This is a genomic window from Amycolatopsis acidiphila, assembly GCF_021391495.1.
Taxonomy (GTDB): domain Bacteria; phylum Actinomycetota; class Actinomycetes; order Mycobacteriales; family Pseudonocardiaceae; genus Amycolatopsis_E; species Amycolatopsis_E acidiphila.
Window position 1 is genome coordinate 6,256,016 of the sequence record NZ_CP090063.1, and the last position, 225,711, is coordinate 6,481,726.

The following is a 225,711-nucleotide window of genomic DNA, read 5'->3' on the forward strand; positions in this document are numbered from 1 at the left end:
AGCAGGTCGATCGAGGCGTTCGCGATCGCGGAGGTCAGCGGGTTGGCCATGAAGGTCGGCCCGTGCGCCAGCACCGGCAGCTCTCCCCGGGAGATCCCGTCGGCCACCTCCGGCGTGCACAGCGCCGCGGCCATGCTGAGATACCCGCCGGTCAGCGCCTTCCCGAGGCACAGCACGTCCGGGGTGACCCCGGCGTGCTCGGCCGCGAACAGCGTGCCGGTGCGGCCGAAGCCGGTCGCGATCTCGTCGAAGACCAGCAGCACGTCGTGTGCCTCGGTCAGCTCGCGCAGCACGCGCAGGTACTCCGGGTTGTGGAACCGCATCCCGCCTGCTCCCTGCACCACCGGTTCGACGATGACCCCGGCCAGCTCGTCCGCGTATTCTTCGATCACCCGCGCCAGAAGGTCCACATAGGACTGATCGACGGGGGCGCCGAACCCGCCGGGCGGCTCGGGCACGAACACCTGCTCCGGCAGCACGCCGCGCCACAGCGAGTGCATGCCGCCGTCCGGGTCGCACACGCTCATCGGGTGGAAGGTGTCCCCGTGGTAGCCGCCGCGCCAGGTCAGCATCCGGCGCTTTCCCTTGCGCCCCAGCGACTGCCAGTACTGCAGGCACATCTTCACGGCGACCTCGACCGACACCGAGCCGGAGTCGCAGAGGAACACGTGCTCCAGCCCGGGCGGCGTCAGCTCGACCAGCTTCGTGGCGAGCCGGATCGCGGGCTCGTGGGTGAGACCGCCGAACATGACGTGGCTCATCCGCCCGGCCTGCTCGGCGAGCGCCGCGTCGAGCACCGGGTGCCGGTAACCGTGGATCGCGGCCCACCACGAGGACATACCGTCGACCAGCTCGCGCCCGTCGGCGAGACGCAGCCGCACCCCCGAGGCCTCGGTCACCAGCAACGGCTCCACCTGGCCCGGCATGGGGCCGTAGGGGTGCCAGACGTGCCTGGCGTCGAGGGCGAGCAGGTGCGCGGGATCCACGCCCGCACGATACTGCGTCGATCGATACCGATCCGACGGCAGTCACGGCGATCCACCTGGCATAGGCCGGGTTCCGGTTGATCACGGTCGGCCTACGCCAGGTCGGATCGGTGACGCCGGTTTCAGTCCACCCGGATCGGCAGGGTCTCCAGGCCGTGCATGAGGGTGCTGTCCCGCCAGCGCAGCTGGGCCGGCTCCCCGTCCAGCTCGATGGTGCCGAACCGGGCCAGCAGCCTGCCGATCGCGATCTCGGCCTCCAGCCGCGCGAGCGGGGCGCCGATGCAGTAGTGGATGCCGTGCCCGAAGGCGAGGTGCCCGCCGGTGGGCCGGGTGATGTCGAGCCGGTCCGGGTCGGCGAACTTCTCGCCGTCGCGGTTCGCGCCCAGCAGGGACACCATCACGAACTGGTCGGCGGGGATCACCACGTCGCCGACCGGGACGGGCTCGGTGGTGAACCGCAGGGTCGCGACGTTGACCGGCCCGTCGAAGCGCAGGAACTCCTCGACGGCGCCCGCCAGCAGCGACGGGTCCGCCCGCAGGGCCGCCAGCTGGTCCGGCCGGGCGAGCAGGGCGCGCACGCCGTTGCCGATGAGGTTGACGGTGGTCTCGTGCCCGGCGACCAGCAGCAGGAACGCCATCGAGATCAGCTCGACCTCGGACAGCTGGTCGCCCGCTTCGGAGACGTGCACCAGGTCGGACAGCAGGTCCTCGGTGGGCTGCGCGCGCTTGGCCGCGACGAGCTCGGCGAGGTAGCCGGCCAGCGCGGTCGAGTCGCGCTGCAGCTGCTCGGGGGTCGCGGCGGAGACGATGGTGTTGGACCAGGTCCGGAAGTCGTCCCGGTCGGCGGACGGGATGCCGAGCAGCTCGCAGATGACCGTGATCGGCAGCGGGAACGCGTACGACTCCAGCAGGTCCACCCGGCCGGCACGGGCGATCGACTCGAGCAGCTCGTCGGCGATCTCCTCGATCCGCGGGCGCAGCCGCGAGATCGTCCGCGCGGTGAAGGCCTTGTTGACCAGCTTGCGCAGCCGGGTGTGGTCGGGCGGGTCCAGGTTCAGCATGTGCGCGGCCAGCGAGGAGGAGAAGGCGCTGCCGGCGCCCGCGTTGGCCTCGAACAGCTGCCGGGCACGCTTGTTGTCCTTGCTCAGCCGCGGGTCGGCGAGCACCGCCTTGGCGTCGGCGTAGCCGGTGACGAGCCAGACCTTGAGCCCGCGCGGCATCACCGCGGGCCGGACCGGCGCCTCGACGCGCAACCGCTCGTAGGCGGCGTGGGGATCCTGGATGAAGTCGATGTCGAGCCGGACCGGTTCGTCGAGCACCCGCATGCGTTTGTCGCCCTTCCACTTCAGCCGTTGATGCCGGGACAACGGATCACGGCGTCGGATCGTGCCCGCTCCCGCGTCCAGCCATCGCCGTGCCGATCCGCCCGGCCGGGCCGGTCAGTGTGACGGGCGGGTACGACAGGTCGCGCGGGAACGGCGTGCGGGACAATCGACAACCATGAGGTACCGGCCGATCTCCTTCGAACGGCTCGCGGCGGAGCTGACCGAGCGGATTCTCGCCCTGCCCGGCACGCCGTGGGTGCGGGTGGCGATCGATGGCGTGGCCGGCACGTCGGAGCTGGCGGACCTGCTGGTCGATCCCTTGCGGGTCAACGGAAGAGCCGCGCTACGAGTGTCCACTGTGGATTTTCTGCGGCCCGCCTCGCTGCGGTTCGAGAAGGGCAAGCAGGACCCGGACGCGCGATATCTCGACTGGCTGGACGAGGGTGCGCTGCGCAGGGAGGTGCTCGACCCGTTGTCCGCGGGCGGCGACGGGATGGTGCTCCCCGCGCTGTGGGACGCGGGACGCGACCGCGCGACGAGGCTGGACCGGGTCGAGCTGCCCGCGGGCGGGGTCCTCATCGCGGACGGCGAGCTGCTGCTCGGGCGGGGGCTGCCGGTCGAACTCACGGTGCACCTGTCGATGTCGGCGAACGCCGTGCGCCGCCGCCTGCCGCAGGAGGAGCACTGGGCGCTGCCGGCGTTCGCCCGCTACGAGGAGGAGGTCCACCCCGCGGAGGTCGCCGACGTGGTGGTGCGGGTGGAGGACCCGCGGCACCCGGCGGTGGCGGCCTAGCGTCAGCCGTTCAGGAGGGTTCGCAGGCGGTGGGCCAGTTGGTCCCAGCGCCAGTGTTCGGTGACCCACGCGCGGCCGGCCTCGCCCATTTTGCGCGCCCGCATCGGGTCCGCCAGCAGCGGTGCGAGCGTCTCGACCAGTTGCGTGACGTCGCGGCCGTCCACCACGTGGCCCGTGACCTCGTCGACCACCGTCTCCGGCGCGCCACCCGAACGGCCGGCGATCACGGGCAGGCCCGTCGCCGAGGCTTCGAGGTAGACCAGACCCAGGCCCTCCACGTCGAGGCCCTTGCCCCGCGTGCGCGCCGGCATCGCGAAGACGTCCCCCGCCGCGTAGTGGGCCGGCAGCTCCGGCCACGGCACCGAACCGGTCAGCACGACGTCGTCCGCCACGCCCACGTCCCGCACCAGCCGCTCCAGGGTCCTGCGGTACGGACCACCGCCGACCAGCAGCAGCGCCACGTCCGGGATCCGCTTGCGCAGCTCGGGCATCGCGTGCACCAGCACGTCCTGTCCCTTGCGTGGCACCAAACGCGACACACACACGACGGTCGGGCGGTCACCGAGACCGTGCCGCGCGCGGATCTCCTGCCGCGCCGCGTCGTCGGGCCGGAACAACTCGACGTCCACTCCGGACGGCAGATGCTCCAGCCCGGCCATCGGCCCGAACGCGGAGGCGAACCGGTTGCGGGTGTACTTGCTGACGTAGGTGACGACGTCGGTCGTGTCCCCGATGCGGCGCAACGCCTGCCGCGCGCCCGGCAACATCGACCAGCCGACCTCGTGGCCGTGCGTGCAGGCGACGACGCGCCGTGCCCCGGCGGACCGCAGTGACGCGGACATGAGCGCCAGCGGCGCGGCCGCGCCGAACCACACCGACTCGCACTCCCGCGCGCGCATGATGTCCTTCGCGCGGCGCAGCACGTCCGGAGTGGGCAGCATCAGCGAAGTGGGATGCCGCACCACCTCGAAGGGCGCGGCCGCGTCGAACTCCGGATGCGAGCCGGAGTCCGAATGCCACGAAGGTGCGTAGACGACGAGGTCCTCCGGCGGCAGGCGCCGCGCCAGCGAGTCGAGGTAGTTCTGGATTCCCCCGGGACGCGGCGGGAAGTCGTTGGTCACCAGCAGGGTCCGAGCCACCCGTTCAGGCTAGCGACGCGCGAGCGTCTCGGTTGAGGCAGTGGCGGGGAAGTGGCCGGCCGGGAGGTTACCGGGCGTGGGGTGAAGGCCCGGAAAACACCAGGGGCAGCACCGCGCGCACGGTGCCGCCCCTGGCGGGAGTTCGCGAAAGGTCAGTAGGCGACCCGGCGAGCTCCCGAATAGTCGTTCTGCAGTGGCGAGATCTTCACGACGTCACCGGTGTCGGGCGCGTGGACCATCTTGCCGTCGCCGAGGTAGATCCCGACGTGGTGCACGGGCGAGCCGAAGAACACCAGATCGCCCGGCTGCAGCTGCGAGCGCGGCACGGCCTTGCCGGTCGAGGACTGCGCCGAGCTGGTGCGCGGCAGGCTGACGCCCGCCTTGCCGTAGGAGTACATCGTCAGGCCCGAGCAGTCGAACGTGGACGGACCGGTCGCGCCCCACACGTAGCTGCTGCCCAGCTTGCTGAGCGCGACGTTGATCGCCTGCTGCGCCGCCGCGGTGGGTGCGGGCAGGCCCGGCGCGCTGCCACCGGTGTCGCGCTGGGAGGCGCGGTCGGAGGCACTGAGCCGGCCGCTGAGCTGCTGCAGCTGGTTGACCTGGGCCTGCAGCGCGGCGGAGCGCGCGTTCAGGTCGTTGAGCAGCTGAGCCGAGGCGTCCGAGGCGGCCTGCGCGCGGTTGCGCGCGTCGGTGGCCTGCTGCGCCGCCGCCGCCGCGGCGTTGACCGCGTCGGTGTAGTTCTGCAGCGCCCGGTTCTTGTCGTCGGCCAGCACGGCCAGCGCCGAGGACCGGTCCAGGAAGTCCTGGGCCGAGGTGCCGGTCAGCAGGGCGGACAGCTTGTTCATCTGCGCGCCGCTCATGAACGAGGCGTCGGCGAACTGGTCGACCACGACCTGGAACTTCGCCGCGTCGGCCTGCGCCGCCTGCACCTTCTGGTTGGCCGTGGCCAGGTCGCCGTTCGCCTTGGCCAGGTCGGCCTGCTTGGCGTTGAAGTCGTCCTGTGCCTTGAGCTTGTCCTCGTTCAGCTGCTCGGCCTGCTGCGCGGCGGCCCGGTACTGGGCCAGCGCGTCCGCCGAGTTGGTGGGGGGATTCTGGAGGGCGGGGAGGGTGATCGCGCTGGCTGGGACACCAACGCCGACCGCGGTGATCACCGCGGCCGCTGTGATGGCTCCTGCGACCACGCGCTTGATCGGTTGCGACTGCACGCCGCGCGTGTCTCCTTTGCGCTCGGCCGCCTACCGGTCGCCGTGCGCAGAGGTCGGGGGCCCTCTGCTCGCGGAAGCGGGTAGGTCACGCTTCCTGCGAACGGCAATCGCCCATCACGTCCGCGGGCACCAGGGCACGGGGGTAGCGCACCTGGGTCCTGCCAGCACGATGGTTCCGGCACAGCTCCCCGACAAAGCTGCTTCGGCGGCGATCTCGCGTCGCTGTCGCGGGGGTGCAACGGCTGCCAGCCGCGAGATCTCGGCTAGGTTACGAAAGAGCGGGCGCCGCGTCCAGCAGGTGCCGGGTAAAAACTCTGCGTAATGCGTCCGAACCCCGTTCGGACCAGCGGTGACACAGTGAGTGTGACCAAGGTAACAATTCCCTGCGTCATGACTACTGACCGTTCGTCGCCGCAATCGACCGTTTGTCGCCGCCGGGGTTCCGATCCCATTCAGGCCGCTCGATCCTGTTCTCGGCCGGTCATCGGCGCGAGCCGCAGGCGCGGAATCAACCCGCCCTCGGCGAGCGCCTCGATCGCCCTTAATTCGTCCGGATCCCATTCCACCGTGGGAGGTGCGTTCAGCAGCACACTGACGGCGCAGTCCGCGCAACCGATCCCGCGCGCGACACAGCGGCCGCAGTCGACGATCATGCTGCTCCCAGGTGCTTCCAGATCGTGCATTTCTGCCTCCTTGTGACCACTTCGGCCCGACAAGAAGCACGGTAAGGACACCCACCGACAATTTCGGCGCGCGGGCAATCCCGCGAGTTCGGCAATTCGACGCGCATTCGCCGGATCGGCGGGAATTCAGACCGCGCCGGGTCCCGGCAGCAGATCGACGTCGCCCGCGTGCATCGGCTCGCCGCAGTGTGCGCAGCGCAGGTCGCCGGCGCTGATCTCACCGCACGCGCGATGGCGGTAGAGCACCGGCGGCCCGGCCTCGCCCGCGAGCCACTTGTCCCCCCAGCCGACCATGACCATGAGCAGGTCGAGGAGCTCGGTGCCCTTCTCCGTGAGGACGTACTCGTACCGCGGACGCCGGTCGTAGGGCCGGCGCTCGAGCACGCCGTGCTCGACGAGGTGGTTCAACCGCTCGGTCAGGACCTTGCGCGAGATGCCGAGGTCCGCCTGGATCTGCTCGAACCGGGTGAGGCCGACCCAGACGTCCCGCAGGACCAGCGGTGACCAAGGCTCCCCGATGACGTCGAGCGTGCGCGCGATCGAGCAGGCCATCTCGCCGAAGTCCGTGCGTTGCATGAACGCAGTCTAGCAAACTTGGGTTCCCTTAAGGAACTCCGAATGCTACGGTCGTGGCGTCTCTTGAAGGAACTTCGAAAAGGAGCAAGGCGATGAGCAAGGTCTTCAGCGCCCACGCGGTGTCGGTCGACGGGTACATGACAGGCAGGGATCCCGGCGCCGGCCGCGGCCTCGGCGACGGGACGATGCTCTTCGACTGGTACTTCGACGGCGACACGCCCAGCCGGCTGTTCGACGGGTTCCGACTGAGCGAAGCCAGCGCCCGGGTCTTCGACGCCTGCGCCGGACGCGTGGGCGCGGTCGTGATGGGGCGCAACACCTACGAGGACTCCGAGCGCTTCGGCGGTGGCGGCCCCCATCCGACAGCCCGGCCGTTCATCGTCAGCCACCGGCCTGCCCCGGAGCTGACCGAGCGCCAGACCCTCGTCACCGGGGTCGAAGAGGCGATCGCGGCGGCCCGCGAGGCGGCCGGGGACAAGGACGTCGGCCTCATGGGCGGCGGCGTCCTGACCGAGGCCCTGCGGGCGGGGCTCGTCGACGAGGTGGTCCTGCACCAGGTGCCGATCCTGCTCGGCGGCGGCCGGCCCGTCTTCCAGGCGCTGCCTGCGCACGTGCGCCTGCGCCTCGTCGAGGTCGTCCCGGCGCCGGGCGTCACCCATCTCCACTACGAGGTCGAGCGCTGAACCCCGGCCCCGCGGCCGCCGGGAGGGCTCAGACGCGCCCGAGCCGCGTCAGCAGCACCGCGGACGCGACCGGATGCGCACCCGAACTCCTGGTCGAATCGGCGACCGCGCGATCCGAGGTGGCCACGACCAGCGGCCGGCCGGACGGCTCGGCGATGACGAGCGCGCGGATCACGTCGTCGGCCAGCACGCCCGGATCCGAGAACAGCACCCGGACCCCCCGGGGCGAGGCGGACGGCACCGACAGCACGCCGGCGCCGTCGAACACGACCGTCACCTCGGCACCCGTCCGCGACGCGAGCGCGCCGAGCTGCTGCACGAGCCGGGTCCGCTGGTCGGCGAGCGGCAGCTCCGGATAGCCCGTCTTGGTGACGTTGTAGCCGTCGACGATCAGGTGCACGCTCGGCAGCGCCAGCAGGCGGTCCAGCGCGGCGGGGTCCCGCACCTGGACGCCGTTTCCGGCGGACACGGACGCGCCACGGACGTGGTCCGCCGGACGGCGGCTGCTCGTACCGAGCGACAGCTCCCGCCGCAGCCCGGTCACGGCGCCCTCGATGGTGTCGACGAGCAGGGCCAGGCGCACCTCGTCGGCGTCGCGGGCCTCACGGGCCGCCTGACGCGCCATCTCCGCGTCGGCCACCGCCCGCTCCGCCCTGGCCCGCTCCGTCGCCACCCGCTGCCGCTCACGCCCCAGCTGGGCGGTCAGCGCGGCGATCTCCGCGTCGCGCCTGCTGTCCGCGTCGAGCACATCCGCCTCGGCCTGCTCGGCGGCGTCGCGGGCCTTGCGCAACAGCACGCCTTGCTCCCGCAGCCGCCCGCGCAACCGGTTGATCTCGTCCTCGCGTTCGCGGCGGGCGGCCTCGACGGCGTCCAGCGCCTGGGCCAGCTCCTCCTGCGTGCGTGTGAGCTCGGCCTCGAGCTTCTGGTTGCGGGCCAGCGCGGCGTCCCGCTCGGCGCGCAACGCCGTCTCGGCCGCATTCTTGGCGACGAGCCGCACCCGCGAGGTCGCACTCGACTCGCCCAGCAGGATCGCCGCCGTCGCGGCGACCACGGAGTCCTCGTCGTTCGGGTTGAGCGCGTCCTGCCGGTGCTCCCGGACCCACTCCAGCACGGCGGTCCGGAACGCCGTCGAGTCCTGCAGCGTCGTGAGCAGCGCCGTCGCCCCCAGCCGGGCCCGCTTGGCCGGCGCGAACTTCGCGACCGGGCGCAGCTGCTGGGGGACGTCGACCCTGGGCATCTTGCCGAGCGCGTCGGCGGCGAGCTCGGCGAGTCTGGTGCGGACGGGTTCCGGCAGCTCGCGCCAGGCGAAAGGCGGCGCCGGTTCCGCCTCCGGCCGCTGGGCAGCGACCGAGGCACGAAGACCGGGGTCTTCGGGCTCTTCGGCGTGCACTGAGGGCGGCATCCATACAGGGTAGTCCGTCCCCGGCGAAGATCTCTTCTCGTGGGATGCCGCCACCGAGAATTGTCGGTCCCCTTACCTAGGGTGCCGATCATGCATGGCGCGCACGATCAGCTGACCTTCGACGAGCTGGGCACGCCGCTTCGCGACACCACGTTCGTGGTCTTCGACCTGGAGACCACCGGCACCAAGCCGGGTCCGGACGGGATCACCGAGATCGGCGCGGTCAAGGTCCGCGGCGGCGAGGTGCTGGGCGAGTTCGCGACGCTGGTGAACCCCGGGAAACCGATCCCGCCGCAGATCGTCGCGCTGACCGGGATCACGGACGCTGTCGTCTACGACGCCCCGACCATCGACCGCGTACTCGGCTCGTTCCTGGAGTTCGCGGCGGGCGCGGTGCTGGTCGCGCACAACGCCCCGTTCGACACCGGGTTCATGCGCGCCGCCTGCGCCGCGTACGGCTACCCGTGGCCGAAGCCGGCGGTGGTCTGCACGGTCAAGCTGGCCCGGCGCGTGCTGACCCGCCAGGACACGCCGAGCTTCCGGCTGTCCGCGCTGGCCGCGCTGTTCGGCTCCTCGACCACGCCGAACCACCGTGCGCTCGACGACGCCCGCGCCACCGTCGACGTGCTGCACGCGCTGCTCGAACGGGTCGGCTCAGTCGGCGTGCACTCGCTCGAGGAGCTGGTCGACTACCTGCCCGAGGTCACCGACGAGCAGCGGCGCAAGCGCGGGATGGCGGCGCACCTGCCCGAACTGCCCGGCGTGTACCTGTTCCGCGGCCCGGGTGAGGAGGTGCTCTACGTCGGCACGGCGTCGAACCTGCGGCGGCGGGTGCGCAACTACTTCACCGGGTCGGAGAGCCGCGGGCGCATCCGGGAGATGGTCGCGCTGGCCCAGCGCGTCGACGGCATCGAGTGCTCGCACGCGCTCGAAGCGCAGATCCGCGAGCTACGGCTGCTCGCGGCGTACCGGCCCGCGTACAACCGCCGGTCGAAGAACCCGCGCAAGTCCTGGTGGGTGGTGCTGACCGACGAGGCGTTCCCCCGGCTGTCGGTGGTGCGCCTGCCGAAGGACGGCGCGCTCGGGCCGTTCAACTCCCAGGCGATGGCGAAGCTCGCGGCGGACGTGCTCGCGGGCGCGTCCGGGCTGCGCACCTGCACGCAGCGGATCTCGGCGGTCGCCCCGGCGGGCAGGCCGTGCGCGATGGCCGAGCTGGGACGCTGCGGGGCGCCCTGTGCGGGCCACCAGAGCGTCGAGGCGTACTTCCCGTCCGTGCGGGCCGTGGCGCAGCTGATCGGCGGCGAGGACAACGTTCCGCTCGACTCCGCCCTGCGTCAGCTCGACGAGCTCGCCGCGGCCCAGCACTACGAGCAGGCCGCGCGGCGGCGCGACGAGCTGGCGATCCTGGTGCGCGCGGTCGCGAAGGCGCATCGGCTGACGGCGCTGGCCGCCATCCCGGAGCTGGTCGCCGCCGCGCCCGACGGCAACCGCGGCTGGGAGTTCGCGGTGATCCGGTACGGCAGGCTCGCCTCGGCGGGCGTGGCAAGGCGCGGGGTGCCGCCCATGCCGGTCGTCGACGCACTGGTCGCGGCGGCGGAGACGGTGACCCCCGAGCCAGGGCCGCTCTACGGCGCGCCCCCGGAGGAGGTCGGGCTGCTGCTGCGGTGGCTCACCCGGGCCGGGGTGCGCCTGGTGCGGACGGCGATCCCGTGGGCCGAGCCCGCGCACGGCGCCGGGGGCTGGCACGACTGGCTCGAACGCGCCTCGACCGCCACGGCACTCGAGCAGGCGGTGGGCTGAGCCGCGGCGATACGATCCCGGCAGCCCGTAAACCCCTGAGGAGGACCCCGGTGATCACTGCGATCGTGCTGATTCATGCCGTGGCGGACAGCATCCCCGAGACCGCACAGGCGATCGCGGACATCGACGGCGTGTCCGAGGTGTACTCGTGCGCGGGTGACGTCGACCTGATCGCGATGGTGCGGGTGCAGACCCACGAGGAGCTCGCCGACCTCATCCCGGCGAAGATCGGGCGGGTGTCCGGCGTGGTGGACACCGACACGCACATCGCGTTCCGCTCCTACTCCACGGCCGACACGGAGTCGGCGTTCGCACTCGGCGCCGAGGACTGATCCCCGGGGAACACGAAGAAGCCGGTTCCCCTGCGCGGGGAACCGGCTTCTCGTTTCGCTGTGCCTAGATGTCCGGCGTCTGCCAGCCCGAGGGGACCTCCTCGGTGGCGGGCACCTCGCCGTTGCCGTGGTGCCCGTTGCCGCCGTGGCCGTTGGCCTTCGCCCGCTCCAGGGCCGCGACCTCTTCGGCCGGGTCCGGCGCGAGCAGCGTGCCGGGTACCGGGCGCCCGGCGGCACCGAGCTTGTTCATCTTCTTCGGCACCGACGCCCCCTGGTAGTCCAGCGGGATCGCGTGGCCGTGGCTGTCCACACCGGCCAGCGGCTGGTGGATCTCGATGAACTCACCGTGCGGCAGGCGCTTGATGATGCCCGTCTCGATGCCGTGCTCGAGCACCTCGCGGTCGGCCCGCTGCAGGCCGAGGCAGAGCCGGTAGCTGATGAAGTACGCCAGCGGCGGCACCACCAGCACCCCGATCCGGCCCGCCCACGTGGTCGCGTTCAGCGAGATGTCGAACTGGTCGGCGATGATGTCGTTGAAGCCCGACAGCTCGATGACCATGAAGAACCCGAGTGCCATCGCGCCGATGCTGGTGCGGACCGGTGCGTCCCGGGGCCGCTGCAGCAGGTTGTGGTGCGCGGTGTCGCCCGAGAGCTTGCGCTCGATCATCGGGTACGCCAGCAGCAGCCCGATCAGGATCGGCATCCCCACCGCACCGGCGAAGAACACCGCGGGCACCGTGTAGTTGCCCAGGTACAGCTCCCACGCCGGGTAGATACGCAGCATGCCGTCGGCCCAGGCCATGTACCAGTCCGGCTGCGAACCCGCCGAGACCTGGGACGGGTTGTACGGCCCGATGTTCCAGATCGGGTTGATCTGGAAGATGCCCGCCATCAACGCGATGACGCCGGTGACCAGGGCGAAGAACGCCCCGCCCTTGAGCGCGAACACCGGCATGATGCGGATGCCGACGACGTTGGTCTCCTTGCGCCGCACGCCGGGGAACTGGGTGTGCTTCTGGTACCAGACCAGCGCCAGGTGCGCGCCGATCAGCGCCAGCATGATGCCCGGCAGCAGCAGGATGTGGATCGTGTAGAGCCGCGGGATGATCACGTTGCCGGGGAACTCGCCGCCGAACAGCGCCCAGTGCAGCCAGGTGCCCATCACCGGAACCGACAGCACGATGCCGGACAGGGTGGCCCGGATACCGGTGCCCGAGAGCAGGTCGTCGGGCAGCGAGTAGCCGAAGAAGCCCTCGAACATGCCCAGCACCAGCAGCAGCACGCCGATCAGCCAGTTGGCCTCACGCGGCCGGCGGAATGCTCCGGTGAAGAAGATCCGGAACATGTGGACCATCATCGCGGCGACGAACACCAGGGCGGCCCAGTGGTGCAGCTGCCGCACGAACAGGCCGCCGCGCACGTCGAACGAGATGTCCAGGGTGGTCGCGAACGCCCGCGACATCTCGACACCCTGCAGGTTCCGGAAGCTGCCGTTGTAGGCGACCTCGGCCATCGACGGGTCGAAGAACAACGTCAGGTAGACGCCCGAGGCGATCAGGATGATGAAGCTGTAGAGCGCGATCTCCCCGAGCAGGAACGACCAGTGCGTCGGGAACACCTTGTTCATCTGGTGCCGCAGGCCCTTGGCCATGTGGTAGCGCTGGTCCATGTTGGTGGCGGCCTCGTTGACCTGCCGCTGGACCAGGCTCGAGCCCTTGGTCGGCGTGGTGAGTGAACTCATGACTTCCGCTCCCAAAAGGCCGGTCCCACGGGCTCGATGAAGTCACCGCGAGCGACCAGGTACCCCTCGTCGTTCACCGTAATAGGCAATTGGGCCAGCGCGCGAGTGGCGGGCCCGAAAATGGGCTTGGCGTAGTGCAGGGCGTCGAACTGCGACTGGTGGCACGGGCAGAGGATCCGGTTGGTCTGCTGCTCGTACAGCGAGGTCGGGCAGCCCACGTGGCTGCAGACCTTCGTGTAGGCGTAGTACTCGCCGAAGTTGAAGTCCTCCTGGCCTTTGCGCTTGACGACGCGCTGGGCGTCCTCAGGACGCAGGCGGATGAGCATCACCGGGGCGTCCGACCGCATGAACACCGCCGAGAGGGCCTCCGCGTCGCCCCGGTCGGACTCGCGGAACGGGAACACCGTCTCCATCGCGCCCGCGTCGAGGTCCTCGGGGCGCAGCAGCACGATCTCGTCCGACTTGCCCGTGTAGCGCCGCATGTAGACGACCTCACCGGGGAACTTCTTCTGCCACGCGGTGTGCCACAGCGAGTCCGGGCCGTTGGAGTCCTTCCACGGGTCCTTGATGAACGAGGCGACCGGCAGGCCGATCAGGCCGAGCCCGAGCGCGCCACCGGCGAAGCCCACGCTGCGCTTGACCAGCGACCGGCGCCCGATGGTGCTGCGGACGGCCGCGTCCTCCAGGTGCGCGACGATCGTCTTCTTGTCGATCTCGGGCGAGCCGTTGCCCTGATTGTCGCTGCGCTGCTGGATCGCGAGCTCGTTCGGGACGAACTTCTTCGTGTACAGCAGCACGCCGACGGCGAGGCCGAGGATCGTCAGGCCCAGCGTCACGCCCAGCATCGGGGTGTAGAGCGAGTACAGGAAGGTGCCGCTCTGGCCCGGCGCCCGGTACTGCCACGGCCACCAGATGAGGCCCACCACGAACGCCAGGCCGGCCAGGCCCGCGATGGTGAACCACAACGCCACGAACCGTTCCGCGCGCTTCTCCGCGCGAGTGCCCTTGACCGGCCACGGGTCCGGGTAGTCGACGAGCTCGACACCGTCGAGCTGCCCGCCCAGCTTGACCAGCTGGTCCCGGTCCATCTCGGCGAGTTCCGCGTCGGAAGGCTGTGAAACGCCGTGCCCCACAGTGTCTTCGCTGCTCATGCCCTCGATCCAATCCACAGGGTCACGCCGATCAGACCGGCGATCCCCACGATCCACGCGATGACGCCCTCGGACGCCGGACCGAACCCGCCGAGCGCGTCGCCGCCCGGGTTGTTGTTGCTGTCCGACACCGACTTGACGTACGCGATGATGTCCTTCTTCTCGTCCGGCGTGAGCTGCCGGTCGGAGAACTTCGGCATGTTCTGCGGGCCGGTGAGCATCGCCGTGTAGATCTGGTCCTCGTTGGCCGGGTCCAGGTTCGGCGCGTACTTGCCCGCGGACAGCGCGCCGCCACGGCCGGTGAAGTTGTGACAGGACGCGCAGTTGAGCCGGAACAGCTCACCGCCGCGCGCCGGGTCGGAGCCCTGCAGTGCCGCGCCCGTCTCGGCCGGCCGCTCCGGGCCGCCGCCGTTCGCCTGGATGTAGGCGCCGACCGCGTCGATCTCCTCGGGGGAGAGCTTCGGCGGCTTCCGCTCGGCCTGTGCCTCCTGCCGCACCATCGGCATCCGGCCGGACGAGGTCTGGAAGTACACCGCCGCGTCGCCGACGCCGACCAGGCTCGGGCCGCGGTCCTGCACACCCTGCAGGTTCGCGCCGTGGCAGGTGATGCAGGTGTTGTTGTAGACCTGCTGGCCCAGCCGCAGCTGTGCCGGGTCCTCCTGTGCCTGCGCGGTCTGTGCCTTGGGCACGAAGACCGCGTACACCGCGCCGGCCCCGATCAGCGCGACGCCCAGCGCCAGCAGGCCGGCGATCCGCCGGCGCAGCTTCGTGCGCGCGCCGAGGCGGCGGCCGGAGGATTTCTTCGTGGTGGTCATCTTGCGGCAACCCTTGCTGTTCGGTGAGTTCGGACGGGCCGGTGCGGTCAGGGAAGGATCTCGATGACCGCGAACAGGCCGATCCAGACGATGTCGACGAAGTGCCAGTAGTAGGACACGACGATCGCCGAGGTGGCCTGTGCGGGCGTGAACTTGCTCAGCTTGGTGCGGATGAGCAGGAACACGAAGGCGACGAGCCCGCCGAGCACGTGAAGTCCGTGGAACCCGGTCGCGATGAAGAAGATGGAGCCCCACGCTCCGGAGGGAATGGTCACGCCCTCGTTGATCAGGCTGATGTACTCGCCGACCTGGCCGCCGATGAAGATCGCGCCCATCACGAACGTGATCACATACCAGCGGCGCAGGCCGTACACATCGCCCTTCTCGGCGGCGAACACGCCGAGCTGGCAGGTGAACGACGAGGCCACCAGGATGATGGTGAAGGGCAGTGAGTACGGGATGTCGAGATGAATCGGCTCGCCCGTGGCGGCATTGATCGGCGGCCACACGCCAGTCGAGTTCTGCGCCTTGACCGTGAAGAACATGGCGAACAGCCCGGCGAAGAACATGAGCTCGCTGGAGAGCCACACGATGGTGCCGACACTGACCATGTTCGGCCGGTTCAGCGAGTGCACCCGCTGGCTGATGTTGGGAGCTGCCGTTGTCACGACTCGCATTATGTCCTCCCACAATGGAGCCTGCCCGGTCGGGTCGGCACCTGGGTTGGTCACAGCTACGAACGCGGAGGGTGAGGATCGCCGATGAGTCTGCTCGATCGAGTGCGTGACCTGCTGAGAAGGAGCTCCGAACCGGAGCTGACCCTCGACACGCCGGGACTGTCGGTGGTCGCGGAGGCCTTCGACATCGCCGAGGCGGACTCGGCTGTGCTGGCGAAATCACACCTTTGGGACGAGGGAAAACCGGCTGTGCTACGACACCACCTGACGCTGCCGGCGGACCGGGTCGCCGACGCCGGCCGCGTGCTGGCCCAGGATGGGTGGGAACTACGCACGGTGTCCGAATCGGGCGGGGCGGCGACGCTGCACGCACTGCGGGTCCAGCGGCTCGACGCGTTGCACTGCGCGCAGGAACGGTCCCGGATGGCCGGGCTGGCGCAGCGCCTCGGTGGCGACTCGCTCGGCTGGGACGCACTACAGCCCGTCTGCTCTTAGAGCCTGTTGGTGGATGGTGTGGCCGGGACCTGAGCGTGTCGTGAGGGTATGAGGCGGGGCTCCTGGTAGATCGAGAAGTACCACCAACTTGATCACCAGAAGCCCCAGGATGTCTGTCTACCGTGTCGAGGCCGCGAAGGCCAGTTGCGGCGTGTCCGGTTGCGCGTGTCGTGACCGGCTACGCCGGTATCCGTCCGATCTGACCGATGAGCAGTGGGAGGTGCTGGAACCGGAAGCACGGGCTGTCATGGCAGAGCTGCGCAAGAGCCCTGCGGGGGCGCCGATGCGCCATGACCTGCGGGCGGTGCTGGACGCGATCGGCTATCTGACCCGCTACGGCATCGAGTGGCGGGCGCTGCCGGCCGATTTTCCGCCCTGGTCGGCGGTGTACGCGTTCTTCCAACGCTGGAGTGAACGAGGACTGCCACACCGGCTGGCAGACCGGCTGCGGGGACGCATCCGGGTCGCGTGTGGCCGGGCCGAACTACCGACCGCGGCGGTCATCGACGCTCAGACCGTGCGTGGCGCCGACACCATGGCCGCCGAAAGTTGCGGGTACGACGCGGGGAAGAAGACCAAGGGCCGCAAGAGAAATATCGCCACCGATTGTCTCGGACTCGTGTTGATGGTCACCGTCACCTCCGCCGGTATGCAAGACCGCGACACCGCGTATCGCCTGCTGGCGTTGCTGCGTGAACACTTCTCCACCATCACTCTGGTCTGGGCCGACGGCGGCTACGCCGGACGCCTCGTCGTGTGGGCCAAAGCCGTGCTGCGCCTGACGATCACCATCGTGAAACGCAGCGACGACATCAGAGGCTTCGTGGTGCTGCCCCGCAGATGGGTGGTGGAGCGGACGTTCGGCTGGCTGATCCGCCATCGACGCCTGGTCCGAGACTACGAACGCCGACCAGAGCACCACGAAGCCATGGTGTGGTGGGCCACCGTCTCGATCATGACCCGCCGCCTGACCCGAGAACTGGCCGACACCCCTCCAGCACCACGCTGGGGCAAGCCCAGACCACCCGCCCTGACCCCAGCCTGACCATCTACCAACAGGCTCTTAGTGAATTCGGGCACTGCGGATAGCATCTGAGACGTCACAACCTACTGACGAGGCCGGAGGCTTGATCGTGACCGAGCAGCCGATGCGGATCCTGGTGTTCAGCCACCGGGCGGAAGTCCGCGAGTCGATCATCAATGCCATCGGCCGCAGGCCGGCCACCGACCTCGGCCGGGTGGAGTACGTCGAGGCGACCGGTGTGGCCGACGTGCTGTCGGAGATGGACGAGGGCGGGCTGGACCTGGCGATCCTGGACGGCGAGGCGCAACCGACCGGCGGCATCGGGCTGTGCCGCCAGCTCAAGAACGAGATCCTCGACTGCCCGCCGATCGTGGTCGCCGTGCGCCGCAAGGACGACCGCTGGCTGGCCAGCTGGTCGCAGGCCGACGCCGTGCTCGTGCACCCGCTCGACCCCCTGACCGCGGCGGAGACCGTCGCGGAGGTGCTGCGGGGCCAGCGGGTCCCGTCGGTCCGCGCGTGACCGCACAGTCCTGGCCCCTGCTGCTCAACCGGCTCATCGAACGGGTCGACCTGTCCGAGCAGGACACGGCCTGGGCGATGGACCAGGTGATGTCCGGCGAGGCCACCCCCGCGCAGATCGGCGGCTTCGCCGTCGCGCTGCGCGCCAAGGGCGAGACGCCCGAGGAGATCTCCGGGATGGCCGCGGCGATGCTCGCGCACGCCAAGCGCGTGCACGTCGAGGGCCGCGCGGTGGACATCGTCGGCACCGGCGGCGACCGGTCCGGCTCGGTCAACATCTCGACCATGGCCGCGCTCGTGGTCGCGAGCGCCGGGGCGCCGGTGGTCAAGCACGGCAACCGGGCGGCCTCGTCGAAGTCCGGGGCCGCCGACGTGCTCGAAGCCCTCGGTGTCGCGATCGACCTGCCGCCCGAGGGCGTGCAGCGCTGCGTCGCCGAGCTCGGCATCGGGTTCTGCTTCGCGCCGGTGTTCCACCCGGCGTTCCGGCACGCCGGTCCCGCGCGCAGCCAGCTCGGGGTGCCGACCACGTTCAACCTGCTCGGCCCGCTGACCAACCCCGCGCAGCCGAGCGCCGGGCTCATCGGCTGCGCGTACCCGGACCGGACGGAGCTGCTGGCGCGGGTGTTCGCGCGCCGCGGCGCCACGGCGATGGTGGTGCGCGGGGACGACGGCCTCGACGAGATCACCACCACGACCACCAGCACGCTGTGGGTGGTGTCCGACGGCGAGGTCCGCGAGGAACACTTCGACCCGCAGACGCTGGGCATCGCCCGCTCGACCCCGGAGGACCTGCGCGGCGGCGACGCGGTGGCGAACGCCGAGGTCGTGCGGGAGCTGGTGACCGGAAAGCCGGGCCCGGTGCGCGACGCCGTGCTGCTGAACGCCGCCGGCGCGCTCGCCGCGCACGCGGGCTTCTCCGGCTCCCTGACCGACGATCTGACGGTCGCGCTGGCCCGTGCCGCCGAAGCGGTCGACTCCGGCGCGGCCGCGGACCTGCTGGGCCGCTGGGCCGCCTTCCGCTGAGGCCCGGACACACGCAGAAGGGCGCCTCCCCCGGACTCAGGGAGGCGCCCTTCTGCGGTTGCCGAAGGCCTACTCGTGGTTCGGGCCCGTGTGGTACTCGAACACCAGGCCGCCCACGGTGACGAGGATCAGCACGACCGCGATCACCAGCAGCCAGATGTGGAAGAACGCCATCGCCAGTCCCGCCGTCGCCGCGGAGCCCGCCATCGCGATGGGCCAGTAGCTGCCCGGGCTGAAGAAGCCCAGCTCACCCGCGCCGTCGCTGATCTCGGCGTCCTCGCGGTCCTCGGGCCGGGCTTCGATACGGCGTGAGATGAACCGCATGTAGCTGCCCGCGAGGAGCGAGAGCCCGCCGGTCAGGATCAACGCGACCAGGCCGACCGGCTCGACTCCGTAGCCGCTCCAGTAGTACGTGGTCACGCCGTAGACGATCGCGATGAAGAACGCAAACACCGTGACCAGATCGAAAATCCGGGCTTCGACCTTCATGAAGCTGTCCTTACTCCTGTGTCCGGCGTCAGCGCGCTGTGCGGTCGGTGTTGAACGGCTGCGTGGTGACCGCGCGCGGGGCGCACAACTCGCCGCAGTTCATCGCGCTCAGCGCCTCGGCCGCGGTGTTGGGCACCCCGGTCGCCGGGTTGATCTGCGTCCGCAACTGAATGTACTGCTGGTACAGGTTGTCCGGCAGCGCACGGACTTCGAAGTTCATCATCGAGTGGTAGGTGCCGCACAGTTCCGCACACCGGCCGACGAACGAACCCGTGCTGTCGATCGTGTTCTGGAACGACGAGTCCTGGTTGTTCTTCTCCGGGTACGGGAAGACGTCGCGCTTGAAGTGGAACTCCGGCACCCAGAAGGAGTGGATGACGTCGGTCGAGCGCAGGTTGTACTGGATCGTCTTGCCGGTCGGCAGCACCAGCAGCGGGATCTCGGTCGAGCTGCCGACGGTGCGGATCATCTGGCCGGTCGCGTCCTTGGCCTCGTTCGGGTAGTCGAACTCCCAGTTCCACTGGAACGCGACGACGTTGACCGTGACGTCGGGATTCGGCTTCTTGTCCAGCACCTGACTCTCGGTGGTCGCGGTGAAGAAGAACAGCACGCAGACCATGATCAGCGGCGTGATGACGCAGAAGAGCTCCAGCGGCACGTTGTACTGGAACTGGCGTGGCAGGTCCGTCGGGTCCTGGTTCTTCTTCTTGCGGTGGAATGCCGACGCCCAGAAGATCAGGCCCCAGACGATGACGCCGACGACGAGCGCGGCGATCACGGACCAGGTCCACAGCCAGCGCATCTTGTCGGCCTGCTCGGTGACACCCACCGGCCAGCCGAAGCGCAGCACCTCGTCACCGGAGCACCCGGTCGCAAGCAGGGCAACGAGCCCGGCCAGCGCGGCGACCTTACCGACCCTCTTCAACCCAGGCCTCCTCGAATTCTCATGTGACAGCCGGAGCCTAGCCGAGTTGCCAGGTCCCGCTTGGCAAGGGGTAACCGTTCGGGGCAACTCCACCCGGCATACTGGCGTCCACTTATCCGGCTTGAGACCTAGAGGTGTGTGAGTAGACGTGTGCGGCCTGCTCGGACTGGTCTGTCCCAGTGAGAACGAAGCGGCGAAAGCCCGCGACTCGGTCGGGGCGGCCCTGCGCTGCCAGCGGCATCGCGGTCCCGACGAGACCGACACCTGGGCGGATGCCGAGGTCGTCTACGGGTTCAACCGGCTGGCGTTCATCGACGTCGAGCACGCCCACCAGCCGCTGGTGTGGGGTCCGCCGGAGGCGCCACAGCGCTACACGCTGAACTTCAACGGCGAGATCTACAACTACCGCGAGCTGCGCGAGCAGCTGGTCGCGGAGCACGATGCGAAATTCGCCACAGAGGGCGACGGCGAGGCGATCGTCGCCGCCTTCCACTACTGGGGCCCCGGCGCGGTCAGCCGGCTGCGCGGGATGTTCGCGTTCCTGCTGTGGGACGCGCAGGAGAAGGTGCTGCACGGCGCGCGCGACCCGTTCGGCATCAAGCCGCTGTACTACTCGGCGGGCCCCGGCGGTACGGCGTTCTCCAGCGAGAAGAAGAGCCTCCTGGAACTGTCGGACGTGCTCGACGTGCCCGCCGAGCTCGACACGGTCGCGCTGCAGCACTACCTGACCCTGCAGTACGTGCCCGAGCCGGAGTCGCTGCACGCGGGTGTCCGGCGGATCGAGTCCGGCACCTCGTTCACCGTCTCCCCCGGCGGCCGGCTGAAGCAGGAGCGCTACTTCTTCCCGCAGTTCACCGCCCGCCCGGTGACCACCGACGTCGAGGCGAGCGACCTGCACAAGCGGATCGCCGATGTGATGCGCGACTCGGTCGCCAAGCACATGATCGCCGACCCGGACATCACGGTCGGCGCGTTCCTCTCCGGCGGGATCGACTCCACCGCGATCGCGGCGCTGGCCAAGGAGCAGAACCCGAACCTCATCGCGTTCACCACCGGCTTCGACCGCGAGGGCTACTCCGAGGTCGACGTCGCCGCCGAGTCCGCGGCCGCGATCGGGGTCAGGCACGTCGTCCGGACGGTCACCGCCGACGAGATGATGGACGTGCTGCCGCTCATCGTGTGGTACCTCGACGACCCGGTCGCCGACCCCGCGCTCGTGCCGCTGTGGTTCATCGCCCGCGAGGCCCGCAAGCACGTCAAGGCGGTGCTGTCGGGCGAGGGCTCCGACGAGCTGTTCGGCGGCTACACCATCTACAAGGAGCCGATCTCGCTCGCGCCGTTCGAGAGGGTGCCGGGTGGCGTGCGCAAGCTGCTGGGCAAGGTGTCCGAGCGCATCCCGGAGGGCACCCGCGGCAAGGACCTGCTGCGCCGAGGCGCGCTCACGATGGAGGAGCGCTACTACGGCAACGCCCGGATCTTCCGCGACGACCAGCTGCGCCGGGTGCTGCGCGACTACGTCGAGGGTGTCGGGCACCGCGACGTCACGGCCGAGCACTACCGCACGTCGGCGGGCTGGGACCCGGTGGCGCGCATGCAGCACGTCGACCTGTTCACCTGGCTGCGCGGGGACATCCTGGTCAAGGCGGACAAGATGACCATGGCGAACTCGCTGGAGCTGCGGGTGCCGTTCCTCGACGCCGAGGTGTTCAAGGTCGCGGCCGGCATCCCGCTGGACCAGAAGGTGACGAAGGAGACCACGAAGTACGCGCTGCGCCGGGCGCTGGACGGCATCGTGCCCGCGCACGTGCTCAACCGCCGCAAGCTGGGCTTCCCGGTGCCGATCAAGCACTGGCTGCGCGCGGAGATGTACGACTGGGCCCGCGGCATCATCAACGACTCGAAGACCGACGCGCTGCTGGACAAGCAGGCCGTGCTGCGGCTGCTGGACGAGCACCGGTCGGGCACGCTCGATCACAGCCGCCGGATCTGGGCGCTGCTGGTGTTCATGCTCTGGCACGGCATCTTCGTCGAGCACCGCATCAAGCCGGAGATCCCCGAGCCCGCGTACCCGGTCAAGATCTGACCCCGGACACACCGAAGGCCCCCTCCGCGGAGGGGGCCTTCGGTGTCGTCAGGCGCCGAGCACCGCGCCGATCTCGACGGCCGCGTCGGGACCGTACGCCTCGGCGATGCGCTTGAGACCGTCCGCGCGGTCGAGGTACCACTCCTGCGTGCCCACCGTCTCCAGCACCAGCACCGCGATCAGCGAGCCCAGCTGTGCGGCGCGCTCGAGGCTGAGGCCGCCGTGCAGGCCCGCGAGGAACCCGGCGCGGAAGCCGTCGCCGACGCCGGTCGGGTCGGCCTTCGTCAGCTCCGGCACCGCGGCGATCTCCAGCGCGAGCCCGTCGGGCCCGACGATCTCCACGCCCTTCGCGCCGAGCGTGGTGACCCGGATGCCGACGTGGTCGAGGACGTCGTCGGCGCTCCAGCCGGTCTTCTGCCGCAGCAGCTCCCACTCGTAGTCGTTGGTGAACAGGTACTTCGCGCCCTCGACGAACGCGCGCGCCTGCGCGCCGTCCATCCGGGCCAGTTGCTGGGAGGGGTCGACGGCGAACTCGTAGCCGCGCTGACGGCACTCCCGCGCGTGCCGCAGCATGCCCTCGGGGTCGTCCGGGCTGATCAGCACGAGACCGAGGCCACCGATGCGGTCGGCGATGGGCTTGAACTCGATGTTGCGGGCCTCGGCCATCGCGCCGGCGTAGAAGGTGGCGATCTGGTTGAGGTCCTCGTCGGTGGTGCACACGAAACGCGCGGTGTGCGCGACCTCGGACACCAGCACGCCGGAGGTGTCCACGCCGTGCCGCTCGAGCCAGGACCGGTAGTCGGCGAAGTCCTCGCCCACCGCGCCCACCAGCACCGGCTGCACCCCGAGCACGCCGAGGCCGAACGCGACGTTCGCGCCGATGCCGCCGCGGCGCACCACCAGGTCGTCGGCGAGGAAGCTCAGCGACACCCGGTGCAGCTGGTCGGCGATGAGCTGGTCGGCGAACCGGCCGGGGAAGTGCATCAGATGGTCGGTGGCGATACTGCCCGACACCGCGATTCTGGCGTTGTGTGGCACCAGTGCTCCCTGCTCTCGACACACGTGTCGGCGCCGAAGTTAGCCCGTCAGAGGTAATTCGCCGCCGCGCTTCGACACTACCGTTTAGTAGGGCTGTCGTGCCGGGGACAGGCGTCTTAGCGTCGCCGGTGTGAACGCAGCGACCGAACCCGAAACACTCGCCGAGCTGATCAGCGACTGCGCGGACATCCCCGCCGGTCTCCGCGAGCGGCGGCCCTCCGCCCCCACGCCGCCGGCCCCACGGGGCTGGGCGGTCGACGAGGCGTGTCACTCCCAGGTCGCCGACCTGGACGACTACGCCTGACCCCGGACCAACTGACAGCACAGAAAACGGGCGCGGACCACGTGCAGAACGTGGCCCGCGCCCGCCCATGTCAGCGGTGCGCGCGGACTCAGTGGAACGAGTCGCCGCAGGCGCAGGAACCCGTGGCGTTCGGGTTGTCGATGGTGAAGCCCTGCTTCTCGATCGAGTCGACGAAGTCGATGACAGCGTCCTGCACGTACGGGGCGCTCATCCGGTCCACGGCGACGCGCAGGCCGCCGAAGTCGCGGAACAGGTCGCCGTCGAGCTCGCGCTCGTCGAAGAACAGCTGGTAGCGCAGGCCGGCGCAGCCACCGGGCTGGACGGCGATGCGCAGGTGCATGTCGTCGCGGCCCTCCTGCTCCAGCAGGGCCTTCGCCTTCGCAGCGGCCGTGTCGGTCAAGGTCACGCCGTGGGTGGCCTCGGTCTGCGGGGCGCCGGTCTCAGCGGTCGTCATGGCTCTCCCTCAGGGTGTTGCTCTGTGGCGGGTACGGATGCCTCCTGCAACCAGTCAACATCGGCCGTGCCCGTTCTGTTCCACGCCGGGGCGTTCATTTCATGGTCGCATATCTCGCGACCGGGCGAACACCTGCGCGGGGGTGTGGAATATCCTGCTCGGGTGAGGTTCTTACGCCGAAGTGGCACTACCACCGAAGACAGCCCCGAGATCGAGGCCGCCGAGGTGGCCGAAAGCGTCGAATCTCACACCCGCGGGTACACGCCCGCGAAGGGCAAGCCGACGCCGAAGCGCCGCGAGGCCGAGGGCAAGCGCCGGGCGCCGCTCGGCCCGCCACCGAAGACCACCCGGGACGCGATGCGGCGCAACCGTGAGCTGCGCAAGGCGAACCCGAAGTCGAAGGAAGAGCTGCGGGCGTCCCGCAAGGAGCGCCAGGAGCGGATGGCCGCGGGTGACGAGCGTTACCTGCTGCCGCGCGACAAGGGCCCGGTCAAGGCCTATGTGCGTGACCTTGTCGACTCGCGGCGCAACCTGACCGGGCTGTTCATGCCGCTGGCGGTGCTCGTCCTGATCGCGATGATCGTGCCGTTCCCGCTGATGCAGCAGTACGCGACGCTGGTGTGCACCGTGCTGCTGCTGGCGATGGTCGTGGAGGGCTTCTTCACCGGGCGCCGGGTCGGGCGGCTGGCGCGGGAGAAGTTCCCGAAGGAGACGTTCAACGGCCGGTCGATCGGCTGGTACGCGTTCGTCCGGTCGAGCCAGGTCCGCAAGCTGCGGATGCCCAAGCCCCGCGTCAAGCCGGGCGACGTCATCACCTGAGGCAGGCCGACCTGGAGTCGCTCCAGGTAGTTAGCGAGGCGAAGGACTTCGGTTAGGCTGGCGGCATGGAGTTTCGTCGTCTCGGCCGTAGCGGTCTTTCCGTCAGTGAAATCGCCTACGGCAACTGGCTCACCCACGGCTCGCAGATCGAGGAGGAGCAGGCCCACGCCTGCATCAAGGCCGCACTCGACGCGGGAATCACCACCTTCGACACCGCCGACGTCTACGCGAACACCGCCGCCGAGTCCGTACTCGGGCGTGGGCTCGCCGGACAGCGCCGCGAGAGCCTGGAGATCGCGACCAAGGTCTTCTGGCCGACCGGCCCGAAGGGACCGAACGACCGCGGCCTGGGCCGCAAGCACATCATCGAGGCCTGCCACGGCTCGCTCGAGCGGCTGCGGACCGACCACATCGACCTCTACCAGGCACACCGCTTCGACCACTCGGTGCCGCTCGAGGAGACCTTCCTCGCGTTCTCGGACCTGGTCCGCCAGGGCAAGGTCCTCTACGTCGGCGTCTCGGAGTGGACCGCCGAGGAGATCACCCGCGGTGCCGCACTGGCCCGTGAGCTGCACGTGCCGCTGGTGTCGAACCAGCCGCAGTACAACATGCTGTGGCGCGTCATCGAGCCGCAGGTCGTGCCCGCAGCCGAGCGCGAGGGGCTGAGCCAGATCGTCTTCTCCCCCATCGCACAGGGCGTGCTGACCGGCAAGTACAAGCCGGGACACGCGCCGCCCGAGGGCTCGCGCGCGACCGACGAGAACGGCTCGAAGATGGTGCAGCGCTGGATGCGCGACGAGATCCTCGAGCGCGTCCAGAAGCTCGAGCCGCTCGCCGCGCAGGCGGGGCTGTCCCTCGCGCAGCTCGCCGTGGCGTGGGTCCTGCAGAACCCGAACGTCGCCGCGGCGATCATCGGCGCCTCCCGGCCGGAGCAGGTGCACGAGAACGTCAAGGCCGTGGGCGTGAAGCTCGACGCCGACCTGCTCGCCGCGATCGACGAGGCGCTGGACGGCGTGGTCGAGAACGACCCGCGCCGCACGCAGAGCCCCCGCTAGCGCCTCAGGACGAGAGGACCTGCCCGGCGACGACGAGGTCGTGCGGGTAGGTCACCTTGAAGTTCCGCTCGTCGCCGCGCACCCAGTGCACCGGCAGCGTCGAGAACCGCTCCATGACCGACGCGGTGTCGGTGCCGTCGAAGCCTTCGCGCGCGGCCTGTTCGTACGCGTCGAGCAGCGGCTGCGCGCGGAATCCCTGTGGTGTCTGGGCGCGGACGACCGTGCCGGGCAGGCGGGTGCCGTCGGCCCGGACGATGTCGTCGGCCGCCAGGCCCGGCAGCGCGCCGCCGTACTCGCGGGCCGTGCGGAGCACGTCCGTGATGAGCGCCGGGGTGATCAGCGGACGGGCGCCGTCGTGCAGGAGCACGGTGTCGAGCGCCCCCGTTTCGATGCGCCCGGCCAGGTGCCGCAGCGCGTTCAGCTCGGACTCCTGGCGGGTACCGCCGCCGTGCACCACCTCGACCGGCACGCACTGGTCGGCCAGCACCTCGGCGACCAGCTCCTCGTCCTGCGGCCGCGTGACCAGCACGAGTACGCCGACCTCGGGCACCTTCGCGAACGCGGCGAGCGACCACGAGACGATCCGCCGCCCCGCCAGCGGCAGGTACACCTTGTTCAGACTCGCGCCGACGCGTGTCCCCGCGCCGCTGGCCAGCACCACGCCGGCTGCCGAAGGTTCTGTCACACCGAGGAATCGTAAAGGTGGTCCTCCCGCTAGGTTGACGGCGTGAGTCGACCCGCGTTCACCGACGTCCCGCAGCCCGACGAGCTCGCCCGCGCCGAAGCGCGGCAACGGCACGCGACGCTGATCAAGCCCGTCGAGTCCCTCGGGCGGCTGGAGGAGCTCGGCGCGTGGATCGCCGCCTGCCAGGGCGTCTGCCCGCCGCGCCCGTTCACCCGGCCCCGGGTGGTGATCTTCGCCGGGGACCACGGCATCGCGGCCAAGGGCGTGTCGGCCTACCCCGTGGAGACGACGGCACAGCGGCTGGACGCGCTGCTCAAGGGCGACGGCGTGCCGAACGCGCTCGCGGGCGTCGCCGGGGCCGGGGTGCGGGTCGTCGACCTGGCGGTGGACGCCGACACCTCGGTGCAGGAGTTCAAGGTGCGCAGGGGATCCGGCTCGATCGACGTGGCGGACGCGCTCTCCGGCGCCGAGGTCGAGGCGGCCCTGCGGGTGGGCGTGGAGCTCGCGAACAACGAGATCGACTCCGGTGCCGACCTGCTCGTCGCGGGCGATCTGGGGGTGGGCGTGAGCACGCCGTCGGCCGTGCTCGTGGCCGCGCTGACGGGGACGGAGCCGGTCGGCGTCGTCGGGCGCGGTTCGGGCATCGACGACAACGCGTGGATGCGCAAGGCCGCCGCGATCCGGGACGCGTTGCGGCGGGCGCGGGCCGTGCTGGCCGACCCGGTGGCGCTGCTGCGCACGTCCGCGGGCGCCGATCTCGCCGCGATGACGGGCTTCCTGGCCCAGGCCGCCGTCCGGCGCACCCCGGTCCTGCTCGACGGGCTCCCGTCGGCGGCGGCGGCGCTCGTGGCGGAGGAGCTGGTGCCGAACGCGCGGGCATGGTGGGTCGCTTCGCACAGGTGCGCGGAGCCGGCGCACGAGCTGGCGCTGCAGCACCTGGACCTGAAGCCGGTGCTGGACCTGGGCATCCGCCTCGGCGAGGGCGCGGGAGCACTCGCGGCGCTGCCCATCCTCGCGATGGCCGCCCGCCTGCTCACGGACGTGGCCACCTATCCGGACGCGGGCGTCACCCCGCCGGACGGCGTGGCCTGAGCCGACGCCACCGATGCGGGAAGGCCGCCGTCACGAGTGACGGCGGCCTCCGGGGGTGGACAAGGGTCAGGAGAGCGGGCGCATCCAGCCGTGCGGGTCGGGGCGGGTGCCCTCCTGGATGCCGATCAGCTCGCCGCGCAGCTTCATGGTCAGCTCGCCCGGCTCACCGCCGTTCACCAGGAACTCGCCCTCCGCGTGCTTCACCCGGCCGACCGGCGTGATCACCGCCGCGGTCCCGCACGCGAACACCTCGGTCAGCTCGCCGGACGCGGCGTCCTTCTCCCACTCCTCGGTGGAGATGCGCCGCTCCTCGACCTCGTGGCCGAAGTCCTTCGCCAGCCGCAGCAGCGAGCTGCGCGTCACGCCGGGCAGCAGCGAACCGCTCAGCTCGGGCGTGACCACCCGCGCGTCGGCACCGGAGCCGTAGACGAAGAACAGGTTCATCCCGCCCATCTCCTCGACCCAGTGCCGCTCGACCGCGTCGAGCCACACCACCTGGTCGCAGCCCTCCTCGACGGCCTGGGCCTGCGCGAGGAAGGACGCCGCGTAGTTGCCGGCGCACTTGGCCGCGCCGGTGCCGCCCGGCGCCGCCCGCACGTACTCGGTGGACAGCCACACGCTCACCGGCTTGATACCGCCGCTGAAGTACGAGCCCGCGGGCGAGCCGATCAGCGAGAACAGGTACTCGCTGGCCGGCGCGTTCACCCCGAGCCCCACCGAGGTGGAGATCATGAACGGCCGCAGGTACAGCGTGTCGCCGGTCGTGGTCGGCACCCACCGCGAGTCGGCCGCGACGAGCTCGTGCAGCGAGCCGAGGAACAGCTCGTCCGGCAGCTCCGGCATCGCCAGGCGCCGCGCGGAGTCGCGGAAGCGCGCCGCGTTGGCCTCCGGCCGGAAGGCGGCGATCGAACCGTCGGGCTGGCGGTAGGCCTTGAGCCCCTCGAAGATCGCCTGGCCGTAGTGCAGCACCGAGGTGGCCGGGTCGAGGGTCACCGGCTCGTACGGCCGGAGCCCCGCGTCGTGCCAGCCCTGCTCGGCGTCCCACCGGACGGTGACCATGTGGTCGGTGAAGTAACGCCCGAAGCCCGGCGCCGCAAGTACCTCGGCTACACGCTCCGGGGAGGCCGGAGTCGGGTTCGAGGTACGAGTGAAGGGCAACGTGGTCGTCATGGGCTCAGAATATCTCTTAGTTGGACGTCCGAGAATTCCCTGTTCCCCTAGGATCGGGCTCGTGACCGAAAACAGCGTCTCGGCCGGAACCGCGTCGGATGTCCGCGCCCTGCTCGCCGCCGCCCTGCTGACCTACTCCGGCGGCGTGCTGATGCTGGTCGGCTACCTGCTGCTGTCCGGGGTGTTCGGGGCGATCCTCGGCCTGGTCGGCGCGGTCTTCGGCGTCGTGTGGTGGCGCAAGGTGCACGGCGACAAGGTCTTCCCCCGCGACATCTCGGTGAAGTCCGTGATCGTGCTCGTCGCGGTCGGCGCGGTGCTCACCGTGCTGGCGTTCGCGATGGCCGCCTGACCAGCAGCACTCCCACCCCGATCGCGGCCACCGCGATCAGCAGGTCGACCGGCGGCAGCCACGCCAGGAGCGTGATCGCCAGTGCCGCGGCGACGACCGAGCCCGCGTCCCGGCGCCGCGCGGACAACGTCAGCAGGCTTCGCACCAGGACCTCCGCCAGCGCCAGCGCGGCCGCCACGAGCATCGCCTGCACCGGCTGCAGCAGCACCGCGCCGACGGCGGCGACCAGCCCGCACAGCACCGAGCCCAGCGGTCGCGGCAGCGGCCCCCGCGCCTCGGTCAGCGCGCCCAGCGCCGCCGGCACCGCCGCGATCACCGCGACGCCTGCCAGCAACGGCTGGATCGCCTGGCCGTCGACCGCGGCCAGCAGGTCCGCGAGCGGCGCGTCCGACAGTCCCAGCCGGACCGGCCCCAGCTGGTGGAGCGCGGCCGCGCAGACGGCGGCCGCGAGCACGACGGCGCCGCCGAGCCAGCGGTCGGGCTTGCGCCGGTCGAGCAGCGGGAACAGCACGGCGGCGGCCGGGAACAGCCCGGTGACGCCGGGGCCGCTGCCGGTCCCGGGCTCGGGCGCGATGGCCAGGCACAGCGCGACCACACCGGCCGCGCCGACCAGCAGGATGCCCAGGATCCAGCCGCGGACGAACCGCGGCAGCGACACGCCGAACGCGTCCACGACCGTCACCACCAGCACCACGGCCAGCGCTGCGGGCACCCGGTACTGCGGCAGCAGGTATTCGCCGACGACCGAAGCGAACACCGCCACCAGCCCGAGCCGCGCCATCAGCCGCGCGCCCTCGTCCAGCGGCGCCACCCGCGGCGACAGCGTGCCGCGTGGCACGCACAGCACCAGCACCCCGGCGAGCACGGCCGCGGCCGGCAGCCACCAGCCGCCCGCCGCCGCGCCCACGGCGAGCGCGATCCCGAGCCCCGCACCGAGCCGCACGCCCGCCACCTGCCTTTCTTTCCCGTCGGTCCGCTCATTAGCATGGCAAACCATCCACATCGTCCGATGCGCGCGAGGAGCCATAAGTGACCGTGCCGAAGTTTGCCCTGTACGAAACCGCGGAGACCGCCCTGGCCAAGAGCCGTGCCGAGGTGGTCGTGATCGGCACGCTCCAGGGTGAGAAGACGGCCGCCCTCGCACCCGGCACGGAGGCCGTCGACGCCGCCTTCGACGGCAAGCTCGCGCGGCTGCTGTCCACGCTCGGCGCCAGCGGCAAGACCGAGGAGATCGTCAAGCTGCCGACGCTGGGCAAGCTCACCGCCGACGTGGTGTACGCGGTCGGTCTCGGCAAGGCCGCCGAAGACGGCACCGTGCCGGCGGAGCAGGTCCGCCGCGCGAGCGGTGCGGTCGGCCGCGCCCTCGCCGGGACCGCGCGGGCGTTGTTCCTGCCGTCCTACGTGGACCTGCACGCCGCCGTCGAGGGCGTCGCGCTGGGCGCCTACAAGTTCACCGAGTACAAGTCCGAGCCGGGCGACGCGCCGGTGTCCGCTGTGGACTTCGTGCAGCCCGCGGACGGCACGAGCCGCGCGCACAAGGCGACGCTGAAGGCCGCCGCCGCGATCGCCGAGTCCGTGCTCATCGCGCGCGACCTGATCAACACCCCGCCGAACGACCTGTTCCCGGCCTCCTTCGCGGAGCGCGCGAAGAAGCTGGCCGAGGCCAACGACCTCGAGTACGAGGTGCTCGACGAGAAGGCGTTGAAGCGCAAGGGTTTCGGCGGCATCCTCGGCGTCGGCGGCGGCTCCTCGCGGCCGCCTCGGCTGGTGCGCGTGAGCTACAAGGGCCCGAAGGCGGCGAAGAAGGTCGCGCTCGTCGGCAAGGGCATCACGTTCGACTCGGGCGGCATCTCGATCAAGCCCGCGGCGAACATGGACAACATGACCTCCGACATGTCCGGCGCCGCCGCGGTGCTCGCGTCGGTCGTGCTGGCGGCGAAGCTGAAGTACCCGCTGGAGGTCACCGCGAACATCCCGCTCGCGGAGAACCTGCCCTCGGGCACCTCCTACCGTCCGGGTGACGTGCTGAGCATGTACGGCGGCAAGACCGTCGAGGTGCTCAACACCGACGCCGAGGGCAGGCTCGTGCTCGCCGACGCCATGGTGCGCGCCGCCGAGGACGACCCGGACTACCTCATCGAGACCTCCACGCTGACCGGCGCCCAGGTCGTCGCGCTCGGCAACCGCACCGCCGGGATCATGGGCTCGGACGAGTTCCGCGACCGGGTGGCCGCGATCGCGCAGGCGACCGGCGAGGGCGGCTGGGCGATGCCGCTGCCGGAGGAGCTGCGGGGCGACCTGGACTCGCGGCTCGCGGACCTGGCGAACGTCACCGGGCACCGCTGGGGCGGCATGCTCGCCGCCGGGATCTTCCTGCGCGAGTTCGTCGCCGAGGGCCTGCCGTGGGCGCACATCGACGTCGCGGGCCCGGCGTACAACACCGGCGGGCCGTGGGGCTACACGAGCAAGGGCGGCACCGGCATCCCGGTGCGCACCATCGCCGCGGTGATGGCGGACATCGCGGAGAACGGCTGACGAAGGCGGACGGGCCCCTCCCCTGTGGGAGGGGCCTCAGCCCTCGGCGCGCTTCTGCCGCTGCGTGTACTCGCGCATGCGCTTGGGGTAACCGACCTTCGCGACCTCGTACACCGGGATCCCGCGCTTGCGGCCGAAGTGCTGCGCCGCGTCCAGGCTCCCGATCCGGCGCCGGGTCCATTCGCCGTCGTGTGCGACGAGCACGACCGTGGTCTCCGTCACCGTCGTGCGGGGCTCCACATAGGCCTCGACGCCCCGCCTGGCGGCGGCCCACTCCTCGAGGTGCCGCGTGTCACGCCCGCTGGCCCCGCGCGCCGTGCCGGACCTGCGTTTCCTGCGCAGCGAGCTGAACAGGCCCACCGTCGACCACCCCATCTCCAGCCATTCCCACCAGTCATTATCCCGGCTGCGCGGGGTGCGCCCAGTAACACACCCGGCTACCTCGCAACTGGGAAGTCCGTAGTGACAAGATGATGAGGGTCGCGACGTAACACGACGTTGAACCGAGTTGTAGACGAGCATCGCCGACGAGCTCCTCGAGGAGAATTGAAGTGACCGACGCTGGCGCCGACCTGGTGATCCTCGGTGGCGGATCAGGCGGCTACGCCGCGGCCTTCCGGGCCGCAGAGCTGGGCCTGTCCGTGACACTGATCGAGAAGGACAAGCTGGGTGGGACCTGCCTGCATCGCGGCTGCATCCCGACCAAGGCCCTCCTGCACGCCGCGGAGGTCGCCGACTCCGCGCGCGAGGGCGAGCAGTTCGGGGTGAAGACGACCCTCGAGGGCATCGACATCGCGGGCGTCAACAAGTACAAGGACCAGATCATCTCGCGGCTCTACAAGGGGCTGCAGGGGCTGGCCAAGGCCCACAAGGTCAACCTGGTCGAGGGCACCGGCAGCTACGTGAGCGGCACCACCGTCGAGGTCGACGGGCAGCGCCACACCGGCAAGAACCTGCTGCTCGCCACCGGTTCGTACTCCAGGACGCTGCCGGGGCTGGAGCTGGGCGGGCGCATCATCGCCAGCGAGGACGCACTGTCGCTGGACTACATCCCCGAGAAGGTCGTCGTGCTCGGCGGCGGCGTGATCGGCGTCGAGTTCGCCAGCGTGTGGGCCTCCTTCGGGGTCGACGTGACGATCGTGGAAGCGCTGCCGCGGCTGGTCCCGAACGAGGACGAGTTCGCCTCCAAGCAGCTCGAGCGCGCCTTCCGCCGCCGCAAGATCACCTTCAAGACCGGGGTGAAGTTCACCGGCGCGAAGCAGGACGACAACGGGATCAGCGTCTCGCTGGAGACCGGCGAGACCATCGAGGCCGACCTGCTGCTGGTCGCCGTCGGCCGCGGCCCGAACACCGCGGGCCACGGCTACGAGGAGGCCGGCGTCAGGATGGAGCGCGGCTTCGTGCTCACCGACGACCGCCTGCGCACCAACGTGCCGAACGTCTACGCCGTCGGTGACATCGTGCCGGGCCTGCAGCTCGCGCACCGCGGCTTCGCCCAGGGCATCTTCGTCGCCGAGGAGATCGCCGGCCTCGAGCCGCGAGTGATCGACGAGTCGGGCATCCCGCGGGTCACCTACTCCCACCCCGAGGTCGCCTCCGTGGGGCTGACCGAGGCGGCGGCGAAGGACAAGTACGGCTCCGGGGTCACCACGTTCACCTACGACCTCGCCGGCAACGGCAAGAGCCAGATCCTCAAGACCGCCGGCGCGGTGAAGCTGGTCAAGGCGCCGGACGGGCCGGTCGTCGGCCTGCACCTGGTGGGCGACCGCGTGGGCGAGCTCATCGGCGAGGCCCAGCTGATCTACAACTGGGAGGCGTTCCCGGAGGACGTGGCACCGCTGATCCACGCACACCCGACCCAGACCGAGGCCCTCGGCGAAGCACACCTTGCCCTGGCGGGCAAGCCCCTGCACGTGCACAGCTGACATACCTCTCGAGAAACCACCGACCACAGCAACAAAGAAGCAAAGGGAGTCAGCGAACGATGGCCTACTCCGTCACATTGCCGGAGCTCGGGGAGAGCGTCACGGAGGGCACCGTCACCCGGTGGCTGAAGCAGGAGGGTGACAGCGTCGCGGTCGACGAGCCGCTACTGGAGATCTCGACCGACAAGGTCGACACCGAGGTACCGTCGCCGGTCGCCGGCACGCTGCAGCGGATCGTCGCCAAGGAGGACGAGACCGTCGAGGTCGGCGGCGAGCTCGCCGTGATCGACGACGGTTCCGGCGGTGGCGCCGCGAGCGCCCCGGCCCAGGAGAAGAGCCAGGCGCAGCCCGAGCCCGAGCCGGAGCCGCAGGCCCCCGCCGCACAGGAGTCCGCGCCGGCGCCCGCCGCGCAGCCCGCGCCGAGCGGTTCGACCGACGGCACCCCGGTGACGCTGCCCGAGCTGGGCGAGAGCGTCACGGAGGGCACCGTCACCCGCTGGCTCAAGCAGGTCGGTGACGCGGTGGCGGTCGACGAGCCGCTGCTGGAGATCTCGACCGACAAGGTCGACACCGAGGTTCCCTCGCCGGTCGCCGGCACGCTGCTCGAGATCAGCGTGAACGAGGACGAGACCGTCGAGGTCGGCGGCCAACTCGCCGTCATCGGCGACGCCTCGGCCGCGCCCGCGCAGCAGCAGGAGCAGCCGAAGCAGCCCGAGCCCGAGCAGCGGCGGGCCCCGGAGCCGGAGGCGCCGAAGCCCGCGCCGGAACCGAAGCCGGAGCCCAAGCCCGAGCCCACCCCGCAGCCGGCCGCCCAGCAGGCCCCGGCCCCGCAGGCGCCCGCTCAGCAGGCACCGGCGGCCAAGCCCGCGGCCGAGCCGCAGGACAACGGCAGCGGCCCGTACGTCACGCCGCTGGTCCGCAAGCTCGCCACCGAGCACGGCATCGACCTGTCGAGCCTGACCGGCAGCGGGGTCGGTGGCCGGATCCGCAAGCAGGACGTGCTGGCGGCGGCCGAGGCGAAGCAGCAGCAGGCCGCGCCCGCCCCGGCGGCCGCGAGCGCCCCGGCTCCCGCGGCACAGCGCCCGAGCGCGCCGGCCGCCGCCTCGCCGGACCTCTCGGCGCTGCGTGGCACGGTGCAGAAGGCGAGCCGGATCCGGCAGGTCATCGCCCAGCGCACCCGCGAGTCGCTGCAGACCTCCGCACAGCTCACCCAGGTGTTCGAGGTCGACGTGACCAAGATCGCCCGGCTGCGCCAGCAGGCGAAGGCGAGCTTCGCCGAGCGCGAGGGCGTCAAGCTGACGTTCCTGCCGTTCTTCGCGAAGGCGACGGTCGAAGCGCTCAAGCAGCACCCGAACGTCAACGCCTACCTCAACGAGGACACCAAGGAGATCACCTACTTCGGCGAGGAGCACCTCGCGGTCGCGGTCGACACCGAGAAGGGCCTGATCTCCCCGGTCATCCACAACGCGGGTGAGCTGAACCTGGCCGGCCTCGCCAGGGGCATCGCCGACCTCGCGGCCCGCACCCGGGCCAACAAGGTCAAGCCGGACGAGCTGTCGGGCGGCACCTTCACGGTGACCAACCTCGGCAGCAACGGCGCGCTGTTCGACACGCCGATCATCAACCAGCCGCAGTCCGGGATCCTGGGCGTCGGCGCGGTGGTGAAGCGGCCGGTCGTGGCGACCGACGCCGAGGGCCAGGACACGATCGCCATCCGGTCGATGGCCTACCTGGCGCTGACCTACGACCACCGCCTCATCGACGGTGCCGACGCGGGCCGGTTCCTCACCACGATCAAGCACCGCCTCGAGGAAGGCCACTTCGAGGACGAGCTGGGTCTCTGACCGCTGAGCCGAAAGGGCCGCTCCGTGTGTTCACGGAGCGGCCCTTCGTCGTCTCCGCATAAGGTGAACCCATGCGCGTCCTGGTCGCGGGTTCCCGCGGGCTCATCGGCAATGCCCTGGTCGAAGCCCTGCACGAGGCAGGGCACGAGGTGCGCCGGCTCGTGCGCGGCAACGGCGAGTACAGCTGGGACCCGCCGGCGGGCCGGATCGACGACACCGCGCTCAAGGGCGTCGACGCCGTCGTGAACCTCTGTGGCGCCTCGCTCGTCACGCGGTGGAGCGCGGCCCGCAAGCAGATGATCGCGGACAGCCGGATCGAGCCGACCGAGGTGCTCGCCGAGGCGGTCGCCGAGCAACGAGTCCCGACCCTGATCAACGCCTCGGCCGTGGGCTTCTACGGCGACCGGGGCGCCGACGTCCTCGACGAGACCGCGCCGCGCGGCGACGGGTTCCTGGCACATCTGTGCGAGGCGTGGGAAGCGGCCACCGCCCCGGCGAAGCGCGCCGGGGCCCGCGTCGCGCACCTGCGGACCGGGCTCGTGCTCAGCCGCCGCGGCGGCCTCCTCGGACCGTTGAAGCCGCTGTTCCGGCTCGGCCTCGGCGGACGGCTCGGGGACGGCAGGCAGTACATGCCGTGGATCAGCGAGCGCGACGAGGTCGGGGCCATCCGCTTCCTGCTCGAACACGAGACGCTCGCCGGCCCGGTCAACCTGGCCGGCCCGGAGCCGGTGACCAACGCCGAGTTCACCAGGGCGTTCGGGCGCGTCGTGCGCAGGCCGGCGCCGTGGTGGGTGCCGGGTGCCGCGCTGGAGCTCGCCCTCGGCGAGGCCGCCGACGAGATGGCCCTGGTGTCACAGCGCGCGGTGCCGGCTGTGCTGCAGGAGGCGGGTTACACGTTCGCACACTCCACAGTGGACACCGCGCTGGCGGCCGCGCGTTGATCCGCGGGCTCGCGACCGGCCTCGTGTTCCTGGCCCTGTTCATCGCTCTCGGCCTCGCCGTCGCGAAGCATCCCCTGGCGATCGACCTGGCAGTGACCGGGGCGTTCGAGGGACTGTGGCGGGGCACGCTCGGCAGCGTGACGAACGTCGTGAGCGACCTGCTCGGCATGGTGGTGCCCGCCGCCGTGATGATCGGCGTGCTCGTCGGCGCGATTCTCACCTGGTACCGCCGTTTGCGCCGGGAGGCGTGGATCGCCCTGCGGGTGCTGCTCGTCTACGGGGTGGCGCGGTTGACCAGCTGGGTCGCGAAGCCGATCTTCCTGCGCGCCCGGCCGCGCGCCTACGCCGAGTTCAGCTACCCCAGCGGGCACGTCGTCTCGATCGCGAGCGCCGGGCTCGCCGTGGTGCTGCTGTGCCGCTGGCTCGCCCCCACGCTGACGCGCTGGGCGGCGCTCGCGTTCGGGCTGGCCACGGTGGTGGTCGCGCTGACCCGGCTGCTGCTCGGCGTGCACTGGCTGTCCGACACCGTGGGCGCGGTGCTCGGCGTGCTCGGCACCGGACTGCTCGCAGCGGCTGTGCTGAGGCTCCTACCGGGACCGGTGTCTGCGCGCCCGCCCGCGGCGTAGCCTGCGATTGTGAGCGTTTCCTCTTGCCGTGCCGTCGGCGAGCCGGTCGATGTCCGGCCGATCGGCACCATCGACTACCTCGAAGCCTGGGAGCTGCAGCGGGCGTACGTGACCGCCCGTGCCGACGGCGCCGGACCCGACACGATGCTGCTGCTGGAGCATCCCTCGGTGTACACGGCGGGCAAGCGGACCGAGCCGGGCGACCGGCCCGCCGACGGCACCCCGGTCATCGACGTCGACCGCGGCGGCAAGATCACCTGGCACGGACCGGGTCAGCTCGTGGGCTACCCGATCGTCAAGCTCGGCGACCCCATTGACGTCGTGCACTACGTGCGGCGGCTGGAGGAGGCGCTGATCAAGGTGTGCGACCAGTTCGGCGTGCACACCGGCCGGGTCGAGGGCCGCAGCGGGGTGTGGGTGCCCGCGGACGAACGCGGGCCCGAGCGCAAGATCGCCGCGATCGGCATCCGGGTGCAGCGTGGCGTCACCATGCACGGCTTCGAGCTGAACTGCAACGCCGACCTGAGCGCGTTCGACAAGATCGTGCCGTGCGGCATCCGGGACGCGGGCGTGACCTCGCTGTCGTTCGAGCTGGAGCGCGAAGTCACGGTCGCCGAGGCGCTGCCGCTGGCGCGGGACGCCGTGCTGGCCGCCCTCGACGGCGAACTGCCCGTCAGCGAGGACCGCTGGCTGGCGCGCCCGTCGGCGCCCACCGCGCCCGGCGTCACCTTCGCCCTGCAGTCCTGACGAGGACGGCCCGCTCGCCTTTCGCGAGCGGGCCGTTCGTCTTTCCTCAGTCCAGCTGCGGCATGATCGCCGACGCGATCAGGTCGATGTGGTCGAGGTCCGACAGGTCCAGCAGCTGCAGGTAGAGCCGGGTGATGCCGGTTTCCTCGCGGAACCGGCCGATCGCGTCGACCACCTCGGCGGGGGTGCCGGCCAGGCCGTTCTGCCTGAGCTCGTCGACCTCACGGCCGATCGCCGCGGCCCGGCGCGCCACCTCGGCGTCGTCCGCGCCGACACAGACGGTCTTCGCGCTCGACCGGGTGATCTCCTTGGGGTCGCGGCCGATCTCGCGCGCGGCGTCTTCGACGCGGTCGAACTGGGCGGCGGCCGTCGCGGCGTCGGTGAAGGCCGCGTTGAACTCGTCGGCGAAGCGGGCGGCGAGCGCCGGGGTGCGCTTCTTGCCACCGCCGCCGATGATCACCGGTGGCCGGGGCGACTGCGCGGGCTTCGGCAGCGCGGGCGAGTCCTCCAGCTGGTAGTGCTCGCCGGCGAAGCTGAAGGTGTCGCCCTCGCGGGTCTCCCACAGGCCGGTGATGATCTCCAGCTGCTCGGTGTAGCGGTCGAAGCGCTCCTTCAGTGGGGGCAGCTCGATGCCGTAGGCGGTGTGTTCGGCCTCGTACCAGCCGGCACCGAAGCCGAAGTCGACCCGGCCGCCGGACATCTGGTCCACCTGCGCGACCGAGATCGCGAGCACCGACGGGTGCCGGAAGGTGGCCGCGGTGACCAGGGTGCCGAGGCGGATGCGGGAGGTCTCGCGGGCGAGGCCACCGAGGGTGACCCAGGCGTCGGTCGGGCCGGGCAGCCCGGACACCCCGCCCATCTTCAGGAAATGGTCGGAACGGAAGAACGCGTCGAAGCCAGCGTCCTCCGTCTTCTTGGCGACGCGCAACAGGTCGTCGTAGCTGGCCCCCTGCTGGGGCTCGGTGAAGATCCGTAAGTCCACGGCCCCACCCTAGCCAGTACGACGGACCCGGGTGAGCAGCTGGACGATCACCGACTCGACCTGGGCACCGACCTTTTCCGGGTCCGGGGAGCTCGCGATTTCCGTTGCGGCGGAAGACAACGCGCCGAACAGGAGCCGGGCGGTGATCTCCACGGGCACGCTGTCCAGCTCGCCCGCTTCGATGAGGTCCTCGAGACTCGAGCGGATCAGCCCGAAGCTCGCCCTGTCCTCGGCCTCACGCCACCGCTCCCAGCCCATCACGACCGGCGCCTCGTGAATGGCGATCCGCTGGTACGACGGGTCGAGACAGCTGGAGATGAACTCGCGCAGCCCGCCCAGCGCGCGCTCCCACGGCGCGCCGGGGCCTTGCATGATCTCTTCCAGCCTGCCGAAAACGCCGCTTTCCACCTGCGCGAACGCCGCTTCGAAAAGGGCCTGCTTACCGCTGAAATGGTGGTACAGCGCGCCTTTGGTAACCCGAGCCCGCTTGGCGACCTCGTCCAGTGAAGTACCGGCGTACCCGCGTTCGGTGAACAGCTCGACCGCGCTGTCCACCAGGGCGGATCGCGTGGACTCCGAGTAGTCGAGTCGTCTGGACCGCATTGTCGCCACCGGCACAGCTTACGCTCGCGCCTTCTTCACATACTCATGGTATGTTCGCAGTGTCGGTACCATACCGACAGTATGCTCCAAACCCAGAGTATGTTCAGGGTCACAGAAGGGGACGCGACCCATGGGGTGGAACGACTTCTACCAACGACGAGACATTGCCGACGCGGTGCTGCGACGGGCCGCGCGAGACCCGCGCGCGCCGTTGCCTTTCGCGGAGATCCCCGGGGCGGTCGAGGCTTTCGGGACCGAGGAGCAGCTGCTGCTCGCTCTGCACTACCGCTGGAGCCAGCTGCTCGGCGGCCATCTGCGCACCGAGTTCGAGGACGCGACCGACCACGTCGACGCGGTCACCCGGGCGTGGCGCGAGACCGTGCGCAAACACCGCACGCTGCGCGCGGTGCTGGACGCGAACGTCGACCGCTACCCCGCGCTGCGCCAGGTGCACGAGGCCGAACAGCGGATGCTGGCGGTCGCCGCGGGCCTGGCCGAGCCGGGCGAACCGGTCGAGGAGATCACCAAGGTGGGCGCCGCGTTCACCGGGCTGCTGCGGCACGGACCGGACATCGAAGCGCCCCGGCGCAACCCGATCGGGCAGCTGTTGCGGATGCTCGCGCCGAGTGCGTGACCTGTAGCCGGCCCACGCCGCTCTACCATCCACCTATGTCGAAGTGGACGGAAGCTGACATCCCGGATCAGTCCGGACGCACGGTGCTCGTCACGGGCGCGAACTCCGGCCTCGGCCTGCAGACCGCGAAAGTACTCGCCGGCAGGGGCGCCCGGGTCCTGCTCGGCTGCCGCTCCGCCGAACGCGGCGAGCAGGCCCTGCGCACCGTCCGGGCCGTCGCGGACACCGAGCCGAAGCTGGTCAGGCTCGACCTGGCCGCCCTCGACTCGGTCCGAGCCTGCGCCACGGAGGTCCGGGAGAGCACCGGCGACCGGCTCGACGTGCTGATCAACAACGCCGGCCTGATGGCGACCCCGCGGGGCGCCACGGCCGACGGGTTCGAGCTGCAATTCGGCACCAACCACCTCGGGCCCACGGCGCTGACCTGGCTGCTGATGCCGGCGCTGCGCGGTGGCAAGGACGCCAGGGTCGTCACGGTGACCAGCTTCGCCGCGATCGGCGCCCGGATCGACCTGACCGACCCGAACTACGAGCACCGCCGCTACAACCCCGGCGCCGCCTACGGGCAGTCGAAGATCGCGAACCAGGTTTTCGCGCTGGAGCTGGACCGGCGGCTGCGGGCGGCGGGCGAGGACGTCCTCAGCGCGGCGGCGGCCCCCGGCTACACCGCGACCAACCTGACCCCGGCCATGGCCGCCTCCTACCCGGGCGTGGTGTCGCGGACGCTGCTGGCCGGCGTGCTGAAGCTCGGGGACACGTTGCTCGCCCAGAGCGTCCGGATGGGAGCGTTGCCGCAGCTCTACGCGGCCACGGCACCGGACGTCAACGGCGGTGACTACATCGCGCCGAACGGCTTCCAGCTGCGCGGCAGCCCGACCTTCGTGAAGCCGCTGCGGCTCGCGCTCGACCACGCGGCGGGCAGCGGTCTGTGGGACCTGACCGCGAAGTTGACGGGCGTCACCCCGGACCCGGCATAGGGGTCTCATCAGGGCACGTGGGCGTAGGCTGGCGTGCGTGACTGTTGCGCCTGAAGGTCGGAAACTGCTGCGGCTCGAGGTCCGCAACGCCGAGACTCCGATCGAGAAGAAGCCGTCCTGGATCAAGACCCGGGCGAAGATGGGCCCGGAGTTCACCGAGCTCAAGGGCCTGGTGCGACGCGAGGGCCTGCACACGGTGTGCGAGGAGGCCGGCTGTCCCAACATCTACGAATGCTGGGAAGACCGCGAAGCGACGTTCCTGATCGGCGGCGACCAGTGCACGCGCCGTTGTGACTTCTGCCAGATCGACACCGGCAAGCCGGCCGCCCTGGACACCTCCGAGCCCCGCAAGGTCGCCGAGAGCGTCCAGGCGATGGGCCTGCGCTACTCGACCGTCACCGGCGTCGCCCGTGACGACCTCGAGGACGGCGGCGCCTGGCTGTACGCCGAGACGGTCCGCCAGATCCACGCGCTCAACCCCGGCACCGGCGTCGAGCTGCTGATCCCCGACTTCAACGCGGACCCCGCGCAGCTGGCCGAGGTGTTCGCCTCGCGGCCCGAGGTGCTCGCGCACAACGTCGAGACCGTGCCGCGGATCTTCAAGCGGATCCGCCCCGGCTTCCGGTACGCGCGGTCGCTGGAGGTCATCACCAAGGCCCGCGAGGCCGGGCTGGTGACGAAGTCGAACCTGATCCTGGGCATGGGCGAGACGCCCGACGAGGTCGAGCCCGCGATGCGCGACCTGGCCGAGGCCGGGTGCGAGATCCTGACGATCACCCAGTACCTGCGCCCCTCGCTGCGGCACCACCCGATCGACAGGTGGGTCAAGCCGGAGGAGTTCGTCGAGCACTCGCGGGTGGCCGAGTCGCTCGGCTTCGCCGGAGTGATGGCGGGGCCGCTGGTGCGCTCGTCGTACCGCGCGGGCCGGCTGTACGCGCAGACGAAGCGGCACCGCGGCGAGGCGCTGCCGGCGAACCTGGCGCACCTGGCGGAGGCCGGGCCCGCCGCGCAGGAGGCCAGCAGCCTGCTGACCCGCTGAGTTCAGGGTTCGTCCCTGAGGTCGCTCCGCGCCGGTCCGGCTAGGTTGGAACCTGCCGACAGCGACAAACCGGGCAGGGGGCAAGCTGTGGTCACGGACATCCTGAACTGGCTGCAGAACCTTCCGCAGCCGGCACTGGTCGGCGCGACCGGCCTGCTGGTGTTCCTGGAGTGCACCATCGGCCTTGGCTTCCTGGCGCCGGGCGAGTCGGGCCTGCTGGTCGCGGCGACGACGGCGCACACGGTGCCGCGGTTCCTGATCCTGTGGGCGGTGGTCACGGTCTGCGCCACGACCGGCGACTCGATCGGCTTCCTGATCGGCCGGCGGTGGGGGCCGCGGCTGCGGGAGACGAAGCTGATCCAGAAGCACGGCGTGGACGCGTGGGACCGGGCGACCGGCATCCTGCACCGGCGCGGTGCGTGGGCGGTGTTCTTCGCGCGGTTCCTGCCGGTGATCCGGACGCTCACCCCGGCCGCGGCCGGCACCTCCGGCCTGCCGTACCGGAAGTTCCTGCCCGCGGCGTTCGCGGGCGCGCTGTGCTGGTCGGCGCTGCACATCAGCATCGGGGTCGCCCTCGGCGAGGCGGCGAAGAAGATCGAGAGCGCGATGAGCACGGGCGGGTTCGTGATACTGGCCGTCCTGGCGGCGGTCGGGATCTTCTTCGTCCTCCGCCGGCGCAAGAAGCACGCGGCGGCGCAGCAGGAGCACACGGGCTCGAAGATCTAGACCCGGCTAGCTCTCCGGGTGCGCCAGCGCGATCAACCCCCGGGCCGCGTCCTCGTCCAGCAGCGCGTGCGTGCCGTAGTCCACCACCGACGGGGCGGCCGCGGGCGCGGGACGCCGTGGGGCGGCGTGCAGGTCGCGGACGCCGGTGGCGTCCGCGATCGCACGGGCGTTGTGCGGCCGGATCCCGCCGCCGGCCATCACCGCCAGGCGGTCGCCCGCGGCGGCGACCATCCGGGCCAGCACCGGCACCCCGTCCTCGGCGCGCGCCGCGCCACCGGAGGACAGGACGCGCCGGAAACCCAGGCCGGCCGCCGCCTCGACGGCCGCCACCGGGTCGCGGCAGACGTCGATCGCGCGGTGCAGGGTCACCGGCAGACCGTCGGCGGCCGCGACCAGGTCCGCGAGCACCGGCCTGTCCAGCTCGCCCGCGGCGGTCAGCGCGCCGACCACCACGCCCGAGCGCACCGCGTGCCGGACGTCGGCCAGCATGGCGTCCACTTTGGACGGTCCGTAGCCGAAACCGCCTTCCCGGGGCCGGATCAGGACGTGCACCTCCGACCGGCGACACCGCGACAACACCGCCGCCAGCAACCCCGGCCCCGGCGTCAGCCCGCCGAGCGCACCGGCCGAGCACAGCTCGATCCGGTCCGCACCCAGCGCGTCCGCGGCCACCGCCCCCGCGACGGTGTCGGTGCTCAGCTCGATCCGCAGGCTCACAACAGCTCAGGGGCGGGGGCCGATCGCCGGGTCGAGCAGGAACGTCGGCGCTCGATCCCCTTGTGTCTCAAGCGAAGCAGCCCCTGGCCGACCCTCGTGCACGAGTGACAGTCAGCCACGGTGCACGCGGCGCGCCACCGAATCCTCCTTCGACTCGCCCGCGCGCCAGTCGGCGATCCACGGGCCCGTGCCTTCGCTCGGGTCGAAGACGCCTTCCTCCAGCCACGTGTACCGGCCGTCGAGGACACGCGCCGTCAGCCCGTAGTCCGCGTCGTCGGTGTTCTCCCACAGCGCGTCGAACAGGGCCTCGATGCGCAGGCGTGCCTGGTGGCAGAACACGTCCGCCAGCTCCCGCGCGCTCTCGGTGTCCTGCATCTCGGCCCGCACGCAGCTCGCCGCCATCGCGAACAGCTCCGCCCCGATGTCCACGATCCGCCCGAGGAAGCCCTGCCGCTTCTCCAGCGCCGCCTGCCAGCGGGCCATCCCGTAGAACGTCGAGCGCGCCAGCTTCCGCGCCGTCCGGTCGATGTAGCGCAGATGCGGGGCGAGCGCACCGAACTCGCGGAACGACGTCGGCACGTTGCCCTTGCCGGACACCAGCTGCGGCAGCCACTTCGCGTAGAACCCGCTCGCCTTGGCCGCCGCCTTCGCCTTGGCCTGCAGATCGGCTTCGGCGTCGGCGAGCGCGCCCGCTGCCGACAGGTGCGCGTCGACGGCTTCGCGGGCGATGAGCAGGTGCATGATCTCCGTCGATCCCTCGAAGATCCGGTTGATCCGCAGGTCCCGCACCAGCTGCTCGACACCCACCGCCCGCTCACCGCGGGCCGCCAGCGACGCGGCGGTCTCGTAGCCTCGGCCGCCGCGGATCTGCAGCAGCTCGTCGGCGACCTTGCACGACATCTCGCTCGCCCACAGCTTCGCCAGCGCCGCCTCGATGCGGATGTCGTTGCGGCCCTCGTCGCTCATGTGGCCGGACAGCTCCTGCACGCTCTCCATCGCGAAGGTCGTCGCCGCGATGAACGAGATCTTGTTCGCCACAGCCGCGTGGTCGCCGAGCCGCTTGCCCCACTGCACCCGCTCGGACGACCATTCGCGCGCGATCTTCAGGCACCACTTCCCCGCGCCCGCGCACATCGACGGGATCGACAGGCGACCGGTGTTCAACGTGGCGAGCGCGATCTTCAGCCCCTTGCCCTCGCCGCCGACCACGTTCTCCTTCGGCACGCGCACCTTGTGGAAGCGGGTCACGCCGTTCTCGATCCCGCGCAGGCCCATGAACGCGTTGCGCCGCTCGACGGTGATGCCCGGGCTGTCCATCTCGACGATGAACGCCGTCACGCCGCCGCGGTGCCCGTCGGACTTGGGCACCCGCGCCATCACGACGACCAGCTCGGCCACGACACCGTTGGTGGTCCACAGCTTCACGCCGTCCAGCTCGTAGGCCTCGCCGTCCTCGGTCGGCACGGCGGCTGTCGCGAGCCGGGCCGGGTCGGAGCCGACGTCCGGTTCGGTGAGCAGGAACGCCGTGATCGCGCCCTTCGCGCAGCGCGGCAGGAACTCGGCCTTCTGCTCGGGCGTGCCGGCGAGCTTGAGCGGCTCCGGCACACCGATGGACTGGTGTGCCGACAGCAGCACGCCCAGCGTCGGGTGCACCGAGCCGACCAGCGCCAGCGCCTTGTTGTACGCGACCTGCGTCAGGCCGAGACCGCCGTACTCCTCGGGGATCTTGACGCCGAAGCAGCCCAGCTCGGCCAGCCCCTTCACGTACTCGTCCGGGATCTGCGACTCGCGTTCGATGACGCTGCCGTCGATCGTCGCGCAGTACTCGCGCAGCTGGCCGAGGAACTTCTCGGCCTTCACGGCGGCTTCGGCCGTGGGGCGCGGATGGGGGTGCACCAGGTCGAGCCGGAACCGGCCGAGGTAGAGCTCCTTGGCGAACGAGGGCTTGTGCCAGTCGCTCTCCCGGGACTCCTCGGCCAGGGCGCGGGCCTCCTTCTCCGTCACCTTGGGTTGCGTCGTCACCAGGGCACCTCCTCGAGATCGCCGTCAAGACCTTTGTGACGAGTGTTACCCATCAGTAGCGATCAGGGAACCCCCATCCCGGCACGAACGAGTCGTTCTCCTCACGACGGATGGCCGCGGTCGAGCGGGCGGGAGGACCATGAGCGGCAGGGAGGGGTGAGGAGGATGGCCGAACTCGCACTGCCGCAGCCCGTCGGGTTCGTGCTCGGCGGTGGGGGCAGTCTGGGCGCGATGCAGGTCGGCATGCTGCGTGCCCTCGACGAGCGCGGCATCCGGCCCGACCTGGTCACCGGCACGTCCGTCGGCTCGCTCAACGGCGCCTTCCTCGCCCTCGAACCGGAGGACGCCGCGCGGCGCCTGCCCGAGATCTGGGTACACCTGACCCGGCACGAGGCGTTTCCCGGTGGCGTGCTCAGCCAGGTCCGCACGCTGCGGCACGCGAAGACGCACCTGTTCCCCAACACCGGTCTCGCCACGATCGTCCGCGAACACCTCGGCGAGGGCACCAGGTTCGAGGACCTCAAGCTGCCCCTGGGCGTGGTGACCACCGACGTCGAAACCGCCGGGCCCCGGCTGATCCGCGCCGGCGAGCTCCTGCCGACGCTGCTGGCGAGCGCCGCGATCCCCGGCATCTACCCGCCCGTCGAGCACGACGGCCGCCTGCTCTACGACGGCGGGCTCGTGGCGAACGTCCCGATGCGCCAGGCGCTGAGCATGGGCGCCAGGTCGCTCGTCGTGCTCGACTGCGCGTTCCCCGGCCAGATCCCCTCGCCCCCGCACAGCTTCGCCGAGGTCCTGATGTACACGGCGATGATCAGCATGCGCAACCAGGCCGTGCTGGAGGCGCCCGTCGCGGCCGCGCAGGTGCCGGTCGTCTACCTGCCGGGGCCGGTCCCGGTCCGGCTGAGCCCATTGGATTTCAGTCACACCGCGGAACTCACCGCGAGTGCCTACGAGGCCGCCCGGGTATACCTCGACGGCCTGACCGTCGACGGTCCCGGCCTTTACGGAGGACCGGGTGTGAAAATCGTGTCAGGCGCCGAGAACGAGTGGTGACGCACGCCACTCCGTTGCAACAAACCACGTGGTGGGGCGTCTTTGTCAGCGCGGTACTTTGAAGCACCAGCCCGCTCCTCCCGACCTCCAAAAAGAGACCTGATGTTCTTGAACAAGCCTTTAAGTTTGTCCGGCAGAGTCCGTTCCGGCGCGCTCACCGGGTTACTGGTGAGCGTCCTCGCGCTCTCGGCGTGCAGTTCCGGCGATTCGGGCAGCGGTTCCAACAACGGCAACCCCGGCAGCGCCCCGGTGTCGTCGGAGGCGGGCGCCGCGGTGACGGTCTCGATCGAGCCCGCCGACGCCGCCAACGTCAGCCCGACCACCCCGATCGTCGTGAAGGCCTCGGGCGGCACCATCAGCGCGGTGACGGTGACCAACACGACCAAGGGCACGAAGGTCAACGGCACCCTCTCCGCCGACAAGACGACCTGGACGTCCACCGACGTCCTCGGCTACGGCGCGAAGTACTCGATCGACGCGCACGCGGCCGACCCGGCGGGCAAGACGGTCGACCAGCAGAGCACCGTCAGCACGTTGTCGCCGTCGAAGCAGGCCAACGCGAACCTGATCCCCGCCCCGTCCTCGGTCGCGTCGACCGGCGTCGGCGTCGGCCAGCCGATCGTGTTCCAGTTCAGCTACCCGGTGAAGAACAAGGCCGACGTGGAGAAACAGCTGTCGGTCAAGTCGAGCCCGGCGCAGGAGGGCAGCTGGTACTGGGTCGACGACAAGAACGTGCACTACCGGCCGAAGTCCTACTGGAAGCCGGGCACCACGCTCACGGTGAGCGCCAAGATCTACGGCGTCGACTTCGGCAACGGCGTGTACGGGGCGTCGGACCGCACGGAGACCTACCACGTGCACGACTCGTGGATCGCCAAGGCGGACGGCAACACCGAGCAGATGCAGATCTTCCACAATGGACAGATGGTGAAGACGATGCCCATCTCGATGGGCAAGGACGCGACGCCGACGCACCAGGGCCCGCACGTGATCTCGTTCAAGGCGCAGAACTACACCATGGACTCCTGCACCTACGGCGTCTGCCAGGGCGACCCGAAGTGGTACCGCTCCGACGAGCACTGGGCCGAGCGGATGTCCAACGACGGCGAGTTCGTGCACGAGAACCCGAACAGCGTCGGCAGCCAGGGCAACTCGAACGTCTCGCACGGGTGCATCAACCTCAACGCCGCGAACGCCGAGTGGTTCTTCAACAACTTCGGCCTCGGCGACGTGGTCGAGGTGGCCAACTCCGGTGGCCCGCAGCTGCCGGTCTGGGACCTCTACGGCGACTGGGCGATGTCGTGGGACCAGTGGCAGAAGGGCAGCGCGCTCAGCTGACCCTCATCATGGAGGGATGAGCGAGCTGCAGCGGGCCCGTGAGCTGATGCGTGGCGCGGGCCGGATAGTGGCGCTGACGGGAGCCGGGATCTCCACCGAGTCGGGGATCCCGGACTTCCGCGGCCCCGATGGCGTCTGGACGAAGAACCCGGCCGCCGAGAAGATGTCCGACATCACCGAGTACACGGCCAGCGGCGAGGTGCGCGAGCAGGCCTGGCAGAGCCGGCTCGACCACCCGGGCTGGGCCGCTGAACCCAACGCCGGCCACCGCGCGCTGGTCGACCTCGAACGCGACGGGCGGCTGGTCGCGATCCTGACGCAGAACATCGACGGGCTGCACCAGAAAGCCGGTTCGGATCCGGCGAAGGTCGTCGAACTGCACGGCACGCTGTCGGAGACGGTGTGCCTGTCCTGCGGCGACCGGCGGGACATGCACCAGACCCTGGACCGGGTGCGGGCCGGCGAGACCGACCCGCCGTGCGAGGACTGCGGCGGCATCCTCAAGTCCGCCACCATCTCCTTCGGCCAGGCGCTCGACACCGCCGTGCTGGAACGGGCCCGGCTGGCCGCGCTGACCTGCGACCTGATGCTGACCGTGGGGACCTCGCTCACGGTGCACCCCGCGGCGGGCCTGGTCGACGTCGCCGCGGCGGCGGGCGCGCCCGTGGTGGTGTGCAACGCGCAGGAGACGCCCTACGACGATGTCGCGGAGGTCGTCCTGCGTGAGCCCATCGGCGAGGTGCTGCCGGAGCTCGTCCGATGAGCGGGACACCACGGCCGCCCGCGCTTGCTCGCGTTCGACGGAAAGCGCTACCTCGTCGGCGGGTACCCGAGCGCCGGGCTAGTCGGCGGCCGGATGGCCGTGCGTGGCGACGACCGTCGTCGCGACGAGGGCGGCCATGACGAGCGCCGCGAGGTGCACGGGCAGCGGCGTGAACGACATCGCGACCACGAGCACCGCGGCGAACGGGAAACCGATGGCGATCGGGCGGCATTCGTTGCGCGGCCCGATGTGCAGCAGCCACACGCTCAGCAGGTACAGCGCGACCGGCACCGTCAGCGCGAGCGCCGAGGCGACGCCGCCGAGGTGACCGGTGTGCGTGTCGTGGTCGATCACCAGCTCGAGGCCGACCCCGACCGCCGCCGCGGAGCCGAAGATCACGTAGTGCCCGTATCCCCAGACGTAGCCCTGGCGGAACTGCGCGAGCCGCAGGTGACCGGGCTGGTCGAAGTACAGCCACCACATCGAGAACACGATCACCAGCCCGGCGACCGCCAGCGAGATCAGCGCGCCGGCCGAGTGCCCGCTGCCGAGCGCCTCCTGCAGCGCGTTGCTCGCCGCCAGCACCGACTCGCCGAGCACGATCAGCGTGAACAGCCCGTACCGCTCGCTGATGTGGCGCGCGTGCCAGCTCGTCGTGGCCGTGCGTTCCGCCCACACCGGCACCAGCAGCTCGGCCATGACCAGCAGCAGGAAGGTCGGGAAGAACCACGAGTCCGGCACGGCCAGCCGCAGCACCCAGCCGATCTGCACGACCGTGATACCCAGCGCGTACCGCAGCGCCGTCGGCCGGTACGCCTCGTCCTGGCCGGCCGCGCGCAGCCACTGCGCGACCATCGCCAGGCGCATCAGCAGGTAGCCGACGACGACCGTGGTCAGGTCGTCGTGCCAGGCCGCCGGCACCCCGGCCGCGACGACCAGCGCGCCCACGATCTGCAGGAAGGTGGCGATCCGGTAGGGCACGTCGTCGGTGTCGAACGCCGAGGCGAACCAGCTGAAGTTGACCCAGCCCCACCAGATCGCGAAGAACACGACGAGGTACAGCGCGATGCCGTGCCCGATCTCGTGCTCGCCGAGCGAATGGTGCAGCTGCGCGCCCGCCGTGCTGACCGCGACCACGAAACACAGGTCGAACAGCAGCTCGAGCGGGGTGGAGGCGCGATGCTCCTCGGCCTGGTCCCTGGCCCGCATCGGCCGGTACCAGACGCGGGTGGCGCGGCGGCGGGGACGCGACTCGTCGGACATCTCGGCTCCTCGTACCAGGGCGGACGTCCGACATCCCATCATGATCGCCGCGCTGGGCTCGGGTGGGCCCGGCTCCCCCTCGTGCGAGCCCACCCGAGCAGGTGCCTTCGCGCAGCCGCCGAACGGTCCCCCGCGGACGCCGACGACGGCGTGAGAAATGAGCGTGCTGTCCAGTGGAGGACTACGGCTCGTCCGACTCGTGGTCCCATCCCCGGACCGCCAGCCGGACCGCCACTTTCCGTAGCGAATCCCTCGAAGTGAAGGCCCGACCAGGTTTACCCGGTTGCTCTGAGTAGCGCTACCTCATCCGGGAAACCATCACTCAGATGGAGCAGCAAATGTGACGTCCTGTAGTTGGTCGGCCGAGCGCCGTGCTCGCCGCGCGCGCAGCTCCCCGATGCCCAGCGCGAGGGCGACGAGCACGAACCCGGCCGAGCAGAGCATCGCGATCGACAGTGCGGTGGGGTAGTCGCCTCGGGTGCCCGTGACCACCCCGCGGAACACCCCGGCCAGCACGGCAGTGCCGATGGCCGTGCCGATCCGTTGCCCGGTCTGCAAGGCGCCGCCCGCGACCCCTGCCATCCGGGTCGGCACGCATTCGAGGGTGAGCGTCGTGTTGGGCGAGATGACCATGCCGCCGCCGATACCCGCGACCAGCAGTGGCCCGGCGAAGACGAGGCCGGCGTTCGCGGTGGGGACCAGCCAGGCCAGCAGCGCGACGGTGCCCAGTCCGGTGGCGACGAGGCTGAGCCCGGTCACCGTCAGCTTCCGGCCGAGCCGGGAAACGAGCCGTCCGGCCAGGACGGCGGAGATGGCCGAGCCGAGCGCGAACGGCGTCACCGACAGCCCGGAGCGCAACGGCGAGTAACCGAGGCCCTGCTGGAAGAACAGCGCGAAGACCAGCCAGATCCCGGCGAAGCCGCAGAAGTAGACGGTGCCCAGTGCGGCGCCGGAGGCGTACCCGGGTGTTGAGGTGTACAGCCGGATGTCGATCAGCGGCGACCGGCCCCGGCGCAGGATGCGGCGTTCCCACCAGATGAAGGCGGCACCGATCACGACGGCGATCGGGAACAGCCACCAGAGCCGGCGCAGGCCGTCCTGCTCGGACTCGACCAGTGGGAGGAGCACGCCCAGTACCGCGAGTCCGAGCAGCAGGATGCCGACGAAGTCGATCTCCGACCGCAGCTTGGTCCGGCGCCCGGCCTTGCCCGGCACGAGCCGCATCGCGAGGACGAACGCCACCACGCCGATGGGCACGTTCACGTAGAACACCCAGCGCCAGCCGTCCTGCTCGCCGAAGATCGCGAGGATCAGCCCGCCGAGGACGGGGCCGACCGCGGTGGAGATGCCGACCACCGCGCCGAACATGCCGAAGGCGCGGCCGCGTTCGGCGCCCCGGAAGAGGTCCTGGATCAGGCCCGAGTTCTGCGGCGTGAGCAGGCCCGCGGCGCAACCCTGGAGGAGGCGGCCGAGCACGAGCATGAGGTCGTTGGGCGCGGCCCCGGTGAGCGCGCTGGTCACGACGAACGCGGCGAGGGCGATGAGGAACATTCGCCGCCGGCCGAGCGCGTCCCCCAGGCGTCCGCCCGAGACCAGCACCAGCCCGAACGCGAGGGCGTACCCGGAGACGACCCACTGGGCGGTGCCGGCGTCCGCGCCGGTGCCCCGTTGGATCGACGGCAGGGCGACGTTGACGATGCTGACGTCGAGGAGGCTCATGAAGCCCGCGGTGAGGGTGACCGCGAGGGCCTTCCAGCGCCGGGGATCCGGCTCGTAGGAGCTGTCCGTCACCCGTCCATGGTGACCCGCTTAGCTGCGGTAAGCATTTCGGTGAGGGGTGGGGTTGGGGTGGGGTGCGCGGGGTGAGGGGCTGCGCGCGCAGTTCCGGGAGCCGGGTGGCGGGCGGGGTTCCGGGGTGAAGGCTGCCGTTACCGGGGTGGGGGCCGGACGGCTCGCGGTTTCGGGAGGTGGATGGGTCGCGGCCGGCTTCGCGGGGTGGGGCGCTGCCGTTGCCGGGTGGCGGGGGTCCAGGAGTCGGTCGCCGCGCGCGCAGTTCCGGGAGCTGGGTGGCGGGCGGGGTGCGCGGGGTGCGCGGGGTGGGGGCTGCCGTTGCCGGGCGGGTTCCGAGTGTCGGGCGCGCCGCCGTTGCCGGGTGGGGGTTTGCGGGGGTCGTTGTGGGCGCGTGGGGCCGTGGGGGCCGGGCGCTGCGCGCCCTCGGCGGGGCCACCCCCGCCCCGATCGCCGAGTGTTCAACGGTCACCGCACCGCGTCAAGGGCGCCTGCCGGCGTCGCTTCGCGATGGCTTCGCCACCCTTGACACGGTCCGATGACCGCTGAGGCGGCTTGGGATCGGTGTGGGGGTAGGTCTGGGCGGTGGGCCCCTCCGCTGCCGTTGCCGGGTGTGCCGTCGGGGGTGGCTGGTGGGGTGGAGGGCGCGGCTGGGATGGCGGCGCCATCAAAGCAAGGCGGGGCAGGGCAAGGCAGCGCGGCGCAGGACGGGCGGGGCAAGGCAGCGCGGCCCGGGTGGGGGCGCCCGTCACGGCAGGGCGGGTGCAGGTCGGGGCGAGTGCCGGTCGGGGCGGGGGCAGGTCAGGGCAGGGCGGCGGAGGTGGCGGCGCCGTCAAAACGGGGCGGGGCAGGGCAGGGTGAAAGCGGCGCCTCAGGTGCCTGCGGTGATGCCGGGGATGCCTTTCAGCTCCCCCATCAGCATGCTCGTCACCTTGACCGGGTAGTCGTACAGCGCGAACACCGTCTCCCGCTGGCGGCCGATCAGCTTGAGCCGCACGGGGGTGTCGCCCTTGTGGGCCAGCAGCGTCTGCTTCAGCTCCCCCACCACGCTCTTGTCGAGCTTCTCCGCCGAGCAGTGCAGCATCAGCGGGGGGTCGTCCTCACCGTTCCCGATCTCCGACAGGTCCAGCGGCACGAGACCACCGCCGAAGATGGACATCTTGTCCTCGCGCCAGTTCACCCTGCCCTTGACCAGCACGGCGTTGTCCTCGACCAGATCCGCCGAGAACATCGCGTACGACTTGGGGAAGAACAGCACCTCGAGCGAGGCGTCCATGTCCTCGACGGTGCAGATCGCCCAGGGCTCGCCCTTCTTGTTCACCCGCCGCTCCAGCGAGGTGATCAGCCCGGAGACGATCAGCTCGCCTTCCTTCGGCGGGTTGTCCAGGATCGCCGCGATCGGCCGCGGTGCGTGCTTGCGCAGGATCCGCTCCGCCCCGTCCAGCGGGTGCGCCGACACGTACAGGCCCAGCATCTCCCGCTCGTAGGACAGCAGCTGCTTGCGCGGCCACTCCTCCTCGCCGAACTTCAGGTGCGCCAGCGGCGAGGACGACGTGGACGTGCCCGCGTCGTCGTCGGCCGAGCCGAACAGGTCGAACTGGCCCATCGCCTCCTGGCGCTTGAGCGGCACCACGGCTTCCACCGCGTCCTCGTGCACCTGGATCATCGACAACCGCGTGTTGCCCAGCGAGTCGAACCCACCGGCCTTGATCAGCGACTCCAGCACCCGCTTGTTGCAGGCCACCAGCTCCGACTTGTCCAGGAAGTCCGTGAAGGAGGAGTACTTGCCCTTCTCCTCGCGCGTCTTGATGATCGACTCGACGACGTTCGCGCCGACGTTGCGGACCGCGCCCATCCCGAAGCGGATCGCGTCCCCGACCGCGGCGAAGCGCTGGCCCGACTCGTTGACGTCCGGCGGCAGCACCTTGATCCCGAGCCGGCGGCACTCGGACAGGTACACCGCGGACTTGTCCTTGTTGTCCCCGACCGAGGTCAGCAGCGCGGCCATGTACTCCGCGGGGTAGTTCGCCTTGAGGTACGCCGTCCAGTACGAGACCAGGCCGTACGCGGCGGCGTGGCTCTTGTTGAACGCGTACCCGGCGAACGGGAGGATCGTGTCCCACAACGCCTTGATGGCCTCGTCGGAGAACCCGTTCTCCTTCATGCCACCGTGGAAGCCCTCGAACTCCTTGTCGAGGACCTCCTTCTTCTTCTTGCCCATCGCGCGGCGCAGCACGTCCGCGCGGCCCATCGAGTAACCGGCCACCTTCTGGCCGATGTGCATGATCTGTTCCTGGTAGACGATCAGGCCGTAGGTGTCGGCCAGGATCTCCTTCAGGGGATCTTCGAGCTCCGGGTGGATCGGCTTGACCTGCTGCCGGTTGTTCTTCCGGTCGGCGTAGTCGTTGTGGGCGTTCATGCCCATCGGGCCGGGGCGGTACAGCGCGCCGACCGCGACGATGTCGTCGAACACCGTCGGCTGCATCCGGCGCAGCAGGTCCCGCATCGGACCGCCGTCCAGCTGGAACACGCCGAGCGTGTCACCGCGGGAGAGCAGCTTGTAGGTCTCCGGGTCCTCGACGCCCAGGGTGTCGAGGTCGATGTCGATGCCGCGGTTGGCCTTGATGTTGTCGATCGCGTCGCCGATGACCGTGAGGTTCCGCAGGCCAAGGAAGTCCATCTTCAACAGGCCGATGGCCTCACAGGACGGGTAGTCCCAGCCCGTGATGATCGAGCCGTCGTCCCGCTGCCACAGCGGGATCGCCTCCATCAGCGGCTCGCTGGACATGATCACCGCGCAGGCGTGCACGCCGGCGTTGCGGATCAGGCCCTCGAGACCGCGGGCGGTGTTGAAGATCGTCGAGACCTCTTCGTCGGTCTCGACCAGGGTGCGCACCTCGGCGGCCTCGCCGTAGCGCTCGTGCTCGGGGTTGACGATCCCGGACAGCGGGATGTCCTTCGCCATGATCGGCGGCGGCAGCGCCTTGGAGATCTTGTCCGCGATCGCGTAGCCCGGCTGGCCGAAGTGCACCCGGGCCGAGTCCTTGATCGCGGCCTTCGTCTTGATGGTGCCGAAGGTGATCACCTGGGCGACCTTGTCCGCGCCGTACTTCTCGGTGGCGTAGCGGATCATCTCGCCGCGGCGGCGGTCGTCGAAGTCGATGTCGATGTCGGGCATCGACACGCGCTCGGGGTTGAGGAACCGCTCGAACAGCAGCTTCTGCGGGATCGGGTCCAGGTTGGTGATGCCGAGGACGTACGCGACGAGCGAGCCCGCCGCGGAACCACGGCCGGGGCCGACCCGGATGCCGACCTGGCGCGCGTGGTTGATGAGGTCGGCGACGACCAGGAAGTAGGCAGGGAAGCCCTTCCCGATGATGACCTCGAGCTCCATCTCGATGCGCTCGGCGTAGCCCTCCGGCGCGCCCTCGGGGAAGCGCCACTTCAGGCCGCGGTCGACCTCGGCCCGCAGCCAGGACGCCTCGTCGTGCCCGTCCGGCACCTGGAAGACCGGCATCCGGTCCTTGTGGGTGTAGACCTCCTCGTACGACTCGACGCGCTCGGCGATCAGCAGCGTGGTGTCGGCGGCGCCGGGGACCTCGGAGTCCCAGTACTCGCGCATGTCCTGGGCCGACTTCAGGTAGTAGCCGTCCCCGTCGAACTTGAACCGGTTCGGGTCGTTGAGCGTCTTGCCCGACTGCACGCACAGCAACGCCGAGTGCGAGTCCGCCTGGTCCTTGGTGACGTAGTGCGAGTCGTTCGTGGCCAGCGGCCGCAGGTCGAGCAGCTTGCCGATCTCCAGCAGCCCCTCGCGGACCGACCGCTCGATCGGCAGGCCGTGGTCCATCAGCTCGAGGAAGAAGTTGTCCGCGCCGAAGATGTCCCTGTAGTCCGACGCCGCCTGGATGGCCTCGGCCTTCTGCCCCAGCCGCAGCCGGGTCTGCACCTCGCCCGACGGGCAGCCCGTGGTGGCGATGATGCCCGCGGCGTTCTCCGCGATCAGCTCGCGGTCCATCCGGGGCTTGCGGTAGTAGCCCTGCAGGCTCGCCAGAGACGACAGCTTGAACAGGTTGCGCAGCCCTGTCGAGTTCTGCGCGAGCATCGTCATGTGGGTGTAGGCGCCACCACCGGAGACGTCGCCGCCCTCGCCGAACTCGTCGGAGCCACGCTGGCTGACCTGCCCCCAGAACACCGGCTTCTTCGTGAAGCGCGACTCCGGGGCGATGTAGGCCTCGATGCCGATAATGGGCTTGAGCTCGGCTTTCCGCGCTTCCTGGTAGAACTGGTCCGCGCCGTACATGTTGCCGTGGTCGGTCATCCCGACCGCCGGCATGCCGAGCCGTTTCGCCTCCGCGAACAGCGGAGCGATCTTCGCCGCACCGTCGAGCATCGAGTACTCGGTGTGCACGTGCAGGTGAACGAAGGACTCGTCCGACACCGGCGAAAACCTCCCCATGACGGTACTGCGCGACGCTGAAAGGTCAGCGTAGCTCGCGGCACCGACAGTTTCGCGAAGGCGTGCCGCACCGAGTGTGGTGCGGCACGCGTGACCGCGATCTCGCCGGAGGTCAGCCGGTGTAGGAGACGCTGAAGCCGTTGCCGGCGGAGTTGGGGTCGGACGGGGTCGAGTAGTCGACGCCGTTCTGCCGCAAGATGATCTTCTCCGAGCTCACCAGGCCCGGGCCGGCGTTGTTGACCTTGAGGTTGCTGAAGTTGAAGGTCGAGAAGTGCGCGACCGCCGACTGCGAGCCACCGACCGTCGGCGCCTCCTGGACGAACTCGGCGGACTGCCCGGGGCCGCTGTAGGTCTTGGTGGCGGACCAGCTCTTGCCGGTGGTGTTGTCCTTGAGCGAAATGACCCAGGAACTGCCGCTCGACTTCGCCACGGAAGCGGTGATGGAATCGCCGGCGTGGACCGTGACCCCGGGGATCGTCACCGAATACGCGGGCAGGATCTCCCACCAGGCGGAGTATTGCGCGCGACCATTTGCGTAGTCGGATTCGGTGCCGGTCTGGATGAGGTTCGAGTTGCCGTCGCCGTCCACCCCGACCCACGCCGAGGAGTAGGTCGCCGAGCTCGTCGCGGACACCGACGGCACGGTCCAGGTGGCCGCGGCGGAGGTGTAACCACTGCCCGTTTCGGCGTAACCGGACCAGTTCGAGGAGTAGGACGCGTTGTGCTGGTGCGAGATGAGGTGGTCGGCGGAGTTGACGGAGGCGGCGGCGGGGACGGCCGCGGTGCCGAGCGCGAGCGCGGCACCGGAAACGAGAACGAGCAGGCGGTGGGGACTCCGGCCCATTTTTATTCTCCTTTACGGAATGGAGCGGGGAGATACTCCTGAAAAGAATTCCTAACCAGCCGCCGGCGTCCCCGGCAAGAATTCGCCTGCGAGTCCCTACTTTGGTCGGGGCACAAAAGGGACGAGATATCCGCTAGCGGGCACGGGGTAGAGTCGTCGATCATGCGGGACGAAGACGTGCTCAGGTACCGGCAGCAGACGCCGGGCGTGGCTGCGATCGCACACTTCAACAACGCGGGCTCGGCCCTGCCGCCCGACGTGGTGGTCGACACGGTCACCGAGTACCTGCGCGAGGAAAGCCTGCTCGGCGGCTACGAGACCGCGGCACTGGCGGCGGACCGGGTGGACGCCGTCTACGCCTCGGTCGCGCGGCTGCTGGGCGCCGGCGCCGAGGACGTCGCGCTGACCGACAACGCCACGCGCTCCTGGCAGGCCGTCTTCTACGCCATGCGCTTCGAGGCCGGCGACCGCATCCTGACCTGCCGGTCGGAGTACGCCAGCAACGTCATCGCCTACCTGCAGGTCGCGCGGCGCACCGGCGCGGTCGTCGAGGTGGTCGACGACGACGAGACCGGCCAGGTCGACGTCGAGGACCTCGCCCGCCGAATCGACGGGCGGGTCAAGCTGATCTCGATGAGCCACGTGCCGACCCAGGGCGGCCTGGTCAACCCGGCCGAGCGGATCGGGGCGGTGGCGCGGGAGGCGGGCATCCCGTTCCTGCTCGACGCGTGCCAGTCGGCGGGCCAGCTCGACCTCGACGTCGGGCGCCTGGGCTGCGACGCGCTGAGCGGCACCGGCCGCAAGTACCTGCGCGGGCCGCGTGGCACCGGCTTCCTCTACGTGCACCCGCGGCTGCGCGAGCGGCTCGAGCCCGCGATGCTCGACCTGCACTCGGCGGAGTGGACCGAGCCCGGCGCCTACGAGGTGGCGCCGGGCGCCAAGCGGTTCGAGGTGTGGGAGCGCAACTTCGGGCTGGTGCTCGGGCTGGGGGCGGCCGTGGACTACGCGCTCGCGATCGGCCTGCCCGCGATCGAGGAGCGGGTCACCGCACTGGGCGCGCGGCTTCGCGGCGAACTGAGCGCGATCAACGGTGTCACGGTGCGGGACCAGGGCGCGAAACAGTGCGGGATCGTCACGTTCACGACCGACCGGCTGCCCGCCGCCGAGGTCAAGGCGCGGCTCGGCGAGGCGAAGATCAACACCTCGGTGACCGGCCGGACGTCGGCGCAGTACGACTTCGCCGGGCGCGGCCTGCCGGACCTCGTCCGCGCGTCGGTGCACTACTACAACACCGAGGACGAGATCCGGCTGCTGACCGAGGAACTGGCGCGACTGCTCAGCTGACGACGACGGGCGTCGAGAGCACCCGGTCGTGCCCGACCGCACGCACGGCGCCGGTGATCTCGAACGAACCGGTGCACGGCAGGTCGCTCGCCGAGCGGCCGACGCACACCTCGAACGTGCCCGGTTCGACGATGCGGCGCAGGTCGATCCCGGTGAAGCTGGTGCGGTCGGCGTGCAGGCCGAAGGTGACCCGCCTGCTCTCCCCCGGGCCCAGCGCGACCCTGGCGAAGCCCGCGAGCGCCACCACCGGCCGGGTCACCTGCGCCCGCACGTCGTGCAGGTACAGCTGCACCGTCTCCTCCCCGGCGCGCTCCCCGGCGTTGCGCACCGTGACGGAGACCGACACCGTGCCGTCGGCCGGGATTTCCGTGGCGCTCAGGGACAAGTCGGAATACTCGTACGTGGTGTAGGAGATCCCGTGACCGAACGGGAACAGCGGGGTCGGGTCCAGGTTGCTGATGCCCTCGCTGTTCCCGCCGAGGGGCGGGTGCAGGTACGTGTTCGGCGAACCACCCGCGACCCGGGGCACCTGCACCGGCAGCCGGCCCGACGGTGTGACCCGACCGGACAGCACGCCGGACAGCGCGGAGCCACCCTCCTCACCGGGCATGAACGCCTGGATCATCGCCGCGGCAGCGGTGTGTGGGCCGAGCGCGTACGGACGACCGGATACCACCACGACGATCACCGGGGTGCCGGTCGCGAGCAGCGCGGACAGCAGCTCGTCCTGCACGCCGGGCAGGCTCAGGTCCTCCGCGTCGCACCCCTCGCCCGAGGTGCCCTCACCGAACAGCCCGGCCCGGTCGCCGACAACGGCGACGCACACATCGGCTTTCCCCGCCGCCGCAACGGCTTCCGCAAAACCCGAGCGGTCCTCCTCGCGGATGGGGCAGCCCTGGTGCAGCGAGATCTCCGCGTCCGGCAGCTCCTGCCGCAACGAGTCCACAAGGGACGGTGCCGCGACGCCGATGCCGAACTCCGGGAAGCGCGGCAGCACGTGGTTGGGGTAGGAGTAGCAGCCCATGAAGGCGAGCGGGTCGTCGGCGCAGGGCCCGACGAGGGCGATGTTTCCCGCGGTCAGCGGGAGCACGCCGTCGTTGGCCAGCAGTACCACCGACTTCTCGGCGATCTCGCGGGCGATGGCCCGGTTGCGCGGCGAGTCGAGGTCGATGGCCTCGGTGCGCGGCGACCAGCCCTGGTCGAGCAGGCCCAGTTCGGCCTTCTGCCGCAGGAGCCGGTGCACGGACCGGTCCACCAGCTGCTCCGGCACCTCTCCCGAGCGGACCAGCTCGATCAGTTCCTTGCCGTAGCACAGGGTGTCGGGCAGTTCGACGTCGATGCCCGCGGCCAGCGCGAGCGCACCCGCGTTCCCGACGGTGTCGGCGACCCGGTGCATGCTCTTGAGGAACGCGATGGCCCAGTAGTCGGAGACGACGACGCCCTCGAAACCCCACTCCTCACGCAGGATTCCGGTCAGCAAGGCGGCGTTGGCCCCGACGGGCACACCGTCGAGGTCGACGTAGGCGTTCATGACCGCCCGCGCGCCGCCGTCGCGAATCGACATTTCGAACGGCGGCAGGATGACGTCGCGGAACTCGCGCGGGCCGATCGAGACCGGGGCGTGGTTGCGGGCGGCGCGGGAGGCGGAGTAGCCCGCGAAATGTTTCAGCGTCGCGATGACGCCGGTCTTCTCCAGGCCGCGGACGTAGGCGGCGCCGAGCATGCCGACCAGGTACGGGTCCTCGCCGAGCGTCTCCTCGACGCGGCCCCACCGGTAGTCCCGCACGACGTCGAGCACCGGCGAGAGGCCCTGGTGCACGCCGACCGCGCGCATGTCCTCGGCGATCGCGGCCGACATCCGCTCGACGAGCGCCGGGTCGAAGGTGGCCGCCCAGGCGAGCGCGGCGGGATAGACGGTGGCGCCGAGGGTGGTGAACCCGGTGAGGCATTCCTCGTGCACGATCGCGGGCACGCCGAGGCGGGTCTCCTCGACGATCTCCCGCTGCAGCTCGCGCACCCGGGCGGCGCCCTCGGCCGCGGTGACGGGCGCGGTGCCGAAAACCCTGGTCAGATGCCCGATCCCGGCGGCGCGGACCTGTTCGAACGGCACCCCGCCGCGGGCGAAGACGTCCTGCATCGGCGCCACGTTGCCGCCCAGCTGCTCGTTGCCCGGCCACGCGCTGCCGAGCTGCGCCACCTTCTCCTCGAGCGTCATCGCCGCCCGCAACGCCTCGGCGCGCTCGTCGGGGGAAAGCGACGTGTCCTGCCAGCGGGTCATCGTGCTCCTTGGTCGGCGAGGGGTGCGGTCGAGCCGCGGACGACGAGGTTCGTCGCGAGCTCGACGTGGTGGGAGTCCAGGGTTTCGCCCGCGATGAGGCGCAGCAGCGTGCGCAGCGCGACGCGGCCCATGTCCTGCAGCGGTTGCCGGACGGTGGTCAGCGCCGGGGTCGCCAGCTCCGCCAGCACGGTGTCGTCGAAACCGACCACGCTGATGTCCTGCGGCACGCGCAGGCCACGGCGCCGCGCCGCCTCCATCACGCCGAGCGCGGTGGCGTCGTTCGCGGCGAAGATCGCGGTGGGCGGTACGTCCAGCGACAGCAGGCGGGTGGCCATCTCGAGCCCGGCGTCGTACTGGAAGTCACCGTGCAGCACCAGTTCCGGTTCGGCGGCGTAACCGGCGTTCTCCAGCGCCGCCCGGAAACCGTGCAACCGCGCCTGGCTGCACGACGCCGGCAGCGGCCCGCCCGCGAACGCGATCCGGCGGTGGCCCAGGCTCAGCAGGTGCTCGGTCGCGGCCAGCCCGCCGGACCAGTTCGTCGCGCCCACGCTGGTCACCTCGACGCGCGGCAGGTTGAGCGGGTCGATCACGACCAGCGGCAGCCCGGCCCTGGCGAAACCCTCCACCTGCGCCAGGCTCAGTTCGGACGTGACGACGATGAGCCCTTCCCGGCCGCTGCTCTTGAGCCGCTGCGCCCAGCTGTTCTCCGGGGTCAGCGGGCCGGCCTCCTCCGCGACCGGTACCCGGCCGACCACCACGTCAACGCCGATCTCCGAGCCCGCTTCAGTGATGCCACGCAGGATTTCGAGCGCGTACGGGCTTCTCAGGTCGTCGAAGACGAGGTCCACGACCCGCGAGGGCGAGACCGTCCGGCGGCCGGTCTGCGGCACGTAACCGAAGTCGCGCAGGACCTCCTCCACGCGGGCGCGCGTCGCGTCGGACACGTCGCCCCGCCCGTTGAGGACCTTCGAGGCCGTCGGCAGCGACACCCCCGCGGCGTCGGCCACCATCGCCAGGGTCGCCCGCTTGCCCGAACCAGCCGGCACACCAACCTCCTATCGCAAAATTTCGGCTCACTGTAGCTCTGCTTTTACCGTCCCGCCAGCCCCTTGACGACGCGAGCGCGGCAGCTTATCTTCCCTGCCACACCATAGTGTTTCCGAAACTTTTCGGAACCTTCGATGGGGAAGGCACGAAGATGACACTGGGCAAGCGCCGGACGGCGCAGATGGCGGCCGGCCTGGCCGCGATCCTGACCTTCACGGCGGCCTGTGGCAGCAGCGGGCCGTCGAGCGCCGGCGGCGGCACCACGGCATGGGCGCTCACCGGCGGTGACGAACAGACCTTCCGCACCTCGTTCTCCGACGCGAAGGTGGACGGCCAGTTCTTCGGCAACGACGCTTACAAGCAGAAGATCCGCTCCGCCGTCGGGGCCGGTCAGGCGCCCACCCTGGTGTTCAGCTGGGGCAACGGCGGCATGCTCAAGTCCTGGGTGGACGCCGGGAAGATCATGGACCTCACCCCCGAGGTGCAGAAGGACCCGACGCTGACCAGCCGGTACCTGCCCTCGGTCGCGCAGACGGGTGTCGTCGACGGCAAGACCTACGCGGTGCCCAACAACGGCATGCAGCCGGTCGTGCTGTTCTACAACAAGGACCTGTTCAACCAGATCGGCGCACAGCCCCCGCAGACCTGGGACGAGCTGATGGCCCTGCTGCCGCGGTTCAACCAGGCCGGGATCGCCCCGTTCTCGATCGGCGGGCAGAGCAAGTGGCCGCAGCTGATGTGGGAGGAGTACCTCGTCGACCGCATCGGCGGGCCCGGGGTGTTCGACGCGATCGCGGCCGACAAGCCCAACGCGTGGTCCGACCCGGCGGTGACCCAGGCCAACACCATGATCCAGCAGCTCGTCAGCGCCGACGGGTTCGTCAAGGGCTTCAACTCGATCGCCACCGACTCCAACGCCGACACCGCCCTGCTCTACACCGGCAAGGCCGCGATGTACCTGATGGGGTCGTGGGCGTTCCCGACGATCAAGCAGTCGGACCCGGACTTCATCTCGAGCGGCAAGCTCGGCTACACCACCTTCCCCACCGTGTCCGGCGGCAAGGGCGCACCGACCGACATCGTCGGCAACCCGGCGAACTACTGGTCGGTCTCGGCGACGGCGAGCGACCAGCAGAAACAGGCCGCGGTGCAGTACCTGCGCACCGGCGTGATGAACGACAGCTACGTCGACAGCCTGCTGGCCAACGGTTCCGTGCCGCCGGTCAACGGCATCGAGGCCAAGCTGGCCAAGACCGGGGACCCGGACTATCTGTCCTATGTGTACGGTCTGGCGAGCAAGGCGCCGAACTTCCAGCTCTCCTGGGACCAGGCCCTCTCGCCCGGGCAGGCCGACTCGCTGCTGAACAACCTCGACCAGCTGTTCCTCAAGCAGATCACGCCCGAGCAGTTCGCCGCCAACATGAACGCCACGATCGGTAAGTGATGGAAGCGCCCACGGTCGCCTCCGAAACGGCCGGGGTCGGGACCAGCGACCCGCGGGCGCCCGGTGCGGGAACACTCCGCACCGGGCCCCACCCGCTGATGGCCGTCCCCGCGCTCGCGTTCTTCGCCGTGTTCGCGTTGCTCCCGCTGGGTGGGGTCGCCCTGCTGAGCCTCATGCGGTGGGACGGCATCGGCGACCCCGGCTGGACGGGGCTCGGCAACTGGTCCCGCGCGCTCGGCGATCCGGCGACCTACCACGCGATCTGGCTGTCCGTGCAGGTCATGGTGTTCAGCTGGCTGTTCCAGACGCCGGTCTCGCTGCTGCTCGGGGTGTTCATCGCCGGGCGCGGCCGGTACCGGGCCACGCTGGGCGTGCTGTACTTCCTGCCGATGCTGCTGTCCTCGGCGGCGATCGCGATCGCGTTCAAGGCCTTGCTGGACCCGAACTTCGGGATGAGCAGGGCGTTCGGGCTCGACATCCTGTCGCAGGACTGGCTCGGCGACCCGACGCTCACGCTGTACGTGGTGATCTTCGTGATCGCCTGGCAGTTCATCCCGTTCCACACCCTGCTCTACCAGGCCGGCGTCCGGCAGATCCCGCGGCAGCTGTACGAGGCCGCGGAGATCGACGGCGCCGGGCGGGTCCGGCAGTTCTTCTCGATCACGCTGCCGCAGCTGCGGTACACGATCATCACCTCGTCGACGCTGATGCTGGTCGGCTCGCTGACCTACTTCGACCTCGTCTTCGTGCTCACCGGCGGCGGGCCGGGCAACGCGACCCGGTTCCTGCCGCTGGACATGTACCTCAACGGCTTCTCGAACAACGACATGGGCCGCGCGAGCACCCTGGCCGTGCTGCTGGTGGTCGCCGGCCTCGCGCTCTCGCTCGGGTTGGCCCGGTTCGCCCGGTTCCAGCGCGGCAGCCAGCAGGAGGGAATCTGATGTCCCGCGCCCGTCCCAACGTGCCCGGTGGCGTCGCCGGGTTCGTCTGGCTGGTCGTCGTGCTGGTGCCGGTGTACTACATCGTCGTGACGAGCCTGCGCAACCAGCGCGGGTTCTTCGACGCGAACCCGCTGGCCGTGCCGTCGAATCCGACGCTGGCGAACTACGACCTGGTGCTGCGCAACGACTTCCTGCGCTACTTCCTCAACAGTGCGGTCGTCACGCTGGGCACCGTGGTGATCACCGTCGCGGTGTCCCTGATGGCCGCGTACTACGTGGTGCGCGGCCGCACCCGCCTCGCCGGGTGGACCTACCGGGCGTTCCTGCTGGGCCTGGCGATCCCCCTGCAGGCCACGATCATCCCGATCTACTACCTGATCACGCGCGCGCACCTCTACGACACGCTGCTCGCCGTGATCCTGCCCTCGGTGGCGTTCGCGATCCCGCTGTCGGTGGTCATCCTGGCCAACTTCCTGCGCGACGTGCCGAAGGAGCTGTTCGAGTCGATGCGCGTGGACGGCGCCGGGCACTGGCGGATGCTGCTCAGCCTGGTGCTGCCGATGGTCAAGCCCGCGGTCGTCACCGTGGCCGTCTACGACGGGCTCAACGTGTGGAACGGGTTCCTGTTCCCGCTGATCCTCACGCAGAGTTCCGACCAGCGCGTGCTGCCCATGGCGTTGTGGGCGTTCCAGGGTCAGTTCCGGGTCGACATCCCGGCGGTGCTCGCCGCCGTGCTGCTCTCGACGCTGCCGGTGCTGGCCCTGTACATCCTCGGCCGCAGGCAGCTCGTGACCGGGCTGACCGCGGGTTTCGGTAAGTGAGTTAGGTTCATCAGGTTCAGTTGTATAGCGGCGGAGCCGCCTGCGGTGGGCCGTCAACCGGCGCCGCCGCGGGTTCTCAGACGTCCTCTCGCGAGGACAGCGCCGACGTGGTGAAGTGGCATTCATGAGACACGTTCGTTAGGAGAAGGACATGCCGGATTACACCCCTACCCGTGAGGACAGGTTCTCGTTCGGGTTGTGGACCGTGGGCTGGCAGGGGGTGGACGTCTTCGGCGGCGCGGCCCGCCCGCCGCTGGACCCGGCCGAGGCCGTGCACCGCCTGTCGGACCTGGGCGCCTACGGCATCACCTTCCACGACGACGACGTGATCCCGTTCGGCTCCTCGCCCGCGGAGAAGGAGGCGGCGCTCAAGCCGCTGCGCGAGGCGCTGGCCACCACCGGCGTCCAGGTGCCGATGATCACCACGAACCTGTTCTCGCACGCGGTGTTCCGCGACGGTGGGTTCACCAACAACGACCGCGACGTGCGCCGCTTCGCGTTGCGCAAGGTACTGGACAACCTGGACCTTGCCGCGGAGCTAGGCGCGCGCACGTTCGTGTGCTGGGGCGGGCGCGAGGGCGCCGAGTCCGGTGCCGCCAAGGACATCAGGGCGGCGCTGGACCGGTACAAGGAAGCCGTCGACACGATGACGCAGTACATCGTCGACTCCGGCTACGACCTGCGCATCGCGATCGAGCCGAAGCCGAACGAGCCGCGCGGCGACATCCTGCTGCCGACGCTCGGGCACGCGCTCGCGTTCATCACCGAGCTGGACCGGCCGGAGCTGGTCGGGCTCAACCCGGAGGTCGGGCACGAGGAGATGGCCGGGCTGAACTACGCGCACGGGCTCGCGCAGGCGCTGTGGCACGGCAAGCTGTTCCACATCGACCTCAACGGCCAGCACGGGCCCCGGTTCGACCAGGACCTGCGGTTCGGCGCGGGCAACGCGCGCGGCGCGTTCTGGACCGTCGACATCGTCGAGCACGGCGGTTACGACGGCCCGCGGCATTTCGACTTCAAGCCGCCGCGCACGGAGGACTTCGACGGGGTCTGGGCCTCGGCGGCCGGCTGCATGCGCAACTACCTGATCCTGCGGGCGAAGGCACAGGCCTTCCGCGCGGACCCGGAGGTGCAGGCGGCGCTGGCCGCGGCCCGCGTCGACGAGCTGTCCCAGCCGACGCTCACCGCGGGCGAGAGCCTGGCGGCGTTCCGCGCGGAGGAGTTCGACCCCGAGGCCGCCGCCACCCGCGGCATGGCGTTCGAGGCGCTGGACCAGCTCGCGCTGGACCACCTCTACGGCGTGCGCTGACCTTCTGCCAATGGTCTGCTTTCGCTGCTCGAAGGGGTGCGAAAGCAGACCATTTTTTTGCTGTTTTCCGGCAGGCACCCGGTCATCACGTTTCGCCAAGGTCGGGTAGTCGAGCTCGCGCCGACGGTCGCTACGGCGTGTGCTGACCGTCGAGCCGGGTGAGGCGGGTCTTCATCTCCGAGCGTCCGAGTGAGCCCGGCGGGACGAGCGTGACGGCGGCCGGGACCGAGAGGCGGGCCTTGATCAGGACCTCGATCTCCCGGGCCAGCCCGTCGTCGCGGGACTCGCCCCACTCGGCCTCGACGCGCAGCGGCGGCTCGACCCGCGGCCCCTCGCCGGGCAGCACGACCTGGATCGCCCCCGAGGTCCGCGGGTGCAGGGTCTGCACCAGATCCCGCACCGCCGACGGGAACACGTTGACGCCCAGCACGATCAGCATGTCGTCGGTGCGCCCGATGCACCGGATCAGCGGTGCGCCGTCGGTGTCCATGCCGGTGACGGTGACCCGGTCGCGGGTGCGGAACCGGACGAGCGGGCAGCATTCCCGGTCGACGGCGGTGTAGACCAGTTCGCCGCTCGCGCCCGCCTCCGGGTCGATCGCGTCGCCGGTCACCGGGTCGATCAGCTCGACCAGCACGTGTTTCCCGCCGGTGTACCGCATCCCGGCAGTACCGGGCCGTTCGGCGAACAGGATCGGCGCCATGTCCGCGTTGCCGAGCCCCTCGGTGACCGTCGCGCCCCATTCGTTCTGGATGTGCTCGCGGAACGCGGGCTCACCGCCGCCCGGCTCGCCGCCCACCATGATCTTCGTCAGCCCGAACTCGCGCGGGTCGCGGCCGAGCCGCTCCCGGACGTACTCGGCGAGATATCGCGCGTACGAGGGCGTCGAATGCAGCGTGGTGACCCCGAGGGACGACATCGCGAGCGCCGCCTTCTCCGAAGCGCCGGTGCCGATCGGCACCATCGTCGCGCCGATGCGCTCGATCGCATCGCGCACCGGCAGGCCGCCGACGAACAACGTCAGCCCCGCCCCGTGCACCACCACGTCCGACGCGACGAGCCCCTGCCTGCGCATCGCGCTCGCCGTCATCTCCGTCCACGCCTCGGCGTCGCGGCTGGTGACGCCCACCCAGCTCGGCCGCCCGGTCGTGCCGGTCGAGGCGTGCACCCGCACCACCTGCGCCATCCCGACGGCCGCGTGGCGTCCCAGCGGCGGTGCCGCGGCCTGGCTTTCGCGCAGCATCTGCTTGCCGGTGAAGGGAAACTTGCTGATGGCCTCGATGCTGTCGAACGCGGCGGGCGCCACCCCGTGCTCGGCGAACAGCTCCCGGTAGAACGGCGACCGGCGGACGAGCACATCGAGCTGTCGGCGCAGCAGCGCGAGCACCGCGCCGGCGTCGTCGGCGGCCACGAAACTGGGGGGCAGCACGGATTCTCTCCTCGGGACGGCGAACTCGTCCCGTCAGAATCCGGTGGGAGGTCGCGGGCCAGCGAGGCCGATTCCGCGGGGTGGAAGATCAGCGCCCGTGGACCGCGCCCACGTGTCCCTTCGCCGAGGGGGCGCCCAGCGCGCGCGAGATCGCCCGTGCGGTCGCCGTGATCACCGGCACCAGCGCCCGGGGCTCGCATTCTTCGACGTGCACCACCAGTCCCAACGCGGCGACCACCTCGTCGCCGGGCCCCCTGATCGGCGCGGCGATCGCGACCCCCTCCAGGGTCAGCTGCTCCTCCGCGACGGCGATCCCGGTGCGGCGGACGTCCGCGAGCGTGCGGCGCAGCAGGTGCGCGTCGGTCACGGTCTTGGCGGTGAACCGTTTGAGCGGCGCGGCCAGCACGGTCTCCTGCACCTCCGGCGCGGCATAGGCCAGCAGCACGAGCCCGGTGCCCGTCACATGGAGGGGCCAGCGCTGCCCCAGTCGGCTCAGTACGGTGACCGCGCCACGGGCACGCAGCGTCTCGACGTACACGACTTCGGACCCGTCGCGCACCGCGAGGTGCACATGCGCGCGGGTGGAGTGGAACAGGTCCTCGAGGAAGGGCTGGGCGAGTTCGCGCAGCTCCAGCCCGCGCGGGGCGAGCGCGGCGAGCTCCAGCAGGTGCAGGCCGATACGGTAGCGACCGTCGGCGTCGCGTTCCAGCGCGCCCCAGTTGACCAGCTCCCCGGCCAGCCGGTGCGCCGTGGTGAGCGACAGCCCGGCGCGGCGGCTGATCTCGCTGAGGGTGAGGATGCTGCGCCCGGGCTCGAAGGCGTCGAGCACCGCGAGAAGGCGACCTGCGGCGGTCATCGGCGTGGGGGCGTGCGACAGTGCCCTTCCCATGGCGGCTCCTCAGGTCGACGGTGACCGGAACACCGCCAGGCTACCGCGATTTCCGCTGATCACAATGGCCCTTGATCACGACTCCGCCGAGGACTCACCCGCCATGTCGTCAGCCAGTGCGCGAACCAGCAGCCGGTAGGCCGGTTCGCCCGCCACCGGATCACCCGCGCGCGAGCGAGGTTCGCCTGGGGATGCAGGTCCAGCACGTCCCGCCCCCGCAACCCCACGTCGTCCGGTTCGCGACACTCCACAGTGGACGGCTAACCACCTCCCCACGGCAACCCGGCAACGGCAGCCAGGAATGCCCGCACCCAGCCCGCTCCCTAACCCCGATCCCCGCCTCCTTCAACGGCCTGGGTGGGACGGGCGTTCCCCAGCCACCTGCGCGCAGCGCGGCTCTAAAGATCAAGAGAGTCCTCGCCGGACGGGCAGGCTCAAAGATGAGCCAGGAAAAGCCCGCTCATCTCACCTTCTCGACGTGGTCGAGTTGGGTGGTCATCCTGTCGCCTGCGGTCTGTGCATATCACTTTGACCCAGCCCCGCAAGCTTGCGTCGTCGGCTGCCCGCAAGCAGGAGGGTTGCGGGCCTGGCTCGAAGTGATCGTCCCGTGTCAGGCGACGGGATGACCACCCAACTCTGGGGTTTCTGGGGCACTTGCGTGCCCGCGCCCCCTCCTACCCCACCCAGGCCTTGACCTTCGCCTGGTTCTCGTCCACCCACTTCTTCGCGGCCGCGTCCGGGGTCATCTTGTCCTCCGCGATCCACTTCGCGACCAGGTTCTGGTCCTCGTTGGTCCACTGGAACTTCTGCACCAGCTTGTACGCCGGGCTCGCCGCGTCCGCGAACTTCTTGCTCACGATCTTGTCCAGGTCGTAGTCCGGGTAGTCGCAGGCGATCTTCTCCGGGTCCGAATCGCAACCCTTGGTGTACGCGGGCAGCTTGACCTTCACCAGCGGCACCTCCGAAAGCAGCCACTGCGGCGAGTAGAAGTACCCGATCAACGGCGTCTTCTGTTGCTCCGCCTGCTTGAACGCCTGGATCAGCGCGGTCTCGCTCCCGCCGTACACCACCTTGTAGTTCAGGTTCAGGTTCTTCACCAGCGCCTCGTCGTCCGTCACGAAGGACGGGTCGCCGTCGAGCAGCTGGCCCTTGCCCTCCGACTCGGAGGTCTTGAACAGGTCCGCGTACTTGTTGAGGTTGTTCCAGTCGGTGATGTCCGGATGCGCCTGCGCGAGCCACGGCGGCACGTACCAGCCGATCTGCCCCTTCACCCCGGTGGAACCCGCTTCCACGGCGGTCTTCTGGTCGGTGATGTACTTCTGCCTGAGGTCGTCGTGCCCCCAGTTCTCCAGGATCACGTCCACCTCGCCGGTGCCGAAGCCCTGCCAGGCGACCTCCTCCTTCAGGTCCTTCTTGGTCACGTGGCAGCCCAGGTTCTTCTCCGCGACATACGCGACGACCGCCGCGTTCGCCTCGTAGCCGACCCACGGGTTCACCGCGATGTTGAAATCTCCGCAGCTCCCACCCGAACCGCTCGAGCTCGATTCGCCGACCTTCGCGCCGCCACAGGCGGACAGCACGAGAGCGAGCACGATTCCCGTGCACCCCAGCCATTTCCTTCGTGCCACTGGCAAATCCTCCTTGTTGTCAGGTCGACCGCCGCGCCGCCGCCTGGGTGAGCCGGTCGAGCAGGACACCGAGCAGGACGATGGCGAGTCCCGCGGCGAGTCCCTTGCCGTAGAGCTGTCCCTGCGAGAAGCCGGCGACGACGTCGTAGCCGAGCGCGCCCGCGCCGACCAGCCCACCGACCACGACCATCGACAGGACGTAGATGAGCCCCTGGTTCGTGGCGAGCGTCAGCGCCCTTTTCGCCATGGGCAACTGCACCTTGGTGATCGTCTGCCAGGCGCTCGACCCCGACGCGAGCGCGGCCTCGACCGTGGTGGCCGGCACCCCGCGCACGCCGTCGGCGACGATCTTGATCGCCGGTGGCGCCGCGTACACGATCGCGGCGACGATGGCGGTGAACCGGGTGGCCGCGAACAACGCGAGGAACGGCACCAGGTAGACGAACGCGGGCATCACCTGACCCGCGTCCAGCAGCGGCCGCAAGATGCGGTCCACCCGGTCGCTGCGCCCCATCCACACCCCGGTCACGACCGCCAGCAGCAGCACGATCACGGTGGCCACGAGCGTCGACGCCAGCGTGGTCATGCTGTCCTGCCACAACCCGGTCCCGACCAGCAGCCCCAGGCACACCGCCGAGACGATCGCCGCCCGGACCCCGCCGAGCACGACCGACAGCGCCACGACGACCGCCACGACGAGCCACCACGGCGACTCGACGAGCAGCGCCTGCAACGGATCGATCAGCACGACGGTGACCGCGTCCTTGATCGCGCCGGTCACGGGCGCGAGATTGGTCTGGACCCAGTCCGTCGCGTCGGCGACCGCTTTCGCGATCGTGGAGCCGATTTCGACGTCGGGGAACTCCGCCGCCCAGACGTAGGTGAACGACAGGTATGCGCACACGACAGCGCCGACGCCGCCTGCCGCAACCAGCCGGCGCGGGGTGCGGCGCTTCTTCGCGCTGGCCGCGGTGGTGACCCGGTCCAGCACGATCGCCATCACCACGATCGCCAGCCCGGCGTTGAAGGCCGTGCCGACGTCGAGTGTCTGCAACGCCTTGACCACCGTCTTGCCCAGACCCGGCGCGTCGATCAGCGCCGCGATGGTGACCATCGCCAGCGCCGCCATCACGGTCTGGTTGATGCCGAGCACGATGGTGCTCTTCGCCGAGGGCAGCAGCACCTTGGTCAGTGTCTGCCACCGGGTGGAGCCGAGCGAGTCGCCTGCTTCGACGGTGTCCCGCGGCACCGAGCGGATGCCGTGCGCGGTGAGCCGGATCGCCGGCGGGGCGGCGTAGATCAGCGTCGCGATCGTCGCCGAGGCCGGGCCGATCAGGAAGAACAGCGTCAGCGGCGCGAGGTAGACGAACGTCGGCATGGTCTGCATGAAGTCCAGCACCGGTGTGATGAACCGTTCGAACCGGTCCGACAGCCCGGCCCAGATGCCCAGCGGGATGCCGAACACCAGCGCGATCACCACCGCGGTCAGCGTCAGCGCGAGCGTGTCCATGCTCTCCTGCCACAGCCCCTGCAGGCCCAGGAAGAAGAACCCCACCGCCGCGAGCACACCCACCCGCCAGTTCCCGGCCACCACCGCGATCCAGGTGACCACCGCGACCACGCCGAGCCAGCCCAGCAGCGGTACCGGCCGGTCGAACGCCGGCTGCGCGATCAGTGCCTGGACGAAGGTCGCGAACTCGGCGACGACCAGCCGGATCTCGTTGAAGAAGTACAGGAAGACCGGGTTGGAGTCGCGGCTCTCGCCGATCGCGTCGTTGAGCCCGTTGAGCCGGCGGTGCAGCCCGGTGAGATCGGCGGCGCCGAGGGAAAGCGTTTGCGTGCCGCGCAGGACGAGCCACAGCACCAGCCACGCCACGAGGATCGCGAGGACGACGGCACCACGGCGCGGCCTGGCGAACGAGAACCGGGCGACCGGGACCGCGGCCGTCACGCGCCGCGCTCCTCCCCGGCGACGACCGCCAGGATCTCCTCGTCGCCCACGATGCCCAGCAGCTCGCCGTCCCGCACCACCTTGACCGGCTTCTCGGCCGCGAGCACCTCGCGCGTCGCGTCCCGCACGACGACGTCCGGCGCCAGCTCCGGCCCGCTCAGCTCGTCACCGGCCCTGGGCGGCCGCATGATCCACTTCAGCGTCAGCACGTTCGCGCGCGGCACGTCGCGCACGAAGTCCCGCACGTAGTCGTCGGCGGGCGCGCCGACCAGCTCGTCCCCGGTGCCCAGCTGCACCATCTCGCCGTCGCGCATGATGAGGATGCGGTCGCCCAGCTTGAGCGCCTCGGCCAGGTCGTGGGTGATGAAGACCATCGTCTTGCCGACCTCGCGGTGCAGCCGGATGACCTCGTTCTGCATGTCCCGGCGGATCAACGGGTCCAGCGCGGAGAAGGGCTCGTCGAACAGCATCACGTCGGGGTCGACGGCGAGCGCACGGGCCAGCCCGACCCGCTGCTGCATACCGCCGGAAAGCTGGTCCGGGTACGACTGCTCGTAGCCGGAGAGGCCGACGAGGTCGATGACCTCCTGCGCGCGCCGCATCCGCTCGGCCTTGCGCACGCCACGGACCTCCAGCCCGTACACCACGTTGTCCGCGACGCGGCGGTGCGGCAGCAGGCCGAAGTGCTGGAAGACCATGGCGAACTTGCCCCGCCGCAGCTCGCGCAGGCGTTTCGCGTCCGCGGCGAGGATGTCCTCGCCCTCGAACACGATCCGCCCCGCGGTCGGCTCGACGAGCCTCGTCAGGCAACGGACCAAAGTGGACTTTCCCGAGCCCGAAAGGCCCATCACCACGAAGACCTCGCCGGGCGCGACCTCGAACTCGACGTCACGCACGGCCGTCACGCAGCCGGTCCGGTCCATGATCTCGCGCCGGGAAAGCCCTTTCAGCTCGGCCGCGCCCGGCACCCGGGCGGCCTTCGGGCCGAACACCTTCCACAGTCCGCTGACCGAGATGACGGGTTCCGTGGTCGCCGCTGCCCCGGTGCTGAGTTCGTGGATCGGTGCCGCCACGGTCACCCTCTCCTGTTGCGCTATACGCACCCGGTTCTGGCTATGAGACAGGATGTAAGGCGGCCACCCTCGCGTCAAGGGCGCTGCGTGTTTCGACTCCGTGAAGTGCCCTCAGCCGAAGTAGCCGATGCGCGTGGAGATCTCGTCCGCCCCGGCACGCAGCCGCTCGGCGACCGACGGGTAGGTGTCCGGGATCATCCGGTAGGCGGGGCCGGACACGCTCACCGCCGCGACCACGCCCCCGTCACCGCCCCGGATGGGCGCCGCGACCGCGTTGAGTCCGACCTCCAGCTCCTCGGCCGTGCAGCCCCAGCCGCGGCGGCGGACGCCCTCCAGCTCGGCGAGCAGCTTCGACCGGCTGGTGATCGTCTTGGGCGTGTAGCGCTCCAGCGTGTCGAGCGCGAGGGCCAGGTCGTCCTCCGGCGCCCAGGCGAGCAGCACCTTCCCGCTCGAGGTCGCGTGCAGCGGCGTGCGCTGGCCGATCCAGTTCCGGGTCGTCACCGCGGCCGTGCCGTAGGCCTGGACGACGTTCGTCGCCTGGCCGTCGTTCAGGATCGCGACGTTGACGGTCTCGTCGAACTCCGCCGCGAGCCGCTCGCACACCGGCTGGCTCTCGCGCGGCAGGTCGAGGGTCGCGGTGGTCGCGCCGGCGAGGCGGACGATGCCGAACCCGAGACGGTACTTGCCGCGCTCGCTGATCTGCTCGACCAGCTGACGCGCCTCCAGGGCGCCGACGAGGCGGAAGGCGGTGGACTTGTGGACCTCGAGCTCGGCCGCGAGCTCGGTGACGCCCGCTTCACCGCGTCTGGCGAGGATGTCCAGGATCGCCAGCGCGCGGTCCACCGACTGCACCTGGACGCCGTTTCCGTTGCCACCTCGCTGTCGCACCTCGCCGTTGCCCATGACGCAACTTTACTCAGCAGTCACAAATTTCCGCTGGCTGGGCCTTGACCTCCCCCGATCCCATCCCGCAGGCTGTTGCGTATAGCACGTCAAGTTGTGCCATGAACAACTCGGAGCGACGCATGATCGCAGTCTGCGCTCTTCAGGACCTTCCCCCCGGTGAAGCGATCCGGGTGGACGCCGATGTCCCCATCGCGGTCTTCAACGCCGACGGCACGTTCTACGCCATCGACGACACCTGCACCCACCAGGACGCGTCCCTCGCGGACGGCTGGCTGGAGGGCTGCCAGGTCGAGTGCCCCCTGCACGCCTCGTGCTTCGACCTGCGCACGGGCCGTCCGAGCGGGCCACCCGCGAAGGTCCCGGTCCGGACGCACGAGGTCGTGGTGCACGACGGGCACATCTACGTCCAGGTCGCGGCCCGTGAGAGCGCCCTCGCGTGAGATCGGCGATCACCGTGGTCGGCGCCTCGCTCGCCGGCCTCTCCGCCGCGCGCGCCCTGCGCGCGCAGGGGTTCGAGGGACGCGTCCTGCTCGTCGGCGACGAGCCGCACCGGCCCTACGACCGGCCACCGCTGTCGAAGGACTTCCTGGCGGGCAAGGTGTCCCTCGACGACCTGGAACTGTCCACTTCGGACGATGACTTCGACTGGCAGCTCGGCGAGCGGGCGGTCGCGCTGGACGGCCAGGACGTGTTGCTGGCGTCGGGCGAGCGGCTCGCGTCCGACGGCGTCGTCCTCGCCACCGGCGCGCGCGCACGGCGGCTGCCCGGGATGCCGCTCCCCGGCGTGCACACGCTGCGCGGTCTCGACGATGCGCTGGTGTTACGGGAAGAGCTCGTGGCGGGAGCGCGGCTCGTCGTGGTCGGTGCCGGGTTCATCGGCGCGGAGGTCGCGTCGACCGCACGTGGTCTAGGACTCGAGGTGACGGTGGTGGAAGCGCTTTCCGCCCCGCTCGCCGGGCCGCTGGGCGACGAGATGGGTGCGGTCTGCGCCGGCCTGCACCAGGACCACGGCGTGCGGCTGCTGACGGGAGTGGGCGTCGCCGCACTGGTCGGCGAAGACCGGGTGCGGGCCGTGCGCCTGGCCGATGGGCGGGAGCTGCCCGCCGACGTGGTCGTGGCCGGAGTCGGCGCCGTCCCGTGCGTCAAGTGGCTCGAGGGTTCGGGCGTGCGGGTCGATCGGGGCGTCGTCACGGACGCGCGCTGCGCGACGAACGTGCCGGGCGTGGTGGCCCTCGGAGACTGCGCGTCCTCCTACAACAACTTCGCCGGGCAGGCCATGCGGCTCGAGCACTGGACGAACGCCGTGCAGCAGGCTCAGGTCGCGGCCGCGACGCTGCTCGACAAGGAGGTTCCGGCACGGGCGGTGCCGTACTTCTGGTCGGACCAGTACGGCGTGCGCCTGCAGTTCGCCGGTCACCGCCGCGACGGCGACCGGGTGACGATCGTCGACGGCGACACCGCGGCCCGGCGGTTCGTGGCGGTCTACCGCCGCGGGGACCGGCCGGTCGCGGTGCTCGCGATGAACCAGCCGAAGCTCTTCGGCCGCCGGCGGCGAGAGCTGGCCGCGGCCGTCCCGCAGCCAGCCTGAGAGGTGGTCATGACTTCCAGCACCAGCCTGCTCGCCACGCTGCCCGGGCAGTACTACACCGACCCGGCGATCTTCGCGCTCGAACAGTCCCGGATCTTCGGCAGTCGGTGGCTCGCCGTCGCCCGAGCGTCCGATGTGGACCGTCCGGGCCGGTACAGAACCATCGAGGTGGGCGGGGAAAGCGTGCTCCTCGTCCGTGGCCGGGACGGCGGACTGCGCGCGTTCTTCAACGTCTGCCGCCACCGCGGGGCACGCCTGTGCACCGAGGCGGACGGCGAGGCGCGCCGGTCGCTGCAGTGCCCGTACCACGCGTGGACCTACGGTTTCGACGGAAAGCTCGTCGCCGCGCCGAACCTGACCAACATGCCGGACGTCGATCGCAGCGCGTACGGCCTGGTCCCGGTGCACCTGCGAGAATGGCTCGGCTACGCGTGGATCTGCCTGGCGGACGAGCCGCCGTCGTTCGAGGAGACGGTGCGGGACGCGGTCACCGGGCGGCTCGGCGACCCGGCGGCGATCGGCTCGTGGCAGCTCGACGAGCTGCGGGTGGGGCGCCGGATCTCCTACGACGTCAAGGCGAACTGGAAGCTGATCGTCGAGAACTTCATGGAGTGCTACCACTGCGCGACGATCCACCCCGAGCTGACCGAGGTGCTGCCGGAGTTCGCGCAGGGGTACGCGGCCCAGTACTACGTCGGGCACGGCGCGGAGTTCGGTCCGGAGATCGAGGGCTTCACGGTCGACGGTGCCGCGGGCTTCGACCGCCTTGGCGGCGTGGATCCCGGGCGCGACAGGCGGTACTACGCGATCACGATCAATCCGCAGGTTTTCCTGAACCTGGTGCCGGACCACGTGATCTTCCACCGGATGCTCCCGATTTCGGCCGAGCGCACGCTCGTCGAATGCGACTGGCTGTATTCGAAGGAGGTCGTCGCCTCGGGAAAGGACGTCTCGCGATCGGTGGAGCTGTTCCACCGGGTGAACCAGCAGGATTTCGACGCCTGCGAACGGTGCCAGCCGGCGATGTCGTCGAGGATCTACGCCCACGGCGGCGTCCTGGTACCGAGCGAGCACCACCTCGGCGCGTTCCATTCCTGGGTGCTCGACGCATTGGCCTGAAACGACGGCAGAAAAAGGCGGGCGGCTGATCACCCGTTGGTCGCGTTGATCGCCAATAATTTTCCGAAAAATTCGTGGGTAACGTTCCCGTTTCCGGAAACGACAGAGGTGCACAAAGCGGCTGAATCGCCGTGCGATCTCTCCGGGAAAAGGAAGACTTCATGCCCAAGATCAGTCGTGTGCTCGGTGCGGTGGCCGCTGTCGGCGCCATCGCCCTGCTCGGTCCCGCTCCGCTCGCGTTCGCGCAGACCGGAGCCCATACCGCTACCGGCGCCGACACCCTGAACTGCAGCGACTTCACCTATCAGGAAGACGCCCAGGCGGTTTACAACCAAGATCCAAGAGACCCCAACAATCTCGACGCGGACAACGACGGGATCGCCTGCGAGTCGCTGCCCCACAAGCCGAAGCAGACGACCACCAAGACGACCACCTCGAGGAAGCCGCCGACCTCCACCACCCGCGAGAAGGCCGGCACCGGCCAGGTCAAGGTCAAGCCGGTCGGCGGCGTGAACACCGGTGGCGGCGACGCCGGTTCCGGCCCCGGCGACGGCACCGGAATCGCGCTCGGCGGAATCGCGCTGGCCGGGACCGCGGCCGGAACCGTCCTGCTCGTCCGGCGGCGCGCCCGCCGATGAGCGTCCGATCCTGGCGCCGGTGGCCTGCGCTCCTGGCCATCGGCGCCGCGCTCACGGCCTGCGGAACCACCTCCCAGGCCGCCGGGCCGCCACCGCAGGCAGCCACGACAGCGCCGGTCACCTCAGCGACGACCACCGCGCGCCCGGCGACCCTGGAGGTCCCGGCGATCGGTGTCCACACCGGACAGATCGTCGAGCTGGGGCTGACCGGCGACGGGGAGCTGGAAGTGCCGAAGGACGCCGTGACCACCGGCTGGTTCACCGGCAGCCCGGCGCCGGGCGACCCGGGACCGGCCGTGCTCGCGGCGCACGTGGACTACAACCACGTCCCCGGCACCTTCAACCGGCTGAAGGACCTGCGCGCCGGTGACCAGGCGTTCGTGCACCGCGCGGACGGCAGCACCGCGGTGTTCACCGTGTACCGCGTCGCGCGCTACCCGAAGTCGGCGTTTCCCACGGACGAGGTCTACGGCGACACCGCGGGACCCGAGCTGCGCCTGATCACCTGCGGCGGCACGTTCGACCGGTCCAGCCGGAACTACGAGGACAACATCGTCGCCTACGCCAGGATCACCGGCGTCCCCCGGTGATCAGCCGCCGAAGGTGTCGGGGTCCGGGCCGGTGCGGCGGCCGCGGTCCAGCTCGGCGACGGCGTTCATGTCCTCTTCGGACAGTTCGAAGTCGAAGATCTCGATGTTCTCGCGGATCCGCTGCGGGGTCGAGGACTTCGGGAACACGATGTTGCCGAGCTGGATGTGCCACCGCAGCGCGACCTGCGCTGGCGTCTTGCCGTGCCGCTCGGCCAGCCGCCGCAGCACCGGGTCGTCGAGCACCTCGCCCTGCGCGATCGGGCTCCACGCCTCGGTCTCGATGCCGTGCGCGCGGTGGTACTCGCGCAGCTGGGACTGCTGCAGGTACGGGTGCAGCTCGATCTGGTTCACCGCCGGCGTCGTGCCGCTGGTGCGGGCCAGCTCGTCCAGATGCGCGGGCTGGAAGTTGGACACGCCCACGGCCCGCGCCTTGCCCGCCTTGAGGATCTCCTCGAAGGACTGCCACGTCTCGACGTAGCGGTTCTTCCGCGGCAGTGGCCAGTGGATCAGGTACAGGTCGACGTAGTCGGTGCCCAGCCGCTGCAGGCTGCCTTCGAGCGCGGTGATCGCGTTGTCGTGACCGTGGGCGTCGTTGGCGAGCTTGGTCGTCACGAACACGTCGGCGCGTGCCAGCCCCGACTGCCGGATCCCCTCGCCGACGCCCTCCTCGTTGCGGTACGCCTGCGCCGTGTCGATGTGCCGGTACCCCGTCTCGAGCGCCGTCCGCACAGCCTCGGCGGTGTCCTCCAGCGGGATCTGGAAGACACCGAAGCCGAACTGCGGAATCCGCACGCCGTTGTTCAGCTCGATCTCGGGCACGGTGGAAGTCGTCGATGCCATGACCTCGGCCTACCCCGCGCGCCGCGGCGCAAACCCGCGGTCAGATGCCGCGACTCAGCTCGCGCAGCTGCCCGATCGCCGCCGCGTCGCCCTCGAACTCCACGCGCACGGCGTCCCTGCCGAAGACGAACAGCAGGAGCTCCACGGGCGCGCCCACGACGGTCACCACATCCGGGCCGGCCTTCACGGTCGCCTGCCGCCCGTCGGGCGTCCGCAGGACCACTCCGACGGGTGACTTGCGCAGGTTCAGCTTCGACACGGCCTTCACCGACCGCCACGCCGCCGCGTCCCGCGCCGGATCCGCCGCGCGCGGCTCCCAGCCCGGCTGCCCGCGCCGGACGTCCTCGTGGTGCACGAGGAACTCCGCGCCGTTGGCGGCCTCGTCGACCGCGCCGATCCGCGTCGGCCAGAACCACGCCGGCCCGGACCGGACCTGTTCGACCAGCTCGGACCACGGCTTCGCCGCGTACTGGTCCTGCACCCGGCGGGTGTGGCCGGCCAGCGGCGGCACCATGATGCCCGCCGCCGCGTCCGGACGGTGCTCGCGCAGGACGAGGTGCGCGGCGAGATCCCGCGTCTGCCAGCCCTCGCACAACGTCGGCGCGTCCGGCCCGACCTGGTCCAACAGTGCGCTCAACGCCTGGCGCTCATCAGCGGCGACACCCATGACATCGACACTACCGGCCGGTAGCGCCGGACGGCGGCTGCCGGTGCTGAACGCCGATGAGCTGAGGCTCAGCGAGCACCAGCACCGCGCGACCGGTCCGACCGCGGGCCGGCGTCCGCGAACCGCGGGCAGGGCGCTCACCTGGAGCAATGTAAGCCCGGGCCACCCGTTCACGCGAGGGTTCGCGGCTCATCGCCGGACGAAGTACAGCACCGTCATCGTGACGGCCGTGGTGAGCACGACAGCGCGCAACGTCCTCGGCGACAGCCGTCGGGTCAGCTTCGCGCCCGACCAGCCGCCGACGATCGCGCCGCCCAGCACGGCGCCCACCTCCCCCGGGAAGCTCAGCACATCAGCCGCCAGCACGAAGAAGACCGCGGCGATGCCGAAAACGGCGGCGAGCTGGCAGACGCGGACGGGGTTCGCCGTCGCGGTGTCGAGTCCCACCCCGGCCGCCCAGAACGCGAGCATGAGAATGCCCACCGCACCACCGAAATAGCCGCCGTAGACAGCCAGCACGAACTGTCCGATGAGGACACCGGACGAGCCGAGACGGAGCGGCCGGCGCAACCGGGAGCCGAGCACGGCGATGGCTCCCCGGCCGAACAACAGCACGACCGTGGCGAACGCGAGCAGCCACGGTACGGCGGTCGCGAACGAAGCGGCCGGGAGCACGAGCAGCAGCGCCGCGCCGGCCGCGCTGCCGAGCAGGCTCGCGATCGTCAGCGCGGGCAGGGAAACCGGCCCGACGGGCACGACGTCGCGCCGGAACGCCCAGCCGCTGGCCAGCGCGCCGGGTAGGAGCGCGACGGTGGTCGAGGCGTTCGCCACCACCGCGGGCAGTCCGGCGAGGACCAGCGCGGGCAGCACGAGGAAGGTGCCGCCACCTCCGGCGGCGTTCAGTGCTCCGCCCGCGACACCGACGAGCACCAGAGCGACGATCTCCCACACGCGGCCGAGTATGTCGTCGTGAATTCGGCACCCACAAATGCCGCGCAGAATTTCCGGCGCTTTTTGGCGCACGCCGGAGTCCTGGTGCAGCGGTTCAACGGAATTCAGCGATTTCGCAGCTGAATCGCAGCGCGGGAAAGTGTTGGACGGCGGAGTCCGGCGGCGTCGATACTCACGGCATGTCGTCCCCGGATGTGGCCAGGCTGCCGCATGTGTTCGCGCTGCGCGCCTTCGGGCTCATGTCCGCGCCGCGGCGGGACGACCCGTCAGATGCGCCAGCAGCGCCCTGGCCGGCGGGTTGAGCGGAACCGGTTGCCTGCCGGCGAGATACAGCGTTCTGCTGAAATCGATCTGCTCGATCCGGGCGAACGGCAGCCCGGCGCGTTCGGCGACCGCCTGGGGGATGATCGTCACCCCGAGCCCGGCGGTGACGAGGTCGAGCAGCAGGGGCAGGTGCGTGGCCTCGCAGACGGGATTGTGCCGTAGCCCGGCGTCGGCCAGGCGCCGGCGGATCATCGCCTGCATCCCGCTGCCGCTGAAGTCGACGAACGGCTCGTCGTCGATCTCGGCGAGCTTGACCCGGCGCCGCTGCGCCAGGCGGTGCCCGGGATACGTTGCCAGCACGAGGCGCTGGCTCCACCGGGCGAAGGTGGTGAGACCGTCGGGGACCGGCCCGTCGGCGGCGAGGTAGGCCAGGTCCAGCTCCCCGTTGGTCACCGCGTCGGCCAGCTCGGGGGCGATGCCGTCGCGCACGTGGATCTGCACACCGGGGTGCCGCGCCTGGAACCTGCCGAGCTCATGGGGCAGGTCGACGACCGTCAGCGCCTGAATGGTGCCGATCGAGACGCGGCCGCGGGTCAGCCCGAGCACCGCGGACACCTCCCCCCGCGCGGCCAGGGCGTCGGCCAGCAGCCGGTGCGCCGCGGGAAGCAGCGCGCGCCCCGCCTCGGTCAGCATGACGCGCCGGGTGGTGCGCTCGAACAACGGCGCCCCGAGCTCCGCCTCGAGCTTCCGCACGGAGGCGCTCAAGGCGGACTGGACGATGTGAATCTCCTGCGCGGCGGCGGTGAAGCTCCCATGCCGCACCACGGCGAGGAAGTGCTCGATCTGCCGCAGCTCCATCCAGCGATGCTAATGCTGCGTAGGGACAGATCCAGTCATGATGTCGCCCGCCGCGTTGAGACGGGAGAAGTCCGCCACTGCGCCGAACAGGCACGTCTGGTGGGCGCAGCAGGGTTCGAACCTGCGACCCCCTCCTTGTAAGGGAGGTGCTCTTCCGCTGAGCTATGCGCCCTCACCGGCGGTGCTCCCGCGCAGGGAGCACCGCCGGGGAGAAAAGATCACGCGGGCAGTTCCGCCACAGCCTTCTTCCACGCCTCCTGGTCACGCGCCTCGCCGGGCTGGTTCACCTCGGCGAACCGGACGACCCCGTCCTTGTCGATCAGGAACGTGCCGCGCACGGCGAGGCCCGCCTTGTCGTTGAACACGCCGTAGGCCTTCGCGACCTCACCGTGCGGCCAGAAGTCCGACAGCAGCGGGAACTGGTACCCCTGCTGCTCGGCCCACGCCTTGAGGGAGAACGGTGTGTCGACCGACACACCCAGCACCTGCACGCCGGACCCCTCGTACTCCGCGAACTCGTCGCGCAGCTGGCACAGCTCGCCGGTGCAGATACCGCTGAAGGCGAACGGGTAGAACACGAGCAGCACCGGCTTCCGGCCCTGGAACGACGACAGCGTCACAGCCTGCTTGTTGTAGTCGTCGAGCGTGAACTCCGGAGCCTTCGAACCTACCTCGACCGCCATTTGGCGCACCTCTCCCGTCTCGCGTTGTCCCTGCGTGAGCCAACCTTACCGGTCAGCGCTTCGACTTCGACTTCGGTGAGACGAGTTTGGTGCCCGCCCAGTTCGCGCCGACGCTGATGTTGGACGTCTGCGCGAGCCCGACGGTGGGCACGGCCTCCGCGATCTCGCTCGGTTCGACGTGCCCCGGCTGGCCGGTCTTGGGCGTGAGGACCCAGATCACTCCGCTCTCGTCCAGTGGCGAGCGCGCGTCCATGATCGCGTCGACCAGGTCACCGTCGTCCTCACGCCACCACAGCAGCACGACGTCGATGACCTCGTCGGCGTCCTCGTCGAGGAGCTCGCCACCGATATGTTCTTCGATCGCCGCACGCAGGTCGTCGTCGACGTCCTCGTCCCAGCCGATCTCCTGAACCACCATGTCCGGCTTGATGCCAAGCCTCTCGGCGACGCTGCTGTAATCAGCGTCTCCAGCGGCGACCACTGCTGTCACTCCTCCAACTACGACGGGTGACCGGACGATCCGGTCACTCGGATACACGGATGGGGCTAGCGAACACGTCCGCGGCCCGCGGCGCAACCGTCCACACCGGATCTCTCCCAACTCGTTTCCCACGGTAGGAGCTGCCGAACCCTCCGGACGGCCGCTTTCGGACCGGCGTTTCTACCTCCCGGAACGCCGTGACCTAGGGTGGAGGGGTCTCGCGCGCGCGTGCGCGTGTGCAGTATGCGGATCCGACCGCGGGACAGGCAAACGTTACCGCCGAGTAGCGATGACGGAGGCCCTGAAAAAGACGACGATGACAGCAGGACACGGCCCAGGCCGGCCGTGCACTGACACGCGAAGTGACAATTGGCGAGGAGATCCCTTGGCCCCCCGAAACGACCAGGCCGCACGCGCGGACGCCGGCACCCAGCAGGCGCCGGCGCGGGTACGCGTCATCCGCGACGGATTGGCCGCGCACCTTCCTGACATCGACCCGGAGGAGACCGCCGAATGGCTGGACTCCTTCGACGAGGCGCTCGCCCGCGGCGGACACCAGCGGGCGCGCTACCTGATGTTGCGGATCCTGGAACGAGCCCGTGAGCGCAACGTCGGCGTCCCCCCGCTGACGGCCACGGACTACGTGAACACCATCCCCACCGAGAACGAGCCGTGGTTCCCCGGCGACGAGGAGCTCGAGCGCCGCTACCGCGCGTACATCCGGTGGAACGCCGCGATCATGGTGCACCGGGCCCAGCGGCCCGGGGTCGGCGTCGGCGGCCACATCTCCACGTATGCCTCCTCGGCCGCCCTCTACGAGGTCGGCTTCAACCACTTCTTCCGGGGCAAGGACCACTCCGGCGGCGGCGACCAGATCTTCATCCAGGGCCACGCCTCGCCCGGCATCTACGCCCGCGCCTTCCTCGAGGGCAGGCTGAGCGCGCGGCAGCTGGACGGGTTCCGCCAGGAGCACTCGCACGCCGGCGAGGGCGGCGGCCTGCCGTCGTACCCGCATCCGCGGCTCATGCAGGACTTCTGGGAGTACCCGACCGTGTCCATGGGCCTCGGCCCGATGAACGCGATCTACCAGGCCCGGTTCAACCGCTACCTGCGCGACCGCGGCATCAAGGACACCGACGACCAGCACGTGTGGGCGTTCCTCGGCGACGGCGAGATGGACGAGCCGGAGTCGCGGGGCCTGATCCACGTGGCGGCAGGCGAGGGCCTGGACAACCTGACCTTCGTCATCAACTGCAACCTGCAGCGCCTCGACGGCCCGGTCCGCGGCAACGGCAAGATCATCCAGGAGCTCGAGGCCTACTTCCGGGGCGCGGGCTGGAACGTCATCAAGGTGATCTGGGGCCGCGAGTGGGACTCGCTGCTGCACGCCGACCGCGACGGCGCGCTGGTCAACCTGATGAACGTCACCCCGGACGGTGACTACCAGACCTACAAGGCCAACGACGGCGCCTACGTCCGCGAGCACTTCTTCGGCCGCGACCCGCGGACGAAGGACCTGGTCAAGGACCTCTCCGACGCCGACATCTGGAACCTCAAGCGCGGCGGCCACGACTACCGCAAGGTGTACGCGGCGTACAAGGCGGCGATGGAGCACCACGGCCAGCCGACGGTGGTCCTGGCCCACACCATCAAGGGCTACGGCCTGGGCCCGGCGTTCGAGGGCCGCAACGCCACGCACCAGATGAAGAAGCTCACGCTCGACGACCTGAAGCTGTTCCGCGACTCGCAGCGCATCCCGATCAGCGACGAGGAGCTCGAGCGCGACCCGAAGCTGCCGCCGTACTACCACCCCGGCAAGAGCTCGCCGGAGATCGAGTACATGATCGGCCGCCGCCGCACGCTCGGCGGGTTCCTGCCCGAGCGCCGCGCCAACCGGGCCAAGGCGCTCGTGCTGCCCGGCGACAAGGTCTACGAGGCCGTCCGCAAGGGCTCCGGCAAGCAGGAGGTCGCCACCACGATGGCGTTCGTCCGGCTGGTCCGGGAGCTGGCCAAGGACAAGGAGATCGGCTCGCGGATCGTGCCGATCATCCCGGACGAGGCCCGCACTTTCGGCCTCGACTCGATGTTCCCGACGGCCAAGATCTACAACCCGCAGGGCCAGACCTACACCTCGGTCGACGCCAACCTGATGCTGGCGTACAAGGAGTCCGAGCACGGCCAGCTGCTGCACGAGGGCATCAACGAGGCGGGGTCCACGTCGTCGTTCACCGCCGTGGGCACGTCCTACGCCACGCACGGCGAGCCGATGATCCCGATCTACATCTTCTACTCGATGTTCGGGTTCCAGCGCACCGGCGACGGCCTGTACGCGGCGGCGGACCAGATGGCCCGTGGCTTCGTGCTCGGCGCCACCGCGGGCCGCACGACCCTGACCGGTGAGGGCCTGCAGCACGCCGACGGGCACTCGCTGCTGCTGGCGCACACCAACCCGGCCGTGGTGGCCTACGACCCGGCTTGGTCGTTCGAGATCGCGCACATCGTCCGGGAGGGTCTGCGCCGGATGTACGGCGAGACCGGCCCGGAGGGCAACGGCGAGAACGTCTTCTACTACGTGACGATCTACAACGAGCCCTACCAGCAGCCGGCCGAGCCCGAGAACCTCGACGTGGACGGCCTGCTCAAGGGCCTGTACCGCTACGCCGAGGCCCCGGCCGGGGACGGCCCACGGGCGCAGATCCTGGTCTCGGGTGTGACCATGCCGGACGCGCTCAAGGCGCAGCGGCTGCTGGCCGAGGAGTGGGGTGTGCGGGCCGCGGTGTGGTCGGCCACCTCGTGGTCGGAGCTGCGCCGGGAGGCCGTCGAGGTCGACCGCGACAACCTGCTGCACCCGGCCGACGAGCCGCGCGTGCCGTACGTGACGCAGGCCCTGCGGGACGCCGGCGGCCCGGTGGTGGCGGTGTCGGACTGGATGCGCGCGGTGCCGGACCTGATCCGCCCGTGGGTGCCCACCGACATGATCACGCTGGGCACCGACGGGTTCGGCTTCTCCGACACCCGGCCCGCGGCGCGGCGCCACTTCCTGGTGGACGCCGAGTCGATCGTGGTCGCGACGCTGACCGGCCTCGCCCGCCGTGGCGAGGTCGACCAGTCGAAGGTCGTGGAGGCCGCCAAGAAGTACCGGATCGACGACGTGACGGCCGCCGGCCCGCAGCTGTCGGAATCGGGTAACGCGTAACAGCCCGTACCGTGTGTGGGGCGTCCGTGGTGGACGCCCCACACACGTCGAAAGGGATGTGATCGTGACGAAGAGGCGGGCCCCGAAGGTCGGCGAGCTGAAGCAGATCCTGCGGCCGAAGCCCCTCGTGCTGAACCCGACCGAACGCAGGCTCGGCAACGCGCACACGATCGCCGATCTGCGCACCATCGCCAGGCTGCGCACACCACGGGCGGTGTTCGACTACACCGACGGCGCCGCCGAGCTCGAGGACAGCCTGCGCCGGGCGCGCCAGGCCTTCCGGAACGTCGAGTTCCACCCCAACGTGCTCCGCGGCGTCGCCGACGTCGACACCAGCGTCACGGTGCTCGGCAAGCGGTCCGCGCTGCCGTTCGCGTTCGCGCCCACCGGGTTCACCCGGATGATGCACCACGAGGGCGAGCGCGCGGTGGCTCGGGTCGCGCAGCGGGAGGGCATTCCGGTCTCGCTGTCGACGATGGGCACGACGTCGATCGAGGACGTGGCCGCCGCCGCGCCGGAGGCACGCCGGTGGTTCCAGCTGTACGTGTGGCGCGATCACGCCGCGGGCCAGGACCTGATGCAACGGGCGCACGAGTCCGGCTACGACACGCTGCTGCTGACCGTCGACACGCCGGTGGGCGGGGCCCGGATGCGCGACGTGCGCAACGGCCTGACGATCCCGCCGACACTGACCCTGCGCACGTTCCTCGACGGCGCGACGCATCCGGCGTGGTGGTTCAACCTGCTGAGCACCGAGCAGCTGCGGTTCGCCTCGCTCGACGCGTGGGGCGGCACGGTGCAGGAGCTGATCAACAAGCTGTTCGACCCGACGCTGAGCTTCGACGACCTGGACTGGGTTCGCGAAAGCTGGCCGGGCAAGCTCGTGGTGAAGGGCATCCAGAACCCGGACGACGCGCGGGACGTCGTCAAGCACGGGGCGGACGCCGTGGTGTTGTCCAACCACGGCGGCCGCCAGCTCGACCGCGCGCCGACCCCGCTCGAGCTGCTGCGCCCGTCGCTGGACGCGCTGGGCGGCGACGCCGAGGTGTGGCTCGACACGGGCATCCTCTCCGGCGGCGACATCGTCGCGGCCCTGGCGCAGGGCGCCACGACCTGTCTGGTCGGGCGGGCGTACCTGTACGGGCTGATGGCCGGCGGGGAGCGCGGGGTACAGCGCTGTGTGGACATCCTGCGCACGGAGATCGTGCGGACGATGCAGCTGCTCGGCGTCCGCACGATCGACGCCCTGCGCCCCGGCCACGCGGTCCTGCGCTGACGGTCCACCGCCGCCGGACCGGGTCTTTCGCCCCTACCTGACGCGAGGGACGCTCGGGATCACCGATCCCCGAGGAGCGCTGGTGCCGGTCGAGCTGGTCGCCGGGCTGTTCGGGGCCGGGGCGGCGCTGACGCTCGACGAGTTCGCGCTGTGACTGCACCTGGACGACGTCTACTGGACCGAGGAAACCCTCGTCGCCGAGGGCACGCAGGTGCTACCCCGCCGGATCGCGGAAGTACGAGCGCGCCACGGCCCGGTACCCGGCCGGAAGCCGCAGCCCGTGGACGGGCCTGCTGACCGGGTCGCGGGCGCGCCGACCAAGGAGCGGGCATGACGCCGGGACCGCCCTCCCCGGTTCGCAACGCTGCGGTTCGGCGAATGACGTCAACCGGGCCGAACCGTTGAATCCCGCCGCCTGAGGCAGCCTCCCCGGGCACGTATCAACCAGTGGAACAGCTCGCTTGACGGGACCCGGCCCACTGCTGATCATCTCGAAGCCACACGGAAAACGAGTTCCGCATGGTGGAAACGAGGTCGGCATGTTCGTGCAGGAGCTCGCCCCGCTCGCCGGGTCGCTCGGCCTCTCGGCACTCGTCGCGGTCCTTCCCCTCGCGACGGTGCTGGTGCTGCTGGGCGGCATCCGGATGAAGGCGCACCACGCCGCGCTCCTGGGCCTCCTGGTCGCCCTCGTCGTCGCGATCGCGGTGTACCAGACGCCCGTCGTCCAGGCGATCTCCAGCGGCCTGCAGGGCGCGGCGTTCGGCCTGTTCCCGATCATGTGGATCGTCGTCAACGCGCTGTGGATCTACCGGATCACCGTTCGCACCGGCCATTTCGACGTGCTCCGGCGGTCGTTCGGCCGCGTCTCCGACGACCCGCGCATCCAGGGCCTGCTGATCGCGTTCTGCTTCGGCGCGCTGATGGAGGCGCTCGCCGGCTTCGGCGCGCCGGTCGCGATCAGCTCGGTCATGCTCGTCGCACTCGGCTTCACGCCGGTCCGCGCGGCCGTGCTCGCCCTCGTCGCCAACACCGCGCCGGTCGCGTTCGGCGCGATGGGCACCCCGGTCGTGACGCTCGCGCAGGTCACCGGCATCCCGCTGGACACCGTGTCCTCGATCGTCGGGCGGCAGACGCCGCTGCTGGCGCTGTTCGTGCCACTGCTGCTGGTGATCATCATCGACGGCAGGCGCGGCCTGCGGGAGACGTGGGTGCCCGCGCTGGTCTGCGGCATCGCGTTCGGCGTGGTGCAGTTCGCGGCCTCGAACTTCGTCTCGGCGCAGCTGGCCGACATCGCCGCCGCACTGGCGGGCGCGGGAGCGCTGGTCCTGCTGCCCGCGACACGCAAGCCCGCCCGCCAGGAGGTCCGCGCGTCGGTGCTCACCGGTGTCGCGACCGAAACCCTGGACCGGCCGGAGGACCGCGGCGAGATCGTCCGCGCCTACCTGCCGTACCTGCTGATCATCGTGATCTTCTCGCTCGGCCAGGTGCCGCCGGTCAAGCGGCTGCTGGACGCGGCGACCTGGAAGTTCCACTGGGCGGGCCTCGATGTCGCCGCATCCAACGGCAAACCCGTGTCGGGCAACACGTTCTCGCTGCCGTTCCTCAACACCGGCGGCACGCTGGTGCTCATCGCCGGGATCCTGACGGTCGTCGCGCTTCGCGTCCCGGCCCGGGACTCGGTGCGGGAATGGGGCGCGACGGTGCACGAGCTGCGCTTCGCGATCCTGACCGTCACGAGCGTGCTGGCGCTCGCGTACGTGATGAACCTGTCCGGCCAGACCACGACGATCGGCTATCTCATCGCCGGCGCCGGGGCGGCGCTGGCGTTCCTGTCCCCGGTGCTGGGCTGGTTCGGCGTCGCCGTCTCAGGCTCGGACACCTCGGCCAACGCGTTGTTCGGCGCGTTGCAGGTCACCGCCGCGCACCAGGCCGGGCTCTCGCCCGAGCTGCTCGCTTCGGCCAACAGCTCCGGCGGCGTGCTCGGCAAGATGATCTCGCCGCAGAACCTGAGCATCGCCTGCGCCGCGGTCCAGCTGCCCGGCGAGGAGGGCAGCCTGCTGCGGAAGGTGCTGCCGTGGAGCGTCGGCCTGCTGCTGGTGATGTGCCTGATCGTGGCCGGGCAGAGCACGATCCTCAGCTGGATGCTGCCGTGACCTCCGCCCGCGCGCGCTGGGCGGAGCGGTTCCAGCTCCACCAGCCGTGGATCACCAGCACCGCGAACACGAGGTAGATCGCCGCGGAGAAGTACAGCCCGGAGGCGATCTGCAACGGCACGCCGATCGCGTCGACAGCCAGCCACACCAGCCAGAACTCGACCAGCCCCAGCCCCTGCGCACCGAACGCGACGAGGGTGCCGATGAAGATCGCGGCGTCCGGCCATGGCGCCCACGACGCGTTGAGCGCGTCCAGCAGCAGCGCCATCGCGACGGTGCCGGCCGCGAAGACCCCGGTCATCACCAGCCGTTCCACGAGCCGGCCCTTGCGCACGACCACGCCGTACACCGGGTCCTTGCGGCGCGCCCACGCCCACCAGCCGTAAAGCGAGATGAGCAGGATCGCGACCTGCCGGGAGGCCAGACCACCCAGGTGCGCGGACGTGTAGACGGCGAACAGCAGGACGGTCGCGCCGACCTGCACCGGCCACGTCCACAACGTTCGACGCTCGGCGAGGAACACCACCGCGAGCGCACAGATCTGCCCGACGAGCTCGGCGATCGAGATCCACTGCCCGAAAACGGTCAGTCCGTGCTCCAGAAGGAAGTTCACATCGATCTCAACACCGCCCGGGGCGCCGGTGATTCCCCACGGTGTGTAGCAGGGATTTTCCCCGCCGCACGATTGGGTGAGAGGGGTGGCGGAGGAAGATCGACAAGGTCCATAGTGGACCTACCGGTGGGGACCGGGGAGATGAGGCCGCCCGGCGGGATCCGCCGGGCGGCCTCGCATATCCGCCCTCCTGCTCGCGCTGGCGCGCTTAGCTGGAGGGCGTCGGCCGCGTATCGCTTGGGGGGCCGAGCCCCCCAAACCCCCGCGGTGCGAGCTCCTCCCGACCCGGCGTGGTTCCGGTGATCGGGAACCAGCATGCCTCGCGCTGCGCGCATCGCCGGAAGGGCATCGGACGGCCGCTGGGGCCCTCGCTGGGGCCGTCCGGCTTACGATGACCGCACCATGACCCAGACGAACAGCCGGGCTGCGGCGCACCCGCGGCAGGCCAAGCACCACGGGCTCTCCGCGAAGACGCTGCGCCGCCTCGACCGGGCGTCCGGGCGGCTGGCGTCCGCGAGCGTCGTCGCGATGGAACAGCGACTGCCCTGGTTCACCCGGCTGCCCGCCGACCAGCGCGCCAGCGTCCTGATGATCACCCAGACCGGCGCCGCCGGGTTCGTCGACTGGCTGCGCGACTCCCAGGAGGCCCTCAAGCTCACCAGCGAGGCCTTCCGCAGCGCCCCCCAGGAGCTCTCCCGCTGGGTCAGCCTCCGCCAGGCCGTCGGCCTCGTCCGGATGGCCATCGAGGTCTTCGAGGACGAACTGCCCGAGTTCGCCGCCACCGACGCCGAGCGCGCGGCCCTCATCGAGGGCATCCTCCGCTACGGCCGCGAGATCGCCTTCGCCACCGCGAACTCCTACGCAGCCGCGGCCGAGGCGCGCGGCGCCTGGGACGCCCGCCTCGAAGCCCTCGTCGTCGACGGGATCGTCCGTGGCGACGCCGAGGAATCGGTCCTCTCCCGCGCCGCCGCACTCGGCTGGGACCCGGCCGCGAGGGCCACCGTCTTCGCCGGGCGCCCCTCCTCCGACGACCCGCCGGCGGTGGTGTTCGAGGTGCGCCGGATCGCCGCCCGGCTCACCCGGCCGGTCCTGCTGAGCGTCCAGGGCTCCCGGCTCATCGTCGTCGCGGGCGGACCCGAAGAAGGCCTCGGCAAGCTCGCCGTCGCCTTCGGGGAGGGGCCGGTCGTCGCCGGGCCGACCGTCGAGAGCCTTGGCGACGCCCACCGCAGCGCGGCCGAGGCCCTGTCCGGGCTGCGGGCCGTCGTCGGCTGGCCCGAGGCGCCGCGCCCGGTCCGCTCCGCCGACCTGCTGCCCGAACGCGCCCTGTCCGGCGACGCCGAGGCCGAACGCCTGCTCATCGAGGAGATCGCCCAGCCGCTCGAGGACGCCGGCTCCACCGTGCTGCGCACGGTCGAGGCGTACCTGGAGTCCGGCGGCGTGCTCGAGACCTGCGCGAAGACGCTGTTCGTGCACCCCAACACCGTCCGCTACCGGCTCCGCCGCGCGACCGAGCTGACCGGCCGCAACCCGACGGACCCGCGTGACGCGCTGGTCCTGCGCATCGCCCTGATGGTCGGCAGACTCGCCCGCGCCCGCGGGCTGTGGTGAGGCAACTCACGTCCCCCACTGCCCGAACCATACAAGACATTCCCGTTACAGAAGTTCATCTGGCCGCCATCTTTGGAGGCTTCCTACAAAATCCCCGCGTGGACTTGGTGACCCGCAGCATCCCGACCATGGCGAGCGACCGTGTTCCCTGGAAGACGTGACAGCTCTCCTCGCCCCCGGACAGGGATCCCAGGCCCCCGGCATGTTCGCTCCCTGGCTCGAGCTCGACGGCACCCGCGACAAGCTGCGCCGCTGGTCCGAGCGCGCCGGCCTCGACCTCGTGCACCTGGGCACGGAGGCCGACGCCGAGACGATCCAGGACACCGCGATCACCCAGCCGCTGATCGTCGCGCTGTCGCTGCTGGTCTTCGAGGAGCTGGAGAACGTGCCGGCCGACGCGCCCGTCGCCGGGCACTCGGTCGGGGAGCTGGCCGCCGCCGCCATCGCCGGCGTGCTGTCGGCCGAGGACGCCGTCGCGCTCGCCGCCGTCCGCGGCGCCGAGATGGCCAAGGCCTGCGCGGACGAGCCGACCAGCATGGCCGCGGTCATGCTCGGCGAGCCGGAGCAGGTCGTGACCTGGCTGGAGGAGCACGGGCTGACGGCCGCGAACCGCAACGGCGCCGGCCAGATCGTCGCCTCGGGCGCCGCGGACGCCATCGACCGGATCGTCGCCGCGCCCCTGGAGGGCACGAAGGTGCGCGCGCTCAAGGTCGCGGGCGCCTTCCACACCAAGTACATGGCCCCGGCCGAGGACGCGCTGCGCGCCCACGCGGCGGCCATCACCCCGAACGACCCGACCCGCCCGCTGCTGTCCAACGCCGACGGCGCGATCGTCACCAGCGGCGCCGAGTACCTCGAACGGTTGGTCAAGCAGGTGACCCGCCCCGTGCGCTGGGACCTGACGATGGACGGCCTGGTCGGCCTCGGCGTCACCGGGACCGTCGAGCTGCCGCCCGCCGGCACGCTCACCGGACTGGTCAAGCGCCAGCTCAAGGGCACCGTCACCAGGACTGTCGCGTTGAAGACGCCGGCCGATCTCGCGGCCGCCAAGGAGGTTCTGTGACAACGCTGCGCCTGACGCAGGGCCCGACCGCCACCCGCGTGCTGGGTGTGGGCAGCTACCAGCCCGAGCGGATCGTCACCAACGACGACCTGTCCCAGACCATGGAGACCACCGACCAGTGGATCCGTGACCGGGTGGGCATCATCGAGCGCCGGTTCGCCGAGAAGGACGAGCTGCTGGTCGACATGGCCGTGGCAGCGGGGCGCAACGCGCTCGCCGACGCGGGCGTGGACGTGTCCGAAGTGGACACCGTGATCGTGCCGAACTGCACGATGCCCTCGCCGATCCCGAACGCGGCAGCACAGGTGGCCGACCGGATCGGGATCACCGCCGCCGGTGCGTTCGACCTCAACGCCGCCTGCGCCGGGTTCTGCTACGGCCTCGGCGTCGCCTCGGACCTCATCCGGGCGGGCTCGGCCGGCAAGGTGCTGGTGATCGGCGCCGAGAAGCTCACCGACGTGGTGGACCCGGTCGACCGCTCGAACGCGATCATCTTCGCCGACGGCGCGGGTGCCGCGGTGGTCGGCCCGTCCGACACGCCCGGTATCGGCCCGGTGGCCTGGGGCAGCGCAGGTGACCTGGCCGAGACGATCTACATGCGCGAGCACCGCTACATCTTCCAGGAGGGCCAGGCGGTCTTCCGCTGGGCGACCACCCGGATCGCGCCGATCGCGCTCAAGGCGCTGGAGCTGGCCGGGGTCGAACCGTCCGAAGTGGACGTGCTGATCCCGCACCAGGCCAACCTGCGCATCGTCGAGGCGATCGCGAAGAAGCTTCGCGTCAAGGGCGCCCGCGAGGACATGGTCGTCGCCGACGACATCCGGTACTCGGGCAACACGTCCTCGGCCTCGATCCCGCTGGCGCTGGACCACATGCGCAAGGCGGGCACCGTGCACAGCGGTGACGTCCTGCTCATGGTCGGTTTCGGCGCCGGACTGTCCTACGCCGGACAGGTCGTCATCTGCCCGTGATACCACTTACCCCGGCGGGCGCCCGTCCGCCGGGGTACGAAGACCCCGAAAACCAGAAAGGGAAACCAACAGTGGCGGACAAAGAAGAGATCCTCGCCGGCCTCGCCGAGATCGTGGAAGAGGTCGCCGGTGTCGCGCAGGACGACGTGAGCTCGGAGAAGTCGTTCGTGGACGACCTGGACATCGACTCGCTGTCGATGGTCGAGATCGCCGTGCAGGCGGAGGACAAGTTCGGGGTCAAGATCCCGGACGACGAGCTCGCCAACCTCAAGACCGTGGGTGACGCCGTCGACTACGTCGCGGCCAACTCGAAGTAAGCATTCTCCGAACACGATTCCTCGGGAGAGTTCACATGAGCAACATCGACGTCGTGATCACCGGGCTGGGTGCGACCACGCCGCTCGGCGGGGACGTCGCGTCCACCTGGGACGGACTGCTCGCCGGCCGCAGCGGCATCCGCCGCATCGAGGCCGACTGGGTCGAGCGGTTCGACCTGCCGGTGAAGATCGGTGCGACTCTCGCCGAGGAACCGACGGAGACGCTTCCGCGTGTGCAGGCACGCAGGCTGGACCGGTGTGAGCAGATCGCTCTCATCGCGGCGCGGCAGGCTTGGGCGGACGCCGGTTTCACGGAGCCCACGGACGAGCACAGCGATGTCGAGCCCGAGCGGCTCGGCGTGTCCATCGGCACCGGGATCGGCGGCCCGCTCACCCTGCTGTCGCAGGACGACCTGCTGGAGGAGCACGGCATCCGCAAGGTGTCGCCGCTGACCGTGCCCATGCTGATGCCCAACGGCCCCGCCGCTCAGGTCTCGATCGACCTGAAGGCCCGCGCCGGAGTGCACTCGCCCGCGTCGGCGTGTGCCTCCGGTGCGGAGGGCATCGCCAACGGCTTCCAGATGATCCAGAACGGCCGGGCCGACGTGGTGGTCGCGGGTGGCACGGAGTCCTGCATCCACCCCATCACCATCGCCGGGTTCGCCCAGGCCCGGACCGTTTCCACGAACAACGACGACCCGGCGCACGCGTCGCGGCCGTTCGACACCGACCGCGACGGGTTCGTCCTCGGCGAGGGCGCGGGCGTGGTCGTCCTGGAGCGTGCCGACCGCGCAAAGGCGCGCGGCGCCAAGATCTACGGCCGGCTCGCCGGCTACGGGATCACTTCCGACGCCTACCACATCACCGGCAACCACCCCGAGGGCATCGGCCAGGTCGCGGCCATGACGCACGCGATCGAGATGGCCGGGCTGACCGCACAGGACGTCCAGCACGTCAACGCGCACGCCACCGCCACGGTGGTCGGCGACATCGGCGAGGCCAACGCGATCCGCAAGGCGATCGGCTCGCACCCGGTGGTGACCGCGCCGAAGGGCGCGCTGGGTCACCTTGTCGGCGGCGCGGGCGCGGTCGAGGGCATCGCGACGCTGCTGGCGATGTACCACGGCATCGTCCCGGCGACGCTGAACCTGACGAACCTCGACCCGAAGGTCGAGCTCGACGTGGTGTCCGGCGAGCCGCGCAAGGGCGAGTACACCGTCGCGATCAGCAACTCGTTCGGCTTCGGCGGCCACAACACCGCCCTGCTGTTCACCGCCGCGTAAGGCACCGGCCGCTGCGGGCCACGTGTCCGCCGCGGCCGGTTCAGCAGCGGGCGTTCTCGGGGGTCGTGTACCCGGCGACGGTGTCGACCTTCCAGTGCCCGGACTCGACGGTGACCGGCAACGTGAGCTTCCAGCGCACGCACGAGGCACCCGGCAGCGTCTCCGGCGCGTCCGCCGCGTCCTGCACGCTGGTGAAGCCGAGCAGCACCCGCAGGTCCTTGTCGGACACCGCGTCGATCCGGTAGACGAGGATGCTGCCGTCCTTCGTGGACCGGTAGTCCTGCAGCCAGGCCGGGCGTGACTTCGCCTGGATCCTGGCCTTGGTGACCGTGGTCTTCCACTGCTCGTAGTCGCGGCTGTTGATCGAGTCGAAGTAGGCCTGCAGCAGCTGGCGGATCACCTCGTGCTGGGGATGCGCGGCCGCGTCGGGGGTGAGCTCCACCGAGCCGGGGCCCGGCTGCTGCGCGAGCGGGCGCGCGGTGGAGCTGGGCAGGGCGAGGATCGCGTCCGGCTGCGGGTCGGGCACCCGGTACAGCTCCCTGGCCAGCAGCCCGCCGCCGACCATCAGCGAGACGACCACGATCACGACGGGCAGCAGCCAGCGGTGAGGGCTCGACGAGGCCGGCACAGCTGACACACACGCAGCGTAATGCTTGCGGTGATCTCGCGCGGCACAACCGGCCGACCGGTGCCCGATCGCGCGACACCTGCCGGCCGCCCGGCGTCAACCCGCCGGCCTCCGCCCTTCCACGGACGCGTTGCGCGCGATTCAGCCGACCCTGTGCAGCCAGGTCACCGGGGCGCCGTCGCCGGCGTGCCGGAACGGTTCGAGGGCCTCGTCCCAGTTGGTGGCCAGCAGCTCGTCGACCCGGTGCGCGAAGGCCTCGCCCGCGCGTGCCCGGCTCACCAGGGCACGCAGTTGGTCCTCCCCTACCACGATGTCGCCGTTGGCACTGGTTCGCCCGTGCCACAGGCCGAGGCCGGGCGCGTAGCAGTACCGCTCGCCGTCGACACCGGGGCTCGGGTCCTCCGTGACCTCGAAGCGCAGCATGGGCCACGCCTTCAGTCCGGCGGCGAGCTTCGCCGCGGTGCCGGCGGGCGCGCTCCAGTTGCATTCCGCGCGGAGCTGTCCTGGCGCGGCGGGCTGCGCCGTCCACTTCAGATCCACTCGGGTTCCCAGGGTGCCCGAAATAGCCCACTCGACGTGCGGGCACACCGCAGACGGCGACGAGTGGACGTACACCACACCACGGGTGTTTCCACGGGTGCTCACTGCTGACCTCCGCTACTCGACGAGGGGCGTCTTCCCCTACGACCTCGCGAGCCTCGGCGGCCATCCACTCGTGGCGTGGCTTAGCACATTGTGCACTGCGATCACCCATTTGGCCACACGAACCTCAGGCGTCGCAGGCATCACTTCCGGGAAGGGCATCCCCGGCTGCGCGGGGATGCCCTTCCGGGCAGTTATCCGGTCGCGCCGAGGGAGCGGGCCGCGGCGACGGTGTCGACCAGACCGGTTCCCTTGTCGTAGCTGGAAGTGTAGGGACCGACGGTCTGGTACGGGGCGCCGTTCGAGTATTCGTACGCCGTGGACTTGATGGCGTTCTCGATGTCACCGGGGGTGGCGGCCGGGTCCGCCTGGAACAGCTGGGCGACGATCCCGGTGATCTGCGGGGTGGCCATGGACGTCCCGCTGATCACGTTGTAGGTCCCGAGGTCGAGCGCGCCCGGCCCGTTCTCCGGCTGCAGCCCCTGCGCGCAGATGACCAGGTACGGCCGGCACGAGGACAGGATGTTCTCCCCCGGCGCCGAGACGTCGGGCCAGCTCGACGGGTCGGTCGCGAGCCCGCGCGAGGAGAAGTCCGAGACCGTGCCGTCGCGGGTGCCGGTGCCCTGGTCGTTGTAGGACGCCACCGAGAGCACGCCGGGCGTCGGGTCCTGGCCGGGCGGGTTGGACAGGTTCGCCGAGCCGTCGCCGCCGTCGTTCCCGTTGGCCCACACGGTGACCACGCCCTCGGCGGCGAGCGCGCGCTGCAACTGCACGGTCGCCGAGCCCGGGTCGAAGCTGCCACCGCCGCTCGGGCCGTAGGAGTTGTTGATCACCTTGATCGGCGGGCAGGTCGACGCCGGGACACCCGCGCCGCACGGTGCGTTGTGGTTCTCCAGCACCCAGTTCAGCGCGGCGTCGGTGCCGAGCACGAGGATCGCCAGCCCGGTCGAGATGGCGACGATCTTCGAACCGGGCGCCGAGCCGCCGACCTTCGTGCCGTCGGGCAGGGTCAGCGCGTTGCCCGCGGCGATGCCGGTGACGTGCGTGCCGTGCCCGCCGAGGGAGGTGGTGTCGGTGTCGAGCGAGGTCGGCACGTCGACGACGCACGAGGTGTCCGTGCTGCCGTCCGCGCACAGGCTCTTGAGGTTGCGCACCACGCGCGTCCTGCCGTCCGACTGGAACGCCGGATGTGTCGGGTCGACCCCGGTGTCGATGATGGCGACCGAGACGCCGCTGCCGTCGAGTGCCGTGCCGTTGGCACCGGTGAGGGTCGTCCGGGCCTCGGCGCTGCGGGTGGCGGTCGTCCCGGTGCTGCCGTAGGTGACGAGCGGGTCGTTGTTCTCGACGTAGGTGACGCCCGCGATCCGGCGCGCGGCCCCGACCTGGGCGGGCGAGCCCTTCGCGGCGACCACGCCGATCTTGGCGAACCTCGTGATCTCGGTCAGGCCGGCCTGCTTGACCGCTCGTTCGGCGGTACCCACGTCGGTCGCGTGCACCAGCGTGGTCAGCTGGGCCGAGTCCGCCACCGTGGACAACAGGCTGCCCAGGGTGGCGGAGACGGGCGCCGGCGCGGCCTGCGCGGCGGCGGCCGGGGTCAGCGTGATCATGGGCAGGACGAGCACGGCGGCGGCGATCGCGGACGACCGTTTCCGTCTTGGGGCGCTCCAGTGCATCGGCTTCTCCTCAGCTCGGACGAACAGCCGACCTACTAACGAGTAGCACACCAAAGAGTGACGACGGTCACTCTCGATGACGAACGCAGGGTTACTGGACAGGATTTTCACACTGCTGGTCCAACCGCCGATGACCGCGCGCTAGCGTAGGCACCCAGCAGCCACCGTCAGGGGAGGTTCAGGTGCGGCTCGTCCGCCTCGGGCAACAGCCGTCTCGGGTCGCCGAGGACATCCGCGCGGCGCTGGCCTCGCTCGGCAGGGGCGCCACGGTGGTCGGCGGGGTGGCGCTGGTGGGGGCGCGGCCGATCCCGTCGGTCCGCAGCGTGGACGCCGTCGTCGTACTGCCCCGCGGGGTGCTCGTCGTGCTCGGGGTCGACCTGCCCGAGCCCGCGATGCGGCTGGAGGCGCCGCTGGCCGGGCCGTGGAAGGCCGACGGCTGGCCGCTGCCGGGGCCGGACAAAGCGGTGAACCCGGCGACGCCGAAGCTCGCGCTCGCCGAGTCGATCACCCGGCACCTGCGCCCGAAGGTGCCGGCCGAGCTGCCGATCGGCACGATCCTCGCGGTGGGCCCGTTCGTCGACGAGGTCGACCAGCCGCCTGCCGACGTCAGCGGCCCGGTGCGGGTGCTGCATCCGACCGCGACCCACATGCTCGCCGCCACCGTCTCGCTCGCCGCCGCGCCGAAGCCGTGTTCGGTCGAGGAGGCGCGCCTGCTCCTCAAGGCGCTCGCCCCGGAAGCCCCGCCGCTCTCGGACGAGATCCTGGCGGCGGAGGGCTTCGGCGTGATCGTCGAACAGACGGCCGAAAAGCTTGCGACGCCGGAGACGACGGACAAGCTCGTGCCGTCGATGGCGGCGTCGGAGAAGACCGAGAAGATGGCGCCGCCGTCACCCCCATGGCCGCGGCCGAAGACGCCCCCGCCACCGGCGCCGATCGAGATGACCACCCCGGTCCCCCGCATCACGGCGGCCGTGCCGGTGCGCGCCCCGGCGATGGGGAACCCGCGGACGGTGCGGTGGCTGCCACTCGCCGCGATCGGCCTGCTGGCGGTGTTGCTGGTGACGGCGATCGTGCTGGCGACCACGAGCGGTGGGGACCCGGAAGGCGCGCCCGCGCCACCGCCACAGGTCGTCGACGGGATCCCGCTGATCGAACGTGCCGCGGCGACGGACGGCAATTGCGCCGCGCACGCCGTCGGCGATCTGCAGGCGAGCCTGCAGCGGACCGCGTGCGTCACCATGCGGCGCGGCAGCTTCGAGGCGACGGTGGACGGCAGGCTGGCCGCGGTCTCGATCGCGATGGTGACGTTCGCCGACTCGACGGCCGCGTCCGCGTTCAAGAAGGCCGCGGACACCCCGGGCGGCGGGGGCGTGACCGATCTCGCGGGCGAGACCGGGAAATGGGCCCGCACCCCGCATTTCGACGGCACGGCGGCGTACGTCAGCGCGGCGAGCGGGACCGAGGTGCGGCTGGTGCTGGCCGCGTGGTTCGACCAGCCCTCGACCGCCGACGACCCGTCGCTCCTGCGCGCGGCGCACGCCGGAGCGACAGCGCGGATTCCCTAGACCCCGTAGGTCAAAGCCCGTAGGTCTCGAGCAGGCGCAGCCACACCTCGCTGATCGTCGGGAAGGCCGGGACCGCGTGCCACAGGCGGCGCAGCGGGACCTCGCCCACCACGGCGATCGTCGCCGAGTGGAGCAGGTCCGCGACGTCCTGGCCGACGAACGTGACGCCCACCAGCACCTCGCGCTCGGTGTCCACCACCATCCGCGCCTTGCCCTGGTAGCCGTCCGCGTGCAGCGCCGAACCCGCCACCGCGATGTCGATGTCCACCGCCCGGTGCGGCTTGCCGTCCTCCGGCGCCGCGACCCCGACCGACGCCACCTCCGGATCGGTGAACACCACCTGCGGCACCGCGTAGTGGTCGGCGGTGCTGGTGTACTGGCTCCACGGCGAGTCGTCGACCGGCCTGCCCGCCGCCTTCGCCGCGATCACGTCGCCGACGGCGCGGGCGGCGTACTTGCCCTGGTGCGTCAGCGGGGCGCGGCCCGTCACGTCACCGGCCGCGTACAGCCAGTCACCGTCCACATCGGACACCACGCCGGTGTCGTCGACGGTGAGGGCCGATCCCGGCTTCAGCCCGACGGACTCCAGGCCGATGTCGTCGGTGGTCGGGCGGCGGCCGGTGGCGACGAGCAGCTTGTCCACCGTGAGCGGCTCGCCGCCCTTCAGCTCCAAACGGGCCCCTCCGTCCACTTCGGAAGCCTTCATGAGCCCCGAGTCCAGGTGCACCCGCACGCCGTCCTCCCGCAGCCCGTCGGCGACCAGGTCGCCCGCGAAGTCGGGGTAATGCGGCAGCGGGCGGGCACCGGCGACGATGAGCTGGACCTCCGCGCCGAGCCGCGCCCACGCCTGCGCCATCTCGACCCCGACGACACCACCGCCGAGCACCCCGAGACGCCGTGGCACTTCGCTCGCGGACGTCGCTTCACGCGAACCCCACACCGGGATCTCGTTCAGCCCCGGAATGTCCGGAGTCTTCGGCACACTGCCCGTGCACACCACGACGGCGTGCCGCGCGCGCAGCACACGGTCAGCGTCCACTGTGACCTCTCGCTCACCCGTGATCCGGGCGTGCCCGCGTACGACGTCGATGCCCGCACCCTGTGCCCACTCGACCTGGCTCGAGTCGTCGCCGTTGTGGATGAAGGCGTCCCGGCGCTCGAAGACCGCGGCGGGGTCGAGCGCGCCGCCCACCGGCACGCCGGGCAGCCGCCGCGCGGCGGCGAGCGCGTTTCCCGGGCGTAACAAGGCTTTGCTCGGAATGCAGGCCCAGAACGAGCACTCGCCGCCGAACCGTTCGTGGTCCACCAGCGCCGTTTTGAGCCCGCCCCGCACGGCCCGGTCGGCCGCGTTCTCCCCTACCGGGCCGCCGCCGATCACCACCACGTCGTAAGTCTCTTCGGTCATCCGCTCAGCGCACACCAGGCAGGCGCACGGCGCAAGTGGGGGAGGTATTCTCACCGCAGTATTCGAGTACAGGAGGTTTCGGTGGCCAAGAACACCGCAGTGCAGCTACTGGACGACCTGAACGGCGAGCCGGCCCAGGAGCAGGTCCGGTTCGGCCTGGACGGTGTCGACTACGACATCGATCTCTCCGATGACAACGCCGAAAGCCTGCGGGAGACCCTGGCGCGGTATGTGCAGCACGGCCGGCGCACCGGTGGCCGCAAGCGCCAGCCGCGCCGCCTCGCGCCGCCCACCCGGGGCCGCAAGAAGCCGGCCGCTTCCCGTGCGGCGGCGGCGAAAACGGCGGAAACGCCGAAGGCGCCGGCCACCCGCAAGGGGGCCACCACGAAAACCGCGGCAGCGGCGAAAACCGCCACCGCGCAGAAGTCCGCGCCTGCCAAAACGGCCGCGGGCAAAACGAAGCCGGCGGCCGCGAAGAAGGCCACCGCGGCGAAGAGCACGGCGGCGAAGAAAACCGCTCCCGCGAAAACGGCGGCCGCGAAACCGGCAGCCGCCAAAACGGCCGCGGCGAAATCGAGCACGACGAAATCGGCGGCCGCCAAGCCCGCCGCCGCGAAGCAGTCCGGTTCGAAGGCCACCGCGAAGAAGCCCGCGGCCAAGAAGCCGACGTCCGCCGAGAAGGCGCCCCGCCGGCCCGCCCGGAAGGCGCCGCCCGTGGTGTTCTCCAACGCCGCGGAGTAGCAGCGGCTTTCCCACCGGAGCCGCTCCGGTGGGAAAGCCCGAGGTCAGAGGCTCTTCAGCTCCTCGACGATCTCGCCGACCGAGGCCTTGGCATCGCCGAAGAGCATGCTCGTCTTGGATTCGTAGAACAGGTCGTTGTCGATCCCCGCGAATCCCGAGCTCATCGAGCGCTTCAGGACGATGACCGAACGGCTCGCGCTCACGTCGAGGATCGGCATTCCGTAGATCGGGGAGCTCGCGTCGGTGCGGGCGGCGGGATTCGTCACGTCGTTCGCCCCGATCACCAGCGCCACGTCGGTCTGCGGGAACTCCGAATTGATCTCGTCCATTTCCTTCAGCTGCTCGTACGGCACATCGGCTTCGGCGAGCAGGACGTTCATGTGCCCCGGCATCCGGCCGGCCACGGGATGAATCGCATACGCGACCGTGATTCCCTTGGCTTCCAGCAGCTGCGCCATTTCCCGCACCGCGTGCTGCGCCTGTGCCACCGCCATGCCGTAACCCGGCACGACGACGACCTGGCTCGCGTACGCCATCTGGATCGCCGTGTCGGCCGCGGTCGTGCTGCGCACCGGCCGGGCCTCCTTCGTACTGGAAGCCACCGCGGTCGTGCCGCCGAACCCGCCCGCGACGATCGCCGGGATCGAGCGGTTCATGGCCTTCGCCATGAGGTTGGTCAGGATCGAGCCCGACGCGCCGACGATCATGCCGGCCACGATCAACGCGGTGTTGTCGAGCGCGAGGCCCATCGCGGCGGCGGACAACCCGGTGCAGGCGTTGAGCAGTGAGATGACGACGGGCATGTCCGCGCCGCCGATCGGGAGCACCACCATCAGGCCGAGCACCGCGGCGGCCAGCAGCAGCACGATCATCAGGATCTCGGCGTCCGCGCCCGCGATCACCGCGACCGCGCAGCCGACGGCGGCGAGCAGCAGCACGATGTTCGCCGGCTGTTGCAGCTGCCGCAACGTGATCGGCCGTCCCGGCAGGATCTCCTGCAACTTGCCGAACGCGACGAGCGAGCCCCAGAACGAGATGGAACCGATGAGCGCGGCGAACAGCGAGGCGATCGCGATGTACACCGGCTCGCCCGAGTAACCGTCGGTGGTGCGGAACTCGACCCACGCGATGAGCGCGACCGCGCCACCGCCGACCCCGTTGAACAACGCGACCATCTGCGGCATCGCGGTCATCTTGACCTTGCGGGCCGCGGGCACGCCGACGAGCGCGCCGAGCACGATGCCGAGCGCGATCAGGACCCAGTTGCTCATCCCGGGCGTCAGCAGGGTCGCGACGACGGCGATGACCATGCCGACCGCGGCGATCCAGTTGCCGCGCACCGCCGTGCGCGGCCCGGTCAGCCCCATCAGGCCGTAGATGAACAACGCGAACGCGACGATGTAGAGGACGTTGATGAGATCAGTCATCGCCCTCGTCCTTCTTGCGGCCCTTGAACATCGCGAGCATCCGGTCGGTGACCAGGAACCCGCCGACGACGTTGATCGTGCCGAACGCGATGGCGATCACCAGCAGGATCTTGTTGAGCACCCCGTCGGCGCCGAGGCCGAGCACGATCAGCCCGCCCAGCAGCACGATGCCGTGAATGGCATTGGTGCCCGACATCAGCGGCGTGTGCAAGGTGTTGGGCACCTTGGAGATCACCGCGAAGCCCACGAATCCGGCGAGCACGAGCACCGCCAGGCTTTCCACGAGCATCAGGACTCTCCCCTCTCCCGGCCGGCGACGCACGCGCCGGCCACGATCTCGTCCGAGAAGTCGAGGGCGAGCCTGCCGTCGGCGTCCACCAGCAGCTCGACCAGTTCGGTCAGGTTCCGCGCGTAGAGCTCGCTGGCGTGGCCGGGCATCTCCGCGGCCAGGTTCAGCGGCGAGCAGATCGTGACGTCGTGCGCGACGACCTCCTTGCCCGGTTCGGTCAGCTCGCAGTTGCCGCCGGACTCACCGGCCAGGTCGACCACCACCCCGCCCGCCGGCATCCCGCGGACGGCTTCGGCGGTGACGAGCGTGGGCGCCCTGCGGCCGGGCACCAGCGCGGTGGTGATGACGACGTCGAACTTCGTCGTCGCCTCGGTGAGCCTGCGTTGCTGCTCGGCGCGTTCGTCCTCGGTCAGCTCCCGGGCGTACCCGCCTTCGCCGACCGCTTCGATCCCGAGGTCCAGCCAGCTCGCGCCGACCGAGCGCACCTGCTCGGCGACCTCGGGCCGCACGTCGTACCCGGTGGGCCGCGAGCCGAGTCGCTTCGCGGTCGCCAGCGCCTGCAGCCCCGCGACACCGGCGCCGAGGACGAGCACCTTCGCGGGTGGCATGGTGCCGGCGGCCGTGGTGAGCATGGGGAAGAACCTGGTCAGCCGCTCGGCGGCGAGCAGCACCGATCGATAACCGGCGACGCTGCTCTGCGAGGACAGCGCGTCCATGGCCTGGGCTCGCGTGATGCGCGGGATCGACTCCATCGCGAAGGACGTCACCCCCGCCTTGTCGAGCGCGGCGGTGGCGTCCACATCGGACAGCGGCTTGAGGAAGCCGATCAGGACGCTGCCCTTCTTGAGCCGGCTCACCTCGGCGGGTGTGGGTGGCGCGACCTTGAGCACGATGTCGGCGCTCCAGGCGTCGCCCATCTCCGCGCCCGCCTGCTCGAACACCTCGTCCGCCAGCAGCACGCCCTCACCTGCCCCGGACTCGACGAGCACCCGCAGCTTGCGCCCCACCAGCCGTTCGACCAGCTTGGGCACGAGCGCGACGCGCCGCTCACCCGGTAACGATTCGCGGACGACGCCGACCGACAACGGCACGGTCTCGACCACGGTGCACCACCTCCTCGCTGAGGACGGGCGATCATGCCAGTTCTATCAGCAAAGGGCCACCGGGAAGCGGCGTCAAGTCTCGCTGTGCCAGTTCGGGACACCGAGCAGGATGAGGCGGAGGCGTTTTTCCGCCGTCCGGACGATGCGCTCGTCGGTCCCGGCGTCCCGCGGGCGCGCCTCGATCAGCTCCAGCACGGTCGCCTGCATCGCGGTGACGATGAGGTCGGCCATCATGTGCAGGTCCTCGGTCGACCAGTGCCGCAGGTAGGGGAACCGGGCCAGGTCCACGGCGAGCTCGCTGGCGAACAGCCTGAGCTCGATCGCGACGGCCCGCGCCACGGCGCCGGTGCCCCCGTAGCGCTCGCGGGTGAGGAAGCGGAAGTGGTCCTCGTGTGCACGGACGTGCTCGTAGAGCGTGCGGACCGAGACCCGGATGAGGTCGGCCGACGCGCGTGGCTCGCGGCGCACCGAGCGGATCATGTCGCGCAGGGTGCGCATCGACTCCTCGACCAGCGCCACGCCCAGCTCGTCCATCGAGGCGAAGTGCCGGTAGAACGCCGTCGGCACGATGCCGGCCTGCTTGGTGACCTCGCGAAGGCTGAGGCTGCCGAAGCCGCGGTCGGCCAGCAGGCCCAGCGCCGAGTCCAGCAGCGCGCGCCTGGTTCGTTCCTTGCGCTCGTGGCGCGTGATCGGTTCCGCGGTCACAGGGCTCAGCGTACGTCCGGCCATCATGTAGGCCACCTCACCTTGCGTCCTGGCTCCGCTGCCCTCATCCTTGAGTGTACAGATGTTCACTGTTGGAGGACCGATGGGCAAGCTGGCCTCGCTCGCCGAAGCACTGCTCACCCCGCACGGCATGGACCGGTACCTCGAGCTGGTCGACCCGATGCTGGTCCGGCGCGACCTGCGCGGGGTGGTCACCGCCGTGCGCAGGCAGACGACCGACACCGTGACGCTGACGCTGCGGCCCAGCCGGGCCTGGCGGGGATTCACGGCCGGCCAGTACGTGCGGCTCACCGTCGACATCGACGGCGTGCGGCGCACCCGGTGTTACTCACCCACCGGTTCGCAGCACCACGACGGGCTCGAACTGACCGTCAAGGCCGACCCGCAGGGCCTCGTCTCACGGCATCTGCACACGCACGCGCGGCCGGGTCTCGTGCTCGGGCTGTCCCAGCCGGACGGCACGTTCACCCTGCCCCACCCGCGCCCGGAACGGCTCGTGCTCATCAGCGGCGGCAGCGGGATCACCCCCGTGCTGTCGATGCTGCGCACGCTCGCCGACGAGGGCCACGACGGCGAAGTCGTGTTCCTGCACTACGCCAACAGCGCCGACGACGTGCTCCACCGCGACGAGCTCGCGGCACTCGAACGGCCCAACTTGCGCGTCGTGCTGGGCTATACGGATGACGGCGAGTACTTCTCCCTGGAACACCTGAAGACCGCCGCACCCTGGTACGACACCGCCGAGAGCTACCTCTGCGGGCCGAAGCAGTTGATGGACCCGGTCCGCGAGCTGTACGCGGCCGAAGGCTTGAGTGAACGATTGCACACCGAAGAGTTCACCCCGCCGGAGTTGACGTTCGACACCGGGAGCGCGACCGGGCAGGTCCGGTTCGCCCACAGCGGCCGGGAGGTCGAGAACTCCGGCCGTCCGCTGCTCGAACAGGCCGAGACCGCGGGCCTGCGCCCGGAACACGGCTGCCGGATGGGCATCTGCTTCTCGTGCACCCAGGTCAAGACCCGGGGCACGGTGCGCAACGCCAAGTCCGGCGAGCTGCTGAGCGAAGAGAACGAAGAGATCCAGCTGTGCATCTCCGTACCCGTCGGGGACGTCGAGATCAACTGTTAGGAGACAAGCCCATGACCGGTTTGCAGGACCGGCTCACGCCGGCACAGATCGAGGAGTTCGGCCGGGAGATGGACGCGATCCGCAGGCGGATCGTGGCCGACCTCGGCGCGCAGGACGTCGACTACATCCAGAACGTCATCAAGACCCAGCGCGGCCTGGAGGTCGCCGGGCGGGCGCTGATGTACTTCCCGCCCGCGTGGCCCGCCGCGGTGACGGCGCTGGCGGTCTCGAAGATCCTCGACAACATGGAGATCGGCCACAACGTCATGCACGGCCAGTACGACTGGACCCGCGACCCGGCGCTGAGCTCCCAGAAGTTCGAGTGGGACAACGTGGCGCCGGCGGAGAACTGGCGGCACTCGCACAACTACGTGCACCACACCTACACGAACATCCTCGACAAGGACCGGGACATCGGGTACGGCATCCTGCGGATCGACCCGGCGCAGAAGTGGCATCCGTACTACCTGGGCAACCCGGTGTACGCGACGCTGCTGGCGTTCATCTTCCAGTGGGGCGTGATGCTGCACGACCTGGAGTTCGACCGGATCGTGCGCGGCGAGCGGACCTGGGCGGACACCAAGGACGTCCGCGGCAAGATGCTGCGCAAGGCCGCGCGCCAGGTCGGCAAGGACTACGTGTTGTTCCCGCTGCTCACCGGCCCCCTCGCGCCGCTGACGTTCGCCGGCAACGCGACGGCCAACCTCGCGCGCAACCTGTGGGCGTTCTCGATCATCTTCTGCGGCCACTTCCCGGCGGACGTGGAGAGCTTCACCGAGGAGGAGACCGAGAACGAGAGCCGAGGGCAGTGGTACCTGCGGCAGATCCTCGGCTCGGCGAACATCACCGGCGGCAAGCTGTTCCACATCATGTCGGGCAACCTGTCCCACCAGATCGAGCACCACCTGTTCCCCGACATCCCCGCCCGCCGCTACCCGCAGATCGCGGCCGAGGTGCGCGCGATCTGCGAGAAGTACGGCCTGCCGTACAACACCGGGCCGCTGCACAAGCAGCTGTTCTCGGTGGCGAAGAAGCTCGTGAAGCTCGCGCTGCCGCCTACCCCGCAGCGGGAATCGGAGGAGCCCTCTACGCTGGGTGCGGAACCGAAGGCGGCGTAAGGACTTCACATGGTGGGCCAGTTCGAGCGGGGCAAGGACACGGTGCAGGTGCTGACCGAGACGGCGGCCACGCACATCGGCAAGATCGCGACCATCATCACCGGCGCGGTGCGCGACGTCGCCAGGGAGACCGGCGACTGGCTCACCGAGGTCATCGAGATGCGCGAGGCGTCGAAGCGCGCGCAGGCCGACGACGATCGTCAGTCCACTGTGGACTAGCTCGGCCTCGCCAGGCCCAGGTGGTCGCGCAGGGTGGGGCCGGTGTAGTCGGTGCGGAAGACGCCGCGTTCCTGCAGCAGCGGCACCACCTTGTCCGCGAACGGGTCCAGCCCGCCGGGCGTGACGTGCGGGACGAGGATGAACCCGTCGCTCGCGTCGGACTGCACCAGGTCGTTGATCGCCTCGGCCACGCTCGACGGCGAGCCGATGAAGTTCTGCCGCCCGGTTACCTCGATCATCAGCTCCCGGATCGACAGGTTCTTCGCCTCGGCCAGCTCACGCCACTGCTTCGCCGTCGCCAGCGGGTCGCGGTACATCCGCGTCTGCGCCCGGCCCTTGGCGATGGTGTGCTCACCCGTCACCGGTTCGACGTCGGGCAGCGGCCCGTCCGGGTCGTAGTCGGACAGGTCCCGGTTCCACACCTGTTCCAGGAACCTGATCGCCGTCTGCCCGCTCACCTGCTGGCGCCGCACCACGTCCGCGAGCTCGTGGGCCTCGGCGTCGGTGTCGCCGAGCACGAAGGTCGCCGCGGGCAGCACGACCAGATCCGAGTGCTTGCGCCCGTACTTCGCCAGCCGTCCCTTGACGTCGGCGTAGAACGCCTGGCCTGCCTCCTTCGTGCCGTGCCGGGTGAAGATCGCGTCGGCCGTCGCCGCGGCGAACTCGCGGCCCTCCTCGGAGTCCCCGGCCTGCAGGATGACCGGCCGCCCCTGCGGGCTTCGCGGCACGGTGAACCGGCCGGAGATGTCGAACTGCTCGTCGTGCCGCTCGAACGCGCCCACGTCGTCGCGGGCGACGAACCGGCCGGACGCCTTGTCCGCCACCACGTCCCCGTCGCGCCACGAGTCGAACAGCTCGGCCGCGGTCTCCAGGAACCGCTTCGCGCGCACGTACCGCTGGTCCTCCGGCAGGAACCCGCCGCGCCGGAAGTTCTCGCCCGTGAAGGCGTCCCAGGACGTCACGACGTTCCACCCGGCGCGCCCCGCCGAGAGGTGGTCGAGGCTCGCGAACTGGCGCGCGACCTCGTAGGGCTCGTTGAACGTGGAGTTGATCGTGCCCGTCAGGCCGAGCCGCTCGGTGACCGCCGCGAGCGCCGCCAGCACCGCGAACGTGTCCGGCCTGCCGACCACGTCGAGGTCGTAGATCTTGCCGCCCTGCTCGCGCAGCCGCAGCCCCTCGGCGAGGAAGAAGAAGTCGAACTTCGCGCGTTCGGCCGTCTGCGCGAGGCGGACGAACGAGCTGAACTCGATGTGGCTGCCCGCTGCCGGGTCGCTCCACACGGTCGTGTTGTTGACGCCGGGAAAGTGCGCGGCCAGGTGGATCTGCTTGGGCATTTCAGCTCCTCAGGCGGCGTAACGGTTGGCCGGACGGTCCAGGCCGAGCAGCCCGCGCAGGGTGCTCGCCTCGTACTCGCGGCGGAACACGCCGCGCTGCCGCAGCTCGGGCACGAGCCCTCGGGTGATCGCGGTCAGGTCGTGCGGGATCGCGGCGGGCCGCAGGCGGAACCCGAACGTGGGCCGGTCGAGCAGCCGCTCCGCCAGCTGCGCGGGCGTGCCGACGAAGATCTCCGCGTCGGAGGTGTACTCCTCCCCGGCCACCTCGTCGAGCCGGGCCTTGCGGTCGCGGGCCGCCTGCTCGGTCTCGTCGAGGAACACCACCAGGTCGGTGAACACCAGCGGCCCGGCCACCGGCGCGTCCCGCTCGGTCACGAACACCAGGTCGGCGCCGCGCTCGGCGAGCCGGTACGTCACGGGCACGTGCGCGAGGACCGCGACCGGCGGCTGGCCCTGCGGCGGGCGCGGCGTGATCGACGGGCCCTTGACGCTGAAGAAGCGGCCTTCGAAGTCGATGTAGTGCAGCTTGTCCCGGTCGACGAAGCGGCCGGTCGCGACGTCGCGGATCTCGGCGTCGTCCTCCCAGCTGTCCCACAGCCGTCGCACGACCTCGACGTAGTCCGCCGCCTCGTCGAACAGGTCCTCGCGCGAGGGCACCTGGCGGCGGCCGAAGTGGTCGGCGTCGCGCTGCTGGGCCGTGATCCGGACCCGCACACCCGCCCGGCCCGTGCTGACGTAGTCGAGGGTCGCGATCGCCTTCGAGATGTGGAACGGCTCGGTGTGCGTGGCGACGACCGTCGGCACGAACCCGAGGTGGCGGGTCGCCGGGGCGACACGGGACGCGATCAGCACCGCGTCGAGCCGGCCCTGCACCCGGTCGGCCCGGTCGGTCTGCGGCGCGAGCGAGTCCTCGATGGTGACGAAGTCCAGCAGGCCGCGCTCGGCCTCGGCCGCGAGGTCGACCCAGTACCCGGCGGTGAACAGCTCCCCTGGCCGGGCGTCCGGTTCGCGCCACGCCGCGGGGTGCCAGCCGGCCCCATCGAGCGCGGCGGCGAGGCGGAGACTCTGCGACATGCCCTCATCCTTTCGCCGGACGACCTTTCCCGGTTGAAGCGATCCACCACCCCTGGCTATTTCCGGTACCAAGGAGTGGGAAACGGTAGGGGAAACCCGGTGGGCGGCGAGGGTGCCCGCAAGGCAGGCTGAAACCGTGCACAGCATCCTGGCCCGGCTCGCCGCCGCCCCGCTCGGGCGGGAGTTCCGGGGCGAGCTGGCCTGGGTGCTGCTGAGCTTCCCGCCGACCCTGGTCTGCGTCGTGGTGCTCGTCGTCGTCCTGGCGCTGGGGTTCGGGCTGTCGCCACTGGGACTGGGCCTGCTGCTGGTGACCGGGGTGCTCCTCGCGCTGCGGAAGCTCGGCGCGGTGCACCGGCGGTTCGCCCGGGTCCTGCTGACCGCGAACGTCGCCGAGCCGCTGCCGCCGCGGCTGCGGCCGGGCCTGTGGAACTGGCTGAAGGCGCGGGTCGGCGACCGGGTGGCCTGGCGCACGCTCGGCTATCTGCTGGTCCGGCTGCCGCTGTCGCTGCTGGGCCTCGGCATCACCGTCCCGCTGCTCATGTACGGCCTCGGCGGCTTCGCCTACCCGCTCTACTGGTCCGGGACCGACGGCCGGCTGGTCCCGCTGCTGGACGTGCAGACCCCCATCTGGCCGATGTCCCTGCCGATCGCGGTGATCGGCGCGGCGCTCCTGCTGGCCCTGCCACCGGTGCTGCACGCGCTGACGAGCCTGGACCGCGTGCTCGTGTTCAGCCTGCTGGGGCCCACGACGCTGACCGAGCGGGTGCGTGACCTCGAACAGAGCCGGGCGAGCGCGCTCGAGGACGCCACCACCCGGTTGCGCCGCATCGAGCGGGACCTGCACGACGGGGCGCAGGCGCAGCTCGTCGCGCTGGCGATGAAGCTCGGCATGGCACGGGACGAGCTCGAAGGCGGCGAAGCCGATCCGGTCGTGCTGCGCAAGCTGGTCACCGCCGCGCACGGCGACGCGAAACAGGCGCTGACCGAGCTGCGTGACCTCGCCCGCGGCATCCGGCCGCCCGCGCTCGACGCGGGCCTGGAGGTCGCGCTGACGACGCTCGCCGCTCGCAGTGCCGTGGACGTGCGGCTGCGGGTGGAGCTGCCGGAACGGCTGTCCCCGGCGACCGAGACGCTGCTGTACTTCAGCGCGGCCGAGCTGCTGACCAACGCCGTCAAGCACGGCGGTGCGCCGGTCGTGCACGTCGAGCTGGCCGTGGCCCGGAAGTCGGTCCGGCTCACCGTGTCCGACGAGGGCGCGGGCGGCGCGTGGATCGCGCCGGGTGGCGGGCTGGCCGGGGTGGCCGAGCGGGTGGGTACCGTGGACGGCCGGCTGGACATCGAGAGTCCGGCGGGTGGTCCGACGGTGATCACCGCGCACATACCGACTGGGGGCTGAGGGTGCGGATCGTGCTGGCCGAGGACTCGGCGGTGCTGCGGGCCGGGTTGGTGGAGCTGCTGACGCTGCGGGGACACGAGGTGGTCGCCGAGGTCAAGGACGCGGACGCGTTGCGGCGGGCGGTGCTCGGGCACCGGCCGGACGTGTCCATTGTGGACATCCGGATGCCCCCGTCGTTCACCGACGAGGGCCTGCGCGCGGCGGTGGACCTGCGCCGGCAGGACAGGTCGAGGGCCGTGCTGCTGTTCTCGCAGTACGTCGAGACGTCCTACGCCGCGGAGCTGCTGGCCGACCGCGCCGGCGGGGTGGGCTACCTGCTCAAGGACCGGGTCGCCGACGTCTCGGACTTCCTCGACGCGCTCAGGCGCGTCGCCGCCGGGGAGACCGTGCTCGACCCGGAGGTGGTGAGCCAGCTGTTCGGCGCCACCAGGAAGACCGCGGTGCTGGACCGGCTGACCGAACGGGAGCGCGAGGTGCTCGCGCTGATGGCGGAGGGGCGCTCGAACGGCGCCATCGCCGCGAAGCTGTACCTCTCGGGCGGCTCGGTGGAGAAGTACGTGACCCGGCTGTTCGACAAGCTCGGCCTGCCACGGTCCGAAGAGGACAATCGCAGGGTGCTCGCCGTGCTGCGCTACCTGGAGTCGTAATACGGTGGAAGGCATGCACTCCACAGAGATCGAGGTCCGCACCGGCCGCGAGGCCGCGGTGCACGACCTGACGAAGCAGGCGGAGTCCTTCCTCGCCGAGGCAGGCGCCGGTGACGGCCTCCTGCACGTGTGGGTCCCGCACGCCACCGCCGGCCTCGCGGTGCTGGAGACCGGCGCGGGCAGTGACGACGACCTGCTCGCCGCGCTCGACGAGCTGCTGCCCCGCGACAACCGCTGGCGCCACCAGCACGGCAGCCGCGGCCACGGCCGGGACCACGTGCTGCCCGCGTTCCTCCCGCCGTACGCGAGCGTGCCCGTCCTGGACGGCACGCTCGCGCTCGGCACCTGGCAGTCGATCTGCCTGGTGGACACCAACGTCGACAACCAGGTCCGCAAGGTCCGGTTCAGCTTCCTCGCGGGCTGAGCGGGCGCTACCCGGCAGTGGTCGCGAACACGCCCCGTCGCAGCTTCGCCGCGGGGATCGTGTTCCCGTCCCGGCCCGGCCACAGCACCACAACCAGGCCCACGACCAGGAGCACGCCGAGCACCCACAGCGCGGTCGTCACGTCGGGCGCGTGCGGCGTGCCCTGCAGGACGCTGCGCATGCCCTCGGTGGAGAACCGGAACGGCGTCCACGACCACAGCGCCGCCCGGTACGCCGGGTTCAGCAGCTCCGGCACCTGCCCGGCGACGGCGGGCGCGAGCAGGTACAGCGGGGCGAGCACGGCCAGCCCGCCCAGCCCGAGCAACCGCAGGAGCGCGCCCTGGATCGCGGCGAACGCGGTCGCGACCAGGAACACGAAGCCCAGCACGGACCAGCCCATCGGCAGGCCCGAATCCCACAGCTTCAGGAACCCGGCCAGCACGGCGGTCATCAGCACCCCGCTGGCGAGCACCCGGGTCAGCCGCGCGCCGACGGTGAGCCCGCGCTCGTTGCGCCGGGCCGCCGCGAGCAGCGCGCCGCCCGCGGCGAGCGACCCCAGCCAGGCCAGGATGCTCACGGCCAGTGGTGCGGTCCGGCCGGCCACGCTCGCCGGATGCACGGTCTCGACCTGCGCCGGCGCGGCGGCTGTCGTCAGGATCTGCTGCACGAACTGGGCGCCGCTGGGGTTGACCGCATCCGAGACGACGACCCTGTTGGGCTGACCGAGCTCGAGGATCCCGTAGACCTCCTTGTCGTCCAGCAGTTTCCGCGCCTCGTCCGGGCCGGTGACCCGCCAGGCGAGCGCGCCACCGCCCTGGGTGGCGATGTGCGCCGCGGCGGCGCGCAGCTGCGGCGGCGCGGTGACCGCGACGGGCAGGCCGTGCGGGCTCACCGTCGCCTGGACGCCGACCGTCATCAGGCCGAGCAAGATCGCGATCACGGCACCGGCCAGCGCCGCGAGGGAGGCCAGCTTCATGACGTCCTCCAACTATTCTTCGTCCGTTGAATTTCACCACGGTAAGCCTCGGTCCGACAGGAAGTCAACGCCTGTTGAATAGTGCTGGCGGTAAGGTCCGGTTCGTGGACAAGCGACTGGTGCTGTGGGACATCGACCAGACCCTCATCGACCTGCGGGGCGCGGGCCGCGACTGGTACACCCAGGTGCTCTCGGAGGTCGTCGGCGTCGCGATGACGGGGATGCCGCCGTTCTTCGGGCGCACCGAGCTGGCGATCACGTCGGAGCTGTTGACCCTGCACGGCATCGAGCCGGACGAGGAGACCGTGCGGAAGGTGTGGGCGGGCCTGGTGCTGGCGTCCGAACAGGCCGTGCCGACGCTGACGCAGCGCGGCCTCGCACTGCCGGGCGCGGCGGCGGCACTGGCCGGGCTGGCCGCGCAGGAGCACGCCGTGCAGTCACTGGTCACCGGCAACCTGCGCGAGGTCGCCTGGCACAAGCTTTCGGCGTTCGACCTGCACGAACACCTGGACTTCGAGATCGGCGGCTACGGCTCGCTCTCCGCCTACCGGCCGGACCTGGTCGCGCACGCCGTCGAGCAGGCGAGCGCCCGGCACAGCCCGTTCGCGTGGGACGCGGTGGTCGTCATCGGCGACACCCCGCACGACATCGACGCCGCCCTCGCCCACGGCGCGGTGGCCGTGGGCGTGGCGACGGGTCGCTTCGACGCCTCGACGTTGCGCGCAGCGGGGGCGCACGTCGTGTTCACCGACCTGTCGGACACCCAGGCGGTGCTCGACGCGGTGCTGGGCTGAGCTCAGCCGCGGACGAGCTTCACCAGGTGGGCGACCACCTCGTCGACCGGGACGTCCTGGCGGTCACCGGACGCGCGGTCCTTGACCTCCACGACGCCCTTGGCCAGGCCGCGGCCGACCACGAGGATCGTCGGCACGCCGATCAGCTCGGCGTCGGCGAACTTCACGCCCGGCGTGGCCTTGCGGTCGTCGAGCAGGACCCGCACCCCGGCGGCGTCCAGGTCGGCGGCCAGCTTCTCCGCACCCGCGGCGACGGACTCGTCCTTGCCGGCGATCACGACGTGCACGTCCGCCGGCGCCACCGCACGCGGCCAGACCAGGCCCAGCTCGTCGTGGTACTGCTCGGCGATCACGCCGACCAGCCGGGACACGCCGACTCCGTAGGAGCCCATCGTGATGCGGATCGGCTTCGAGTCCGGGCCGAGCGCGTCCACCTCGAACGCGTTGGTGTACTTGCGGCCCAGCTGGAAGATGTGCCCGATCTCGATCCCGCGTGCCGCGACCAGCGTGCCGTGGCCGTCGGGCGAGGCGTCGCCCTCGCGGACCTCGGCGGCCTCGATCGTGCCGTCGGGGGTGAAGTCCCGGCCCGCGACCAGGTCGACGACGTGGTGGTCGGCCTTGTCCGCCCCGGTCACCCAGGCGGTGCCAGTGACGACGCGCGGGTCGACGAGGTAGCGGACCCCGTTGTCCTGCAACGACTTCGGGCCGATGTAGCCCTTGACGAGGAACGGGTTCGCGGTGAAGTCGGCCTCGTCGAGCAGGGCGACCTCGGCGGGCTCGAGCGAGGCTTCCAGCCGTTTCTGGTCGACCTCGCGATCGCCCGGGACGCCGATGCCGAGGATCTCCCACTCCTTCGCACCCGGCTGCCGGATCTTCACCATCACGTTCTTGAGCGTGTCCGCGGCGGTGAAGGTGCGGCCGAGGTCGGTCTTGGTGTTGAGGTACTCGACCAGCGTCGCGATGGTCGGCGTGCCGGGCGTGTGGTGCACCTGCGCCTCGGGCAGGCCCTCGAGCGCACGGGCGGGCGGCGCCGGCGTCACCACGGCCTCGACGTTCGCGGCGTAACCCGAATCGGTGCTGCGGACGTAGGTGTCCTCACCCGTCTCGGCGACGGCGAGGAACTCCTCGGACGCCGAACCGCCCATCGCGCCGGACGTCGCGGAGACGATCACGTACTCCAGGCCGAGCCGGTCGAAGATCTTGATGTAGGCGTCGCGGTGCTGCTGGTAGGACCGCGCCAGCCCCTCGTCGTCGAGGTCGAAGGAGTAGGAGTCCTTCATGACGAACTCGCGCCCGCGCAGGACGCCGGCCCGCGGCCGCGCCTCGTCGCGGTACTTGGTCTGGATCTGGTACAGCGCGACCGGGAAGTCCTTGTACGAGCTGTACTCGCCCTTCACGGTGAGCGCGAACAGCTCCTCGTGCGTGGGGCCGAGCAGGTAGTCGGCGCCCTTGCGGTCCTTGAGCCGGAACACGCTGTCGCCGTACTCGGTCCAGCGGCCGGTCTTCTCGTACGGCTCGCGGGGCAGCAGCGCGGGGAACTGGATCTCCTGCGCGCCCATCGCGTCCATCTCCTCGCGCACCACCGTCTCGATGTTGCGCAGCACCCGCAGGCCCAGCGGCAGCCAGGAGTAACCGCCCGGGGCCACGCGGCGGACGTAGCCGGCGCGCACCAGCAGCCGGTGGCTGGGCACTTCGGCGTCCGCCGGGTCCTCACGCAGGGTGCGAAGGAACAGCGACGACATCCTGGTGATCACTTGGGGTACTCCTCGGGGTAGCGCACGGGCGCCGATAGACGACCGGTCCAGCGTAGTCAACCCCCGCTCCGCCGCTCCACCCGGTTTACGGGTGCGCGGTTGAATGGGGACATGACAGCTCGAGTACTGCTGCCCTGGTCCGATCTCGCGGTGCCGGCCGAACTGACCGCCGCGTACTACGACGGGCAGGGCGCACCGCCACCGGACCTCGACGACGTCGAGCTCTACGTGCTGCCCTACGACAGCGGGCCGGAACCGCCGAAGCTGATTCCCCGGCTCCCGTCGCTGAAGGCGGTCCAGGCGCTCTCCGCGGGCGTGGACGGCCTGCTCCCCCTCATCCCCGACGGTGTGCGGCTGGCGAACGGGCGTGGCCTGCACGACCTGAGCGTCGCCGAGCACGCGCTCGCGCTCATCCTCGCCGCGCAGCGTTTCCTGCCGCGCTGGTTCCGCCAGCAGGCCACCGGCTCGTGGGCCCGCGAGCACACCCGCTCGCTCGCGGACTGCCGGGTCCTGCTGGTCGGCTACGGCTCGATCGGCAAGGCGATCGAGCGGTACCTGCAGGCCGGCGAGGCCGAGGTCGTGCCGGTCGCGAGCCGGGCCCGCGACGGGGTGCACGGGATCGACGAGCTGCCGGACCTGCTGCCGTCCGCCGACATCGTGGTCCTCGTGCTGCCCGAGACCCCGCGGACGCGCGGGGTGATCGGGTCGCAGGAGCTCGCCGCGCTGCCCGAAGGCGCACTGGTGGTCAACGTCGGCCGCGGCAGCGCGATCGACACCGGCGCGCTCACCACCGCCGTCGCCGAGGGCAGGGTGCGGGCCGCGCTCGACGTCGTGGACCCCGAGCCGCTGCCTGCCGACCATCCGCTGTGGACCCTCGATGGCGCGATCATCACCCCGCATGTCGCGGGTGGCTCGGACTCGTTCTACCCAAGGGCGAAGCGCCTGGTCGAGGAGCAGCTGGCCCGCTTCGCGAAGGGCGAGCCACTGCTCAACGTGGTGACATGAGGTTCGGCATCCTGGGCCCGACGCTGGTCCGCGACGCCGATGGGAACCCGCTTCCCGTCGGCGGCCCGCGGCCCCGCGCGCTGCTCGCGTTGCTCCTGCTCGACGCGGGCCGCGTGGTCGGCACCGACCGGCTGATCGACGGCCTGTACGGCGACCAGCCGCCGAAGGAGGCCGCGAACGCGCTGCAGGCCCAGGTGTCGAGGCTGCGCCGCAAGCTCGGCGGCGACCTCGTCGAGCTGCGCCCGGCCGGGTACCTGCTGCGCGCGGACCCCGACGAGGTCGACGTCCACCGGTTCACCAGGCTGGTGCGCGAGGCAGGTGAGTCCCTCGGGGAGGCACTCGCGCTCTGGCGCGGCCCGGCGCTGGCCGATGTCGACGCGCCGTTCGCCGAACCGCAGCGGGCGCGGCTGGAAGAGCTGCGGGTCTCGGCGGCCGAGGACCACGCGGAAGCCCGGCTCGCGCTCGGCGAGGCCACCGGTCTGGTCGACGAACTGCGGGACCTCGCCCAGGCGTATCCGCTGCGCGAGCGGGTGCACGCCCTGCTGATGCGCGCACTCAGCGGCGCGGGCCGCCCGGCCGAGGCGCTCACCGTGTTCGAGGACGTGCGCCGCACCCTCGCCGACGAGCTCGGCGCCGATCCCGCACCCGTCCTCGCGGCCGCGCACATGGCGGTGCTGCGCGCGGAACCCGTGCGGGCACAGCGTGTGCCGGCTCAGCTCACCAGCTTCGTCGGGCGGGACGAGGAGCTCGCGCGCATCGGCGAACTGCTCGCGAAGGCCCGGCTGGTGACGCTCACCGGCCCCGGCGGCGCGGGCAAGACCAGGCTCGCGATCGAGGCGAGCGGCCACGACAACGGCGAGACCCCCTTTGTCGACTTGGCGCCACTGCGCGGCGGAACCGAAGTGCCGCAAGCGGTTCTCAGCGCACTCGGGCTTCGTGAGGCAGGGCTGTTCGCCGCGACGGGCCCGGCCGGCCCCACCGACCGGATCGTGTCCGCGCTGACCGATCGCCGGATGCTGCTCGTCTTCGACAACTGCGAGCACGTCGTCGAGGACGCGGCGGCGCTGGTGCACCGGCTGCTCGCGAGCTGTCCGGGGCTGCGCGTGCTGGCGACGAGCCGGGAGCCGCTGGGCATCACCGGTGAGGTCCTGTGCCCGCTGCCGCCGCTGCCACCCGGGCCGGCGGTGCGGCTGTTCACCGAGCGCGCCGCAGCCGTCGCCCCGGACGTGGCTCTCGACGACGAGGTGGTCCAGCGGATCTGCGCCGCGCTCGACGGGCTGCCGCTCGCGATCGAGCTGGCGGCCGCCCGGCTGCGCACGATTCCGCCCGCCCAGCTGGAAAGCCGGCTCGGCGACCGGTTCCGGCTGCTCTCCCGCGGCAGCCGGACCGCAGCGCCCCGCCACCAGACCCTGCGCGCGGTCGTCGAGTGGAGCTGGGACCTGCTCAGCGAACCCGAACAGCGATTGCTGCGCCGTCTGGCCGTCTTCACCGGCGGCGTGACGGCCGGGTCCGCGGCCGCGGTGTCCGATGTGGACGCCGAGGAGCTGCTGACGGGTCTCGCCGAGAAGTCCTTGCTGGAGGCGTCGAACGGCCGGTTCCGGATGCTGGACACCATTCGCGCCTACAGTTTGGAGCGGCTCGACGAAGCCGGCGAGCGCGAGCGGTTCTCCCGCGTGCACGCCGCCTACTTCCTCGACCTCGCCACCACTGCGGACCCTCGTCTGCGCGGCGCCGACCAGCTGACCTGGCTGGCCCGGCTGACCGCCGAGCACGCCAACCTGCAGGCCGCGGTCCACCGGGCGGTCGACGCCGATCCGCACCTGGCGCTGCGGCTCGTCGGCGCGCTGTCGACGTACTGGCGGCTGCGGGGCCTGCTCAGCGAGGTGCAGCCGCTGGCAGCGCGGTTGCTCGCCGCGCTGGGCACGGAGACCCCGGTGGGCTTCGAGGAGGAGTACGTGCTCACCGTGCTCACCGCCGGCCCGTCCGAAGTGGAGGGTCAGCTGCGGCGTGCCGAGACGATCATGAACACCCTCGACGCACCGATCCGCCTGCCGCAGCTCGTCGTCGCGTGGGCGCTGTTCACCGGTCCACCCGTGCCCGGCGCGCCGCTGACCCCGCTGGCCCGCCGGTTCGCGGCGAGCGAGGACCCGTGGTTCCGGGCGCTGGCGCATTTCTCGCTGAGCTACCTCGAACTCCTCGACGGCGACCCCACCGCCGCCGAACGGGAGTTCCTGGTCTCGCTGGAGACCTTCCGCTCCGTCGGCGACCGGTGGGGCGTCGCGCAGGTGCTCGACGGGCTGGCGGCGCTCACCGAACTGCGCGGTGAGCACGAGCGCTCGCTCGCGCTCATCGACGAGGCCATCGAGCTGGTCGGGCAGCTCGGCGCCGTCGAGGAGCTGGCCGAGCTGTGGTACCGGCGGGCGGACCGGCTCCGGACCACCGATCCGGCGACCGCCGCGGCGGACTACGCGAAGTCGGAGGAGCTGGCCCGTCGCGCGGGTGTTCCCGCGACGCTGGCGATGGCCCACCTGGGACTCGGCGAGCTGGCCCGGCAGCGGGGCGACCTCGGCGAGGCGCGGCGGTGGTGCGAGCAGGCGCTGGGCGAATGCGTGGCCGGGTGGCAGGCCGCGAACGCCCGCTCGCACGTGCTGACGGCGCTCGGCCGGATCTCCCAGGCGGAGGGCGCGCTCGACGAGGCCAGGAGCCGGCACCGGGAGGCCATCAGGATCGCCCTCGACAACCAGCTCCGGTCGGATCTCGTCGCCGCGACGGCCGGTGCGGCGGGCCTGGCCCTGCTCGATGGCGACAGCGGGTGGGCGGCTCAGCTCCTCGGCATGGCGGAAGCATTGCGGGGGACGCCACTGTCGGGCGATCCCGACGCGGCCCGCGTGCGCACACAGGTCGGCGAACCGGCGGTCGAAGCCGCGCGGCGGATGACGTACGCCGAGGTCACCGCCGCGCTACGCGAGTTCGCCCGCTGACTCCTCAGGAGGCGTGCGCGTACTCCTCGACGACCAGCGTGGCCGTGCACAGGCACTCGCCGTCGACCTCGGTGCAGCTGACGGTCAGCGTGTGGCGCACCCGGTCGAGGTCGCGGCAACCGGGCTCGGTGCACTCCACGAACTCGTCCTCGTGCAGGACCAGCGTGCCGTGACAGTGGTCCAGTTCGGTGACGCAGCTAGGGCACTCCATGCACCTTTGGTATCACCCGGACGGGAATGATCCGGGGAGGGGACCCCGGCGTGTCGCCGAGACTTCAGGCACTTTTCGGGGAACGCCTGGTCGCGGCGGGCTTCTTGGCGGGCACCTTGCGCGTCGCGGCCGGTTTGCGGGACTTCTTGGCCTGCGAGACGCTCGCCTCCAGCGCCGTCATCAGGTCCACCACCTCGGACTTCGCGGTCTTCTTGGCGGGCTTGGTGGTGTCCTTGCCCTCGACCTTCGCCTCGATCAGGGCTTCGAGCGCCTCGCGGTACCTGTCGGAGTACTTGTCCGGGTCGAACACCGGCTCGGTGAGCGAGTCGATGAGCGAGCCCGCCATGGTCAGCTCCTGGGGCCGGATCTGCGGCAGGTCCTCGTGCAGGAACGGGAAGTCCGGGGTGCGCACCTCGTCGGGCCAGAGCATCGTGGTCATCACCATGACGTCCGCGTGCACCCGCAGCAGCGCGAGCGACTCACGCTGGCGGAGGGCGACCTTGGCGATCGCGACGTTCTGGGACTTCTGCAGCGCGTCGCGCAGCAGCACGTACGGCTTCACCGCCATCTTCTGCGGCTCGAGGTAGTAGTGCCGGTCGTAGTGCAGCGGGTCGATGGCCTCCAGCGGCACGAACTCGAGCACGTCGATGACGTTCGAGCTGGACAGCGGCAACGCTTCGAGGTCGGCGTCGGTGAGCACCACCATCTCGCCGTCGTCGAGCTCGTAGCCCTTGGCGATCTCCGCGTAGGGCACTTCGACACCCTCGGTCGAACAGAACCGCTTGTACTGGATGCGGCTGCCGTCGGTTACGTGGACCTGCCGGAGCGAGACGTTCTTGTTCTCCGTCGCCGCGTAGAGCTGGATCGGAATCGTGACCAGCCCGAACGAAACGGATCCCTTCCACATCGATCGCATCGCAGGCGCCCTCCCGCTCGTGAAGACATATCCCCTGGTCACACCGTACGCGGGGAACAGCGATGCGACCAGAGACTTCGTCCTGCACACCGGCTGCCGCCGGCGTGACCTCCCAGCTGCGGATCGTCGACGTCGCCGTGGGCCGTCGCTCCCACGAGCTGCTGTGGCCCTCGGCCCGCGGCGTGATGGGAGGTCTCAGGAACACGGCCTAGTTGCGCCGGGCCGCCTCGATGAGCGTGGCGGCGGCCGTCCGGGCCTGCCGGGCGGGCTCCGTCCGGCCGAAGATCCCGGCCGTGACCATGGCCCCTTCGGCGAGAAGAAGCAGGTGGCCGGCCAGTTCCGCGGGCAGGCCCGCAGCGGCGGCCAGTTCGCCCAAATAGGCCCGGAACGCCTCCTTGTGGTGGCGGGCCTGCCGCCGGATGCCCTCGGAGACGCCGCCGAGCTCGCCGTAGGAGTTGATCCACGCGCAGCCGCGGAAGCCCGGCTCGCCGAACCACAGCTCGAGCCAGTCGAAGACGGCGAGCAGGCGGCGCTCCGGGCCCTCGTAGGTGTCGACGTGCTCGGCCAGCCGAGCGCGCCAGCGGGTGTCACGGCGGTCGAGATAGGCTTCGACCAGCTGCTCCTTGGCGGGAAACACCTGGTAGAGACGTTTCAGCGAGACGCCCGACGTGCTGCGGATGTCATCCATGCCCACGGTCTGGATGCCACGGGCGTAGAACAGCTCCTCGGCCGCGTCGAGCAGCTTCACCTGCGCGGTTTCGCGATCCATCTTCACCTTCTACCGGAGAACCTACGTTCTCGACAGTAGTCACGCGTGCTCGATGGCGTCCACCGCCGCGCGCAGCTCCCGCACCAGCGCGGTGACCCGCTGTCCGGAGTAGCGAGCGCTGGGCATCGCGATCGACAACGCGGCGACGCATTCGCCCGCCTTGTCGCGCACCGGCATCCCGATCGCGTGCAGCCCCGCCTCGGTGCCCTCGGGGTTCGTCGCGTACCCGCGGCGGCGGACCAGCTTCAGCTCGCTCGCCAGCTCGGCCCACTCGGCGCCGGCCAGGGCGGGCTCCGTCGAGCCGATCCCGTACAACATCGCGACCTCGCCCGGCCTGAGCTGCGCGAGCAGCGCCTTGCCGCCGGAGGTCCTGGCCGCCGGGAGGATCGTGCCGCGCCGGTCCCCGACGTGCAGGATCTGGTTGGACTCGACACTCGCCACGAACCGCGTCTGCGTGCCGACGCGCACCACCAGGTTCACCGTCTCCTCGGCGCGCTCGCACAGCCGCTCCATCGCCGGCATGGCCGTGGCCCGCAGCTGCTGCAGGTCACCGGCGAGCGGGGTCGCCGCGGTGAGCGACGGGCCGGGCAGGTAGCCGTGGCTGTCGTCCTGCTCGGCGAAGCCGCGGTAGACGAGCATCGCGAGCAGCCGGTGCGCGGTGGACCGCCCGACGCCCAGCTCCGCCGCCGCCTCGGTGACCCGCAGCCTGCCCTGGTCGCGCAGCAGCTGGATCAGCCGCAGGGCGTTGTCCACCGAGTCGAGCGCGTACGGGGGCTTGTTCTTCATAGCAGAATTGTATTCCCACCGAGAAGAACACTTCCTACATTCGAAGGCATGGACGTGGACGAGGCCGCACTGGCGCGGCTCTACAAGGACTTCGACGCCGAGCACATGATTCCACTGTGGACGCAGACCGGCGAGCTGATGCCGATGTCGCCCACGTCGAAGGCACTGCCCCACGTGTGGAAGTGGGACACGCTGCTGCCCCTGGCCGAGCGCGCGGGCGCCCTGGTGCCGGTCGGCCGCGGTGGTGAGCGCCGCGCGATCGCGCTGGCCAACCCCGGGCTCGCCGGACACCCCTACACCACGCCGACGCTGTGGACCGCCATCCAGTACCTCGGCCCGAACGAGGTCGCGCCGGAACACCGGCACAGCCAGAACGCGTTCCGCTTCGTCGTCGAGGGCGAAGGCGTGTGGACCGTCGTCAACGGCGACCCGGTGGCCATGCGGCGCGGCGACTTCCTGCTCACCCCCGGCTGGCACTTCCACGGTCACCACAACGAGACCGACCAGCCGATGGCCTGGCTCGACGGCCTGGACATCCCGCTGGTGCACTACACCGACACCGGCTTCTTCGAGTTCGGCTCCGACAAGGTGACCGACTGGAGCACGCCGGACGTCTCGCGGTCCGAGCGCCTGTGGGCCCACCCCGGGTTGCGCCCACTGTCCGGTTCGGACGCCCGGCCGAGCTCGCCGATCGCGGCCTACCGCTGGGAGCACACGGATCGCGCGCTGAACGACCAGCTGGCGCTGGAGGACGAGGGGCACCCCGGTGTCGCCGGGCCGGGGCACGCGGCGGTCCGGTTCACCAACCCGACCACCGGCGGCGACGTCATGCCGACGATCCGCGCCGAGTTCCACCGGTTGCGCGAAGGCGCCGAGACCGCGACGAAGCGCGAGGTCGGCTCCGCCGTGTGGCAGGTCTTCGACGGCGAGGGCGAGGTGACCCTGGGCGAGAAGGAGATCCGGCTCGGCCGCGGCGACCTGTTCGTCGTGCCGTCGTGGGTGCCGGTGACCGTGCGCGCGCGGACGCGGCTCGACCTGTTCCGCTTCGCCGACACCCCGATCTTCGTACGCCTGCACCAGTACCGCGAGGAGACCACCCGATGAAGCTGGCCACGATCCGCGTCGACGGCGGTCATGCGGCGGTGCGGGTGGACGCCGACGTCGCGGTCGAAACAGGAGCCCGCGACGTGCGCGAACTGCTCGGCGACCCCGGCTGGCGCAGCCGGGCGGAAAGCGCTTCCGGGCGCACCCATGACTTGTCCACCGTGGACTATGCACCGGTGGTGCCCGACCCCGGCAAGATCTTCTGCGTCGGGCTGAACTACCGCAACCACATCCTGGAGATGGGCCGCGAGCTGCCGCGGTACCCGACGCTGTTCGCGAAGTTCTCCGACGCCCTGATCGGCGCCCGTGACGACATCGCGCTGCCCGCGGTCTCGGACGCGATCGACTGGGAGGCCGAGCTGGCCGTCGTCATCGGCACGGCCGTGCGCGACGCCGACCGCGAGCAGGCCACGGCGGCGATCGCAGGCTACTCGGTGCTCAACGACGTGACCGCGCGCGACTACCAGTACCGCACGAAGGAATGGTTGCAGGGCAAGACGTTCGAGGCCACCACCCCGCTCGGCCCGGTGCTGGTCACCCCCGACGAGCTGCCGTCCGACCTGGAGCTGACCTGCGAGGTCGACGGCGAGCCGGTGCAGAAGGCCAGTACCTCGGACCTCGTGTTCGACCCGCCGGAGCTGGTCTCCTACATCTCGCGGATCATCACGCTGCGCCCGGGCGACGTGATCGCGACCGGCACGCCCGGCGGGGTGGGCCATGCCCGCACACCGCCGCGCTACCTCGCCGACGGCAGCGTGCTGACCACCCGGATCACCGGTATCGGCGAACTGGTGAACACCGCCAGGGCTAAGCGATGACGCGGCCGGCGCACCGGCTCGCCTGGGTCGAGGAAGGGGCCCGGCTCTTCCTCGACCAGCTCGCCGCCGTTCCGGACAGCGCTTTCAGCGAACCGGGCACGTTGCCGGGCTGGACGACCGGGCACCTGGTCGCGCACGTGGGCTACAACGCGAAAGCGCTCTCCCGGCTCGTGCACTGGGCGCGCACGGGCGAGGAAACGCCGATGTACGAAAGCCCCGAAGCCCGCGACGCGGAGATCGAACAGGGCGCGAAGCTGTCCGCGGACCGGCTGCGCGCCCTGGTGCGCGAGACCGACGAGCGGCTGCGCGCCGACCTCGCCGAGCTGACGAGGTGGGACGCGGGAGTCCGCACCGCACAGGGGAGGCTGGTCCCGGCGACGGAGATCCCGTGGCTGCGCGTCCGTGAGGTGTGGATCCACCTGGTCGACCTGGGCACCGGCGTCACGTTCGAGGATTTCCCCGCCGAGCTGCTCGACGCGCTGATCACCGACATCGCCACGCTGCGCGAACGCCGTGACCAGGGGCCCGCGCTGGTACTCGAAGCGTCGGACCGCGAGGACGGCTGGCACATCGAGGTCGCGGGCGCGGAACCGGCCCTCGTGCGCGGGAGCGCCGCCGAGCTGTGCCGCTGGCTCGCCGGCCGCGGCGGGCTCGACGGACCCGATCTCGCCCGCTGGCTCTGAACTCCCGGAAGGACGGAAACCATGACCACGGACGTGCTGGTGGCGGGCGGCGGCATCGGCGGCCTTTCCGCGGCGTACGCGCTCGCGACCGCCGGGCACGAGGTCCGGCTGCTGGAACGGTCGGCGGAGTTCGGCGAGGTCGGCGCGGGCCTGCAACTCGCCCCGAACGCGACCCGGATCCTGCGCGAATGGGGCCTGCTCGACGAGGTGACGCAGGCGGGCGTGCTCCCCCGGCGGCTGGTGCTCGCCGACGCGGTGAGCGGCGACGAACTCGTGCACGCCGACCTCACCGGCGGCTTCCAGGAGCGCTACCACGCGCCCTACATCGTGGTGCACCGCAGCGACCTGCACCGCATCCTCGTCGACGCCTGCCGTCGTGCGGGCGTGCGGCTGGAGACGGGCCGCACGGTCGAGCGCGTGGACAGCACCGAGGACACCGCGTTCACCTACTGTGCCGACGGCACGGTCTTCGAAAGCCGGATCGCCGTCGCCGCGGACGGGCTGACCTCGAAGCTGCGCCGCGCCGTGGCGGACGACGAGCCGATCTGCTCGGGCTACGTCGCCTACCGGGGCGCGATCCCGCTGGCGGACATGCCGACCGAGGTCTCCCTCGACGACGTGATCGCCTGGATCGGGCCGCGCTGCCACCTCGTGCAGTACGGGTTGCGGCGCGGCGAGATGGTCAACCAGGTCGCGGTGTTCGCCAGCCCCGGCTTCGCGCGCGGCGAGATCGAATGGGGTGGGCCGCAGGAGCTGGAAGAGGCGTTCGCGAGCTGCAGCGAGCACGTCCGGCGGTCGCTGTCGTCGCTGTGGCGCGACCGCCGGTGGCCGATGTACGACCGGCTTCCGGTGCGGGACTGGGTTTCCGGCAGGCTGGTGCTCACCGGCGACGCCGCGCACCCGATGCTGCAGTACCTCGCGCAGGGTGCGTGCCAGGCGATCGAGGACGCGCACACGCTCGCGGCCGAGGTCGCCAAGACCGGCGACACGCCGGACTGGGACACCGCGCTCGCGGCGTTCAACGCCGGGCGCGCCCCGCGCACCGCCCGGGTTCAGCGCACCGCCCGGACCTGGGGCGACATCTGGCACATCGACGGCGTGGGCCGGTTGTTGCGCAACGAGCTCATGACATCTCTGTCCGATGTGTACAGTCACACCGATTGGCTGTACGCGTGAACTGGTAGGTGACGCCGGTCAGCCGCTCGGACGCCTGCCACAGCCGCTCCTGCGCGTCCGTGTCGTGCGCCCGGGCATCGGGTTCGACCCGCACCGGATGCCCGGTGAACTGCCAGGGCCCGGACGGGCCGTAGAGGTCCCGACCACGAGCCTCGGGATCCGTTGCGGCACGCACCATGGCCAGTGCGGCGATCTCCGGTTGCTGGAGGAACCAGGAAGTAAGCGCTTTCGCGTGTGGCCCCAGCAGGAACCGGGCGAACGGGTTCAGTTCACGGCCCAACCCGGTGCGCGCGTTGCCCGGATGGGCGGCGACCGCGACGGTGCTCGCGCCCGCGACCGCCAGCCTGCGCTGCAGGGCGTAGCTGAACATCAGGTTCGCCAGCTTCGATTGGGCGTAGACCTTGCCGCTGCGGAACTCGTGTTCGGACTGCAGGTCGTCGAAGTCGATGCGGCCGCGGCGGTGGGCGACGCTGCTGACCGTCACGACGCGCGAGTTCTCGGCCCGCAGCAGGCGGCCGAGGAGCAGCCCGGTCAAGGCGAACGGCCCGAGGTGGTTGGCGGCGAAGGTCGATTCGAAGCCGTCCTCGGTGAGCTCACGATGCGCCCGGAACCCGCCCGCGTTGTTGACGAGCAGGTCGATCCGGTCGTACGCGAGCTGTCCTGCCGCACGCCGGACGGACTCCTGCGACGTGAGATCCACCTGCAACGTCGTGACTGTCGCGTCCGGCGTCGCGGCCCGGATGCGCTCCGCGGCGGCCGCGGCCTTGGTGGGGTCGCGGCAGGCGAGCACGACCTCGGCACCACTGCGGGCGAGGACCGACGCGACCTGGAAGCCCAGTCCGGTGTTCGCACCGGTGACCACCGCGACGCGGCCGTGCTGGCTGGGCACGTCATCGGCGGTCCAAAGCTGTGGACTCATGGGAACCTCCTAGAATCGGGACCAGCGTCCCGCTTCTGTCACGATACGGGACGACCATCCCGGTTGTCGAGGAGAGGCATGGCCGAAGAACGACCGTTGCGGGCCGACGCACGGCGCAACCGCACGCGGGTGCTGGAGGTCGCGGCCGAGGTGTTCGCGGCCGAGGGCCTGTCCGTGCCGGTGCACGAGATCGCGCGCCGGGCGGGGGTGGGCACGGGCACGGTCAGCAGGCACTTCCCGGCGAAGGAGGACCTGTTCGCCGCGATCCTGCTGACTCGGATGGAAGAGCTGTCCGTGCGGGCGGATTCGCTGGCACAAGAGGACCCGGCCACGGCGTTCTTCACGTTCTTCACCGCGCTCATCCACGAGGGCGCCTCGAACCGCGGCCTGGCGGAAGCGGTCGCGGGCGCGGGGTACGACCTGGACGTGCTCGGCGAGCGCGCGGGCTTCGACGTCTCCGGTCGCGTCCGCGCCCTGCTCGCCCGGGCGCAGCGGGCGGGCGCGGTGCGGTCCGATGTGGACTACCTGGACGTGAAGGCCCTGATGACGGCGTGCATGGCCCGCGCCACCCCCGCGGCGATCGCCGTCGTCTGCGACGGGCTGCGCGCCTGACGCGCATCCCGCGGGCCCCGCACGGTTTCCTACCCGCCCAGCACGTCCCGCGTCAGCTCGAGGTGGCCGCGGTGCTGTGCCAGCTCCTCGTACACGTGCTGCAGCGCCGCGCCCTGGGTCCGGCCGATCGTCGTGCCGCGGTAGTGCGCGGGCGGGTCCTCCCGCAACGGCGCCCGCAGGTCGGCGGCCGCGACGTCGGCGCGCAGCTGCTTCTTCGCCTGCCCGATCCGCTCGACGAGGTCGGCCACCTTGCCCGAGGCCACGAACTCCGCGTCCCGGTCCCGCTCGACCGGACGGCCCGCGACCAGCCGTCCCGCCCAGTAGTCCGCCACCCCCAGGCAGTGCGTCACGATCGCGTAGGGCGAGTTCGCCCCCGGCAGCTCCGGCCGCCGGTTCGCCAGGTCGTCGCCGAGCTCCTCCAGGACGGCCGCCATGCCGTCGAACGCCCGGTCGGTGAAGTACAGGTACTCCTCGGCGGTGATCACTCGTCCCCCTCCACGGTCGGCCATCAGGACGTTACGTCATCGTCCGTCGTCCGGATGTGTTCGGCGAGCGCGGGATCAGCCCGGCAGCAGTTCCGTGACCAGCTGGGTCAGCTGCCGGAGGTTGCGGCACTCGTGCATCGGCACCACTCGGCCGTACTCCAGGGCCGCGGAATCGCCGGTGCCCCAAGCAGAACGCGGTTCGGGGTTGAGCCAGTGGACGTGCTTGGCGTGGTCGGCGATGTCGCGGACCGCCGCCAGGTTCGGGTCGCCGCCGTTGGTCCGGCCGTCGCCGAGGATCAGCACCGAGGTGCGCGGTCCGACGGCGTCCAGCCAGCCCTCGACGAAACTGCCGAGCGAGTCGCCGTAGTCGCTGCTCATCCCCCACCGCGTCAGCCGCGCCTCGGTCATGATGCGCCGGGCCAGCCCCTCGGGATCGGCCGCGCCGGCCGTCACCAGCTCGGTGATCTCATCGGTCAGCTCGACGAACGCGAACGTGCGCACCTTGCTGAACTGGTCGGCCAGCGCCTGCACCAGCAACAGCGTGAACTGCGCGAAACCCGCGACCGAGCCCGACATGTCGCACAGCAGCACCAGTTCCGGCCTGCCCGGCCGCCGCTCGCGCATCGCCGGGCGCATCGGCACCCCGCCGGTCGCCAGCGACCGGCGAAGCGTGCGGCGCAGGTCGATCTGCCCGCGCCGGGCCCGCCTGCGGCGCGACGCGAGCCGGGTCGCGAGCTTGCGGGACAACGGCTGGATGGTCCGCCTGAGCTCGGTCAGCTGCTGGCGGCTGGCGTTGGTGAAGCTGACCAGATCCGTCTGCGGCGCCACGGCGTGCCGCGCGATCCGGTCCCGGCCGCGGTATTCCGCCGTCCGGCGGCGAGCCTCGGCCTGCACCTGCTCGCGGAACGACGCGATGCGCGACTGCGCCTCCTGACGGGCGAGCGCTTCCCCGAGCCCGTCCCCCTGCTCGCCGCGGATCGCCGCGAGCACCCGGTTCAGCAACGCGTCCGGGCGCACCCGCTCCAGCGTCTGGTACGCCGACCAGCCGCTCATGCCGCCACCGCCCGAGCCGCCCTCGCCGAACGACCCGTACTGGCCGAACACCTCGACGCCGGCCGCCGCCAGCCCCCGCAGCCGTTCGGCGTCGCCCTCGGCGAGCGCCGCGACCAGCGCGTTGCGCAGCTCGTTCAGATCCGAGGCCTCCGCAGCGGTTTCGGCCGAGCCGACCGCGACGGGAAAGTACAGGTCGAAGAGCGCGTCGAAGGCGGCACGCTGGCCCGAGCGCCGCAGCACTGTCGCGGCGAGCGCGGCGCGCAGCTGCTCGCGGTCGGCGAGACCGAGCACGTCGACCGCGGCCGCCGCGTCGACCGTCTCGCCGGGTCCGACGGGAATGCCGTGCTCCCGCAGGGCGCCGACGAACTCGACCAGCCGGTCCGGCAGCCCGCTCATGTCAGGAGCTTGTCCAGCCGCAGCTCGGCCGCGGCCTTCCGGTGGTCGCTCTGGTACTTGAGGATCACGCCCAGCGTCGACTCGACGATCTGCTCGTCGAGCGTGTCCGCGCCGAGCGCGAGCAGCGTGCGCGCCCAGTCCACGCTCTCCGCTATCGACGGCGCCTTGCGCAGCTCCATCCCCCGCAGCGCGCCGACGACGCGCACCAGCGAATCGGTCAGCCGGACGTCGAGCCCCGGGACCTTCAGCGTGACGATGTCGCGTTCGAGCTCCGGCGACGGGAAGTCCAGGTGCAGGAACAGGCAGCGCCGCTTGAGCGCCTCGGACAGCTCGCGCGTCGCGTTGGACGTCAGCAGCACGAACGGGCGGCGGGTCGCGGTGATGGTGCCCAGCTCCGGCACGGTGACCTGGAAGTCGCCGAGCACCTCCAGCAGCAGGCCCTCCATCTCGACGTCCGACTTGTCGGTCTCGTCGATCAGCAGGACGGTCGGCTCCGGGTTGCGGATCGCCTTCAGCAGCGGGCGCGGCAGCAGGAACTCCTCGCTGAACACCTCGTCGCGGGTGTCCTCCCAGCCCTCGTCACGGCCGGCGGTGATGCGCAGCAGCTGCTTGGCGTGGTTCCACTCGTAGAGCGCGCGGGCCTCGTCGATGCCCTCGTAGCACTGCAGGCGCACGAGCTCACTGCTGGTGGCCTCCGCCAGCGCCCGCGCCAGCTCGGTCTTGCCGACGCCGGCGGGCCCCTCCACGAGCAGCGGCTTGCCGAGCCGGTCGGCGAGGTAGACGGTGGTCGCCACCGGGGTCGAGGCCAGGTATCCGGCCCCCGCCAGCCGCTCGACGACCTCGTCGACCGAACCGAACAACGGTTCCTGCATCAGCACCTCCTGCTACGGCAACCTTCGCATTGTCGAACGGGATTCGCTTTCCGGGCGGTGGAGCGTGCGCAAGGTCACTTTTCGTACCGGGGGTCGAGCGCGGCGGCGTACGGCCACTGCCCGTCGGGCCGGCGGGTGGGCCTGTCGCGGTAGCGCCCGCAGCGATCTGCGGCTCGCCCTCCACGACGTACAGCCGGTACAGCCGGATCTCCGCGGTGGCGAGGTCGCCGCACGCGCGCCAGCACGTCGTCCATCTCGGCAGCTCCGCCCTGACACCATCGCGTAGGTACGAACGATCGTTCAGCCTACAGCGGCCCCTGCAGGAGAGCCAGGGCGTAATGGGCGTGCTGGCCGGCCAGCTGCTCCGGGGTCAGCCTGCCGCCGGGGTGGTACCAGGTCGCGATGGCAGCGCACATCGAGACGATGTTGCGCGCCGCGTCGTCGGGATAGGGCGTGGCGAACTCGCCCGAGGCCGAGCCCGCGGCCACGATCTCCTCGTAGAGCCCCTGCGTGCTGTCCCTCGCCGCGACCACGCGTTTGCGTGCCACCCCGGTCAGGTACCGGATCTCGCTCAGCGCGACCAGGGAGGCGACCTGGTGGTCGACGACGAAGCCGACGTGCGCCACGACCGCGGCGCGCAGCCGGTCGCTCGCCCGCCGCCCGGCGCCGTCGACGGCCGCCTGGATCCGGCTGAGCAGCTCGTCGTTGGCCATCCGCAGCAGCGCGGCCAGCAGATCCGCCTTCGCCGGGAAGTAGTTGTAGAGATTGGACAGGCTCGTCCCGGCCCCGCGGGCCACGTCCCGCATCGACGCGCCGTAGAAGCCCTTCTCCCCGAAGGCTTCCAGGGCCGCGTTGAGGATGGCGGCCTGGTTGCCGCGGCCGGTGTCCGGGATCAGCGTCGGCGAACGTTCGTTCATGGAGAAAGGCTAACGCAGCTTGACCTCATCGAGCATGGATGTTTTTGTAAGAACGTTCGTTCGTGTTCGAGGAGTGCCCTTGTCGCCACCGTTCTTCGAGGAGTTCGCCGTCGGGCAGCGCCAGATCCGGCCGGTCCCGCAGAAGTCCTTCGACCCCGCCGCCCTCGCCGCTGTGTTCACCGGCGAGGGCGTGCTCACCGACCTCAGCTGGCAGCACGTGAGTGCCGGCAGCCCCGACGACCGGCTGGAGGCCGAGCTCGTGGTGACCCGCTGCCGTCGTGCGCAGGACCGGGACAACGGCCTGGTCCAGCGGCATCTCAGGGTGCGCAACCAGCACGGCGAGACCCGGCAGCGCGGCTGCGCGACCGTCCTCGTGCCGGCCCGCGGCCCGGGTCCCGACCGGGTCTGCCACAACTTCGGCACAGTGGCCTGGGGCGAGGCGCTCACCGAAGGCCTCGGCGAGGACTTCGCGCGGGCGACCGCGAGCTGGGACGGCACCATCGGGCTGCGCTGCGGCGAGGACGAGGTGCACCTGCGGGTCTACCGCGGCCGGGTCGTCGAGGTGACCCGCCGCGCGCCGCTGGGCGCCACGTTCGTCCTCGCCGCGAGCGAGCTGACCTGGACCGAGCTGGTCACCGGCCCGGCCGACGACTTCATGCGGCGGGCGATGCACGGCGAGTTCGAGGTCACCGGCAACGGGTACGAGTACCTGCGGCTCACGAAGGTCCTCGCGCTGCTGGCCCGCCGGGCGCGGGAGGTGGCCCGATGATCGAGGCAGGCTATTTCGACATCGGCGGCACACTGTCCTATGTGGAGCAGACAAGGCACGGGCGGCCCTTGCTGTGCCTGCACACCGCAGGACAGAGCGGCGTGCAGTGGCGGCACAGCGTGGCCGGGCTCGCCGACCGCGGCTACCGCGTCATCGTGCCCGACCTGCCGGGACACGGCCGGTCCGAGCCCCCGCCGGGCGAGCCGATCGACGACCTCGGCCGCTACGCCGTGTGGTGCGAACAGCTCGTCGACGCCCTCGAACTGGAGCGGCCGCTGGTCGTCGGCTGCTCGATCGGCGGGAAGATCACGCTCGACCTCGCCGTCCGGATGGGCCACCGGCTCGCCGGGGTCGTCGCGATGGCGGCCGAAGCCGGGCCGGGCCGGGCGAGCCTGTCCGGCCTGCGCCGCGAGCTCGAGGACGTCGCCGCGCCGAGCCGGGGCGACCGGACGTATCTGGGCACGCTCGCGGTGGTCGGCAGGGGCATCCCGGCCGGCCGTGCCGAGCTGATCGCCACCATGCACCGGCGCGAGGACCCGGTCGTCACGACCGCGGACCTGCTCGGCTGGGGCACCCACGACGTCCGCGCGGGACTTGCCGAAATCGCCTGTCCGGTGCACCTTGTCGTGGGTGAGGACGATCTCTGGCTCGACGCGGCGAAGGTGCGCATGACGGCCGAATCGATCCCGGACGCCCGGTTCACGCTGCTCGAGGGCATCGGGCACTACCCGATGGAGGAGCTGGCCGGGTTCCCCGCGCTCCTGCACGAGTGGCTCACCGCACTGGTGGAGTCGCGATGAGCCTGCTGTCACTGCTCACCGCCCGCGACGCCAAATCGGTCGTCGCGATCGACGCCCATCCCACCGCACCGGTCGAGGTGCGCACCGGCGAGCTCCTCGACCGCGTGCGTGCTGTCGCCGGTTCCCTGCGCCGCGCCGGGATCGGCCGCGGCGACTGCGTCGCGGTGTGGCTGCCGAACTGGTCGGACGCACTGTGCTGGCAGTTCGCCACCGCCTCGCTCGGCGCGCACGTGATCGGCGTGAACACCCGCTACAACGTCGACGAGGTGCGGCACGTACTGCACCGCGCGCGGCCGAAGGTGATCGCTGTCGCCCACGACTTCCACGGTCTGGATCTCGCCGACCGGTTGCGGCGGGCGGTGGACGACGTCGCGCCGGCGGTCGCCGTCGTGGCCGGTCCGCACGGCGAGCCGCCCGCGGACCTCGGCCACTACGACGTCGGCGGCGGCGCTTGGGTCGCCGGCGGCGAAGGAGAGTTGTCCGAGTCCGGCGACGAGCTGGCCGTGGCGTTCACCACCTCGGGTTCGACGGGCAAGCCGAAGCTCGCGGCGCACCGGGCGTCCGCGGTCGTCGAGCACGCCCGCCGGGACGCCGAGTGCACCGGCATCGGGCCAGGCGACGTGGTGGTCTGCGCGCTGCCGCTGTCCGGGGTGTTCGGGTTCAACACCGCGATGGCGACCATCGCCGGTGGTGGAACCTGTTTGCTGGAGCCGGTTTTCGAGGAGCACGCGGTGCTCGCCGACATGGCGCGCTGGCGGGCGACGCACCTGGTGGGTGGGGACGACCTGGTCGTCCGGCTCGCCGACGCCTGGCGCGGGGAGGACCTGAAGTCCTGGCGCTGGCTGGGCATGGCGGACTTCATCGGGAAGTCCGAGAGCCTCGCGAAGTGGGCGCAGCGGGAGTTCGGCACGGCGACGACGGGTGTCTACGGCTCGTCGGAAGTGTTCGCGCTGACCGCGATGTGGCCGCTCGACGAGCCCGCGCCCCGGCGCTGGCGGGGCGGCGGGCGACTCGTGTCGCCGCGGATCGAGGCGCGCGTGGCCGACGGCGAGCTGCAGCTGCGCGGGCCGAACGTCGTCGACGCGTACCTGGGCGACCCGGACGTGCGGAGCTTCACCGACGACGGCTGGTTCCGCACCGGGGACCTGGCGGAGATCGCCGAGGACGGCGGCATCACGTTCATCTGCCGGATGGGGGACGTGTTGCGGTTGCGTGGTTTCCTGGTCGATCCCGCGGAGATCGAGCACCGGCTCGCCGAGCACGAGGCCGTCGTGACTGCGAAGGTGGTCGGTGTGCGCGGGGACGAAGGCGACGAGGCGGTCGGGTTCGTCGTCGCCGAGGGCGACGTCGACGGCGAGACGTTGCGCGAGTGGTGCGGCGAGACACTGGCGAAGTTCAAGGTGCCCGCGCAGATCCACGTCATCGACGAGATGCCGACGACGTCCGGCACGAACGGAACCAAGATCAGGGCGGCGGCGCTGCGGGAACGGGCCCAGCGCGAACGAGAGGCAGCACGATGAGCGAGGTTGTGATCTGTGAACCCCTCCGCACCCCGGTGGGGCGCTACGGCGGGATGTTCAAGGGCGTGCCGGCGGCGAAACTGGCGTCGACGGTCGTCGCCGAGCTCGTCAAGCGCACCGGGGTCGCGCCGGACTCGATCGAGGACGTCATCTTCGGCCAGTGCTATCCAAACGGTGAGGCCCCGGCCATCGGACGGGTCGCGGCGCTGGACGCCGGGCTGCCGGTGGACGTGCCGGGCGTGCAGGTGGACCGGCGGTGCGGCTCGGCGCTGCAGGCGGTGCTCGACGCGGCGATGAGGGTGCAGACCGGCGCGCAGGAGGTGGTGTTCGCGGGCGGCGCGGAGAGCATGAGCGGTGTGGAGTTCTACACCGACGCGATCCGCTGGGGTGTGCGCGGGCCCGGCGTCGAGCTGAAGGACCGGCTGGCGCGCGGGCGGCTGACCGCGGGCGGGGACAACTACCCGGTGCCCGGCGGGATGCTGGAGACCGCGGAGAACCTGCGCCGCGAGTACGGCATTCCGCGGGATGAGCAGGATCTGCTCGCGCTGCACTCGCATCAGCGCGCGGTCGCGGCGATCGAGGACGGGCGCTTCGGGGAGGAGGTCGTGCCCGTGACGGTCGCCGGCCGGCGCGGGGAAACGGTGTTCGACCGCGACGAGCATCCCAGGGCGGACAGCTCGCTGGAGTCGCTGGCGGCACTGCGGCCGGTGCTGGGCCGCGACGACCCGGAGGCGACCGTGACCGCGGGCAACTCCAGCGGCCAGAACGACGGCGCCGCGGTGTGCCTGGTGACCACGATGGACAAGGCCGAACAGCTGGGCCTGCAGCCGTTCGCGCGGCTCGTGTCGTGGGCGGTGGCGGGAGTGCCGCCGCGCACGATGGGCATCGGGCCGGTGCCCGCCACGGAGAAAGCGCTTGCTCGCGCCGGACTGCGGCTGGCGGACATGGATCTGATCGAGCTGAACGAGGCGTTCGCCGCACAGGTGCTCGCGGTGACCCGTGAGTGGGGCTTCGGCGTGGCGGACTTCGAGCGGCTGAACGTCAACGGTTCGGGGATCTCGCTGGGACACCCGGTCGGCGCGACGGGCGTGCGGATCCTGACCACGATGCTGCGCGAGATGCGGCGGCGCGGTTCGCGCTACGGGCTGGAGACCATGTGCATCGGCGGCGGCCAGGGCCTCGCCGCGATCTTCGAGCGAGTCGCATGAACCCGTTGGCGGGCCTGCGGGTCATCGAGTGCGCGAGTTTCGTGGCCGCGCCTTCGGCGTGCATGACGCTGGCGCAGCTGGGCGCGGAGGTCATCCGGGTCGACCCGATCGGCGGGGCGGCGGACTACCGGCGCTGGCCGGTCGCGCCCACCGGGACGAGCCTGTACTGGACGGCGCTGAACCGCGGGAAGCGTTCGGTGGCGGTCAACATGCGCTCGGACGAGGGACGGGAGCTGGTCGCCGCGCTGGTCGCGGAGGCCGGGATCTTCGTCGACAACGCCGTCGGCCGGCGGTGGCTGTCGTACGAGAACCTGTCCGCGCGGCGGGCCGATCTCATCCACCTGCACCTGCAGGGCCGGGCGGACGGGACGCCCGCGGTCGACTACACGGTCAACGCGGAGGTCGGCGTGCCCACGATCACGGGCCGCGAGTACGACGCGGCGCCGGTGAACCACGTGCTGCCGGCGTGGGACCTGCTGACGGGCATGACCGTGACGACGGGCGTGCTCGCCGCCCTGCACGAGCGCGCGAAGACGGGCAAGGGCGCGTACATCGAGCTCGCACTGGCCGATGTCGCAGCCGCGGGCGTGGCGAACCTGGGCTGGCTGGGCGAAGCACAGCTACGCGGCGCGGAGCGGCCGAAGCACGGGAACCACGTGTACGGCAGCTTCGGCATCGACTTCGAGACGAGCGACGGGCAGCGGGTGATGGTGGTCGCCCTGACCGAGGGGCAGTGGCATGCGCTGCGGAAGGTCACCGGGACGGAGGAGGTGTTCAGCGCGCTGGAGCCGGCGCTGGACGTGGACCTGAACCAGGAGGCCGACCGGTACCGCGTCCGCGAGACGATCGCCGCGATCCTGCGGCCGTGGTTCGCCGCCCGGCCGCTGGCGGAGGTGAGCAAGGACCTCGACTCGGCGCGGGTGTTGTGGGGCCGGTACCGCGGCATGCCCGAGGTGGCCGCCTCGCCGTCCGGTGTCTTGTCCACAGTGGACCAGCCAGGCATCGGCGAGGTGCCGAGCGCGCGCTCCCCACTCCGCTGGGACGGCACCTACGGCGGGACGGCGACGGCCCCGTCCCTGGGCGAGGACACGGACCACGTGCTGGCCTCGGTGCTGGGCCTGCCGGCGGCCGAGATCACCCGCCTCCACGACGGCGGGGTGGTCGCGTAACGGCGGTGGCTGGGCTGGGCTGGGCCCGTCGGCGGGTGGAGCCGGTCGGCGGGTGGGTGGGCGGGTGGGTGGGCGGGTGGGTGGGCGGGTGGGTGGGCTGGGCGCGATGGTGGCTGCCCGCCATGGCGGCCGGGTGGACGCTCGCCACCTCGCTGGCAGCCACCCGGCTGCCTCGCGCCAGCCGTCCGTTGCCCGCGGCCCGGCCACTGCTCAAGGCCCCGCCGAGCCATCGAGCGCCCGTGATCAGCCGCCCGCCAACACCCGCGCCCGTCACCTCGCTGGCAGCCCACGCTCGCCATCGGCCGCCTGCCCGTCTCCGGCTCAGCCACCTACTGCCGCTGGCCAACCGCCCACACCAGCCACCGCCACCCCACGACAGCCACCTGCCGCCACCGGTCGCCCACCTACCCCCTCAGCCACCTGCCCCGCTGACCAGCCGCCGCCACTCGCGCCGCCGCTGCCCCGCTGACTAGCCGCCGCCACTCGCGCCGCCGCGTCGGCGACAGCCACCTGCTGCCGCTGACCAGCCGCACCACCCGGTCCCCGCGCGCCCACCGAGCCCCCTCAGCCACCTCCGGCCCGGCCACCCCCACCCCTACCCATGCGTCCGCCGCTCGTCACGGAGGCGGTCACGGCGTGTCATCCCCCGCCGCCGGATCAGGTGAGCCGGTACGGGAACCGTCACGGTGAGCGACCACTGTTCGGTCGCCGAGACGAGCTGGAAGGTCACCATGCCGAGCCATCCGCCCTCCTCGCGCAGGATCCACTCATGCAGCAGGCCCGGCACCTCCGACTCGATCCGCAGACCGTCACGCGGCCGCAGGCCGTAGTCGTCCACACCCAGCCTGAGCAGCCGTCGAACCTCGACCCACACCCGCCGCGGCGGGCTGAGCGTTCGCACCCAGGATGGCCGATCCACGCACTCTCCCAACCGATGACGCCGAAGCCGGGCTGGTTGCTTCCCCCAACCAGCCCGGCCCCTCGAACGTTAGAACACACGTTCGACGATTACAAGGTGTCATCGGCCACGGGGGTGACTCAGAGCGACACGAGCCGCAGCACGAGCGCGACCACGGCCAGCACCAGCAGAGTGCCGGCGGGCGGCATCCCCTTGAAGTCCTTCTTGCGCAGGTGCTGCCCGACCGCGAGCACGAAGTACAGGACCACCCCGATCGCCCCCGCGATCCCCAACGGCGGCCACCAGATCCCGACGACCAGCCCCGCCGCCCCCGCGATCTCGCACGCGGCCAGGGCTGGGAACAGCTTCAGCGGCACGCCGACGCCGGTGAGACTGTCGACGACCTGCCGGCTGCGCGTGAGCTTGCCGAATGCCGATCCGACGAGCGCCACGGCCAGAACCGCCGCGACGACGACATAGCCGATCTCCATGAACACTCCCATGGTTGAACGTTGGATGATCGTGGAGGCTAGCAGATAGTTGAAAAAATTTAATTATCTGGAACGGCTGATAAACTCGCCAGGTGATCCCGCACCGCCCCGTTCTCACGCTCGCCCAGGCCGGCCGGATAGCGGGCGCGCTGCTGAAGGAGGCCGTGGCGTCGCACGGGCTCAAGCCGGGGCACGCCCGCGGGCTCACCCTGCTGGCCGAGCGCGATTCGATGAGCCAGCAAGCGCTGCTCGAGGAGATGGGCGTCGACGCCAGCGTGCTGGTCGGGATCCTGAACGACCTCGAAGACGACGGCCTCGTCAGCCGCCGCCGCGACCGCGCCGACCGGCGACGGCATATCGTCGCGATCTCGGCCCGCGGCCGGAAACTGGCCGAACGCCTCGACGAGTCCTTCGCCCGCGTCGAGGCGGAGCTGCTGTCCGGCCTCACCGCCGACGACGTCGCCACCCTGACCAGCCTCCTGGGCCGCGTCAAGGACACGGGCGCCGAGGACTGCTCCGCCGACTGACGTCAGTGCCTCGTAACAACTTCTCACCGCGTGAGCGGCTCTCGCCATGAACCCGGCACAACGGATTTCGGTCCTGGGCAGCACATCAACCGGTACGGCGCGGTCGTGGTGATCGCGCTGCGGCCCTGGTGGCCGCGGCTGTCCGCCGTCGGCAGTGGCGTGGCCGTCGTGTCGTTCCTCAGCACCTTGAGCTTCCTGTTCACCACGCCGGGCATCGGCGACCCGGCGGCAGCCGGGCGGCCGGTCCCTCCAGTCGCAGGCGGATGGCTCGTCCTTGACACCTTCGCTGTCCATAGAGGACGTGCTGGCCACCGACGTGGCAGCCGCCGCGCCTGTCATGGGCAGGCCACCCGTGACCCGTGTCGATGCACCCGACCGGGACGGCGAGGCATCCCTACGGACGCGTAAAGGAACGTCTCCGACGAGCATTCGGCCACCAAGCCTGACCGGCATTCGCCAAGCGCCCACCGAAAAGGCGAAGGGTTAAGCATGGGCTGGTCAGAATCGCGAACCTCTGTCACGGCTCTGACCAGCCGTAATGTGCCCTGGGCAGGACTCGAACCTGCGACCTAGAGATTAGAAGGCTCTTGCTCTATCCGGCTGAGCTACCAGGGCCTGACGCCGACGACCGCTGCAGGTCACGGCCGCTCCTGCAGTTTAGTCAACGTCACCCTTCGTATCGCGGGACACCGGCCGAGCGTTTCAGCCTCGTCCGAGGAAAGGCATCTTCGTCGCCGTGATGGTCATGAACTGGACGTTCGCCCCGAGCGGGAGGCCCGCCATGTACAGGACCGCCGCCGCGACGTGCGCCGGGTCGAAGGTCGGCTCCGGGCGGATCGAGCCGTCCGCCTGTCTGGCGCCCCGGCCGATGCCGGCGGTCATCTCGGTCGCCGCGTTGCCGATGTCGATCTGGCCGCACGCGATGTCGTAGGGCCGCCCGTCCAGGGAGATCGACTTGGTCAGGCCCGTGATCGCGTGTTTGGTCGCGGTGTACGCGGCGCTGCCGGGACGCGGGGCGTGCGCCGAGATCGAGCCGTTGTTGATGATGCGCCCACCCTGGGGACGCTGCTCCTTCATCAGCCGGACGGCCTGGCGCGCGCACAGGAACGCGCCGGTCAGGTTCGTGTCCACCGTCCGCCGCCAGGCCGGCACGTCCAGCTCGTCGAGATCACCTGATGGACCGAACGTGCCGGCGTTGTTGACGAGCAGGTCGAGGCGGCCCCACTTCCCGCGGACCGCCTCGAACAACGCCTCGACCTGGTCCTCGTCGCCGACGTCGGTGGGGACGGCGAGCGCGGGCCGGTCGCCGGCGGTCTCCGCCAGCGCCTCCGGCCGCCGCCCGGCCAGCGCCACCTCGTACCCCGCGTCGAGCAGGGCATGTGCGATCACCCTGCCGAGGCCCGAGCCGGCCCCCGTCACCACCGCGACCGGCATGGCGTCAGAAGTTGATCATGTGGCCGGCGAGGCCGTGGACGGCCTCCTTGACCGCCTCGCCCAGCGTCGGGTGCGCGTGCACGTTGCGCGCCACCTCGTGCACCGTCAGGTCCCACTGCTGGGCGAGCGTCAGCTCCGGCAGCAGCTCGGTGACGTCCGGCCCGATCAGGTGCGCACCCAGCAGCTCGCCGTACTTCGCGTCGGAGAGGATCTTCACGAAGCCGCCCGGGTCGGCCAGGCCGTGCGCCTTGCCGTTCGCGGTGAACGGGAACTTCGCGACCTGCACGTCGAAGCCCTTCTCCCGCGCCTGCTCCTCGGTCCAGCCGAACGAAGCGATCTGCGGCTGGCAGTAGGTCGCGCGCGGGATCATCGGATAGTCGAGCTCCATCGTCTCGGCGCCACCGATCGTCTCGGCCGCCACGATGCCCATCGACTCGGCCGCGTGCGCGAGCATGAGCTTCGCGGTCACGTCCCCGATCGCGTAGATGTGCGGCACGTTCGTGCGGCAGTGCCCGTCGACCGCGATCGCGCCGCGCCCGGTCAGCTCGACGCCGGTGTTCTCCAGGCCGTAGCCGTCGACCCGCGGCTGGAACCCGATGGCCTGCAGGACCTTGTCGGCTTCGAGGGTCTGCTTGGTCCCGTTGGCGACGACGGTGACCTTCACCTTGTCGCCGCTGTCGTCGATCGTCTCGACCTTGGTGGAGGTCAGCACGTTGATACCGAGCTTCTTGTACCGCTTGGCCAGCTCCTTGGACACCTCGGCGTCCTCGAGCGGCACCATCCGGTCCAGGAACTCGACGATCGTGACCTCGACGCCGTAGTTGTGCAGCACGTAGGCGAACTCGACGCCGATCGCGCCGGCCCCGGCGATGATGATGCTGCCGGGCAGCTCGCGCGAGAGGATCTGCTCCTCGTAGGTCACCACTCGCTCACTGAGCGAGGTGCCGGGCAGCAGCTTCGTCGTCGCGCCCGCGGCGACGATGCAGTTGTCGAACGTCACCGTCTCGGTGCCGTTCGAGGTGCTCACCTGCAGCGTGTTCGCGTCGGTGAAGGTGCCGCGCCCGTCGTACTCGGTGATCTTGTTCTTCTTCATCAGGAAGTGGACGCCCTTGACCCGGCCGTCCGCCACCGACCGGCTGCGGTCGTACGCCGCGCCGTAGTCGAAGCGGATCTCGCCGTCGGAGGAGATCCCGAAGGTCTTCGCCTCCTGCGTGACCAGGTGGGCGAGCTCCGCGTTGCGCAGCAGCGCCTTGGAGGGGATGCAGCCGACGTTCAGGCACACGCCGCCCCAGTACTTCTCCTCCACCACGGCCGTCTTCAGTCCGAGCTGCGCCGCCCGGATCGCCGCGACATAACCGCCAGGCCCGGCGCCCAGCACCACAACGTCGAAATGTTCTGACATGCACCCAGCCTATGCCCGGGAGGCGGACCGGGTTCACCGTGGTGAGGGGCGCCGGAGGCGGGAAATCAGACGCGTTCGAGGATCACGACCGGGATCTCACGGTCGGTCTTCTTCTGGTACTCGTCGTAGGCGGGCCACACCTTGGCCATCACGGGCCACAGCTTCGCGCGCTCCTCCGCGTTCGCGGTGCGTGCCTTCGCCGTGAACTTGTCCGCCTTGACCTGCACCTTGACCTCGGGGTTCGCCTGCAGGTTGAGGTACCAGCCGGGGTGCTTGGGGTCGCCGCCCTTGGACGCGACGATCACGTGATCGCCGTCGACCTCCTGGTAGATGAGCGCGAACTTGCGTTCCTGCCCGCTCTTGCGGCCCGTCGTGGTGAGCACCAGCGCCGGTACGCCGGGCTTCCAGTCGTGACCCTCCTCACCGTCGGTCTCTTCGTAGCGGCGGACGTGCTCATCGCCGTAGAGCATGTGGTCTTCCTTTCGTCGGTGCGCGTGGTGCCTCTAAGGATCAACGTCGCGCGCCCGGCCGATAATCCGACCCGATCGAGTGCATCTGACCAGGCGAAATCCGGAGATCGACCTAGAATTCGGCCCTACTGAGAGCGCTTGCCGGCAGGGGGAGGACCGATGATCGCCAGGAGCCACGTGACGCTCGAAGACGTCGCACAGGTGGCCAGTGTGTCGCTGGCCACGGCCTCGCGCGTGCTCAACGGCACCACCAACGTCCGGGAGGACCTGCGCGAGCGGGTGCTCGCCGCCGCGACCGACCTGGACTACACGCCGAACGTGCACGCGCAGGCGCTGGCCGGCGCCGCGCTGCGCACGGTCGGTGTGGTGTGCCACGACCTCGGCGACCCGTACTTCGCCGCGGTGGTCCGCGGTGTGCTGCGCGCGGCGGACCGCAACGGGCTGCTGGTGCTGCTCACCGACACGTTCCGCGATCCAGACAAGGAGATCGCCGCCGTCTCCACCCTGCGCAGCCAGCGCGCTTCGGTGATCCTGCTCGCCGGTTCGGCCTTCGAGGACAGGGCGTGGGAGCGGGCGCTGGCCGCGGAGCTCGAGCCGTACCGGCGGGGCGGCGGCCAGGTTGCCGTGCTGGGCCGGCATCGCAACCTCAAGGCCGACAGCGTCCGGCCGGAGAACCGGGCGGGTGCGAAAGCGCTGGCCGATGCGTTGCTGGGGCTGGGACACCGTCGGTTCGCGGTGCTCACCGGGCCGCGCACGATGACCACGGTGCTCGACAGGATCACCGGGTTCGCCGAGGGCCTTGCCGGGGCCGGGATCGAACTGTCGGAACGGGACGTGTTCGAAGGGGCGTTCAGCCGGGACGGCGGCCATGCGGCGGCGACCGAGCTGGTGGCGGCCAAACACAGGGCGACCTGCGTGTTCGCGGTGAACGACCAGATGGCGCTCGGTGCGATGACGGCGTTGCGCGAGGCCGGGCACAGCATTCCCGGTGACGTCTCCGTCGCCGGGTTCGGCGACATCCCGGTCGCGCGCGACCTCGGCCCGGCGCTCACCACGGTCGCCCTGCCGCTGGAGGAGCTGGGCGAACAAGCGCTGGAGCTGGCGCTCAGCGGCGGACGGGGTGGCCGCAGCCGGGTCCGGCGAGTGGCAGGCGAGGTCGTCCTGCGCGAGAGCACGGCCAGGACCCGCCGTCGTCGTTGACTGTCCACAGTGGATTAGTACTACTCAGGGTAGAAAACCGGCGGCGGATCCGTCCGGCGGAATTCGCTCCCGCGTTTCACCTGCGGTTTCGGCCGACAGGCCCACCGGGGCCGGTGGTCATGCTCCGATCGACTGACACTCGGTGACAGTTGGCCGGAAACGAGCTCCCTTGCTGGGTGATCGTGCCACGATATGGCGCATGACAACCGCATCCGAACCCCGCTGGCGAAGACTCGAGCCCGATCAACGAAGGGAGCAGATCTTCATCTGCGCCGCCCGGCTGTTCGGAGAGCGTCCGTACGCCGGAGTGTCCACTTCGGACATCGCCGCCGAGGCGGGAGTGGCCCGTGGTCTGATCAACCACTATTTCGGCACCAAACGGGAGCTCTACCTGGCCGTGATCCGCCGTGCGGTGACCATGCCGATGCCAGACATGGAGGTCGGCGGTGGTTCGCTATACGAACGGGCGCACACCACGGTCGACTGGTTCCTGGACATGGTGCACAGCCAGGGAAAGATGTGGCTGGTCGCCACCTCGGAGGGCATCGGGCAGGACCAGGAGGTGGAACAGATCATCGTGGACGCCGAGCGGAAATCCGCCGAACGGCTGCTGGACGCGTTCGGGATGCCCGCCGAGAGCGACATCCGCCCCCGCCTCAACGCGCTGGTCCGCGCGTTCGCCGGAATGGTCAAGGCGGCGGGCCGGGAATGGCTGCTGCGCGGGGAACTCGACCGCACCCAGGTGCACGTGCTGCTCTACCAGACGCTGATCACGCTGCTCGAGGACGTGTTCCCCGAGGTCCTGACGAGGCCGCCGCACGCTGAGAACTGAACGAAAACGGAAAACCTCCTGGGGGTGGCTTCCGGTCAGGGAAGAACCGGATTTCGTATCCGAGTGTTCAGCCGACCGCCGTGACGGCGATCGCACTCGCCTCCAGACTGCCGCCGGTGGAGATGTTGTCCGCGAAGCCCGGCAGCTCGCCGATCAGCACGTCGTCGCGCCCCGAGCCGAGCCAGATCCGGCGCACCTGGCAGGTGCTGGTCTCGGCCACCGCGACGAAGGACTTGTCCGGGACGAGGGCCGGAGGAGTCGGTGAAGTAGGCGGTGCCGTCGGCCGCGACGGCCGCGTTGTTGCAGAAGACGAAGCGGCGGCCCAGCGCCTCCTCGGCCAGCACCGGACCCCTTGCCGTCGACCGGGAGCATGCGCCCTCGCCGAAGCTCGTGCCGGCTCCGTCAGCGGTAGGTCAGCAGCCGGGAGGTCCGGCCGTCGAAGTGCGAGTGCTCGTTGAACGACAACAGGGTGACCCCGCTGCGCCCGGACACCAGCTTCGTGATGCCGCAGTTGACCGTGACCCGGTTCAGCCTGAGCAGCCCGGCCTCCGGATGCCCCAGCAGCTGGCCGGCGAGCATCCCGATCACCCCGCCCGAGGTGAACGCCACGGCGTTCTCACCCTTGCCCAGCAAGGAGACGAGGTCCTCCAGCGCGCCGGTCACCCGCGCGCGGAATGCGGGCCAGGTCTCGGCGCAGGGGCTGTCCTCCCCCGCACCCATCCACTCGGCGAGCGCGCCTTCGAGCACCCTCTGGTAGCCGCGGGAGTCCGCGGCGTTCTGCGGCACGCCCCCGCCGTGGTGCGCCACGATGTCGACGTGGTCGTACTCGTTCCACCGCGGGTCCTCCTTGGCGGGCGTTTTGACGCCCAGCCAGTCGAGCACCGTCTCGGCGGTCTTGCGCTGCCGCGAAAGCGACCCCGAACGCGCTTCGGTGAAGCGGACGTCACGGCGCAACAGCTCCGCGCCGACCACCGCGCCCTGCTCGATCCCGAGCCCGGACAGGCGGTCGTAGTCCGCTTCACCGAAGGAGGCCTGACCGTGCCTGATCAGGTAGATCGCACCCATTCAGGCAGACTATCCGGCCGTGTTCAGCAGCTTGTTCGGCGTGCCGGCGGTCGCGTTGCTGATCTTGCCGGAGGCGGCCGCCGAGGTCAGCGCGGCGGACACGTCGGCAGGGGACGCGTCCGGGTGGTCTGCCAGGTAGAGCGCGGCAGCGCCGGTGACGTGCGGGGTCGCCATCGACGTGCCGCTGATCGTGTTGGTCGCGGTGTCGCCGGTGCCCCACGAGGACGTGATGTTCACGCCCGGCGCGTAGAGATCGACGATGCTGCCGTAGTTGGAGAAGCTGGCCTGCTTGTCGGTCCGGTCGCTGGCGGCGACGGTGATCGCGCCCGCGACACGCGCCGGTGAGGAGCCGCTGGCATCGGCGCCGTCGTTCCCGGCCGCGACGGCGAACGTGACGCCCTTCGCGATCGCGCCTTCCACGGCCTGGTCGAGCGCGTCGTCCGCGCCGCCGCCGAGGCTCATGTTCGCCACCGACGGGCCGCTCGCGTGCTCGGCGACCCAGTTGATCCCGGCGACGACCTGCTCGGTGGTGCCGCTGCCGTCGGCGTCGAGGACCCGCACCGGCACGATCTTCACGCCCTTGGCGACGCCGTACTCGCTGCCGCCGATCGTGCCCGCGACGTGCGTGCCGTGGCCGTTCTCGTCGGTCGGGTCGGTGTCGTTGTCGATGAAGTCGTAGCCGCCGGAAACGCGCCCGCCGAACGTCTCGTGCGTGGCGCGGACACCGGTGTCGATGACGTACGCGGTGACGTTCGACGCAGTCGTGCTGTAGGAGTACGACGAGTCGAGCGGCAGATCCTGCTGGTCGATCCGGTCCAGGCCCCAGGACGGCGGGTTCTGCTGGGTGTCGGAGACGTGGAAGACGTGGTTCTGCACGACGTAGGCGACGTTGCCGTCGGCCGCGAGGCGCTTGGCCTCCTGCTCGTCGGCGTGGACCGAGAAGCCGTGCAGGGCGGCGTCGAAGGTGTGCTGGACCTGCGCGCCGTAGTGGCCTGCCAGCGTCTGGGACAGCGTGTCGACGATGCCCGCGTTCTTGAGCACCACGATGTAGCTGTCCGACACGGCGCCGGCGGTGTTCGCGTCGCGGATCTGGCCCTCCTGAGCCTGCGCGACGCCGGTGCCCGCCGCAGCGGCCGCGGCGACGACCGCGCCTGCCGCGAGCAACTTCCGAGCGTTCCCCATCAAACTGCCTCCCCACCCGATCTAGTGACTAGGAGGTCATGCAATCTCGCCGTTAAACCCCAGGGCAATGATTCACAGTTACCAGTATTAACCCATTTGGGGGAGCGCTGCTAAGTTGGCAGGGACGAGCAGCCAACGTTCGAGGCGGAAAAGGTGGCCAGTTCCGACACCGCGTTCTCGATGGCGCTCCGCACCGCCATCGCGCGCAGTGGCCTGAGCCTCGACCGGTTGCAGGCACGGCTGCAGGCGAACGGCATCCCGGTCAGCGTGACGGCGCTGAGCTACTGGCAGTCGGGCAAGCGGCAGCCCGAACGGCAGAGCTCCCTGTCGGCGGTCCGGGTGCTGGAGGACGTGCTGGGCCTGCGCCCGGGTGAGCTGCTGAGCCTGCTGCCGCCGCCCCGCCCGCGCGGAGTGGCGCGGCGCCGGACCGAGCCGGTGAACTTCCCCGTGGACGCGCTGCGGGCGCTGCTCGAGCGGGTCGGTGCCCCGCACGCGCTGGAGCAGCAGCACCAGCTCAACCTCGCCAGCCTGCACGACCGCTGCGAGATCGCGGCCGACGGCGGCCAGCGCTCGACCACGGCGCGGGCGGTGTTCCAGTCCACCGCGGACGGTCAGGACCGGTGGCTGCTGGTGTATGACCACGGCGGTGCGGCCCCGCCCCGGCTGCACGCGCTGCGCAACTGCCGCGCGGGGCGGGTCGAGGTCGATCCCGAGCACGGGCTGACGGCCGCGGAGCTGATCTTCGACCGGTCCATCGACAGGGGCGAGACGCAGCTGATCGAGTACACCCTGACGAACGGTGGGCCGCCGTATCCGGAGTGCGCGAACACCCACTACCGCGAGTTTCGCCGCCCGGTGCGCGAATACCTGCTGGAGATCCAGTTCGACACGGCTCCGGCGCGTTGCTGGCAGTACGCGCGGACCGGCGACGCGGAGGAAGGCCGCGACCTGCAGCTGGACGCCACCGGCGGCGTGCACGCGGTGGCGCTTGACTTCGGCCCGGGGGTCTTCGGGATCGGGTGGGGATGACGACCACGGGCTCCGGTCAGGGAAGCGCGCGGAACCGTGGCGGGCGAAGCGGTTGCCGGATCCGAAGTGGACAGAGAAGGTAGGCCCCGGAATCGGTGGCGTCCGAGGCGGTGGTCAAGGTCAGCCCCTGGGCACCGTGCGGGAGGTCCAGTCCCAGACTCGCTCGGTCGCGGGCCGCGACGATCGTGAGCACGGCCGGCTGCCCGAGGAGTACTCTTCCCGCCCCCTAGTCCAGCTTGTTCCGCAGCACCTTCCCCGTCGCGTTCCTCGGCAGCTGGTCCAGGAACTCCACGTCCCTGGGGACCTTGTACCGCGCCAGGTTCGACTTCACGTACGCCCGGACCGTGTCCGCGTCCAGGTCGCTGCCGTCCGCGCGGACGACGAACGCCTTCAGCCGCTGCCCGAACTCCTCGTCCGGCACCCCGATGACCGCCGCCTCGAGTACGTCCGGGCGCTCCACCAGCAGGTTCTCCACCTCGATCGGGAACACGTTCTCGCCGCCGGAGACGATCATCTCGTCGTCCCTGCCGTCGATGAACAGCAGCCCGTCCTCGTCGAAATGACCCATGTCGCCGGTCGAGAGCAGCCCGTCGAGGAGCTCCTTGTGCCTGCCGTCGGTGTAGCCGTGGAAGCTCAACCCGCTGCCGACGAACACCCGGCCCGTCACCCCCGGCTCGGTGATGCGCCGCCCTTCGCCGTCGTACAGCACCACTTTGCAGCCCACCGGCGCCCGTCCGACGGTGCCCGGGGCCTTGCGCCAGTCCTCCGGCGTCGCCACCGTCGCGACCGCGACCTCGGTCGAGCCGTACAGGTTGTGGATCACGTCGCCGAACGCCTCGGTCGCGCGGTTGCCCAGGTCCGGCGACAGCGCCGAGCCCGCGACGAAGATGATCCGCAGCGACGACGTGTCGTAGCGGCTGATCACCTCGGGCCCCAGGTCGACGATCCGCTGCAGCATCGTCGGCACCAGCACGAGCGCCGTGCAGCGGTGCTCCTCGATCCCCTTCAGCGTCGCCTCCGGGTCGAACCGCCGGCGCATCACGACGGTGCAGCTCAGCGCGTACGACAGGATGAACTGCGAGACACCCGTCCCGTGGAAGATCGGCGCGCCTAGATACGTGCACTCGCCGAAGCGCAACGGGATGCGGTCGAGGAACTGCGCGCTCGAGAGCAGCGACGTGTGCTCGCGCGGCGCACCCTTCGGGGTACCGGTGGTGCCGCTGGTCAGCAGCACGAAACCGCCCCGGCGCGCGGGGTAGGGCATCGGGCGGTCGTCGGTGCTGGCGATCAGCTCGTCCAGCACCGGGATCTCATCGAGCGCGTCCTCGGTGTCCACCCACGCGAGGTAGCGCTCGACGTCGGCCGGGATGTCCGACAGCAGCTCGGTGAACTCCTGGTCGTGGACGAGCGCGGTCGCCTTCTCGCGCTTGGCGACGTCGGCGAGCTGGGTCTTGCCGAACCCGGTGTTCATCAGCAGCAGCCGGGCGCCGAGCTTGCCCGCGGCCGACATCGACAGCACCAGCCCCCGGTGGTCCCGGCACAGCGCGGCGATCACGGTGCCCGGCTTGATCCCGCGCCCGGCCCAGGCACGGGCGAGCGCGTTGGACTGCAGATCGAGCTGCCTGAAGGTGAGCGGCCCGCGCTCGTCGACGAGGCCGACGGCGTGCGGGTCACGGCGGGCGGCGACCTGCGCGGCGGCCGCGAACGGGCCGATCTTGCGCATCGCCACCAGGGCGAACAGGCCTTCGTCGACACGCGGGAACGGGATGAGGCCCGCCTTCCACATCACCTCGATGCTGCGGACGGTTTCCGTCATCTTGTCGACGAGCATGGCGCCTCCGTTGGGCCCGGCCGTACCGAGAGTATGGACGTTACCGAACAGTAGTCGACCCTGCCCAGTGCCGAAAAGTGTCGGTGGTCAGGCGCAGAATGGGAGTGTGCACAGTTATGTCGGCCAGGAGGAGGACGGCACCTACACGGTGCTGGAACCATCCGGTCGGCGCACCGTCGACCTCGCCGGCCTTGCGGAGCAGGAGCGCGCGCACCAGCCGCGCTGGGTGTTCGCGTCGGTCGAGCGGCTGTACCCGGAGCTGGTGCGCGGCGGGCTGCGCACCAGCCGCTGCCACGACCTCTCGCTCGCCGAGGGGCTGCTGCTCGCGTATGAGGGCCGCGGCGGGCCCCGAAGCCTGGCCGCCGCGCTGGCCAGGGCCAACGGGCTCGAGCCGCCGCCGGACGAGCCGTCGCACGCGGACGCCCAGCCGGCGCTGTTCGAGACCCGCGCGTCGGGCCTGCCGCCCGGCGTGGCGGTGGTCGACGCGGCGAAGACGGTGCTGGCCGAGCAGGAGCGCCGCGTCCGGCAGTGCGAGCACCCCGACCGGATGCGGCTGCTGATCGCGGCCGAGTCGGCGAGCGCGCTCGTGGCCGCCGAGATGGCGCACGACGGCCTGCCCTGGCGTGCGGACGTCCACGACGCGCTGCTCACGGAGATCCTCGGGCCCCGGGTGGCCGCCGGGCAGCGGCCGAAGAAGCTGGTGGAGCTTGCGGCGCGGGTGAGCGAGGCCTTCGGTGGCAAACCGGTCAACCCGGACAGCCCGGCGTCGATCGTGCGTGCCTTCGGCCGCGAGGGGATCTCCATCCCGTCCGCGCGAGCGCATGTCGTGCGCAAGATCGACCATCCCGCGGTGCCGCCGCTGATGGAGTACCGCGAGCTGTCGCGGCTGCACTCGGCGAACGGCTGGGCGTGGCTCGAGGAGTGGGTGCACGACGGCCGGTTCCGCCCGGAGTGGGTGGTCGGCGGGGTGGTCTCGGGACGCTGGGCCAGCCAGGGCGGCGGAGCGCTGCAGATCCCGAAGACGCTGCGGGTGTGCGTGCGCGCGGACCCGGGCTGGAAGCTCGTGGTCGCGGACGCGGCCCAGCTCGAACCCCGGATCCTCACCGCGCTGTCCGGCGACCGGCGGCTGGCCGAGGTGTCCGCGTCGACCGATTTGTACGCGCGACTGGCCGAGGCGATGTTTCCTGCAGTGGACGAGAAGTCGCGCGGGCGCGCGAAGATCGCGATGTTGTCGGCGATGTACGGCGGCACGGCCGGGGAGGCGGCGTCGCTGCTGGCGTTGCTGCGTCAGCGTTTCCCGGACGCAGTGTCCTATGTGGAGCATGCCGCGCAGGCCGGCGAGCGCGGCGAGCGGGTCCGGTCCCGGCTGGGCCGCACGTCCCCGGCCCCGTCGGAGGCGTGGCGGGCGCTGACCGGCGCGGCGGAGGACGACGGCCGCGGCCGCCAGGCAGCGCGCAACTGGGGCCGGTTCACCCGGAACTTCGTGGTACAGGCGAGCGCGGCGGACTTCACCGCGGTGCTGCTCGCCACCCTGCGGCAGCGGCTTCCCGAGCCCGCGCAGCTGGTGTTCTTCCAGCACGACGAGGTGATCGTGCACGCGCCGGACGAAGTGGCCGCAGACGTGCCGGCGCTGATCGACTCCTCGGTGGCCGAAGCGTCGGCGCTGATGTTCGGCCCGTCGTGCCCGGTGCACTTCCCCATGCACACGGCGGTGGTCGACACCTACGCCGACGCGAAGTGATCAGGCCGCCGCGTCCAGGGCCTTCAGGATCCGCTTCGGGGAGACCGGGTACGCGGTGCCGAGCGTCTGCGCGAAGTAGCTCACCCGCAGCTCCTCCAGCATCCAGCGCACGTCCACCAGCGCGGGGCCCGGCTGGACGCCCGGCGGGAGCACGTCGACGGTCTGCTGGTACTCCTCGCGCAGCCACTGCAGGTCCCGCAGCAGCTCGACGTCCTTCGCCGCCGCGTTGGCGAGTTTGTCGATCCGACGCTCGATCGCGCGCAGGTACCGCACGAGGTTCGGCAGCCGGTCGAAGCCGGTCGCCGTCACGAAGCCGTTGAACACCAAGCCATCAAGCTGCACCCGGATGTCCGCGAGCGACTCGGCGGGGCCGTGCGCGTCCGCCAGCCGGGTCTCCACGTCGTTCGCCGCGAGCAGGATCTGCTCCACTTCGGACAGTACGTCGAGCACGAGCGGGTTCAGCCCGCCGCGCACCTTCTCCAGCAGCACCGCGAACCCGGCCTCGTCCCAGACCGGCCCACCGTTGTCGGCGATGAGCTTGTCCACCGCGCAGTTCACGCAGTCCTCCAGCAGCGCGGCCACGCTGCCGTGCGGATTGCGCCCCAGCACCAGTTTCGAGGAGTTCGACAGGTTGCGGCTGATGAACTTCATCGGCGAGGGCAGGTTCAGCCGCAACAGCTTCCGCGTGCCCAGCCACATCTCCTGCCGCTGTTCGACCGGCGTGTCGAGCATCCGCACGGCCACCGTTTCGCCCTCGTCGACCAGCGCGGGAAACGCTTTCACCTCGTGCCCGCGCCGGGTGCTCGCGAACACCCGCGGCAGCTCCCCGAACGCCGGCCTGGTCAGCCCGGCACGCTCGATGCTGTCGGCCGCCTTGGAGATCGTCTCCCGGACCTGACCGCTCAGCTGCCGCTTCAGGGCCGCGAGATCCTTGCCCTCACGCAGTTTCCGGCCCTTTTCGTCGACCACCCGGAACGTGACCCGCAGGTGTTCGGGCACTTCCGACCAGGCGTCCGGCGGGACCGCGACCCCGCGCAGGTCCTGCAGCTCACGCGCCAGCACGACGAGCAACGGTCCGTCGGCCGGACCCACCTGCGACAGCACGTACTTCGCGGTGTCCGGCGCCGGCACGAAGTTGCGCCGCAACTGCTTGGGCAACGATTTGATCAGCGCGGTCACCAGCTCCTCGCGCAGCCCCGGCACCTGCCAGTCGAACCCGTCGGGCGTGATCTGGTTGAGCACCGGCAGCGGGATGTGCACCGTCACGCCGTCGGCGTCGGCACCGGGCTCGAACTGGTAGGTCAACGCCAGCCGCTGCGAGCCCTGCACCCAGGTGTCCGGGTAGTCGGACTCGCGGACCTGCTCGGCGGCCGAGTTGATCAGCATGGCCTTCTCGAAGTTGAGCAGGTCCGGCTGCGCGCGCCGCGTCTTCTTCCACCAGGTGTCGAAATGCCGTCCGGAGACGACCTCCTCGCCGACGCGCTGGTCGTAGAACTCGAACAACGTCTGGTCGTCGACCAGGAGGTCATGCCGGCGGGCCCGGTTCTCCAGGTCCTCGACCTCGTCGAGCAGCGCACGGTTCTCGGCGAAGAACCTGTGCTGGGTGTCCCAGTCGCCTTCGACCAGCGCGTGCCGGATGAACAGCTCGCGCGAGAGCTCCGGGTCGATGCGGCCGTAGTTCACCTTGCGGTCGACCACGAGCGGCACGCCGAACAGCGTCACCCGCTCGCTCGCCATCACCGCGCCGCGCCTGCGCTCCCAGTGCGGCTCGGAGTAGTTGCGCTTGACCAGGTGCGCGGCCAGCGGCTCCACCCATTCCGGTTCGATCCGCGCGTTCACCCGCGCCCACAGCCGGGAGGTCTCGACCAGCTCGGCCGAGATCAGCCACCGCGGCTGCTTGCGGAACAACGCCGAGCCGGGGAACACGGCGAACCGCGCGCCGCGGGCGCCGAGGTAGTCACCCTTGTCCGGGTCCTTCAGCCCGATGTGCGACAGCAGCCCGGAGATCAGCGAGATGTGCACGTTCTGCGGGTCGGCGGGCTCGCTGTTCAGCGTGACGCCCAGCGGCTTGGCCAGCTGGCGCAGCTGGCTGTAGATGTCCTGCCATTCGCGCACGCGCAGGTAGTTCAGGAACTCGGCGCGGCACAGCTTGCGGAACTGGTTGTTCGACAACGCCTTCTGCTGCTCCCGCAGGTACTCCCACAGGTTCAGGTAGGCGAGGAAGTCCGAGGTCTTGTCGGCGAACCGCGCGTGCTGCTGCTGGGCGGCCTCCTGCTTGTCGGCCGGGCGCTCGCGCGGGTCCTGAATGGACAGTGCGGCGGCGATGATCATCACCTCGCGGACACAGCCGTTCTTCGCGGCCTCGACCACCATCCGGCCCAGCCGCGGGTCCACCGGCAGCTGCGCCAGCTTGCGCCCGATGTCGCTCAGCCCGTCCTTCTCCAGCGCGCCCAGCTCCTGCAGCAGCTGCACGCCGTCGTTGATCTGGCGGCGGTCCGGCGGCTCGACGAACGGGAACGCGGCGATGTCGCCCAGGTCCAGCGAGGTCATCTGCAGGATCACCGACGCGAGGTTCGTGCGCAGGATCTCCGGCTCGGTGAACTCCGGACGGGACTCGAAATCCGCTTCCGTATAGAGGCGGACGCAGATACCGTCGGAGGTCCGCCCGCAGCGGCCCTTGCGCTGGTTCGCCGAGGCCTGCGAGATCGGCTCGATCGGCAGCCGCTGCACCTTCGTGCGGTGGCTGTACCGGGAGATGCGTGCGGTGCCGGGATCGATCACGTACTTGATGCCGGGCACGGTGAGCGAGGTCTCGGCGACGTTCGTGGCCAGCACGATCCGCCTGCCCGCGTGCCGCTGGAACACCCGATGCTGGTCGGCGGCCGAGAGCCGCGCGTACAGCGGCAGTATCTCGGTATTGCGACGGTCCTGTTTGGACAACGCGTCCGCGGTGTCGCGGATCTCCCGCTCCCCGGAGAGGAAGACCAGGATGTCGCCCGGCCCTTCGGCGCACAGCTCGTCCACCGCGTCGGAGATCGCCGTCACCTGGTCGCGGTCCTCGTCGTCGGGCCGGTCGGGGTCGGTGATCGGGCGGTAGCGGACTTCGACGGGATAGGTGCGGCCCGAGACCTCGACGATCGGCGCGCCCCCGCTGTGCCCGTCCCGGGGGGACGACCCCCCGAGCCCCCCGAAATGCTCCGAAAACCGCTCCGCGTCGATGGTCGCCGAGGTGATGATCACCTTGAGGTCGGGACGGCGCGGCAGCAGCTGCTTGAGGTAGCCGAGCAGGAAGTCGATGTTGAGGCTGCGCTCGTGGGCCTCGTCGATGATCAGCGTGTCGTAGCGGCGCAGCAGCCGGTCGGTCTGGATCTCGGCGAGCAGGATGCCGTCGGTCATCAGCTTGACGAGCGTGTCGTCGCCGCTGGTGTCGGTGAAGCGGACCTTGTAGCCGACCGTGCCGCCGAGCTCGGTGCCCAGTTCGCTCGCGATGCGCTCGGCGACCGTGCGCGCGGCGAGGCGGCGGGGCTGGGTGTGCCCGATCTGACCGCGCACGCCGAGGCCCAGTTCGAGGCAGATCTTCGGCAGCTGCGTGGTCTTGCCCGACCCGGTCTCGCCCGCGACGATGACGACCTGGTTGTCCCGGATCGCGGCGGCGATGTCGTCCCTGCGCCTGCTGACCGGCAGCTCGGCGGGGTAGGTGATCTCCGGCAGGCTCTCGCGGCGCCGGCGCACCCGCAGCTCCGCGGCGTCGATGTCCCCCGCGATCTGCCGGGCGATGCGCTCGGGATCGCGCGACTTGCGGGCACCGTCGAGCCGGCGACGGAGCCGGTGCTCGTCGCGCAACATCAACTCGGGCAGCCTGGCCCGCAGCTCGGCAAGGGGGGATGGCGTAGACATACGCCTTCCAGTATAACGGGCACGCGCGAGCGATTTCGGTCTCAGCCGCGGACCAGTGCCGAGGGGGTCAGCGCCGCCGCGGTGCGGTGCCCGGCCAGCGCGAGCGTCAGGTCGAGATCGGCGAGCAGGCTGCGTAGGACGTGCCGCACGCCGTCCTCGCCGCCGAGCGCGAGGCCGTACACGAACGGCCTGCCGAGCAGGACCGCCTTCGCCCCCAGGGCAAGGGCCTTGATCACGTCGGAACCGGTGCGCACGCCCGAGTCGAACAGCACCTCCAGCTGGTCGCCGACGGCCTGCGCGATACCCGGCAGCGCCTCCAGCGCGCCGAGCGCGCCGTCGACCTGCCGCCCGCCGTGGTTGGACACCACGACCCCGTTCATCCCGGCGTCGGCCGCGCGCCGCGCGTCGTCGACGTGCTGGATGCCCTTGAGCACGATCGGGCCGTCCCACAGCTCGCGCAGCACCACCAGCTGGTCCCAGCTGTGGTCGGTGCCGGTGAACATGCCCACCCACTGCAGGATCGCCGTCGCCGCGTCGTCCTCCGGCGTCTTCGCCAGCCGCGCGCGGAACGCCGGGTCGGACATCGCGATCGCGGTGCCCTCGTTCCTGATGAACGGCAGGTACGCGCGGTCGAGGTCGCGGGGCCGCCAGGCGAGCGACCAGGTGTCGAGGGTGACCACCAGCGTCGTGTAACCGGCCTTGTGCGCCCGCTCGAGGATGCTCGCGGTGACGTCCTGGTCGTTGGGCCAGTACAGCTGGAACCACCGCGGCCCGTCGCCGTTCGCCTCGGCGACCTGTTCGATCGTGCGGGTGGACGCGGTGGACAGGATCATCGGCAAGCCCATCCCCGCCGCGGCGCGCGCGGTCGCCAGCTCGCCGTCGGGATGCACGATCGACTGCACCCCGACGGGCGCGAGCAGGACCGGTGCGGGCAGCTCGGCACCGAACAGTGTGGTGGTCAGGTCGCGGTCGGTCGCGCCGGTGAGCATCCGCGGCACGATCTTCCAGCGGTCGAAGGCTTCCCGGTTCGCCCGCATGGTCGCCCCGGCCCCGGCACCACCGGCCACGTAGCCGAGCGCCTCGGGCGTGAGCACCGCCGCGGCGGACTCCTCCAGCGCGGTCAGGTCGGTGCTCAGGGCCGGCGTCGTTCCGGCCAGCCCCTGCAGGTAGATCTCGTTCTGGTAGCCACCGAACCGCTCGGCCACGCGCACCTCCTCGTCGATGTGGCCGCAGCCTACGTGTTCGGGCGGCCGGCGGACGGCCACGCCGGTTATGGTCCAGGCCACATCCGGAATAGAAACGCTGTTGCGCGGGTTCGCCGTGCCGATGACGGCGACCACGACACCCCCCAAGCCCCGGACCCTGCGCAACGCCCTGATCCTCGGCAGCCTCTCGGCGTTCGCGCCACTGTCGATCGACATGTACCTGCCCGCGTTGCCGCGGATGGCGGGCGATCTGCACAGCGCCGACGCGACGCTGCAGCTGACGCTGACTGCCTTCATCATCGGGCTGGCGGTGGGACAGCTGGTGCTCGGCCCGATCTCCGACGCCGTCGGCAGACGGACGCCGTTGCTCGCCGGGCTCGTCCTGTACGCGGTGTCGTCCGTGCTCTGCGCGCTGAGCCCGTCGGTCGAGCTGCTCATCGCGGCGCGGGCACTGCAGGCGCTCGGCGCGGCGGCGGGCATCGTGATCGCCCGCGCGATCGTGCGGGACCTGTACTCCGGCACGGCGATGACGAAGTTCTTCTCGCTGCTGATGCTGGTCAGCGGCCTCGGGCCGGTCCTCGCCCCGGTGATCGGCGGGCAGATCCTGCGGCTGACGTCGTGGCGTGGTGTGTTCGTCGTGCTGACCGTGTTCGGCGCGCTGCTGCTGCTCGCGACCGTGCTCGCGCTGCCCGAGCCCCTGCCGCCGGCCCGACGCAGCCCCAACCGGCTCGCCGCCACCCTGCGCACCTACCGCGGGCTACTGGCCGACCGGTCCTTCCTCGGCTACGCGCTCGCCGGCGCGCTGATGTTCGGCGGCCTGTTCGCGTACGTGTCGGCGTCGTCCTTCGTGCTCCAAGGCGTCTACGGGTTGAGCCCGCAGGAGTTCAGCCTGGTCTTCGGCGCCAACGGCGTCGGGATCGTGCTCGCCGGCCAGCTCAACGGCTGGCTCGTCGGCCGCTTCCCCGAACGCGCGCTGCTCGCGGCCGGGCTGATCGTGTCCGCCGCTGGCGGGCTGGGCGTGCTGGCGGCCGCGGTGTTCTCGCTGCCGCTGGCCGCGCTGCTGGTGCCGTTGCTGCTGCTGGTATCGAGCATCGGCATGGTCATGCCGAACGCGTCCTCGCTCGCGCTCGCCGATCACCCCAGCACCGCGGGCGCGGCGTCGGCGCTGCTGGGCGTGCTGCAGTTCGTCATCGGCGGCCTTGCCACCCCGCTGGTCGGGATCGGCGGCGAGCGGACCGCGATCCCGATGGGCACGGTGATGGCCTGCTTCGCCGTCGCCGCCCTGGTGATCTTCCTGGCTACGAAGAGGCGAGCGCCGACAGATCCGACTCTCGCAACTGCTGAGCGGTAACGGTCGCGTCGCCCTCGACGAGTGCCTTCAGCGCCTCGCCGTCGTCCCACACGTTGACGTTCATCGCGGCGGTCACCTCGCCCCCGCGCAGCCAGAACGCGATGAACTCACGCTTGGCGAGGTCGCCGCGCACGACGAGCTCGTCGTTGTCCGGGTCGGCGAGGCCCCGGTACTCGCAGCCGAGGGAGTACTGGTCGGAGAAGAAGTACGGGACGTTGCGGTACGGCTCCTGGCCGCCGAGCAGGTTGCCCGCGACGTGGGCACCCTGGTTCTTCGCGTTGGCCCAGTGCTCGACCCGGATCCGCCTGCGGTAGCGCGGATGGAAGTGCGAAGCGATGTCGCCGACGGCGTAGATGTCGGACGCGCCCGTGCGCAACGTGGCGTCGACCGCGATACCGCCGTCGTCGGTGAGGTCGATCCCGGCGTCGTGCGCGAGGTCGACCCGGGGCGCGACGCCGACCGCGACGAGCACCAGGTCCGCGGGCAGCTCGGTCCCGTCGGACAGGCGCACACCGCCACCGGTCAGCTCGCTGACGCCCGTGCCGAGGCGCCAGTGCACGCCGTTTTCGCTGTGCAGGTCCTGGAAAACGGCCGCGACCTCGGGTCCGAGCACCGCCAGCAGTGGCGCCGCGGCCTGCTCGACCACCGTCACCTCGACCCCGTGCCGCCGGGCGGCGGCCGCGGCCTCCGTGCCGATCCAGCCCGCGCCGATGATCACCACGCGCTCGGCGGTCGAGAAGGCGGCGCGCAGGGCGAGGGCGTCGTCGAGCGTGCGGAGCGTGCGCACCAGCGGCAGGTCCGCGCCGGGCACGGGCAGCGGGCGTGGCCGCGAACCGGTCGCCAGGAGCAGCCTTTCGTAGGGGTGCTCGGTGCCCTTGTCGTCGACGACGAGCCGGGCGCCGCGTTCGATCCGTATCGCGGCGGTGCCGGACCGCAGGTCGATGTCGTGCTCCCGGTAGAAGCCCTCGTCGCGCACCCAGTCCGGCTCGTCCGTGTCGCCGAGCAGCAGCCCCTTCGACAACGCGGGCAGCTCGTAGGGCCGGTGTTCCTCCTGGCCGAGGACCACGAGCTCGCCCGAATAGCCGTGCTCACGCAGAGTGGCCGCCGCCGTCGCGCCGCCGAGGCCCGCTCCGATGATCACGATCCGCCCGGGTTCCGACATCTGACTCTCCCATCGCCGGTGACGTGGCTCACGCTACCGTCCGGGTGAGTTTCCCGCGCCCACCGTCACGACGACGCCGGCAGGCTGTCCCACGCACGGTCCGGGAGAACACGAACGAGGGGGGAACGACGTGGCTCAGGACGAATGGTCCGTCTCCTGCCGGGATCTGGCCGGCCGGAAGCGCGACCTGACCGTGTTCGTCAGCAGTGGACGGGTGGTCGTGGTGGCACCTCCTGGGGAGGCGGCGGTGCTGGAACCACTGGACGTGGGCCGGTTGCGGGCGGCGTTGCGGGACGCGGTGGTGATGATGGGCAGTCAGACCCGGGAGTAGTGATCACGCGGGCGACCGATACCGCTCGACGGCTAGGCAGGTTAGCCTAACTTCATGACCGCGATCGCCGAAACCACGACCGCCACCCGCCTGCACGGGGAAGGCCTGACCCTGGCCTACGACGGACGCACGGTCGCCGAAGAGCTCGCCGTCACGATTCCGGACCGGTCGTTCACGGTGATCGTCGGCCCGAACGCCTGCGGGAAGACGACGCTGCTGCGCGCGCTGGCCCGGCTGCTCAAACCGCGCAAGGGCATGGTGTACCTGGACGGCGAGGTCATCACGTCGATGCCGGCCAAGCAGGTCGCCCGCCGCCTCGGGCTGCTGCCGCAGAGCTCGATCGCACCGGAGGGCATCACGGTCTCCGACCTCGTGGCGCGCGGCCGGTACCCGCACCAGCGGCTGCTCCGGCAGTGGTCGAAGGAGGACGCGGCCGTCGTCGAGCGGTCGATGGCCGCGACCGGGGTGGGCGAGCTGGCGGACCGGCTGGTCGACGAGCTGTCCGGCGGGCAGCGGCAGCGGGTGTGGCTGGCGATGGCGCTCGCGCAGGAGACGGAGCTGCTGCTGCTGGACGAGCCGACGACGTTCCTGGACATCGCGCACCAGATGGACATCCTGGACCTGTGCGCACAGCTGCACGCGGAGCAGGGGCGGACGCTGGTCGCGGTGCTGCACGACCTCAACCACGCCGCCCGCTACGGCACGCACCTGATCGCCATGCGCGGCGGCGAGGTCATCGCGACGGGCACGCCCGAGGAGGTCGTCACGGCGGAGCGGGTGGAGGAGATCTTCGACCTCCCGTGCCGCGTGCTGCCCGACCCGGAGACCGGCACCCCGCTGGTGATCCCGAAGGCGCGGCGCTAGGGGGTGTCCTCAAAGGCTGGTCGATGGGCTTCGTGATCCAGGTGGTTCCTGGTGGTGCCAGGGATTCGCCCTCGTACCGGGTTGTACTCGGGTGAATTCCCGGTGCCGTCCAGGGGCCGCCTGGGCGCGGAGAGCGCGATTGAGCCTTTGCGGACGCTCCCTAGGTCAAGAACGCCCGCAGCAGCGACGCCGTCCCCTCCAGGTGTTCGGCCATGGCTCGGCGGGCGGCGGCCGCATCGCCCGCCAGGATGGCCGCCACGACAGCCTCGTGCTGGGCGTTGGAGTGCTCCAGGTTCGGCTCCAGCAACGGGATCTCGTCCAGCAGCCGGTTGACCCGCATCCGCACGTCCGCGAGCGCCGAGGTCAGCGAGGCCGAGCCGGTGACCTCAGCGATCGCCAGGTGCAGGCGCGAGTCGCGCCGCCGGTAGTCGGTCAGGTCCGCCGCCGCGGCCTCCGCCAGGGTGGCCGTCAGATGCTCCCGCGACGGCGGCTTCAACGACCGCATCGCGGCCAGCTCCGCGGCCCCGGTCTCCAGCACATACCGGACGCTGAGCGTGTCCTCCAGGTCGGGCCGCTGGTCCCCCGCCGACGGCTCGGGCAGGGTCTCGTGCACGAACGTCCCGCCGTAGCGCCCGCGCCGCGACTCCACATACCCCGCGTCGGACAGCGCATGGATCGCCTCGCGCAGGGTCACCCGGCTCACGCCGAGGCGCTCGGCCAGCTCCCGTTCCGGCGGCAGCCGCTCGCCCGCCCCGACGACGCCGAGCCGGATCGACTGCAGCAGGCGCTCGACCGTCTCCTCGAAGGCGTTGCCCGCGCGGACCGGCCGGAACAGTGCTTCGTCGGCGCCAGCCATGTCAGCATTCGATCACGTTCACGGCGAGCCCGCCGCGTGCGGTCTCCTTGTACTTCACCTTCATGTCGGCACCGGTCTCCCGCATGGTCTTGATCGCCTTGTCCAGCGTGACCACGTGCCCGCCGTCCCCGCGCATGGCCATCCGCGCCGCGTGGATCGCCGTCGACGCGGCGACCGCGTTGCGTTCGATGCACGGGATCTGCACCAGCCCGCCCACCGGGTCGCAGGTCAGCCCCAGGTGGTGCTCGACGCCGATCTCGGCCGCGTTCTCCACCTGTTCGGGGCTGCCGCCCATCACCTCGGTCAGCCCGGCCGCCGCCATCGCGCACGCGGAGCCGACCTCACCCTGGCAGCCCACCTCGGCACCGGAGATCGAGCCGGTCGTCTTGAGGACCACGCCGATCGCGCCCGCGGTGAGCAGGAACCGGACCACCCCGTCGTCGCCGGCATCCCGCACGAACCGGCGGTAGTAGTGCAGCACCGCCGGGATGATGCCCGCGGCCCCGTTGGTCGGCGCGGTGACGACCCGGCCACCGGCGGCGTTCTCCTCGTTCACGGCCAGCGCGTAGAGGCTCACCCAGTCCATGGCCTGCAAGGAGTCTCCGCCATCGCCCTCCGCGAGCAGCTTGGCGTGCAAGGACTTCGCCCGTCGCCGCACCTTGAGCCCGCCGGGCAGGACGCCGTCGGGCTCACACCCGTTGCGCACGCATTCGGCCATCACGTCCCAGATGCGCAGCAGCCCGGCGCGGATCTCCTCCCGGGAGCGCCAGGCGAGTTCGTTGCGCAGCATGATCTCGCTGACCGCCACGCCCTGTTCGCGGGTGTGCGCCAGGAGCTGCGCACCGGTGGAGAACGGGAACGGCAGCGGCGTGGCGTCCTCGGTGATCCCCTGCTCTCCGCGGACGAACCCGCCGCCAACGGAGTAGTACGTCCGCTCGGCCAGCAGGTCGTCGCCGTACGCACGGAAGATCATCCCGTTCGGGTGCGCCGGCAACGACTTCCGCCGGTGCAGCACCAGCTCGACCTCGAAGTCGTAGGACGGCTCCGCGTCGATCGCGACCGTCTCCGGCTTCTCCCCGGACAGTCCTAAGAGGACAGCGCGTTCGCTGCCGTGCCCGTGCCCCGTCGCGCCGAGCGACCCGAACAGCTCGACCCGGACGTGCCGCACCCGGGATCGCAGGTCGCCCAGGCTCTCCAGGAACAACCCGGCCGCACGCATGGGCCCGACGGTGTGCGAGCTCGACGGCCCGATCCCGATCGAGAACAGGTCGAAGACGCTGATGGCCATCTCAGGCGCGCTTGTAGAAAGGCGTCGCGACGACTTCGACCGGTTCCACCCGGCCCCGGATGTCGACCGACAGGCCGGTGCCCGGCTCGCTCAGCTCCTTCGGCACGTAGGCCATTCCGATCGGGTAGCCCAGCGTCGGCGACAGCGCACCACTGGTCACCTCGCCGACCTCGCGCGAACCGTCGAGCACCCGGTACCCGTGCCGCGGCGCGCGACGGCCCGAACCCCGCAGGCCCACCAGCACCTGCGCCGTTTCGCGGCGGCCCGCCAGCGCGGCTTTGCCCACGAAGTCCGGCTTCTCGAACTTCACGACCCGGCCGAGCCCGGCGTCGAACGGCGACCGCCCGGCGCTGAGTTCGTTGCCGTACAACGGCATTCCCGCCTCGAGGCGCAGGGTGTCGCGGCAGGCGAGCCCGGCCGGCAGCAGCCCGTGCGGTTCGCCGGCGACGGTCAGCACCTGCCAGACGTCGACGGCCTCGGCCGCCGGGACGTACAACTCGAAGCCGTCCTCGCCGGTGTAGCCGGTGCGGGCGAGCAGCACGTCGTGACCGCGCACTGTCGCGGGCATGCTCGCGTAGTACTTCAGCTCGCTCAGGTCCGCGTCCGTCACCGAGCCCACGATCGCCGCCGAATTCGGGCCCTGCACGGCGATCAGTGCGGTGTCGGCGGAACGGTCCTCGACCGCTGCGTCGAACCTGGCCGCCCGCGACTTCAGTTCGGCCGCGACGAGCGGGGCGTTACCCGCGTTGGCGACGACGAGGAACTTCTCCTCGGCCGGCCGGTAGACGACGAGGTCGTCGAGCACGCCCCCGTCTTCCGCGCAGATCATCGTGTACCGGGCGCGGCCGACCTGCACCGCGGACAGGTTGCCGACCAGCGCGTGGTCGAGCGCCTCCGCGGCCTGCGGGCCGGTCAGCTCGATCTCGCCCATGTGCGAGAGGTCGAACAGGCCCGCGGCCTCGCGCACGGCGCGGTGCTCGGCGAGCTCGCTCGAGTACCGCACCGGCATCTCCCAGCCGGCGAAGTCGGTGAACAGCGCATTAAGTCCTTCGTGGACGCCGTAGAGCGCGGTGTGCATGATCAGCTCCCGTAGGCTTCGATCGGCGGGCACGAGCAGACGAGGTTGCGGTCGCCGTAGGCGCCGTCGATCCGGCGGACGGGCGGCCAGTACTTGCCCTTCGGGGAGACCCCGGCCGGGTAGACCGCGACCTTGCGGTCGTACGGCAGGTCCCACTCGGTGGTCAGGGTCTCCGCGGTGTGCGGGGCGTTACGCAGCGGGCTCTGCTCGATCGCCCAGCGCCCGTCCGCGACCTCCTCGATCTCGTGGCGGATCGCGATCATCGCGTCGCAGAACCGGTCGATCTCGGCGACGTCCTCGCTCTCGGTGGGCTCCACCATGAGCGTGCCGGCGACCGGGAACGACATCGTCGGTGCGTGGAAACCGTAGTCCACCAACCGTTTCGCGACGTCGTCGACCGTGACGCCGGTGCGCTTGGTCAGCGCCCGCAGGTCGAGGATGCACTCGTGCGCGACTAGGCCGTCGCGGCCGGTGTAGAGCACCGGGTAGTGCGGGGACAGGCGCGCGGCGACGTAGTTCGCGGCGAGCACGGCGACCTTGGTCGCGCTGGTGAGCCCGGCCGCGCCCATCATCCGCACGTACGCCCACGAGATCGGCAGGATCGACGCGGACCCGTACGGCGCGGCCGAGACCGGGCCCACACCGGACTCCCCGGCCAGTTCGGGGTGGCCGGGCAGGTACGGCGCGAGGTGCGCGCGCACCGCGACCGGGCCGACGCCGGGACCACCGCCGCCGTGCGGGATGCAGAAGGTCTTGTGCAGGTTCAGGTGCGACACGTCGCCGCCGAACTCGCCGGGCTTGGCCAGCCCGAGCAGCGCGTTGAGGTTCGCGCCGTCCACGTAGACCTGGCCGCCCGCGTCGTGCACGAGACGCGCGATCTCGCCGATCCCGTTCTCGTACACCCCGTGCGTGGACGGGTAGGTGACCATGATCGCGGCCAGCGTCTCGCGGTGGGTGTCCACTTTGGCCCGCAGGTCTTCGAGGTCGACGTCGCCGTTGGTCCGGCAGGCGACGACCACCACGCGCATCCCGGCGAGCACGGCGGACGCGGCGTTCGTGCCGTGCGCGGACGACGGGATCAGGCAGACGTCACGCTCGGGGTTCCCATTGGCCTTGTGGTACGCGCGGATCGCGAGCAGGCCGGCGAACTCGCCCTGCGAACCAGCGTTCGGCTGGAGCGAGACCTTGTCGTAGCCGGTGACCTCGGCGAGCCAGCCGCACAGCTGGTCGATCAGCTCGCGGTAGCCCGCGGCGTCCTCGGCCGGGGCGAACGGGTGCAGGCCGGCGAACTCGGGCCAGCTGATCGGCTCCATCTCGGCGGTGGCGTTGAGCTTCATGGTGCACGAGCCGAGCGGGATCATCCCGCGGTCGAGCGCGTAGTCCAGATCGGACAGTCGGCGCAGGTAGCGCAGCATGGAGGTTTCGGAGCGGTGGGTGTGGAACACCTCGTGCGTCAGGTACTCGCTCTCACGCGCGAGACCCGCCGGCAGGGCCGTGGCACCGGGCTCGGCGTGGGCTTCGAGGTCGAAGGCCAGCAGCACGCGGCGCAGCGTGTCCACAGTGGTGACTTCGTCGCACGCGATGCGCACGTGGTCGGCATCGGCGTGCCCGAGGTTGATGCCGAACCTGCGCGCGTCGGCGATCACCTGCTGCGCCCGGCCGGGGACGCGGGCGAGCACGGTGTCGAAGAAGCTCTCGTGCACGATCCCGACGCCGCCTTCGCGCAGCGCGGCGGCGAGTCCGGTGGCCAGCCCGTGCACCCGCTCCGCGATGGCTTTGAGGCCGTCGGGGCCGTGGTACACCGCGTACATCGCGGCGAGCACCGCGGGCAGCACCTGGGCGGTGCAGATGTTGGAGGTCGCCTTCTCCCGGCGGATGTGCTGCTCGCGGGTCTGCAGCGCGAGCCGGTACGCGGGGTTGCCGTCCGCGTCGAGCGAGACGCCGACGAGCCGGCCGGGCAGCGACCGCTCCAGCCCCTTGCGCACGGCGAGGTAACCGGCGTGCGGCCCGCCGTAGCCCAGCGGAACGCCGAAACGCTGCGTGGTCCCCGCCGTGATGTCCGCTCCGAACTCCCCGGGCGCGGTGACCAGGGTGAGGGCCAGCAGGTCCGCGGCGACGGTGTACAGCGCGCCGGCGTCCTTCGTGACGGTGCCGATCGCCTCGTAGAAACCCTTGCCCCGTAACACTCCGGAGGCGCCCGGATACTGCACGACGACGCCGAAGAACTCGTCCGGCAGGCCGGTCTGCAGGTCCCGTACCTCGACCTCGATGCCGACGGCCTCGGCGCGGGTCCGCACGACGGCGATGGTCTGAGGCAGGCATTCGGCGTCCAGGACGACGCGGGAGGACTTGGCCTTCGACTGGCGGCGCATCAACATGACGGCCTCGGCGACGGCGGTCGACTCGTCGAGCAGCGAGGCGTTGGCCGTGTCGAGGCCGGTGAGGGTGGAGACCATGGTCTGGAAGTTGAGGAGCGCTTCGAGGCGGCCCTGCGAGATCTCCGGCTGGTAGGGCGTGTACGCCGTGTACCAGGCCGGGCTCTCCAGCACGTTGCGGCGGATGACCGGCGGGGTGATCGTGTCGCTGAAGCCGAGGCCGATCATCTGCGTCATGGGCCGGTTCTTCGCGGCGAGGGCGCGGAGCTCGGCGGTCGCTTCCTGCTCGCCGGCGGGCGGCAGGAGGTCCAGCTCACGGGAGTTGCGGATCGCGGCGGGGACGGCGGCCTCGACCAGGGCGTCCAGGCTCCCGTACCCGCATTCGGCGAGCATCTTGGCCTGCTCGTGCTCGGATGGACCGATATGACGATCGGCGAAGGTGGACATCGGGAGCTCCTCATTCAGCGGCTGCGGGAACTCCCCCTCTGTCATTGGCACCTGAGAGTTTCACCGCGGGCGCGGCTTTCACCTTGGGTGAGACGCGACGTCGCGCCTGCTTTCCAGAGTGGCCTGGCCCGAGCGGTAACTGGTACCTGAGAGATTGGCGGGGAAGTTGCTCCTTCGGTGCCCCGTTTCCACGGGGGCTCTCCCGCTCCGGCTCATATCGGCCGATGTTCAGTTGTGTGTGTTCCGCGTCAGTCTACAGCCGGGCGACGCCCGTGGCAGTCATGCGGCCCCCTTGATCAGGGGTGTCGGCGGGGCACGGCGATCCGACAACACCCAACCCCCACCCCATGGCGATCCGGCACCGCCCGACCACCGCGCGAAGGCGAACCCGGCAACGGCAGCCGAAATGCCCGCGCCCAGCCCGCTCCCTTACCCCGATCCCCGCGTCCTCCAGCGGTCGGCACGCCGGGTCAAGGCATCTTTCCCGCCTTGACCCGGCGTGCCGACCGTTGAACACTCCGCGATCGGGGTGGGACGGGCGTACCCCAACCACCCGCGCCCAGCCCGCCGCGCTACGCGCGCCAGGCCGCGCCCCCGCACCCCACCCCTAAATCGGCGTCACATACGCGCCGCTGATGCCGCCGTCCACCAGGAACTGCGCGGCGGTGATGAAGGACGCGTCATCGCTCGCCAGGAAGGCCACCGCCGCCGCGATCTCCGTCGGGTCGGCGAAGCGGCCCATCGGGACGTGCACCAGCCGGCGCGCCGCGCGCTCCGGGTCCTTCGCGAACAGCTCCTGCAGCAGCGGCGTGTTGACCGGACCCGGGCACAGCGCGTTCACCCGGATGCCCTCCCGCGCGAACTGCACGCCCAGCTCACGCGTCATCGACAGCACGCCGCCCTTCGACGCGGTGTACGAGATCTGCGAGGTCGCCGCGCCCATCACCGCCACGAACGACGCCGTGTTCACGATCGAGCCCTTGCCCTGGCGCTGCATGTGCGGGATCGCGTACTTGCAGCACAGGTACACCGAGGTCAGGTTGACCTCCTGCACCTTCTTCCACGCGTCGAGCCCGGTGGTCAGGATCGAGTCGTCCTCCGGCGGGGAGATCCCGGCGTTGTTGAACGCGACGTCGACCGAGCCGAACCTGTCCACAGTGGTCCGGAACAGCGCCTCGACCTGGGACTCGCTGGTGACGTCGGCCGCGACGAACTCGCCGTCCACCTCGTCCGCGGCGGCCTTGCCGCTCGCCGCGTCCACGTCCGCGATGACGATCTTCGCGCCCTCGCCCGCCAGGCGCCGGGCCGTGGCCAGCCCGATCCCGCTCCCGCCGCCGGTGATCACGGCGACGCGCCCCTCGAACCGCTGCATTATTCCTCCGTGCTGATGAAGACGTTCTTGAGCTCGGTGAAGGACTCCAGCGCGTCGGGTCCCAGCTCCCGGCCCAGGCCGGACTGCTTGAACCCGCCGAACGGCGTCCAGTAGCGCACCGACGAGTGCGAGTTCACCGAGAGGTTTCCGGCCTCGACCGCTCGCGACACCCGCAGTGCTCGTCCAACGTCGGATGTCCAGATCGACCCGGACAGTCCGTACTCGGTGTCGTTGGCCAGCCCGATCGCCGCCGCCTCGTCGGTGAACGGCACCACAGCGACCACCGGTCCGAAGATCTCCTCGGTGACCAGCGGATCCGTCGGTGAACGCGGGGTGACCACCGTCGGCGGGAACCAGAACCCCGGCCCCTCCGGCGCACTTCCGCGGAAGGCAACGGGGGTATCACGTGAGACGTAGGACGTCACACGTTCTCTGTGCTGCGCGGAGATGAGCGGGCCCATCTCGGTGCCCTCGGCGGCCGGGTCGCCGACGACCACGCCTTTGACGGCCGGTTCAAGCAGCTCCATGAACTTGTCGTAGACGTCCGCCTGCACGAGGATCCGGGACCGGGCGCAGCAGTCCTGACCGGCGTTGTCGAACACCCCGTAGGGCGCCGTCGCGGCGGCCTTCTCCAGGTCCGCGTCGGCGAAGACGATGTTCGCGTTCTTCCCGCCGAGCTCCAGCGTGACGCGCTTCACCTGCCCGGCACAGCCCGCCATGATCTGCTTGCCGACCGCGGTCGAGCCGGTGAAAACGACCTTCCGCACGGCCGGATGCGTGACGAACCGCTGACCCACCACCGCACCCGCGCCCGGCAGCACCTGGAAGACACCCTCCGGGACACCCGCCTCCCGCGCCAGCTCGGCGAGCCGCAGCGCGGTCAGCGGGGTCAGCTCGGCCGGTTTGAGCACGACGGTGTTCCCCGCCGCCAGCGCGGGCGCGAAGCCCCAGCCCGCGATCGGCATCGGGAAGTTCCAGGGAACGATGATCCCGACGACGCCCAGCGGCTCGTGGAACGTCACGTTCACCCCGCCGGGCACCGGAATCTGCTTGCCGTGCAAGCGTTCCGGCGCGGCCGCGTAGAAGTGCAGCACGTCACGGACGTTGCCGGCCTCCCATCGGGCGTTACCGATCGTGTGGCCGGAGTTGGTCACCTCCAACTGCGCGAGGTGCTCGATATCGGCGTCGACCGCGTCGGCGAACCGCCGCAGCAGCCGCGCCCGGTCGCCCGGCGCGACCGCACGCCAGCCGGGCAGCGCCGCCTGCGCCCGCGCGATCGCCGCGTCGGTCTCCTCCAGCGACGTCGGCTCCACCGACCGGACGACCTCCTCGGTCGCCGGGTTGATCACGTCCATGTGGCCTCCTGTGTGTTGCGGGGCACCCCCACCCGGGCTGGTCGCATGGCCGGTGTGTGCCGATCGCAGACCATCCGGCCGCCTCCACCAGTGCCGCGAACAGCCGCACGTCCTCGGTGTCCTGCTCCGGGTGCCACTGCACGCCCAGCACGAACCGCTCCCCGGGCACCTCCACGGCCTCGACGGTGCCGTCGGCCGCCCAGCCGACCGCCCGCAGATCGCCGCCGAGCGCGTCCACCGCCTGGTGGTGGTAGCACTGCCCTTTCGCTTCCGCACCGAGGATTCCCGCTGCGCGACTGCCCTCGGCGAGGGTGATCCGGTTGTGCCCGTACACCGCGGGCGAGGGCTGGTGCTCGTGATGCCCGACGACCTCGGGCAGGTGCTGGGTCAGCGTGCCACCAAAAGCCACGTTGAGCACCTGCATGCCGCGGCACACCCCCAGCACCGGCAGCCCGCGCGCGACGGCGTCGTGCACCAGGGCGAACTCGAACTCGTCCCGCTCCGGGCGGGACACCGACGTCTCGTGCGCCTCCTGCCCGTACCGGGCGGGGTCGACGTCCGCGCCGCCGGCGATCACCAGAGCGTCCACGGCGGACAGCGCCGAAGTGTCCGTACCCACAGCCGGAAGGAGAACCGGAACCCCGCCCGCCTTCACCACGGAGTCCACATAGGACCTCGGTAGCAGAGCCGCGGTGGTGTCCCACACCCCCCAGCGCGCGTTCTCCACGTAGGTGGAGATCCCGATCAGCCTAGAGCCGTTCGAAGCCACGGAAGCGCTCCCAGTCGGTGACGGCGGCGTCGAACGCGGTGAGTTCGACGCGGGCGGCGTTGAGGTAGTGCTCGACGACCCCGTCGCCGAACGCGGCCCGGGCGATCTTGCTGTCCGCCAGCAGCTGCGCCGCGTCCCGCAGGGTGGCCGGCACGGTCGGCCTGCCGGAACCGTAGGCGTTGCCGGTGAACTCCGGCTCCAGCGGCAGCTCGTTCTCGATCCCGTGCAGGCCCGCCGCGATCAGCGCCGCGACCGCGAGGTAGGGGTTCACGTCGCCGCCGGGCACCCGGTTCTCCACCCGCAGCGACTGCCCGTGCCCGACGACCCGCAGCGCGCACGTGCGGTTGTCCGTCCCCCAGGCGACGGCCGTCGGTGCGAAGCTGCCGGGCACGAACCGCTTGTAGGAGTTGATGTTCGGCGCCAGGAAGTAGGTCAGCTCACGCAGGCAGGCCAGCTGCCCGGCGAGGAAGTGCTCCATCAGCTTCGAGAAGCCGCCCGGCCCGTCCCCGGCGAGCACCGGGGCACCGTCGGCCGAGCGCAGGCTGATGTGGATGTGGCAGGAGTTGCCCTCGCGCTCGTTGTACTTCGCCATGAAGGTCAGGCTCTTGCCCTCCTGCGCGGCGATCTCCTTCGCCCCGGTCTTGTAGATGCTGTGGTTGTCGCATGTGGACAGTGCATCGGTGTAGCGGAACGCGATCTCCTGCTGGCCGGGGTTGCACTCGCCCTTCGCGGACTCGACGTACATCCCCGCCGCGCCCATCTCGTTGCGGATGCGGCGGAGCAGCGGCTCGAGCCGGGCCGTGCCCAGCATCGAGTAGTCCACATTGTACTGGTTCGCCGGGGTCAGCTCGCGGTAGCCGCGGCGCCAGGCCTGCTCGTAGGTGTCGTCGAAGACGATGAACTCCAGCTCGGTGCCGACGAACGCGGCGAGCCCGCGCTCGGCCAGCCTGTCCAGCTGACGGCGCAGCACCTGACGCGGGGAGGCCGGTACCTCGCCGCCCTCGACCCACTCGACGTCCGCGAGCACCAGCGCCGTGCCCTCCTGCCACGGGACGCGCCGCAACGTGGAGAAGTCCGGCCGCAGCACGAAGTCGCCGTACCCGCGCTCCCAGGACGACATCTCGTAGCCCTCGACGGTGTTCATGTCGACGTCCACCGCGAGGAGGTAGTTGCAGGCCTCGGTGGCGTGCGGCACGACCTCGTTGACGAAGTACTCGGCGGCGCAGCGCTTGCCCTGCAGCCGCCCCTGCATGTCGGTCATCGCGACCAGGACGGTGTCGAGCACGCCGTCCGCGGTCAGCCGGCGGAGTTCGTCGACGGTGAGCATGCCCCTGGCACTGTTCATCCGCACACCCTTCCGCGCAGTCGTTCATCCCGTCAAAGGACCACTATTGATCCATTGGCCGGCACTGTCAAGCGCACTAATTAGAGGCTAATCTCCAATACGTGGGGAGACCCCCGAGGCACAGTGAGGACGACCTGCTCGACGCGGCCGTCCGGCAGTTCGCGACGGCCGGCACGGGGGGTGTGACGATGGCCGCGGTCGCCCGCGCGACAGGCGCTCCCAGCGGCTCGGTCTACCACCGCTTCGCCGACCGGTCCGCGCTGCTCGCCGCGACCTGGTTGCGCACCGTCGGGCGCTTCCACGAGGACTACCTGCCGATCCTCCGGCAGGAGCCGCCCGTCGAGGCCGCCGTCGCCGCGACGGCACACGTGATCCGCTGGTGCCGGGCGCATCCGGACGAGGCGCAGGTGCTGTACGCGGGGAAGCGGGCGTTCGGCGACAGCGACTGGTCGGCCGCGGACAAGGCGGCCGCCGAGCGGACCGACCGGAACCTCGAACAGGCCTGGCGGGGGCTGCTGCGCCGGCTGCGACCGCTGACCGGCCACCGGACCGACGAGCTCCTGCTCGTGCTCGTCGACCTGCCCTACGGCGCCTTGCGCCGCCATCTCGAACAGGGCGAAGCACCGCCGGCCCGCACGATCGACCTGGTCACGCGCGCCGCCCGGACCCTGCTCACCAGCGAAGGGGAGACACGTGGCTGAGGAGATCATCGACGCCTGGATGCAGCAGCCGAACCAGCGGTTCATGGCCCAGCCGTGGCTGGAGACGTTGCTGCGCTGGACGGACATGGAGCGCGTGGTGCCGCCGGTCCCGGCGACGCTCGGCGCGATGGACCAGGCGGGGGTGCGCGTCGGCCTGCTGTCGGCGTGGCACGGCCCGAACGGCGTGCTGATCTCGAACGACGAGGTCGCGGAGCTGGTCGGCAGGCATCCGGACCGGTTCGCCGGCGTCGCGACGGTCGATCTCACCGATCCGGTCGGCGCGGTGCGCGAGATCCGCCGCTGCGTGCGGGACCTGGGGTTCGTCGGCGTGCGGGTCGTGCCGTGGCTGTGGAACCTGCCGCCCAACGACCGGCGCTACTACCCGGTGTACGTCGCCTGTGTGGAGGAGGACGTGCCGTTCTGCACGCAGATCGGGCACACCGGCCCGCTGTGCCCGTCCGAGCCGGGGCGGCCGATCCCGTACCTGGACGAGGTGCTGCTCGACTTCCCGCAGCTGGTCGTCGTCGGCGGGCACGTCGGCTACCCGTGGCTGGCGGAAGTCCTTTCGCTGGCCCGGAAGTACCCGAACTTCTACGTGGACACCTCGGCGTACGCGGTGCACCGGCTGCCACCGGAGCTGGTGGAGTTTCTGCGGGGTCGCGGGCGGACGCGGGTGTTGTTCGGCAGCAACTACCCGATGATCACGCCCGCCCAGTGCCTCAGGCGGCTGGACGAGCTGGGCCTGGGCGCCGAAGCACGGGAGCTGTTCCTCGGAGGCAACGCACGGCGCGTGTTCTCGCTACCGGTCTAGCAGCCGGCGGATCTCGGTCACGGCCGATCGTCCGGCGCGGTTCGCCCCGATCGTGCTGGCGGACGGGCCGTAGCCGACGAGGTGCAGGCGCGGGTCGGCGACCACCCGGGTGCCGGCCATCCGGATGCCGCCGCCCGGCGCCCGCAGGTGCAACGGCGCGAGGTGGTCGAGCGCGGCGCGGAAGCCGGTCGCCCACAGGATCACGTCGGCACGCTGCCCGGTGCCGTCCGGCCACACGATGCCGTCCCCGGTGAGGCGCTCGAACATCGGCTTGCGGTCGAGGATCCCCTGCTCGATCCCCCGGCGGACCTCGGGCGTGCGCACCAGTCCGGTCACGCTCACCACGCTGCCGGGCGGCAGCCCCTCGCGGACCCGGCGCTCGACCTTCGCGACCGCCCTGCGCCCGAGGCCCGGGGTGAAGTCGAGGTCGAACCACTCCGGCTCGCGCCGGGTGACCCAGGTGGTGCCGCTCGCGACCTCGGCGATCTCCAGCAGCAGCTGCACCCCGGAGGTACCGCCGCCGACCACCACGACGTGCTTGCCGCGGAACTCCTCGGCGCTCTGGAAGTCCGCGGTGTGCAGCTGGCGGCCGCGGAAGGTCTCCTGGCCCGGGTAGTGCGGCCAGAACGGGCGGTCCCAGGTGCCGGTCGCGTTGATCAGGGCGCGCGCGGACCAGGAACCGGTGGCACTCTCGACGAGCAGCCGCTCGCCCTCGTCCCGGACCGACAGCACGTCGACCGGACGCAGCACGGGAAGGTCGAAGGTGCGCTCGTACCGCCCGAAGTACTCGGACACGACGTCGGAGGCGGGCCGGTCGGGTTCGGGGTCGCCCAGCGCTATGCCCGGCAGGTCGTGGATGCCGTGCACCTTGCCCAGCCGCAGCGACGGCCACCGGTACTGCCACGCGCCGCCGGGCCGTTTGCCGTGGTCGAGCAGCACGAACCCGGAGTTGTTGCGGAAGCCGGTCCGCCGCAGGTGGTACGCCGCCGACAACCCGGCCTGCCCCGCACCGATCACCACCACGTCAGTTCGCACGTGGATGTAACGGCGGCGCCGGCGCGGTGCTTCCCGGAACCAGGCTCAGCGGCGGCGGATCGCCCGGAAGATCGCCAAGATCGCCAGCAGGCCCGCGACCCCGGCCAGCACGGGAGCCAACCGCTTCGCGACCGACGTGCCCGCCAGGTCGAACAGGTCGATGGCCTCGGCTTCCTTCGGCGCCGCGGGCTTCACGGCCTCGAGCTTCGGCTTCGTCTCGGTGGGCTGCCCCGTCGCGGCGACGGCTTCGGCCGCCGGCGGGGCAGCCGCCTCAGGGGCGGGCTCCTCCGATGCGCTCAGCTTGTTCGCCAGGTTCGTCGCGAACTGGTCCAGGATCTTGCCGCCGACCTCGGAGATCATGCCCCGGCCGAACTGCGCCGGACGCCCGGTCACGTTCAGGTCCGTCGCGACGGTCCCCTTGGTGTGGCCGCCGTCCTCGGTGAGCGTCACCGTGACGGTCGCGGCCGCGGTGCCCGCACCGCGGGAGTCCTTCCCGGAGGCCTTGATCACGATCTTGCGGGCGGCCTCGTCCTTCTCCAGGAACTCGCCTGCGCCCTTGTACAGCAACGAGATCGGCCCGAGCTTGACCTTGACCGTGCCGGTGAAGGAGTCACCTTCGACCTTCGTCAGCGTGGCACCCGGCATGCACGGCGCGACACTCTCCGGATCGGTGACGGCCTGCCACACCTTGGCGGGCGGCGCCGGAACGGTGAACTCGTGGTCAAGCCGCACGGCCTGACCTCCCTTCGTCGTCGGGATGTGCCCTGAAGGGCACCCTGACGGCACTTTACGCCGTCGGGGCACCCTTCAGGGCGAGCGAGCTACCCCGCGACCGCCGCGGAGACGGCCCGGCCGGTCAGCACCCGGGCCAGTTCCTGCCGGTACTCGATGTCGGCGTTGCCGTCCACCGTCGGGTTCGTCCCTTCCGCCGCGTGCGCGGCCGCGGCGCGGACGTTCTCCGCCGTCGCCGGCTGGCCGACCAGCGCCTGCTCGACGGCGCTGGCGCGGACCGGCGTGGCGGCCATGTTCGTCAGCCCGACCCGCGCTTCGGCGATGGCGTCGCCGTCGGTGCGGACCGTGACCGCGACGGCCACCATCGACCAGGCCTGTGCCACCCGGTTGAACTTCTCGTAGTGCGCGCGCCAGCCGGTGTGCTTGGGCACCCGGACCTCGACCAGGATCTCGGCCGGCGTCATCGACGTCGTGAAGAAGTCCTGGAAGAACTCGGCCGCGGGCACCGTGCGCCGCCCGTCCATGCCGGCGACGACCATCTCCGCGTCCAGCGCGAGTGCCGGGGCCAGCAGGTCACCGGCCGGGTCCGCGTGCGCGAGCGCACCGCCGAACGTGCCGCGGTGGCGCACCTGCGGGTCGGCCACCGTGTCGGTCGCCCTGGCCAGCAGCGCTGCGTGCTCGGCGATCAGGTGATCGCGCTGCACGTCGTAGTGCGTGGTCATGGCGCCGATGACCAGCGCGTCCCCGTCCTCGCGGACTCCGCGCAGCTCGGCGATCTTGCCGAGGTCGACGATCGTCGTGGGCGCGGCCAGCCGCATCCGCAGCACCGGCAGCAGGCTCTGCCCGCCCGCCAGCACCTTGGCGTCCTCGCCTGCGTCCGACAGCGCCTGGACCGCTTCGTCCACTGTGGACGGAGCTACGTAGTCGAAGGCAGCGGGGATCACTGGGCACCTCCAGAAGCGTCGATCGAACCCAAACCGCCGCCGGCCTCGCTGCCGAGCCCGCCGGCATCCTTCTGGCCGCGATGGACCGCGGCCCACACCCGCATCGGCGAGCACGGCATCTCGATGTCGTCGACACCCAGGTGCCGAACCGCGTCGACGACCGCGTTGACGACCGCCGGGGTGGAGGCGATCGTGCCCGCCTCGCCGACGCCCTTGACGCCCAGCGGGTTCGTGGTCGACGGCGTCTCCGTGCGGTCGGTCGTGAAGCTCGGCAGGTCCGCCGCCGAGGGCAGCAGGTAGTCGGCGAAGGTGCCCGTCGTCAGCGTGCCGCTCTCGTCGTACACCGCCTCCTCGAACAGCGCCTGCGCGATGCCCTGCGCGAGCCCGCCGTGGACCTGTCCCTCCACGATCAGCGGGTTCACCACCGACCCGATGTCGTCGACGCAGACGTAGGAGCGCAGGTTCACCCGCCCTGTCTCGGTGTCCACCTCGGCCGCGCACAGGTGCGTACCGTGCGGGAACGAGAAGTTCTCCGGGTCGAACACCGCGTCCGAGTCCAGCGTCGGCTCGATGCCGTCGGGCAGGTTGTGCGCCAGGAACGCCGAGAACGCGATGTCCTGGATGGTGGTGGACTTGTCGGTGCCGCGGACGGTGAACTTGCCCTGGGCGAACTCGAGGTCGTCCGGCGAGCACTCCATCAGGTGCGCGGCGATCGTGCGGGCCTTCGTCACGACCTTCTCCGCGGCCTTGACCACCGCGATCCCGCCTACCACCAGTGAGCGCGAACCGTAGGTGTCCAGGCCCTTCGCCGAGGACTGGGTGTCGCCGTGGAGGACCTCGACGTCCTCGAACGGCACGCCCAGCTGGTCGGCCACGATCTGGCTCCACGCCGTCTCGTGCCCCTGGCCGTGTGCGGAAGCCCCGGTGACCACCTCGACCTTGCCGGTGGCCAGCATCCGGATCGAGGCCGCCTCCCAGCCCCCGGCGCCGTAGTCGAGCGAGCCGACCACCCGCGACGGGGCCAAGCCGCACATCTCGGTGAAAGTCGAGATGCCGATGCCCAGCTGCACCGGGTCGTTCCGGTCGCGCCGCTCCTTCTGCTCCCGCCGCAGCCCGTCGTAGTCGAACAGCTGCATGGCCTTCTCGGTCGCCGCCTCGTAGTTGCCCGAGTCGTAGGTCAGCCCGGCGACCGTGGTGAACGGGAACTCCTCGTGCTTGATCCAGTTCTTCTTGCGCAGCTCCATCGGTTCCATGCCGAGCTCGGCCGCGAGCTCGTCCATGATCCGCTCGATGCCGAACGTCGCCTCCGGCCGCCCGGCGCCGCGGTAGGCGTCGGTCAGCGTCGTGTTGGTGAACACGGTGGTGCACGCGAAGTGGTAGGCGGGAATCTTGTAGATCGCGTTGAACATGAACGCGCCCAGGATCGGCACGCCTGGCCCCACCAGGCCGAGGTAGGCGCCCATGTCGGCGAGCAACTCGACCTTGAGCCCGGTCACCGTGCCATCGCGGTTCGCCGCGATGGTGATGTCCTGGACCTGGTCGCGGCCGTGGTGCGCGGCGAGCATCGTCTCCGAGCGGGATTCCGTCCACTTCACCGGTTTGCCCAGTTTCTGGGCGACCAACAGGGACATCGTCTCTTCGGGAATCACGGCGAGCTTGCCGCCGAACCCGCCGCCGACGTCCGGGGCGATCACCCGCAGCTTGTGCTCGGGAATGCCGAGGGTCAGCGCGGCCATCGTCTTGAGGATGTGCGGTACCTGGGTGGCCGACCACATGGTGATCTGTGCGCCCGTCGGGTCGACCATGCAGGAGCGCGGCTCCATGAACGCCGGGATCAGCCGCTGCTGCCGGAATCGCCGCTTGACGACGACTTCCGCGCCGGAAATGGCCTCTTCGACGTTTCCGCCCGAACCCGCTTCGCCGGAGTCGAACACCCACAGCGCGTTGCGGTTGGTGCCCAGCTCCTCGTGCACCAGCGGCGCACCTTCGGCGAGCGCGTTCTCCAGGCCCAGTACGACGGGCAGTTCCTCGTAGTCGACCTCGATCGCTTCGAGCGCGTCGGTCGCTTCGGCCTTGCTGCGCGCGACGACGACCGCGACACCTTCACCGGCGAAGTTGACCGTGTCGGCCGCCAGAACGGGGCGCCGCGGGCTCTTCATGTCCGGGGTGATCGGCCAGGCGCACGGCAAGCCGATGCTGCCGTCGGGGTCGAGATCGGTCGCGGTGTACACCGCGATGACGCCGGGCCTGGTCTTCGCCTCGGACGTGTCGATGCTGTTGATCCTCGCGTGTGCGAACGGGCTGCGCAGGATCGCCAGGTGCAGCAGGCCCGGCAGCGTCAGGTTGTCGGTCCAGCGCGTGCGCCCGGTGATCAGCCGCGCGTCCTCCTTGCGGCTGCGGGCCTTGCCGACCTCGGGCTCGATCGTCGCGGTCACGTCACTCGCCCCCGATCGCGCTCGGCTCGCGCACGCCGGAGCCGTCCACCCGCTCGGCCTCGGGGCCGGCGCCGGGGCTCATGTGCTGCGCGGCGTCGCGAACGGCGCGGACGATGTTCTGGTAACCGGTGCAGCGGCAGAGGTTGCCTTCCAGCCCCTCGCGGACGGCCTTCTCGTCCGGATCGGGGTTGTCGGCCAGCAGGTCGATCGACTGCATGATCATGCCCGGCGTGCAGAACCCGCACTGCAGCGCGTGGTTGTCGTGGAACGCCTGCTGCACGGGGTGCAGCTGTCCGTCGCGCGCCAGTCCTTCGATCGTGGTGATCTCGCAGCCGTCCGCCTGCACGGCCAGTACCGAGCAGGACTTCACGCTCTGCCCGTTCAGGTGGACGGTGCACGCACCGCAGTTGCTCGTGTCGCAGCCGATGACGGTGCCGACTTTCCCGAGTGTCTCCCTCAGGTAGTGAACGAGCAACGTACGGGGTTCGACCTCGTCGGAATACTGGGTTCCGTCGACAGTGACGGTGATACGCATTGAGGCCCTCCAGTGGTGGGAGCTGGGGTGATCGGCTTCACACCGGAGCCTCCTACTTATGCCGCCGCCGGACAAGTGCTGGCCGGGTGACAACTTCCGGCCGCTTCCGCAGTTGCGTTCACGGCTAAGGTTTTTCGCCGATTCTGCGGATATCCACAGTGCACGGACCGACAAAATTTTTGCGAACGATCACACGGCTGTGGAACTACTAGCCGTGAATCCGGCCCGACAGCTCCGCGAGCCGCTTGCCGCCGCCACCCCACCGCAGCGCGATGACCTCGGCCGCGATCGACACCGCCGTCTCCTCCGGCGTGCGTGCCCCGAGGTCGAGCCCGATCGGCGAGGACAGCCGCGACAGCTCCTCCTCGCTCATGCCGACCTCGCGCAGCCGCGCCATCCTGTCCTCGTGCGTGCGCCGCGACCCCATCGCGCCCACGTAGCCCACGTCGAGCCGGAGCGCGACCTCCAGCAGCGGCACGTCGAACTTCGGGTCGTGGGTGAGCACCGCGACCACCGTGCGCCGGTCGATGCGGCCCGCCTCGGCTTCGGCCTTGAGATAGCGATGCGGCCAGTCCACGACGACCTCGTCCGCGCTCGGGAAGCGGCTCGTGGTCGCGAACACCGGCCGCGCGTCACAGACCGTGACCTGAAACCCCAGGTAGGCGCCCATCCGCGCCATCGCGGCGGCGAAGTCGATCGCCCCGAACACCAGCATCCGCGGCGGCGGCTCGAAGGTGTTCACGAACACCGACATGCCCTCGCCGCGGCGCTCGCCCTCGAGGCCGTAGTGCAGCGTGCCGGTGCGGCCGGTCGCGAGCAGCCCGCGCGCGTCGTCGACCACCGCGTCGTCGACGCGCGCGGAGCCGAGCGTGCCCTTCGTGTGCTCCGGCCAGACGATCATGTGCTTGCCGACGCGCCCGGCGTCGGCGTGCTCGATCACGGTCACCACCGCGACCGGTTGTCCTTTGTGGACCGATTCGACGATGTCCTGCAGCTCGGGCATCGTCTCCCTGTCGACCCGCTCGACGTAGATGTCGATGATCCCGCCGCAGGTCAGCCCGACCGCGAAGGCGTCGTCGTCGCTGACGCCGTAGCGCTGCAGCACGGGCTTGCGCTCGGCCACGACCTCCTGGGCCAGCTCGTAGACCGCGCCTTCGACGCAGCCGCCGGACACGCTGCCGACGACCTCCCCGTCCGCGCCGACGAGCATCGCGGCGCCGGGCGCGCGGGGTGCCGAGGAGAACGTGGCGACGACGGTGCCGAGACCGACGGCCTCGCCCTCGGCCCAGCGCTTGTAGAGCTCGTCCAGTACGTCATGCATTACGTATCTCCACCAGCAGTCGTTCCAGTGTGCCCAGGCTGTGCCCGGCCAGCAGGCGATCGAGATGCGGGAGCGCGGCCGCGATGCCCGATTGGACCGGAGCGTAACCGTCGCGTCCCGCATGGGGGTTCACCCAAAGGACAGCGTGCGCCAGTCGGCGCATTCTGGCCAGCTGTTCGCCGAGCAAACCTGGATCACCCCGCTCCCAGCCGTCGGAGAACACAACGACGACGGCACGCCGGGCAATTCCCCGCTGGCCCCAGCGATCGAGGAAGATGCGCAGCGTCTCGCCGAGGCGCGTGCCGCCCGCGAAGTCCGGTACCGCCTGTCCCGCGCCGAGCATCGCGCGCTCGGGGTCGCGCTGGCGGAGCTGGCGCGAGACGCGGGTGAGGCGCGTGCCGAGCGTGAACACCTCGACGTTGGCGGGCGAGCTTCGCACGACGACGTGCGCGAAGCGCAGGAGCGAGTCGGCGTACGGGCTCATGGAGCCGGAGACGTCAAGAAGGAACACGACGCGCCGAGGTCGGGTGGATTTCTTGCGATGGGCGAGCTTCACGGCTTCGCCGCCGCCGGCGAGCATCCCGCGGAGCGTGCGATCCGGATCCAGTTCGCCCTTCTTCGCCGGGCGTCGCCGGGGGGACCTGCGGGTCGGCGGCACGGGCTTGAGCGTCGCGAGGAGCTCGCGCAGGTGCCTCCGCTCGGCGGCGGTCAACTCGGCGAGGTCGCGCTGGCGGAGCAGCTCGGCGTCGGTGGCGGCGACGCGCAGCTGGTCGGCCTCCTGCTGGCCCTGGCCGTCGGCGGTGGGCTCGCCGGACATCGCGGCCATCCGGGCGCGCTTCTCCTTGGCGACGGTCACGGGCCTCGGCCCGGGCGGCTCGGCGGCGAACCACTGGGCGAACGCGTCGTCGTAACGGGCAAGGTCGTCGGGGTCGGCGCACAGCGTCACCCGTCCGGCCCAGTAGAGGTTGTTGATGTCGGTGAGGTCAACGCTCTGCACGGCCTCGAGGTAGGAGTGCACGCGCTGCGGGCCGGCGGCCACCCCGGCCTCCCGCAGGGCGGTCGCGAAACCGACCAGGGAGGGTAGCGGATCAGCGGTGCTCATCAGTCCATTGTGCCGTCGATCGGCGGAACCGTCCGCTAGGCTCCTGCGTCAGACGGTCACCGTCCGGTAGCGGGGAGGCAGCAGTGCTCGAGGCAGATGGCGGATTCTGGGCGCAGGCCCTGAACGGCGAGGCCAGCCAGGCCGCCTACACCGTCTGGGGCTCCGACGGGATGGTCGGCGCACCGGTCGCGGAAGCCGGCGGTTCAGGCGGCTTCGAGTTCCCCAGCGTCGAGGAGATGAACACCGTCCTGGGGCTGTGGAAGGACCGGCGGGCCAGTATCACCCAGAAGAAGAATCAAATCGTGAGCGCAATGGCCGGCTTGACCCAACTGGCCGACGACCAGGACAGCCAAGGCTACCTGCAGCAGGCGCGCGATTCCCTGAATCTGCTCAAGAATCAGCACGATTCGATGCTGTCATTCATCGGTGACTACATCACGAAACTTACCGACGCGACGAACGCGAAGCACAGCGACGAAGAGGGCAATGTGGCGGCACTCAAGAGCAAGTCGGAGAACTGACCAGACGATGAACCGTAACCGAATACTCGGCTTCGCCGGACTGCTCACGGCGGTGACGATTTGCGCCGGTTGCTCCCAGCAGACAGCGGGCACGCCCTCCGCCGATACGTCGTCGTCTTCATCGCAAACAGGCGCACCGAAGGTGGCGCAGCCACTCGACCCGGGTGCCTACCTCGGAAATCCGTGCACGATCGTGCCAGACCAGACCATCACCCAGCTGGGCTATACAGATCCGGGAACCCCGAACACGACGAGCCAGACTGCGGTCACCGGCGGGCCGTCCTGCCAGTGGATAATGCCCGATTCAGCGAAGACGATCAACATTGCGATCCAGCGATCGAGCAGCGGCACCGACAACGGTGGAATAGCGAAGATCCTCAGCCTCAACGGCAGCTTGTTCTCCTTCGCCGAACCAACCGACGTGTCGGGTTATCCGGCGGCTTACGCCGACACACAGGACGATCGTCCTCGCGGCGCCTGCTCGCTTTGGGTCGGTATTCAGGACGACCTGACTTTCCTGGTGGCCACCGACCAATACTCGGGCGCCCAGGATTCGTGCGATACTGCCAAGCAGATCGCGGCTGCGGTGATCAGCAAACTGCAGGGGGGCTCCTGACATGGGGATGAACGGGACCGACGTTTACAACAACTTCACCGGCGGCAGCTCCCAGTCCCTGCAGGCGGCGGCCCAGGCGGTCCAGCAGCTCGCCGACGAGTACCTGCAGGAGGCGCAGGCCATCAAGGACCTGCAGACCCGCATGAACGCCGCCTGGACGGGGAGTTCCGGGGACGCCGCGTACGCGGGGGCGAACCCGCTCGCACAGGCGTTCAACGACTCGCACGTCCCGCTCGACGTCACCAACGCCTCGATGAAGGTCCAGTCCGACGTCTTCGAGCAGTCGAAGTCGCGCGTCGTGCCGGTGCCGCCCGCGCCCGAGAAGCCCAGCGGCTGGACGATGGCGCTAAAGAGCGCGGTCCCGATCGTCGGCCCGTCGATGGTCGTCGGCGATCTGAAGTCCTACCAGGATGGCGTGGCCAAGACCGACGCCGCCAACCAGAACAACGTCCGCGTCATGGAGCAGTACAGCTCGGTCACCGGCGACACCCGTGGCAAGATCCCGATGGACTACAAGATCCTGCCGACCGACACCGCGTCCATCGGCCTCAAGCCGCCCACGGTGGGCAGCATCGGTTCGATCAGCTCCCGCTACAGCGACGCCACCCAGGCTTCCTCGGTCGCCGCGCCGGGTGTGGGGGGTTCGCTGGGTGGCGGGCCGGTCAGTGCGGCGCCCACGCTGAGCGGCGCCGGGCCCGTGACCTCGGCCGGGCCGACGGGGGGAGGCACCGGCACCCCGGTGACCACGCCGCCCAACCTGTCGGGCTCGCCAGTCGGCACGTCCGGCGGCACGGGCACCAGCGGCTACCTCCCGGGCATGCCCGGCTACAACGGCTCCGACACGCAGCGCCCCGGCTCGCGCGGCGGCACGACCGGCACGGGCGGCGGTTCCACCTCGGGCCCCGGGCGCAACAACAGCGCCGCCGGCCGGCTGTACGGCGGCGACGAGGAGGGCACCGGACGCGGCGGCAGTGGACGCAGCGGCACCGGAAGCGGCGCGAGCGACCGGCTCGCGCGTGGCGGCGGTGCGGCGGCCGACGAACGGCTCGGGCAGAACAGACTCGGTGGTGGCAAGAGCACCGGCGCGGGCAACCTCGGCAGTGCGGCGGCCGCCGAGGAAGCCGCCGCGAGCCGGGGTGCCGCCAGGAGCGCGAGCGGCGCGCCGATGGGCGCCGCCGGGCAGCGCGGGCGCGGTGAGGAGGACGAGGAGCACCAGCGACCCGACTACCTGATCGAACCCGACCCCGACTCGATCTTCGGCAGCGACGTCCGAACGACCCCGCCGGTCATCGGCGAATAGGCATGCCCGCGGTTCGCAGCGACTATCTCTCCCTGCCACTCGACGCGCTCGCGGGCGCGGTCGAGCGGGAGAACATGGGGAGCCTTCATCTCGTCCTGCGCCCCGACCCGATGTGGCTCCCTGACGAGGAGACGCTCGCCGCCGACCGGCGGATGCGCGAGACGCTGCAGGAAGCCGGGTTGCTGGACCGGCGGGGCCGCCTCGACGTCGAGTTCCTCGACTGGCTCCCGCTGCTGACGAACGCCTCGCTCGAGTACTACGGCTGGGTCCACGATGGACAGCGCACGTACGGGATTCTCACTGCGGCGCGCGGACTTCAGGGCATCGTCGCGGTCCGGGTCGGCGACGGGATCGCCCTCAAGCCGGTCCCCCGCGACCGCCTCACCGACGCGCTGGTGGCCGAGCTGCCCGACGTCCGCCCCGGCGGCGGGCGGCCGCTGGTGATCCGGGTCGCGGAGCTGGAGGAGGCCGGGCGGGAGGATCGCATCCCCAGCTGGGACATCCGCGACCTCGTGAACGTGCTGCAGCGCCCGGTCACCGGCACCGGCGAGCTGTACGCGGCCCGCCGCGACGAGCTCAACCGGTACCACCGCCTGGAACAGCCGCTGCACTACGCCGACACCGACTGGGGCCGGTATCTCAACTACACGCTCGGCACCGGCGACGAGGCCGAGATCCACCTGGCGCCCGGCCATCCCACCGCCTTGATCGAGCACCTCCTGCAGCTGGAACAGACGCTGCCCGGCTGAGTCCTCAGCCGAACCAGGTCGAGAGGGCTGAGTCGCGGCGTCTCGGCGTGCGCTCCCGTGTGCTGCTCGGCCGTGGAGCTGCAGCTGTCCGGGCGACGACGCCACGCAAATGACGCCGAATCCGTCAGGTCCAGGACGATCACACGGCTGTGGTCTCGCCGAGCTGGCTGCCGTTGGCGAACTCGAAGTCGGGGCGCCAGGACCGTTTCGAGCACCGGCCGGCCGACCAAGGTCAGCCCGCCCGCCGGCCCCGCGTCCCGGAACGCCCAGTCGACCAGGTCCGCGTCGACCATGATCCCGGCGAAGTGACCGACGGTCCTCGGCGTCTCGGCGTGCGCTCCCGTGTGCTGCTCGGCCGTGGAGCTGCGGCTGTCCGAAGTGGACCCGAAAGGTTGCGCGGCAGGCCGGATGCTCGCCGGGGACGGCCCGGACCAGGTGCACCGCGACCAGGCAGCCGTCATCGACCGGCGGCGTTCGACCTGGTCGGAGCGCGGCATCGGCTCAGGCGAGCAGCGCGTCCAGCTTCGCGCGGACGCGATCCATGTCCTCGGTGTACTTCAGCACGGCGCCGAGCGTGCGGGCCGCGGTCTCGACGTCCAGCTCGTCGCGGTCGAGCGTCAGCAGGGCCTGCGCCCAGTCCAGCGACTCGGCGACGCCGGGCGGCTTGAGCAGCTCCAGCTCCCGCAGCCGCCGCACCGCGACCGCGACCTGGGTGGCCAGGCGCTCGCCGACGCCGGGCAGGCGCCGCCGCAGGATCGCGACCTCGCGCGCGAGGTCCGGGTGCTCCAGCCAGTGGTAGAGGCACCGGCGCTTGAGCGCGTCGTGCACCTCGCGGGTGCGGTTCGAGGTGAGCACGACCAGCGGCGGCTGCTCGGCCCGCACCTCGCCGAGCTCCGGGATCGTCACGGCGTTCTCGTCCAGCAGCTGCAGCAGGAACGCCTCGAACTCGTCGTCCGCGCGGTCGATCTCGTCGATCAGCAACACGCACGGCGCCGTGGTGAGCGCTTTCAGCAGCGGCCGGGCGAGCAGGAAGCGCTCGGTGTACAGCGACTGCTCGGCGGCCTCGACGTCGAGGGACTCGCTGCCCGCCTCGAGTGCGCGCAGGTGCAGCAGCTGACGCGGGAAGTCCCATTCGTAGAGCGCCTGCGCCGCGTCGATGCCTTCGTGGCACTGCAGGCGGATAAGCGGCAACTCCAGCGACCTCGACAACGCGACCGCGAGCGAGGTCTTCCCGGTGCCGGGTTCGCCTTCGCAGAACAACGGACGCTGCATGCGCAGAGCGAGGAACGCGGCAGTGGCGACGCCTTCGTCGGCGAGGTAGCCCGAGGTCTCGAGCGTCGTCGCCAGCTCTTCCGGGGAGTTGACCATCACGCACCCCAGCCTAGTTGGTCAGATCCCCGGGCGTGTCGACGTCGAAACCACTGCCGATGTCGGCGCACTCGACGAGCCGCAGATCGTCCCTGGTCCTGAGCCAGTCGCGGGCACCGCGGTCCCCACTGGCGCTGTCGGCGACCTCGGCCCACCACTTCCGTCCGAAAAGTACCGGATGTCCGGGTACGCCGTCGTACGCGGCACGGACGACGGCGTCAGGCGAGGCCAGCGCGGCGAGCCGGGCGATCACGCGGGCATCGACCCTGGGCAGGTCGACCAGGTGCACCAGCACGGCGTCCGCCTCGGGCAGCGCGCGGAGACCGGCGCGGAGCGAGGCGCCCATGCCGGTCTCCCAGTCCTCCGCGAAGACGGCCAGCGACGGGTCGGGAAGCAACTTCAGCGCATCCTCGGCCTGGGCGCCGAGGACGACGCGGACCGGTGCGCAGCCACCGTCGGCCAGCACCCGCAACGCGCGGCGCACCAGGGGCTCTCCGTCCAGTTCGACCAGTGCCTTCGGACGGCCGAACCGGCGGCCTGCCCCGGCGGCGAGCAGCAGGCCCGCGCAGTCAGCCACGACGGGCCTGAACCGGTGCGACGGCGAGATCGGCCGCGATGCGCTTCGCGGTGGCGAGCAGTGGCGGCAGCATCTCCTCGAACACCTGGTCACGGGTGGTGCGGCTGGCGTGCGTGGACACGTTCACCGCGGCGACCACGCGGCCCTTCCGGTCGCGGATCGGCGCCGCGACCGAGCGCAGACCTTCCTCCAGCTCCTGGTCCACCAGCGCCCAGCCAATCGTCCGCACGTCCTCGAGCTCGGCTCGCAGCGCGTCCGGGTCGGTGAGGGTGTGCGAGGTCAGCCTGTCCAGCCGTGCCTCCGCGAAGTACTTCTCCAGCTCGGCATCGTCGAGACCGGCCAGCAGGACGTGCCCCATCGAGGTGGCGTGGGCGGGAAAGCGCGTGCCCACGTTGATCGTGACGGTCATGATCCGGGAGACCGCGACGCGCGCGACGTACACGATGTCGGTGCCTTCGAGCACGGACACCGAACTCGACTCGCGCACCTCGGCGGAGAGGTTTTCGAGGTGCGGCTGGGCGACCTCGGGCAGCGTCATGCTCGACAGGAACGCATATCCCAGCTCCAGAACGCGCGCGGTCAGCGAGAAGTACTTGCCGTCCGTGCGGACGTAGCCGAGGTCGGTGAGCGTGAGCAGGAACCGGCGCGCGGCGGCGCGGGTCAGGCCGGTCGCCCTGGCCACATCGGACAGGGTCAGCTCCGGCGCGCCCGCGTTGAACGCACGGATCACCGCCAGGCCGCGATCCAGCGACTGCACGTGGTGTGCCGCGCGCTCCTGGGGGTCGTCCATGGCCGTCAGGTTAGCGCCGAGGACTCACCCATGTCCGCGAGTGTCTTCTGCGCCAGCGCGAAGGCCGCGTTCGCCGCCGGGACTCCCGCGTAGACGCCGGTGTGCAGGAGCACCTCGCCGATCTCGTCGGGGGTGAGCCCGTTCGTGATCGCCGCGCGCACGTGCATCGGGATCTCGTTCTCGCAGTGCAGCGCGGTCAGCACGGCGAGGGTGATGCAGCTGCGGGTCTTGCGGTCGAGGCCCTCGCGGGTCCAGATCGAGCCCCAGGCCGAGCGCGTGATGTAGTCCTGGAACTTCTGGGTGAACTCGGTGGTGTTGCCGCCGGCCCGGTCCACGTGCGCGTCGCCCAGGACCTCGCGCCGGACCTTCATGCCGGCTTCGTACAGCTCGTCGCTCACGCGACCCCCTTGAAGTGTTCGAGAATCAGCTGGGTGTACCGCTCGGCCTGCTCGTAGTTGCCGAGGTGCGCCGCGTGCTCGACGACCTCGAAGCGCGCGCCGCGGATGCCGTCGGCGATGACCCGGCCGTGGTCCGCCGGGAGCGCCTTGTCGTCGGCGCCGGAGATCACCAGGGTCGGCGCGGTGATCTTCGGCAGCCCCGGCACCAGGTCCAGGTCCGCGAGCAGCTCGCAGCAGGCGGCGTAGCCCTCGGCGGGGGTGGTCGCCGTCATCTCGCGCATCGCCGCGGCCCGCTCCGGGTTCGCGTCGATCCAGTCCTGGGTGAACCAGCGGCCGATGCCGCCCTCGGCGATCTTCGCCATGCCCTCGGTGCGCACCTGCTTGACCCGGTCCAGCCACATCTGGGTGTTGCCGGGCTGCGCGGAGGTGAACGACGGGACCAGGCTGCGGACCCGCTCGGGCGCGTTCTGCGCCAGCCAGATGCCGGTCATCCCGCCCAGGGACACGCCGGCGAAGTGCGCGGACTCGATACCGAGGGAGTCCAGCAGCGCGAGCACGTCCCCGCCGACGTCGTCGATGCCGTACGGGCCGGACGGCACGGCAGACTCGCCGTGACCGCGCGTGTCATAGCGGACCACGCGGAAACCGTTGTCCACCAACGGTTGCACCTGCGGGTCCCACATGTGCAGGTTGCTGCCGATGGAGTTGCTCAGCACGACGGCGGGACCGTCGGCCGGGCCGTCGAGCACGTGGTGCACGTCGACGCTCACGAGGCTTCCTTTCGCTGGGCGTGTGCGGCCAGCGCGCGCTCGACGAACGGGCGCGCACTGCCCAGGTAGTCTGCCGGGTCCAGCAGCTGCCCGATCTTCTCGCGGCTCAGGTGCTTGCCGACCAGCGGATCCTCCGCGAGCAGGTCGGCCAGCTCTCCGTCGCCCGCGAGCGCGCGCTTGGTGCACTCGGTGACCGCGTCGTGCGCCGCGAGCCGTCCGGTGTCCTTCGCCAGCTCGGTGGTCACCCGTTCGGAGAGGATCGCGCCCCCGGTGGCGTCGAGGTTCTTGCGCATCCGGGCGGCGTCCACGCACAGCCGCTCGAAGCTGGTGCACAGCCAGGAGATCGCGGATCCGGTGCTGCGGAACAGTTCCGTGATCGGCCGCCATTCGGCGTGCCACGACCCGGCCGCGCGCTGGTGTTCCTGCGTCATCGCGGCGAGCAGCGTGCTCACCAGGCCCGGCGCCTGCTGGGCCGCGGCCTGCGCGGCGATCGCCGCGACCGGATTGCGCTTGTGCGGCATGGTGGACGAGCCACCGCTGCCCTCGGCCACCTCGGCGACCTCGGCGACCTCGGTCTGGGCGAGCAGCGTGATCGTGCGGCTCGCGCCGCCGACGATCCCGGACAGCTCGCCGAGCGCGCCGGCCAGCTCCGCGATCCGGCTGCGTTCGGTGTGCCACGGCAACGCCGGCTCGTCCAGCTCCAGCCGCCTGCTGAACGCGGCGAGCACCTGCGGCCCCCGCTCGCCGAGCGACGCGAGGGTGCCCGTCGCACCACCGAGCTGCGCGGCCAGCCGCACGCCGCGCAGGCGACGGGCCGCGGCGTCCAAACCGGACAGCCAGCCCGCCGCCGTGAGCCCGAACGTCACCGGGATCGCCTGCTGCAACAGGGTTCGCCCGGCCTGCACGGTGCCGGCGTGCTCGCGGGCCAAGCGGGCCGCGTGTTCGGCGGCCGCCTCGACGTCCTCGAGCAGCGCCGGAAGCGCACGCTTCGCGACCAGCATCGCCGCGCTGTCCATGACGTCCTGGCTGGTGGCACCGAAGTGGACGTACCGCGCCGCGTCCCCGCCGACCTTCGTGGTGATCTCCCGGACGAGCGGCGCGGCGGGGTTGCCGATGCCGACCGCCTTCGCGCCGATCTCCGCCACGTCGAAGTACCCCTCGCGGCACACCTCGGTGATGCGGTCGGCGTGCTCGCGCGGGAACAGCCCGGCATCGGCCTCCGCCTGTGCCAGCGCCGCCTCGACGTCGAGCAGTGCCCGCAGCCAGGCGGCGTCGCTCACCTCGTCGCGGACGGCGCCGGCGGCCAGCACCGGATCGAACAGCTCAGACATCGAAGAATACTGTCTCGCCTTCACCCTGCAGGCGCACGTCGAAGCGGTAGCCGTCTTCGGTCTTCTCCGCGATCAGCGTGTGCCGCCGCTCCTCGGGGACCGACGACAGCACCTCGTCGGCGGCGTTCGCCTCGGCGTTGTCGGGGAAGTAGATCCGCGTGACGACCCGGTTGAGCATGCCGCGCGCGAACACCGAGACGTCGATGTGCGGCGCCTGCGTCCGGCCATCGGTGCCGGGCACCGCGCCCGGCAGGAGGGTGAGGATGGCGTAGGTGCCGTCGGGCTCGGTCGGACAGCGGCCGAAGCCGCGGAAGCCCTCGACGCGGCCGCGCGGGTCGTCGGGATGGTCGAAGCGGCCGTCCGGGTCCGCCTGCCAGGTCTCGACGAGCGCGTCCGGCACTGTGTCGCGAGCACCGTCGGTGACCGTGCCGCGGATCCAGACGGCGCCGGGGGTGCCCTCGGACACGACGGTCGGCCCGTCCTCCCAGGGCAGGCCGATCGACAGGAACGGACCGACCGTCTGCGAAGGGATCGTCATTCGTCCTCGTCCTCCTCGTTCTCGAAGACCGAGGCTTCGCGTCCGCGCACGACGATGTCGAACTCGAACGCCAGGGCCCAGTGGTCGACGGTGCGGCTCATGTCGAACTTCGAGATCATCCGCTGCCTGGCCTTCTCGTCCGGGACCGAGTTGAAGATCGGGTCCTGGAAGAACAGCGGGTCCCCGGGGAAGTACATCTGGGTGACCAGGCGCTGGGTGAACGCCATGCCGAACACCGAGAAGTGGATGTGTGCCGGGCGCCAGGCGTTGTCGTGGTTCTTCCACGGGTACGCGCCGGGCTTGATCGTGGTGAACTCGTAGCGACCCTCGGAGTCCGTGACCGCGCGGCCCAGCCCGGTGAAGTTCGGGTCGAGCGGGCCCGGCCAGTTGTCGCCGATGTGCCGGTAGCGGCCCGAGGCGTTGGCCTGCCAGATCTCGATCAGCGAGTCCGGGATCGCCCTGCCGTCGCCGTCGAGCAGCCGGCCGTGCACGATGATCCGCTGCCCGATGGGCTCGCCGTCGTGCTGCACCGTGAGGTCGTTGTCGTGCTCGCCCAGCCGGCCCGGGCCCAGCAGCGGCCCGGTGACCTCGGTCAGCATCTGCGGCAGCAGCGTCAGCGGCTGCTTCGGGTGCCGGAACGTGGTCGACCGGTACGACGGCGAGTCGAGCGGCGGGTGCGTGCCCTCGGGATCCCGCCGGTACTGCGGCAGGATCAGCCTGTCACTGGTCGGAGCTGCCATAGCTCTTGTGTCCTTTCCTACGCTTCCAGAACCACGGCCAGGCCCTGGCCGACACCGATGCAGATGGCGGCCAGTCCCCAGCCACCGCCGCGGCGGCGAAGCTCATGTGCGAGCGAGCCGAGGATGCGCCCGCCGGAGGCGCCCAGCGGGTGGCCGATCGCGATGGCGCCCCCGTTGACGTTCACGATCGACGGGTCCAGCTTCGGCCAGTCGGCGAAGCAGGCGAGCGACTGCGCGGCGAACGCCTCGTTCAGCTCGACCGCCGCCAGGTCCTCCCAGCCGATGCCGGCCCGCTCCAGCGCGATCTCCGCGGCCCGGACCGGGCCGATGCCGAAGACGTCGGGGTCGACACCCGCGGCGCCACGGCCCGCGATGCGCGCGAGCGGCGTCCTGCCGAGGCGGTCGGCGGCCTTCTGGTCGCCCAGCAGTACCGCGGAAGCGCCGTCGTTGAGCGGCGAGGAGTTGCCCGCCGTGACCGTGCCGTCCTTGCGGAACGCGGGCTTGAGCTTGCCCAGCTTGTCCGGAGTGGAGTCTGGCCGGATGCCCTCGTCGCGCGTCAGGTCGGTGCCGGGCACCGCCACGACGTGCGAGTCGTAGAAGCCGGCGTCCCACGCCTTGGCCGCGTTCAGGTGGCTGCGCAGCGCGAACTCGTCCTGCGCCTCACGGCCGATGCCGTAGCGCTCGGCGAGCCGCTCGGTGCTCTCGCCGAGGGAGATCGTCCACTGCCCGGGCATCTCCGGGTTGACCATGCGCCAGCCCAGCGTGCTCGAGTGCAGCGTCTGGTTGCCGGCGGCGAACGGCTTCTCCGCCTTGAGCAGGATCATCGGCGCGCGGCTCATGGACTCCACGCCGCCGGCGACGACGAGCGAGGCGTCCCCGACCGCGATGGACCGGCTGGCCTGCATCACCGCGTCGAGCCCCGAACCGCAGAGCCGGTTGACGGTGGTGCCGGGCACGCTGGTCGGCCAGCCGGCGAGCAACGCGGCCATCCGGGCGACGTTGCGGTTGTCCTCGCCTGCCTGGTTCGCGTCACCGAGCACGACCTCGTCCACAGTGGACGGATCCAGGTCGCTCCGCTCGCGCAGCTCCTTCAGCACGTGCGCGGCGAGGTCGTCCGGGCGGACCTTCGCCAGCGCGCCGCCGTAGCGGCCGAACGGGGTGCGGATCGCGTCGAGTACGAATGCGTCGGTGCCGTTTCCGGACATCACTTGGCAGCCTTCAGTTCCCGCAGGGTCTTCAGCTCGGTTTCGGTGGGCGCCGGCGTGCGCGACAGCTCGGGCGAGACCTTCAGGTCCCAGCCCGTCGCCTCGCGCACCTGCTCGACCTCCACGCCCTCGTGCAGCTGGGAGAGCACGAGCTCGCTGGTCTCCGGATCGGGCCGGAAGACGCCGAGGTCGGTGATCACCAGCGTCGGCCCGGCCCCGCGCAGGCCGAGCTTCTCCCGGTCGCCCTTGCCGCGGCCGTGGCCGAACGAGGTGATGAAGTCGACCTGCTCGACGAAGCTGCGCTTGCTCTGGCGCACCACGACGTACACCTCGTGGCAGGACGCGGCGATCTCCGGCGCGCCACCGGCGCCCGGCAGCCGCACCTTCGGGTTCGCGTAGTCGTTCCCGATGACGGTGGTGTTGATGTTGCCGAACTTGTCCAGCTGCGCGGCGCCGAGGAAGCCGACGTCGATGCGGCCGGGCTGCAGCCAGTAGTTGAACACCTCGGGCACGCTGATCACCGCGTCGGCGGTCTCGGCGAGGACGCCGTCACCGATCGAGGCGGGCAGCCGGCCCGGCTTCGAGCCCAGCGTGCCGGACTCGTAGATGAGGACCAGGTCCGGCGCGTGCGTGCGGCGGGCGAGGTTCGCCGCCGTGGAGGGCAGGCCGATGCCGACGAAGCACCGCTGACCACCGGTGAGCGCGCGGGCGGCGGCGATCGACATCATCTCGTCGGACGTGTACGTCCGCTCCTCGGTGGTCGCGGTCACTTGGCTGCCTCCATCCCGAACACCTTCTCGTCGACCCAGGCCTGGAAGGAGTCCCGATTCCGGCCAATGGAATCCCAATACTCGTAGTATTCGTTGTCCCGGTCGTAGTAGCCCTGGGCGTAGGACGGGTGGGCTCCCCGCGGCGCCTCGGCGACCGCGGTGACGGCCCAGGACGGGAGCACGATGCCGCCCGGCACCGGCTCCAGCTCGTCGACGATCTCCTCCACCGTGGCGAGGCTGCGCCTGGCCGCGAGCACCGCCTCCTTCTGCACGCCCACCAGGCCCCAGATCTGCACGTTGCCGGCGCGGTCCGCGCGCTGGGCGTGGATGATCGAGACGTCCGGGTTCAGCGCCGGGACGGCGGCGAGCTGCTCGCCGGTGAACGGGCAGGTGATCTGCTTGATCGTGTCGGTGTGGTTGGGCAGGTCCGTACCCGAGTAACCACGCAGCACCGCGAACGGGAGGCCGGAGGCGCCGGCGACGTACCGGTTGGCCATGCCGGCGTGGCTGTGCTCCTCGATCTCCAGCGGCACCGGCCAGGAGTTCTGCACCGCGTCACGGAAGCGGTGCAGCGAGCCCACACCGGGGTTGCCGCCCCACGAGAAGATCAGCTTGCGCGCGCAGCCGGCACCGATGAGCTGGTCGTAGACGATGTCCGGAGTCATCCGGACCAGCGTCAGGTCCTTCCGCCGCTGGCGGATGATCTCCTGCCCCGCCGCATGCGGGATCAGGTGCGTGAACCCCTCCAGCGCGACGGTGTCGCCGTCGTGGACCAGCTGCGCGACCGCGTCGCGCAAGGACAGTATCTCGGCCATGAGCTACCTCGTTCGCATTCCGCACACAAGTTCTCGATAAGAACGTACTTGTTCGGCGGCCCCGACGCAAGGGAAGGTGGTGCCATGCGGATCGTGGTCACGAGGCGGGTACCCGAGGCGGCACTGGTGGAACTCCGGGCACTGGGCGAGGTCTGGGTGTCGCCGGAGGACCGCCCGCTCACCCCGGATGAGCTGCGGAAAGCCGTCGAAGGCGCCTCGGCGGTCGTGAGCATGCTGCACGACCGGATCGACGCCTCGGTGGCCGAAGCCGCGGGCCCCGGCCTCCGTGTGGTGGCAAACGTAGCGGTGGGGTACGACAACATCGACGTGCCGGCACTCGCCGAACGGGGGATCGCGGTGACGAACACGCCGGACGTGCTCACCGACGCCACCGCCGACCTCGCCTTCGGGCTGCTACTGGCGCTCACCCGCCGGATCGCCGAGGGCGACCGCCTGCTGCGCGCCCGCAAACCGTGGTCGTTCCACCTCGGCTTCATGCTCGGCAGTGGGTTGCAGGCGAAGACATTGGGCATCATCGGGCCGGGGAAGATCGGCCACGCGATGGCGAAGCGGGCCGAGGCCTTCGGCATGCACGTTGTCTACAGTGGACGGAACGATCCGGTGGAGGACCTGCTCCGGGTCGCCGACGTCGTGTCGCTGCACTGCCCGCTCACGCCCGGCACGCGGCATCTCATCGACGCCGCCGCACTCAAGCTGATGAAGCCGAGCGCGGTGCTCATCAACACCACGCGCGGACCGGTGGTGGACGAGGCGGCGCTCGCCGACGCGCTGCTCTCGCGCCGGATCGCCGGGGCCGGGCTCGACGTGTTCGAGCACGAACCCGACGTCGAGCCGCGCCTGCTCGAACTGGACAACGTCGTGCTCACGCCCCACCTCGGTTCCGCCACCGTGGAGACCCGGACCGAAATGGCCCTGCTCGCAGCCGACAACGTCACCGCGGTCCTCACCGGCGCGGAGCCGTTAAATCCGGTGCACCACTGATTGGTACGGAAGTACAGTTTTATCCGTGCGACAGACCCTCATCTTCGACGCCGACGACACCCTCTGGGAGAACAACGTCGTCTTCGAGCGCGTGATCGACGACTACCTCGACTGGCTCGCGCATCCGACCCTCGACCGCGCGGAGCTGCGGTCGATCCTCGACGACATCGAGCGCGCGAACGCGGCCGCGCACGGCTACGGCACCAAGGTCTTCCTGCGCAGCCTGCACGAGTGCGTGGCGCGACTGCGGGAGCGGCCGACGACGGAGCACGAGGAACGCCGGATCCTCGAACTGGCCGACCAGCTCGTCAACCACGAGATCGAGCTGATCCCCGGCGTCGCCGAGACGCTCGACGAGCTCGCCGCGCGGCACGACCTGTTGCTGCTGACCAAGGGTGACGACGAGGAGCAGCAGCGCAAGATCGACGCCTCCGACCTCGACCAGCACTTCGCGAGCGTGCACATCGTGCGCGAGAAGGACACCGGCACCTACCGGCAGCTGGTCGAGGAGCACTCCCTGCGCCCGGAGCGGGCCTGGATGATCGGCAACTCGCCGAAGTCGGACATCGTCCCCGCGCGCCGGGCCGGCCTCAACGCCGTGTACATCCCGAACGAGAGCACCTGGGTTCTCGAACACGACGTGGTCGACCCCGCGGACGACCGGGTGCTGCACCTGACGCGCTTCCCGGACCTGCTCGCCCACTTCTGAACCGGAAAGGCCGGCTCCCGCACCCAGGGGAGCCGGCCTTCCGTCGTTCGTCCTGGCGGCGGACCATCAGCACGCACCGCCGCGGGTTCTGAGGTGACTTCTCGCGAGGAGAACCTCGTCAGACGCCGGTCGGTCCCTCGGGCGAGGGCATCACGGCGAAGTTCAGCTGGCCCTGGTCGTCCTGCTGGACGTCGAGAACCTTGTCGTCGAGGAACTGGGCGGCCTGCGGCTCCAGGAACACCCGGGCCCCGGCGTCGGTGCCGAGCACCTGGTCGCCGGCCTCCGGCTGCTCGGCCACGGACAGCGCCAGCTGCGCGCCCGCGTCCTGCTGAGCCTGCACCGCGAAGCGGAGCCCACCGGTCTCCTGCTTGCCTTCCTGAGCGGTCAGCGCGCTGATCGCTTCGGCGGCGGCATCGGTCATAGCGAGCATGATCTTTCATCCCTTCGGTTACGTGCGCTCGTAGTCCCGACGGTAGGGGTCTCGGAATGGTCACGCGCGGTGACACCGGCAGCTTTTGCCGAAAACCCGCCGTTTGCCCAGGCCACGCCGGACGTGACCGATGTCACTTCGGCTCGGTCGGCGGGGTCCGGTAGATCTCCGCGACCGAACCGCCCGGCTTGTCCGCGTTCTGGTCCTCCTCCACCGAGGGCTCGCCCGCCGCCGTCGCGTCGTCGATTACCAGGGCCTCTGCCTGGCCCCGCCACTCGTCGAGGTTCTCGTCGCCGTTGAGCGGGCGGTCGGGGTCCTCGGGCTGGACATCGGCGCGCTCCTGGCGCAACCGGTCGTCCAGCGGTTCGCCCTCGCGCTCCTCGTTCGGCGTGGTGCCGAAGCCGTCGGAGAAGGCGTACCGCTCGGGCGGCTCGACACCTTCCTCGAGCGGGTCGACGCGAAGCCGGTCCTCGTCCAGGTCCTCGGCGCTGTTCAGCGCCGCAGGGTCGGATTCCACGGAATCGGGTACAGGGTGACCATGCGCCTCACTCATGGGTTGGCGATACCCGAGCCTCCGACCAGGCAAACCCCGAGATCAAGGTCACTCGCTTGTACAGTGCAAGAAGTTGCTGATGCTAGGTAAATTACGGGTATGACCACCGCGCAGTGGAGCGGGCAGCGGGTCGAGCACCGGCTCGATGCGACACACCCCCTGGTCTGGTACCTCGTCGCAGGTGCGGTGACCACGGGCCTGCAGGAGCTCATCTTCCTCGCCGCACGCCCCGTCATCGAGTCCGTCGCGGCGAACGTCGTGGCGATCGCGGTGACGACGCTGGCCAACACCGAGTTCCACCGCCGCGTCACCTTCGCGCACATGCGGCCCTCGCCGCTGAAGCTGCACCTGCAGTCGCTGGGCACCTTCGCCTTCTACGCCGGCTACGGGTCGGTCGTGCTGGTGTTGCTCCAAGCGATCGTGCACGCACCCTCGGCGACGCTCGAAGCGGTGGTGCTTGCGGTCACCAGTACTATTGGTGGAGCCTTACGATTCGTGGTCCTTCGTTGGTGGGTTTTCACCACTCGCTGATGGCCCATCGACAGGTCACGGAGAGATGTCACTTGTGCGCGAAACCTGCATGGAAATGCATGGAGTGACCGTCCGGGAATCGTTTGTGAGCAGCCTGCTGCTGCAAATGGGGTATCTCTCCGACTTATCTTGTTGAAATCTGGACTGCTGAACACCCGCCGCTTACGATTACGCTCAGTCGCATCGAGAGCGGGTCGGCAGGGACCAAATGGGAGTGTCCGCTCACCGAGAGTGACAGACGTGGGCCCCGACGGCGACCGGTCGTAGGGTCGCCATTGTCGTTGGGGAGCCGACTATGAAAACCGATGTCCCGCCTGTCTCTACCGTGCCCGCCGAAGCGGCGGTGCCTGGATTCACCACTCCGCAGTCGTTTCCGCGTGGTCCCGCCTCGCGGTTGACCAAGGAGGAGCTCGACCCGGCAGTCAAGGAAGCCGCAACTGGGGACCCCGCTGCTATCGCGAGGCTGATCGGCATGATCACGCCGGTGGCCGTGCGGTACTGCCGGGCCCGCCTCGGCGGCCGCGACCTGTCCTACCTGTCCGCGGACGACGTGGCGCAGGAGGTCTGCCTGGCGGTGCTGCACGCACTGCCGAACTACCAGGACCGCGGCGGCTCGTTCCTCTACCTGGTGCACGCCATCGCGTCCAACAAGGTGGCCGACGCCTACCGGTTGGTCTCGCGCGACCGGTCCGACCCCGTGGCCGAGCTGCCCGAGCGGCCGCTGACCGACAACGAGCCGGAGAAGCGCGTCCTCGACGTGGACCTCGGGGCCCGGTTGAACAAGCTGGTCTCGACCCTGCCGCCGTTGCAGCAGGAGATCCTGACGCTGCGCCTCATCGTGGGCCTCTCCGCGAACGAGACCGCGGAGGCGCTGGGCATCTCGGCAGGCAACGTCCGGGTCACCCAGCACCGTGCGCTCACCAAACTGCGTGCCATGGTCACCCGGGACGGGGACCTGGTCGAGGACTGATCGTCAGGCGTAGGCCTTGTGCAGCGCGGGCAGCAGGTCCGACGAGGCGAACTCGAAGAACCCGTCCTGCTGGTCGCCGCCGATCTGAACCAGTGCCAGGTCGGTGAACCCGGCGTCGGCGAACGGCTTGACCGCTTCGACGATGGCGTCGACGTCGGATCCACACGGGATCGACTCGGCCACGTCGGCCTGCTTCACGTACTGGGTCGCACCCGCGAAGGCCGACGTGCCCGGCAGTTCGGCGTTGACCTTCCAGCCGCCGCTGAACCAGCGGAACTGCTCGTGGGCACGGCGCTCGGCCGCTTCGCGGTCGGTGTCGAACGACACGGGCAGCTGCGCGAACTTGCGCGTCGTGTCTTCGCGTACCTGCGCCCGCTCGCTGTCCCAGGCCTTGATCAGCTCGCCGTTGGGCTCGGTGGTGATCAGCGCGTCGGCGACCGGCGCGAACCGCTCCACCGACTGCCGGCCGGAGACCGCGAGCGCGATCGGCGTCCGGCGCTCCGGCAGGTCCCACAGCTTCGCCGAATCGACCCGGTAGTGCTTCCCGGCGAAGTTGACGTAACCGCCGTCGAACAGCTCGCCGATGATCTCCACGGCCTCGGTGAGCATCTCGTGCCGCACGTTCGCCGGCGGCCAGCCGCGGCCCACGACGTGCTCGTTGAGGTTCTCCCCCGCGCCGAGGCCCAGGATGAACCTGTCGTCCGAGAGCAGGGACACGGTCGCGGCCTTCTGCGCGACCACCGCCGGGTGGTACCGCATGGTCGGGCACGTCACGAAGCTGAGCAGCTCCACCCGGTCGGTGACCTGCGAGACCGCGCCCAGCACGCTCCACGCGTAGGGCGCGTGCCCCTGCTCGTCGAGCCAGGGCGAGTAGTGGTCGCTGGAGACCTCGAACTCGAACCCGCACTCTTCGGCGGCCTTCGCGTGCCGGACCAGATCCTTCGGCCCGGCCTGCTCGGTCATCAGCGTGTAGCCGAAACGCACTCCTGCTCCTTCGTCTCGTCCTCGAGCAGCTGCTTGCGGCGCACGATCGCCGCCCGGCGCTCGGTCTCGTCGAGGCCTCCCCAGACCCCGAACGGCTCCTCGGCGGTCAGCGCGTGGTGCCGGCACTCGACGATGACGGGGCACGACATGCAGACCCGCTTGGCCCTCGCGACCCGGTCGGCGCGCGCGAACCCGCGTTCTCCGTCAGGATGGAAGAAGACCGAGCTGTCCAGGTTCCGGCAATTGCCGTTGCGCTGCCATTCCCAGGTTTCGGCGACCGGGGTGGGCAGTCGTGACGTGTCCGCCATGTTCTGACTCCCTCGCGACGTGCTGTCGCGCCCGGGCTACCCCGGTTCATTGAGCGCTACACCTGCTCAGAGCGAGAACTTCTTCTCGTACCAGTGATCGGCGTACAACCGCTCCCCGTAGGGCGCCACCTCCCGGTACCCGTGCCGGGCGTACAGCCCCCTCGCCTCCACAAGATCACTTCTGGTGTCCAGCCGCATCACTTGTGCACCGGTTCGCAGGGCCGCGGCTTCCGCTGTCAGCAGAAGCCGCGAACCCCACCCGCGCCCGCGCGCGGCCGCCTTCACGTACATGCGCGTCAGCTCCGTGGTGTGGGCGTCGACGATCTTGACCCCGACGCAGCCGACCACCTCGCTGCCGTCGCGCGCGACGAAGAACAGGCCCGTCGGCGGGTCGAGGTGGTCGCTGGGCTCGTCCGCCAGCGCGCGGTCGATCTCCTCCGCCGTGGCCTGCCTGCCGTAGTACCGGCTGGCGACGTCGTCGATGTAGTCGCGCAACACGGCCACGGCGTCGGGATGACCGACGGCAAGCTGCGCGATGCTCACCCGCGGAGCACGAAGTTGAGGGCGATGGCGGAGAAGACGACCTCGTCGTCCTGGTTGCGCACCTCGATGAGGCTGCGCACGAGACCGCGGTCGGGCTTCGACTTCGACGGCCGCGCCTCCAGCACCTGGACCCGGATGCGCAGCTCGTCGCCGGGCCGCACGGGCTTGCGCCAGCGCAGCTCGTCGATCCCGGGACTGCCGAGGCTGGAGACCGGGGACAGGTAGTTCTCCGTCAGCAGCCGCATCATCAGCCCGGCGGTGTGCCAGCCGCTCGCGATGAGGCCGCCGAAGTGGCTCTGCGCGGCGGCTGTCGGATCCACGTGAAAGGGCTGCGGGTCGTACTTGGTGGCGAACTCGATGATCTCGGCCTCGGTCACCTTGACGCTGCCGAACTCCTGGGTCGACCCCGGCACGTAGTCCTCGAAATAGCGGTCGGTCATGGTGGACAGCTTCGCACGCGTGTCATCCACATACTCCCGGTATGGTGAGGGCCATGGCAGAGCAGCGCGGCTTCGACCTGGTCCTGTTCGGCGCGACCGGCTTCACCGGCGGCCTGACCGCCGAGTACCTCGCGCGGCACCTGCCCGAGGGCGGCCGCTGGGCGCTCGCGGGACGCAACCCCGAGAAGCTGGCGGCCATGCGCGATCGCCTCGGCCCGAGGTGGGCCGAGCTGCCGCTGCTGCACGCCGACGTCACCGATCCCAAGTCGCTCGAGGAGGTCGCGGCGTCGGCCAAGGTCGTCATCACGACCGTCGGCCCGTACCTCCTGCACGGCGAGCCGCTGGTCGCGGCGTGCGCCAAGGCCGGCACCGACTACGTGGACCTCACCGGCGAGCCGGAGTTCTTCGACCGGACCTACGTCCGCCATCACCGGACGGCCGAGCGGACCGGCGCGCGCATCGTGCACGCCTGCGGGTTCGACTCGGTCCCGCACGACCTGGGCGTCTTCTACACGGTCAAGCAACTGCCGGCGGGCGTTCCGCTGCGGATCTCCGGCCAGGTGCGCACCGGCGCGACCTTCTCCGGCGGCACCTACGCCTCGGCGCTGACGGTCTTTTCGCGGCTGCTGCCGATGGTGCGGGCGGCCCGCGAGCGGGCCCGGGCGGAGCCGAAGCCCGCCGGGCGGCGGGTGCGCGCCGAGACCGGGAAGCCGCACCGCGACCCCGGCACCGGCCGCTGGCTGGCGCCGCTGACCACGATCGACCCGCAGGTCGTCGCGTTGTCGGGACGACTGCTGGAGTCCTACGGGCCCGACTTCGGCTACAGCCACTACGTCTCGTTCAAGCGCCTGCCCACGGTGGCCGGCGCGGCCGCGGGAATGGGGGCGCTGGCGGTGCTCGCCCAGATCCCGCCGGTGCGCAGGGCGTTGTCGAACCTGCAGAAGCCGGGGTCCGGGCCGAGCGAGGAGCGGCGCGCCCGGTCGTGGTTCAAGGTGCGCTTCGTCGGCGAAGGCGGCGGGAAACGCGTGGTGACCGAGGTCGCGGGCGGCGATCCCGGCTACGACGAGACGGCCAAGATGCTCGCGGAGTCGGCGATGTGCCTGGCCTTCGACGACCTGCCGCCGACCGCGGGCCAGGTCACGACGGCCGCCGCGATGGGCGACGCACTGCTGGCCCGGCTGGTGGACGCGGGCCTGATGTTCCGGGTGGTGCTCTGAGCCGTCAGCGACGGGGCAGGCGGTGCAGCTCGACGTCGGTGAGGCGGCCCTGGTCGATGCCCGCCGTGAGGTAGGTGCAGTACGGCTGCCGGCGGCGGTCGGTGGGCGAACCGGGGTTGAGCAGCCGCATCCCGTTGTCCGCCACGGTGTCCCACGGGATGTGGCTGTGGCCGAACACCAGCACGTCGGTGTCCGGGAACGCGGCGGCGCACCGCTGCTCCCGCCCCTTCGCCGCGCCGGTCTCGTGCACGACCGCCAGGCGCAGCCCGTCCAGCTCGGCGCGGGCGACCTCGGGCAGCCGGGCCCGCAGCCCGGGGCCGTCGTTGTTGCCGTACACGCCGATCAGCCGGCGACTGCGGGCCTCGAGCTCGTCGAGCAGGCCGACCTCCACCCAGTCACCCGCGTGGATCACGAGATCGGCATCGGCGATGACCGGCCAGAGGAGTTCGGGCAGCCCGCGTGCGCGCTTGGGCACATGGGTGTCCGCGAGGATGACGAGCCGCATGCCCCAGCTGTACACACCCCCCGTCCGTGGCGCCACCGGTCGCCCGTAACCTTTCTCCCTGTTGTCCGGATTCCGCCCGTCTCTGGGAGAGTGACCCTTTGCCGCAGGAACCCGTGTGGCCCACCACCGACGCCGAGAAGACCGACATCCTCGAACCGGTCACCGACGTCATCCCCCCGGTTCAGCCGAAGCGTCCGCGCCGGGCGTTGCGCCGCGCCGGCATCGTCGCGGGCTCGGTGCTGGGCGTGTTCGTCGCGTTGTACGCGGTGGACCTGCTGGTGAGCCAGGGCAACGTGCCGCGCGGCGTGACCGTTGCGGGAGTGGACGTCGGCGGGCTGAAGCGCGCGGAGGCCGAGGAGCGGCTGCGGGACCAGATCGAGCCGCGGCTGGCGAAGCCGGTGGCCGTGCGAGCCGGTGCCGTGAACGCGACGATCGAGCCCGCCCGCGCCGGGCTGCGCCTCGACTGGGCGTCCACTTTGGACCAGGCAGGCACGCAGCCGGTCAACCCGTTCACCCGGTTCGCCTCGTTCTTCACCTCCCGCGAGGTCGGCGTGGCGACCCGGGCGGACAAGGCACAGCTTGTCAACACACTGGAGAACCTGCGCCCGCAGGTCGACCGCCACCCCGTCGAGGGCTCGATCCGGTTCGACGGCGCGACGCCGGTCCCCGTCGAACCCGAGCAGGGGCAGCAGCTGCGGGTCGACGATGCGGCGATCGCCGTGCTGACGGACTGGGCATCCGGACGCCCGGTGACGCTGCCCGTGCAGCAGACGCCGGTGGCCGTGTCGGCGGAAGCGGTCCAGACCGCGCTCGCCCAGCTGGCACAGCCCGCGGTGTCGGGACCGGTGCTGATCCACGGCGACGGCGCGGACGCGACCGTGCAGCCGGCCGCGATCGCGGCGGCGCTGCGGTTCGAGCCCGCCGAGGGCGGCACGCTCGCGATGAAGGTGGACAACGGGAAGATCGCCGAGGCGGCGGGGCCGCAGCTGAAGTCCACCGAGAAGCAGGGCAAGGACGCGCAGATCGTGTTCACCGGCGGTCGTCCGACGGTGGAGGAGTCCGTCGACGGCCGGGGCGTGGACTGGAACCCGACGCTCGAACCGTTGCCGGAGCTGCTCAAGCGGGCCGGCGAGCGCGAGCTGACGGCGAAGTACGTCGACACACCCGCGAAGGTCACCACCGAGCAGGCCAAGCAGCTGGGCATCAAGGAGGTGATCGGCGAGTTCTCGACCGGCGGGTTCGCCGCGGACTCAGGGATCAACATCCGGACGGTCGCGCAGAAGGTCGACGGAGCCATCGTCAAGCCCGGGGAAACGTTCAGCCTCAACGGTTTCACGGGTCCGCGCGGCAAGGCGCAGGGGTACGTCGAGGCCGGGGTGATCGAGAACGGGGCGCCCGGGCGCGAGGTGGGCGGCGGCATCTCGCAGTTCGCGACGACGCTGTACAACGCGTCGTACTTCGCCGGGCTGAAGGACGCCGGGCACCGCGAGCACAGCTACTACATCAGCCGCTACCCCGCCGCGCGCGAGGCGACGGTGTTCCAGAACCCGGACGGTTCGAGCGTCATCGACCTGAAGTTCACCAACGACGCGGGCACCGGCGTTGCCATCCAGACGATCTGGACGCCGTCGTCGATCACGGTGAAGTTGTGGGGCACCAAGCGGTACAACGTCGAGTCGGTGCCGGGCGAGCGGGGGAACTTCGTCGATCCGGCGCCGAAGCCGGGCCCGGCGGAGAACTGCCACGCGTCGAACGGCGCGCCGGGGTTCACCACGTCGGACACGCGGATCCTGCGCGACGCCTCGACCGGTCAGATCGTGCGCACCGACAAGCGCACGGTGCACTACAACCCGCAGCCGAAGATCATTTGCGGCGGCTGACCTCGAGCCTCGCGGCGACGCCGTCGAGACAGCGTTCGACCGAGTAGTCGAAGACATCGGCGAAGTAGGTCTCGCGGCGCACGGGGTCGGTGGCCATGGCGTGGATGTACCCGCTGAGTGCGGCGAGGCCGGGCATCGTCCGGTCGTCGCGGTGCTGGCTCCAGATGGCGAGGGTGCGTGCGCGGGCGTTGCCCTGGCTGAGCTGCTCGTCCTCGACGGAGATCAGGCCGCAGATGACGTTCGACAGGAACAGGTAGACCTCGGGGCTCTCGTCGCCGAAACCGGCGTTCTGCAGGATCCGCACGCCCCGGTCGATCGAAGGGGCGGCGGCCCAGACGGTGAGCCCGTGCACGGAGATCCGGCGGGCGACGCCCGGGTAGCGGGTCAGGACGGTGCGCAGCTCGGTGGCGAGGCGGCGGAACCAGTCGCGCCACAGCAGGTCCTCCGGAGGCAGCGGGAACATGCCGATGACCCGGTCGACGACGGCGCTCACCACGGCCTCGCGGTCGCCGACGTGGTGGTAGACGACGGCGGGATAGGCCTGCACGGCCCCGGCGAGCTGGCGCAGGGTCCAGTTCTCGAGGCCGTGATGGGCGGTCAGCTCCAGCGCGGCGGCCACGATCCCGTCCGGCGTGACGGCGGGCAGCCCCGCCGCGTCCCGCGAACGGGGCCGGCCGGGTACCGCAGGAGAGTTCGCCATGGCGCTCACCCTAGCTGGCGGGGGTGGCGTTACTGGCAGGCTGCCAGTTTCTGTGGGTAGCAGGTGGGCGCGGGTGTGCCGGCCGGGTTGCGAGGACCGAGCGGGGCGGGTGTGACGTGTGAAACCAGGTTGGCGGCGGGCCCTCCGGCGTGGAAGGCTGGGGAGCGTCGTCCGTAGCTAGGAGGCTCTCATGTCCGACCCCACGCCTTCGTCCGAGAATCCGGAGGACGACCTGAAGCGCAAGTTCCGGGAAGCGCTGGAACGCAAGCAGGCGCACACCCGCGCGGGCAACCAGTCCGACAGCGGCGGTGGCCGGAACCAGCACGCCCAGGGGCCCGCCGGCGGGAAGCGCACCTTCCGGCGCAAGTCCGGCTGACGCAGCCGGGTTTCGTGACCGGGGCAAGGGCCGTTCATCGCATACGCATGCGTGAACGGCCCTTGCCCCGTTTCCGTCAAAGCCGAGGCGTCAGGATCGTCTGCAGGCGGCCTACTTCCGACATGCGTCGCTCGGCAAGGCGGTCCGCGGCTGTCGCCGGCGGTACGCCTTCGGCTTCCGCCAACGCGAATACCGCCTTCGTCGTCTCGAAGATCGCCGTCGCCCTGCGCTTCGCGCGGGCGAAGTCGAAGCCGTGCAGTTCGTCGCTCACCTGGATGACCCCGCCGGCGTTCACGAGGTAGTCGGGCGCGTACAGGATCCCGCGATCCTCCAGCTGCTTCTCGATGTCCGGCGCCGCCAGCTGGTTGTTCGCCGCACCGCAGACGATCTCCGCCCGCAGCACCGGGACCGTCCGGTCGTTCAACGCCCCGCCCAGCGCGCACGGCGCGTACACGTCCAACGCCGAGCCGACCAGCTCGTCGGCGTCCGCGGCGACCTCGACCCCCGGGTGCGCCACCGTCACGCGCTCGATCGCCGCCGGGGACACATCGCTGATCACGACCTGCGCCCCCGCCTCGACGAGATGCCCGACGAGGATGTGCCCGACCTTCCCGACCCCGGACACGCCCACCCGGCGGCCCGCCAGCTCCGCCGAACCCCAGCGGTGCGACGCACACGCGCGCATGCCTTGGAACACCCCGAAAGCCGTCAGCACCGACGAGTCCCCAGCCCCGCCGTCATCCGGCGACCGGCCGGTCACGAACCGGGTCTCGCGCGCCACGACGTCCATGTCCGCCACATACGTGCCCACGTCGCACGCCGTGATGTAGCGCCCGGCCAGCGACTGCACGAAGCGCCCGTACGCCCGCAGCAACGCCTCGCTCTTGACCGTCGCGGGGTCGCCGATGATCACGGCCTTGCCACCGCCGAGGTCGAGCCCGGCGAGCGCGTTCTTGTAGGCCATCCCCTTCGACAGCGCCAGCACGTCGGCGACGGCGGCGTCCTCGGACTCGTAGGGGTAGAACCTGGTACCGCCGAGCGCGGGGCCCAGCGCGGTGGAGTAGACCGCGATGATCGCCTTCAGGCCGGTCGCCCGGTCCTGGCAGAACACGACCTGTTCATGGCCGCTCTCGCGGCCGAATATCCCGTCGGTCACGGTTGGGAACTCCTCATCAAGGGTGGGCGGCCGCTCGTGGCGCCGGCCCGGTTCGGTTGTGGTGAGCGCGGAAGGTCGTTCCCGCCCATCCAGCAACCTAGCGCCCCGGAAAGCCACCGACTAGAGATCGCGCCGGATCGCCCACAGCTCGGGGAACACCGGCCGGAACAGGGTGCGGCGCAGGTACTCCGACCCCGGGGAGCCGCCGGTCCCGCCCTTGTCGCCGATCGTGCGCTCGACCATCTTCACGTGCCGGTAGCGCCACTCCTGCATGCCTTCGTCGAGGTCGACCAGGTGCTCGGCGACCAGCGCGGCCCCCTCGTCGTCGGCGTACACGCGCCGCAGGTCGCCGTCATACCCCTGAGTCTTCAGGTACCCCAGGAACGACTCCCACAACGACGGCCGCGACATCGCATCGATGATCCGCCGCCGCCCCGGGCTGTCCTGCTGGTAGTGCTCGAAGGCGCCCTCGTCCCGCCGCCCGAGCACCGCCTCCAGCTCCCGGAACTGGGCGGACTGGAAGCCGCTGGCGGCGTCGAGCCGGGTGCGGAAGCTCGTGAACTGGCTGGGCGTCATCGTCTCCAGTACGTCGATCTGCGCGACGACCACCTTGAGCACGGTCAGGATCCGCCGCAGGGTGCGCACCGCCCGCGCGGTGTCGCCGTCCTCGAGCCGTTCCTGCAGGTACGCCAGCTCGTGCAGCAGCTGCTTGAACCACAGTTCGTACACCTGGTGGATGACGATGAACAGCATCTCGTCGTGCTCGTCGGAGCGTGGGCGCTGCGCGTCGAGGATCTCGTCGAGCGCGAGGTACGAGGTATAGGTGAGTGAGGCGTCGTGAGCCATGGGGTCAGGTTAGAGCCGGGGCGAGGCCCAGGCTTCACGAACAGGTGAAGGAGCTGGCTTCGAACGGGCGGACGAATTAACTTCGGCTCGACGGAGACCGAGTCGATCATTATAGCTATCAGGCCCGCCCGTTTTTACCCTTTCGGGTGATTTACCGTTTTCCCTACCATCTGCGGAAAACAGACTTATCTGTCGTCTGCGGTTTTTTCCTTCCCCTGGCCGGTTTTCGCATCTAATCTCTGCGCAGTTCCGCCTTTCACGTCAAGAGGGGAAGTCCCCAGTGCGAAGAGCCCTGACCCTGTTCGTTTCGCTCGCCCTCGCGGGTGGCGTGGCCGCCGCGGTGCCCGCCACGGCCTCCGCGCAGGGACGTGCGGTGATCCCGCTGTCCCACCCGCGCTGGGCCACGCCCCAGACGAAGGTCGCCGACGCCGCACCGTCGTCGAAGCTGAATTTCCGCGTGTACCTGTCGATGCGCGACCAGGCCGCGGCCGAGGCGACCGCGCAGTCGGTGAGCGACCCGTCGAGCAAGACCTACCGCCAGTACCTCGACCCCAACCAGGTCGTCGACCGCTTCGCCGCGAACGACGCCACCGTGAAGTCGGTGCGCGACTGGCTCGCCGGCAGCGGGTTCGCGATCGGTGACGTGCCGTCGAACAAGGCGTACGTCGAGGCGACCGGCACCGCCGACCAGGTGGAGAAGGCGTTCGCCGTCGACCTCGCCAAGTACGAGGTCGACGGCCAGGTCCTGCGGGCCGCGGACAAGGAGCTCTCCGTCCCCGCCGCGCTGGGGAACCAGGTGCTCGGCGTCGTGGGCGTCGACCAGGCCTCCCAGCTGCTCAAGCCCGAGCACACCGACGGCACCCCGAGCGACGTGCCGCCGTCGGCGGGCTTCCGCAACGCCCCGCCGTGCAGCGACTACTACGGCCAGAAGACCGACACCACCGACCCGGCCTACGCGGGCAAGAACCTGCCGTACGCGCCGTGTGGCTACAAGCCCGGCCAGCTGCGGTCGGCCTACGGCGTCGACAAGGCCGGCTCGGACGGCGCCGGCACCACGGTCGCGATCGTGGACGCCTTCGCCTCGCCGACGCTGTACTCGGACGCCTCCGAGTACGCCCGGCGCAACGACCCGGCGCACCCGCTGTCGCAGTCGCAGTTCTCGGAGAAGGTCTTCCCGACCAACCCGGACATGGAGCCGCCGGACCAGTGTGACGCCGCCGGCTGGTACGGCGAGCAGACGCTGGACGTCGAGGCCGTGCACGCGATGGCCCCGGGCGCCAAGATCCTCTACGTCGGCAGCGCCGACTGCCAGGACCAGTCGCTGGACGAGGCGCTGAACTGGATCGTCGCCGGTCACCACGCCGACATCATCAGCAACTCCTACGGCGACACGGGCGAGGACATCCCCGCCTCCGAGGTCAAGGTCTGGAACCAGATCGCGATCCAGGCCGCGCTGGAGGGCATCGGCGTCTACTTCTCCTCCGGTGACAACGGGGACGAGGTCGCCCGCCTGGGCCACCCGGCCGCCGACTTCCCCGCCTCCGGCTCGTGGGTGACCGCCGTCGGCGGCACCAGCCTCGCGGTCGGCAACGACGGCAAGAGGCTGTTCGAGACCGGCTGGGAGACCGGCAAGAGCACGCTGACCAACGGTGCGTACGTGCCCGGCCCGCCCGGGGCGTACACCAGCGGCTCCGGCGGTGGCACCAGCGTGTTGTTCGACCAGCCCTTCTACCAGAAGGGGATCGTGCCGGACGCGCTGTCCACGCAGAACCAGCACGGCAACCACAAGGGCCGCGTCGTGCCCGACATCTCGACGGTCGGTGACCCCAACACCGGCTTCCTCGTCGGCCAGACGCAGACCTTCCCGGACGGCGTGTACTACGACCAGTACCGCCTCGGCGGCACGAGCCTCTCGTCGCCGGTGCTCGCCGGGATCATGGCCGTGTCGGACAGCCTGTCGCACTTCCACCACGGGTTCGTCAACCCGCTGGCATACCAGGTCGCCTCGCACACCCCGGCGATCTCCGACGTCAAGCACGTCGACGCCGCGGTGGAACGGGTCGACTACGCCAACTCGGTGGACGCGACGGACGGGCTGATCACGTCGGCCCGGACGCTCGACTACCCGAACCTGACGATCCACACCACGGGTGGCTACGACAACGTCACCGGCCTCGGCTCGCCGAACGGCCTGGCGTTCCTGCTGCTGCCTTGACGCACCACTGAAAAGAGCCGGTCTCCCACCCGGGAGGCCGGCTCTTTTCAGTGTCACCAGGCGACGGGCATCGTGCGCGGGCCGCGTACGAGCATCTCCGTCTTCCACACCGGGTCCCCGGCCAGGCGCAGCGACGGCAGCCGGGTGACCAGCGCGCGCAGGGCTTCCTGCAGCTCCACCCTGGCCAGCGGCGCGCCGAGGCAGTGGTGGACGCCGTGCCCGAAGCCGAGGTGCTGGTTCTCCTCCCGGTCGAAACGCAGCTCCTCGGGCGCCCCGAAACGCAGGCCGTCGCGGTTCGCCGCGCCGACGGCCACCAGCACCGGCTCGCCCTGCTTCACCAGCACGCCGCCGACCTCGACGTCTTCCGCGGCGTAGCGCGGGAAGCTCGCGCCCGCGCCCAGCGGGACGAACCGCAGCAGCTCCTCGACCGCCGGCTTGACCAGCTCCGGGTCCGCGCACAGCTGCTTCCACTGCTCGGGCCGCTCCTGCAGGACGTAGACGAAGTTGGGGATCTGGCTCGCGGTCGTCTCGTGCCCGGCGATGAGGATGCCGCGGCACAGGTCGACCATCTCCAGCTCGGTCAGCCGGTCCTGCTCGTCGCGGGCGGCGATGAGGTCGGTCATCAGGTCGTCGGCGGGTTCCGCCCGCCGCTGCGCGATCAGCCCGCGCATGTAGTCGCGCAGCTCCTCCTGGTTCCTGGTGAACTCCTCGGCGGTGAGCCCGCTGGTCGACAACGCGGCGTCGCTCCACACCCGGAAACGCGGGCGGTCATCGACGGGCACGCCGAGCAGTTCGCAGATGACGGCGACGGGGATCGGCAGCGCGTAGTTCTCGACGAGGTCCACCGGGGCTCCCAGGGCGACGAGCTCGTCGAGGTAGCGCTCGGACAGCTCGCGCACGCGCGGGCGCAGCTGTTCGACCCGGCGGATCGTGAAGGCCTTCGCCACCAGGCGCCGCAGGCGGGTGTGGTCGGGCGGGTCCATCTGCAGGATGCCGCCGGGACGCACGCCGGGCGACAGTCTCGGGGCGTCCCGCTCGGCGGCCATCGCGCGGCTGAACCGCTTGTCCCCCAGGACGAAGCGGGCGTCGGCGTAACGGGTGGCCAGCCAGGCGGGCTCGCCGTAGGGCAGCTGCACGCGGATCATGCCGTCCGCGTCCCGCGCTGCCGCGTAGGCATCGTTCAGGTCGAGGCCGGCGGCCTCGTTGAAGGGATAGGCAACGGTCACTTCGCGTGTATATCGCCTCGACGCAGCGTGGGGAACCGCTATCCGGAGGACCGTCGCCTACCGAGCGGAACCCTCCGGCTCTCGCACGTCGCCGGTGGGGCGCCTGAGGGCCTGGGCGACCAGCTCGGCAAGGTGGACGGCCGTGCGGTCGGACTCCTGCGCGATCTGTGTGCGGCAGCTGAAGCCGTCCGAAATGACGACCGTGTCCGGGTCCGCTTCGCGGATCGCGGGCAGCATCCTGTCCTCGGCCACCGCGCGGGAGACGTCGTAGTGGCCGCGCTCGAAGCCGAAGTTGCCCGCGAGGCCGCAGCAGCCGGAGTCCAAAGTGGAGTTGCGGATGCCCGCCCTGGCCATCAGTCGCTCGTCGGCGGTGAAGCCGAGTTCGGCGTGCTGATGGCAGTGCACCTGGGTGACGGCGTCGATGTCCAGGTCCCCCAACGGAAGTTCGGCCTCCGCCAGCAACTCGGCGAACGTCCGCGTGCGCTCTGCCAGCAGGGCCGCTGTCTCGTCGCCGGGCATCAGGTGCCCGAGGTCGCCGCGAAACAGCGCTGTACAGCTGGGTTCGAGCCCGACGACCTCGTACCCGGCGTCGAGATACGGCTTCAGCACCGACAACGTCCGCCCCAGCACGCGCTTCGCCACGCCCAGCTGCCCCGTCGACACCCACGTCAGCCCGCAGCACACGTTCTTCTCCGGCACCACGACGTCGTACCCCGCGGCCGCCAGCACCTCGGTCGCCGCGTGCAGCACCGCGGGCGTGAGGTAGTTGTTGAACGAGTCCGGCCACAGCACGACGGGCTTGCCGCCCGAGGTCCGCTTGCGGGAACGCGTGTACGGCCGGTCGGCGAACGTCGGCAACCGCCGCTCCGCCGCGATGCCGCCGACCCGTTTGACGAGTGCGGCGATCCTCGGCCGCCGCAGCGCGGCGTTCGCGAACCTCGGCGCCACCGCGGAGAACCGCAACCACAGTGGCAGCCAGCCCATCGAGTAGTGCGACAACGGCCGGAGCCGGCCCTTGTAGTGCTGGTGCTGGAACTCGGCCTTGTACGTCGCCATGTCGACATCGACCGGGCAGTCGGACAGGCAGCCCTTGCAGGACAGGCACAGGTCGAGCGCGTCCCGCACCTCTGCCGACCGCCAGCCGTCGGTGATCAGCTCGCCGTTGATCATCTCGGCGAGCAGGTGTGCCCGGCCGCGGGTCGAGTGCTTCTCCTCGCGGGTGGCGCGGTAGCTCGGGCACATCACCCCGCCACCGCTGGTGTTGCGGCACTTGCCGACGCCGACGCACCGGCGCATGGCCTCGGCGAAACTGCCGTCGTCGTGTGGGTAGCCCAGCATCACCGGCACGTTCGCCGCGCGCAGCCGCAGATCCGCGTCGACCGGTCGTGGCCTGACCAGGATGCCGGGGTTCATCCGGTCGTCCGGGTCGAAGATGCCCTTGAACCGCTCGAACAGCGCCATCATCTCGGGGCTGTACATCCGCGGCAGCAGCTCCGAGCGGGCCTGGCCGTCGCCGTGCTCGCCCGAGAGCGATCCGCCGTGCGCGGCGATCAGGTCGGCCGCGTCCCGCAGGAACGACCGGAAGCCCGCGATCCCCGACTTCGACAGCAGGTCGAAGTCGATGCGCATGTGCAGGCAGCCCTCGCCGTAATGGCCGTACACCACGGTTTTGCGGCCGTGCCGGGCCAGCAGCTGCTTGAACTCCCGCAGGTAGGCGCCGAGCCGTTCCGGCGGCACCGCGGCGTCCTCCCAGCCGGGCCACGCCTCCGAACCGTCGGACATCCGGGTCGCCAGGCCCGCGCCTTCCTCGCGGATGCGCCACAACCGCCGCTGCGCCGCCGGATCGGTCAGCACCACGTGCGGGCGGCCCAGCCGGCGAGCCAACTCGTGAGCCCGCTGCTGCGCCTCGTCGAGGGTCTCCCCGGCCAGCTCGACCATCAGCCAGGCCCGGCCGTCGGGCAGGTCCGAGCTGCGCGCGCCGGTCAGCCCGACCAGCTCGATGTCGAGCCCTTCCACCGTGAGCGGGTTCTTCGCCAGGATCGCGGGCACGGCGTCGGCCGCGTCGATGTCGGTGTCGAAGCCGAAGACCGCCAGCGCCCGGTGCTTGGGCAGCTCGACCAGCGCCACGGTCGCGTCCAGCACGGTCACGCAGGTGCCCTCGCTGCCGACGAGCGCGCGGGCCACGTTGAACCCGTTCTCCGGCAACAGGTGTTCGAGCCCGTAACCGGAGACGCGACGGCCCCAGCCGGACAGTTCCTTGCGAAGCAGGGCGAGGTTGCCGTCCACCAGGTCGCGCAGCTCGCGGTACACCCGGCCTTCCGTGCCGGGCAAGGCCGCGCGGCGGTCGGCTTCGGACCTGGACGTGGTGCCGACGGTCAGCCGGGTGCCGTCGTAGAGCAGCACCCGCATGCTCTCCAGGTTGTCGGCGGTGCGGCCCCACGCGACGGAGTGCGAGCCGCACGCGTTGTTGCCGATCATGCCGCCGATCGTGCAGCGGCTGTGCGTGGACGGGTCCGGGCCGAACCGCAGCCCGTGCGGCGCGGCGACGGCCTGCAGGTCGTCGAGCACGGTGCCGGGCGCCACCCGTGCGGTGCGGGCCTGGGCGTCCAGCTCGAGCACTCCGCGCAGGTGCCGGGAGGTGTCCAGGACCAGACCGGGCCCGCAGGCGTTGCCCGCGATGCTGGTGCCGCCACCGCGGGCGATCACCGGCGCCCCGGCCGCACGGCAGGCGGCGACCGCGGCGACCACGTCGTCGGCCGTCCTCGGCAGGACCACGCCCAGCGGTGCGTGCCGGTAGTTGGAGGCGTCCGTGGTGTACAGCGCGAGACTGCCGGCGTCGAACGCCGCGTCCTGCCCGGTCAGAAGCTCACGAAGGGTGTCCCGCACACCCTCATTGAAACACCCCGCGTGCCGCCCACCGGGACGCCGGTCTTGCCCGCGCGACCCGGCGCGGCTTAGCTGGGGCCATGGAAACTCAAGCGGTGCGGGACGCCTCCGCACGCCTGCTGCTCGCCTACGACAAGGGCGAGCCGATGGCGCCGGTGATCGAGTCGTTCCCCGAGGCGACGGTCGCCGACGCCTACCGGATCCAGCAGGAGCAGGTGCGGGAGTGGGTCGCGGGCGGCGACGTGGTCAAGGGGCACAAGGTCGGCCTCGCGTCGCGGGCCATGCAGGAGCAGATGGGCGTCGACCAGCCGGACTACGGGCATCTGCTGGCGGGCATGTTCCACCTCGAGCACCAGCCCATCGATGCCGGGTCGTTCCTGCAGCCGCGGATCGAGCCGGAGATCGCGTTCGTCCTCGGGCGCAGGCTGACCGGCCCGGGCGTGACGGTCGCGGACGCGATCCGGGCGGTGGACTTCGTGGTGCCCGCGCTGGAGATCGTGGCGTCGCGGATCACCGACTGGAAGATCTCCATCGTGGACACCATCGCGGACAACGCGTCCTCGGGTGGCGTGGTGCTGGGCAGCAAGCCGACCGCACTGTCCGATGTGGACCTACGGCTGGTCGGCTGCACGCTTCAGCTCGGGGGTGAGCTGGTGGCCACCGGCGCGGGCGCGGCGGTACTCGGTTCGCCGATCAACGCCCTCGTGTGGCTCGCGAACACGATCGGCCCGCTGGGCATCGACCTGGAGCCGGGCCACGTGGTCCTGCCGGGCTCGATGACCCGCGCCTACCCGGTACGGGCCGGGGACACGGTGGTCGCGGACATGGGTGCGCTGGGCACGGTCACGGCTGTGTTTGCGGAATAGCCTCCTCCGCCTGCGCCGCCGGTTCCGGGTGGCCCAGCTTCGTCAGCCACAGGCGGAACAGCTTGTGCAGCGCCTCGGCGCCGACGAGGTCGCCCGGTGGTTCGAACTCGCGCGGGTGGATGAGGAAGCCGCGTTCCTGCGGACCACCGAAGCCGCCGTGGGAGCCCACGTGCGGCTCGAACGGGGAAGCCTCGTCGGTCTCCGGGTCGTAGTTGCTGTTGATCATGATGTCCGCGCAGTGCGGGAACGAGTCCACGCGCTTGATCAGCTCCGCGGCGTGCGGACCGAGGCGCAGCATCGGATCCTCCCCCACGACGAACCCGCTCTCCAGCCGGTGCAGCCCGTCCCGGCCCAGCACGACCGGGCCGAACTCCTTGCTGCGCACCAGCATGAACCCGACCCCGGCGTGGTCCACCAGCGCCGGCAGCAACTCCGGGTACTCGCGTTCGATCGTCTCCAGCTCGACCCGGCCCTCGTGGTCGGTGAACGACACCATCGCGATGTGCCCGGAGACCGTCACCACCACGCCCGGCGCCACCCGCGTCACCTCGCCCGGGCCCGTGCGGTCCGTCGTGGGCCGGTGCTCGATGCGGCCCGCCTTCCGCGCCCGGGCACGCAGCCGCTGCGCGATCGGCCCGCCCCCGGACGCCACCTCGGCCTCCGGGGTGGGACCGCCGCACAACCGGCCGACCAGCTCCTCGACCGACTCGCCGAACCGGTCGGCGAAGGCCCAGCCCTGCGTCTGCCCGTGGTCCGACAGCACCACCAGGTGGTAGCGCCGCGGCGCGAGCTTCGCCGCCCGGTGCAGCCGCCCGATCTGCTGGTCGATCGCCCGCAGCACGGCCAGCGAGTCGAACCGCTCGATCCCGGAGTGGTGTGCGACCTCGTCGTAGCCCAGGAAGTCCGCGTACACCACCGAACGGCCCGCGAGCATGTCCTCCAGTACCGCCGACACGACCACGTCGCGGGCGATCACCGTGGTGCCCGGCCGCGCGATCGGGTACAGCCCACCGCGCTTGACCCGCGGCCGTACCCCGGCGCGCCGCTGCTTCGCCGCCGCGGACAGCTCGCGGGCGACGTCCATCAGTGCCGAGCCGAGGGTGTGCACCGCGTTGACCGGGTTCGCGAAGTACGCGTAGTAGCCCGCGCCCACCCTGTCCTTGTGCCGGCGCCGCAAACCCTTGGGCAGCAACACCGACACCGCGCTCATCGTCAGGCTGTAGTGCGGGGCGTCGCCGGTGAACAGGTTGCCGTGGCTCGCCCCGTCGACAGCCAGCAACCCGCGCCCGTCGGAGTGACGGCGCTCGATCTCCGCCGCGTCCCGCGGGTGCGCGCACGCCATCACGTGGTCGCGGTCCTTTTCGTACCAACGGAAGCCGAGGATGTCGTAGTTCGAGCCGTGCAGGATCCCGCTCACGCTGGCGCCGGTCTGCGAGCTCCAGTCGGTCTGCCACTTCGCGAGCTTGTGACTGTCGGCGGCGAGCCAGCGCGCGAGGGTCGGCATGTCCCCGTCGCGCACGGCGCGGCGCACGACGTCGTAGCCGAGGCCGTCGACCTGCAGGAAGATCACGCCCGGCGGCTGGTCGGCCAGGTGCTCGGGGCTGCGGCGGCTGCGCCGGACGGCGCGGCGGAAGAAGATCTCGTCCTCGTCGATCGCGAGCAGGCTGCTGACCAGCGCGTTCACCACGGAGATGCCGAGCACGACCAGGACCGCCGTGCGCAGCCCGTCCACCTCGACGCCGGGCACCGCGGCCAGTGCGGCGAAGGCGCCCGCGCCCAGCAGCAGGAAGCTGCCGATGCCGAGGGTGAACAGCGCCAGCGGCAGCGCGACCCGCAGCACCAGCGGCCACACCACGCTGGTGAGCAGCGACAGCAGCAGCGCGCACACGATCGGCTGCCACCACCGGGGCATCGAGAACCCGTCGAGCAGCAGGTCGAGGCCGTGCAGCGCGAGCGCGACGGTCAGCAGGACCAGCGTCACCCTGGCGATCGTGCGGCCACGCCGCAGCAGGCGCCCCCGTTCGGCCTCGGTCATGAGTCCACCTTGTCTTCCGCGCGGGCCGCCGCCCGCTCCCGGCGCCATCTCGCCACCAGGTTCAGCACCACGGTCACCAGCAGGACCAGCACCGCGGCGAGCACGGTGGCGATCAGCGGCGAGTCGAAGATCCCGCCGCTCAGCACGCCGAGGAGCGCGTACGCGACCGCCCACAGCACGCACGCGGCCAGCGTGGCGGGCAGCAGCCGCCGCCACGGGTAGGAGACCGCCCCGGCCGCGAGCAGCACCGGGATCCGGCCCGCCGGCACGAGCCGCCCGACGACGATCAGCTGCCAGCCGCGTTTGTCGAACCGCCCGCGCGCGCTCACCAGCCGGTCCGGCCGCTGCCCACGGGCGAGCCAGCGGACCGCGGCGTCGCTGCCGAGGCGGGCGACCGCGAACGTCGCGGTGTCGCCGATCGCGGCGGCGAGCGTGGCCTGCAGCAGCACCAGCGGCAACGACAGGTGCGGGGTCGTCATGGCGACCGCCGCGGCGGCGCCGACAAGCGCCCCGGTGGGCACGATCGGCACGATGGATCCGATGAGGACGCCCAGGAACAGCGTGGGATAGCCGATCGACGACGTGTCCGACCAGTTGAGTGCGAGCGTCACCGGGTCACCTCGGGCAGTTCGACGTGTTCCCCGGGCTGGGTGACGAGCACCTCGGTGTGTGCCGCGGCCGCGGCGGCGAACAGGCGCGGCGGTTCGACGAGCAGGCGGCGCATCTTCTTCGTGCGCGCGAGCCCCGGCACGGCGAGCGTGCCCCAGTGCACCGGGACGGTGACGGACGGCCTGATCAGCCGGGCGGCCTCCGCGGCGCGGGCCGGGTCGAGGTGGCCGGGGCCGAGGCTGGGTCCCCAGCCCCACACCGGCAGCAGCGCGACGTCGACAGCTCGTAGTTCCGCCATGGCCGGGTACAGGTCGGTGTCGCCCGCGACGTAGACGCGACGGCCGCCGGCCTCCACGAGATGACCGACCGCGGGCGCGTGCGGCCCGTGCGTGAACCGCGGTCCCCAGCGGTGCGCGGCGTGATCCGCGTGCAGCGCCGTGACCTTCAGTTCGCCGTCCTCGAGCCGCTCGCCCACCGCGAGCTCGTCCACCCGCGGGAAACCCCGGCGCCGCAACCAGTCCCCCGCGCCGCGGGGCACGACGATCCGGATGTCCGGGCCGAGCAGCCGCAGCGACGGCAGGTGCAGGTGGTCGCCGTGCAGATGGGAGATGAGCACGAGATCGGTACCGGCCCAGGATTCCGGCGGCAACGGCGGCACGACCCGCCTGAGGCCACCGATGTTGCCGGTGAGCACGGGATCGGTGAGCACCACCCGGCCAGCTGTCTCCAGACGGACTGTCGAGTGGCCGAGGAAGCGCATGACCAGTCCGTCCACTCCGTCATTATCCACAAGCCGCACGTAACCGGACGCCGCGCGGAAGGCGCGCCGGACAGTGGCTTGAGTAACACTACGGTTACCGGACTACTTGCGCCGGATGCCGGAAAAAGGCCCGCACAGAGCGGACCAGAGGGTGTTCGGCCTGGTCAGCCGGGTGTCAGGGGCGGATGACGAAGCAAGGTCAACAGTCAACGCTCACGTGGCATTTCCCACGTGGCGCCGTCGACGTATGTCGATAACAGCCAATTCACACTACTGTCATAAGACCGGCCAACCCGGGAGTAACAACTGCGCCGTGGAAACGGGTCCACCACACCGTGGTTCCGCCGGCGCACAGCAAACCGAACGCCCAACGACGTGCACACCGACGACCACGCGGCCACCCGCTGATGTGTGGCCGGGCGATGGGCCCTGCCCAGATGCGCATCGCCCGAAGTTCCTCTCTCGACTGACCATCGCGGCCCGGGACCACGCCGTTAGCCAGGTCTGCCAGACCTGCACGATCGGATGAACCGTGCCGCCGACGCCCAAGGAGGCGGCCAGCCGTGACCCGCCACAGTTCGACCAGGCCGGAAGGCCTTTATGACGCGCAGTACGAGCACGACGCCTGCGGCGTCGCCTTCGTCGCCGATCTCGCCGGCCGGCGAGATCACGAAATAGTGCGGAAGGCTCTCGTCGCGTTGCGCAACCTCGAACACCGTGGCGCCAGAGGAGCGGAACCCGACACCGGCGACGGCGCCGGCATCCTCATCCAGGTCCCGGACGCGTTCTACCGCGCGGTCGTGGACTTCGCGCTCCCCGAGGCCGGCGGATACGCGGTGGGCACGGCTTTCCTGCCCACCGGCGACACCGCCCGCGGCCGTGCCATGAGCGCCATCGAGGGCATCGCCGCCGAGGAGGGCATGGCCGTCCTCGGCTGGCGTGAGCTGCCCGTCGACCCCGAGCACGTGGGGCCGACCGCGAAGAACGTCATGCCGCATTTCAGCCAGGTCTTCCTGGCGCCGCGCGAAGAAGGGGTGGCGGGGCTCGCGCTCGAACGCCTGGCCTTCTGCGTGCGCAAGCGCGCCGAGCACGCGCTCGAGCCCGAGGGCGTCTACTTCCCCAGCCTGTCCTCGCGGACCATCGTCTACAAGGGAATGCTGACCGAGCCCCAGGTCGAGCGGTTCTTCCCCGACCTGACCGACGAGCGCGTGGTCAGCGCGATCGGGCTCGTGCACTCCCGCTTCTCCACCAACACCTTCCCGTCGTGGCCGCTGGCGCACCCCTACCGGTACGTCGCGCACAACGGCGAGATCAACACGTTGCGGGGCAACCGGAACTGGATGGACGCGCGCGAGTCGATGCTCGCCACCGACCTCATCCCCGGCGACCTCAAGCGGCTCTTCCCGATCACCACCCGCGGCGCCAGCGACTCGGCGACCTTCGACGAGGTGCTGGAGCTGCTGCACCTCGGCGGCCGCAGCCTGCCGCACTCGGTGCTCATGATGATCCCGGAGGCGTGGGAGAACCACGAGGAGATGGACCCGGTCCGCCGGGCCTTCTACGAGTTCCACTCCGCCCTGATGGAGCCGTGGGACGGGCCCGCGCTCGTGTCGTTCACCGACGGCACGCAGATCGGCGCGGTGCTCGACCGCAACGGCCTGCGCCCGGCGCGCTACTGGGTCACCGAGGACGGCCTGGTCGTGCTGGCCAGTGAGGTCGGCGTGCTGGAGCTGGACCCGGCGAGCATCGTGCGCAAGGGGCGCCTGGAGCCCGGCCGGATGTTCCTCGTCGACACCGCCGAAGGGCGGATCATCGACGACGAGGAGATCAAGGGCGGGCTCGCGACCCAGCACCCGTACGGCGAATGGGTCGACAACGGCCTGGTGCGCCTGGAAGAACTGCCCGAGCGGGAGCGCGAGGTACCCACGCACGCCTCTCTCGTCCGGCGCCAGCAGGCCTTCGGCTACACCGAGGAGGAGCTGGAAACCCTCCTCGAACCCATGGCCCGCGGGGGTGCCGAGCCGATCGGCTCGATGGGCAACGACTCGCCGCTCGCGCCGCTGTCGAGCAGGCCACGGCAGATCTTCGACTACTTCACCCAGCTGTTCGCGCAGGTGACCAACCCGCCGCTGGACGCCATCCGCGAGGAGCTGGTGACCTCGCTGGGCACGCAGCTGGGCGCCGAGCCCAACCTGCTGGAGGCCGGCCCGGAGCACTGCCGCAAGATCGTGCTGCCGTTCCCCGTGCTGGACAACGACGAGCTGGCCAAGCTCGTGCACATCAACGACGACGGCGAGCTGCCCGAGTTCCAGGCGGTCACCGTGCTCGGCCGGTACGAGGTCGACGGCGGCGGCAAGGCGCTCGTCGAGCGGCTCAACGAGATCTGCACCGAGGTGTCCGAGGCGATCGAGGACGGCGCGCGGCTGATCGTGCTGTCCGACCGCGGGGTCGACGAGCGGCACGCGGCGATCCCGTCGCTGCTGCTGACCGGCGCGGTGCACCACCACCTGGTCCGCCAGAAGACCCGCACGCAGGTCGGCCTGGTCGTCGAGTCCGGTGACGCGCGCGAGGTGCACCACATCGCGTTGCTCATCGGCTACGGCGTGGCCGCGGTGAACCCGTACCTGGCGATGGCCACCGTCGAGGAGCTGGCCCACCAGGGCAAGATCCCCGGCGTCACGCCGAAGCAGGCGACCCGGAACCTGATCAAGGCGCTGGGCAAGGGCGTGCGCAAGACCATGTCGAAGATGGGAGTGTCCACTGTGGCGTCCTACACCGGCGCCCAGATCTTCGAGGCGATCGGGCTCGGCGAGGAGGTCGTCGACACCTGCTTCGCGGGCACGACGTCCCGCCTGGGCGGCGTCGGCTTCGAGACACTGGCGCAGGAGGTGACCGAACGGCACAAGCGCGCCTTCCCGCGCGACACCATGCGCCCGGCGCACCGCGAGCTGGAGACGGGCGCGGACTACCAGTGGCGCCGTGAGGGCGAGCCGCACCTGTTCAACCCGCAGACGGTGTTCAAGCTGCAGCACTCGACGCGCTCCGGGAAGTACGAGATCTTCAAGGAGTACACCAAGGCCGTCGACGACCAGGCCGAGAAGCTGATGACGCTGCGCGGCCTGTTCGACTTCAAGGTGGGCGAGCGGCCGCCGGTGCCGGTCGAGGAGGTCGAGCCGGTCTCCGAGATCGTCAAGCGGTTCGCCACCGGCGCGATCTCCTACGGCTCGATCTCGATGGAGATGCACCAGACCCTCGCGATCGCGATGAACCGCCTCGGCGGCAAGTCCAACACCGGGGAGGGCGGCGAGGACCCGGAGCGGCTCTACGACCCGGAGCGGCGCTCCGCGGTCAAGCAGGTGGCGAGCGGCCGGTTCGGCGTGACGAGCGAGTACCTGGTCAACGCCGACGACATCCAGATCAAGATGGCGCAGGGCGCGAAGCCCGGCGAAGGCGGCCAGCTGCCCGGCGCGAAGGTGTACCCGTGGATCGCGAAGACGCGGTACTCCACGCCCGGCGTCGGGCTCATCTCGCCGCCGCCGCACCACGACATCTACTCGATCGAGGATCTGGCGCAGCTGATCCACGACCTGAAGAACGCCAACCCGGCGGCGCGGATCCACGTGAAGCTGGTGTCCGAGGTCGGCGTCGGGACCGTGGCGGCCGGCGTCTCCAAGGCGCATGCGGACGTCGTGCTCATCTCCGGGCATGACGGCGGCACGGGCGCCTCGCCACTGTCGTCGATCAAGCACGCCGGCGGGCCCTGGGAGCTCGGCCTCGCCGAGACGCAGCAGACGTTGCTGGCCAACAGGTTGCGGGACCGGATCGTCGTGCAGACCGACGGGCAGCTCAAGACGGGCCGGGACGTGGTGATCGCGGCCCTGCTCGGCGCCGAGGAGTTCGGCTTCGCGACCGCGCCGCTGGTGGTTTCGGGCTGCATCATGATGCGGGTCTGTCACCTCGACACCTGCCCGGTCGGCGTCGCGACGCAGAACCCCAAGCTGCGCGAGAAGTTCAGCGGCAAGGCCGAGTACGTGGTGAACTTCTTCGAGTTCATCGCGCAGGAGGTCCGGGAGTACCTGGCGGAGCTGGGTTTCCGGTCGATCGAGGAGGCCGTCGGGCACGCCGAGCTGCTCGACAAGCGGCGTGCGGTCGAGCACTGGAAGGCCGCCGGGCTCGACCTGGCGCCGATCTTCCACGTGCCCGAGCTGGAGCCGCGGGCCGCGCGGCACCAGGTCGTCGCGCAGGACCACGGGCTGGACAAGGCATTGGACAACACGCTCATCCAGCTGGCCGAGGGCGCGCTGTCCTCTGGCGACCGGGTGAAGCTCGAACTGCCGGTGCGCAACGTGAACCGGACCGTCGGCACCATGCTGGGCTCGGAGCTGACGAAGCGCTGGGGCGGCGAGGGCCTGCCCGACGACACGATCGACGTGACCTTCACCGGCACGGCGGGGCAGTCGTTCGGCGCGTTCGTGCCGCGCGGGATCACCCTGCGGCTCATCGGCGACGCGAACGACTACGTCGCGAAGGGACTCTCCGGCGGGCGGGTCGTCGTGCGGCCGCCGCGGGAGTCGCAGTTCGCCGCGGAGGAGCACATCATCGCGGGCAACGTGATCGGCTACGGCGCGACCGCCGGCGAGATCTTCCTGCGCGGCAAGGTCGGCGAGCGGTTCTGCGTGCGCAACTCCGGTGCGCTGGCCGTCGTCGAGGGCGTGGGCGACCACGGCTGCGAGTACATGACCGGCGGCCGCGTGGTCGTGCTCGGCGGCACCGGCCGCAACTTCGCGGCCGGGATGTCCGGTGGCGTGGCGTACGTGCTGGACCTCTCGCCGCTGCGGGTCAACCGGGAGATGGTGGACCTGGACCCGCTGGACGACGAGGACACCGAGTTCCTGCGCGACGCCGTCGAACGGCACTACGCGGAGACGGAGTCGGTGGTGGCGCACGCGTTGCTGGCCGACTGGGACGTGGCCGTCGAGCGGTTCGGCAAGGTCATGCCCAAGGACTACAAGCGGGTTCTGCAGGCTCAGGCCGCGGCCGAACGCGACGGCCGCGACGTGAACGACGCGATCATGGAGGCGGCACATGGCTGACCCCAAGGGTTTTCTCACCACCAAGCGGGAGACCCCGAAGACCCGGCCGGTCGACATCCGGATCATGGACTGGCGCGAGGTCTACGAGGACTTCCACTCGAGCAAGCTGGAGAAGCAGGCCGGGCGCTGCATGGACTGCGGCATCCCGTTCTGCCACCAGGGCTGTCCGCTGGGGAACCTGATCCCCGAGTGGAACAACCTGGTGTGGCGGCAGGACTGGCGCGACGCGATCGAGCGGTTGCACGCGACCAACAACTTCCCGGAGTTCACCGGCACGCTGTGCCCGGCGCCGTGCGAGACCGCGTGCGTGCTCGGCATCAACGACGACCCGGTGACGATCAAGCGGGTCGAGATCTCGATCATCGACCGCGCGTGGGAGGAAGGCTGGGTCCCGCCGCAGCCGCCGGAGACGCGGACGGGCAAGAAGGTCGCCGTGGTCGGCTCCGGACCCTCGGGCCTGGCCGCGGCGCAGCAGCTGACCCGCGCCGGGCACGATGTGGTGGTGTTCGAGCGGTCCGACGCCATCGGCGGGCTGCTGCGGTACGGCATCCCCGCGTTCAAGATGGAGAAGTGGCGGCTGGACCGGCGGCTGGACCAGATGCGTGCGGAGGGCACGGAGTTCCGGGCCGGGGTGAACGTCGGCGTCGACATCACCGCCGAGGAGCTGCGCTCGTCGTACGACGCCGTGGTGCTGGCCGGTGGCGCGACCGCGTGGCGCGACCTGCCGATCACCGGTCGCGAGACGACGGGCGTGTACCAGGCGATGGAGTACCTGCCGTGGGCCAACCGGGTCGCCGCGGGCGAGCTGGAGGCGCCGCCGATCAGCGCCGAGGGCAAGCACGTGGTGGTCATCGGCGGCGGTGACACCGGCGCGGACTGCGTCGGCACCGCGCACCGCCAGGGCGCCGCTTCGGTGACGCAGCTGGAAATCATGCCGCGGCCGCCGGAGGCACGTTCGGACGCGCACCCGTGGCCGACGTACCCGATGATCTACCGCGTGTCGTCGGCGCACGAAGAGGGCGGCGAGCGGCTGTACTCGGTGAACACGCAGGAGTTCGTCGCCGACGACGCGGGCGAGTTGCGGGCGCTGCGGCTGGTCGAGGTGCGCAACGAGGGCGGCAAGTTCGTGCCGGTCGAGGGCACCGAGAAGGAGCTGCCGGCGCAGCTGGTGCTGCTGGCGATGGGCTTCGTCGGGCCGCAGCGGGAGGGCCTGCTCGAGTCGCTGGGAGTGGAGCTGGACCAGCGCGGCAACGTGGCCCGTGATGAGGCGTTCCGCACGAGCCTGGACAACGTGTTCGTGGCCGGCGACATGGGCCGTGGCCAGTCGCTGATCGTGTGGGCGATCGCGGAGGGCCGCGCCGCCGCCGCCGGCGTCGACCGCTACCTCATGCCGGAGCGCGACCTCCTGCCGGCGCCCATCTCGCCGACGGACCGTCCGATCGCCTGAGTTCTCCTCGACCGCCTCCGGCAGACCTGCTCTGCCGGAGGCGGTCCCGCTCATCCGCCTCGCGCGCCGGCACGCGCCGGCGAACGGCGAGATGCCGCGAGGATGACGCCCGCCGCGGCGAGCGTGAAACCCGCTATCGCAAATCCCGACAAAGGCTCGTCCAGCGTGACCGCGGCAATGATCGCGGTCACCGAGGGAACGAGGAAGAACATCGTACTGGCTCGTACCACCTCGCCACGACGGATCATCGCGTAAAACAGGGTGAAGGCGATGATGGAGTTCACCAATGCCAGCCAGCCCACGCTGAACACGAACAATCCGGCTTGGTCGATGTGCACGTCTTCGAAGACGAAGGCGCACGCGGCTGCCAGGCAGGTCGACGCGAGCAGCTGGACCGCAGCCCCGGTCCTGAGGTCCATTTCCGGGCAGAACTTCTTCTGATAGACAGTGCCACCACTCAGCGCGAGCAGGCCCACCACCGTCACGACGACGCCCGCGAAGTAACGCTCGGAAAAGTCGAGTCCCTTCGCCACGGCCAGGACAACCCCGGCGATGCCGAGGAGGAATCCCCACAGCTGCCTCGGGGTCAGTCGCTCACCGAGGGCAGGCCCGGCGAGCAACGCCGTGAGCAGCGGATTGAGCCCGATCACCAGCGACGAGATGGCGGCGGGCACACCAAGCTTGAAGCCGCTGTACACAGCGAGAAACTGCAAGCCCTGCACCAGGACCCCGGCAACCGCGATATGCGCGAAGGCCCGTTTGCCCTTAGGCCACGGAGCCTTCGTCAACCCCACGATGCCGAACATGACGAGTGTCGCCAGACCGAACCGCGCGAGCAGAAGAGTGAACGGCGGCGCGCTCCGGACGCCTAGATCACCGACGACGTATGCGCTGCTCCACGCCAACACGAATGTGACCGGCACCCCAGCTGTGAGTGCGATCGATCTCAGTCCCGGCCGGCTCGGCGACCTGGAGCGCAACCAGGCCATCCGCTCGAGAAAGCCCCAGTCCAGAGCCTTCGTGCTGTCACTGTTTCTCATGGTGCTCCTGAAAGTCTCGAGCGCGTAGAGCTTGGCAGGATCATGACCTGGGAAACCGAGAGCCGACGAGGCGGTCCTGGCCGAATACCTTCATTGTGACGTTCCACAAAGGAAATTTTTCTTATTTTAGGTCGGTAACAGCCGTCTTTCATCCGCTATCCCAGTGAGGACATGGCAACCGCCGAGCGTAATAAGAGCCCTGATCCCTACACACGGTCACCCCGGCTGTTATGACGAATTTCTGACTCATAGTCGAACTTACGCTGTACATAAGTCAACTCTTCGAGTAAACGCGCCGCAGAACGCGGACGCGGTTTGACGCGCCATACCGATCCACGGAGAGGCAGTGAACCGGTATCCTCCCATCGAAGCCAGCCGTCGCGATCAATCCTGCTCCTGGTAGCGCCGTTGTTGTCAGGGTGCAAACTGAACGGGAGATCGAGCAGGCCTTTCCCGAAGGCGATCCGCAACGCGATGCCGAGATCGTCATCGAGATCGAGAACAGCTCGTACGATGGCGGCGGCTTCCGCGTAGGTTTGGGAATCACTCTCGAGTGGGACGCCCGAAGGTGGCAGCACCTCGGCAAATGCGGCAGCCTGCTCCAGGGCCGAGATGTTCTCCTGGACCGAGGGTATTCGCTGCGCCTCCACAGTGGTCTTGACGATCAGGCGCTCCGCTCCCGTATACACGGCGAGTGCGACAGCCTGCTCCAAAACCCGGGCTCCACCCGCTGCCGTTCGCGGATAAACGCCCATATAGGCGTAAATGACAACGTGCCAATCTACTGCGGGTAGAAGCTCACGACACAATCGGCGTAATGCGGCGACCGCCTCACAGTCCTGCTCCAAGTTGGTCTGCTGAGCGTAACTGAGTGAGATGCTCCGGAGACCGTGCTGGACGAAGAAGAGCCCCTCCAGAATCGCGATCGCGACCAGTTGGCCGGGTGGGCAGAGCTGTCCGAGCATGCACCCGCCGAACGTCTCCAGATGTGGCTCCATCTGTTGCGACCGGAGCTCCGCCAAGCCGTCGCAACACTTCGCCCAACTCGTTATCGACTCGCGCAGCGGCGTCCGGCCATAGGGAAGGCAATAGGACACGGGCCCTCCCTCAGTCGCGCCCAAGGGAATCGCACGCAATACCTCGAAGACCCCGAGCGGTAGGGCTGTGCCGTGCCGCACCTGGATGGGAAAGTCCTGGTCCGAGACCGAAGCCACCCATCGCGTTACGTCGACCGGATGAGTGACCAGCGGATAGCCGTTGAGCGGGATGCCCTCCCGCAAGGCCTGCTCGGCAAGATCGAGGCGGCCGACTCGGGTGTGGGCGTCCAGGGTTATGGTTCCGGCAGTAGTCGCGTCAGCGTGCCTGGTGGCAAGCAG

The 225,711-nt window shown here is 70.7% G+C and carries 208 protein-coding genes, 2 tRNA genes, 2 pseudogenes and 2 riboswitches (2 of these 214 only partly in view); of the genes and pseudogenes, 92 read left to right on the top strand and 120 right to left on the bottom strand.

Translation table 11 applies throughout. The annotated features are described in order from the left end of the window. A protein-coding gene (locus LWP59_RS30645; protein WP_144643009.1) for an adenosylmethionine--8-amino-7-oxononanoate transaminase crosses the window boundary here: on the bottom strand, positions 1-986 show its 5' portion. 295 nt of this gene lie to the left of the window's left edge; the window shows 986 of its 1,281 coding nt (coding positions 1-986); the start codon lies at positions 984-986; its stop codon lies beyond the left edge, outside the window. Between the two features lie 122 nt (positions 987-1,108). Next, positions 1,109-2,311 carry a cytochrome P450 family protein gene (locus LWP59_RS30650; protein ID WP_144643008.1) on the bottom strand — a complete coding sequence of 401 codons (1,203 nt, stop codon included), beginning with the start codon at positions 2,309-2,311 and terminating at the stop codon, positions 1,109-1,111. Positions 2,312-2,486: 175 nt separating this feature from the next. Between LWP59_RS30650 and LWP59_RS30655 the strand changes: the two genes are divergently transcribed. Continuing rightward, on the top strand, positions 2,487-3,104 hold the full coding sequence (locus LWP59_RS30655; RefSeq protein ID WP_144643007.1) for a nucleoside/nucleotide kinase family protein: 618 nt from the start codon (positions 2,487-2,489) through the stop codon (positions 3,102-3,104). A 2-nt stretch (positions 3,105-3,106) separates the two neighbouring features. Here LWP59_RS30655 and LWP59_RS30660 read toward each other — a convergent pair whose 3' ends face one another. The 4 genes from LWP59_RS30660 to LWP59_RS30675 all read right to left on the bottom strand — a co-directional run bounded on the left by LWP59_RS30660 (position 3,107) and on the right by LWP59_RS30675 (position 6,707). Next, positions 3,107-4,243 carry a glycosyltransferase family 4 protein gene (locus LWP59_RS30660; RefSeq protein ID WP_186383441.1) on the bottom strand — a complete coding sequence of 379 codons (1,137 nt, stop codon included), beginning with the start codon at positions 4,241-4,243 and terminating at the stop codon, positions 3,107-3,109. A 152-nt stretch (positions 4,244-4,395) separates the two neighbouring features. Next, entirely contained in the window at positions 4,396-5,448 is a 1,053-nt protein-coding gene (locus LWP59_RS30665; protein WP_144643006.1) for a C40 family peptidase, read from the bottom strand. A gap of 452 nt (positions 5,449-5,900) precedes the next feature. Further along, positions 5,901-6,131 carry a hypothetical protein gene (locus LWP59_RS30670; RefSeq protein ID WP_144643005.1) on the bottom strand — a complete coding sequence of 77 codons (231 nt, stop codon included), beginning with the start codon at positions 6,129-6,131 and terminating at the stop codon, positions 5,901-5,903. 126 nt (positions 6,132-6,257) lie between these two features. Beyond that, positions 6,258-6,707, bottom strand: a complete 450-nt coding sequence (locus LWP59_RS30675; protein WP_144643004.1) for a winged helix-turn-helix transcriptional regulator — start codon at positions 6,705-6,707, stop codon at positions 6,258-6,260. A gap of 92 nt (positions 6,708-6,799) precedes the next feature. Here LWP59_RS30675 and LWP59_RS30680 point away from each other — a divergent pair, with 92 nt between their 5' ends. Next, positions 6,800-7,390, top strand: a complete 591-nt coding sequence (locus LWP59_RS30680; RefSeq protein WP_144643003.1) for a dihydrofolate reductase family protein — start codon at positions 6,800-6,802, stop codon at positions 7,388-7,390. A gap of 28 nt (positions 7,391-7,418) precedes the next feature. Here LWP59_RS30680 and LWP59_RS30685 read toward each other — a convergent pair whose 3' ends face one another. After that, positions 7,419-8,792: an NYN domain-containing protein gene (locus tag LWP59_RS30685; RefSeq protein WP_186383440.1), complete on the bottom strand. Its 1,374-nt coding sequence runs from the start codon at positions 8,790-8,792 to the stop codon at positions 7,419-7,421. A 90-nt stretch (positions 8,793-8,882) separates the two neighbouring features. On the opposite strand from LWP59_RS30685, the gene LWP59_RS30690 reads away from it, so the two are divergent. Next, positions 8,883-10,592, top strand: coding sequence for a DEDD exonuclease domain-containing protein (locus LWP59_RS30690; protein WP_144643002.1), 1,710 nt, complete (start codon positions 8,883-8,885; stop codon positions 10,590-10,592). Between the two features lie 50 nt (positions 10,593-10,642). Beyond that, entirely contained in the window at positions 10,643-10,924 is a 282-nt protein-coding gene (locus tag LWP59_RS30695) for an Lrp/AsnC family transcriptional regulator (protein ID WP_144643001.1), read from the top strand. A gap of 64 nt (positions 10,925-10,988) precedes the next feature. Here the strand turns inward: LWP59_RS30695 and qcrB are convergent, their stop codons facing one another. Genes qcrB through ctaE form a run of 4 tightly spaced genes read right to left on the bottom strand, consistent with a single transcriptional unit; the run spans position 10,989 to position 15,308 of the window. Then, entirely contained in the window at positions 10,989-12,665 is a 1,677-nt protein-coding gene (gene qcrB / locus LWP59_RS30700) for a cytochrome bc1 complex cytochrome b subunit (RefSeq protein ID WP_144643000.1), read from the bottom strand. Beyond that, on the bottom strand, positions 12,662-13,816 hold the full coding sequence (gene qcrA, locus LWP59_RS30705) for a cytochrome bc1 complex Rieske iron-sulfur subunit (RefSeq protein ID WP_144642999.1): 1,155 nt from the start codon (positions 13,814-13,816) through the stop codon (positions 12,662-12,664). The genes qcrB and qcrA overlap by 4 nt, the downstream gene beginning before the upstream one ends. Next, the gene (gene qcrC / locus LWP59_RS30710) at positions 13,813-14,631 is read right to left on the bottom strand and encodes a cytochrome bc1 complex diheme cytochrome c subunit (protein ID WP_144642998.1); all 819 of its coding nucleotides are present in this window, start codon (positions 14,629-14,631) and stop codon (positions 13,813-13,815) included. Before qcrC ends, qcrA begins: the two co-directional genes overlap by 4 nt. A 47-nt stretch (positions 14,632-14,678) precedes the next feature. After that, positions 14,679-15,308, bottom strand: a complete 630-nt coding sequence (gene ctaE, locus LWP59_RS30715) for an aa3-type cytochrome oxidase subunit III (RefSeq protein ID WP_144642997.1) — start codon at positions 15,306-15,308, stop codon at positions 14,679-14,681. 84 nt (positions 15,309-15,392) lie between these two features. Here ctaE and LWP59_RS30720 point away from each other — a divergent pair, with 84 nt between their 5' ends. The 4 genes from LWP59_RS30720 (at position 15,393) to trpD (ending at position 18,369) form a co-directional block, all read left to right on the top strand. Further along, a complete protein-coding gene (locus LWP59_RS30720; protein WP_144642996.1) occupies positions 15,393-15,803 on the top strand; it encodes a hypothetical protein in 411 nt (136 codons plus the stop codon). Positions 15,804-15,912: 109 nt separating this feature from the next. Beyond that, positions 15,913-16,848, top strand: coding sequence for an IS5 family transposase (locus LWP59_RS30725; protein ID WP_208637356.1), 936 nt, complete (start codon positions 15,913-15,915; stop codon positions 16,846-16,848). Positions 16,849-16,936: 88 nt separating this feature from the next. Next, positions 16,937-17,347, top strand: a complete 411-nt coding sequence (locus tag LWP59_RS30730) for a response regulator transcription factor (protein WP_144645280.1) — start codon at positions 16,937-16,939, stop codon at positions 17,345-17,347. Continuing rightward, complete coding sequence (gene trpD / locus LWP59_RS30735; RefSeq protein WP_144645281.1) at positions 17,344-18,369, top strand: anthranilate phosphoribosyltransferase; 1,026 nt, start codon at positions 17,344-17,346, stop codon at positions 18,367-18,369. Before LWP59_RS30730 ends, trpD begins: the two co-directional genes overlap by 4 nt. Positions 18,370-18,438: 69 nt before the next feature. Here trpD and LWP59_RS30740 read toward each other — a convergent pair whose 3' ends face one another. Both LWP59_RS30740 and ctaC read right to left on the bottom strand, forming a co-directional pair. Then, positions 18,439-18,858 carry a cytochrome c oxidase subunit 4 gene (locus LWP59_RS30740; protein WP_144645283.1) on the bottom strand — a complete coding sequence of 140 codons (420 nt, stop codon included), beginning with the start codon at positions 18,856-18,858 and terminating at the stop codon, positions 18,439-18,441. 28 nt (positions 18,859-18,886) lie between these two features. Then, positions 18,887-19,783, bottom strand: coding sequence for an aa3-type cytochrome oxidase subunit II (ctaC, locus tag LWP59_RS30745; protein WP_144645285.1), 897 nt, complete (start codon positions 19,781-19,783; stop codon positions 18,887-18,889). Positions 19,784-19,931: 148 nt separating this feature from the next. On the opposite strand from ctaC, the gene asnB reads away from it, so the two are divergent. Beyond that, on the top strand, positions 19,932-21,866 hold the full coding sequence (asnB, locus tag LWP59_RS30750) for an asparagine synthase (glutamine-hydrolyzing) (protein WP_144645287.1): 1,935 nt from the start codon (positions 19,932-19,934) through the stop codon (positions 21,864-21,866). 48 nt (positions 21,867-21,914) lie between these two features. On the opposite strand, the gene LWP59_RS30755 is transcribed toward asnB, so the two are convergent. Continuing rightward, the gene (locus tag LWP59_RS30755) at positions 21,915-22,904 is read right to left on the bottom strand and encodes a carbohydrate kinase family protein (RefSeq protein WP_144645289.1); all 990 of its coding nucleotides are present in this window, start codon (positions 22,902-22,904) and stop codon (positions 21,915-21,917) included. Positions 22,905-23,034: 130 nt separating this feature from the next. Here LWP59_RS30755 and LWP59_RS30760 point away from each other — a divergent pair, with 130 nt between their 5' ends. Continuing rightward, the gene (locus LWP59_RS30760; protein ID WP_186383607.1) at positions 23,035-23,208 is read left to right on the top strand and encodes a hypothetical protein; all 174 of its coding nucleotides are present in this window, start codon (positions 23,035-23,037) and stop codon (positions 23,206-23,208) included. 88 nt (positions 23,209-23,296) lie between these two features. Here the strand turns inward: LWP59_RS30760 and LWP59_RS30765 are convergent, their stop codons facing one another. Further along, the gene (locus LWP59_RS30765; protein WP_144645291.1) at positions 23,297-23,662 is read right to left on the bottom strand and encodes a HesB/IscA family protein; all 366 of its coding nucleotides are present in this window, start codon (positions 23,660-23,662) and stop codon (positions 23,297-23,299) included. A 162-nt stretch (positions 23,663-23,824) separates the two neighbouring features. Between LWP59_RS30765 and LWP59_RS30770 the strand changes: the two genes are divergently transcribed. Together LWP59_RS30770 and LWP59_RS30775 are read left to right on the top strand one after the other, a co-directional pair. After that, positions 23,825-24,481 carry a DUF3043 domain-containing protein gene (locus LWP59_RS30770; protein ID WP_144645293.1) on the top strand — a complete coding sequence of 219 codons (657 nt, stop codon included), beginning with the start codon at positions 23,825-23,827 and terminating at the stop codon, positions 24,479-24,481. A gap of 65 nt (positions 24,482-24,546) precedes the next feature. Beyond that, positions 24,547-25,536, top strand: coding sequence for an aldo/keto reductase family protein (locus LWP59_RS30775; protein ID WP_144645295.1), 990 nt, complete (start codon positions 24,547-24,549; stop codon positions 25,534-25,536). A 4-nt stretch (positions 25,537-25,540) separates the two neighbouring features. On the opposite strand, the gene LWP59_RS30780 is transcribed toward LWP59_RS30775, so the two are convergent. Then, the gene (locus tag LWP59_RS30780) at positions 25,541-26,197 is read right to left on the bottom strand and encodes an IspD/TarI family cytidylyltransferase (protein ID WP_144645309.1); all 657 of its coding nucleotides are present in this window, start codon (positions 26,195-26,197) and stop codon (positions 25,541-25,543) included. Between the two features lie 66 nt (positions 26,198-26,263). Here LWP59_RS30780 and cobT point away from each other — a divergent pair, with 66 nt between their 5' ends. After that, positions 26,264-27,313 (top strand): nicotinate-nucleotide--dimethylbenzimidazole phosphoribosyltransferase, encoded by a 1,050-nt coding sequence (gene cobT / locus LWP59_RS30785; RefSeq protein WP_144645297.1) that lies wholly within the window; start codon positions 26,264-26,266, stop codon positions 27,311-27,313. A 66-nt stretch (positions 27,314-27,379) separates the two neighbouring features. Here cobT and LWP59_RS30790 read toward each other — a convergent pair whose 3' ends face one another. Continuing rightward, positions 27,380-28,483 (bottom strand): branched-chain amino acid aminotransferase, encoded by a 1,104-nt coding sequence (locus LWP59_RS30790; RefSeq protein ID WP_144645299.1) that lies wholly within the window; start codon positions 28,481-28,483, stop codon positions 27,380-27,382. 61 nt (positions 28,484-28,544) lie between these two features. Between LWP59_RS30790 and LWP59_RS30795 the strand changes: the two genes are divergently transcribed. Continuing rightward, complete coding sequence (locus LWP59_RS30795; protein WP_229857798.1) at positions 28,545-28,832, top strand: hypothetical protein; 288 nt, start codon at positions 28,545-28,547, stop codon at positions 28,830-28,832. Here LWP59_RS30795 and LWP59_RS30800 read toward each other — a convergent pair. After that, positions 28,801-29,775: a hypothetical protein gene (locus tag LWP59_RS30800; RefSeq protein ID WP_229857796.1), complete on the bottom strand. Its 975-nt coding sequence runs from the start codon at positions 29,773-29,775 to the stop codon at positions 28,801-28,803. The genes LWP59_RS30795 and LWP59_RS30800 overlap by 32 nt on opposite strands. Positions 29,776-29,861: 86 nt before the next feature. Here LWP59_RS30800 and LWP59_RS30805 point away from each other — a divergent pair, with 86 nt between their 5' ends. Next, entirely contained in the window at positions 29,862-31,367 is a 1,506-nt protein-coding gene (locus LWP59_RS30805; protein WP_144645303.1) for a leucyl aminopeptidase, read from the top strand. 36 nt (positions 31,368-31,403) lie between these two features. Here LWP59_RS30805 and LWP59_RS30810 read toward each other — a convergent pair whose 3' ends face one another. Further along, positions 31,404-31,727 (bottom strand): oxidoreductase, encoded by a 324-nt coding sequence (locus LWP59_RS30810; RefSeq protein ID WP_233459080.1) that lies wholly within the window; start codon positions 31,725-31,727, stop codon positions 31,404-31,406. A gap of 191 nt (positions 31,728-31,918) precedes the next feature. Between LWP59_RS30810 and lpdA (LWP59_RS30815) the strand changes: the two genes are divergently transcribed. The 5 genes from lpdA (LWP59_RS30815) (at position 31,919) to lipB (ending at position 37,450) form a co-directional block, all read left to right on the top strand. Continuing rightward, positions 31,919-33,292: a dihydrolipoyl dehydrogenase gene (gene lpdA / locus LWP59_RS30815; protein ID WP_144645307.1), complete on the top strand. Its 1,374-nt coding sequence runs from the start codon at positions 31,919-31,921 to the stop codon at positions 33,290-33,292. A gap of 59 nt (positions 33,293-33,351) precedes the next feature. Beyond that, a complete protein-coding gene (gene sucB, locus LWP59_RS30820) occupies positions 33,352-35,136 on the top strand; it encodes a 2-oxoglutarate dehydrogenase, E2 component, dihydrolipoamide succinyltransferase (protein WP_191334833.1) in 1,785 nt (594 codons plus the stop codon). Between the two features lie 71 nt (positions 35,137-35,207). Beyond that, positions 35,208-36,077 carry a TIGR01777 family oxidoreductase gene (locus LWP59_RS30825; protein ID WP_144645345.1) on the top strand — a complete coding sequence of 290 codons (870 nt, stop codon included), beginning with the start codon at positions 35,208-35,210 and terminating at the stop codon, positions 36,075-36,077. After that, a complete protein-coding gene (locus LWP59_RS30830) occupies positions 36,074-36,703 on the top strand; it encodes a phosphatase PAP2 family protein (RefSeq protein ID WP_144645343.1) in 630 nt (209 codons plus the stop codon). Before LWP59_RS30825 ends, LWP59_RS30830 begins: the two co-directional genes overlap by 4 nt. 9 nt (positions 36,704-36,712) lie before the next feature. Further along, complete coding sequence (gene lipB / locus LWP59_RS30835; RefSeq protein ID WP_144645341.1) at positions 36,713-37,450, top strand: lipoyl(octanoyl) transferase LipB; 738 nt, start codon at positions 36,713-36,715, stop codon at positions 37,448-37,450. A gap of 46 nt (positions 37,451-37,496) precedes the next feature. Here lipB and LWP59_RS30840 read toward each other — a convergent pair whose 3' ends face one another. Both LWP59_RS30840 and LWP59_RS30845 read right to left on the bottom strand, forming a co-directional pair. Next, on the bottom strand, positions 37,497-38,432 hold the full coding sequence (locus LWP59_RS30840) for an LLM class F420-dependent oxidoreductase (RefSeq protein WP_144645339.1): 936 nt from the start codon (positions 38,430-38,432) through the stop codon (positions 37,497-37,499). Positions 38,433-38,441: 9 nt separating this feature from the next. Then, positions 38,442-39,035: a TetR/AcrR family transcriptional regulator gene (locus LWP59_RS30845; protein ID WP_144645353.1), complete on the bottom strand. Its 594-nt coding sequence runs from the start codon at positions 39,033-39,035 to the stop codon at positions 38,442-38,444. A gap of 130 nt (positions 39,036-39,165) precedes the next feature. On the opposite strand from LWP59_RS30845, the gene LWP59_RS30850 reads away from it, so the two are divergent. The 4 genes from LWP59_RS30850 (at position 39,166) to LWP59_RS30865 (ending at position 42,411) form a co-directional block, all read left to right on the top strand. Beyond that, complete coding sequence (locus LWP59_RS30850; RefSeq protein ID WP_144645337.1) at positions 39,166-39,669, top strand: hypothetical protein; 504 nt, start codon at positions 39,166-39,168, stop codon at positions 39,667-39,669. Positions 39,670-39,704: 35 nt separating this feature from the next. Further along, positions 39,705-40,646 carry an oxidoreductase gene (locus LWP59_RS30855; RefSeq protein ID WP_144645335.1) on the top strand — a complete coding sequence of 314 codons (942 nt, stop codon included), beginning with the start codon at positions 39,705-39,707 and terminating at the stop codon, positions 40,644-40,646. A 37-nt stretch (positions 40,647-40,683) separates the two neighbouring features. Continuing rightward, positions 40,684-41,685 (top strand): lipoyl synthase, encoded by a 1,002-nt coding sequence (lipA, locus tag LWP59_RS30860; protein ID WP_144645333.1) that lies wholly within the window; start codon positions 40,684-40,686, stop codon positions 41,683-41,685. Between the two features lie 87 nt (positions 41,686-41,772). Continuing rightward, complete coding sequence (locus LWP59_RS30865; RefSeq protein ID WP_144645331.1) at positions 41,773-42,411, top strand: DedA family protein; 639 nt, start codon at positions 41,773-41,775, stop codon at positions 42,409-42,411. Between the two features lie 6 nt (positions 42,412-42,417). On the opposite strand, the gene LWP59_RS30870 is transcribed toward LWP59_RS30865, so the two are convergent. Both LWP59_RS30870 and LWP59_RS30875 read right to left on the bottom strand, forming a co-directional pair. Further along, a complete protein-coding gene (locus LWP59_RS30870; protein WP_229857793.1) occupies positions 42,418-43,128 on the bottom strand; it encodes a copper homeostasis protein CutC in 711 nt (236 codons plus the stop codon). 111 nt (positions 43,129-43,239) lie between these two features. Continuing rightward, positions 43,240-45,150: an acyl-CoA dehydrogenase family protein gene (locus LWP59_RS30875; protein ID WP_144645321.1), complete on the bottom strand. Its 1,911-nt coding sequence runs from the start codon at positions 45,148-45,150 to the stop codon at positions 43,240-43,242. 165 nt (positions 45,151-45,315) lie between these two features. Here LWP59_RS30875 and LWP59_RS30880 point away from each other — a divergent pair, with 165 nt between their 5' ends. The 3 genes from LWP59_RS30880 to LWP59_RS30890 all read left to right on the top strand — a co-directional run bounded on the left by LWP59_RS30880 (position 45,316) and on the right by LWP59_RS30890 (position 48,307). Continuing rightward, positions 45,316-46,206 (top strand): patatin-like phospholipase family protein, encoded by an 891-nt coding sequence (locus LWP59_RS30880; RefSeq protein ID WP_144645319.1) that lies wholly within the window; start codon positions 45,316-45,318, stop codon positions 46,204-46,206. A gap of 102 nt (positions 46,207-46,308) precedes the next feature. Further along, on the top strand, positions 46,309-47,544 hold the full coding sequence (locus tag LWP59_RS30885) for a L,D-transpeptidase (protein WP_144645317.1): 1,236 nt from the start codon (positions 46,309-46,311) through the stop codon (positions 47,542-47,544). 16 nt (positions 47,545-47,560) lie between these two features. Beyond that, complete coding sequence (locus tag LWP59_RS30890) at positions 47,561-48,307, top strand: SIR2 family NAD-dependent protein deacylase (protein ID WP_144645315.1); 747 nt, start codon at positions 47,561-47,563, stop codon at positions 48,305-48,307. A 78-nt stretch (positions 48,308-48,385) separates the two neighbouring features. Here LWP59_RS30890 and LWP59_RS30895 read toward each other — a convergent pair whose 3' ends face one another. The 4 genes from LWP59_RS30895 to LWP59_RS30915 all read right to left on the bottom strand — a co-directional run bounded on the left by LWP59_RS30895 (position 48,386) and on the right by LWP59_RS30915 (position 56,658). Next, positions 48,386-49,570 (bottom strand): low temperature requirement protein A, encoded by a 1,185-nt coding sequence (locus tag LWP59_RS30895; RefSeq protein WP_144645313.1) that lies wholly within the window; start codon positions 49,568-49,570, stop codon positions 48,386-48,388. Between the two features lie 318 nt (positions 49,571-49,888). Next, a complete protein-coding gene (locus tag LWP59_RS30900) occupies positions 49,889-51,361 on the bottom strand; it encodes an MFS transporter (protein WP_267903852.1) in 1,473 nt (490 codons plus the stop codon). Positions 51,362-52,229: 868 nt separating this feature from the next. Further along, positions 52,230-55,796 carry a DNA polymerase III subunit alpha gene (dnaE, locus tag LWP59_RS30910; protein WP_144645428.1) on the bottom strand — a complete coding sequence of 1,189 codons (3,567 nt, stop codon included), beginning with the start codon at positions 55,794-55,796 and terminating at the stop codon, positions 52,230-52,232. A gap of 130 nt (positions 55,797-55,926) precedes the next feature. Continuing rightward, entirely contained in the window at positions 55,927-56,658 is a 732-nt protein-coding gene (locus tag LWP59_RS30915) for a G1 family glutamic endopeptidase (protein WP_144645426.1), read from the bottom strand. A 162-nt stretch (positions 56,659-56,820) separates the two neighbouring features. On the opposite strand from LWP59_RS30915, the gene LWP59_RS30920 reads away from it, so the two are divergent. Next, on the top strand, positions 56,821-58,002 hold the full coding sequence (locus LWP59_RS30920; protein WP_144645424.1) for an aminotransferase class V-fold PLP-dependent enzyme: 1,182 nt from the start codon (positions 56,821-56,823) through the stop codon (positions 58,000-58,002). On the opposite strand, the gene LWP59_RS30925 is transcribed toward LWP59_RS30920, so the two are convergent. Together LWP59_RS30925 and LWP59_RS30930 are read right to left on the bottom strand one after the other, a co-directional pair. Then, complete coding sequence (locus LWP59_RS30925) at positions 57,995-60,280, bottom strand: beta-xylosidase/alpha-l-arabinosidase (protein WP_144645422.1); 2,286 nt, start codon at positions 60,278-60,280, stop codon at positions 57,995-57,997. The genes LWP59_RS30920 and LWP59_RS30925 overlap by 8 nt on opposite strands. Further along, entirely contained in the window at positions 60,277-61,326 is a 1,050-nt protein-coding gene (locus tag LWP59_RS30930; RefSeq protein ID WP_144645421.1) for a LacI family DNA-binding transcriptional regulator, read from the bottom strand. Before LWP59_RS30930 ends, LWP59_RS30925 begins: the two co-directional genes overlap by 4 nt. Before the next feature lie 152 nt (positions 61,327-61,478). On the opposite strand from LWP59_RS30930, the gene LWP59_RS30935 reads away from it, so the two are divergent. The 4 genes from LWP59_RS30935 (at position 61,479) to xylA (ending at position 65,842) form a co-directional block, all read left to right on the top strand. Next, the gene (locus LWP59_RS30935) at positions 61,479-62,771 is read left to right on the top strand and encodes an extracellular solute-binding protein (protein ID WP_144645419.1); all 1,293 of its coding nucleotides are present in this window, start codon (positions 61,479-61,481) and stop codon (positions 62,769-62,771) included. Then, positions 62,771-63,712, top strand: a complete 942-nt coding sequence (locus LWP59_RS30940) for a carbohydrate ABC transporter permease (protein ID WP_144645432.1) — start codon at positions 62,771-62,773, stop codon at positions 63,710-63,712. Before LWP59_RS30935 ends, LWP59_RS30940 begins: the two co-directional genes overlap by 1 nt. Next, positions 63,712-64,533, top strand: a complete 822-nt coding sequence (locus LWP59_RS30945; protein WP_144645417.1) for a carbohydrate ABC transporter permease — start codon at positions 63,712-63,714, stop codon at positions 64,531-64,533. Before LWP59_RS30940 ends, LWP59_RS30945 begins: the two co-directional genes overlap by 1 nt. Before the next feature lie 151 nt (positions 64,534-64,684). Continuing rightward, entirely contained in the window at positions 64,685-65,842 is a 1,158-nt protein-coding gene (gene xylA, locus LWP59_RS30950) for a xylose isomerase (protein WP_144645415.1), read from the top strand. A 130-nt stretch (positions 65,843-65,972) separates the two neighbouring features. Here the strand turns inward: xylA and LWP59_RS30955 are convergent, their stop codons facing one another. The 6 genes from LWP59_RS30955 to LWP59_RS30980 all read right to left on the bottom strand — a co-directional run bounded on the left by LWP59_RS30955 (position 65,973) and on the right by LWP59_RS30980 (position 73,715). Then, positions 65,973-67,271, bottom strand: a complete 1,299-nt coding sequence (locus LWP59_RS30955; protein ID WP_144645413.1) for a phenylacetate--CoA ligase family protein — start codon at positions 67,269-67,271, stop codon at positions 65,973-65,975. Between the two features lie 88 nt (positions 67,272-67,359). Continuing rightward, positions 67,360-68,127 (bottom strand): IclR family transcriptional regulator, encoded by a 768-nt coding sequence (locus LWP59_RS30960; protein WP_144645430.1) that lies wholly within the window; start codon positions 68,125-68,127, stop codon positions 67,360-67,362. A gap of 707 nt (positions 68,128-68,834) precedes the next feature. Continuing rightward, on the bottom strand, positions 68,835-69,788 hold the full coding sequence (locus LWP59_RS30965; protein WP_144634960.1) for an ABC transporter substrate-binding protein: 954 nt from the start codon (positions 69,786-69,788) through the stop codon (positions 68,835-68,837). Positions 69,789-69,807: 19 nt separating this feature from the next. After that, positions 69,808-71,739, bottom strand: coding sequence for an ABC transporter permease (locus tag LWP59_RS30970; protein ID WP_144634962.1), 1,932 nt, complete (start codon positions 71,737-71,739; stop codon positions 69,808-69,810). After that, positions 71,736-72,812, bottom strand: coding sequence for a quaternary amine ABC transporter ATP-binding protein (locus LWP59_RS30975; protein ID WP_144634965.1), 1,077 nt, complete (start codon positions 72,810-72,812; stop codon positions 71,736-71,738). Before LWP59_RS30975 ends, LWP59_RS30970 begins: the two co-directional genes overlap by 4 nt. A gap of 111 nt (positions 72,813-72,923) precedes the next feature. Then, a complete protein-coding gene (locus LWP59_RS30980) occupies positions 72,924-73,715 on the bottom strand; it encodes an IclR family transcriptional regulator (RefSeq protein WP_186383093.1) in 792 nt (263 codons plus the stop codon). Positions 73,716-73,837: 122 nt separating this feature from the next. On the opposite strand from LWP59_RS30980, the gene LWP59_RS30985 reads away from it, so the two are divergent. From LWP59_RS30985 to LWP59_RS31005, 5 genes are all read left to right on the top strand, one after another. Beyond that, entirely contained in the window at positions 73,838-74,158 is a 321-nt protein-coding gene (locus LWP59_RS30985) for a bifunctional 3-phenylpropionate/cinnamic acid dioxygenase ferredoxin subunit (RefSeq protein ID WP_144634967.1), read from the top strand. Further along, positions 74,155-75,306: an NAD(P)/FAD-dependent oxidoreductase gene (locus LWP59_RS30990; RefSeq protein ID WP_144634970.1), complete on the top strand. Its 1,152-nt coding sequence runs from the start codon at positions 74,155-74,157 to the stop codon at positions 75,304-75,306. The genes LWP59_RS30985 and LWP59_RS30990 overlap by 4 nt, the downstream gene beginning before the upstream one ends. 9 nt (positions 75,307-75,315) lie before the next feature. Next, on the top strand, positions 75,316-76,425 hold the full coding sequence (locus tag LWP59_RS30995) for an aromatic ring-hydroxylating oxygenase subunit alpha (RefSeq protein ID WP_144634972.1): 1,110 nt from the start codon (positions 75,316-75,318) through the stop codon (positions 76,423-76,425). Between the two features lie 179 nt (positions 76,426-76,604). Then, entirely contained in the window at positions 76,605-77,063 is a 459-nt protein-coding gene (locus LWP59_RS31000; RefSeq protein ID WP_308431746.1) for an excalibur calcium-binding domain-containing protein, read from the top strand. Further along, a complete protein-coding gene (locus LWP59_RS31005) occupies positions 77,060-77,653 on the top strand; it encodes a class F sortase (RefSeq protein WP_144634980.1) in 594 nt (197 codons plus the stop codon). The genes LWP59_RS31000 and LWP59_RS31005 overlap by 4 nt, the downstream gene beginning before the upstream one ends. Here LWP59_RS31005 and LWP59_RS31010 read toward each other — a convergent pair whose 3' ends face one another. The 7 genes from LWP59_RS31010 to LWP59_RS31040 form a co-directional block, all read right to left on the bottom strand. Continuing rightward, positions 77,654-78,493, bottom strand: coding sequence for an aldo/keto reductase (locus LWP59_RS31010; protein WP_144634982.1), 840 nt, complete (start codon positions 78,491-78,493; stop codon positions 77,654-77,656). A gap of 40 nt (positions 78,494-78,533) precedes the next feature. After that, positions 78,534-79,160 (bottom strand): TIGR03085 family metal-binding protein, encoded by a 627-nt coding sequence (locus LWP59_RS31015; RefSeq protein WP_144634985.1) that lies wholly within the window; start codon positions 79,158-79,160, stop codon positions 78,534-78,536. 189 nt (positions 79,161-79,349) lie between these two features. Beyond that, complete coding sequence (locus tag LWP59_RS31020; protein WP_144634989.1) at positions 79,350-80,111, bottom strand: sulfite exporter TauE/SafE family protein; 762 nt, start codon at positions 80,109-80,111, stop codon at positions 79,350-79,352. 237 nt (positions 80,112-80,348) lie between these two features. After that, on the bottom strand, positions 80,349-81,233 hold the full coding sequence (locus LWP59_RS31025; protein ID WP_144634991.1) for a LysR family transcriptional regulator: 885 nt from the start codon (positions 81,231-81,233) through the stop codon (positions 80,349-80,351). 97 nt (positions 81,234-81,330) lie between these two features. After that, positions 81,331-81,405, bottom strand: a tRNA-Val gene (locus LWP59_RS31030). A gap of 46 nt (positions 81,406-81,451) precedes the next feature. Further along, positions 81,452-81,916 carry a peroxiredoxin gene (locus tag LWP59_RS31035; protein ID WP_144634994.1) on the bottom strand — a complete coding sequence of 155 codons (465 nt, stop codon included), beginning with the start codon at positions 81,914-81,916 and terminating at the stop codon, positions 81,452-81,454. 52 nt (positions 81,917-81,968) lie between these two features. Then, positions 81,969-82,397, bottom strand: coding sequence for a DUF3052 domain-containing protein (locus LWP59_RS31040; RefSeq protein WP_144634995.1), 429 nt, complete (start codon positions 82,395-82,397; stop codon positions 81,969-81,971). 385 nt (positions 82,398-82,782) lie between these two features. On the opposite strand from LWP59_RS31040, the gene aceE reads away from it, so the two are divergent. The 3 genes from aceE (at position 82,783) to LWP59_RS31055 (ending at position 89,022) form a co-directional block, all read left to right on the top strand. After that, on the top strand, positions 82,783-85,593 hold the full coding sequence (gene aceE, locus LWP59_RS31045; protein ID WP_144634997.1) for a pyruvate dehydrogenase (acetyl-transferring), homodimeric type: 2,811 nt from the start codon (positions 82,783-82,785) through the stop codon (positions 85,591-85,593). 64 nt (positions 85,594-85,657) lie between these two features. Further along, positions 85,658-86,869, top strand: a complete 1,212-nt coding sequence (locus tag LWP59_RS31050) for an alpha-hydroxy acid oxidase (RefSeq protein ID WP_144634999.1) — start codon at positions 85,658-85,660, stop codon at positions 86,867-86,869. Between the two features lie 539 nt (positions 86,870-87,408). Next, the gene (locus LWP59_RS31055) at positions 87,409-89,022 is read left to right on the top strand and encodes an L-lactate permease (RefSeq protein WP_144635001.1); all 1,614 of its coding nucleotides are present in this window, start codon (positions 87,409-87,411) and stop codon (positions 89,020-89,022) included. Here LWP59_RS31055 and LWP59_RS31060 read toward each other — a convergent pair. Then, a complete protein-coding gene (locus LWP59_RS31060; RefSeq protein WP_144635003.1) occupies positions 89,003-89,635 on the bottom strand; it encodes a nicotinamide mononucleotide transporter family protein in 633 nt (210 codons plus the stop codon). The two genes, LWP59_RS31055 and LWP59_RS31060, sit on opposite strands and share 20 nt — an antisense overlap. 402 nt (positions 89,636-90,037) lie before the next feature. Between LWP59_RS31060 and LWP59_RS31065 the strand changes: the two genes are divergently transcribed. From LWP59_RS31065 to LWP59_RS31085, 5 genes are all read left to right on the top strand, one after another. Next, positions 90,038-91,243, top strand: coding sequence for a PucR family transcriptional regulator (locus LWP59_RS31065; protein ID WP_144635007.1), 1,206 nt, complete (start codon positions 90,038-90,040; stop codon positions 91,241-91,243). Between the two features lie 148 nt (positions 91,244-91,391). Next, a complete protein-coding gene (locus LWP59_RS31070; protein WP_308431747.1) occupies positions 91,392-92,306 on the top strand; it encodes an ACP S-malonyltransferase in 915 nt (304 codons plus the stop codon). Further along, the gene (locus LWP59_RS31075) at positions 92,303-93,277 is read left to right on the top strand and encodes a beta-ketoacyl-ACP synthase III (protein WP_144635014.1); all 975 of its coding nucleotides are present in this window, start codon (positions 92,303-92,305) and stop codon (positions 93,275-93,277) included. Before LWP59_RS31070 ends, LWP59_RS31075 begins: the two co-directional genes overlap by 4 nt. A gap of 71 nt (positions 93,278-93,348) precedes the next feature. Then, positions 93,349-93,594: an acyl carrier protein gene (locus LWP59_RS31080; protein WP_139099344.1), complete on the top strand. Its 246-nt coding sequence runs from the start codon at positions 93,349-93,351 to the stop codon at positions 93,592-93,594. A gap of 35 nt (positions 93,595-93,629) precedes the next feature. Further along, a complete protein-coding gene (locus tag LWP59_RS31085) occupies positions 93,630-94,877 on the top strand; it encodes a beta-ketoacyl-[acyl-carrier-protein] synthase family protein (RefSeq protein WP_144635017.1) in 1,248 nt (415 codons plus the stop codon). A 40-nt stretch (positions 94,878-94,917) separates the two neighbouring features. Here LWP59_RS31085 and LWP59_RS31090 read toward each other — a convergent pair whose 3' ends face one another. From LWP59_RS31090 to LWP59_RS31100, 3 genes are all read right to left on the bottom strand, one after another. Beyond that, on the bottom strand, positions 94,918-95,514 hold the full coding sequence (locus tag LWP59_RS31090; RefSeq protein ID WP_229857792.1) for a hypothetical protein: 597 nt from the start codon (positions 95,512-95,514) through the stop codon (positions 94,918-94,920). Between the two features lie 132 nt (positions 95,515-95,646). Further along, positions 95,647-96,150 (bottom strand): DUF3145 domain-containing protein, encoded by a 504-nt coding sequence (locus tag LWP59_RS31095; RefSeq protein ID WP_144635020.1) that lies wholly within the window; start codon positions 96,148-96,150, stop codon positions 95,647-95,649. A 191-nt stretch (positions 96,151-96,341) separates the two neighbouring features. Next, positions 96,342-97,820, bottom strand: coding sequence for a S8 family peptidase (locus LWP59_RS31100; protein ID WP_144635023.1), 1,479 nt, complete (start codon positions 97,818-97,820; stop codon positions 96,342-96,344). A 182-nt stretch (positions 97,821-98,002) separates the two neighbouring features. Here LWP59_RS31100 and LWP59_RS31105 point away from each other — a divergent pair, with 182 nt between their 5' ends. Continuing rightward, positions 98,003-99,385: a hypothetical protein gene (locus LWP59_RS31105; protein WP_144635026.1), complete on the top strand. Its 1,383-nt coding sequence runs from the start codon at positions 98,003-98,005 to the stop codon at positions 99,383-99,385. 10 nt (positions 99,386-99,395) lie between these two features. On the opposite strand, the gene LWP59_RS31110 is transcribed toward LWP59_RS31105, so the two are convergent. After that, on the bottom strand, positions 99,396-100,790 hold the full coding sequence (locus LWP59_RS31110) for a dihydrolipoyl dehydrogenase family protein (protein ID WP_144635029.1): 1,395 nt from the start codon (positions 100,788-100,790) through the stop codon (positions 99,396-99,398). 81 nt (positions 100,791-100,871) lie between these two features. Here LWP59_RS31110 and LWP59_RS31115 point away from each other — a divergent pair, with 81 nt between their 5' ends. Next, entirely contained in the window at positions 100,872-101,531 is a 660-nt protein-coding gene (locus tag LWP59_RS31115) for a histone-like nucleoid-structuring protein Lsr2 (protein ID WP_186383095.1), read from the top strand. Positions 101,532-101,575: 44 nt separating this feature from the next. Here LWP59_RS31115 and LWP59_RS31120 read toward each other — a convergent pair whose 3' ends face one another. The 4 genes from LWP59_RS31120 to LWP59_RS31135 all read right to left on the bottom strand — a co-directional run bounded on the left by LWP59_RS31120 (position 101,576) and on the right by LWP59_RS31135 (position 105,082). Then, the gene (locus LWP59_RS31120) at positions 101,576-102,958 is read right to left on the bottom strand and encodes an NAD(P)(+) transhydrogenase (Re/Si-specific) subunit beta (protein ID WP_144635032.1); all 1,383 of its coding nucleotides are present in this window, start codon (positions 102,956-102,958) and stop codon (positions 101,576-101,578) included. Continuing rightward, positions 102,951-103,247 carry an NAD(P) transhydrogenase subunit alpha gene (locus LWP59_RS31125; protein ID WP_144635034.1) on the bottom strand — a complete coding sequence of 99 codons (297 nt, stop codon included), beginning with the start codon at positions 103,245-103,247 and terminating at the stop codon, positions 102,951-102,953. Before LWP59_RS31125 ends, LWP59_RS31120 begins: the two co-directional genes overlap by 8 nt. Continuing rightward, the gene (locus tag LWP59_RS31130) at positions 103,247-104,350 is read right to left on the bottom strand and encodes an NAD(P) transhydrogenase subunit alpha (protein ID WP_144635037.1); all 1,104 of its coding nucleotides are present in this window, start codon (positions 104,348-104,350) and stop codon (positions 103,247-103,249) included. Before LWP59_RS31130 ends, LWP59_RS31125 begins: the two co-directional genes overlap by 1 nt. Positions 104,351-104,422: 72 nt before the next feature. Beyond that, entirely contained in the window at positions 104,423-105,082 is a 660-nt protein-coding gene (locus tag LWP59_RS31135) for a TetR family transcriptional regulator (protein WP_144635040.1), read from the bottom strand. A 76-nt stretch (positions 105,083-105,158) separates the two neighbouring features. On the opposite strand from LWP59_RS31135, the gene LWP59_RS31140 reads away from it, so the two are divergent. Genes LWP59_RS31140 through LWP59_RS31150 form a run of 3 tightly spaced genes read left to right on the top strand, consistent with a single transcriptional unit; the run spans position 105,159 to position 107,539 of the window. After that, the gene (locus LWP59_RS31140) at positions 105,159-106,202 is read left to right on the top strand and encodes a ferredoxin reductase (RefSeq protein WP_144635043.1); all 1,044 of its coding nucleotides are present in this window, start codon (positions 105,159-105,161) and stop codon (positions 106,200-106,202) included. A gap of 11 nt (positions 106,203-106,213) precedes the next feature. After that, on the top strand, positions 106,214-107,320 hold the full coding sequence (locus LWP59_RS31145; RefSeq protein ID WP_144635046.1) for a fatty acid desaturase family protein: 1,107 nt from the start codon (positions 106,214-106,216) through the stop codon (positions 107,318-107,320). Between the two features lie 9 nt (positions 107,321-107,329). Then, complete coding sequence (locus LWP59_RS31150) at positions 107,330-107,539, top strand: hypothetical protein (protein WP_144635049.1); 210 nt, start codon at positions 107,330-107,332, stop codon at positions 107,537-107,539. Here LWP59_RS31150 and LWP59_RS31155 read toward each other — a convergent pair. Together LWP59_RS31155 and LWP59_RS31160 are read right to left on the bottom strand one after the other, a co-directional pair. Beyond that, entirely contained in the window at positions 107,536-108,873 is a 1,338-nt protein-coding gene (locus tag LWP59_RS31155; RefSeq protein WP_144635051.1) for an NtaA/DmoA family FMN-dependent monooxygenase, read from the bottom strand. The two genes, LWP59_RS31150 and LWP59_RS31155, sit on opposite strands and share 4 nt — an antisense overlap. A 9-nt stretch (positions 108,874-108,882) precedes the next feature. Next, positions 108,883-109,947, bottom strand: a complete 1,065-nt coding sequence (locus tag LWP59_RS31160; RefSeq protein ID WP_144635054.1) for an LLM class flavin-dependent oxidoreductase — start codon at positions 109,945-109,947, stop codon at positions 108,883-108,885. Positions 109,948-110,083: 136 nt separating this feature from the next. Here LWP59_RS31160 and LWP59_RS31165 point away from each other — a divergent pair, with 136 nt between their 5' ends. From LWP59_RS31165 to LWP59_RS31175, 3 genes are read left to right on the top strand one after another with little or no spacing between them, the layout of a single operon-like run. Then, on the top strand, positions 110,084-111,343 hold the full coding sequence (locus tag LWP59_RS31165) for a sensor histidine kinase (protein ID WP_144635057.1): 1,260 nt from the start codon (positions 110,084-110,086) through the stop codon (positions 111,341-111,343). Between the two features lie 2 nt (positions 111,344-111,345). Further along, on the top strand, positions 111,346-111,990 hold the full coding sequence (locus LWP59_RS31170; RefSeq protein WP_144635060.1) for a response regulator transcription factor: 645 nt from the start codon (positions 111,346-111,348) through the stop codon (positions 111,988-111,990). 13 nt (positions 111,991-112,003) lie between these two features. Then, positions 112,004-112,414, top strand: a complete 411-nt coding sequence (locus LWP59_RS31175; RefSeq protein WP_144635063.1) for a secondary thiamine-phosphate synthase enzyme YjbQ — start codon at positions 112,004-112,006, stop codon at positions 112,412-112,414. A gap of 7 nt (positions 112,415-112,421) precedes the next feature. Here the strand turns inward: LWP59_RS31175 and LWP59_RS31180 are convergent, their stop codons facing one another. Further along, positions 112,422-113,390, bottom strand: a complete 969-nt coding sequence (locus tag LWP59_RS31180; protein ID WP_186383096.1) for an ABC transporter permease — start codon at positions 113,388-113,390, stop codon at positions 112,422-112,424. 104 nt (positions 113,391-113,494) lie between these two features. On the opposite strand from LWP59_RS31180, the gene LWP59_RS31185 reads away from it, so the two are divergent. Continuing rightward, positions 113,495-114,184: an HAD family hydrolase gene (locus LWP59_RS31185; RefSeq protein WP_229857791.1), complete on the top strand. Its 690-nt coding sequence runs from the start codon at positions 113,495-113,497 to the stop codon at positions 114,182-114,184. 2 nt (positions 114,185-114,186) lie between these two features. On the opposite strand, the gene LWP59_RS31190 is transcribed toward LWP59_RS31185, so the two are convergent. Then, entirely contained in the window at positions 114,187-115,938 is a 1,752-nt protein-coding gene (locus LWP59_RS31190) for a proline--tRNA ligase (RefSeq protein ID WP_144635066.1), read from the bottom strand. A 111-nt stretch (positions 115,939-116,049) separates the two neighbouring features. Here LWP59_RS31190 and LWP59_RS31195 point away from each other — a divergent pair, with 111 nt between their 5' ends. Together LWP59_RS31195 and LWP59_RS31200 are read left to right on the top strand one after the other, a co-directional pair. After that, a complete protein-coding gene (locus LWP59_RS31195; RefSeq protein WP_144635069.1) occupies positions 116,050-116,943 on the top strand; it encodes a 2-hydroxyacid dehydrogenase in 894 nt (297 codons plus the stop codon). Further along, positions 116,940-119,924 carry a BTAD domain-containing putative transcriptional regulator gene (locus tag LWP59_RS31200; RefSeq protein ID WP_144635072.1) on the top strand — a complete coding sequence of 995 codons (2,985 nt, stop codon included), beginning with the start codon at positions 116,940-116,942 and terminating at the stop codon, positions 119,922-119,924. Before LWP59_RS31195 ends, LWP59_RS31200 begins: the two co-directional genes overlap by 4 nt. A 4-nt stretch (positions 119,925-119,928) precedes the next feature. Here LWP59_RS31200 and LWP59_RS31205 read toward each other — a convergent pair whose 3' ends face one another. Then, the gene (locus LWP59_RS31205; protein WP_144635075.1) at positions 119,929-120,135 is read right to left on the bottom strand and encodes a hypothetical protein; all 207 of its coding nucleotides are present in this window, start codon (positions 120,133-120,135) and stop codon (positions 119,929-119,931) included. Positions 120,136-120,199: 64 nt separating this feature from the next. Beyond that, positions 120,200-121,051 carry a non-homologous end joining protein Ku gene (gene ku, locus LWP59_RS31210; RefSeq protein ID WP_144635083.1) on the bottom strand — a complete coding sequence of 284 codons (852 nt, stop codon included), beginning with the start codon at positions 121,049-121,051 and terminating at the stop codon, positions 120,200-120,202. Between the two features lie 62 nt (positions 121,052-121,113). Between ku and LWP59_RS31215 the strand changes: the two genes are divergently transcribed. Further along, positions 121,114-121,263 carry a hypothetical protein gene (locus LWP59_RS31215; RefSeq protein ID WP_186383097.1) on the top strand — a complete coding sequence of 50 codons (150 nt, stop codon included), beginning with the start codon at positions 121,114-121,116 and terminating at the stop codon, positions 121,261-121,263. Here LWP59_RS31215 and LWP59_RS31220 read toward each other — a convergent pair. After that, complete coding sequence (locus tag LWP59_RS31220) at positions 121,260-121,820, bottom strand: TetR/AcrR family transcriptional regulator (protein ID WP_144635086.1); 561 nt, start codon at positions 121,818-121,820, stop codon at positions 121,260-121,262. The genes LWP59_RS31215 and LWP59_RS31220 overlap by 4 nt on opposite strands. A 39-nt stretch (positions 121,821-121,859) precedes the next feature. Next, the gene (locus LWP59_RS31225; protein ID WP_144635089.1) at positions 121,860-122,606 is read right to left on the bottom strand and encodes an IclR family transcriptional regulator; all 747 of its coding nucleotides are present in this window, start codon (positions 122,604-122,606) and stop codon (positions 121,860-121,862) included. A 48-nt stretch (positions 122,607-122,654) separates the two neighbouring features. Between LWP59_RS31225 and LWP59_RS31230 the strand changes: the two genes are divergently transcribed. The 4 genes from LWP59_RS31230 to LWP59_RS31245 are packed head-to-tail and all read left to right on the top strand — an operon-like array spanning position 122,655 to position 126,387. Further along, positions 122,655-123,710, top strand: a complete 1,056-nt coding sequence (locus tag LWP59_RS31230) for a cupin domain-containing protein (protein ID WP_144635092.1) — start codon at positions 122,655-122,657, stop codon at positions 123,708-123,710. After that, positions 123,707-124,528, top strand: a complete 822-nt coding sequence (locus tag LWP59_RS31235; RefSeq protein ID WP_144635096.1) for a fumarylacetoacetate hydrolase family protein — start codon at positions 123,707-123,709, stop codon at positions 124,526-124,528. Before LWP59_RS31230 ends, LWP59_RS31235 begins: the two co-directional genes overlap by 4 nt. After that, complete coding sequence (locus LWP59_RS31240) at positions 124,525-125,211, top strand: maleylpyruvate isomerase family mycothiol-dependent enzyme (protein ID WP_144635099.1); 687 nt, start codon at positions 124,525-124,527, stop codon at positions 125,209-125,211. The genes LWP59_RS31235 and LWP59_RS31240 overlap by 4 nt, the downstream gene beginning before the upstream one ends. A gap of 21 nt (positions 125,212-125,232) precedes the next feature. Then, positions 125,233-126,387: an FAD-dependent oxidoreductase gene (locus LWP59_RS31245; RefSeq protein WP_144635102.1), complete on the top strand. Its 1,155-nt coding sequence runs from the start codon at positions 125,233-125,235 to the stop codon at positions 126,385-126,387. Here LWP59_RS31245 and LWP59_RS31250 read toward each other — a convergent pair. Beyond that, positions 126,335-127,306 (bottom strand): oxidoreductase, encoded by a 972-nt coding sequence (locus tag LWP59_RS31250; RefSeq protein ID WP_144635105.1) that lies wholly within the window; start codon positions 127,304-127,306, stop codon positions 126,335-126,337. The two genes, LWP59_RS31245 and LWP59_RS31250, sit on opposite strands and share 53 nt — an antisense overlap. 78 nt (positions 127,307-127,384) lie before the next feature. Between LWP59_RS31250 and LWP59_RS31255 the strand changes: the two genes are divergently transcribed. Next, positions 127,385-127,918: a TetR/AcrR family transcriptional regulator gene (locus LWP59_RS31255; RefSeq protein WP_144635107.1), complete on the top strand. Its 534-nt coding sequence runs from the start codon at positions 127,385-127,387 to the stop codon at positions 127,916-127,918. A gap of 29 nt (positions 127,919-127,947) precedes the next feature. Here the strand turns inward: LWP59_RS31255 and LWP59_RS31260 are convergent, their stop codons facing one another. From LWP59_RS31260 to LWP59_RS31275, 4 genes are all read right to left on the bottom strand, one after another. Next, positions 127,948-128,427: a mycothiol transferase gene (locus tag LWP59_RS31260; RefSeq protein WP_186383098.1), complete on the bottom strand. Its 480-nt coding sequence runs from the start codon at positions 128,425-128,427 to the stop codon at positions 127,948-127,950. Between the two features lie 51 nt (positions 128,428-128,478). Beyond that, positions 128,479-129,852 carry a vWA domain-containing protein gene (locus LWP59_RS31265; protein ID WP_144635110.1) on the bottom strand — a complete coding sequence of 458 codons (1,374 nt, stop codon included), beginning with the start codon at positions 129,850-129,852 and terminating at the stop codon, positions 128,479-128,481. Continuing rightward, complete coding sequence (locus LWP59_RS31270) at positions 129,849-130,724, bottom strand: AAA family ATPase (protein ID WP_144635113.1); 876 nt, start codon at positions 130,722-130,724, stop codon at positions 129,849-129,851. The genes LWP59_RS31265 and LWP59_RS31270 overlap by 4 nt, the downstream gene beginning before the upstream one ends. Positions 130,725-131,029: 305 nt before the next feature. Further along, positions 131,030-131,641, bottom strand: coding sequence for a TetR/AcrR family transcriptional regulator (locus LWP59_RS31275; protein WP_144635115.1), 612 nt, complete (start codon positions 131,639-131,641; stop codon positions 131,030-131,032). Between the two features lie 79 nt (positions 131,642-131,720). Between LWP59_RS31275 and LWP59_RS31280 the strand changes: the two genes are divergently transcribed. The 5 genes from LWP59_RS31280 to LWP59_RS31300 are packed head-to-tail and all read left to right on the top strand — an operon-like array spanning position 131,721 to position 137,107. Then, positions 131,721-132,410, top strand: a complete 690-nt coding sequence (locus LWP59_RS31280) for a hotdog family protein (protein ID WP_144635118.1) — start codon at positions 131,721-131,723, stop codon at positions 132,408-132,410. Next, entirely contained in the window at positions 132,407-133,210 is an 804-nt protein-coding gene (locus LWP59_RS31285) for an alpha/beta fold hydrolase (protein WP_144635121.1), read from the top strand. The genes LWP59_RS31280 and LWP59_RS31285 overlap by 4 nt, the downstream gene beginning before the upstream one ends. Next, positions 133,207-134,730 (top strand): AMP-binding protein, encoded by a 1,524-nt coding sequence (locus LWP59_RS31290; RefSeq protein WP_144635124.1) that lies wholly within the window; start codon positions 133,207-133,209, stop codon positions 134,728-134,730. Before LWP59_RS31285 ends, LWP59_RS31290 begins: the two co-directional genes overlap by 4 nt. Beyond that, entirely contained in the window at positions 134,727-135,938 is a 1,212-nt protein-coding gene (locus LWP59_RS31295) for an acetyl-CoA C-acetyltransferase (protein ID WP_144635127.1), read from the top strand. The genes LWP59_RS31290 and LWP59_RS31295 overlap by 4 nt, the downstream gene beginning before the upstream one ends. Further along, positions 135,935-137,107 (top strand): CoA transferase, encoded by a 1,173-nt coding sequence (locus tag LWP59_RS31300; protein WP_144635130.1) that lies wholly within the window; start codon positions 135,935-135,937, stop codon positions 137,105-137,107. Before LWP59_RS31295 ends, LWP59_RS31300 begins: the two co-directional genes overlap by 4 nt. Positions 137,108-137,702: 595 nt before the next feature. On the opposite strand, the gene LWP59_RS31305 is transcribed toward LWP59_RS31300, so the two are convergent. Then, on the bottom strand, positions 137,703-138,026 hold the full coding sequence (locus LWP59_RS31305) for a hypothetical protein (RefSeq protein ID WP_191334832.1): 324 nt from the start codon (positions 138,024-138,026) through the stop codon (positions 137,703-137,705). Between the two features lie 119 nt (positions 138,027-138,145). Beyond that, positions 138,146-138,508, bottom strand: coding sequence for a DoxX family protein (locus LWP59_RS31310; protein WP_222425715.1), 363 nt, complete (start codon positions 138,506-138,508; stop codon positions 138,146-138,148). Positions 138,509-138,588: 80 nt separating this feature from the next. Between LWP59_RS31310 and LWP59_RS31315 the strand changes: the two genes are divergently transcribed. Further along, a complete protein-coding gene (locus LWP59_RS31315; protein WP_144643860.1) occupies positions 138,589-139,023 on the top strand; it encodes a MarR family winged helix-turn-helix transcriptional regulator in 435 nt (144 codons plus the stop codon). Positions 139,024-139,564: 541 nt separating this feature from the next. On the opposite strand, the gene LWP59_RS31320 is transcribed toward LWP59_RS31315, so the two are convergent. From LWP59_RS31320 to LWP59_RS31335, 4 genes are all read right to left on the bottom strand, one after another. After that, positions 139,565-139,638: transfer RNA gene (locus LWP59_RS31320), tRNA-Arg, on the bottom strand. 87 nt (positions 139,639-139,725) lie between these two features. Next, the gene (locus LWP59_RS31325) at positions 139,726-140,457 is read right to left on the bottom strand and encodes an SDR family oxidoreductase (RefSeq protein WP_144643856.1); all 732 of its coding nucleotides are present in this window, start codon (positions 140,455-140,457) and stop codon (positions 139,726-139,728) included. A gap of 4 nt (positions 140,458-140,461) precedes the next feature. After that, entirely contained in the window at positions 140,462-141,859 is a 1,398-nt protein-coding gene (lpdA, locus tag LWP59_RS31330) for a dihydrolipoyl dehydrogenase (protein ID WP_144643854.1), read from the bottom strand. Between the two features lie 65 nt (positions 141,860-141,924). Beyond that, on the bottom strand, positions 141,925-142,329 hold the full coding sequence (locus LWP59_RS31335; protein ID WP_144643852.1) for a nitroreductase family deazaflavin-dependent oxidoreductase: 405 nt from the start codon (positions 142,327-142,329) through the stop codon (positions 141,925-141,927). 159 nt (positions 142,330-142,488) lie between these two features. Here LWP59_RS31335 and LWP59_RS31340 point away from each other — a divergent pair, with 159 nt between their 5' ends. Further along, positions 142,489-143,529 carry a LacI family DNA-binding transcriptional regulator gene (locus LWP59_RS31340; RefSeq protein ID WP_144643850.1) on the top strand — a complete coding sequence of 347 codons (1,041 nt, stop codon included), beginning with the start codon at positions 142,489-142,491 and terminating at the stop codon, positions 143,527-143,529. A gap of 199 nt (positions 143,530-143,728) precedes the next feature. Beyond that, the gene (locus LWP59_RS31345; protein WP_144643848.1) at positions 143,729-144,361 is read left to right on the top strand and encodes a TetR/AcrR family transcriptional regulator; all 633 of its coding nucleotides are present in this window, start codon (positions 143,729-143,731) and stop codon (positions 144,359-144,361) included. A gap of 112 nt (positions 144,362-144,473) precedes the next feature. Here the strand turns inward: LWP59_RS31345 and LWP59_RS31350 are convergent. The 3 genes and pseudogenes from LWP59_RS31350 to LWP59_RS31360 all read right to left on the bottom strand — a co-directional run. Next, positions 144,474-144,705, bottom strand: a pseudogene (locus tag LWP59_RS31350) (SMP-30/gluconolactonase/LRE family protein); the annotation flags it as partial. Positions 144,706-144,763: 58 nt separating this feature from the next. Further along, on the bottom strand, positions 144,764-145,426 hold the full coding sequence (locus LWP59_RS31355) for a histidine phosphatase family protein (RefSeq protein WP_144643846.1): 663 nt from the start codon (positions 145,424-145,426) through the stop codon (positions 144,764-144,766). Positions 145,427-145,435: 9 nt separating this feature from the next. Further along, positions 145,436-146,608, bottom strand: a complete 1,173-nt coding sequence (locus tag LWP59_RS31360) for a S8 family peptidase (protein ID WP_144643844.1) — start codon at positions 146,606-146,608, stop codon at positions 145,436-145,438. A gap of 180 nt (positions 146,609-146,788) precedes the next feature. Here LWP59_RS31360 and LWP59_RS31365 point away from each other — a divergent pair, with 180 nt between their 5' ends. After that, positions 146,789-147,637 carry a hypothetical protein gene (locus tag LWP59_RS31365; protein ID WP_229857807.1) on the top strand — a complete coding sequence of 283 codons (849 nt, stop codon included), beginning with the start codon at positions 146,789-146,791 and terminating at the stop codon, positions 147,635-147,637. Between the two features lie 226 nt (positions 147,638-147,863). Here LWP59_RS31365 and LWP59_RS31370 read toward each other — a convergent pair whose 3' ends face one another. After that, positions 147,864-149,468 carry an acyl-CoA synthetase gene (locus LWP59_RS31370; RefSeq protein WP_144643842.1) on the bottom strand — a complete coding sequence of 535 codons (1,605 nt, stop codon included), beginning with the start codon at positions 149,466-149,468 and terminating at the stop codon, positions 147,864-147,866. 106 nt (positions 149,469-149,574) lie between these two features. Here LWP59_RS31370 and LWP59_RS31375 point away from each other — a divergent pair, with 106 nt between their 5' ends. After that, positions 149,575-151,209 (top strand): bifunctional 3'-5' exonuclease/DNA polymerase, encoded by a 1,635-nt coding sequence (locus tag LWP59_RS31375; RefSeq protein WP_229857790.1) that lies wholly within the window; start codon positions 149,575-149,577, stop codon positions 151,207-151,209. Here LWP59_RS31375 and hrpA read toward each other — a convergent pair whose 3' ends face one another. Both hrpA and LWP59_RS31385 read right to left on the bottom strand, forming a co-directional pair. Beyond that, the gene (gene hrpA, locus LWP59_RS31380; protein WP_444541910.1) at positions 151,210-155,055 is read right to left on the bottom strand and encodes an ATP-dependent RNA helicase HrpA; all 3,846 of its coding nucleotides are present in this window, start codon (positions 155,053-155,055) and stop codon (positions 151,210-151,212) included. It abuts the gene before it with no gap. 92 nt (positions 155,056-155,147) lie between these two features. Beyond that, on the bottom strand, positions 155,148-156,311 hold the full coding sequence (locus LWP59_RS31385) for a lactate 2-monooxygenase (protein ID WP_144643865.1): 1,164 nt from the start codon (positions 156,309-156,311) through the stop codon (positions 155,148-155,150). A 121-nt stretch (positions 156,312-156,432) separates the two neighbouring features. Here LWP59_RS31385 and LWP59_RS31390 point away from each other — a divergent pair, with 121 nt between their 5' ends. Then, on the top strand, positions 156,433-157,662 hold the full coding sequence (locus tag LWP59_RS31390) for a Bcr/CflA family multidrug efflux MFS transporter (protein ID WP_144643863.1): 1,230 nt from the start codon (positions 156,433-156,435) through the stop codon (positions 157,660-157,662). Here LWP59_RS31390 and LWP59_RS31395 read toward each other — a convergent pair. Beyond that, entirely contained in the window at positions 157,610-158,824 is a 1,215-nt protein-coding gene (locus tag LWP59_RS31395) for an NAD(P)/FAD-dependent oxidoreductase (protein ID WP_144643839.1), read from the bottom strand. The two genes, LWP59_RS31390 and LWP59_RS31395, sit on opposite strands and share 53 nt — an antisense overlap. A gap of 130 nt (positions 158,825-158,954) precedes the next feature. Here LWP59_RS31395 and LWP59_RS31400 point away from each other — a divergent pair, with 130 nt between their 5' ends. Beyond that, positions 158,955-159,155 carry a hypothetical protein gene (locus tag LWP59_RS31400; RefSeq protein ID WP_144643838.1) on the top strand — a complete coding sequence of 67 codons (201 nt, stop codon included), beginning with the start codon at positions 158,955-158,957 and terminating at the stop codon, positions 159,153-159,155. A 54-nt stretch (positions 159,156-159,209) separates the two neighbouring features. Then, a complete protein-coding gene (locus tag LWP59_RS31405; RefSeq protein WP_144643837.1) occupies positions 159,210-160,019 on the top strand; it encodes an ABC transporter ATP-binding protein in 810 nt (269 codons plus the stop codon). A gap of 160 nt (positions 160,020-160,179) precedes the next feature. Here the strand turns inward: LWP59_RS31405 and LWP59_RS31410 are convergent, their stop codons facing one another. From LWP59_RS31410 to LWP59_RS31445, 8 genes and pseudogenes are all read right to left on the bottom strand, one after another. Next, positions 160,180-160,875 (bottom strand): FadR/GntR family transcriptional regulator, encoded by a 696-nt coding sequence (locus LWP59_RS31410; protein ID WP_144643836.1) that lies wholly within the window; start codon positions 160,873-160,875, stop codon positions 160,180-160,182. A 1-nt stretch (position 160,876) separates the two neighbouring features. Then, positions 160,877-162,163 carry an L-serine ammonia-lyase gene (locus LWP59_RS31415; protein WP_144643835.1) on the bottom strand — a complete coding sequence of 429 codons (1,287 nt, stop codon included), beginning with the start codon at positions 162,161-162,163 and terminating at the stop codon, positions 160,877-160,879. A gap of 1 nt (position 162,164) precedes the next feature. Continuing rightward, a complete protein-coding gene (gene gcvT, locus LWP59_RS31420; protein WP_373299636.1) occupies positions 162,165-163,241 on the bottom strand; it encodes a glycine cleavage system aminomethyltransferase GcvT in 1,077 nt (358 codons plus the stop codon). A 2-nt stretch (positions 163,242-163,243) separates the two neighbouring features. Further along, complete coding sequence (gcvP, locus tag LWP59_RS31425) at positions 163,244-166,063, bottom strand: aminomethyl-transferring glycine dehydrogenase (RefSeq protein WP_144643834.1); 2,820 nt, start codon at positions 166,061-166,063, stop codon at positions 163,244-163,246. Positions 166,064-166,094: 31 nt separating this feature from the next. After that, a riboswitch (glycine riboswitch) is annotated at positions 166,095-166,185 on the bottom strand. Between the two features lies 1 nt (position 166,186). Beyond that, positions 166,187-166,278, bottom strand: a riboswitch (glycine riboswitch). A 392-nt stretch (positions 166,279-166,670) separates the two neighbouring features. Next, positions 166,671-167,438, bottom strand: coding sequence for a 3-oxoacyl-ACP reductase (locus LWP59_RS31430; RefSeq protein ID WP_144636418.1), 768 nt, complete (start codon positions 167,436-167,438; stop codon positions 166,671-166,673). Beyond that, positions 167,435-168,790: an aldehyde dehydrogenase family protein gene (locus tag LWP59_RS31435; protein ID WP_144636421.1), complete on the bottom strand. Its 1,356-nt coding sequence runs from the start codon at positions 168,788-168,790 to the stop codon at positions 167,435-167,437. Before LWP59_RS31435 ends, LWP59_RS31430 begins: the two co-directional genes overlap by 4 nt. Before the next feature lie 76 nt (positions 168,791-168,866). Continuing rightward, a pseudogene (locus LWP59_RS31440) lies at positions 168,867-169,559 on the bottom strand (gamma-glutamyl-gamma-aminobutyrate hydrolase family protein); the annotation flags it as partial. Further along, entirely contained in the window at positions 169,540-170,904 is a 1,365-nt protein-coding gene (locus tag LWP59_RS31445) for a glutamine synthetase family protein (RefSeq protein WP_186383159.1), read from the bottom strand. The gene LWP59_RS31445 and the pseudogene LWP59_RS31440, both read right to left, overlap by 20 nt. A 101-nt stretch (positions 170,905-171,005) precedes the next feature. Here LWP59_RS31445 and LWP59_RS31450 point away from each other — a divergent pair, with 101 nt between their 5' ends. Both LWP59_RS31450 and LWP59_RS31455 read left to right on the top strand, forming a co-directional pair. Continuing rightward, the gene (locus tag LWP59_RS31450) at positions 171,006-171,605 is read left to right on the top strand and encodes a TetR/AcrR family transcriptional regulator (protein ID WP_144636424.1); all 600 of its coding nucleotides are present in this window, start codon (positions 171,006-171,008) and stop codon (positions 171,603-171,605) included. Then, positions 171,598-172,416 (top strand): amidohydrolase family protein, encoded by an 819-nt coding sequence (locus LWP59_RS31455; RefSeq protein ID WP_229857789.1) that lies wholly within the window; start codon positions 171,598-171,600, stop codon positions 172,414-172,416. The genes LWP59_RS31450 and LWP59_RS31455 overlap by 8 nt, the downstream gene beginning before the upstream one ends. Here the strand turns inward: LWP59_RS31455 and LWP59_RS31460 are convergent. The 7 genes from LWP59_RS31460 to LWP59_RS31490 form a co-directional block, all read right to left on the bottom strand. Beyond that, the gene (locus LWP59_RS31460; protein WP_144636427.1) at positions 172,405-173,457 is read right to left on the bottom strand and encodes an NAD(P)-binding domain-containing protein; all 1,053 of its coding nucleotides are present in this window, start codon (positions 173,455-173,457) and stop codon (positions 172,405-172,407) included. The genes LWP59_RS31455 and LWP59_RS31460 overlap by 12 nt on opposite strands. A gap of 39 nt (positions 173,458-173,496) precedes the next feature. Further along, entirely contained in the window at positions 173,497-174,183 is a 687-nt protein-coding gene (locus LWP59_RS31465) for an SRPBCC family protein (RefSeq protein WP_144636429.1), read from the bottom strand. A gap of 89 nt (positions 174,184-174,272) precedes the next feature. Continuing rightward, a complete protein-coding gene (locus LWP59_RS31470) occupies positions 174,273-175,127 on the bottom strand; it encodes an FAD binding domain-containing protein (RefSeq protein ID WP_144636430.1) in 855 nt (284 codons plus the stop codon). Continuing rightward, positions 175,124-177,562, bottom strand: coding sequence for a xanthine dehydrogenase family protein molybdopterin-binding subunit (locus tag LWP59_RS31475; RefSeq protein WP_144636432.1), 2,439 nt, complete (start codon positions 177,560-177,562; stop codon positions 175,124-175,126). The genes LWP59_RS31470 and LWP59_RS31475 overlap by 4 nt, the downstream gene beginning before the upstream one ends. Position 177,563: 1 nt before the next feature. After that, positions 177,564-178,097: a (2Fe-2S)-binding protein gene (locus tag LWP59_RS31480; protein WP_144636434.1), complete on the bottom strand. Its 534-nt coding sequence runs from the start codon at positions 178,095-178,097 to the stop codon at positions 177,564-177,566. 208 nt (positions 178,098-178,305) lie between these two features. Then, the gene (locus tag LWP59_RS31485; protein ID WP_144636436.1) at positions 178,306-179,418 is read right to left on the bottom strand and encodes an XdhC family protein; all 1,113 of its coding nucleotides are present in this window, start codon (positions 179,416-179,418) and stop codon (positions 178,306-178,308) included. Further along, on the bottom strand, positions 179,411-180,520 hold the full coding sequence (locus tag LWP59_RS31490) for a vWA domain-containing protein (RefSeq protein ID WP_144636438.1): 1,110 nt from the start codon (positions 180,518-180,520) through the stop codon (positions 179,411-179,413). The genes LWP59_RS31485 and LWP59_RS31490 overlap by 8 nt, the downstream gene beginning before the upstream one ends. Positions 180,521-180,603: 83 nt before the next feature. Here LWP59_RS31490 and LWP59_RS31495 point away from each other — a divergent pair, with 83 nt between their 5' ends. From LWP59_RS31495 to LWP59_RS31510, 4 genes are read left to right on the top strand one after another with little or no spacing between them, the layout of a single operon-like run. Beyond that, positions 180,604-181,041, top strand: a complete 438-nt coding sequence (locus tag LWP59_RS31495) for a hypothetical protein (RefSeq protein ID WP_144636440.1) — start codon at positions 180,604-180,606, stop codon at positions 181,039-181,041. A 7-nt stretch (positions 181,042-181,048) separates the two neighbouring features. Next, entirely contained in the window at positions 181,049-181,657 is a 609-nt protein-coding gene (locus LWP59_RS31500) for a DUF3558 domain-containing protein (protein WP_186383160.1), read from the top strand. A gap of 7 nt (positions 181,658-181,664) precedes the next feature. Continuing rightward, the gene (locus LWP59_RS31505) at positions 181,665-182,957 is read left to right on the top strand and encodes a PPE domain-containing protein (protein ID WP_186383161.1); all 1,293 of its coding nucleotides are present in this window, start codon (positions 181,665-181,667) and stop codon (positions 182,955-182,957) included. Positions 182,958-182,959: 2 nt separating this feature from the next. Beyond that, positions 182,960-183,706, top strand: coding sequence for an ESX secretion-associated protein EspG (locus LWP59_RS31510; RefSeq protein WP_144636446.1), 747 nt, complete (start codon positions 182,960-182,962; stop codon positions 183,704-183,706). Positions 183,707-184,207: 501 nt separating this feature from the next. Here LWP59_RS31510 and LWP59_RS31515 read toward each other — a convergent pair. From LWP59_RS31515 to LWP59_RS31565, 11 genes are read right to left on the bottom strand one after another with little or no spacing between them, the layout of a single operon-like run. Continuing rightward, positions 184,208-185,074, bottom strand: a complete 867-nt coding sequence (locus LWP59_RS31515) for an AAA family ATPase (RefSeq protein WP_144636661.1) — start codon at positions 185,072-185,074, stop codon at positions 184,208-184,210. Between the two features lie 13 nt (positions 185,075-185,087). Beyond that, positions 185,088-185,651: a nucleotidyltransferase family protein gene (locus LWP59_RS31520; protein ID WP_144636448.1), complete on the bottom strand. Its 564-nt coding sequence runs from the start codon at positions 185,649-185,651 to the stop codon at positions 185,088-185,090. Further along, entirely contained in the window at positions 185,644-186,441 is a 798-nt protein-coding gene (locus LWP59_RS31525) for an IclR family transcriptional regulator (RefSeq protein WP_144636450.1), read from the bottom strand. The genes LWP59_RS31520 and LWP59_RS31525 overlap by 8 nt, the downstream gene beginning before the upstream one ends. A gap of 5 nt (positions 186,442-186,446) precedes the next feature. Beyond that, positions 186,447-186,839, bottom strand: a complete 393-nt coding sequence (pcaC, locus tag LWP59_RS31530) for a 4-carboxymuconolactone decarboxylase (RefSeq protein WP_222425480.1) — start codon at positions 186,837-186,839, stop codon at positions 186,447-186,449. Next, positions 186,836-187,609, bottom strand: coding sequence for a 3-oxoadipate enol-lactonase (gene pcaD / locus LWP59_RS31535; RefSeq protein WP_229857788.1), 774 nt, complete (start codon positions 187,607-187,609; stop codon positions 186,836-186,838). Before pcaD ends, pcaC begins: the two co-directional genes overlap by 4 nt. Beyond that, complete coding sequence (pcaB, locus tag LWP59_RS31540) at positions 187,606-188,940, bottom strand: 3-carboxy-cis,cis-muconate cycloisomerase (RefSeq protein WP_144636454.1); 1,335 nt, start codon at positions 188,938-188,940, stop codon at positions 187,606-187,608. Before pcaB ends, pcaD begins: the two co-directional genes overlap by 4 nt. Beyond that, on the bottom strand, positions 188,933-189,478 hold the full coding sequence (gene pcaG / locus LWP59_RS31545; protein WP_144636456.1) for a protocatechuate 3,4-dioxygenase subunit alpha: 546 nt from the start codon (positions 189,476-189,478) through the stop codon (positions 188,933-188,935). Before pcaG ends, pcaB begins: the two co-directional genes overlap by 8 nt. Beyond that, the gene (gene pcaH / locus LWP59_RS31550) at positions 189,475-190,218 is read right to left on the bottom strand and encodes a protocatechuate 3,4-dioxygenase subunit beta (protein WP_144636458.1); all 744 of its coding nucleotides are present in this window, start codon (positions 190,216-190,218) and stop codon (positions 189,475-189,477) included. The genes pcaG and pcaH overlap by 4 nt, the downstream gene beginning before the upstream one ends. Positions 190,219-190,235: 17 nt before the next feature. Further along, complete coding sequence (locus tag LWP59_RS31555; RefSeq protein WP_144636460.1) at positions 190,236-191,423, bottom strand: thiolase family protein; 1,188 nt, start codon at positions 191,421-191,423, stop codon at positions 190,236-190,238. Further along, the gene (locus tag LWP59_RS31560; RefSeq protein ID WP_144636665.1) at positions 191,423-192,151 is read right to left on the bottom strand and encodes a CoA-transferase subunit beta; all 729 of its coding nucleotides are present in this window, start codon (positions 192,149-192,151) and stop codon (positions 191,423-191,425) included. The genes LWP59_RS31555 and LWP59_RS31560 overlap by 1 nt, the downstream gene beginning before the upstream one ends. A 38-nt stretch (positions 192,152-192,189) precedes the next feature. Continuing rightward, on the bottom strand, positions 192,190-193,008 hold the full coding sequence (locus tag LWP59_RS31565) for a CoA transferase subunit A (protein ID WP_144636462.1): 819 nt from the start codon (positions 193,006-193,008) through the stop codon (positions 192,190-192,192). A gap of 84 nt (positions 193,009-193,092) precedes the next feature. Here LWP59_RS31565 and LWP59_RS31570 point away from each other — a divergent pair, with 84 nt between their 5' ends. Together LWP59_RS31570 and LWP59_RS31575 are read left to right on the top strand one after the other, a co-directional pair. Further along, complete coding sequence (locus LWP59_RS31570; RefSeq protein ID WP_144636464.1) at positions 193,093-194,010, top strand: 2-hydroxyacid dehydrogenase; 918 nt, start codon at positions 193,093-193,095, stop codon at positions 194,008-194,010. A gap of 25 nt (positions 194,011-194,035) precedes the next feature. Then, positions 194,036-194,719, top strand: a complete 684-nt coding sequence (locus LWP59_RS31575) for an HAD family hydrolase (RefSeq protein WP_144636466.1) — start codon at positions 194,036-194,038, stop codon at positions 194,717-194,719. A 118-nt stretch (positions 194,720-194,837) separates the two neighbouring features. Here LWP59_RS31575 and LWP59_RS31580 read toward each other — a convergent pair whose 3' ends face one another. Continuing rightward, positions 194,838-195,149 carry a HesB/IscA family protein gene (locus LWP59_RS31580; RefSeq protein ID WP_144636468.1) on the bottom strand — a complete coding sequence of 104 codons (312 nt, stop codon included), beginning with the start codon at positions 195,147-195,149 and terminating at the stop codon, positions 194,838-194,840. A 133-nt stretch (positions 195,150-195,282) separates the two neighbouring features. After that, complete coding sequence (locus tag LWP59_RS31585; protein ID WP_373299631.1) at positions 195,283-195,666, bottom strand: hypothetical protein; 384 nt, start codon at positions 195,664-195,666, stop codon at positions 195,283-195,285. Positions 195,667-195,801: 135 nt separating this feature from the next. Between LWP59_RS31585 and LWP59_RS31590 the strand changes: the two genes are divergently transcribed. Then, entirely contained in the window at positions 195,802-196,233 is a 432-nt protein-coding gene (locus tag LWP59_RS31590) for a GtrA family protein (RefSeq protein ID WP_144636472.1), read from the top strand. 295 nt (positions 196,234-196,528) lie between these two features. Next, entirely contained in the window at positions 196,529-197,203 is a 675-nt protein-coding gene (shbA, locus tag LWP59_RS31595) for an RNA polymerase sigma factor ShbA (protein ID WP_144636474.1), read from the top strand. A 3-nt stretch (positions 197,204-197,206) separates the two neighbouring features. Here shbA and LWP59_RS31600 read toward each other — a convergent pair whose 3' ends face one another. The 4 genes from LWP59_RS31600 to LWP59_RS31615 all read right to left on the bottom strand — a co-directional run bounded on the left by LWP59_RS31600 (position 197,207) and on the right by LWP59_RS31615 (position 199,478). Further along, positions 197,207-198,187, bottom strand: a complete 981-nt coding sequence (locus tag LWP59_RS31600; RefSeq protein WP_144636476.1) for a TIGR03557 family F420-dependent LLM class oxidoreductase — start codon at positions 198,185-198,187, stop codon at positions 197,207-197,209. After that, entirely contained in the window at positions 198,166-198,495 is a 330-nt protein-coding gene (locus LWP59_RS31605) for a WhiB family transcriptional regulator (protein WP_144636478.1), read from the bottom strand. The genes LWP59_RS31600 and LWP59_RS31605 overlap by 22 nt, the downstream gene beginning before the upstream one ends. Positions 198,496-198,561: 66 nt before the next feature. Then, entirely contained in the window at positions 198,562-199,038 is a 477-nt protein-coding gene (locus LWP59_RS31610; protein WP_144636480.1) for a GNAT family N-acetyltransferase, read from the bottom strand. Continuing rightward, positions 199,035-199,478, bottom strand: a complete 444-nt coding sequence (locus LWP59_RS31615; protein WP_144636482.1) for a MaoC family dehydratase — start codon at positions 199,476-199,478, stop codon at positions 199,035-199,037. Before LWP59_RS31615 ends, LWP59_RS31610 begins: the two co-directional genes overlap by 4 nt. Positions 199,479-199,531: 53 nt before the next feature. On the opposite strand from LWP59_RS31615, the gene LWP59_RS31620 reads away from it, so the two are divergent. Then, on the top strand, positions 199,532-200,695 hold the full coding sequence (locus LWP59_RS31620; RefSeq protein WP_144636484.1) for a saccharopine dehydrogenase family protein: 1,164 nt from the start codon (positions 199,532-199,534) through the stop codon (positions 200,693-200,695). Positions 200,696-200,699: 4 nt separating this feature from the next. Here the strand turns inward: LWP59_RS31620 and LWP59_RS31625 are convergent, their stop codons facing one another. Further along, a complete protein-coding gene (locus LWP59_RS31625) occupies positions 200,700-201,200 on the bottom strand; it encodes a metallophosphoesterase family protein (RefSeq protein ID WP_144636486.1) in 501 nt (166 codons plus the stop codon). Positions 201,201-201,298: 98 nt separating this feature from the next. Here LWP59_RS31625 and LWP59_RS31630 point away from each other — a divergent pair, with 98 nt between their 5' ends. Further along, the gene (locus tag LWP59_RS31630) at positions 201,299-203,080 is read left to right on the top strand and encodes a VanW family protein (protein WP_144636488.1); all 1,782 of its coding nucleotides are present in this window, start codon (positions 201,299-201,301) and stop codon (positions 203,078-203,080) included. Here the strand turns inward: LWP59_RS31630 and LWP59_RS31635 are convergent. After that, entirely contained in the window at positions 203,064-203,780 is a 717-nt protein-coding gene (locus LWP59_RS31635) for a TetR/AcrR family transcriptional regulator (RefSeq protein WP_144636490.1), read from the bottom strand. The genes LWP59_RS31630 and LWP59_RS31635 overlap by 17 nt on opposite strands. A 190-nt stretch (positions 203,781-203,970) precedes the next feature. Between LWP59_RS31635 and LWP59_RS31640 the strand changes: the two genes are divergently transcribed. After that, positions 203,971-204,156: a DUF5302 domain-containing protein gene (locus tag LWP59_RS31640; protein ID WP_144636492.1), complete on the top strand. Its 186-nt coding sequence runs from the start codon at positions 203,971-203,973 to the stop codon at positions 204,154-204,156. Positions 204,157-204,232: 76 nt separating this feature from the next. On the opposite strand, the gene LWP59_RS31645 is transcribed toward LWP59_RS31640, so the two are convergent. Together LWP59_RS31645 and LWP59_RS31650 are read right to left on the bottom strand one after the other, a co-directional pair. Further along, a complete protein-coding gene (locus tag LWP59_RS31645; protein ID WP_144636494.1) occupies positions 204,233-205,312 on the bottom strand; it encodes a Glu/Leu/Phe/Val family dehydrogenase in 1,080 nt (359 codons plus the stop codon). 120 nt (positions 205,313-205,432) lie between these two features. Beyond that, positions 205,433-206,158, bottom strand: a complete 726-nt coding sequence (locus LWP59_RS31650; protein WP_144636496.1) for a tryptophan 2,3-dioxygenase — start codon at positions 206,156-206,158, stop codon at positions 205,433-205,435. Positions 206,159-206,438: 280 nt separating this feature from the next. Here LWP59_RS31650 and LWP59_RS31655 point away from each other — a divergent pair, with 280 nt between their 5' ends. Beyond that, positions 206,439-208,373 carry a S53 family peptidase gene (locus LWP59_RS31655; RefSeq protein ID WP_144636498.1) on the top strand — a complete coding sequence of 645 codons (1,935 nt, stop codon included), beginning with the start codon at positions 206,439-206,441 and terminating at the stop codon, positions 208,371-208,373. Positions 208,374-208,426: 53 nt separating this feature from the next. Here LWP59_RS31655 and LWP59_RS31660 read toward each other — a convergent pair whose 3' ends face one another. Together LWP59_RS31660 and LWP59_RS31665 are read right to left on the bottom strand one after the other, a co-directional pair. After that, positions 208,427-209,599: a cytochrome P450 gene (locus LWP59_RS31660; RefSeq protein WP_229857787.1), complete on the bottom strand. Its 1,173-nt coding sequence runs from the start codon at positions 209,597-209,599 to the stop codon at positions 208,427-208,429. Positions 209,600-209,656: 57 nt separating this feature from the next. Further along, positions 209,657-212,485, bottom strand: coding sequence for an FAD-binding and (Fe-S)-binding domain-containing protein (locus LWP59_RS31665; RefSeq protein WP_144636500.1), 2,829 nt, complete (start codon positions 212,483-212,485; stop codon positions 209,657-209,659). An 80-nt stretch (positions 212,486-212,565) separates the two neighbouring features. Between LWP59_RS31665 and LWP59_RS31670 the strand changes: the two genes are divergently transcribed. Beyond that, positions 212,566-213,351, top strand: a complete 786-nt coding sequence (locus LWP59_RS31670) for a 2-keto-4-pentenoate hydratase (RefSeq protein ID WP_144636502.1) — start codon at positions 212,566-212,568, stop codon at positions 213,349-213,351. On the opposite strand, the gene LWP59_RS31675 is transcribed toward LWP59_RS31670, so the two are convergent. Genes LWP59_RS31675 through LWP59_RS31685 form a run of 3 tightly spaced genes read right to left on the bottom strand, consistent with a single transcriptional unit; the run spans position 213,329 to position 216,755 of the window. Continuing rightward, positions 213,329-215,386 (bottom strand): phage holin family protein, encoded by a 2,058-nt coding sequence (locus tag LWP59_RS31675; RefSeq protein ID WP_144636504.1) that lies wholly within the window; start codon positions 215,384-215,386, stop codon positions 213,329-213,331. The genes LWP59_RS31670 and LWP59_RS31675 overlap by 23 nt on opposite strands. Then, on the bottom strand, positions 215,383-215,997 hold the full coding sequence (locus LWP59_RS31680; protein WP_144636506.1) for a DedA family protein: 615 nt from the start codon (positions 215,995-215,997) through the stop codon (positions 215,383-215,385). Before LWP59_RS31680 ends, LWP59_RS31675 begins: the two co-directional genes overlap by 4 nt. Continuing rightward, the gene (locus tag LWP59_RS31685) at positions 215,994-216,755 is read right to left on the bottom strand and encodes an MBL fold metallo-hydrolase (RefSeq protein WP_144636669.1); all 762 of its coding nucleotides are present in this window, start codon (positions 216,753-216,755) and stop codon (positions 215,994-215,996) included. Before LWP59_RS31685 ends, LWP59_RS31680 begins: the two co-directional genes overlap by 4 nt. 563 nt (positions 216,756-217,318) lie before the next feature. Here LWP59_RS31685 and gltB point away from each other — a divergent pair. Continuing rightward, a complete protein-coding gene (gene gltB / locus LWP59_RS31690; RefSeq protein WP_144636508.1) occupies positions 217,319-221,848 on the top strand; it encodes a glutamate synthase large subunit in 4,530 nt (1,509 codons plus the stop codon). Beyond that, positions 221,841-223,295 carry a glutamate synthase subunit beta gene (locus tag LWP59_RS31695; RefSeq protein ID WP_144636510.1) on the top strand — a complete coding sequence of 485 codons (1,455 nt, stop codon included), beginning with the start codon at positions 221,841-221,843 and terminating at the stop codon, positions 223,293-223,295. The genes gltB and LWP59_RS31695 overlap by 8 nt, the downstream gene beginning before the upstream one ends. Before the next feature lie 50 nt (positions 223,296-223,345). Here LWP59_RS31695 and LWP59_RS31700 read toward each other — a convergent pair whose 3' ends face one another. Next, a complete protein-coding gene (locus LWP59_RS31700) occupies positions 223,346-224,335 on the bottom strand; it encodes a DMT family transporter (protein ID WP_144636512.1) in 990 nt (329 codons plus the stop codon). A 206-nt stretch (positions 224,336-224,541) separates the two neighbouring features. Then, positions 224,542-225,711, bottom strand: partial view of a methylaspartate mutase gene (locus tag LWP59_RS31705; RefSeq protein ID WP_186383162.1) — the 3' portion only. Its footprint extends 117 nt past the window's final position; only the last 1,170 of its 1,287 coding nucleotides appear in the window; its start codon lies off the right edge, out of view; the stop codon is at positions 224,542-224,544.

What these genes read in the sequence shown, in the direction of transcription:
- LWP59_RS30725 (WP_208637356.1), top strand. Translation starts at nt 15,913, where the DNA reads ATGTCTGTCTACCGTGTCGAGGCCGCGAAGGCCAGTTGCGGCGTGTCC.
- LWP59_RS31620 (WP_144636484.1), top strand. Translation starts at nt 199,532, where the DNA reads ATGGCAGAGCAGCGCGGCTTCGACCTGGTCCTGTTCGGCGCGACCGGC.
- LWP59_RS30690 (WP_144643002.1), top strand. Translation starts at nt 8,883, where the DNA reads ATGCATGGCGCGCACGATCAGCTGACCTTCGACGAGCTGGGCACGCCG.
- LWP59_RS30995 (WP_144634972.1), top strand. Translation starts at nt 75,316, where the DNA reads ATGACTTCCAGCACCAGCCTGCTCGCCACGCTGCCCGGGCAGTACTAC.
- LWP59_RS31310 (WP_222425715.1), bottom strand. Translation starts at nt 138,508, where the DNA reads ATGGGAGTGTTCATGGAGATCGGCTATGTCGTCGTCGCGGCGGTTCTG.
- LWP59_RS31110 (WP_144635029.1), bottom strand. Translation starts at nt 100,790, where the DNA reads ATGACCGAAGAGACTTACGACGTGGTGGTGATCGGCGGCGGCCCGGTA.
- pcaB (WP_144636454.1), bottom strand. Translation starts at nt 188,940, where the DNA reads ATGTCTGAGCTGTTCGATCCGGTGCTGGCCGCCGGCGCCGTCCGCGAC.
- ctaE (WP_144642997.1), bottom strand. Translation starts at nt 15,308, where the DNA reads ATGCGAGTCGTGACAACGGCAGCTCCCAACATCAGCCAGCGGGTGCAC.
- LWP59_RS31195 (WP_144635069.1), top strand. Translation starts at nt 116,050, where the DNA reads ATGACAGCTCGAGTACTGCTGCCCTGGTCCGATCTCGCGGTGCCGGCC.
- LWP59_RS30850 (WP_144645337.1), top strand. Translation starts at nt 39,166, where the DNA reads ATGGGGTGGAACGACTTCTACCAACGACGAGACATTGCCGACGCGGTG.
- xylA (WP_144645415.1), top strand. Translation starts at nt 64,685, where the DNA reads ATGCCGGATTACACCCCTACCCGTGAGGACAGGTTCTCGTTCGGGTTG.
- LWP59_RS30680 (WP_144643003.1), top strand. Translation starts at nt 6,800, where the DNA reads ATGAGCAAGGTCTTCAGCGCCCACGCGGTGTCGGTCGACGGGTACATG.
- LWP59_RS31565 (WP_144636462.1), bottom strand. Translation starts at nt 193,008, where the DNA reads ATGGCCGAGATACTGTCCTTGCGCGACGCGGTCGCGCAGCTGGTCCAC.
- LWP59_RS31120 (WP_144635032.1), bottom strand. Translation starts at nt 102,958, where the DNA reads ATGACTGATCTCATCAACGTCCTCTACATCGTCGCGTTCGCGTTGTTC.
- LWP59_RS31140 (WP_144635043.1), top strand. Translation starts at nt 105,159, where the DNA reads ATGGGCAAGCTGGCCTCGCTCGCCGAAGCACTGCTCACCCCGCACGGC.
- LWP59_RS31215 (WP_186383097.1), top strand. Translation starts at nt 121,114, where the DNA reads ATGCGACCAGAGACTTCGTCCTGCACACCGGCTGCCGCCGGCGTGACC.
- LWP59_RS31510 (WP_144636446.1), top strand. Translation starts at nt 182,960, where the DNA reads ATGCCCGCGGTTCGCAGCGACTATCTCTCCCTGCCACTCGACGCGCTC.
- LWP59_RS31255 (WP_144635107.1), top strand. Translation starts at nt 127,385, where the DNA reads ATGGCCGAAGAACGACCGTTGCGGGCCGACGCACGGCGCAACCGCACG.
- LWP59_RS31640 (WP_144636492.1), top strand. Translation starts at nt 203,971, where the DNA reads ATGTCCGACCCCACGCCTTCGTCCGAGAATCCGGAGGACGACCTGAAG.
- LWP59_RS31695 (WP_144636510.1), top strand. Translation starts at nt 221,841, where the DNA reads ATGGCTGACCCCAAGGGTTTTCTCACCACCAAGCGGGAGACCCCGAAG.
- LWP59_RS30720 (WP_144642996.1), top strand. Translation starts at nt 15,393, where the DNA reads ATGAGTCTGCTCGATCGAGTGCGTGACCTGCTGAGAAGGAGCTCCGAA.
- LWP59_RS31230 (WP_144635092.1), top strand. Translation starts at nt 122,655, where the DNA reads ATGGACGTGGACGAGGCCGCACTGGCGCGGCTCTACAAGGACTTCGAC.
- LWP59_RS31160 (WP_144635054.1), bottom strand. Translation starts at nt 109,947, where the DNA reads ATGTCGCAGAGTCTCCGCCTCGCCGCCGCGCTCGATGGGGCCGGCTGG.
- LWP59_RS30890 (WP_144645315.1), top strand. Translation starts at nt 47,561, where the DNA reads ATGAGCGAGCTGCAGCGGGCCCGTGAGCTGATGCGTGGCGCGGGCCGG.
- LWP59_RS31355 (WP_144643846.1), bottom strand. Translation starts at nt 145,426, where the DNA reads ATGGGTGCGATCTACCTGATCAGGCACGGTCAGGCCTCCTTCGGTGAA.
- LWP59_RS30765 (WP_144645291.1), bottom strand. Translation starts at nt 23,662, where the DNA reads ATGACGACCGCTGAGACCGGCGCCCCGCAGACCGAGGCCACCCACGGC.
- LWP59_RS31025 (WP_144634991.1), bottom strand. Translation starts at nt 81,233, where the DNA reads ATGGAGCTGCGGCAGATCGAGCACTTCCTCGCCGTGGTGCGGCATGGG.
- LWP59_RS30740 (WP_144645283.1), bottom strand. Translation starts at nt 18,858, where the DNA reads ATGAAGGTCGAAGCCCGGATTTTCGATCTGGTCACGGTGTTTGCGTTC.
- ku (WP_144635083.1), bottom strand. Translation starts at nt 121,051, where the DNA reads ATGCGATCGATGTGGAAGGGATCCGTTTCGTTCGGGCTGGTCACGATT.
- LWP59_RS31010 (WP_144634982.1), bottom strand. Translation starts at nt 78,493, where the DNA reads ATGGCATCGACGACTTCCACCGTGCCCGAGATCGAGCTGAACAACGGC.
- LWP59_RS31290 (WP_144635124.1), top strand. Translation starts at nt 133,207, where the DNA reads ATGAGCCTGCTGTCACTGCTCACCGCCCGCGACGCCAAATCGGTCGTC.
- LWP59_RS31220 (WP_144635086.1), bottom strand. Translation starts at nt 121,820, where the DNA reads ATGGATCGCGAAACCGCGCAGGTGAAGCTGCTCGACGCGGCCGAGGAG.
- LWP59_RS30650 (WP_144643008.1), bottom strand. Translation starts at nt 2,311, where the DNA reads ATGCGGGTGCTCGACGAACCGGTCCGGCTCGACATCGACTTCATCCAG.
- LWP59_RS31295 (WP_144635127.1), top strand. Translation starts at nt 134,727, where the DNA reads ATGAGCGAGGTTGTGATCTGTGAACCCCTCCGCACCCCGGTGGGGCGC.
- LWP59_RS30685 (WP_186383440.1), bottom strand. Translation starts at nt 8,792, where the DNA reads ATGCCGCCCTCAGTGCACGCCGAAGAGCCCGAAGACCCCGGTCTTCGT.
- LWP59_RS31150 (WP_144635049.1), top strand. Translation starts at nt 107,330, where the DNA reads ATGGTGGGCCAGTTCGAGCGGGGCAAGGACACGGTGCAGGTGCTGACC.
- LWP59_RS30925 (WP_144645422.1), bottom strand. Translation starts at nt 60,280, where the DNA reads ATGACCCGCTGGCAGGACACGTCGCTTTCCCCCGACGAGCGCGCCGAG.
- LWP59_RS31500 (WP_186383160.1), top strand. Translation starts at nt 181,049, where the DNA reads ATGAACCGTAACCGAATACTCGGCTTCGCCGGACTGCTCACGGCGGTG.
- LWP59_RS31135 (WP_144635040.1), bottom strand. Translation starts at nt 105,082, where the DNA reads ATGATGGCCGGACGTACGCTGAGCCCTGTGACCGCGGAACCGATCACG.
- LWP59_RS31125 (WP_144635034.1), bottom strand. Translation starts at nt 103,247, where the DNA reads ATGCTCGTGGAAAGCCTGGCGGTGCTCGTGCTCGCCGGATTCGTGGGC.
- LWP59_RS31525 (WP_144636450.1), bottom strand. Translation starts at nt 186,441, where the DNA reads ATGGACGACCCCCAGGAGCGCGCGGCACACCACGTGCAGTCGCTGGAT.
- LWP59_RS31410 (WP_144643836.1), bottom strand. Translation starts at nt 160,875, where the DNA reads ATGGCTGGCGCCGACGAAGCACTGTTCCGGCCGGTCCGCGCGGGCAAC.
- LWP59_RS31225 (WP_144635089.1), bottom strand. Translation starts at nt 122,606, where the DNA reads ATGAAGAACAAGCCCCCGTACGCGCTCGACTCGGTGGACAACGCCCTG.
- LWP59_RS31325 (WP_144643856.1), bottom strand. Translation starts at nt 140,457, where the DNA reads ATGCCGGTCGCGGTGGTGACGGGGGCCGGCTCGGGCCTCGGCAGGGTG.
- LWP59_RS30845 (WP_144645353.1), bottom strand. Translation starts at nt 39,035, where the DNA reads ATGCGGTCCAGACGACTCGACTACTCGGAGTCCACGCGATCCGCCCTG.
- LWP59_RS31235 (WP_144635096.1), top strand. Translation starts at nt 123,707, where the DNA reads ATGAAGCTGGCCACGATCCGCGTCGACGGCGGTCATGCGGCGGTGCGG.
- LWP59_RS30980 (WP_186383093.1), bottom strand. Translation starts at nt 73,715, where the DNA reads ATGGGCAACGGCGAGGTGCGACAGCGAGGTGGCAACGGAAACGGCGTC.
- LWP59_RS30675 (WP_144643004.1), bottom strand. Translation starts at nt 6,707, where the DNA reads ATGCAACGCACGGACTTCGGCGAGATGGCCTGCTCGATCGCGCGCACG.
- sucB (WP_191334833.1), top strand. Translation starts at nt 33,352, where the DNA reads ATGGCCTACTCCGTCACATTGCCGGAGCTCGGGGAGAGCGTCACGGAG.
- LWP59_RS31555 (WP_144636460.1), bottom strand. Translation starts at nt 191,423, where the DNA reads ATGTCCGGAAACGGCACCGACGCATTCGTACTCGACGCGATCCGCACC.
- LWP59_RS31580 (WP_144636468.1), bottom strand. Translation starts at nt 195,149, where the DNA reads ATGCTCGCTATGACCGATGCCGCCGCCGAAGCGATCAGCGCGCTGACC.
- qcrB (WP_144643000.1), bottom strand. Translation starts at nt 12,665, where the DNA reads ATGAGTTCACTCACCACGCCGACCAAGGGCTCGAGCCTGGTCCAGCGG.
- lpdA (WP_144643854.1), bottom strand. Translation starts at nt 141,859, where the DNA reads ATGTCAGAACATTTCGACGTTGTGGTGCTGGGCGCCGGGCCTGGCGGT.
- LWP59_RS31415 (WP_144643835.1), bottom strand. Translation starts at nt 162,163, where the DNA reads ATGGCCATCAGCGTCTTCGACCTGTTCTCGATCGGGATCGGGCCGTCG.
- LWP59_RS31395 (WP_144643839.1), bottom strand. Translation starts at nt 158,824, where the DNA reads ATGTCGGAACCCGGGCGGATCGTGATCATCGGAGCGGGCCTCGGCGGC.
- LWP59_RS31250 (WP_144635105.1), bottom strand. Translation starts at nt 127,306, where the DNA reads ATGAGTCCACAGCTTTGGACCGCCGATGACGTGCCCAGCCAGCACGGC.
- pcaG (WP_144636456.1), bottom strand. Translation starts at nt 189,478, where the DNA reads ATGACGATCCCTTCGCAGACGGTCGGTCCGTTCCTGTCGATCGGCCTG.
- LWP59_RS31570 (WP_144636464.1), top strand. Translation starts at nt 193,093, where the DNA reads ATGCGGATCGTGGTCACGAGGCGGGTACCCGAGGCGGCACTGGTGGAA.
- LWP59_RS31405 (WP_144643837.1), top strand. Translation starts at nt 159,210, where the DNA reads ATGACCGCGATCGCCGAAACCACGACCGCCACCCGCCTGCACGGGGAA.
- LWP59_RS31445 (WP_186383159.1), bottom strand. Translation starts at nt 170,904, where the DNA reads ATGAACAGTGCCAGGGGCATGCTCACCGTCGACGAACTCCGCCGGCTG.
- LWP59_RS31055 (WP_144635001.1), top strand. Translation starts at nt 87,409, where the DNA reads ATGTTCGTGCAGGAGCTCGCCCCGCTCGCCGGGTCGCTCGGCCTCTCG.
- LWP59_RS31015 (WP_144634985.1), bottom strand. Translation starts at nt 79,160, where the DNA reads ATGGGTGTCGCCGCTGATGAGCGCCAGGCGTTGAGCGCACTGTTGGAC.
- LWP59_RS31100 (WP_144635023.1), bottom strand. Translation starts at nt 97,820, where the DNA reads ATGCACTGGAGCGCCCCAAGACGGAAACGGTCGTCCGCGATCGCCGCC.
- LWP59_RS31245 (WP_144635102.1), top strand. Translation starts at nt 125,233, where the DNA reads ATGACCACGGACGTGCTGGTGGCGGGCGGCGGCATCGGCGGCCTTTCC.
- LWP59_RS31085 (WP_144635017.1), top strand. Translation starts at nt 93,630, where the DNA reads ATGAGCAACATCGACGTCGTGATCACCGGGCTGGGTGCGACCACGCCG.
- LWP59_RS30855 (WP_144645335.1), top strand. Translation starts at nt 39,705, where the DNA reads ATGTCGAAGTGGACGGAAGCTGACATCCCGGATCAGTCCGGACGCACG.
- LWP59_RS30790 (WP_144645299.1), bottom strand. Translation starts at nt 28,483, where the DNA reads ATGACGACCACGTTGCCCTTCACTCGTACCTCGAACCCGACTCCGGCC.
- pcaH (WP_144636458.1), bottom strand. Translation starts at nt 190,218, where the DNA reads ATGGCAGCTCCGACCAGTGACAGGCTGATCCTGCCGCAGTACCGGCGG.
- LWP59_RS31515 (WP_144636661.1), bottom strand. Translation starts at nt 185,074, where the DNA reads ATGGTCAACTCCCCGGAAGAGCTGGCGACGACGCTCGAGACCTCGGGC.
- LWP59_RS30935 (WP_144645419.1), top strand. Translation starts at nt 61,479, where the DNA reads ATGACACTGGGCAAGCGCCGGACGGCGCAGATGGCGGCCGGCCTGGCC.
- LWP59_RS31180 (WP_186383096.1), bottom strand. Translation starts at nt 113,390, where the DNA reads ATGAAGCTGGCCTCCCTCGCGGCGCTGGCCGGTGCCGTGATCGCGATC.
- LWP59_RS31700 (WP_144636512.1), bottom strand. Translation starts at nt 224,335, where the DNA reads ATGAGAAACAGTGACAGCACGAAGGCTCTGGACTGGGGCTTTCTCGAG.
- gcvP (WP_144643834.1), bottom strand. Translation starts at nt 166,063, where the DNA reads ATGTCCACCTTCGCCGATCGTCATATCGGTCCATCCGAGCACGAGCAG.
- LWP59_RS31435 (WP_144636421.1), bottom strand. Translation starts at nt 168,790, where the DNA reads ATGGACGTGATCAACCCGGCGACCGAGGAGGTCGTCCGGTCGGTGGAG.
- gcvT (WP_373299636.1), bottom strand. Translation starts at nt 163,241, where the DNA reads ATGCACACCGCGCTCTACGGCGTCCACGAAGGACTTAATGCGCTGTTC.
- LWP59_RS31155 (WP_144635051.1), bottom strand. Translation starts at nt 108,873, where the DNA reads ATGCCCAAGCAGATCCACCTGGCCGCGCACTTTCCCGGCGTCAACAAC.
- LWP59_RS31390 (WP_144643863.1), top strand. Translation starts at nt 156,433, where the DNA reads ATGACGGCGACCACGACACCCCCCAAGCCCCGGACCCTGCGCAACGCC.
- LWP59_RS30670 (WP_144643005.1), bottom strand. Translation starts at nt 6,131, where the DNA reads ATGCACGATCTGGAAGCACCTGGGAGCAGCATGATCGTCGACTGCGGC.
- LWP59_RS31675 (WP_144636504.1), bottom strand. Translation starts at nt 215,386, where the DNA reads ATGACCGAGGCCGAACGGGGGCGCCTGCTGCGGCGTGGCCGCACGATC.
- LWP59_RS30885 (WP_144645317.1), top strand. Translation starts at nt 46,309, where the DNA reads ATGTTCTTGAACAAGCCTTTAAGTTTGTCCGGCAGAGTCCGTTCCGGC.
- LWP59_RS31065 (WP_144635007.1), top strand. Translation starts at nt 90,038, where the DNA reads ATGACCCAGACGAACAGCCGGGCTGCGGCGCACCCGCGGCAGGCCAAG.
- LWP59_RS30985 (WP_144634967.1), top strand. Translation starts at nt 73,838, where the DNA reads ATGATCGCAGTCTGCGCTCTTCAGGACCTTCCCCCCGGTGAAGCGATC.
- LWP59_RS31685 (WP_144636669.1), bottom strand. Translation starts at nt 216,755, where the DNA reads ATGCGCTTCCTCGGCCACTCGACAGTCCGTCTGGAGACAGCTGGCCGG.
- LWP59_RS30825 (WP_144645345.1), top strand. Translation starts at nt 35,208, where the DNA reads ATGCGCGTCCTGGTCGCGGGTTCCCGCGGGCTCATCGGCAATGCCCTG.
- LWP59_RS30940 (WP_144645432.1), top strand. Translation starts at nt 62,771, where the DNA reads ATGGAAGCGCCCACGGTCGCCTCCGAAACGGCCGGGGTCGGGACCAGC.
- LWP59_RS31360 (WP_144643844.1), bottom strand. Translation starts at nt 146,608, where the DNA reads ATGGGGAACGCTCGGAAGTTGCTCGCGGCAGGCGCGGTCGTCGCCGCG.
- LWP59_RS31005 (WP_144634980.1), top strand. Translation starts at nt 77,060, where the DNA reads ATGAGCGTCCGATCCTGGCGCCGGTGGCCTGCGCTCCTGGCCATCGGC.
- LWP59_RS31285 (WP_144635121.1), top strand. Translation starts at nt 132,407, where the DNA reads ATGATCGAGGCAGGCTATTTCGACATCGGCGGCACACTGTCCTATGTG.
- LWP59_RS31650 (WP_144636496.1), bottom strand. Translation starts at nt 206,158, where the DNA reads ATGGCTCACGACGCCTCACTCACCTATACCTCGTACCTCGCGCTCGAC.
- LWP59_RS31340 (WP_144643850.1), top strand. Translation starts at nt 142,489, where the DNA reads ATGATCGCCAGGAGCCACGTGACGCTCGAAGACGTCGCACAGGTGGCC.
- LWP59_RS31260 (WP_186383098.1), bottom strand. Translation starts at nt 128,427, where the DNA reads ATGGCCGACCGTGGAGGGGGACGAGTGATCACCGCCGAGGAGTACCTG.
- LWP59_RS31275 (WP_144635115.1), bottom strand. Translation starts at nt 131,641, where the DNA reads ATGAACGAACGTTCGCCGACGCTGATCCCGGACACCGGCCGCGGCAAC.
- LWP59_RS31300 (WP_144635130.1), top strand. Translation starts at nt 135,935, where the DNA reads ATGAACCCGTTGGCGGGCCTGCGGGTCATCGAGTGCGCGAGTTTCGTG.
- LWP59_RS31265 (WP_144635110.1), bottom strand. Translation starts at nt 129,852, where the DNA reads ATGAGCGGGCTGCCGGACCGGCTGGTCGAGTTCGTCGGCGCCCTGCGG.
- qcrA (WP_144642999.1), bottom strand. Translation starts at nt 13,816, where the DNA reads ATGAGCAGCGAAGACACTGTGGGGCACGGCGTTTCACAGCCTTCCGAC.
- LWP59_RS30915 (WP_144645426.1), bottom strand. Translation starts at nt 56,658, where the DNA reads ATGGGCCGGAGTCCCCACCGCCTGCTCGTTCTCGTTTCCGGTGCCGCG.
- LWP59_RS31635 (WP_144636490.1), bottom strand. Translation starts at nt 203,780, where the DNA reads ATGGCGAACTCTCCTGCGGTACCCGGCCGGCCCCGTTCGCGGGACGCG.
- LWP59_RS30895 (WP_144645313.1), bottom strand. Translation starts at nt 49,570, where the DNA reads ATGTCCGACGAGTCGCGTCCCCGCCGCCGCGCCACCCGCGTCTGGTAC.
- LWP59_RS31345 (WP_144643848.1), top strand. Translation starts at nt 143,729, where the DNA reads ATGACAACCGCATCCGAACCCCGCTGGCGAAGACTCGAGCCCGATCAA.
- qcrC (WP_144642998.1), bottom strand. Translation starts at nt 14,631, where the DNA reads ATGACCACCACGAAGAAATCCTCCGGCCGCCGCCTCGGCGCGCGCACG.
- LWP59_RS31370 (WP_144643842.1), bottom strand. Translation starts at nt 149,468, where the DNA reads ATGCTCGTCGACAAGATGACGGAAACCGTCCGCAGCATCGAGGTGATG.
- LWP59_RS31490 (WP_144636438.1), bottom strand. Translation starts at nt 180,520, where the DNA reads ATGAGCACCGCTGATCCGCTACCCTCCCTGGTCGGTTTCGCGACCGCC.
- LWP59_RS31240 (WP_144635099.1), top strand. Translation starts at nt 124,525, where the DNA reads ATGACGCGGCCGGCGCACCGGCTCGCCTGGGTCGAGGAAGGGGCCCGG.
- shbA (WP_144636474.1), top strand. Translation starts at nt 196,529, where the DNA reads ATGAAAACCGATGTCCCGCCTGTCTCTACCGTGCCCGCCGAAGCGGCG.
- LWP59_RS31035 (WP_144634994.1), bottom strand. Translation starts at nt 81,916, where the DNA reads ATGGCGGTCGAGGTAGGTTCGAAGGCTCCGGAGTTCACGCTCGACGAC.
- LWP59_RS31480 (WP_144636434.1), bottom strand. Translation starts at nt 178,097, where the DNA reads ATGCGTATCACCGTCACTGTCGACGGAACCCAGTATTCCGACGAGGTC.
- LWP59_RS31605 (WP_144636478.1), bottom strand. Translation starts at nt 198,495, where the DNA reads ATGGCGGACACGTCACGACTGCCCACCCCGGTCGCCGAAACCTGGGAA.
- LWP59_RS31505 (WP_186383161.1), top strand. Translation starts at nt 181,665, where the DNA reads ATGAACGGGACCGACGTTTACAACAACTTCACCGGCGGCAGCTCCCAG.
- LWP59_RS31670 (WP_144636502.1), top strand. Translation starts at nt 212,566, where the DNA reads ATGGAAACTCAAGCGGTGCGGGACGCCTCCGCACGCCTGCTGCTCGCC.
- LWP59_RS31205 (WP_144635075.1), bottom strand. Translation starts at nt 120,135, where the DNA reads ATGGAGTGCCCTAGCTGCGTCACCGAACTGGACCACTGTCACGGCACG.
- LWP59_RS31200 (WP_144635072.1), top strand. Translation starts at nt 116,940, where the DNA reads ATGAGGTTCGGCATCCTGGGCCCGACGCTGGTCCGCGACGCCGATGGG.
- LWP59_RS31145 (WP_144635046.1), top strand. Translation starts at nt 106,214, where the DNA reads ATGACCGGTTTGCAGGACCGGCTCACGCCGGCACAGATCGAGGAGTTC.
- LWP59_RS31625 (WP_144636486.1), bottom strand. Translation starts at nt 201,200, where the DNA reads ATGCGGCTCGTCATCCTCGCGGACACCCATGTGCCCAAGCGCGCACGC.
- LWP59_RS30880 (WP_144645319.1), top strand. Translation starts at nt 45,316, where the DNA reads ATGGCCGAACTCGCACTGCCGCAGCCCGTCGGGTTCGTGCTCGGCGGT.
- LWP59_RS31365 (WP_229857807.1), top strand. Translation starts at nt 146,789, where the DNA reads ATGGCGCTCCGCACCGCCATCGCGCGCAGTGGCCTGAGCCTCGACCGG.
- LWP59_RS30775 (WP_144645295.1), top strand. Translation starts at nt 24,547, where the DNA reads ATGGAGTTTCGTCGTCTCGGCCGTAGCGGTCTTTCCGTCAGTGAAATC.
- LWP59_RS31615 (WP_144636482.1), bottom strand. Translation starts at nt 199,478, where the DNA reads ATGACCGACCGCTATTTCGAGGACTACGTGCCGGGGTCGACCCAGGAG.
- LWP59_RS31485 (WP_144636436.1), bottom strand. Translation starts at nt 179,418, where the DNA reads ATGCATGACGTACTGGACGAGCTCTACAAGCGCTGGGCCGAGGGCGAG.
- LWP59_RS30960 (WP_144645430.1), bottom strand. Translation starts at nt 68,127, where the DNA reads ATGACCGCCGCAGGTCGCCTTCTCGCGGTGCTCGACGCCTTCGAGCCC.
- LWP59_RS30945 (WP_144645417.1), top strand. Translation starts at nt 63,712, where the DNA reads ATGTCCCGCGCCCGTCCCAACGTGCCCGGTGGCGTCGCCGGGTTCGTC.
- LWP59_RS30655 (WP_144643007.1), top strand. Translation starts at nt 2,487, where the DNA reads ATGAGGTACCGGCCGATCTCCTTCGAACGGCTCGCGGCGGAGCTGACC.
- LWP59_RS31560 (WP_144636665.1), bottom strand. Translation starts at nt 192,151, where the DNA reads ATGATGTCGATCGCCGCCGCCCGCGCGCTCACCGGTGGTCAGCGGTGC.
- LWP59_RS31590 (WP_144636472.1), top strand. Translation starts at nt 195,802, where the DNA reads ATGACCACCGCGCAGTGGAGCGGGCAGCGGGTCGAGCACCGGCTCGAT.
- LWP59_RS30920 (WP_144645424.1), top strand. Translation starts at nt 56,821, where the DNA reads ATGCGGGACGAAGACGTGCTCAGGTACCGGCAGCAGACGCCGGGCGTG.
- hrpA (WP_444541910.1), bottom strand. Translation starts at nt 155,055, where the DNA reads ATGTTGCGCGACGAGCACCGGCTCCGTCGCCGGCTCGACGGTGCCCGC.
- LWP59_RS31335 (WP_144643852.1), bottom strand. Translation starts at nt 142,329, where the DNA reads ATGCTCTACGGCGATGAGCACGTCCGCCGCTACGAAGAGACCGACGGT.
- LWP59_RS31175 (WP_144635063.1), top strand. Translation starts at nt 112,004, where the DNA reads ATGCACTCCACAGAGATCGAGGTCCGCACCGGCCGCGAGGCCGCGGTG.
- LWP59_RS31270 (WP_144635113.1), bottom strand. Translation starts at nt 130,724, where the DNA reads ATGCAGGAACCGTTGTTCGGTTCGGTCGACGAGGTCGTCGAGCGGCTG.